The 224489-nt window shown below is 63.8% G+C and carries 211 protein-coding genes, 2 tRNA genes and 4 pseudogenes (1 of these 217 only partly in view); 122 read left to right on the top strand and 95 right to left on the bottom strand.

Going from position 1 to position 224489, the window contains the following annotated elements:
- Positions 1-16 precede the first annotated feature (16 nt).
- The 8 genes from ABID59_RS02965 (at position 17) to ABID59_RS02930 (ending at position 8712) form a co-directional block, all read left to right on the top strand.
- Positions 17-1219 carry a pyridoxal phosphate-dependent aminotransferase gene (locus ABID59_RS02965; RefSeq protein ID WP_354082388.1) on the top strand — a complete coding sequence of 401 codons (1203 nt, stop codon included), beginning with the start codon at positions 17-19 and terminating at the stop codon, positions 1217-1219.
- Between the two features lie 165 nt (positions 1220-1384).
- The gene (locus ABID59_RS02960; protein WP_354033017.1) at positions 1385-1864 is read left to right on the top strand and encodes a DUF992 domain-containing protein; all 480 of its coding nucleotides are present in this window, start codon (positions 1385-1387) and stop codon (positions 1862-1864) included.
- 161 nt (positions 1865-2025) lie between these two features.
- Positions 2026-4074, top strand: coding sequence for an elongation factor G (locus tag ABID59_RS02955; protein ID WP_148751158.1), 2049 nt, complete (start codon positions 2026-2028; stop codon positions 4072-4074).
- Between the two features lie 264 nt (positions 4075-4338).
- Positions 4339-4611: a helix-turn-helix domain-containing protein gene (locus ABID59_RS02950; RefSeq protein ID WP_148751159.1), complete on the top strand. Its 273-nt coding sequence runs from the start codon at positions 4339-4341 to the stop codon at positions 4609-4611.
- Positions 4612-4705: 94 nt separating this feature from the next.
- Positions 4706-6433: a SulP family inorganic anion transporter gene (locus ABID59_RS02945; protein ID WP_354082577.1), complete on the top strand. Its 1728-nt coding sequence runs from the start codon at positions 4706-4708 to the stop codon at positions 6431-6433.
- Between the two features lie 52 nt (positions 6434-6485).
- Positions 6486-7325 (top strand): shikimate dehydrogenase, encoded by an 840-nt coding sequence (locus ABID59_RS02940; RefSeq protein WP_148751161.1) that lies wholly within the window; start codon positions 6486-6488, stop codon positions 7323-7325.
- Between the two features lie 56 nt (positions 7326-7381).
- Positions 7382-8008: a hypothetical protein gene (locus ABID59_RS02935; RefSeq protein WP_354082387.1), complete on the top strand. Its 627-nt coding sequence runs from the start codon at positions 7382-7384 to the stop codon at positions 8006-8008.
- A gap of 74 nt (positions 8009-8082) precedes the next feature.
- Positions 8083-8712, top strand: a complete 630-nt coding sequence (locus ABID59_RS02930; RefSeq protein WP_502916770.1) for a single stranded DNA-binding domain-containing protein — start codon at positions 8083-8085, stop codon at positions 8710-8712.
- A gap of 120 nt (positions 8713-8832) precedes the next feature.
- Here ABID59_RS02930 and ABID59_RS02925 read toward each other — a convergent pair whose 3' ends face one another.
- Complete coding sequence (locus ABID59_RS02925) at positions 8833-9975, bottom strand: alpha-hydroxy acid oxidase (protein ID WP_354082386.1); 1143 nt, start codon at positions 9973-9975, stop codon at positions 8833-8835.
- Positions 9976-10108: 133 nt separating this feature from the next.
- Between ABID59_RS02925 and ABID59_RS02920 the strand changes: the two genes are divergently transcribed.
- From ABID59_RS02920 to ABID59_RS02865, 12 genes are all read left to right on the top strand, one after another.
- Positions 10109-10276 carry a hypothetical protein gene (locus ABID59_RS02920; protein ID WP_187434829.1) on the top strand — a complete coding sequence of 56 codons (168 nt, stop codon included), beginning with the start codon at positions 10109-10111 and terminating at the stop codon, positions 10274-10276.
- Between the two features lie 220 nt (positions 10277-10496).
- Entirely contained in the window at positions 10497-11843 is a 1347-nt protein-coding gene (gene glmM / locus ABID59_RS02915) for a phosphoglucosamine mutase (RefSeq protein WP_148751165.1), read from the top strand.
- Between the two features lie 286 nt (positions 11844-12129).
- A complete protein-coding gene (locus tag ABID59_RS02910; protein ID WP_354033021.1) occupies positions 12130-13371 on the top strand; it encodes an MFS transporter in 1242 nt (413 codons plus the stop codon).
- A gap of 227 nt (positions 13372-13598) precedes the next feature.
- Positions 13599-14441 carry an outer membrane protein gene (locus ABID59_RS02905; protein ID WP_354082385.1) on the top strand — a complete coding sequence of 281 codons (843 nt, stop codon included), beginning with the start codon at positions 13599-13601 and terminating at the stop codon, positions 14439-14441.
- Between the two features lie 170 nt (positions 14442-14611).
- The gene (locus ABID59_RS02900; protein ID WP_148751168.1) at positions 14612-15508 is read left to right on the top strand and encodes an outer membrane protein; all 897 of its coding nucleotides are present in this window, start codon (positions 14612-14614) and stop codon (positions 15506-15508) included.
- A gap of 75 nt (positions 15509-15583) precedes the next feature.
- On the top strand, positions 15584-16174 hold the full coding sequence (locus ABID59_RS02895) for a glutathione S-transferase family protein (RefSeq protein ID WP_354082384.1): 591 nt from the start codon (positions 15584-15586) through the stop codon (positions 16172-16174).
- A gap of 45 nt (positions 16175-16219) precedes the next feature.
- A complete protein-coding gene (locus ABID59_RS02890; protein ID WP_354082383.1) occupies positions 16220-16684 on the top strand; it encodes a GNAT family N-acetyltransferase in 465 nt (154 codons plus the stop codon).
- A gap of 158 nt (positions 16685-16842) precedes the next feature.
- Positions 16843-17049 (top strand): hypothetical protein, encoded by a 207-nt coding sequence (locus tag ABID59_RS02885; RefSeq protein WP_354110293.1) that lies wholly within the window; start codon positions 16843-16845, stop codon positions 17047-17049.
- 79 nt (positions 17050-17128) lie between these two features.
- A complete protein-coding gene (locus tag ABID59_RS02880) occupies positions 17129-18301 on the top strand; it encodes a phosphoserine transaminase (protein WP_148751172.1) in 1173 nt (390 codons plus the stop codon).
- Between the two features lie 240 nt (positions 18302-18541).
- Positions 18542-20131, top strand: a complete 1590-nt coding sequence (gene serA, locus ABID59_RS02875) for a phosphoglycerate dehydrogenase (RefSeq protein WP_148751173.1) — start codon at positions 18542-18544, stop codon at positions 20129-20131.
- A gap of 298 nt (positions 20132-20429) precedes the next feature.
- Positions 20430-21602, top strand: a complete 1173-nt coding sequence (locus ABID59_RS02870) for a thiolase family protein (protein WP_354082381.1) — start codon at positions 20430-20432, stop codon at positions 21600-21602.
- Between the two features lie 193 nt (positions 21603-21795).
- The gene (locus ABID59_RS02865; RefSeq protein WP_354082380.1) at positions 21796-22266 is read left to right on the top strand and encodes a DoxX family protein; all 471 of its coding nucleotides are present in this window, start codon (positions 21796-21798) and stop codon (positions 22264-22266) included.
- Here the strand turns inward: ABID59_RS02865 and ABID59_RS02860 are convergent.
- The gene (locus ABID59_RS02860; protein ID WP_187434832.1) at positions 22247-22396 is read right to left on the bottom strand and encodes a hypothetical protein; all 150 of its coding nucleotides are present in this window, start codon (positions 22394-22396) and stop codon (positions 22247-22249) included. The two genes, ABID59_RS02865 and ABID59_RS02860, sit on opposite strands and share 20 nt — an antisense overlap.
- A 371-nt stretch (positions 22397-22767) precedes the next feature.
- Between ABID59_RS02860 and ABID59_RS02855 the strand changes: the two genes are divergently transcribed.
- Entirely contained in the window at positions 22768-24741 is a 1974-nt protein-coding gene (locus ABID59_RS02855; RefSeq protein WP_354082379.1) for a methyl-accepting chemotaxis protein, read from the top strand.
- A 37-nt stretch (positions 24742-24778) separates the two neighbouring features.
- On the opposite strand, the gene ABID59_RS02850 is transcribed toward ABID59_RS02855, so the two are convergent.
- A complete protein-coding gene (locus ABID59_RS02850; RefSeq protein WP_354082378.1) occupies positions 24779-28084 on the bottom strand; it encodes a PAS domain-containing sensor histidine kinase in 3306 nt (1101 codons plus the stop codon).
- A 228-nt stretch (positions 28085-28312) separates the two neighbouring features.
- Between ABID59_RS02850 and ABID59_RS02845 the strand changes: the two genes are divergently transcribed.
- The 5 genes from ABID59_RS02845 (at position 28313) to ABID59_RS02825 (ending at position 32451) form a co-directional block, all read left to right on the top strand.
- Complete coding sequence (locus ABID59_RS02845) at positions 28313-28696, top strand: phasin family protein (RefSeq protein ID WP_354082377.1); 384 nt, start codon at positions 28313-28315, stop codon at positions 28694-28696.
- Positions 28697-29017: 321 nt separating this feature from the next.
- Positions 29018-29449, top strand: coding sequence for a phasin (locus ABID59_RS02840; protein WP_148751179.1), 432 nt, complete (start codon positions 29018-29020; stop codon positions 29447-29449).
- 196 nt (positions 29450-29645) lie between these two features.
- Positions 29646-29722, top strand: a tRNA-His gene (locus ABID59_RS02835).
- An 84-nt stretch (positions 29723-29806) separates the two neighbouring features.
- A complete protein-coding gene (locus tag ABID59_RS02830) occupies positions 29807-31189 on the top strand; it encodes a site-specific integrase (RefSeq protein WP_354082376.1) in 1383 nt (460 codons plus the stop codon).
- Positions 31189-32451: a hypothetical protein gene (locus ABID59_RS02825; RefSeq protein ID WP_354082375.1), complete on the top strand. Its 1263-nt coding sequence runs from the start codon at positions 31189-31191 to the stop codon at positions 32449-32451. Before ABID59_RS02830 ends, ABID59_RS02825 begins: the two co-directional genes overlap by 1 nt.
- A 47-nt stretch (positions 32452-32498) precedes the next feature.
- On the opposite strand, the gene ABID59_RS02820 is transcribed toward ABID59_RS02825, so the two are convergent.
- Both ABID59_RS02820 and ABID59_RS02815 read right to left on the bottom strand, forming a co-directional pair.
- Positions 32499-32747 carry a hypothetical protein gene (locus tag ABID59_RS02820; protein WP_354082374.1) on the bottom strand — a complete coding sequence of 83 codons (249 nt, stop codon included), beginning with the start codon at positions 32745-32747 and terminating at the stop codon, positions 32499-32501.
- A gap of 315 nt (positions 32748-33062) precedes the next feature.
- Positions 33063-33959 (bottom strand): LysR family transcriptional regulator, encoded by an 897-nt coding sequence (locus ABID59_RS02815; protein WP_354082373.1) that lies wholly within the window; start codon positions 33957-33959, stop codon positions 33063-33065.
- A 268-nt stretch (positions 33960-34227) separates the two neighbouring features.
- Here ABID59_RS02815 and ABID59_RS02810 point away from each other — a divergent pair, with 268 nt between their 5' ends.
- From ABID59_RS02810 to ABID59_RS02800, 3 genes are all read left to right on the top strand, one after another.
- Positions 34228-34962 (top strand): SDR family NAD(P)-dependent oxidoreductase, encoded by a 735-nt coding sequence (locus tag ABID59_RS02810; protein ID WP_354082372.1) that lies wholly within the window; start codon positions 34228-34230, stop codon positions 34960-34962.
- 45 nt (positions 34963-35007) lie between these two features.
- A complete protein-coding gene (locus ABID59_RS02805) occupies positions 35008-35607 on the top strand; it encodes an NADPH-dependent F420 reductase (RefSeq protein WP_354033036.1) in 600 nt (199 codons plus the stop codon).
- A 120-nt stretch (positions 35608-35727) separates the two neighbouring features.
- Positions 35728-36540, top strand: a complete 813-nt coding sequence (locus tag ABID59_RS02800; RefSeq protein WP_354082371.1) for an SDR family NAD(P)-dependent oxidoreductase — start codon at positions 35728-35730, stop codon at positions 36538-36540.
- A gap of 178 nt (positions 36541-36718) precedes the next feature.
- Here the strand turns inward: ABID59_RS02800 and ABID59_RS02795 are convergent, their stop codons facing one another.
- The gene (locus tag ABID59_RS02795) at positions 36719-37627 is read right to left on the bottom strand and encodes an EamA family transporter (RefSeq protein ID WP_354082370.1); all 909 of its coding nucleotides are present in this window, start codon (positions 37625-37627) and stop codon (positions 36719-36721) included.
- Positions 37628-37727: 100 nt separating this feature from the next.
- On the opposite strand from ABID59_RS02795, the gene ABID59_RS02790 reads away from it, so the two are divergent.
- Positions 37728-38207, top strand: a complete 480-nt coding sequence (locus ABID59_RS02790) for an Lrp/AsnC family transcriptional regulator (protein WP_148751607.1) — start codon at positions 37728-37730, stop codon at positions 38205-38207.
- Between the two features lie 345 nt (positions 38208-38552).
- On the opposite strand, the gene ABID59_RS02785 is transcribed toward ABID59_RS02790, so the two are convergent.
- The 4 genes from ABID59_RS02785 to ABID59_RS02770 form a co-directional block, all read right to left on the bottom strand.
- Positions 38553-38696, bottom strand: a complete 144-nt coding sequence (locus ABID59_RS02785; protein WP_354082369.1) for a hypothetical protein — start codon at positions 38694-38696, stop codon at positions 38553-38555.
- A 12-nt stretch (positions 38697-38708) separates the two neighbouring features.
- Positions 38709-39311, bottom strand: a complete 603-nt coding sequence (locus ABID59_RS02780; RefSeq protein WP_354082368.1) for a mobile mystery protein B — start codon at positions 39309-39311, stop codon at positions 38709-38711.
- The gene (locus ABID59_RS02775; RefSeq protein ID WP_354035509.1) at positions 39308-39775 is read right to left on the bottom strand and encodes a mobile mystery protein A; all 468 of its coding nucleotides are present in this window, start codon (positions 39773-39775) and stop codon (positions 39308-39310) included. Before ABID59_RS02775 ends, ABID59_RS02780 begins: the two co-directional genes overlap by 4 nt.
- Before the next feature lie 203 nt (positions 39776-39978).
- Positions 39979-40923, bottom strand: a complete 945-nt coding sequence (locus ABID59_RS02770) for an AEC family transporter (RefSeq protein WP_354082367.1) — start codon at positions 40921-40923, stop codon at positions 39979-39981.
- 452 nt (positions 40924-41375) lie between these two features.
- Here ABID59_RS02770 and ABID59_RS02765 point away from each other — a divergent pair, with 452 nt between their 5' ends.
- Together ABID59_RS02765 and ABID59_RS02760 are read left to right on the top strand one after the other, a co-directional pair.
- Positions 41376-41717 carry a hypothetical protein gene (locus ABID59_RS02765; RefSeq protein ID WP_354082366.1) on the top strand — a complete coding sequence of 114 codons (342 nt, stop codon included), beginning with the start codon at positions 41376-41378 and terminating at the stop codon, positions 41715-41717.
- Between the two features lie 344 nt (positions 41718-42061).
- Positions 42062-42739, top strand: a complete 678-nt coding sequence (locus tag ABID59_RS02760; RefSeq protein WP_148751612.1) for an AAA family ATPase — start codon at positions 42062-42064, stop codon at positions 42737-42739.
- A gap of 75 nt (positions 42740-42814) precedes the next feature.
- Here the strand turns inward: ABID59_RS02760 and ABID59_RS02755 are convergent, their stop codons facing one another.
- The 5 genes from ABID59_RS02755 to trxB all read right to left on the bottom strand — a co-directional run bounded on the left by ABID59_RS02755 (position 42815) and on the right by trxB (position 46617).
- Positions 42815-42961: a hypothetical protein gene (locus tag ABID59_RS02755; RefSeq protein WP_187434884.1), complete on the bottom strand. Its 147-nt coding sequence runs from the start codon at positions 42959-42961 to the stop codon at positions 42815-42817.
- 132 nt (positions 42962-43093) lie between these two features.
- Positions 43094-43240 (bottom strand): hypothetical protein, encoded by a 147-nt coding sequence (locus ABID59_RS02750; protein ID WP_187434883.1) that lies wholly within the window; start codon positions 43238-43240, stop codon positions 43094-43096.
- 105 nt (positions 43241-43345) lie between these two features.
- On the bottom strand, positions 43346-44275 hold the full coding sequence (locus tag ABID59_RS02745; protein WP_354082365.1) for a 4-hydroxy-tetrahydrodipicolinate synthase family protein: 930 nt from the start codon (positions 44273-44275) through the stop codon (positions 43346-43348).
- Positions 44276-44722: 447 nt separating this feature from the next.
- The gene (locus tag ABID59_RS02740; protein WP_007614700.1) at positions 44723-45646 is read right to left on the bottom strand and encodes a LysR family transcriptional regulator; all 924 of its coding nucleotides are present in this window, start codon (positions 45644-45646) and stop codon (positions 44723-44725) included.
- 5 nt (positions 45647-45651) lie between these two features.
- Entirely contained in the window at positions 45652-46617 is a 966-nt protein-coding gene (gene trxB, locus ABID59_RS02735) for a thioredoxin-disulfide reductase (RefSeq protein ID WP_354082364.1), read from the bottom strand.
- Positions 46618-46884: 267 nt separating this feature from the next.
- On the opposite strand from trxB, the gene ABID59_RS02730 reads away from it, so the two are divergent.
- The gene (locus ABID59_RS02730) at positions 46885-47364 is read left to right on the top strand and encodes an Lrp/AsnC family transcriptional regulator (protein WP_148751598.1); all 480 of its coding nucleotides are present in this window, start codon (positions 46885-46887) and stop codon (positions 47362-47364) included.
- 123 nt (positions 47365-47487) lie between these two features.
- On the opposite strand, the gene greA (ABID59_RS02725) is transcribed toward ABID59_RS02730, so the two are convergent.
- The 3 genes from greA (ABID59_RS02725) to ABID59_RS02715 all read right to left on the bottom strand — a co-directional run bounded on the left by greA (ABID59_RS02725) (position 47488) and on the right by ABID59_RS02715 (position 52950).
- Positions 47488-47961: a transcription elongation factor GreA gene (gene greA, locus ABID59_RS02725; RefSeq protein ID WP_027534300.1), complete on the bottom strand. Its 474-nt coding sequence runs from the start codon at positions 47959-47961 to the stop codon at positions 47488-47490.
- 211 nt (positions 47962-48172) lie between these two features.
- A complete protein-coding gene (gene carB, locus ABID59_RS02720) occupies positions 48173-51637 on the bottom strand; it encodes a carbamoyl-phosphate synthase large subunit (protein WP_354082363.1) in 3465 nt (1154 codons plus the stop codon).
- Between the two features lie 143 nt (positions 51638-51780).
- Positions 51781-52950, bottom strand: a complete 1170-nt coding sequence (locus tag ABID59_RS02715; RefSeq protein WP_354082362.1) for an MFS transporter — start codon at positions 52948-52950, stop codon at positions 51781-51783.
- A 114-nt stretch (positions 52951-53064) separates the two neighbouring features.
- Here ABID59_RS02715 and ABID59_RS02710 point away from each other — a divergent pair, with 114 nt between their 5' ends.
- Entirely contained in the window at positions 53065-53436 is a 372-nt protein-coding gene (locus tag ABID59_RS02710) for an ArsR/SmtB family transcription factor (protein WP_354082361.1), read from the top strand.
- Positions 53437-53709: 273 nt separating this feature from the next.
- Here ABID59_RS02710 and ABID59_RS02705 read toward each other — a convergent pair whose 3' ends face one another.
- Positions 53710-54411 carry a class I SAM-dependent methyltransferase gene (locus ABID59_RS02705; RefSeq protein ID WP_354035518.1) on the bottom strand — a complete coding sequence of 234 codons (702 nt, stop codon included), beginning with the start codon at positions 54409-54411 and terminating at the stop codon, positions 53710-53712.
- 103 nt (positions 54412-54514) lie between these two features.
- On the opposite strand from ABID59_RS02705, the gene ABID59_RS02700 reads away from it, so the two are divergent.
- Positions 54515-55039, top strand: coding sequence for a Dps family protein (locus ABID59_RS02700; protein WP_148751593.1), 525 nt, complete (start codon positions 54515-54517; stop codon positions 55037-55039).
- Positions 55040-55169: 130 nt separating this feature from the next.
- Here the strand turns inward: ABID59_RS02700 and ABID59_RS02695 are convergent, their stop codons facing one another.
- Both ABID59_RS02695 and carA read right to left on the bottom strand, forming a co-directional pair.
- Positions 55170-55691, bottom strand: a complete 522-nt coding sequence (locus tag ABID59_RS02695; protein WP_354035521.1) for a cupin domain-containing protein — start codon at positions 55689-55691, stop codon at positions 55170-55172.
- Positions 55692-55903: 212 nt separating this feature from the next.
- Positions 55904-57094, bottom strand: coding sequence for a glutamine-hydrolyzing carbamoyl-phosphate synthase small subunit (carA, locus tag ABID59_RS02690; RefSeq protein WP_148751591.1), 1191 nt, complete (start codon positions 57092-57094; stop codon positions 55904-55906).
- Positions 57095-57319: 225 nt separating this feature from the next.
- On the opposite strand from carA, the gene ABID59_RS02685 reads away from it, so the two are divergent.
- Both ABID59_RS02685 and ABID59_RS02680 read left to right on the top strand, forming a co-directional pair.
- On the top strand, positions 57320-57775 hold the full coding sequence (locus ABID59_RS02685; protein ID WP_354082360.1) for a GatB/YqeY domain-containing protein: 456 nt from the start codon (positions 57320-57322) through the stop codon (positions 57773-57775).
- 123 nt (positions 57776-57898) lie between these two features.
- Positions 57899-59038 carry an epoxide hydrolase family protein gene (locus ABID59_RS02680; RefSeq protein WP_354082359.1) on the top strand — a complete coding sequence of 380 codons (1140 nt, stop codon included), beginning with the start codon at positions 57899-57901 and terminating at the stop codon, positions 59036-59038.
- Positions 59039-59131: 93 nt separating this feature from the next.
- Here ABID59_RS02680 and ABID59_RS02675 read toward each other — a convergent pair whose 3' ends face one another.
- From ABID59_RS02675 to ABID59_RS02665, 3 genes are read right to left on the bottom strand one after another with little or no spacing between them, the layout of a single operon-like run.
- Positions 59132-59644, bottom strand: coding sequence for an SRPBCC family protein (locus ABID59_RS02675; RefSeq protein WP_354082358.1), 513 nt, complete (start codon positions 59642-59644; stop codon positions 59132-59134).
- Positions 59641-60111 (bottom strand): SRPBCC family protein, encoded by a 471-nt coding sequence (locus ABID59_RS02670; protein ID WP_354082357.1) that lies wholly within the window; start codon positions 60109-60111, stop codon positions 59641-59643. The genes ABID59_RS02675 and ABID59_RS02670 overlap by 4 nt, the downstream gene beginning before the upstream one ends.
- Entirely contained in the window at positions 60104-60418 is a 315-nt protein-coding gene (locus tag ABID59_RS02665) for an ArsR/SmtB family transcription factor (RefSeq protein ID WP_008544842.1), read from the bottom strand. The genes ABID59_RS02670 and ABID59_RS02665 overlap by 8 nt, the downstream gene beginning before the upstream one ends.
- A 147-nt stretch (positions 60419-60565) precedes the next feature.
- Between ABID59_RS02665 and ABID59_RS02660 the strand changes: the two genes are divergently transcribed.
- The 4 genes from ABID59_RS02660 to ABID59_RS02645 all read left to right on the top strand — a co-directional run bounded on the left by ABID59_RS02660 (position 60566) and on the right by ABID59_RS02645 (position 64286).
- Complete coding sequence (locus ABID59_RS02660; protein WP_354082356.1) at positions 60566-62011, top strand: LVIVD repeat-containing protein; 1446 nt, start codon at positions 60566-60568, stop codon at positions 62009-62011.
- Positions 62012-62013: 2 nt separating this feature from the next.
- Positions 62014-62562, top strand: a complete 549-nt coding sequence (locus ABID59_RS02655) for a hypothetical protein (RefSeq protein ID WP_354082355.1) — start codon at positions 62014-62016, stop codon at positions 62560-62562.
- 50 nt (positions 62563-62612) lie between these two features.
- Positions 62613-63230, top strand: a complete 618-nt coding sequence (locus ABID59_RS02650; protein ID WP_354035689.1) for a LysE family translocator — start codon at positions 62613-62615, stop codon at positions 63228-63230.
- Between the two features lie 75 nt (positions 63231-63305).
- A complete protein-coding gene (locus ABID59_RS02645) occupies positions 63306-64286 on the top strand; it encodes a DUF3592 domain-containing protein (RefSeq protein WP_354082354.1) in 981 nt (326 codons plus the stop codon).
- Here ABID59_RS02645 and ABID59_RS02640 read toward each other — a convergent pair.
- Entirely contained in the window at positions 64283-65089 is an 807-nt protein-coding gene (locus tag ABID59_RS02640) for an N-formylglutamate amidohydrolase (protein ID WP_354082353.1), read from the bottom strand. The genes ABID59_RS02645 and ABID59_RS02640 overlap by 4 nt on opposite strands.
- 92 nt (positions 65090-65181) lie before the next feature.
- On the opposite strand from ABID59_RS02640, the gene ABID59_RS02635 reads away from it, so the two are divergent.
- Both ABID59_RS02635 and ABID59_RS02630 read left to right on the top strand, forming a co-directional pair.
- Positions 65182-66093: a transglutaminase family protein gene (locus ABID59_RS02635; RefSeq protein ID WP_354082352.1), complete on the top strand. Its 912-nt coding sequence runs from the start codon at positions 65182-65184 to the stop codon at positions 66091-66093.
- A 127-nt stretch (positions 66094-66220) separates the two neighbouring features.
- Complete coding sequence (locus ABID59_RS02630; RefSeq protein WP_354082351.1) at positions 66221-66619, top strand: gamma-glutamylcyclotransferase family protein; 399 nt, start codon at positions 66221-66223, stop codon at positions 66617-66619.
- Here the strand turns inward: ABID59_RS02630 and ABID59_RS02625 are convergent.
- The 3 genes from ABID59_RS02625 to ABID59_RS02615 all read right to left on the bottom strand — a co-directional run bounded on the left by ABID59_RS02625 (position 66616) and on the right by ABID59_RS02615 (position 67833).
- Positions 66616-67179: a chlorite dismutase family protein gene (locus tag ABID59_RS02625; protein WP_354082350.1), complete on the bottom strand. Its 564-nt coding sequence runs from the start codon at positions 67177-67179 to the stop codon at positions 66616-66618. The genes ABID59_RS02630 and ABID59_RS02625 overlap by 4 nt on opposite strands.
- 71 nt (positions 67180-67250) lie before the next feature.
- The gene (locus ABID59_RS02620) at positions 67251-67439 is read right to left on the bottom strand and encodes a BrnA antitoxin family protein (RefSeq protein WP_246229902.1); all 189 of its coding nucleotides are present in this window, start codon (positions 67437-67439) and stop codon (positions 67251-67253) included.
- 67 nt (positions 67440-67506) lie between these two features.
- Positions 67507-67833 (bottom strand): BrnT family toxin, encoded by a 327-nt coding sequence (locus ABID59_RS02615; protein ID WP_354082348.1) that lies wholly within the window; start codon positions 67831-67833, stop codon positions 67507-67509.
- 331 nt (positions 67834-68164) lie between these two features.
- Between ABID59_RS02615 and dnaG the strand changes: the two genes are divergently transcribed.
- Both dnaG and rpoD read left to right on the top strand, forming a co-directional pair.
- Positions 68165-70219 (top strand): DNA primase, encoded by a 2055-nt coding sequence (gene dnaG, locus ABID59_RS02610; RefSeq protein ID WP_354082575.1) that lies wholly within the window; start codon positions 68165-68167, stop codon positions 70217-70219.
- Positions 70220-70592: 373 nt separating this feature from the next.
- Positions 70593-72728: an RNA polymerase sigma factor RpoD gene (gene rpoD, locus ABID59_RS02605; RefSeq protein WP_148751576.1), complete on the top strand. Its 2136-nt coding sequence runs from the start codon at positions 70593-70595 to the stop codon at positions 72726-72728.
- 88 nt (positions 72729-72816) lie between these two features.
- Here the strand turns inward: rpoD and ABID59_RS02600 are convergent, their stop codons facing one another.
- Both ABID59_RS02600 and ABID59_RS02595 read right to left on the bottom strand, forming a co-directional pair.
- A complete protein-coding gene (locus ABID59_RS02600) occupies positions 72817-73053 on the bottom strand; it encodes a hypothetical protein (RefSeq protein ID WP_027534326.1) in 237 nt (78 codons plus the stop codon).
- Positions 73054-73302: 249 nt separating this feature from the next.
- The gene (locus ABID59_RS02595) at positions 73303-73575 is read right to left on the bottom strand and encodes a hypothetical protein (RefSeq protein WP_354082347.1); all 273 of its coding nucleotides are present in this window, start codon (positions 73573-73575) and stop codon (positions 73303-73305) included.
- Positions 73576-73855: 280 nt separating this feature from the next.
- Between ABID59_RS02595 and ABID59_RS02590 the strand changes: the two genes are divergently transcribed.
- From ABID59_RS02590 to ABID59_RS02570, 5 genes are all read left to right on the top strand, one after another.
- Positions 73856-74662 (top strand): lytic murein transglycosylase, encoded by an 807-nt coding sequence (locus tag ABID59_RS02590; protein WP_148756748.1) that lies wholly within the window; start codon positions 73856-73858, stop codon positions 74660-74662.
- A 253-nt stretch (positions 74663-74915) separates the two neighbouring features.
- Positions 74916-75290: a response regulator gene (locus ABID59_RS02585; RefSeq protein WP_148755816.1), complete on the top strand. Its 375-nt coding sequence runs from the start codon at positions 74916-74918 to the stop codon at positions 75288-75290.
- Positions 75291-75379: 89 nt separating this feature from the next.
- Positions 75380-75991 carry a LysE family translocator gene (locus ABID59_RS02580; protein WP_148755815.1) on the top strand — a complete coding sequence of 204 codons (612 nt, stop codon included), beginning with the start codon at positions 75380-75382 and terminating at the stop codon, positions 75989-75991.
- A gap of 580 nt (positions 75992-76571) precedes the next feature.
- Entirely contained in the window at positions 76572-77774 is a 1203-nt protein-coding gene (locus ABID59_RS02575; protein WP_354082346.1) for a GGDEF domain-containing protein, read from the top strand.
- A gap of 36 nt (positions 77775-77810) precedes the next feature.
- Positions 77811-78431, top strand: coding sequence for a peptidoglycan recognition protein family protein (locus ABID59_RS02570; RefSeq protein ID WP_354035549.1), 621 nt, complete (start codon positions 77811-77813; stop codon positions 78429-78431).
- Between the two features lie 9 nt (positions 78432-78440).
- On the opposite strand, the gene ABID59_RS02565 is transcribed toward ABID59_RS02570, so the two are convergent.
- The 3 genes from ABID59_RS02565 to ABID59_RS02555 form a co-directional block, all read right to left on the bottom strand.
- Complete coding sequence (locus tag ABID59_RS02565; RefSeq protein ID WP_354035550.1) at positions 78441-78782, bottom strand: hypothetical protein; 342 nt, start codon at positions 78780-78782, stop codon at positions 78441-78443.
- 185 nt (positions 78783-78967) lie between these two features.
- Positions 78968-79867, bottom strand: a complete 900-nt coding sequence (gene rpoH, locus ABID59_RS02560; protein WP_148755811.1) for an RNA polymerase sigma factor RpoH — start codon at positions 79865-79867, stop codon at positions 78968-78970.
- Between the two features lie 219 nt (positions 79868-80086).
- Positions 80087-81094, bottom strand: coding sequence for an RluA family pseudouridine synthase (locus ABID59_RS02555; RefSeq protein ID WP_354082345.1), 1008 nt, complete (start codon positions 81092-81094; stop codon positions 80087-80089).
- Between ABID59_RS02555 and ABID59_RS02550 the strand changes: the two genes are divergently transcribed.
- Together ABID59_RS02550 and ABID59_RS02545 are read left to right on the top strand one after the other, a co-directional pair.
- A complete protein-coding gene (locus tag ABID59_RS02550) occupies positions 81093-81437 on the top strand; it encodes a hypothetical protein (protein WP_148755809.1) in 345 nt (114 codons plus the stop codon). The two genes, ABID59_RS02555 and ABID59_RS02550, sit on opposite strands and share 2 nt — an antisense overlap.
- Before the next feature lie 57 nt (positions 81438-81494).
- Positions 81495-81569, top strand: a tRNA-Glu gene (locus ABID59_RS02545).
- Between the two features lie 210 nt (positions 81570-81779).
- On the opposite strand, the gene ABID59_RS02540 is transcribed toward ABID59_RS02545, so the two are convergent.
- The 3 genes from ABID59_RS02540 to ABID59_RS02530 form a co-directional block, all read right to left on the bottom strand.
- Complete coding sequence (locus ABID59_RS02540; protein WP_354082344.1) at positions 81780-82199, bottom strand: CBS domain-containing protein; 420 nt, start codon at positions 82197-82199, stop codon at positions 81780-81782.
- Between the two features lie 104 nt (positions 82200-82303).
- Positions 82304-82885, bottom strand: coding sequence for an aminoacyl-tRNA deacylase (locus ABID59_RS02535; RefSeq protein WP_354082574.1), 582 nt, complete (start codon positions 82883-82885; stop codon positions 82304-82306).
- Between the two features lie 234 nt (positions 82886-83119).
- Positions 83120-84145: an alpha/beta hydrolase gene (locus ABID59_RS02530; protein ID WP_148755806.1), complete on the bottom strand. Its 1026-nt coding sequence runs from the start codon at positions 84143-84145 to the stop codon at positions 83120-83122.
- A 285-nt stretch (positions 84146-84430) separates the two neighbouring features.
- Here ABID59_RS02530 and ABID59_RS02525 point away from each other — a divergent pair, with 285 nt between their 5' ends.
- Both ABID59_RS02525 and ABID59_RS02520 read left to right on the top strand, forming a co-directional pair.
- Positions 84431-85150 carry a hypothetical protein gene (locus ABID59_RS02525; protein ID WP_354035556.1) on the top strand — a complete coding sequence of 240 codons (720 nt, stop codon included), beginning with the start codon at positions 84431-84433 and terminating at the stop codon, positions 85148-85150.
- 46 nt (positions 85151-85196) lie between these two features.
- Positions 85197-85730: a 2'-5' RNA ligase family protein gene (locus tag ABID59_RS02520; protein ID WP_354035557.1), complete on the top strand. Its 534-nt coding sequence runs from the start codon at positions 85197-85199 to the stop codon at positions 85728-85730.
- Positions 85731-85921: 191 nt separating this feature from the next.
- On the opposite strand, the gene ABID59_RS37385 is transcribed toward ABID59_RS02520, so the two are convergent.
- The 5 genes and pseudogenes from ABID59_RS37385 to ABID59_RS02500 all read right to left on the bottom strand — a co-directional run bounded on the left by ABID59_RS37385 (position 85922) and on the right by ABID59_RS02500 (position 88661).
- Positions 85922-86446 (bottom strand): hypothetical protein, encoded by a 525-nt coding sequence (locus tag ABID59_RS37385; RefSeq protein ID WP_502916776.1) that lies wholly within the window; start codon positions 86444-86446, stop codon positions 85922-85924.
- Positions 86419-86497: pseudogene (locus ABID59_RS02515) on the bottom strand (SEC-C metal-binding domain-containing protein); the annotation flags it as partial. The pseudogene ABID59_RS02515 and the gene ABID59_RS37385, both read right to left, overlap by 28 nt.
- A 123-nt stretch (positions 86498-86620) precedes the next feature.
- On the bottom strand, positions 86621-87331 hold the full coding sequence (locus tag ABID59_RS02510) for a DUF7986 domain-containing protein (protein ID WP_354082343.1): 711 nt from the start codon (positions 87329-87331) through the stop codon (positions 86621-86623).
- A gap of 244 nt (positions 87332-87575) precedes the next feature.
- Positions 87576-88082 carry a YkgB family protein gene (locus ABID59_RS02505; RefSeq protein WP_354082342.1) on the bottom strand — a complete coding sequence of 169 codons (507 nt, stop codon included), beginning with the start codon at positions 88080-88082 and terminating at the stop codon, positions 87576-87578.
- Between the two features lie 42 nt (positions 88083-88124).
- The gene (locus ABID59_RS02500; RefSeq protein ID WP_148755801.1) at positions 88125-88661 is read right to left on the bottom strand and encodes a carboxymuconolactone decarboxylase family protein; all 537 of its coding nucleotides are present in this window, start codon (positions 88659-88661) and stop codon (positions 88125-88127) included.
- A gap of 132 nt (positions 88662-88793) precedes the next feature.
- Here ABID59_RS02500 and ABID59_RS02495 point away from each other — a divergent pair, with 132 nt between their 5' ends.
- From ABID59_RS02495 to ABID59_RS02480, 4 genes are all read left to right on the top strand, one after another.
- Positions 88794-89753 carry a cupin domain-containing protein gene (locus ABID59_RS02495; RefSeq protein ID WP_354082341.1) on the top strand — a complete coding sequence of 320 codons (960 nt, stop codon included), beginning with the start codon at positions 88794-88796 and terminating at the stop codon, positions 89751-89753.
- Positions 89754-90575: 822 nt separating this feature from the next.
- Positions 90576-92066 carry an amidohydrolase family protein gene (locus tag ABID59_RS02490; RefSeq protein WP_354082340.1) on the top strand — a complete coding sequence of 497 codons (1491 nt, stop codon included), beginning with the start codon at positions 90576-90578 and terminating at the stop codon, positions 92064-92066.
- A gap of 3 nt (positions 92067-92069) precedes the next feature.
- The gene (locus ABID59_RS02485; protein WP_148755798.1) at positions 92070-92999 is read left to right on the top strand and encodes a CobW family GTP-binding protein; all 930 of its coding nucleotides are present in this window, start codon (positions 92070-92072) and stop codon (positions 92997-92999) included.
- Positions 93000-93043: 44 nt separating this feature from the next.
- Positions 93044-93916, top strand: a complete 873-nt coding sequence (locus ABID59_RS02480; RefSeq protein WP_354082339.1) for an urea carboxylase-associated family protein — start codon at positions 93044-93046, stop codon at positions 93914-93916.
- Positions 93917-94026: 110 nt separating this feature from the next.
- Here the strand turns inward: ABID59_RS02480 and ABID59_RS02475 are convergent, their stop codons facing one another.
- Positions 94027-94404: a tautomerase family protein gene (locus ABID59_RS02475; protein WP_354082338.1), complete on the bottom strand. Its 378-nt coding sequence runs from the start codon at positions 94402-94404 to the stop codon at positions 94027-94029.
- A gap of 165 nt (positions 94405-94569) precedes the next feature.
- On the opposite strand from ABID59_RS02475, the gene ABID59_RS02470 reads away from it, so the two are divergent.
- On the top strand, positions 94570-95169 hold the full coding sequence (locus ABID59_RS02470) for a TetR/AcrR family transcriptional regulator (RefSeq protein ID WP_354082337.1): 600 nt from the start codon (positions 94570-94572) through the stop codon (positions 95167-95169).
- 3 nt (positions 95170-95172) lie between these two features.
- On the opposite strand, the gene ABID59_RS02465 is transcribed toward ABID59_RS02470, so the two are convergent.
- Together ABID59_RS02465 and ABID59_RS02460 are read right to left on the bottom strand one after the other, a co-directional pair.
- Positions 95173-95577 carry a hypothetical protein gene (locus tag ABID59_RS02465; protein ID WP_246230412.1) on the bottom strand — a complete coding sequence of 135 codons (405 nt, stop codon included), beginning with the start codon at positions 95575-95577 and terminating at the stop codon, positions 95173-95175.
- A gap of 11 nt (positions 95578-95588) precedes the next feature.
- Positions 95589-96089, bottom strand: coding sequence for a hypothetical protein (locus tag ABID59_RS02460; protein ID WP_354082336.1), 501 nt, complete (start codon positions 96087-96089; stop codon positions 95589-95591).
- 301 nt (positions 96090-96390) lie between these two features.
- On the opposite strand from ABID59_RS02460, the gene ABID59_RS02455 reads away from it, so the two are divergent.
- The 4 genes from ABID59_RS02455 to ABID59_RS02440 all read left to right on the top strand — a co-directional run bounded on the left by ABID59_RS02455 (position 96391) and on the right by ABID59_RS02440 (position 104281).
- Positions 96391-98073 carry a methyl-accepting chemotaxis protein gene (locus ABID59_RS02455; RefSeq protein WP_354082335.1) on the top strand — a complete coding sequence of 561 codons (1683 nt, stop codon included), beginning with the start codon at positions 96391-96393 and terminating at the stop codon, positions 98071-98073.
- A gap of 12 nt (positions 98074-98085) precedes the next feature.
- Positions 98086-98769 (top strand): aspartate/glutamate racemase family protein, encoded by a 684-nt coding sequence (locus ABID59_RS02450; protein WP_354082334.1) that lies wholly within the window; start codon positions 98086-98088, stop codon positions 98767-98769.
- Between the two features lie 127 nt (positions 98770-98896).
- Entirely contained in the window at positions 98897-102202 is a 3306-nt protein-coding gene (locus tag ABID59_RS02445; protein WP_354082333.1) for an acetyl-CoA carboxylase family protein, read from the top strand.
- Between the two features lie 228 nt (positions 102203-102430).
- Positions 102431-104281: a sigma-54-dependent Fis family transcriptional regulator gene (locus ABID59_RS02440; protein ID WP_354082332.1), complete on the top strand. Its 1851-nt coding sequence runs from the start codon at positions 102431-102433 to the stop codon at positions 104279-104281.
- Between the two features lies 1 nt (position 104282).
- On the opposite strand, the gene ABID59_RS02435 is transcribed toward ABID59_RS02440, so the two are convergent.
- Positions 104283-104837 carry a flavin reductase family protein gene (locus tag ABID59_RS02435; protein WP_354082331.1) on the bottom strand — a complete coding sequence of 185 codons (555 nt, stop codon included), beginning with the start codon at positions 104835-104837 and terminating at the stop codon, positions 104283-104285.
- Positions 104838-104894: 57 nt separating this feature from the next.
- Positions 104895-105992, bottom strand: a complete 1098-nt coding sequence (locus tag ABID59_RS02430; RefSeq protein ID WP_148755789.1) for an LLM class flavin-dependent oxidoreductase — start codon at positions 105990-105992, stop codon at positions 104895-104897.
- A gap of 232 nt (positions 105993-106224) precedes the next feature.
- Here ABID59_RS02430 and ABID59_RS02425 point away from each other — a divergent pair, with 232 nt between their 5' ends.
- The 3 genes from ABID59_RS02425 (at position 106225) to poxB (ending at position 109603) form a co-directional block, all read left to right on the top strand.
- Positions 106225-107139: a 2-dehydro-3-deoxygalactonokinase gene (locus ABID59_RS02425; RefSeq protein WP_148755788.1), complete on the top strand. Its 915-nt coding sequence runs from the start codon at positions 106225-106227 to the stop codon at positions 107137-107139.
- A 13-nt stretch (positions 107140-107152) separates the two neighbouring features.
- Positions 107153-107785, top strand: coding sequence for a 2-dehydro-3-deoxy-6-phosphogalactonate aldolase (locus ABID59_RS02420; RefSeq protein WP_354082330.1), 633 nt, complete (start codon positions 107153-107155; stop codon positions 107783-107785).
- 81 nt (positions 107786-107866) lie between these two features.
- Entirely contained in the window at positions 107867-109603 is a 1737-nt protein-coding gene (gene poxB, locus ABID59_RS02415) for a ubiquinone-dependent pyruvate dehydrogenase (protein ID WP_148755786.1), read from the top strand.
- Here the strand turns inward: poxB and ABID59_RS02410 are convergent.
- From ABID59_RS02410 to ABID59_RS02395, 4 genes and pseudogenes are all read right to left on the bottom strand, one after another.
- The gene (locus tag ABID59_RS02410; RefSeq protein ID WP_187435400.1) at positions 109600-109965 is read right to left on the bottom strand and encodes a hypothetical protein; all 366 of its coding nucleotides are present in this window, start codon (positions 109963-109965) and stop codon (positions 109600-109602) included. The genes poxB and ABID59_RS02410 overlap by 4 nt on opposite strands.
- 128 nt (positions 109966-110093) lie before the next feature.
- Positions 110094-110453 (bottom strand): hypothetical protein, encoded by a 360-nt coding sequence (locus tag ABID59_RS02405; protein ID WP_354082329.1) that lies wholly within the window; start codon positions 110451-110453, stop codon positions 110094-110096.
- A gap of 4 nt (positions 110454-110457) precedes the next feature.
- Entirely contained in the window at positions 110458-110760 is a 303-nt protein-coding gene (locus tag ABID59_RS02400) for a PilZ domain-containing protein (protein ID WP_354082328.1), read from the bottom strand.
- 171 nt (positions 110761-110931) lie between these two features.
- Positions 110932-111828 (bottom strand): annotated as a pseudogene (locus tag ABID59_RS02395) (PaaI family thioesterase); the annotation flags it as partial.
- Between the two features lie 146 nt (positions 111829-111974).
- Between ABID59_RS02395 and ABID59_RS02390 the strand changes: the two are divergent.
- Positions 111975-112292 carry a hypothetical protein gene (locus ABID59_RS02390; RefSeq protein ID WP_148755783.1) on the top strand — a complete coding sequence of 106 codons (318 nt, stop codon included), beginning with the start codon at positions 111975-111977 and terminating at the stop codon, positions 112290-112292.
- Between the two features lie 70 nt (positions 112293-112362).
- Here ABID59_RS02390 and ABID59_RS02385 read toward each other — a convergent pair whose 3' ends face one another.
- The 3 genes from ABID59_RS02385 to atzD all read right to left on the bottom strand — a co-directional run bounded on the left by ABID59_RS02385 (position 112363) and on the right by atzD (position 115396).
- The gene (locus tag ABID59_RS02385; RefSeq protein WP_354082327.1) at positions 112363-112659 is read right to left on the bottom strand and encodes a hypothetical protein; all 297 of its coding nucleotides are present in this window, start codon (positions 112657-112659) and stop codon (positions 112363-112365) included.
- 34 nt (positions 112660-112693) lie between these two features.
- The gene (locus tag ABID59_RS02380; protein WP_354082326.1) at positions 112694-114169 is read right to left on the bottom strand and encodes an amidase; all 1476 of its coding nucleotides are present in this window, start codon (positions 114167-114169) and stop codon (positions 112694-112696) included.
- 108 nt (positions 114170-114277) lie between these two features.
- A complete protein-coding gene (gene atzD, locus ABID59_RS02375; protein WP_354035592.1) occupies positions 114278-115396 on the bottom strand; it encodes a cyanuric acid amidohydrolase in 1119 nt (372 codons plus the stop codon).
- Positions 115397-116054: 658 nt separating this feature from the next.
- On the opposite strand from atzD, the gene ABID59_RS02370 reads away from it, so the two are divergent.
- The 4 genes from ABID59_RS02370 (at position 116055) to ABID59_RS02355 (ending at position 120925) form a co-directional block, all read left to right on the top strand.
- Positions 116055-118391 (top strand): Tex family protein, encoded by a 2337-nt coding sequence (locus tag ABID59_RS02370; protein ID WP_354082325.1) that lies wholly within the window; start codon positions 116055-116057, stop codon positions 118389-118391.
- Positions 118392-118556: 165 nt separating this feature from the next.
- Positions 118557-119078, top strand: a complete 522-nt coding sequence (locus ABID59_RS02365) for a hypothetical protein (protein WP_354082323.1) — start codon at positions 118557-118559, stop codon at positions 119076-119078.
- A gap of 97 nt (positions 119079-119175) precedes the next feature.
- Positions 119176-119868, top strand: a complete 693-nt coding sequence (locus tag ABID59_RS02360) for a response regulator transcription factor (RefSeq protein WP_354035597.1) — start codon at positions 119176-119178, stop codon at positions 119866-119868.
- Complete coding sequence (locus ABID59_RS02355) at positions 119855-120925, top strand: sensor histidine kinase (protein ID WP_354082322.1); 1071 nt, start codon at positions 119855-119857, stop codon at positions 120923-120925. Before ABID59_RS02360 ends, ABID59_RS02355 begins: the two co-directional genes overlap by 14 nt.
- Here ABID59_RS02355 and ABID59_RS02350 read toward each other — a convergent pair.
- Complete coding sequence (locus ABID59_RS02350) at positions 120920-121291, bottom strand: response regulator transcription factor (protein WP_148755761.1); 372 nt, start codon at positions 121289-121291, stop codon at positions 120920-120922. The genes ABID59_RS02355 and ABID59_RS02350 overlap by 6 nt on opposite strands.
- Positions 121288-122154 (bottom strand): S1C family serine protease, encoded by an 867-nt coding sequence (locus tag ABID59_RS02345; protein ID WP_354082321.1) that lies wholly within the window; start codon positions 122152-122154, stop codon positions 121288-121290. Before ABID59_RS02345 ends, ABID59_RS02350 begins: the two co-directional genes overlap by 4 nt.
- 183 nt (positions 122155-122337) lie before the next feature.
- Between ABID59_RS02345 and ABID59_RS02340 the strand changes: the two genes are divergently transcribed.
- The 6 genes from ABID59_RS02340 to ABID59_RS02315 all read left to right on the top strand — a co-directional run bounded on the left by ABID59_RS02340 (position 122338) and on the right by ABID59_RS02315 (position 128923).
- Positions 122338-123303: a VOC family protein gene (locus ABID59_RS02340; RefSeq protein WP_354082320.1), complete on the top strand. Its 966-nt coding sequence runs from the start codon at positions 122338-122340 to the stop codon at positions 123301-123303.
- 64 nt (positions 123304-123367) lie between these two features.
- Positions 123368-124243 (top strand): dihydrodipicolinate synthase family protein, encoded by an 876-nt coding sequence (locus ABID59_RS02335; RefSeq protein WP_354082319.1) that lies wholly within the window; start codon positions 123368-123370, stop codon positions 124241-124243.
- A 116-nt stretch (positions 124244-124359) separates the two neighbouring features.
- The gene (locus ABID59_RS02330; protein ID WP_354082318.1) at positions 124360-126684 is read left to right on the top strand and encodes a xanthine dehydrogenase family protein molybdopterin-binding subunit; all 2325 of its coding nucleotides are present in this window, start codon (positions 124360-124362) and stop codon (positions 126682-126684) included.
- 107 nt (positions 126685-126791) lie between these two features.
- Positions 126792-127400: a LemA family protein gene (locus ABID59_RS02325; protein ID WP_354082317.1), complete on the top strand. Its 609-nt coding sequence runs from the start codon at positions 126792-126794 to the stop codon at positions 127398-127400.
- Positions 127401-127532: 132 nt separating this feature from the next.
- Positions 127533-128423 carry a TPM domain-containing protein gene (locus tag ABID59_RS02320; RefSeq protein WP_354082316.1) on the top strand — a complete coding sequence of 297 codons (891 nt, stop codon included), beginning with the start codon at positions 127533-127535 and terminating at the stop codon, positions 128421-128423.
- 2 nt (positions 128424-128425) lie between these two features.
- Positions 128426-128923, top strand: coding sequence for a TPM domain-containing protein (locus tag ABID59_RS02315; RefSeq protein WP_354082315.1), 498 nt, complete (start codon positions 128426-128428; stop codon positions 128921-128923).
- Positions 128924-129027: 104 nt separating this feature from the next.
- On the opposite strand, the gene ABID59_RS02310 is transcribed toward ABID59_RS02315, so the two are convergent.
- Together ABID59_RS02310 and ABID59_RS02305 are read right to left on the bottom strand one after the other, a co-directional pair.
- Complete coding sequence (locus ABID59_RS02310) at positions 129028-129840, bottom strand: MBL fold metallo-hydrolase (protein WP_354082314.1); 813 nt, start codon at positions 129838-129840, stop codon at positions 129028-129030.
- Entirely contained in the window at positions 129837-130208 is a 372-nt protein-coding gene (locus ABID59_RS02305; protein WP_354035611.1) for a Crp/Fnr family transcriptional regulator, read from the bottom strand. The genes ABID59_RS02310 and ABID59_RS02305 overlap by 4 nt, the downstream gene beginning before the upstream one ends.
- Before the next feature lie 282 nt (positions 130209-130490).
- On the opposite strand from ABID59_RS02305, the gene ABID59_RS02300 reads away from it, so the two are divergent.
- The 3 genes from ABID59_RS02300 (at position 130491) to ABID59_RS02290 (ending at position 133322) form a co-directional block, all read left to right on the top strand.
- Positions 130491-131495 (top strand): hypothetical protein, encoded by a 1005-nt coding sequence (locus tag ABID59_RS02300; RefSeq protein WP_354082573.1) that lies wholly within the window; start codon positions 130491-130493, stop codon positions 131493-131495.
- A gap of 94 nt (positions 131496-131589) precedes the next feature.
- The gene (locus tag ABID59_RS02295) at positions 131590-133140 is read left to right on the top strand and encodes a hypothetical protein (protein ID WP_354082313.1); all 1551 of its coding nucleotides are present in this window, start codon (positions 131590-131592) and stop codon (positions 133138-133140) included.
- Between the two features lie 17 nt (positions 133141-133157).
- Positions 133158-133322 (top strand): hypothetical protein, encoded by a 165-nt coding sequence (locus ABID59_RS02290; protein WP_187435391.1) that lies wholly within the window; start codon positions 133158-133160, stop codon positions 133320-133322.
- Positions 133323-133331: 9 nt separating this feature from the next.
- Here the strand turns inward: ABID59_RS02290 and ABID59_RS02285 are convergent, their stop codons facing one another.
- The 3 genes from ABID59_RS02285 to putA all read right to left on the bottom strand — a co-directional run bounded on the left by ABID59_RS02285 (position 133332) and on the right by putA (position 138432).
- Positions 133332-133979, bottom strand: a complete 648-nt coding sequence (locus ABID59_RS02285; RefSeq protein WP_354082312.1) for a glutathione S-transferase family protein — start codon at positions 133977-133979, stop codon at positions 133332-133334.
- A gap of 131 nt (positions 133980-134110) precedes the next feature.
- Entirely contained in the window at positions 134111-135316 is a 1206-nt protein-coding gene (locus tag ABID59_RS02280) for a CaiB/BaiF CoA transferase family protein (protein ID WP_354082311.1), read from the bottom strand.
- Positions 135317-135432: 116 nt separating this feature from the next.
- Positions 135433-138432: a bifunctional proline dehydrogenase/L-glutamate gamma-semialdehyde dehydrogenase PutA gene (putA, locus tag ABID59_RS02275; protein WP_354082310.1), complete on the bottom strand. Its 3000-nt coding sequence runs from the start codon at positions 138430-138432 to the stop codon at positions 135433-135435.
- A gap of 114 nt (positions 138433-138546) precedes the next feature.
- Here putA and ABID59_RS02270 point away from each other — a divergent pair, with 114 nt between their 5' ends.
- Entirely contained in the window at positions 138547-139008 is a 462-nt protein-coding gene (locus tag ABID59_RS02270) for an Lrp/AsnC ligand binding domain-containing protein (protein WP_018643717.1), read from the top strand.
- 168 nt (positions 139009-139176) lie between these two features.
- Here the strand turns inward: ABID59_RS02270 and ABID59_RS02265 are convergent, their stop codons facing one another.
- From ABID59_RS02265 to ABID59_RS02250, 4 genes are all read right to left on the bottom strand, one after another.
- On the bottom strand, positions 139177-139377 hold the full coding sequence (locus tag ABID59_RS02265) for a cold-shock protein (RefSeq protein WP_008134691.1): 201 nt from the start codon (positions 139375-139377) through the stop codon (positions 139177-139179).
- A gap of 207 nt (positions 139378-139584) precedes the next feature.
- Positions 139585-139893 (bottom strand): SorB family sulfite dehydrogenase c-type cytochrome subunit, encoded by a 309-nt coding sequence (sorB, locus tag ABID59_RS02260; RefSeq protein ID WP_354082309.1) that lies wholly within the window; start codon positions 139891-139893, stop codon positions 139585-139587.
- 11 nt (positions 139894-139904) lie between these two features.
- Positions 139905-141104, bottom strand: coding sequence for a SorA family sulfite dehydrogenase catalytic subunit (gene sorA / locus ABID59_RS02255; RefSeq protein ID WP_354082308.1), 1200 nt, complete (start codon positions 141102-141104; stop codon positions 139905-139907).
- A gap of 135 nt (positions 141105-141239) precedes the next feature.
- Entirely contained in the window at positions 141240-142976 is a 1737-nt protein-coding gene (locus tag ABID59_RS02250) for an adenylate/guanylate cyclase domain-containing protein (protein ID WP_354082307.1), read from the bottom strand.
- Between the two features lie 331 nt (positions 142977-143307).
- On the opposite strand from ABID59_RS02250, the gene ABID59_RS02245 reads away from it, so the two are divergent.
- Positions 143308-144906 (top strand): glycosyltransferase family 39 protein, encoded by a 1599-nt coding sequence (locus ABID59_RS02245; protein WP_354082572.1) that lies wholly within the window; start codon positions 143308-143310, stop codon positions 144904-144906.
- Here ABID59_RS02245 and ABID59_RS02240 read toward each other — a convergent pair.
- Together ABID59_RS02240 and ABID59_RS02235 are read right to left on the bottom strand one after the other, a co-directional pair.
- Complete coding sequence (locus ABID59_RS02240; RefSeq protein ID WP_354035621.1) at positions 144815-145843, bottom strand: YcjF family protein; 1029 nt, start codon at positions 145841-145843, stop codon at positions 144815-144817. The genes ABID59_RS02245 and ABID59_RS02240 overlap by 92 nt on opposite strands.
- On the bottom strand, positions 145840-147309 hold the full coding sequence (locus tag ABID59_RS02235; RefSeq protein ID WP_354082306.1) for a YcjX family GTP-binding protein: 1470 nt from the start codon (positions 147307-147309) through the stop codon (positions 145840-145842). Before ABID59_RS02235 ends, ABID59_RS02240 begins: the two co-directional genes overlap by 4 nt.
- 193 nt (positions 147310-147502) lie before the next feature.
- Here ABID59_RS02235 and trhA point away from each other — a divergent pair, with 193 nt between their 5' ends.
- Complete coding sequence (gene trhA / locus ABID59_RS02230) at positions 147503-148198, top strand: PAQR family membrane homeostasis protein TrhA (protein ID WP_354082305.1); 696 nt, start codon at positions 147503-147505, stop codon at positions 148196-148198.
- A gap of 52 nt (positions 148199-148250) precedes the next feature.
- Entirely contained in the window at positions 148251-149045 is a 795-nt protein-coding gene (locus tag ABID59_RS02225; protein WP_354082304.1) for an SDR family oxidoreductase, read from the top strand.
- Between the two features lie 216 nt (positions 149046-149261).
- Here the strand turns inward: ABID59_RS02225 and pimD are convergent, their stop codons facing one another.
- The 4 genes from pimD to ABID59_RS02205 all read right to left on the bottom strand — a co-directional run bounded on the left by pimD (position 149262) and on the right by ABID59_RS02205 (position 155663).
- Positions 149262-150404 carry a pimeloyl-CoA dehydrogenase small subunit gene (gene pimD, locus ABID59_RS02220; RefSeq protein WP_354082303.1) on the bottom strand — a complete coding sequence of 381 codons (1143 nt, stop codon included), beginning with the start codon at positions 150402-150404 and terminating at the stop codon, positions 149262-149264.
- 133 nt (positions 150405-150537) lie between these two features.
- Positions 150538-151728 carry a pimeloyl-CoA dehydrogenase large subunit gene (gene pimC / locus ABID59_RS02215; protein WP_148755737.1) on the bottom strand — a complete coding sequence of 397 codons (1191 nt, stop codon included), beginning with the start codon at positions 151726-151728 and terminating at the stop codon, positions 150538-150540.
- Between the two features lie 19 nt (positions 151729-151747).
- Positions 151748-153421, bottom strand: a complete 1674-nt coding sequence (gene pimA, locus ABID59_RS02210) for a dicarboxylate--CoA ligase PimA (protein ID WP_354082302.1) — start codon at positions 153419-153421, stop codon at positions 151748-151750.
- 145 nt (positions 153422-153566) lie between these two features.
- Positions 153567-155663 (bottom strand): 3-hydroxyacyl-CoA dehydrogenase NAD-binding domain-containing protein, encoded by a 2097-nt coding sequence (locus tag ABID59_RS02205; protein WP_354082301.1) that lies wholly within the window; start codon positions 155661-155663, stop codon positions 153567-153569.
- A gap of 129 nt (positions 155664-155792) precedes the next feature.
- Between ABID59_RS02205 and ABID59_RS02200 the strand changes: the two genes are divergently transcribed.
- The 9 genes from ABID59_RS02200 to ABID59_RS02160 all read left to right on the top strand — a co-directional run bounded on the left by ABID59_RS02200 (position 155793) and on the right by ABID59_RS02160 (position 165695).
- Positions 155793-156659, top strand: a complete 867-nt coding sequence (locus ABID59_RS02200; protein WP_148755734.1) for an IclR family transcriptional regulator — start codon at positions 155793-155795, stop codon at positions 156657-156659.
- A gap of 66 nt (positions 156660-156725) precedes the next feature.
- Positions 156726-157523: an ABC transporter ATP-binding protein gene (locus ABID59_RS02195; RefSeq protein ID WP_354082300.1), complete on the top strand. Its 798-nt coding sequence runs from the start codon at positions 156726-156728 to the stop codon at positions 157521-157523.
- Positions 157520-158233: an ABC transporter ATP-binding protein gene (locus ABID59_RS02190; RefSeq protein ID WP_148755732.1), complete on the top strand. Its 714-nt coding sequence runs from the start codon at positions 157520-157522 to the stop codon at positions 158231-158233. The genes ABID59_RS02195 and ABID59_RS02190 overlap by 4 nt, the downstream gene beginning before the upstream one ends.
- Before the next feature lie 12 nt (positions 158234-158245).
- The gene (locus ABID59_RS02185; protein WP_148755731.1) at positions 158246-159124 is read left to right on the top strand and encodes a branched-chain amino acid ABC transporter permease; all 879 of its coding nucleotides are present in this window, start codon (positions 158246-158248) and stop codon (positions 159122-159124) included.
- 2 nt (positions 159125-159126) lie between these two features.
- The gene (locus tag ABID59_RS02180; protein WP_148755730.1) at positions 159127-160143 is read left to right on the top strand and encodes a branched-chain amino acid ABC transporter permease; all 1017 of its coding nucleotides are present in this window, start codon (positions 159127-159129) and stop codon (positions 160141-160143) included.
- A gap of 29 nt (positions 160144-160172) precedes the next feature.
- Positions 160173-161402 (top strand): ABC transporter substrate-binding protein, encoded by a 1230-nt coding sequence (locus ABID59_RS02175; RefSeq protein WP_354035637.1) that lies wholly within the window; start codon positions 160173-160175, stop codon positions 161400-161402.
- Positions 161403-161521: 119 nt separating this feature from the next.
- Positions 161522-162748 carry an ABC transporter substrate-binding protein gene (locus ABID59_RS02170; RefSeq protein WP_354082299.1) on the top strand — a complete coding sequence of 409 codons (1227 nt, stop codon included), beginning with the start codon at positions 161522-161524 and terminating at the stop codon, positions 162746-162748.
- Positions 162749-162982: 234 nt separating this feature from the next.
- Entirely contained in the window at positions 162983-164212 is a 1230-nt protein-coding gene (locus ABID59_RS02165) for an ABC transporter substrate-binding protein (RefSeq protein WP_354035640.1), read from the top strand.
- A 199-nt stretch (positions 164213-164411) separates the two neighbouring features.
- Positions 164412-165695 carry a glycerate kinase type-2 family protein gene (locus tag ABID59_RS02160; protein WP_354082298.1) on the top strand — a complete coding sequence of 428 codons (1284 nt, stop codon included), beginning with the start codon at positions 164412-164414 and terminating at the stop codon, positions 165693-165695.
- 129 nt (positions 165696-165824) lie between these two features.
- Here ABID59_RS02160 and ABID59_RS02155 read toward each other — a convergent pair whose 3' ends face one another.
- A complete protein-coding gene (locus ABID59_RS02155) occupies positions 165825-166286 on the bottom strand; it encodes a MarR family winged helix-turn-helix transcriptional regulator (protein ID WP_187435388.1) in 462 nt (153 codons plus the stop codon).
- Positions 166287-166362: 76 nt separating this feature from the next.
- Between ABID59_RS02155 and ABID59_RS02150 the strand changes: the two genes are divergently transcribed.
- The gene (locus tag ABID59_RS02150; RefSeq protein WP_354082297.1) at positions 166363-167139 is read left to right on the top strand and encodes an SDR family NAD(P)-dependent oxidoreductase; all 777 of its coding nucleotides are present in this window, start codon (positions 166363-166365) and stop codon (positions 167137-167139) included.
- A 3-nt stretch (positions 167140-167142) separates the two neighbouring features.
- On the opposite strand, the gene mdlC is transcribed toward ABID59_RS02150, so the two are convergent.
- The 4 genes from mdlC to ABID59_RS02130 all read right to left on the bottom strand — a co-directional run bounded on the left by mdlC (position 167143) and on the right by ABID59_RS02130 (position 172056).
- Positions 167143-168765: a benzoylformate decarboxylase gene (gene mdlC, locus ABID59_RS02145; RefSeq protein ID WP_354082296.1), complete on the bottom strand. Its 1623-nt coding sequence runs from the start codon at positions 168763-168765 to the stop codon at positions 167143-167145.
- Positions 168766-168911: 146 nt separating this feature from the next.
- Complete coding sequence (locus tag ABID59_RS02140; protein ID WP_354082295.1) at positions 168912-169757, bottom strand: HTD2 family dehydratase; 846 nt, start codon at positions 169755-169757, stop codon at positions 168912-168914.
- A gap of 15 nt (positions 169758-169772) precedes the next feature.
- A complete protein-coding gene (locus tag ABID59_RS02135; RefSeq protein WP_354082294.1) occupies positions 169773-170876 on the bottom strand; it encodes a CaiB/BaiF CoA transferase family protein in 1104 nt (367 codons plus the stop codon).
- Positions 170877-170886: 10 nt separating this feature from the next.
- A complete protein-coding gene (locus ABID59_RS02130; RefSeq protein ID WP_354082293.1) occupies positions 170887-172056 on the bottom strand; it encodes an acyl-CoA dehydrogenase family protein in 1170 nt (389 codons plus the stop codon).
- A 124-nt stretch (positions 172057-172180) separates the two neighbouring features.
- Between ABID59_RS02130 and ABID59_RS02125 the strand changes: the two genes are divergently transcribed.
- The gene (locus tag ABID59_RS02125) at positions 172181-173101 is read left to right on the top strand and encodes a LysR substrate-binding domain-containing protein (RefSeq protein WP_354082292.1); all 921 of its coding nucleotides are present in this window, start codon (positions 172181-172183) and stop codon (positions 173099-173101) included.
- Between the two features lie 226 nt (positions 173102-173327).
- On the opposite strand, the gene ABID59_RS02120 is transcribed toward ABID59_RS02125, so the two are convergent.
- Together ABID59_RS02120 and ABID59_RS02115 are read right to left on the bottom strand one after the other, a co-directional pair.
- A complete protein-coding gene (locus tag ABID59_RS02120) occupies positions 173328-174602 on the bottom strand; it encodes a cytochrome P450 (RefSeq protein ID WP_354082291.1) in 1275 nt (424 codons plus the stop codon).
- A gap of 183 nt (positions 174603-174785) precedes the next feature.
- Positions 174786-176051, bottom strand: a complete 1266-nt coding sequence (locus ABID59_RS02115) for a cytochrome P450 (protein WP_354082290.1) — start codon at positions 176049-176051, stop codon at positions 174786-174788.
- Between the two features lie 310 nt (positions 176052-176361).
- Here ABID59_RS02115 and ABID59_RS02110 point away from each other — a divergent pair, with 310 nt between their 5' ends.
- Together ABID59_RS02110 and ABID59_RS02105 are read left to right on the top strand one after the other, a co-directional pair.
- Positions 176362-177498 (top strand): YjgN family protein, encoded by a 1137-nt coding sequence (locus ABID59_RS02110; RefSeq protein ID WP_354082571.1) that lies wholly within the window; start codon positions 176362-176364, stop codon positions 177496-177498.
- 3 nt (positions 177499-177501) lie between these two features.
- A complete protein-coding gene (locus ABID59_RS02105) occupies positions 177502-178611 on the top strand; it encodes a M48 family metallopeptidase (RefSeq protein ID WP_354082289.1) in 1110 nt (369 codons plus the stop codon).
- A gap of 9 nt (positions 178612-178620) precedes the next feature.
- On the opposite strand, the gene upp is transcribed toward ABID59_RS02105, so the two are convergent.
- The 3 genes from upp to ABID59_RS02090 all read right to left on the bottom strand — a co-directional run bounded on the left by upp (position 178621) and on the right by ABID59_RS02090 (position 181826).
- A complete protein-coding gene (upp, locus tag ABID59_RS02100; protein WP_354082288.1) occupies positions 178621-179250 on the bottom strand; it encodes a uracil phosphoribosyltransferase in 630 nt (209 codons plus the stop codon).
- Positions 179251-179325: 75 nt separating this feature from the next.
- Positions 179326-180564: a URC4/urg3 family protein gene (locus tag ABID59_RS02095; RefSeq protein ID WP_354082287.1), complete on the bottom strand. Its 1239-nt coding sequence runs from the start codon at positions 180562-180564 to the stop codon at positions 179326-179328.
- Between the two features lie 5 nt (positions 180565-180569).
- Positions 180570-181826, bottom strand: coding sequence for a GTP cyclohydrolase II (locus ABID59_RS02090; protein ID WP_354082286.1), 1257 nt, complete (start codon positions 181824-181826; stop codon positions 180570-180572).
- A gap of 371 nt (positions 181827-182197) precedes the next feature.
- Here ABID59_RS02090 and ABID59_RS02085 point away from each other — a divergent pair, with 371 nt between their 5' ends.
- Positions 182198-183325: a threonine synthase gene (locus ABID59_RS02085; RefSeq protein ID WP_354082285.1), complete on the top strand. Its 1128-nt coding sequence runs from the start codon at positions 182198-182200 to the stop codon at positions 183323-183325.
- Between the two features lie 108 nt (positions 183326-183433).
- Here the strand turns inward: ABID59_RS02085 and ABID59_RS02080 are convergent, their stop codons facing one another.
- A complete protein-coding gene (locus ABID59_RS02080) occupies positions 183434-184249 on the bottom strand; it encodes a DUF2927 domain-containing protein (protein ID WP_354082284.1) in 816 nt (271 codons plus the stop codon).
- 86 nt (positions 184250-184335) lie between these two features.
- Positions 184336-184911, bottom strand: a complete 576-nt coding sequence (locus tag ABID59_RS02075; protein ID WP_148755709.1) for a L,D-transpeptidase — start codon at positions 184909-184911, stop codon at positions 184336-184338.
- A gap of 252 nt (positions 184912-185163) precedes the next feature.
- On the opposite strand from ABID59_RS02075, the gene ABID59_RS02070 reads away from it, so the two are divergent.
- Both ABID59_RS02070 and ABID59_RS02065 read left to right on the top strand, forming a co-directional pair.
- The gene (locus ABID59_RS02070) at positions 185164-186711 is read left to right on the top strand and encodes an acetolactate synthase large subunit (protein ID WP_354082283.1); all 1548 of its coding nucleotides are present in this window, start codon (positions 185164-185166) and stop codon (positions 186709-186711) included.
- A 43-nt stretch (positions 186712-186754) separates the two neighbouring features.
- Positions 186755-187273, top strand: coding sequence for a hypothetical protein (locus ABID59_RS02065; protein ID WP_148755707.1), 519 nt, complete (start codon positions 186755-186757; stop codon positions 187271-187273).
- 88 nt (positions 187274-187361) lie between these two features.
- Here ABID59_RS02065 and ABID59_RS02060 read toward each other — a convergent pair whose 3' ends face one another.
- On the bottom strand, positions 187362-188678 hold the full coding sequence (locus ABID59_RS02060) for a YncE family protein (RefSeq protein WP_354082282.1): 1317 nt from the start codon (positions 188676-188678) through the stop codon (positions 187362-187364).
- Between the two features lie 367 nt (positions 188679-189045).
- Complete coding sequence (locus tag ABID59_RS02055; protein ID WP_354082281.1) at positions 189046-190590, bottom strand: peroxidase family protein; 1545 nt, start codon at positions 190588-190590, stop codon at positions 189046-189048.
- Between the two features lie 455 nt (positions 190591-191045).
- On the opposite strand from ABID59_RS02055, the gene ABID59_RS02050 reads away from it, so the two are divergent.
- The 4 genes from ABID59_RS02050 (at position 191046) to ABID59_RS02035 (ending at position 193538) form a co-directional block, all read left to right on the top strand.
- The gene (locus ABID59_RS02050; RefSeq protein WP_354082280.1) at positions 191046-191402 is read left to right on the top strand and encodes a hypothetical protein; all 357 of its coding nucleotides are present in this window, start codon (positions 191046-191048) and stop codon (positions 191400-191402) included.
- Positions 191403-191617: 215 nt separating this feature from the next.
- On the top strand, positions 191618-192097 hold the full coding sequence (locus tag ABID59_RS02045) for a hypothetical protein (protein WP_354082279.1): 480 nt from the start codon (positions 191618-191620) through the stop codon (positions 192095-192097).
- Positions 192098-192142: 45 nt separating this feature from the next.
- Positions 192143-192625, top strand: coding sequence for a transcription elongation factor GreA (gene greA, locus ABID59_RS02040; RefSeq protein ID WP_354082278.1), 483 nt, complete (start codon positions 192143-192145; stop codon positions 192623-192625).
- A gap of 130 nt (positions 192626-192755) precedes the next feature.
- On the top strand, positions 192756-193538 hold the full coding sequence (locus ABID59_RS02035; protein ID WP_354082277.1) for a class I SAM-dependent methyltransferase: 783 nt from the start codon (positions 192756-192758) through the stop codon (positions 193536-193538).
- A gap of 805 nt (positions 193539-194343) precedes the next feature.
- Here the strand turns inward: ABID59_RS02035 and ABID59_RS02030 are convergent.
- Together ABID59_RS02030 and ABID59_RS02025 are read right to left on the bottom strand one after the other, a co-directional pair.
- Positions 194344-194472, bottom strand: coding sequence for a DUF1127 domain-containing protein (locus ABID59_RS02030; RefSeq protein WP_354082276.1), 129 nt, complete (start codon positions 194470-194472; stop codon positions 194344-194346).
- Positions 194473-194571: 99 nt separating this feature from the next.
- Positions 194572-195981, bottom strand: a complete 1410-nt coding sequence (locus tag ABID59_RS02025) for an MFS transporter (RefSeq protein WP_354082275.1) — start codon at positions 195979-195981, stop codon at positions 194572-194574.
- Positions 195982-196176: 195 nt separating this feature from the next.
- Here ABID59_RS02025 and ABID59_RS02020 point away from each other — a divergent pair, with 195 nt between their 5' ends.
- Positions 196177-197010 carry an ArsR/SmtB family transcription factor gene (locus ABID59_RS02020; protein WP_354082274.1) on the top strand — a complete coding sequence of 278 codons (834 nt, stop codon included), beginning with the start codon at positions 196177-196179 and terminating at the stop codon, positions 197008-197010.
- Positions 197011-197108: 98 nt separating this feature from the next.
- Here ABID59_RS02020 and ABID59_RS02015 read toward each other — a convergent pair whose 3' ends face one another.
- Positions 197109-197993 carry a hypothetical protein gene (locus tag ABID59_RS02015; RefSeq protein WP_354082273.1) on the bottom strand — a complete coding sequence of 295 codons (885 nt, stop codon included), beginning with the start codon at positions 197991-197993 and terminating at the stop codon, positions 197109-197111.
- Between the two features lie 873 nt (positions 197994-198866).
- On the opposite strand from ABID59_RS02015, the gene ABID59_RS02010 reads away from it, so the two are divergent.
- Entirely contained in the window at positions 198867-200225 is a 1359-nt protein-coding gene (locus tag ABID59_RS02010) for a tyrosine-type recombinase/integrase (protein ID WP_279661207.1), read from the top strand.
- Here the strand turns inward: ABID59_RS02010 and ABID59_RS02005 are convergent.
- A complete protein-coding gene (locus tag ABID59_RS02005) occupies positions 200222-200536 on the bottom strand; it encodes a hypothetical protein (RefSeq protein WP_246230405.1) in 315 nt (104 codons plus the stop codon). The genes ABID59_RS02010 and ABID59_RS02005 overlap by 4 nt on opposite strands.
- A 553-nt stretch (positions 200537-201089) precedes the next feature.
- Between ABID59_RS02005 and ABID59_RS02000 the strand changes: the two genes are divergently transcribed.
- Positions 201090-201827, top strand: a complete 738-nt coding sequence (locus ABID59_RS02000; RefSeq protein WP_148755697.1) for a hypothetical protein — start codon at positions 201090-201092, stop codon at positions 201825-201827.
- A 711-nt stretch (positions 201828-202538) separates the two neighbouring features.
- The gene (locus ABID59_RS01995) at positions 202539-203447 is read left to right on the top strand and encodes a MurR/RpiR family transcriptional regulator (protein ID WP_148755696.1); all 909 of its coding nucleotides are present in this window, start codon (positions 202539-202541) and stop codon (positions 203445-203447) included.
- A 109-nt stretch (positions 203448-203556) separates the two neighbouring features.
- Here the strand turns inward: ABID59_RS01995 and tnpC are convergent.
- A pseudogene (gene tnpC, locus ABID59_RS01990) lies at positions 203557-204333 on the bottom strand (IS66 family transposase); the annotation flags it as partial.
- A gap of 347 nt (positions 204334-204680) precedes the next feature.
- Here tnpC and ABID59_RS01985 point away from each other — a divergent pair.
- Positions 204681-205986, top strand: a pseudogene (locus ABID59_RS01985) (tyrosine-type recombinase/integrase).
- Here the strand turns inward: ABID59_RS01985 and ABID59_RS01980 are convergent.
- The 3 genes from ABID59_RS01980 to ABID59_RS01970 all read right to left on the bottom strand — a co-directional run bounded on the left by ABID59_RS01980 (position 205931) and on the right by ABID59_RS01970 (position 209940).
- Positions 205931-206299, bottom strand: a complete 369-nt coding sequence (locus ABID59_RS01980; RefSeq protein ID WP_187435179.1) for a hypothetical protein — start codon at positions 206297-206299, stop codon at positions 205931-205933. The pseudogene ABID59_RS01985 and the gene ABID59_RS01980 overlap by 56 nt on opposite strands.
- Before the next feature lie 277 nt (positions 206300-206576).
- A complete protein-coding gene (locus ABID59_RS01975; protein ID WP_354082272.1) occupies positions 206577-208133 on the bottom strand; it encodes an ISL3 family transposase in 1557 nt (518 codons plus the stop codon).
- Positions 208081-209940: a recombinase family protein gene (locus ABID59_RS01970; RefSeq protein ID WP_354082271.1), complete on the bottom strand. Its 1860-nt coding sequence runs from the start codon at positions 209938-209940 to the stop codon at positions 208081-208083. Before ABID59_RS01970 ends, ABID59_RS01975 begins: the two co-directional genes overlap by 53 nt.
- A 561-nt stretch (positions 209941-210501) precedes the next feature.
- On the opposite strand from ABID59_RS01970, the gene ABID59_RS01965 reads away from it, so the two are divergent.
- Together ABID59_RS01965 and ABID59_RS01960 are read left to right on the top strand one after the other, a co-directional pair.
- On the top strand, positions 210502-210888 hold the full coding sequence (locus tag ABID59_RS01965; RefSeq protein WP_148754058.1) for a YbgC/FadM family acyl-CoA thioesterase: 387 nt from the start codon (positions 210502-210504) through the stop codon (positions 210886-210888).
- Positions 210889-210966: 78 nt separating this feature from the next.
- Positions 210967-211434: a nuclear transport factor 2 family protein gene (locus ABID59_RS01960; protein ID WP_354082270.1), complete on the top strand. Its 468-nt coding sequence runs from the start codon at positions 210967-210969 to the stop codon at positions 211432-211434.
- A gap of 29 nt (positions 211435-211463) precedes the next feature.
- Here the strand turns inward: ABID59_RS01960 and ABID59_RS01955 are convergent, their stop codons facing one another.
- Together ABID59_RS01955 and ABID59_RS01950 are read right to left on the bottom strand one after the other, a co-directional pair.
- A complete protein-coding gene (locus ABID59_RS01955; protein WP_354082269.1) occupies positions 211464-212168 on the bottom strand; it encodes a type 1 glutamine amidotransferase in 705 nt (234 codons plus the stop codon).
- Positions 212169-212196: 28 nt separating this feature from the next.
- Positions 212197-213123, bottom strand: coding sequence for a LysR family transcriptional regulator (locus ABID59_RS01950; protein WP_354082268.1), 927 nt, complete (start codon positions 213121-213123; stop codon positions 212197-212199).
- A 151-nt stretch (positions 213124-213274) separates the two neighbouring features.
- Here ABID59_RS01950 and ABID59_RS01945 point away from each other — a divergent pair, with 151 nt between their 5' ends.
- From ABID59_RS01945 to ABID59_RS01905, 9 genes are read left to right on the top strand one after another with little or no spacing between them, the layout of a single operon-like run.
- Positions 213275-214231, top strand: coding sequence for an N-carbamoyl-D-amino-acid hydrolase (locus ABID59_RS01945; protein ID WP_148754054.1), 957 nt, complete (start codon positions 213275-213277; stop codon positions 214229-214231).
- A gap of 42 nt (positions 214232-214273) precedes the next feature.
- Positions 214274-215101 (top strand): ABC transporter substrate-binding protein, encoded by an 828-nt coding sequence (locus tag ABID59_RS01940; RefSeq protein ID WP_354082267.1) that lies wholly within the window; start codon positions 214274-214276, stop codon positions 215099-215101.
- On the top strand, positions 215098-215955 hold the full coding sequence (locus ABID59_RS01935) for an amino acid ABC transporter permease (protein WP_354082266.1): 858 nt from the start codon (positions 215098-215100) through the stop codon (positions 215953-215955). The genes ABID59_RS01940 and ABID59_RS01935 overlap by 4 nt, the downstream gene beginning before the upstream one ends.
- Positions 215952-216716 (top strand): amino acid ABC transporter ATP-binding protein, encoded by a 765-nt coding sequence (locus tag ABID59_RS01930; protein WP_148754051.1) that lies wholly within the window; start codon positions 215952-215954, stop codon positions 216714-216716. The genes ABID59_RS01935 and ABID59_RS01930 overlap by 4 nt, the downstream gene beginning before the upstream one ends.
- Before the next feature lie 16 nt (positions 216717-216732).
- On the top strand, positions 216733-217563 hold the full coding sequence (locus ABID59_RS01925; protein WP_354082265.1) for an ABC transporter substrate-binding protein: 831 nt from the start codon (positions 216733-216735) through the stop codon (positions 217561-217563).
- Positions 217550-218434: a polysaccharide deacetylase family protein gene (locus tag ABID59_RS01920; protein ID WP_354032343.1), complete on the top strand. Its 885-nt coding sequence runs from the start codon at positions 217550-217552 to the stop codon at positions 218432-218434. Before ABID59_RS01925 ends, ABID59_RS01920 begins: the two co-directional genes overlap by 14 nt.
- An 8-nt stretch (positions 218435-218442) precedes the next feature.
- Positions 218443-219099: an aspartate/glutamate racemase family protein gene (locus tag ABID59_RS01915; RefSeq protein ID WP_354082264.1), complete on the top strand. Its 657-nt coding sequence runs from the start codon at positions 218443-218445 to the stop codon at positions 219097-219099.
- Between the two features lie 23 nt (positions 219100-219122).
- Entirely contained in the window at positions 219123-220706 is a 1584-nt protein-coding gene (locus ABID59_RS01910) for an ABC transporter substrate-binding protein (protein WP_148754047.1), read from the top strand.
- Entirely contained in the window at positions 220703-222076 is a 1374-nt protein-coding gene (locus ABID59_RS01905; protein WP_354082263.1) for an amidohydrolase family protein, read from the top strand. Before ABID59_RS01910 ends, ABID59_RS01905 begins: the two co-directional genes overlap by 4 nt.
- Here ABID59_RS01905 and ABID59_RS01900 read toward each other — a convergent pair.
- A complete protein-coding gene (locus ABID59_RS01900; protein WP_354082262.1) occupies positions 222073-222972 on the bottom strand; it encodes a LysR substrate-binding domain-containing protein in 900 nt (299 codons plus the stop codon). The genes ABID59_RS01905 and ABID59_RS01900 overlap by 4 nt on opposite strands.
- A 134-nt stretch (positions 222973-223106) precedes the next feature.
- Here ABID59_RS01900 and ABID59_RS01895 point away from each other — a divergent pair, with 134 nt between their 5' ends.
- Together ABID59_RS01895 and ABID59_RS01890 are read left to right on the top strand one after the other, a co-directional pair.
- Positions 223107-224144: an ABC transporter substrate-binding protein gene (locus ABID59_RS01895; protein ID WP_354032338.1), complete on the top strand. Its 1038-nt coding sequence runs from the start codon at positions 223107-223109 to the stop codon at positions 224142-224144.
- Positions 224145-224171: 27 nt separating this feature from the next.
- Positions 224172-224489, top strand: partial view of an ABC transporter ATP-binding protein gene (locus ABID59_RS01890; protein WP_354082261.1) — the beginning only. The gene runs 723 nt beyond the window's last position; only the first 318 of its 1041 coding nucleotides appear in the window; the start codon lies at positions 224172-224174; the stop codon falls past the right edge of the window.

Here is a 224489-nt window from a genome sequence, read left to right as displayed (position 1 = left end):
TTGTCAGGAGATGACGATGGCCTTCCTTGCTGCTGCGCTCGACCGTGTGAAGCCGTCCGCGACCATCGCGGTCACGGATAAAGCACGCGCGCTGAAAGCGGCGGGCCGCAATGTCATCGGCCTCGGCGCCGGCGAGCCCGACTTCGACACGCCCGCCAACATCAAGCTGGCGGCGATCCGCGCCATCGAATCCGGCAAGACCAAGTACACCGCGGTCGACGGCATCCCCGAGCTGAAGGACGCGATCATCGCGAAATTTCAGCGCGAGAACGGCGTCGTCTACAAGCCGAACCAGATCATCGTCGGCACCGGCGGCAAGCAGGTGCTCTACAACGCGCTGATGGCGACCATCAATCCGGGCGACGAGGTGATCATCCCGGCGCCCTATTGGGTCAGCTATCCCGAGATGGTGGCGCTCGCCGGCGGCGAGCCGGTGCCGGTGGTCTGCACAGCCGCGGCCGGTTTCAAGCTCCAGGCCGAGGCGCTCGAGCGCGCGATCACGCCGAAGACCAAATGGGTCATCCTGTGCTCGCCGTCGAACCCGACCGGCGCGGCTTACACAAAGGCCGAGCTCAAGGCGCTTACCGACGTGCTGGTCAAGCATCCGCATGTGTGGGTGATGACCGACGACATGTACGAGCACCTCGTCTATGACGACTTCCAGTTCACCACCGTCGCGCAGGTCGAGCCCAGCCTCTACGACCGCACGCTCACCGTGAACGGCGTCTCGAAAGCCTATTGCATGACCGGCTGGCGCATCGGCTACGCCGGTGGTCCCGCGCAGCTGATCAAGGCGATGTCGACCATCCAGTCGCAGTCGACATCGAACCCGTCCTCGATCTCGCAATGGGCGTCGGTGGAAGCGCTGAACGGTCCGCAGGACTTCATCGCCGCCAACAACAAGGTGTTCAGGGAGCGTCGCGATCTCGTCGTCTCCATGCTCAACCAGGCCAACGGCATCGAGTGCCCGCGTCCCGAGGGTGCGTTCTACGTCTATCCGTCCTGCGCCGGCACGATCGGCAAGAAGGCGCCGTCGGGCAATGTGATCTCCAACGACGAGCAGTTCGTCACCGAGCTCCTGGAGACCGAAGGCGTCGCCGTGGTGCAGGGTTCGGCCTTCGGCCTCGGCCCGGCGTTCCGCATCTCCTACGCGACCAAGACCTCGGACCTCGAGGACGCCTGCAAGCGCATCCAGCGCTTCTGCGGCAACCTGCGCTAAGCTTGCAGCAACGATGTAACATGAAGGGGCCCGCTCGCTGCGGGCCCTTTTTTTCTTTGTGGCACGCGTGATCTGGCACCACCCCAACTATTGTGGCATAGACCATCGCGCGCCGCTTGCAGGCTGCTTCTCTGCTCGCATCACATTCATAGCCGGAGACATTTCATGCGCCGCTCACTCCTCCTTGCCGGACTCACCATTGCGAGCCTCGTCGCCTCCATCGCGGGCGCCAGCGCGCAGTCGCGGATGGTGCAGGTCGGCGTGCTCGAATGCCGCGGCGGCGCCAGCGTCGGCTTCGTGGTGGGATCGGTGACCAATCTCGGCTGCGTGCTGCGCGCCGACGGTCTGCCCGAAGACCGCTATGTCGCGACGATCCGTAAAGTGGGCATCGACCTCGGCATCACCCAGGAGACGGCGCTCGCCTGGGGCGTGTTCGCGCCGGTCAACCGGCTCGGCCCCGGCGATCTCTCCGGCAATTATGCCGGTGCGCAGGGCAGCGCCTCGGTCGGCGTCGGCCTCGGCGGTAATGCGCTGGTCGGCGGCTCCAACAATTCGATCGCGCTTCAACCGTTGAGCGTGCAGGGCCAGGTCGGCCTCAACGTCGCCGCAGGGCTCGAGAGCCTGGAACTCCGTCCGGGCCGTTAACGCCCGACGACGCTGTCGCGCTTAGCTCTGCCTTCGAGAGAGGTTAAGACACTGACGACGCACCGCAGCGACGTTTGACGCTTGCCAAATCTCGGGGACGGGCAGAGCATCTGCGTTTGCCGACCCAATCATGGGCCGAGCTCCAAACAAGGAGGCGGCGAATGGGACAAGACGTCAGAAGTCCCCGAGGTCCACGGTGCATTGCGCTGGTGGGCCCATTCCAAAGCGGTAAAACCACACTTCTCGAAGCAATCCTGGCGCGAACGGGCGCAATCCCGCGCGCCGGCAGCGTCGACGCCGGAACCTCCGTCGGCGACGCCACGCCTGAGGCCCGTCATCACAAGATGACTGTCGGGCTGACTGCCGTCACCACGAGTTTCATGGGCGACAGCTACACTTTCCTGGATTGTCCCGGTTCCGTCGAGTTCGCCCACGACATGCGCGCCGCGCTTCCCGCGGTCGACGCCGCAATCGTGGTCTGCGAGGCCGACGAGAAGAAGCTGCCGCAGCTTCAGATCATCCTGCGCGAGCTGGAGGAGCTGAAGATCCCGCGCTTCCTGTTCCTCAACAAGATCGACCGCGCCAACAAGCGCATCCGCGAGACGCTCGCGACGCTCCAGCCCGCCTCGCGCGTGCCGCTGGTGCTGCGCCAGATCCCGATCTGGAAGGACGAGCTGATCGAGGGGTTTGTCGATCTCGCGCTGGAGCGCGCGTTCGTCTATCGCGAGCACAAGGCATCCGAAGTGGTTGCGCTCGAAGGCGGCGACCTCGATCGCGAGAAGGAGGCCCGCTTCTCGATGCTGGAGAAGCTCGCCGACCACGACGATGCGCTGATGGAGCAGCTGCTCGAAGACATCCAGCCGCCGCGCGATGCCGTGTTCGACGACCTCGCCCGCGAACTGCGCGAGGGACTGATCTGCCCCGTGCTGCTCGGCGCTGCCGCGCGCGAAAACGGCGTGCTGCGTCTGATGAAGGCGCTGCGCCACGAGGCGCCCGGCATTGCGGAGACCGCAAAGCGTCTCGGCGTGCCCTCCGCCAAGGACGCGCTCGGCTTCGTCTTCAAGACGCTGCACTCGCAGCACGGCGGAAAGCTGTCGCTGACGCGGCTGCTTGCCGGCCATCTCGACGACGGCGCCACGCTGCAATCGTCCTCCGGCGGGGTGAGCCGCATCTCGGGTATCCTCGCCGTCAACGGCGCCTACGACACCAAGCGTGCCGCTGCCGAAGCCGGCGACACCGTGGCGCTCGCCAAGCTCGATCCGGTCAAGACCGGCGACACGGTCTCGAGCGGCAAGACCGCGCCAGCCGCGCTTGCGGCCTCAGAGCCGACGCCGCCGGTGCTCGCGATTTCAGTTGCGGCCACCGACCGCAAGGACGACGTCAAGCTCGGACAGGCGCTGACGCGGCTGCACGAGGAGGATCCCTCCCTCGTCGTCGTGATGAACGCCCAGACCCACGACACCGTGCTGTGGGGGCAGGGCGAGATGCACTTACGTGTCGCGAGCGAGCGGCTGCGCGATCGGTTCGGCGTCAAGATCTCCTCGCATCCGCCTGCGATCGGCTACCAGGAGACCATCCGCAAGCCGATCGTCCAGCGTGGTCGCCACAAGAAGCAGTCCGGCGGTCACGGCCAGTTCGGCGATGTCGTGCTCGACATCAGACCGCTGCAGCGCGGCGAGGGCTTCAAGTTCGACGAGAAGGTCGTCGGCGGCGCGGTGCCGCGCAACTATATCGGTGCGGTGGAGGAGGGCGTCGTCGACGGGCTCGCGCGCGGGCCGCTCGGCTTCCCCGTCACCGATCTGCAGGTGACGCTGACGGACGGCTCCTATCACAGCGTCGATTCCTCCGACCTTGCCTTCCGCACGGCGGCGAGGGTCGGGCTCAACGAAGGCCTGCCGCAATGCCAGTCGGTGCTGCTTGAGCCGATCCACGTGGTCGAGATCGTGTGTCCGACCGATGCCACCGCCAAGATCAACGCGATCCTGTCGGCGCGGCGCGGCCAGATTCTCGGCTTCGACACCCGCGACGGCTGGAGCGGCTGGGACTGCGTCCGCGCCATGATGCCGGAAGCCGAGATTGGCGAGCTCATCGTCGAGCTGCGTTCGGCAACCGCAGGCGCCGGCAGCTTCACCCGTCAGTTCGACCACATGGCCGAAGTCACGGGCCGCGCCGCCGACCAGATCATCGCCGCGCATCAGCACGCGGCGTGATCCAACTCGCGCAGTAAGGGACGCACCGCTTTCTCCTCTCCTCGCCCTTGCGGGGAGAGAGGGGGCCGCGCCCTCTCGACTCGTCATTGCGAGCGCAGCGAAGCAATCCAGAGTCGTTCCGCAGAGGGATTCTGGGTTGCTTCGCTGTGCTCGCAATGACGGGGGGAGGCAGCGAGAGCACTTGTATTCGGCCTCATATGATGTATTTTACGTGATTGTACATGTACTAGACATCACTTATAAGCTCTGACACGTGAGGCCAAGGTGATCACGTCGTTCCAGATGCGGGCAGCCCGCGCGCTGCTTGGCATTGACCAGAAAACCCTGGCCGAGCTCGCCGGCGTTTCGCTGCCGACCATCCAGCGGATGGAGGCGAGCACCGGCAACGTTCGCGGCGTGGTCGAGACCCTGATGAAGGTGGTCGAAGCGTTCGAGCGGGCCGGCGTCGAGCTGATCGCCGAACACGCGCGCAGCGACGGCGGCGGACGTGGCGTTCGGCTGAAAGAGCCGGGGCCGCCGCGTCGGGTGGGAGCATGATCTTGCGATGATCATGCTCGGAAGCAGTCTGAACTAACGCACCGTCGCGCCGGAGCACGCGGCCGCACGATGCACGGGCGAACACGCAGGCAAGCTGCACCACCTTCGTCAGCCGACCTTTACCGAACTCTATCTGCCAAAGTTCATCACCGTCTGGCGCGAAGGCTATGGCCTCGCGGATTTCCGCGCCGATGTGTTTGCGGGCCTCACGGTCGCGATCGTCGCGCTTCCGCTGTCGATGGCGATTGCGATCGCCTCCGGCGTGACACCGGATCGCGGCCTCTACACTGCGGTCGTCGGCGGCTTCATCGTGTCGCTGCTCGGCGGCAGCCGCTTCCAGATCGGCGGGCCTGCGGGCGCCTTCATCGTACTGGTCGCGGTGACGGCGGAGCGGCATGGCGTCGACGGCGTCATCCTCGCCACCATGATGGCGGGTATAGTGCTGATCGCTGCGGGCCTGCTGCGCATCGGCACCTACATCAAGTTCATCCCCTATCCCGTCACGGTCGGCTTCACCGCCGGTATCGCCGTGATCATCTTTGCGAGCCAGCTGCGCGATCTCTCAGGCATCACGCTCGCGGGGAAAGAGCCGAGCGAGTTCGTGCCGAAGCTCGCCGCGCTGGCGGATGGCCTTCACACCATCAATCCGTCCGCGCTTGGCGTCGCTCTCGTCAGCGTCGCCATCATCGCGGGCTTGCGGCGCTGGCGGCCGTCCTGGCCCGGAATCCTGATCGCGGTCGTGCTGGCGGCGATCGCGACGGCTGCACTGTCGCTGCCAATCGAAACCATAGGCAGTCGTTTCGGCGGCGTCCCGCGTGAATTGCCCTCGCCTGCGTTGCCGGCGTTCTCGCTTGCGAAGGCGAAAGCGGTGCTGCCGGATGCGATCTCGTTTGCGCTGCTCGCGGCCATCGAATCGCTGCTGTCGGCGGTGGTCGCCGACGGCATGACCGGGCGCCGTCACCGCTCCAATTGCGAGCTGGTGGCGCAAGGTGCCGCCAATATCGGCGCGGCACTGTTCGGCGGCATCTGTGTCACCGGCCTGATTGCGCGCACCGCGACCAACATTCGCGCCGGCGCGCGCGGGCCGCTGGTAGGCATGCTGCACTCCGTCTTTCTGCTGCCGTTCATGCTGGTCGCTGCACCGCTCGCGAGCTACATCCCGCTTGCCGCACTTGCCGCCGTGCTGGTCGTGGTGGCCTGGACCATGGCGGAGAAGCAGGAATTCGCGACGCTGCTGCGCTCGTCCTGGGGCGATGCCGTCGTGCTGCTGGCAACCTTCCTGCTCACGATCTTCCGCGATCTGACCGAAGGCATCCTGGTCGGCTTCGCGCTCGGTGCGGTACTGTTCATCCATCGCATGGCGGAGATGACCGGCATCGAGGAGCGCTCGCCGCTGGTCGCGGCCGATCGTCCCGATGACGGCAATGGCGAGCGCGTACCTTACGATCCCGCGCTCGCGGTCGACCGCGACGTCCTGGTCTATCGCATCATCGGCGCGTTCTTCTTTGGTGCTGCGTCTGCGATCGGAGGCGTGCTCGACGGCATTGCCGACAAGCGCAAGGCGCTCGTGGTCGATTTCGCCGCAGTGCCGTTCCTGGACTCCACCGCGGCGAACGTGTTGGGGCGCGTCGCCGCCAAGGCCCAGCGCAAGGGCATCCGGCTATTCATCACCGGGGCTTCGCCCGCGGTCCGCCGCGCGCTGCTGACCCTCGGCGTGAGCCCGAAGCGGGCGCGCTATCGCCAGACCATCGAGCGCGCGGTCGCCGATATCAAGGCGGCTCCCGGCGTGACCGAATCCACGGTGCCGTCCCCGCCTGCTTGACAGGACCGGCCGGACGCGAAATGGATCGCCCTCGACACGACCCGAGGGAAAGATGACCGCGCTCAAATCGCCCGCAGCCTGCTTGATCGGATGGCCGGCCGCGCATTCGCGCTCGCCGCTGATCCATCATTACTGGCTGCGCACGCTCGGCATCGCAGGCGGCTATGTCATCGAGGCGGTTCCGCCCGAGAACCTGCGCGATTTCGTGCTGCGGCTGTCACTTCGTGGTTTTGTCGGCGCCAATGTCACCATTCCGCACAAGGTCGGCGTGCTGGAGCTGTCGACCCCCGATGCGCGCGCCAAGGCGATTGGCGCCGCCAACACGCTGTGGTTTGCCGACGGTGAGCTGCGCTCGACCAATACCGACGTCGAAGGCTTTCTCGGCAATCTCGACGCCAGCGCGCCCGGCTGGGACAAGGCGGATGAAGCGCTGGTGCTGGGCGCCGGCGGCTCCTCGCGCGCGGTGGTGTTCGGCCTGCTCGAACGCGGCTTTGGCCGCGTTCATCTCGCCAACCGTACTTTGGCGCGGGCCGAGGCGCTAGCGGCGCAATTCGGGCCGAACGTGCATCCGCTTGTCTGGGACCGGATCAACGACGTCCTGCCGCGCGCAAAACTTCTTGTGAACACGACCTCGCTCGGCATGCACGGCCAGCCTTCACTCGATGTTGATGTGGCGCGGCTGCCGCAAGGGGCCGTCGTCGCCGACCTCGTCTATGTCCCGCTGGTGACGCCGCTGCTCGCGGCAGCCAGGGCCCGCGGGCTCGACACCGCCGACGGGCTCGGCATGCTCCTGCACCAGGCGGTGCGCGGCTTCGAGCTGTGGTTCGGCCGGAGGCCCGAGGTGAGTGCGGAACTGCGCGCGCTGGTCGAGGCCGATCTCACAAAGACTTGAGAGAATAGTGCGCCGTCTCCGGCGTTCACTATCCGTGGGGATAATCGGAGACTGTCATGACGATCCAACGTGCAAATTTCACGCGCCCGCTCATCGCTGTTGCGATGGTGGCTGCTTCCACCCTCGCGGCCGTCGCGCAAAGGGCGCCGGTGCCGACCCGCGTGCGCGGCACGATCGAGCGCGTCGAGGGTAACACTCTGCTGGTCAAGTCGCGCAGCGGCGAGGACGTCAAGCTTCACATCGCTTCCGACCTGCGCGTGGCCGGCGTCACCAAGATTTCGCTGGCCGATATCAAGGTCGGCTCCTTCGTCGGCGCCACCACCGTGCCGGGACCGGACGGTGGCGAGAACGCCGTCGAGGTCCACGTGTTTCCGGAGAGCATGCGCGGCACCGGCGAAGGCTCGCGGCCCTATGACCTCAAGCCCAATTCCAGCATGACCAATGCCACGGTGTCGGAGAGCGTGGTCGGCAACGACGGCCATACGCTGCTGGTGAAGTACAAGGACGGCGAGAAGAAAGTGTTCGTGTCCGATATGACACCGGTGGTGACCTTCGTGCCCGCGGACAAGTCCGAGCTGAAGGCCGGCGCCAAGGTCATCGCCTTCATGAAGCAATTGCCCGACGGCTCGTTCGAGACCAATCGCGTCAATGTCGGCCGTGACGGTATGACCCCGCCGATGTGATCGGAATTCAGGGAATAGCGGCGGTCAGACGGGGTTGCCCTGTCTGATCGCCGCAAACCCTGAAGGGGACCATCATGCCAAGCCCGAACAACTGGATGCCGCGCGCCGTCGCGGCAGCATTCGTCGCCTGTATCGTTACATCATCCGTTTCAGCGCAGCAGCAGGCGCCGACCGTGCGCATTCGCGGCACCATCGAGAGCATCGACGGCAACACCCTCGGCATCAAGACGCGCGAGGGCACCGATGTGAAGGTGAAGATGACCGACAACGTCGCCGTCTTCGCGGTGGTGAAGACGCAGCTCTCCGAGATCAAGGAGGGCTCCTATATCGGCGTCACCGCCATGCCCGAGCCCGACGGCACGCAGAAGGCCATTGCCGTCCATATCTTTCCGGAAAACCAGCGCGGCGCCGCTGAAGGCTTCCGCCCCTGGGATGCGCGCGCCAACTCGACCATGACCAACGCCACCGTAGCGCAGACGGTCAAGGGCACCGACGGCCAGAACATCACGGTCAAATACAAGGACGGCGAGAAGAAGGTCGTGGTGCCGCCGGAGACCCCGATCGTCACCTTCGTCGCCAGCGACAAGTCCGAGATCAAGCCCGGCGCCAAGCTGATCATCTTTGGTGCGGCGAAGAAGGATGACGGCACGCTGGAAGCGAACCGGGTCAATGTCGGCCGCGATGGCCTGACGCCGCCGATGTGAGCGACTGAGCGCTGGACTCGCAGGGTGGGCAAAGGCGCACTGGCGCCGTGCCCACCACTTTCCTGCGTTTCGTAAGAGTTGGTGGGCACGCTTCGCTTTGCGCACCCTACGGCAACTGTTCTAGGGCGCGACCGCAATCACATGATCGTCGATCTCGTCGATCCTGTTGACGCCGCACAGGCCCATGGTCGTGAGCAGCTCCTTCTGGATGATGTCGATCGCCTTGGCGACGCCGGCTTGGCCGCCGGCGCCGAGGCCATACGCATAAGCGCGGCCGATCATGCAGGATTTTGCGCCGAGCGCGAGCGCGCGCATCACGTCCTGGCCGGAGCGGATGCCGCCGTCGAACAAGATCTCCATCTTGTCGCCGACGGCGTCGGCGATCTCGGGCAGCACCTCGATCGAGGACGGCGCGCCGTCGAGCTGACGGCCGCCATGGTTGGACACCACCAGCGCCTGCGCGCCGGTCTTGGCCGCTTCCTCCGCGTCCTCGACGTCCAGAATGCCCTTGATGACGAGCTTGCCCGGCCAGATGCTCCGGATCCACTCGACGTCCTTCCAGTTCAGCGAGGTGTCGAACTGCGAGGCGGTCCATTCGGCGAGGCGGTTGAGGTCCTCGGTGTTCTTCACGTGGCCGGCGATGTTGCCGAAGGTGCGGCGCTTGCCCTGCAGCACGCCGGTGACCCAGGCCGGCTTGGTGGCGAAATCGATGAACTTCGACAGCGACCATTCCGGCGGGATGGTCATGCCGTTCTTGATGTCGGCATGGCGCTGGCCGATCACCTGGAGATCGACGGTCAGCACGAGCGCGCTGCACTTCGCCGCGATCGCGCGCTGGACCAGCTCCTTGATGAAGCCGCGGTCCTTCATGACATAGAGCTGGAACCAGAACGGCTTCTCGACATTGGCCGCGATGTCCTCGATCGAGCAGATCGACATCGTCGATTGCGTGAACGGGATGCCGGCGGCCTGCGCCGCGCGGCAGGCGTGGATCTCGCCGTCGCCATGCTGCATGCCGAGCAGGCCCACGGGCGCCAGGATCAGCGGCATGGTCGAGGGCTCGCCGAGGATCGTGGTCGAGGTGTCGCGCCTGGAGACGTCGACCAGGATGCGCTGGCGGAACTTGATCGCCTGCATGTCCTCGCGATTGGCGCGCAGCGTTTCCTCGGCATAGGAGCCGCGGTCGCAATAGTCGAAGAAGGCCTTCGGCACGCGGCGCTTATGCAGAGCGCGAAGATCGTCGATACAGGTGATGTGCTTCATGAACGTTTCCCCGGCCCGTCTTGTATCAAGAGGCTCATATCAAGAGGCCTATGCTAGGAGCCTTGCATCGGAAGGTTTCGAGGTCATCTAGCATGGTTGGATGCACAGCCAAATCGTTTGCGGGAGGGACGCCATGACCAAGCCGCACAGAGGACCTTCGCCGGAAGAAATCAAGGAGAAGCGCGACCTCGAGGAAGCGCTGGAGGAGGGGCTGGAAGAGACCTTTCCGGGCTCCGATCCCGTCAACGTCACCCAGCCGGCGCCGAGCCGTGCGGACGGTCATGTCAAGCGCACGGACTAAGGTCAGGTTCCGCTTCGTTCCGGCCCTCAAACCGGAAATATAATGTTAACAAGGAGTTACCGGGACGCCGGCGGCCCCGGTCTCGTAATGATTAATCACATTTTTTGAAGCCAATTTAGCGGCGCAGGGATTATAAGATCCCAGCAAATCAGGGATGCGGGGCCCGTTCGGGCACCCGGAGGTTGTCGTGGGGATCCCTGGTTGTTGCGTGGGGGACGATATGAGCCGCAAATATTTCGGGACGGACGGGATCCGGGGCCGCGCCAACGGGCTGATCACGCCTGAGCTCGCGCTCAAGGTCGGCCAGGCCGCAGGCCTTGCGTTCCAGCGCGGTGACCACCGCCACCGCGTCGTGATCGGCAAGGACACCCGGCTGTCCGGCTACATGATCGAATATGCGATGGTCGCGGGCTTCACCTCTGTCGGCATGGACGTGCTGCTGGTCGGCCCGATGCCGACGCCGGCGGTCGCGATGCTGACCAAGTCGATGCGCGCCGATCTTGGCGTGATGATCTCGGCCTCGCACAATCTGTTCGAGGACAACGGCATCAAGCTGTTCGGCCCGCAGGGCTTCAAGCTCTCCGACGATGTCGAGAAGCAGATCGAGCAGCTGCTCGACGAATCCCTCGACAAGCGTCTCGCACAAAGCGCGAGCCTGGGCCGCGCCCGCCGTATCGACGGCGTGCATGACCGCTACATCGAATTCGCCAAGCGCACGCTGCCGCGCGACCTCTCGCTCGACGGCCTGCGCGTCGTCGTCGATTGCGCCAATGGCGCCGCCTACAGGGTGGTGCCGGAGGCGCTGTGGGAGCTGGGCGCCGACGTTGTGCCGATCGGCGTCGAGCCCGACGGCTTCAACATCAACAAGGAATGCGGCTCGACCTCGCCGGAGGCGCTGTCGAAGAAGGTGCGCGAGATGCGGGCCGACATCGGCATTGCGCTCGACGGCGACGCGGACCGCGTCATCCTGGTCGACGAGCGCGGCCATGTCGTTGACGGCGACCAGCTGCTCGCGGTGATCGCGCAGAGCTGGAAGGACGACGGACGGCTGTCACGTCCGGGCATCGTTGCAACCGTGATGTCCAATCTCGGCCTCGAGCGCTTCCTGCAAGGGCAGGGGCTCGATCTCGTGCGCACGCCGGTCGGCGATCGCTACGTGCTCGAGCAGATGCTGAACGGCGGCTATAATCTCGGCGGCGAGCAGTCCGGCCACATCATCCTGTCCGACTACGCCACCACCGGCGACGGCTTCGTGGCCGCGCTGCAGGTGCTGGCCGTGGTGCAGAAGCTGCGCCGGCCGGTGTCGGAAGTCTGCCACCGCTTCGATCCGCTGCCGCAGATCCTCAAGAACGTCCGCCACAAGGGCGGCAAGCCGCTCGACGATTCCGAGGTGCAGTCGGCGATCTCCGACGGCGAGAAACGGCTCAACGGTCACGGCCGCCTGCTGATCCGCTCCTCCGGCACCGAGCCCGTGATCCGTGTCATGGGCGAGGGCGAGGACCGCGTCCTGATCGAGGACATCGTCGACACCATCGTCTCCGCGCTGGGCCAGGCGGCGGCGGCTTGAGCCGAGAGCGCCTTCCTTCTCCCCTTGTGGCAGTATCGTAGGGTGGGCAAGGCGAAGCATGCCCACCGCTTCTGCTGCAATGTTGGATCGATATTGATGGTGGGCACGGCGCAAGTGCGCCTTTGCCCACCCTACGATTCCAGGCTCGCGGATAGAGACCCTCTCCAGCAAAGGAAGCAGGGCAAACACACGCATCCCAGCTATCGACGATTGGTGGTGGTTCGGCCACCACGGTCATCGTAGTTAGGCAGTGTGGCGGTTTGCCGCGCCTGCCGGGATCGATCCATTGAACAAGCCAGTTCTCGTCTCCGAGGAAACACTGACCGAGCCGGTCGTCGTCGCCGACATCGCGCCCGCCGCCGCAGGGCCGGCCTATGTCGTGCTCGCCGGCATCAGCTTCTCGCACTTCCTCAACGACACCATGCAGTCGCTGATCGCCTCGGTGTATCCGATCCTCAAGGACACTTACGCGCTCGACTTCGCGCAGATCGGCATGATCACGCTGGCGTTCCAGTTCACGGCGTCGCTGCTCCAGCCGGTGGTCGGTCACTACACCGACAAGAAGGCGCAGCCCTATTCTCTGTCGATCGGCATGGCCTCGACCTTCTTCGGCCTGCTGCTGCTCAGCGCCGCGCACCAATATCTCGTCATCCTGATTGCCGCTGCCCTGGTCGGTCTCGGCTCGGCGGTGTTTCACCCCGAATCCGCGCGCATCGCGCGGCTGGCCTCCGGCGGCCGCTACGGCTTCGCGCAATCGGTGTTTCAGCTCGGCGGCAGTTTCGGCACCTCGATGGGGCCGGTGCTTGCAGCCCTGATCGTCGTGCCGTTCGGGCAGGGCAGCATCGCCTGGTTCTCCTCGATCGCGTTCCTCGCGATCGTCATCCTCTGGCGCATCGGCCGCTGGTACGAGCCGCAGATCAAGGCGAAGAAGACAGTGGTCGCGCAGGCCCATCCTGACGCGCCGAGCTCGCGCCGGGTCGCGGTCGCGCTCGTTGTGCTGGTGGCATTGCTGTTCTCCAAGCAGCTCTACGTGTCGAGCCTGTCGAGCTACTACATCTTCTACCTGATCGACCGTTTCAACGTGTCGACGCAGGCCGCCCAAATGTACCTCTTCATCTTCCTTGCGGCGAACGCGGTCGGTGCGTTTCTCGGCGGACCGCTCGGGGATCGCTTCGGCCGCAAGATCGTGATCTGGATCTCGATCCTCGGCGCGCTGCCGTTCACGTTGGCGCTCCCCTATGCCGGGCTTTACGCGAGCGCGGTACTCACCGTCATCATCGGTCTCATCATCTCCTCGACGACGTCGTCAATCATCGTGTTCGCGCAGGAGCTGGTGCCGCATCGCTTCGGCATGATCTCCGGCGTGTTCTTCGGCGTCGCCTTCGGCATCGGCGGGCTCGGCGCGGCCGTGCTCGGCAAGCTCGCCGATCACACCTCGATCGAGTTCGTCTACCAGGTCTGCGCCTATCTGCCGGCGATCGGGCTGCTTGCGGTGTTCCTGCCCAAGCTGCCGCGGCACGTGCGTTAACAGATCCCGTTTCGCTGCATTGCAGCTTCACCAATCGTTAGTAATTGCGGAGCGCGGCTGCCGCATTTTTGCAACGCTTGCGCCGCATCCGCGTGTGTAGTGAGAAAAAATCAACCTTAAAAATTAGGGTTAAGTGGCGCTTAAGCATTTGCTGCCATCGTCCGCCCGTGAGTTTCCAGAACGTGAGGCAGCTGCATTTTGCCTCACCGGCCATAAGGACGAAGCCAATGCGTAGCGTTAAGTCTCTCCTTGCCGCGGGTGCGGCGTCACTGATCTCGTCGATGGCGTTCGCCGCCGATATGCCGATCGCGGCTCCGCCCCCCATGTACGCGCCGCCCGCCCCGCCCGCGGACTTCGGCGGCTGGTATCTGCGCGGTGACGTCGGCATGACCAACCAGAGCGCCAAGAGCATCGAGGGCGCCGTCGGGCCTGGGTTTACGAAGACGACGGAGGGACTTGGCTTCGACTCGTCGCCGCTGTTCGACCTCGGTGTCGGCTATCGCTTCAACAACTGGTTTCGCACCGACGTGATCGGCCAGTACCGTGGCAAGGCTAACCTGCATGGTGCGGATAACGTCATTGGGCCCGGCTTCGTCGGCTCCAACAACTACAGCGGCAGCAAATCCGAATGGGTTGTCATGGCCAACGCTTACGTTGACCTCGGCACCTGGTGGTGCATTACGCCGTTCATTGGTGCCGGTGTTGGCGGCTCCTACAACAAGATCAGCGGCTTCCGCGACGACGGCGTGTCATACACCGTGGGAAATACTCCGCCCCTGGCCAACAGCGTCGCCTACTTCGCCGACAACGGAAAGTGGAACTTTGCCTGGGCCGCCCACGCCGGTCTCGCCTACAAGGTCAATCCCGGGTTCACTGTTGAACTGGCCTACAGCTACATGAACCTCGGCGATGCGGCACCTGGCAACTACCGCTTGTTCGACAACAGCGGCTCGGGCCCGACCTCGATCAAGATCAAGGAGCTCACCTCGCACGACGTCAAGCTCGGCGTGCGCTGGGAGCTCAACAGCCCGCCGGCTTACATGCCGCCGCCGCTCGTCACCAAGGGCTGATCGTTCGCCCCATCGCTTAATGTCTCTTAACGGCGCGGGATGCTCCCGCGCCGTTTTTGCGTGGCATATTTTTCATTGCCCGGCGGCGACGAAAGCCTCCGGCGCAACCATTGGTTAAGGTTAACGAGCCATGATCACGAGCGAAAGTTCGAGTTCGATGGAGCGTTGCAATGCGTAGGCTTTGGTTGGTGGTGGCGGCTTTGGGATCTATGTCCGCCGCACACGCGGCCGACATGCCGGATCTGCCCGTGCTGCGCGGCGGCTTCACCGACGGTCTATCCAAGACGTCCCATAATTGGGATGGCACTTATTTCGGCGGCGGCGCCGGTTACTCCACTGACGCGAGCGACTTCAGCCAGAGCGTCGTCGGCCTGACCAATTTCATCTTCCGTGACAGCGTGCTGCAGCAGCCGACCGCCAATTGGTCGCTCATGAACAAGACTAACACGCAGAGCACCAATTTCAACGCCTTCGTCGGCCGCAACTGGCAATGGTACGATGCCATTCTTAGTCTCGAGGGCACCTACACCTACTTCAACAACCTCGCCACTTCGACGTCGGGTAGCAACTCGCTCACGATCGTCAATCCGGCCGGCGATACGCATGCCGCGAATGTCACCGACAATTACGACGTGACATTGACCGGCACCGCCGCGGCAAAGGTCAAGGACATGATCACGCTGCGCGGCCGCGTCGGTTGGGACGGCGGCGATTTCATGCCCTATGCCTTCGCTGGCGCTGCCGTCGGCCGAATGGACGTCTCTCGCTCGGTGACGAGCACGGTGGATTTGCGTCAGGATGTGACGAATTCGATTGTCGTCGGCGGCGTCACGGTGACGTCGACCACTTTCGGAGCGCCACAGGCCGTTCCAGCTCAGTCGCAGGCGCAGACGCAGCGCCGGACCAACGCCTTCGCGGTGGGCTGGACCGCCGGCCTCGGCGTCGAATACTGCATCTGGGACGGTCTGTTCGCGCGCGTGGAATACGAGTACGTGAAATTTTCGCCCGTCATGAACACCTCGGTGACGCTGAACAATGCGCGCGTCGGGCTCGGCTACAAGTTCTGACGCTGCTGCGCTGCGCCGCGGTTGACAGGCTGCTTCCGTCCTGATGCTCTGCCGGGCGAAAGCGGGGCGGCAGCGATGCAGATTTACGGCGATAGCAACTCGGGCAATTGTCTGAAGGTGAAGTGGGTCTGCGACAAGCTCGCATTGCCCTATCGCTGGATCGAGATCGATACGCGCAAGGGCGAGACGCGCACGCCGCAATTCCTGGAGATGAACGGTGCCGGCCAGGTGCCGACCATAGCCTTCGACGACGGCCGCACGTTGGCGCAGTCCAACGCCATCATCCGCTATCTCGCCCGCGACAGCGCGCTGGTTCCGCGCGACGCCTTTGCCGCGGCCAAGATGGACGAATGGCTGTTCTGGGAGCAGTACAGCCACGAGCCCTATATCGCGGTGTGCCGCTTTCAGCTGGTCTATCTCAGCAAGCATCCCTCCGAGCTCGATCCCGACAAGGTCAAGCGCGGCTATGCGGCGCTCGACCGCATGGAGGCGCATCTCACAACGAGCCGCTTCTTCGCCGACGATGAGATCTCGCTCGCCGACGTCTCGCTGCTTGCCTATACGCGCCTTGCGCATGAAGGCGGTTTTGATCTCGACCGCTATGCCGCCATCCGCCGCTGGATCGCCGAAGCTGAGGCCTGTCTCGGTCTACCGCCGGCGCGCTAAATCCCTCGCGCGGAATCCGTCGCACGGAATCCTGGAGTTTCCCGTATGAACGACAAGTCCGTCTCCATCCGTCCCGCGCGCCGCGAGGACGTTCCCGCGATTGTGGCGATGCTTGCCGACGATCATCTCGGCCGCGCCCGCGAGCGCGTCGAGGATCCGCTTCCTGCCGTCTACTATCAGGCGTTCGAGCGGGTCGAGCGTGACCAGAATCTCGCGCTCGTGGTCGCCGAGAGCGAGGGCAGGGTGGTCGGCTGCCTGCAACTCGCGGTGCTCGCGGGCATCAGCTCGCAAGGCGGCATTCGCGGCCTGCTCGAGGATGTCCGCGTTGCCTCCGATTGCCGCAGCCGCGGCATCGGCGAGCAATTGGTGCAATGGGCGATGACGGAAGCCAAGGCGCGCGGCTGCAATCTGGTCGAATTGCTGACGCATGCGAGCCGTGTCGACGCGCAGCGCTTCTACAAGCGTCTCGGATTTGCATTGAGTCACGCCGGCATGACTGTGCGTTTTTGATGCAGGCCGTGGGGACCGTTGCGCGGCTTGCGAAATCCGATCGCGCGTTCGTTCATCTTAAGAGCTGATAAACTACCCCTTGGTCGTTCACGTTGATCGGGGAACGAACGGTGCTACGCCAGCGTCTGAAACCGGGCTCGGTCGGTTCGGGGATTTCGATGGCAAGCTATTCCATGATCAAGGTTGGCAACGATTACGTTGTGCAGGCCAACGACAAGTGCATTTTGAAGGTCGGCAGCCGCCGTCGCGCCGCGCAATTGATCAGCGAGGCCACGGACTTGCTGAACGCACTCGCCCCGGTTGCATCGCCGGATATCGTGCCGGAGGAGCCATCACTCCAGCGTGAGACGCCGGAACTTCCTTGACTGCACTTCCCGATTCCCGTATCAGCCGCGGCGGGACACCTCCCCCCAACGGGAGGCTTACTATCTGGAAGGGTAGATTATGACTGTAGCGAAGCCCGCTTCGCGGCCGAACGTGCCGCATTTCTCCTCCGGCCCCTGCGCCAAGCGCCCCGGCTGGAACGCCCAAAATCTCAAGGACGCAGCGCTCGGCCGTTCGCATCGCGCGAAGGTGGGCAAGACCAAGCTCAAGCTCGCGATCGATCTGACGCGCGAAGTGCTTGAAGTGCCGGCCGATTATCGCATCGGCATCGTGCCGGCGTCGGATACCGGCGCGGTCGAGATGGCGCTGTGGTCGCTGCTCGGGGCACGGCCCGTCACCACGCTCGCCTGGGAATCCTTCGGCGAAGGCTGGGTCAGCGACATCGTCAAGGAATTGAAGCTCAAGGACGTCACCAAGCTCAATGCGGCTTACGGTGAAATTCCCGACCTCTCCAAGGTCGATCCCAACAGCGACGTCGTCTTCACCTGGAACGGCACCACCTCCGGCGTCCGCGTGCCGAACGCGGATTGGATCAGCGCGACCCGCGCAGGCCTGACCATTTGCGACGCGACGTCGGCTGCATTCGCGCAAGCCCTCGACTGGGCCAAGCTCGATGTCGTCACCTTCTCCTGGCAGAAGGCGCTCGGCGGCGAAGCCGCGCATGGCATGCTGATCCTGTCGCCGCGCGCGGTGGAGCGGCTCGAGACCTACAAGCCGGCCTGGCCGCTGCCGAAAATCTTCCGCATGACCAAGGGCGGCAAGATCAACGAAGGCATCTTCGTTGGCGAGACCATCAACACGCCGTCGATGCTCTGCGTCGAGGATTATCTCGACGCACTAAGCTGGGCCAAGTCGATCGGCGGCCTCAAGGCGCTGATCGCGCGCGCCGACGCCAACACCAAGGTGCTGGCCGACTGGAAGGCGAAGACGCCCTGGATCGACTTCCTGGCCAAGGACGCCGCGATCCGCTCCAACACCTCGGTGTGCCTGAAGTTCATCGATCCCGCGATCACCTCGCTCTCGGAGGACGCGCAGGCCGAGTTCTCCAAGAAGCTGGTCGCTCTCGTCGAGAAGGAAGGCGCCGGCTACGACTTCGCCTATTACCGCGATGCGCCGGCGGGTTTGCGCATCTGGTGCGGCGCCACCGTCGAGGCCCGGGATGTCGAGCTGCTGACGCAGTGGATCGACTGGGCTTTTGCCGAGACCAAGGCGCAGCTCGCCAAGGCAGCATAAGTTTTCTTTTCGCCTCTCCCCGTCTTACGGGGAGAGGCCGGGTCGCTCCCGGCGATGCGGAGCATCGTCCGGTGCGATCCGGGTGAGGGGCTCTCTCCACGAGCACCTCGCCCGTGGCTGCCCCTCACCCCAACCCTCTCCCCGTAAGAACGGGGAGAGGGAGAGCAAAGAGCTTCCGCGCAATTACCCATTTCGGCCCTCGGGCCGATCCCCCTTAGGGACGGCGAAGGACACATCCCCATGACCAAACCCAAAGTTCTCATTTCCGACGCGCTCTCGCCTGCTGCCGTGCAGATCTTCAAAGACCGCGGCGTCGAGGTCGACTTCCAGCCCAACCTCGGCAAGGACAAGGACAAGCTCGCCGAGATCATCGGCAATTACGATGGCCTCGCGATCCGCTCCGCGACCAAGGCGACCGCCAAGATCCTGGAGAAGGCCACCAACCTCAAGGTGATCGGCCGCGCCGGCATCGGCGTCGACAATGTCGAGATTCCGGCTGCGACCGCCAAGGGCATCATCGTGATGAACACGCCGTTCGGCAATTCGATCACGACCGCCGAGCACGCCATCACGCTGATGCTGGCGCTCGCCCGTGAGATCCCGCAGGCCGACGCCTCGACCCAGGCCGGCAAGTGGGAGAAGAACCGCTTCATGGGCGTCGAGATCACCGGCAAGGTGCTCGGCATCGTCGGCTGCGGCAACATCGGCTCGATCGTCGCCGACCGCGCGCTCGGGCTGCGCATGAAGGTGGTCGCGTTCGACCCCTTCCTGTCGCCGGAGCGCGCCAAGGACATCGGCGTCGAGAAGGTCGATCTGGATGACCTGCTCAAGCGCGCCGACTTCATCACGCTGCATACGCCGTTGACCGAGAAGACCCGGAACATCATCGATGCGGCCGCGGTCGCCAAGATGAAGAAGGGCGTGCGCCTGATCAACTGCGCCCGCGGCGGTCTCGTCGACGAGCAGGCGGTGGTCGATGCGCTCAACGCCAAGCACATTGCCGGCGCTGCCTTCGACGTCTTCGTCGAGGAGCCCGCGACGACGAACGTGCTGTTCGGCCATCCCAACGTGATCTGCACGCCGCATCTCGGCGCCTCCACCACGGAAGCGCAGGAAAACGTCGCGCTGCAGGTCGCCGAGCAGATGTCGGATTATCTGCTCACCGGCGCGATCTCGAACGCGGTGAACTTCCCCTCGATCACCGCGGAAGAAGCGCCGAAGCTGAAGCCGTTCATCGCGCTCGCCGAGAAGCTCGGCTCGTTCGCCGGCCAGCTCACCGAAAGCGGCATCCTCAAGGTCGAGATCACCTATGAGGGCCACGTCGCCGAGATGAAGATTAAGGCGATCACCTCGGCGGTGCTGTCGGGCCTGCTGCGGCCGATGCTGGGCGAGGTCAATGTGGTGTCCGCGCCGGTGGTCGCCAAGGAGCGCGGCATGGTGGTGGACGAGATCGTCCGCGCCGCCCAGAGCGACTATGAGAGCCTGATCACCGTCACGGTCACCACCGAGCGCCAGGAGCGGTCGGTCTCGGGCACCGTCTATCACGACGGCAAGCCGCGCCTCGTCGACATCAAGGGCATCCGCGTCGACGCCGAGTTCGGCAAGTCGATGATCTACGTCACCAACGAGGACAAGCCGGGCTTCATCGGCCACTTCGCCGGCCTGCTCGGCGACGCCAAGATCAACATCGCGACCTTCCATCTCGGCCGCGTCGCCCAGGGCAGCGATGCCATCGCGCTGGTCGAGGTCGACGGCGCGGTGCCGGCGGATGTGCTCGCCAAGGTGCAAGCGCTGCCGCAGGTCAAGCAGGTCAAGGCGCTGACGTTCTGATCGAGCTTTCGCCTCTTGCGTCATGGCCGGGCATAGCCGTCCGAAGGACGGCGTCGCTTCCGCTCGCCTATGTCCCGGCCATCCACGCCTTGCCGCGCGGTCCGAAGAACGTGGATCCCCGGGACAAGCCCGGGTATGACGAGCGGATAGAGCGACGCTCACATTGATATTCCGACCCGCGGAACAACGCCGCCTCAATCATCGGAGGCGGCGTTTTTATTTCTCCCGCACCCTCCAAACTTTGTGTACCAATGGCGCCAGCACGCTCCGTACCAATCGTTCGAAAAGGGAGAAAACAATGCGTGAAGCCGTCATCGTTTCCTACGCGCGCACGGGCCTGGCCAAGTCCGGCCGTGGCGGGTTCAACATCACGCCGCCGATGTCGCTCGCGGCCCACGCCATCCACCACGCGGTCGACCGTGCCGGCGTCGACAAGGACTATGTCGAGGATTGCTATCTCGGCAATTGCGCCCATGGCGCGCCGAACATCGGCCGGCAGGCCGCGCTGCTCGCAGGCTTGCCGAAGTCGACCGGCGGCGTGTCGGTGAACCGCTTCTGCTCCTCAGGGCTTCAGACCATCGCGATGGCCGCCAACTCGATCCGCTCCGACGGTGCCGATTGCATCGTCGCCGGCGGCGTCGAGAGCATCTCGATTCCGGGCGGCGGCTCGCCGAAGGAATGGGTCGATCCCGAGCTGCTCAACACCGCGCCTGACATCTTCATGGCGATGATCGACACCGCCGACATCGTCGCCGAGCGCTACAAGCTCAGCCGCGAATACCAGGACGAATATTCGCTGGAGTCGCAGCGCCGCATGGCCGCAGCCCAGCAGGCCAACAAGTTCAAGGACGAAATCGTCCCGATGAAAACGAAGATGAAGGTGGTGGACAAGGCGACCAAGGCCGAGAGCATTGTCGACTACGTGGTGGACCGCGACGAATGCAATCGTCCTGAGACCACGCTGGAAGGATTGGCAAAACTCGAGCCGGTGAAGGGCCCGGGCAAGTTCGTCACCGCCGGCAATGCCAGCCAGCTCTCCGACGGCGCCGCCGCGGTGGTGCTGATGGAAGCCAAGGACGCCGAGAAGCGCGGCCTCAAGCCGCTCGGCCGTTTCGTCGCCTGGGCTGCGGCAGGCTGCGAGCCCGACGAGATGGGCATCGGGCCGATCTTCGCCGTGCCGAAGCTGTTGAAGCGTCATGGCCTGAAGATCGACGACATCGATCTGTGGGAGCTCAACGAGGCCTTCGCCAGCCAGTGCCTCTATTCGCGCGACAAGCTCGGCATCGACCCCGAGAAGTACAACGTCAACGGCGGCTCGATCGCGATCGGCCATCCCTTCGGCATGACCGGCGCCCGTCTCACCGGCCACCTGCTGCAGGAAGGCGCCCGCCGCAAGGCCAAGTGGGGCGTCGTGACCATGTGCATCGGCGGCGGCCAGGGCGGCGCCGGCCTGTTCGAGATCTACAGCTGATCAAGGCCATCTGAATGTGAAAGGCACGGCGCCGCAAGCGCCGTGCCTTTTTCGTATGTAGCTCGACGTGCTTTGCCGCCGTGCCAAACAGCCGGCACGGGCGCTTCATGTGTCCGCCCGTTCATGCTATTGTGTGCTCTCGGTACTAAATGTTTCCAGCCGGCGTTGCACAAGACGCTCGGGGGATCTACCGATGAAAGCTGATTCGGATTTTCTGACAGCCGATGGGGTCGCGACAGCCGGAGCTGGCGCACTGCTCCTGATTGGCCGTATTCTGCTGGCATGGGTGTTCGTTGGAAGCGCGTACGGAGCAATAGCCGACTTCAGCGGCTCGGTGGGCTATTTTCGATCGCTGAATCTTCCAGCGCCTGAGCTGTTCACGATCGTGAATATCACGCTGGAAGTCGTCATATCCGCAGGCTTGATATTGGGCATCCGTACGCGCTATTGCGCAGTTCTGATGTTTGTCTTCGTGCTGATGGCAACCGCGATTGCACATCGCTACTGGGAATATCCCGCCGGTGGGCAGCAGATCAATCAGTACAATAATTTCTTGAAGAATATCTCGATCATGGGCGGGGCCATGTTGATCTTCGTCACTGGCGCGGGCCGGTTCAGCTTCGATCGAGTATTGTGGCCGGCAATCACTTCACGTAGAGCTTGAAAGCTTGCGCGACCAGTCGGCGGATGCTCTTTGAGAGCGGTTTGAGAATCTCGCCGACGATTGCGAAGAGAAGCATCAGCCATGTCGCCAATGCTGCGCACCACAACAGCACTTCCAATATGTCAGGCATGATGCCCTCATAAAATGGCTATTCTGAAATTGCGCGAATGTTGCTCAGCCGAGTCGACGCTGCAAGTCCTCTTCAGGGGTAGTCTTCAGGGTAGCAAGACGCCCAGATGCTCGGAAAATGAGCGGCGAAGAGTTCTCGGTGCTGCCGTCCGCGAACCCTTGATTCGCGATGAGCGCCGCGGTGGTCATAAACCGGCTTGTGCACGTCACAGTGCAGAAGCCGCCATCAGCGGTATCGTGGGGTACGGTCAACACATCCTGACGGCGAGCTTTATGACAAAAACACGTAGTTCCACGTGCCCGCAAATTAACGGAAGTTTCTACGCATCAGGGTTTCATCAACCGCATCGGTCACTCTAGCTTGGTACCAAGATGCGGCTTCTCGCTCTTCGCCTCACCCACAAGATCACTGCGATCGGCGTCATCGGCGTCGTCGGTGTCGTCCTCATCGGCGGCATTCATCTCTACGGCGAGCGGGCGATGGGCCTGTCGCGCGACGCCGCCGAGAACGCGCGCACGGTCTTCGAGCTCAACAACAATATTGCGGTCGAGCTGCTCGAAGGCCGCCGCGCCGAAAAGGATTTTCTGCTGCGCAGTGACCCGGCGAGGGCGCAGCGTCAGCTCGAGATCTCGCGCCAGGTCGCACGCGATATCGAAAAGCTCCGCGGCAGGATCGCGGCGCTCGGCAAGCCAGAGCTCGCGCAAAAGATCGATGCGATGAACGAAGCGCTGAAGATCTATCAGATCCGTTTCGCCACGGTGGTCGCGGAGCGGGAGCGTCTCGGGCTTGACGAGAATTCGGGCCTCGAAGGCCGCCTGCGGACCTCCGTCCACGAGATCGAGAGCAAGGTCGACCAACTGCAGAATTCCGCGCTCAAGGTGATCATGCTGATGATGCGCCGGCACGAGAAGGATTTCATGCTGCGTCGTAATGCCAAATACGGCGACGAGATGAAGAAGCGCGCGTCGGAATTTCTGGCCGGCGTCGACGCCGCCGCAGTTCCCGACGACGCGAAGGCCGAGCTGCGCGCGAGGCTCGCCGACTATCAGCGCGACTTCTCCGCCTGGATCGAGACCGCGCTGAAGCTCGCGACGGAATTGAAGGCGATGTCGGAGGCGTTCTCGACGGTCGAACCTGTCATCGAGCAGGTCTCGAAATCGGTCGACAGCATCCGCGCCGAAGCCGACCGGCGCAACGTTGCCGAGCGGGACGGCATCCAGTTCTGGATCGCCGTGGCGATCGCTCTGATCGCGTCCGGCGTGCTTGGGCTCGGCATCTTCATTGGCCGCTCGGTCGCAAAGCCGCTTGCCGCGATGCGGGCGGCCATGATCGAGCTGGCCAAGGGCAATTTCGCGATCGTGCTGCCCGGCCTCGGCCGCCCCGACGAGATCGGCGAGATCGCGCAAGCCGTCGAAACGTTCAAGATCAACGCCGAGCAGAAGGCGCGCGAGGAGGCGGAAGAAAAGATCAGGCAGGACAAGCTCGCGGCCGAGCGCCGACGCGCCGACATGATCAGGATGGCCGACGATTTCGAGGGTGCGATCGGCGAGATCGTCGAGACGGTGTCGTCCGCTGCCACCGAGCTCGAGGCGTCGGCGACGTCGTTGACGACGACCGCGAGCCGTTCGACCGAGCTTGCCACGCTGGTCGAAGCTGCGTCGGAGGAGGCCGCGACCAACGTGCAGTCGGTGGCGTCCGCCGCCGAGGAGCTGACCGCCTCCGTCACCGAGATCAGCCGCCAGGTGCAGGCCTCCGCGCGCATCGCCGGAGAGGCCGTCAGCCAGGCCGGGCACACCAATGATCGCGTCGGCGAATTGTCAAAGGCCGCCGCGCGCATCGGCGATGTGGTCGAGCTCATCAACGCGATCGCGGGCCAGACCAACCTTCTGGCGCTCAATGCCACCATCGAGGCGGCGCGTGCGGGCGAAGCCGGGCGCGGCTTCGCCGTCGTGGCCTCCGAGGTGAAGGCGCTGGCTGAGCAGACGGCGAAGGCTACCGGCGAGATCGGTCAGCAGATCGCGAGCATTCAGGGCGCGACCAACGAGTCCGTCGGCGCGATCAGGACCATCGGCGGCACGATCGAGCGCCTGTCCGAGATCTCGTCCACCATTGCGGCCGCCGTCGAGGAGCAGGGCGCCGCGACCAGCGAGATATCGCGCAACGTCCAGAGTGCGGCGGCCGGCACCACGCAGGTCAGCGCCAACATCAGCAATGTGCGGCAGGGCGCGGTCGAGACCGGCTCGGCATCGACCCAGGTGCTCTCCGCGGCCAGGTCGCTGTCGGGCGACAGCAACCGGCTGAAGTTAGAGGTCGGCAAGTTCCTGGATACCGTGCGCGCGGCTTGAAGCTTCCGCGCCGTCATGCCCGGGCATGACGTGAACCTCACGCCCGTGCCACCACCGGCGCGAACGCCACTTCGATCAGCGTGCCGGAATTCGACGCGCTCTTGATGTTGAACTGGGCGCGGTTGGCCTCGACCAGCGCCTTGGTCAGCGACAGGCTCAGCGCGGAATTGTCCGCGGCGTCGCCCGGTGGCGGGGTGCGGAACGGCTCCATCGCGGCTGCGACTTCCGTCTCGGTCAGCCCATGGCCGGTGTCGCGGATCCGCAGCGCGATCTCGCCGCGATCGTTCAATGCGGTCGAGACGATGACCTGGCCGCCGGCGCTGGCAAGCCGGATCGAGTTCGAGATCAAGTTCATCGTGACCTGACGCAGCGCGCGCGCGTCCGCCGTCACCTGGGGCAGCGCATGCGCGAGCGAGGTGCGGATGATGATGCGTTCGCGGTTGGCCTGCGGCTGCATCACGGTGACACAGGCTTCCACGAGGTCGTTGAGGTTGAGGTTCGTGAAACTGAGATCGAGCTTGCCGGTCTCGATCCGCGACAGCTCCAGCAAATCGTCGATGATGGTGATCACGCGCTCGCCGGAGGCGCGGATGTCCTTCATATATTCGCCATAGCGCTCGTTGCCGAGCGCACCGAAACGTTCGGAGATCATCACCTCGGCAAAGCCGATGATGGCGTTGAGCGGCGTGCGGATCTCGTGGCTGATCCGCGCCAGCATGTCGGCCTTGGCGTTGGCTGCGCCGTCGACCAGGCGTCGCGCCTGCGTCAGCTCGCTCTCGCCCTTCTTGCTTTGCGAGAGGTCGCGGAACACGGCAAAGAAATTCGGGCCGTCGGGCCGCGTGCGGCCCATGATCATGGCGAGCGGAAGCACGCCGCCCTTCTTCTCGCGGCCCAGGACCTCGCGGCCGTGGTCGAGCAGGCTCGCGATGTCCTCGCTCCTGATGCTTTCGAGATAGTCGACGACGATCTGCTGGCTCTCGGGCGCGAACAGCGTCAGCAAATTCTGCTGCATCAGCGCTTCGCCGTCATAGCCGAACAGCGCTTCGGCGCTGCGGTTGCAGGCGTGGATGTTGCCTTCGGCATCGAACATCACGATGCCCTCGGCCGTGGTGTCGAGGATCGCGGCGAGATCTTCGGCCTCGGCATCGCCGGCCTCTAGCTCGGATTCCAAGTCGGCCTCAGACTCCGGCAGGTCGGGGATCACCACCACCGGCTCGGCCATCGCGGGCGCTGCGAAAACAGGCGTGGCCACGACAGGTGCAGGATTGGGCAGCGCGCAGATCAGCGCATGCGCGCTGGCGCCGTCCCAGTCGATCGTGTGCAGATGCGCTTCCGTGGTCGCCAGTGGCTGCTCGCCATTGGCGATCGCAGCACTGATCGTCACCGGCGTGCCGGCCTGCGACGTGCTGCTGGCAGCGGAGACGCCGGGCTCGACATAGAGCGCATCCAGCCCGCCGGCATCCTCCAGCGCGGTCAGGCTGGCATAGCCCATCCGCGTGAGGAACGCAGGGTTGGCGTAGAGCAGGCGATCGAGCCGATAGATCAGCATGCCCGTCGGCACCAGATCGAGCAGCGCGCGGTCGCGCGTGCTGTCGCCGCGCGCGGGCGGTGCGGGCGCGGTCAGCCATTCGGCCGCGGCCGCCGGCGCCTCAGGCTCCGGCGTCGGTGCTTCCTGCGTGGTCTCTTCCGCCGGCGGCTCGGCCGCGACGGATGCAATCGTCTCGCGCTCGCGTTCGAGTCGCTCGGATAATTGTCGCGCGAGCTCGTTGAACGCGCTGTTCTCGACCGGCGTCAGCGTCGGCGATCTCTGATCACCCTGTGATCTGGCGTCGCCGGGCGGACGGAACGGTACGACATTGGGAGGCGTTTCCACGGATGTTTCCAGATCGGTTTGCTGTGAATTCGCTTCGGTGATGAGTACGGGCGGTTCAGGTTCAGGTTCAGGTGGTGGCGGAGGCGGCTCGATCGGCGGAGGCGGCGCCCCCTCCTCGGGATCAGGCTCGACCATATCGGCGCAGAGGCTCTGCGGCACAGTCTGCTCTGACAACAGCTCGTAACGCCGGAGCGCATCGAGCCGGTTGAGACCGTCGAGATCGCGGCAGACGCCAAAACCCTTGAAGCCGGCAAAATTGCGCTCGCGGTCGTAGACCGGCAGGCCTGCGAGCTCGACCGGCAGATGCTCGCCGCCATCGGCCGGCCAGTTCACGGTGATGCCGGCCCAGGTGTCGTGGCTCGCAAGCGCCTGCGCCACGCGCCCGTCCGGATCGAGCGCAAACGCTTCGGCGATCTCGCGCCAGGGCCGGCCGAAGCCGGCCGCAGTGTGCGGGCCGATCAGGTGGATGAACTCGCTCGACGCCAGCACAAAGCGCCCCTCCGCATCCATCTGCCACAGGAAACGCAGCGGATGCTGGCGCGGTGTCTCCGCATGTCCAGGCGGCTCGACCATGGTGCCCGTGATCGGCGCGGCTTGCGGCGGCACGATGGCTGCGGGCGGGTTTTCAACCGGTGTTTCCGGCGCCGCTTCGCGCGCGGGCGGCTCGGGCGTGAGCGTCTCGGCCGTCTCAGGCGTTTCGTCCAGATCGGCAAAGGCGTCGAACAGGTCGATTCCCGCGGCGGGCTCGTTCGCTGGTGGCGTCTCGATGGCCTGCGGCGCAGGATCAGGCGCGCTCTCGGCCACCGGCGCAGCCTGCACGATCGCCGGCTCGATCAGCGCGACGAGTCCGACATCGGCGCCAGTGCCGACCCGTTGCAGCACCATCTTGCCGATCCCGATCGGCAGCTCGACGCGGCCTTGCGCCAGCGCATCGCTGCGCGCCTGCTCGAGGCCGGCTTCGCCGAGATCGCGAAAGCCGAGCAGGGGGCGGGCGGCTTCGCTGGCGCCGGCGAACATGCCATCGGGCGCGAACGCTGCCATCGGCACGGCCGCACCGTCGACGAGCCGATGCAGCCGCTCGACCAGCGACATGGTGCGCGCGCCCGCATCCATCGCGGTGACAAGCACGCCTTCGCCGCCATCGGCAAAGACAAGCCGCGCGCAGGCGCAGGTCATCAGCGTGCCGAGCCGGGCGCCGAAGCCGCGCAGCCGTTCGAGCCTGATGGCGCCGCTCGCCGGCAGCTGGCGGGCGAGGCGGGTGATCTGGCGGCGATGGACGTCGGCCGGCCCGAACGTCTTTGCCGCGAGGATAGCCGCGTTCGCCGCGCCGAAGAATTTTGCCCCGACGGCATTGGCCCACAGCACGCGGCTGCCGTCGGGCGACCACAGCCAGGCCGGCAGCGGAGAGGTCGCATGCACGGACAGCCTGGGATCGCCGACGCCGCGCAACTGGAAATCCGAACTCGTCATCCGACCGGCTTTAAGTCTCGCTTGTTGGCGTCACGTCAGGGACTGCCGGGAATGACAGCCTTAAGAAAGGGTTAGTATCGCCCGCGGCGGCGGGCAGGTCCACGGCCCGAGCTTAACGGGCGCGTCCTAAAGCCGCGATAACCTTAATGTGGCTGAACCCGCAAGCCGCCGCGTCGTTGCATCCGCAGGATTCGGCAAAACCGGCACAACATGACAGGAGCCGCAGCCATGACCGATCAGTCCCATGAGCCTATCGACCTTCCGCCGGAGATGCGCAACGTGGCGGAATCCAGTCTTAAGCAGGCCCGCGACGCCTTCGAGAAACTGCTCGCCAACGCCGAGGCCGCCGCCGGCTCGATCGAGGAGCGCGGCGCCTCCATGCGCGCCGGCGCCAAGGACATCGGCGCCAGGGCGATCGCCTTCGCCGAGACCAATGTGCACGCCTCGCTCAATTACGCCCAGTCGCTGGTCCACGCCAAGGATGTCGCCGAGGTGATGCGGCTGCACAGCGAATACGTCCAGGCCCAGATGAAGGCCCTGGCCGAGCAGGCCAGCGAAATAGGCCAGATCGTCAGCCGCGCGGCGATGGATGCGACCAAGCCGAAGCATTAGCCCGCTCTGTCATTCCGGGGCGCGACGAAGTCGCGAGCCCGGAAATCCATCGGGCGGCAAAATGCCTCAACCCCCGGTTCCCCACCCCGGGAACCTCACTCTCCCCGGGATTAAATTTCCGCACGCGCCCCCGGATCGCGTTGCGCTGCACAATGTTGACATGTTAGGCAGCGATACTGCTGGGCGCTGGACGAGCCATCTCGTTTGTTCTGCGTTTTCCAGTCTTTCGTACCCGCCAGTTCGCAAGAAGAAATGGCCCCGGTTGGGTCGGCGGGCGCGCCAGAAGGCTCACTCCATTTTTCTTTATCGTGAGGGACAACCATGACAGGTGCGACTGATCCGTTTTCTGCCTCGATCATTCCGTTCGAGGTCCCCGAGCAGGTGCGCGCGTTCGCCGAAAAGGGCGTTTCGCAGGCCCGCGAGAACTACGCCAAGTTCAAGGACGCCGCCGAAACCCACAACGGCACCATCGAGGCCGTGTTCGCCAACGCCTCGAAGGGCGCGAACGAGTACACCGCCAAGCTGATGGAATTCGCCAAGGCCAACACCACGGCCCATCTGGACTTCACCCAGGAGCTGCTCGGCGTGAAGTCGCCGACCGACGCCTTCCAGCTCTGGACCGGCCACGCCAAAAAGCAGCTCGAGACGTTCCAGGCCCAGGCCAAGGAGCTGGCCGAGATCACCCAGCGCGTCGCCAGCGCCACTGCCGAGCCGATCAAGGCCTCTGCCTCCAAGCTCTACCCCGCCGCCTGAGCGGATTGGGCCTGAATTGATTAGGAAACCCGGGCCGCGAAGCCCGGGTTTTGCTTTGGAAATAACGTTGTTCGAGGCCCGATTATCGGGTTTTGCGGCCTTGCCAAAAACGGCCGTTGCACCTAGTTTCCGCCCCGTCCAGCCCCCCCTCGGTGACCGGCCCTCTCAGGGCGCCCAAGGTGCGGCTCGCAAGGATGCAGTTGTAGCTCAGTTGGTTAGAGCGCCTGTCTGTGGAACAGGAGGTCGGTGGTTCGAGCCCACCCAACTGTACCACCGTTGCGGATAACTCCGCATTCCCAGCATCTTATTGATAGACCTGACCTATTTGCGCCGCCTAAAATACAAAAGGCGCTACAAATGGCATTGCGGATGGTCGGGTTAGTTGCAGTCAAGGGAGGCGGTTTTGTCGCTCGCAAAGGTATCCCTGCCGACGTTCGCGACGACTATGCGCGCTTGTACGTAGTGCGCTGGGAGGCGCAGCTTCGCATACCTGCTGGCGTGCCCTCTGCCTTCGCTAAGACCCAGTACAGCGAATGGCTGGCAGAAATAGAAACCCGCATCGCCACGCTGCGAGCCCAACGGAACGGCGAGGGCCAGCCGCTCACGAAGGTCAACGCAATTGGTCTCGCGGGCCGCTGGTACAACTGGTTCGTAAAGCAACACGAGGCGGTCCCCGGTAAGCCAAAGTATTGGCGCGAGTTCAGCGACCACATCCTTTGGAACGTGATCCGCCCTGAGGCACCCGACGATTACGAAGAGGACACCAAAGCCGATTCTCGGTGGGAGTGGGCAAGAGAACCGGACGTGCGCGAGGCGGTGAGACCGCAGATTGCCGAGTTGGCGCGCGTAGCGACCTTCTTGGCGAGCGAGGGGAAGGCGCTGGACCTGACCGCCTATGCGTTGTTCGTGGATGCCGTCAGTGACAATCTCTTGGCCGCTGTATCAACGCTAGAGAAGCGCGCGACCGGCGATTACTCCCGCGACGAGACGCCAGACACGTTCCCGTCTTTCACGGACGGACCTTCGCGTGCGGCAGGCATGAGTTGCTGGGACCTTTTCGAAGCCTTCGTTCTTGCGACGAAGCCAGCGGACAAGACTGTAAGCCGATGGCGTGCCGTTTTCCTTGAAATGCAGCGCGAGTTTGCTGACGTGGGAGCGGACGGGATCACGGAGGACGCTGCCCGTAAGTGGGTGCACGGCCTTATCACCGAGGAGCGTCAGGCGATCACTGTCCGCGAGGTGTGGCTATCGTCTTCTCGGCGCGTATTCGGTTGGGCTCGCGAGCATAAACGCATCGGGCAAAACCCTTTCAAGGAAGTGCGGGTAGACGTTCCTCGAAAGGTGCAGACCCGCGAGGAGGGCCGCAGCTTCACTGATGTGGAAGCCAGCACCATTCTTCTAGCGAGTTTAGCCATACAGAAGCCCAGCACGCCCACTGAGCGGACACGTCGTTGGGTGCCGTGGTTGTGTGCCTACTCGGGAGCACGTCCGGGCGAAATCACGCAGTTGCGTGGCATCGACGTGGAGGAGCGCAAAGGCTTCTACGTGATGAAGCTCACGCCCGAGGCAGGCACGATAAAGACAGCGAAGCCCCGCACCGTGCCTATCCATGAGCACCTGTTGGCTCAAGGTTTCATTGAGATGGTGAGGCAGGTCGGCCAAGGCGCGCTGTTCTACAACGACAAGACACCGCAACGACTGAGCGCTGATCCCTTGAGGCAATTCTTAAGCGCGAGGTGATGCCTGAGTACGTCCAGGCTGTAGCGAATGACCCTCAACGGGCGCTGGAGCGTGCCGGTATCACCGTTCTGCCAATTGACCTAAAGCAACGACCGAATACGCACAAATACTTCACGGACGCGCAATACGAAGACTTCTTTGCTTCGATCAATTGGCTTCATGATGTTGTGCCGAGAGAGCACGATGCGGAGAGCCTTGCGCTCACGATGCGTCTTAGGTCGGGCAGACACAGCGGAGATATTTTTCAATGTGGCTACATTTTTGTCACGCGTAATCCGCGGTTCGTGCAGCACTCGCGCCAATATTGTCTTGCAAGTCGACTTCTGTACGAAACTCAGGAAAACGCAGTCATTCATCAGCGTGAACTGGCAACGGTTGCTTGGCTAAGAACAGGACTCGGTGTTGCCGAACGCATACCTCGGGGGCAATTGCTGGCCGCCTGCGAACGCGTGCTGCGCGTACGGAGCGAGGTGCGGGACGCGGTTGCCGAGCGACTAAAGGAATTCACACCTGATAAAATGGAGGAATTCGAGCTTCTTATCAGCGATCACCGTAGCCTTCGGCGCTTGGCGGACCAAACGCTCAACAACGAAAAGGTGGTCACGGCTGACAATGCGGCGGAGCTTTTAGAGGCGATGCGCCAAGCGACCATAGCTGAGGAGAAGAAAGCTTTTGACGAGCAACTGGCGGCTCAGACGGCCGAGCATCTCAGACTTGACGCCGCTCAGAAGGCCGAGCATCTCAGACTTGAGGCTGCTCAAAAGGCAGAGCATCTCAGACTTGAAGAAGAAAGTGCCGCTGAAGCAGAGCGTCTACGTGCCAATGCCGCCACAATTGCTTCGGAGCGAGATTCGGCGCGCGATGCAGCCAAATCGCTTAGAACGTCACGGGAAACTAGTGTGCACGCCATCGCAGCGTGGACTACCGGAACGGTGCGGATATTTGATCTAGTCGGAACGGGCATCATCCTGCTGTTCGCTGGTGCAGGGATACTCAACTATTTTACCGGCTGGCTGACTAAATCCTCTCCGCTGTCGATTGTGTTTGGCGTCCTACTTGGATTGTTCGGCGTCTATCACGGCATCATGAATGCTCTGGAGCGGCCTAAGATTGGCCTAGCCTCGCTTCTCAACCGGTTGGCTAAAATGCTCCTTAGGCAGAGGTTGGAAAGGGCGGGCCTTGCCGAAGCTATCGATATTGATGCTGTGAAGTTCGCGAATGGGCGGATCAGTGTACCCCCTTCTGCGATCAGGGCGGACTAAACGATTGTTGGTGTAGCAGTGCGTGGTAGTGTCCCCGCCCGTCTCCCCTAGGGAGCGGTCAGCGTAGTGATCGCCTGAAACAGAGTGGCGAGCCCAGCCGTACCCGCTGCGCAAGCGTTCCAAAACGTTTGCCGTTTGAAACCGTAAGCTACGTCTTCCATGCCAACCAAAGCACCGAAGCCACTTCCTAGCTTATCAGTGGGGACGCGCACCAGCGCAGCAACGAACCAAAGCACCGCCGACAACAATCCGGCTGCGATTGAGAGCCAAGTAGTGGTTTGATGGATGTGGATCATTGTGACTATCCTTTTCCGCTAGGCGCTGCGTGGGCTAGCACAAATACAAAAGACTGCTACAAACTCAAACCACCGGCGAGAAAATTCGCTAGGTTTATCAATGCTAACGGTCGCGGTTTGCGGTTCCCACCCAACTGTACCATGCCACTTAAATTGGCCCGTAGTTCAGCATCTTACTGATAGGCCTGACGTTTTTGATTACGGTGACAGTGCACAAAACTGTCCATCCTGCAGGGCGCGCCCTATCCGCAATGCCGGTCAAAGACAATTTTGTGCACTGTCCGCGTAACTCCGCCGCCGCCGACCTCCCCCGCCTCACTCGCGCGATATGGACAGTCCCGCGAGAAGCGGCGCGTACGCGGCGAGCCTGCGGGATACGAACTCCGTGAACAGCCGCACGCGCTTCGTCTTGCGTGTGTCTCCCTGTGTGAGGAGCCAAACCGTTCCGTACATGTGCAGCTCGGTACCCGGCACCCTCGCCAGCAGGGGGTCGGCATCGCCGACGAAGCACGGCAGTGTCGTCATCCCGAGCCCTTGCCGTACGGCAGCGATCTGCGCCTCGGCGTCGGTGATCCTGAATGGAACGCCTGTGGTGCGAACCTCACCCTCGCTGGCCCAGTCCGGGGTGCCATGCATGCTGATGACGATCCACCGGATGGGATCAGGCGCGCCCGCACGCCATGCGGCCAGTCGATCGCGGGACATGTAGACGCCGCCGTACAGCTCCGGTCCCTTCATGCCGTGAAGATTGAGCGGCAGGGTCTTGCGGTCGTAGACGACGCGGATCGCGACGTCGGCCTCGCGGTTGGTCAGATTTGCCAGCTCGCCGGACGACAAGATCTCCATCTCGATATCAGGATGCAGACGCGCGAAATCGGCGAAGTCCGGCATCAGCAGGTGTGTCGCCAGCGGCGGCGCCAGCGTCACCCGCAGCAGCCCGCGCACGCTCTGGTCGCGGCCGAAGACGCGCGTCTCCAGCTGGTGCGACGACGCTTCCATCTGGTCCGCGAACTCGAGCACCTCCTCGCCCGCAGCCGTCACGCGGTAGCCCGACGGCAGCTTTTCGAACATGTGGACCCCGAGGCGTTCCTCGAGCTGGGCGATGCGTCGCAGCACGGTCGCGTGGTTCACGCCGAGGCGCTCGGCGGCCGCCCGCACCGAGCCTCCGCGCGCGACGGCAAGAAAGTAGCGAACGTCATCCCAGTCGATCATGGTGCAATCCCGCACCGCGCGGTGCGCCTTCCCGAATCCCATCTCTAACACATCGACCAGCAGTAGGGGCGGTCGTCCTAGCCCTATGGCGGCAAGCGCGGTCCAATTTCCGAACGGCGGACACCGATTGCGGCCGACTGCAGTCGTTCAGCCGGATCGATTTCGCACCACCGATGTGCGCGCTTCCGCACTCGCCGCGTGAGGCCGGCAGACCCATCTCGAGCTTCTCGGGGGCAGATGCTGTCCCGACATCACGACAGGAGAAGTTATGGGAAAGCTTGAGGGTAAGGTTGCCGTCGTCACGGGTGGATCGAGCGGCATGGCGCTGGCGAGCGCCAGGCGCTTCGTTGACGAAGGCGCCTATGTTTTCATTACCGGCCGGAGGCAGGAGGCGCTCGACCAGGCCGTCAAGCTGATCGGCCGGAACGTGACCGGCGTGCGCGGCGACGCGGCCAATCTCGGCGATCTCGACCGCCTGTTCGACACGGTCAAGCGGCAGAAGGGCGGGATCGACATCCTCTACGCGAGCGCCGGCACGGGCGAAGCCGTCCCACTGGGCGAGATTACCGAGCAGCATTTCGATGCGACCTTCAACCTGAATGCGCGCGGCACGCTGTTTACGGTCCAGAAGGCGTTACCGCTGTTTCGCGATGGCGGATCAATCTTCATGACCGGGTCAGTTGCTTCGATCAAAGGTTTTCCTGGCTACAGCGTCTATGCGGCGAGCAAGGCGACGTTGCACGCATTCGCACGCGGTTGGCTCAACGAGCTGAAGGGCAGGAATATCCGGGTGAACGTGCTGCACCCGGGGCCGATCGCCACACCGATGCAGGACCAGGTTCTCACCGAGGAGGCGAAGCGGATGTTCGAATCCCTGATCCCGCGGGGAAAGATGGGTCGTCCTGAAGAAATTGCAGCGGTCGCGCTGTTCCTTGCTTCAGACGATTCGAGCTTCGTGAATGGGGTGGAGTTGTCCGTCGACGGCGGCTTCTCGGCGATCTGAAGCGCCAGCAAATCAATATCAACAACACGGATCGGAGAAGTTCAAATGAGCTATGCGATTGTAGGATTCGGCAAGATAGGCCAGGCGCTCGCCCACGCCTTCGCCCGCAAAAACATCGACGTGACGGTTGCGAGCCGCCGGCCGCCCGAGGCGTTGGCGCCGCAAGCCCGGGCGATTGGACCCAGTGTCGTCGCCAAATCGCTGCGGGATGCACTCGAGGCCGACACCATCATCCTGGCGGTCCCGTTCGGGGAGCATCGCGAGGTTGCGAAGGCCCTGCCGAGCTGGAAAGGCAAGACGATCATCGACGCCATGAACGCGTTTCCAGTCCCTGAAGAGCTGCACGGTCTCCCGTCCTCCGCGTTCGTCGCGAAGGCGTTCACCGGGGCGAGGCTCGTCAAAGGGTTCAATCACCTGCCTGCGGCCGCCCTGGCTGCCGATCCGGTCGTCGAGGGCGGTCACCGGGTGGTCTTTCTGTCTGGTGACGACGAGGACGCGATCGCTCCGGTGGCGGCCCTGGCCAAACAACTCGGGTTCGCACCGGTCGACTTGGGAAAGCTCAACGAGGGTGGCGCGCTGGTGCACGCACGCGGCCGCACCTGGGGCCGGCTCATCTTCAAGGATCTGTTCAAGAAGGAGCAGTAATCGACGCATTGCGGATTACGGGGTTACGCGGGGTTACGGTGACAGTGCACTTAACTCGCCGTAACGCCCGTAACCCCAGGATCGGCGGATGATCACCACCTACCATTGGAGATGAATGACATGAATATTGAACTCAGGGGCCGCAAGGCGATTGTCACCGGATCCACCGCCGGTATCGGCCGCGCGACGGCGGAGGGGCTGGTCCGTGCCGGCGCATCGGTCGTCGTCAACGGCCGTGGGAATACCCGGGTCGACGAGGCGGTGCGGCAGATGCGGCAGGCCTTTCCCGGAAGCGACATCTCGGGTATCGCCGCCGATCTTGCGACAGCGGAGGGTGCCGAGGCCTTGATCGCGCAGGCGCCGGACGCCGATATCCTTGTGAACAACGTTGGTACGGCTCACATCCGGGGCTACAATGGCGTCGAGGACATCGCGAAGATTCCCGACGAAGACTGGCTCGGCCTCTTCCAGTTGAACGTCATGAGTGGCGTGCGCGTGACCCGTCATTACCTGCCGCGGATGGTGGCGAAAGGCTGGGGCCGCGTCGTGTTTGTAAGTAGCGAGTCCGCGGTCAACATCCCCAAGGAAATGCTCGACTACGGCATGACCAAGACCGCTCAACTCGCGGTCTCGCGCGGGCTTGCCGAGGCGGTCGCGGGCACGGGCGTCACCGTCAACGCCGTCCTGCCGGGACCCACCCGCTCCGAGATCCTGGGCGACTTCATGGCGAAGCAGGCCGAAGCAAACGGAATCACGCAGCAGGAAGCCGAGCAGGGCTTCCTGAAGGCAATGCGTCCGACCACCCTCATCCAACGCTTCGCGACCACCGATGAGGTAGCCAACATGATCATCTACGCATGCTCGGAGCAGGCTTCGGCGACAACCGGCGCGGCTTTACGGGTGGATGGCGGCGTGGTCCGTTTCGTCGCGTAGCGCAACACAATCGATGGCTGGGCACTCGAGCAACTGAGATTACGGATTACGGTGACAGTGCATAAAACTCCCGATCCCACAGCGTGCTCGCTGTCCGCAATGCGCAATCTCGTGCACCGTAACTCCGTAACTCCCCGATCCCGCGCCATCGTTCGCTAGGCGATCGGCAACAAGAAGCTCACGGCGCCGTGGATGCCAACTTCGGAATAGGCGCTTCCGGCGCCGCGGGCTTGTGGATTGCGACCCCTGACATGACGAGCAATACGCCGATCATGTCCTGCCCGCTGGGGATTTGCGCCAGGACCATGAGGCCGAGCAGGGTGGCCGTCGCTGGCAGCAGCGCGAGCATCAGGGCGAAACTCGCCCGCGGCAGGCGGGACATCGCCAACTGATCGCAGACATAGGGTATGACGGATGAGCAGGCACCCACGGCGACACCCGCGAGGACCAGCACGGGCGTCGCGAAGGCCTTTGCGGCTTGGACGAACCCAATCGGCATGATGAAGAAGAACGCTATTGCCATCGCCGCTCCGAGCCGCTCAACGCCGCCGCTCGCGCCGCCCTCGGATATCTTGTGTCCCAGTATGATATAGCCGACGAACAGTGCGCTGTTCAGAAACGCCCAGAACAGCCCGAGCGGGTCGGTTGACCATTTCACGTCGATCAGCAGAAACACGCCGAGCGCCGCGAGCGCTAGCGCCGCAAAATTGCGAGCCGTCCGGAGTCCGTACAACGCAACGCTTATCGTCCCAACAAACTCCATCGCCGCAACCAGGCTCATGGGCAGTCGATCAAGCGCCAGATAGAACGACGTGTTCATTATCGCGAGACAGCCGCCAAGGCTGATGAGCATAAATCGCGTTCGCGGGTCGGCGCGCTTGATCGTCCTCCATGGCTTGGTCCACGGCGCAAAGATGACCGCAGCGGACGCGATCCGCATCCAGGCGACGCCAAGGACGCCGACTGGCGGGAAAAGCAGGACGGCAAAGGACGGGCCCAGGTAATGGAATATGGCGCTCACGCCGAACCAGGCATGTGGTGGGGCGGAATGAGCGACCTTGGTGAACGTCAGGCCGAGATTCGGCATGCGGTTCCTCTCACCTAAGTATGAGAGCCACGGCAGCCTTCTTAAATGCCATCCGAGAGACTAGACTGCGGTAATCTTCCATTGATCAAAGGTGAATCACGTGAAACGCCTTCGATATGAAAATGGCGATCTGGACGCAACCGATGTCCGCATTCTGGATGCCTTGGTCGACGACGCCCGGATGAGCATCGCCGATCTGGCCCGTTCAGTCGGTCTATCGTCGCCGAGCGTGTCCGAAAGGATCAAGCGCCTGGAGGAAGTCGGTGTGATCGAGGGCTACACGCTGACGATCAATCCAAAGGCCTTGGGCCTGCCAATCGCGGCTTGGTTGCGCATCAAGCCTATTCCCGGACAACTGCAGAAAGTCGCGGACGTCCTGCGCGGACTACGGGAGATCGTGGAGTGTGATCGAATTACCGGCGAGGACTGTTTTATCGCGCGAGCCCATGTCCAATCTGTCGACGACCTGGAGAAACTGATCGACCAAGTCATCCCCTATGCGATGACCAACACGTCGATCATCCAGTCTTCCCCGGTCAAGAGGCGCTTGCCGCGACTCCTCCGCGGCGACAAGTTGTGATGCCGTGCTGCTGACAGTTGTTGCAAACGCCCGGACATGAGGCCTGCTGGCTGCGTTCGGCTGGATCATGTTCAGCATTTGGAGTAAGCTTTTGGATACAGCAACATGTCAGCGGAGGTCCTCGGTGGAACATCGCGGCGTAAGCTTCTCGATCGCTAGAATGAGCTATTTATCCGGTTGGCAGTGGACCGTCGGAAAGGGCCGAACGGTGTCGGTCGGGGTCTGCGCCACGAGGCTGGATGCGATCCGCCAGGCTCGGACTTTCATTGACGCGATTGTGGACTGGGCTGCTTAAGCTGCGCGGCGCTACTCACCCCCGCCACCACCATCACCGCGCTGGCAACGTCAACGCCGCCAGCAACGTCCCCAGCGCCACCCGCCCGACACTGTGTTCACCAGCCGCTGATGCTGCGCCGCGAAGATGTAGGCGTTCACGCCGGTCGGCATCGCTGCGAACAGCACGACGACGGCGGCGGACGGCAGATCCAATAGCTTCGCGCTTCAGAGATCATCTCGCGGACCAACGAACCTGATCAAAGGACCAATATCATCCTGGTCCGCAGCCTTGAGGGCCGCAATGTAAGCGGCACGTCGTTCGTTCATCTTTTGAAGATCATGTCCGCCTGCCCAATCGATTGGCTTTGCCTTGCAGACGCGGTCCAGGACAGCATCCGCCATGATGCGGGCGTGCCTGCCGTTGCCATTGGGAAACGGATGAATTTTGACGAGGCGATGGTGCAAGCGAATGGCAGCTTCGGAAGGCGGGTAGATTTTGTTGTCAGCCCAATACTGGGCGTCACCCATGAGGGTTCGAAGCTCCACAGGGATGTGGACGGGATCGATGCCGATGTTCTTTCCAGTCTTTCGGAACGTTCCCGCCCAGTTCCAGACGTCGCCGAACAAGCGCTTGTGCAAGGTGATGACGAAGTCGTCGGTCAGAACGTGGGCTCTCTGCCGACCGAGCCAGCGCAAGCCGGACCCGATGTTGGCCTGTTCCAGTTGATCGAGCTCGCCTTGCGTCGTGATGTGTTTATGCTTCAGCCCGTCAAGCTCGTTTGGGTCGAGCGGCGTCGCTCCGTCGGGATACTGGAGATCCCCGATCATTGATCGCTCCAGAAATTCGGAGGCATTTCCTGCGCGATCTCACGGGTGAGACGTTCGACTTCCTGATCAATTTTGTCATCCGGCAGTTTCTGGTTTTCGAGGGCCATGTGCGTGCTGGCTGTGCCAACGATGGCCATGGCCTTTTTTCGAGCTTGGGCGGTGATGATATCCTCGACATGTCCCGATGCCGGAACGATCGCATAGACGAAGCGACACCCCATCGCCTCGGCTGCCGCCTGCATTGATTTCAGGGTGACGCCGCCTGCGAGTTCGGCGCGCTCTGCCGCGGGAACGCGTGCGCGGGTGACGCCCATTTTCTTTGCGACGTCGGCACCCGACATGCCGAGCGCGCTGCGGACCGTGCGCAGCCAGCCTTCGGGCGGCGCTTTCAGGCCGGCCGCGCTTGCGGCCGCGCTGTCGACGATGTTGCGATACTGCTGCTGAACGATAGTTTTGACGCCCATTTGTCGACTCATTGAGCTACGTGGAGACTTGTGTTGGATATTTATATATATCCGTTTAATAAGATTTTGTATATCTATATATATCAGAGGATCTGAACTTTGGATATATATGGGTATACGGTTTAGAACCGTGCTCTCGAACCCGCTAAAATGGATCATTTTCGTGATTCCGGCACGAGGTCGCCGGGCGGGCACAGCGAGCCCTACCTCACCCCCGCCACCACCATCACCACCACCGGCAACGTCACCGCCGCCAGCAGCGTCCCCAGCGCCACCGCGCCCGACACCGGGTTCACCAGCCGCTGATACTGGACCGCAAAAATATACGCGTTCGCGCCGGTCGGCATCGCCGCGAACAGCACGACGACACCTGTCACGACCGGCGGCAGGTTCAGCAGTTTTGCCAGCACGAACGCGATCGCCGGCATCGCCAGCAGCTTGAGCGTGCTCATCGCGACGACGCTCGGCATTTCGCCCTTTACCTCGAACCGGAACAGGTTGATGCCGAGCGCGATCAGCGCGGCCGGCGATCCCGCCTGGGCGAGCAGCTCGATCGTCTTGTCGACGACGGGGTTGAGCCCGAGGCCGGTGAAGCGCCAGGCGACGCCGAAGCCGATGCCCAGCATCAGCGGATTGCGCGCGAGATCCGCCAGCACGGGACGGATCACCGCCAGCGCCGAGCCGGTGCGCTTGCGGCTGACAAGCTCCATCTGCAAAATGCCGCAGAGCCAGAGCAGCGGCGTGTTCACCGACAGGATCAGCGACATCGGGCCGGCGGCTTCGTTGCCCAGCGCCGAGAGCACGAGCGGAATGCCGAGCATCACGATGTTGCCGTAGACCGAGCCGATCGCGAACACGACGCCGTCCTCGCGGTCCTCGCGCCGCTCGCGCAGCAGAACCGAGATCATCAGCGCCGCGATCCAGGTAAGGGAAAGCGCGCCGTAATAGGCGCCCCACATCCGCCAGGGGCTGACGTCGGGGAATTCCGAGACGACGATGGTGCGAAACAGCAGCGCGGGGATCGCGATGCTGAAGGCGAATTCGGAGATGCCCTTGTGTGCGCCCTCGGAGACGAAGCGAAACAGCACCGACGCATAGCCGGCCCCGATCAGCGCAAACACCGGCGCGACGATCAACACGGTGGCCATGCGGTCCTCCCCCTCACGGGGAGATTAGGCCGACCACCCCACGCAGCTCTCGATCCTGCCATCATGCCGGTGTTTTGCCCGACGTGTCAAAGGAAATTCGTAAAATCCGCAAGGCGCGAGAATTCGCGAGATGGCTGAGGGCCCTGGCTACTGTGCATGGGGTTGTTTTGCGGTTTGGCCGGACGTCGCCTCGCACACAACTGTCGTCCCCCGCGAAGGCGGGGGATCCAGTACGCCGCGCCCTCTCAGGGAACGTCGGGCGTCTCTGGAATACTGGATCGCCCGGTCCTGATGCGCAATTGCGCATAAGGCCGGGCGATGACAGCGGAGAAGATGGCCGGAGGCCTCCCTGTTGCCGAGAGCGCACAGCGCCCGGGTTTCGCCTCGCCCCTCGTTGCCAACCAACGCCCGTTCACCCACTATCTCCCTGACTCGACATTTTGGGGGGATCGATGCCGGTATCTCGCTTCAGGACATCCTTGGCTGCTGCAACCTTCGCCCTCGCGCTCGGCGTTCTGGCCCTGCCGGGCACAGGCTTCGCCTACACGCCGGAGCAGCAGCAGGCCTGCACGCCCGATGCAATGAACCTGTGCGGCGAGTTCATCCCGAACGTCGATGCCATCACCGCCTGCATGATCCGGAAGAAGTCCCAGCTGTCGCCGCAATGCGCGGTGTTCTTCCGCCGCGGGCCGGAGCCGGGCGAGGTTCGCGCCGGTCAGCCTACCAACATCAAGCCCGTCGTGGCGAGGAAGACCAAGCCGAAGGCCAAGAGGAAAAAGACCGCCGACGGCTAGGCGTGCGCCAGCTTTGCGACAGCCACCGGACTCGTTTTGTTCGCGCGGCGTGCCGCGAGCCTGCAGCGGTTGCGGCCCGCTCGGTGAACAAAAGCCGCGCGAGGATTTGCGCGGCAAAGTTGTAGTCTTGTCTTTCCCGCGCAATTGCCTGGAAAACATGCGGTTGCCGGCGTGAACAGCCATTCGTGACGGTTCGTGTCTGTCGTCGCACACAGCAGTGTGACTCAAAAGCCAACACGTCTTGTTATTTCGTGGCGGCGACGCCACTCCCGATAAATTTTTCTTTCACGAATCAGCGCGGTGATTCATTTTCGTGGCCTGGGGTCAATCTGGAGGCCAGAGGTATGAACGTTATTGTTTTTGCATCGCGTAAAGGCGGCTCGGGCAAGAGTACCCTGGCCGCACATCTCGCTGCGCAGATCAAGCAGAGCAAGCAGGTGATGCTTGTGGACGCGGATCCGCAAGGCTCGCTCACGCTGTGGCACAAGCTGCGTGGCACCAACGAGCCGCCGATCAAGGCGGCCGTGAACTCGGTCAGCGGCATCGTCTCCGCTGCCAAGCGCGACGGCTATGAGTGGGTGTTGATCGACACGCCGCCGAATCTCTCGGCCGTGGTCGACGACGCGATCAAGAACGCGACGATGGTGGTCATCCCGGCACGTCCCGGTGTGTTCGACGTCAACGCGGTGCAGGAAACCATCCAGATGTGCCGCGCGGCGCGCAAGCCCTACGCGGTCGTGCTCAACGGCGCTCCGGCGCGTCGCGACGAGTCCGAAAGCCCGATCGTCACCATCGCCCGCGAGGCGCTGGCCAAGTTCCGCGCTCCGGTGTGGGGCGGCCAGATCACCAATCGTTCGGATTTGTTGATGGCACTCAGCCACGGCGAAGGCGCGCGTGAGTATCAGGCCGAGAGCCGTGCAGCTCAGGAAATTGCAAGGCTGTGGGCGGCGATCGAGCGTTCAGTGAAAGCCATTCGCGGCACGGCGTCGGCGTCCGGCGCAATGCACAAGCAGGCGGCATAATTTCATCAATCATTTCCCCGGACGACAAACGCGCGGCGCTCCGCGCGTTTTGCGTTCGTGGGGTGAGGATGAAGGCTAAGCCACCATCAGCATGTAGAACACGATGACCGGCGACAGCGTCAGGATCACCGACCAGATGCCGACGGCCCAGATGATGTCCTCGGTGGAAAAGCCCTGCTGTCCGGCGCCGTAATGCGACGCCGCATCATTCTGATTGTTCAAGATCGCCCCCGCGATTTCTTCGCTTATGGGCCGAACGATACGCAGGATGTTTTAAGATTCCGGCTCGCAGCCGCGCTCGCATTTTGAGCGCATTTGTGACCTCGGCTTAACCATGCAAGCGGTCTCTCGTGATCAGGCGAGCCAGACCCGAAACAGCAGCACCGGCATCAGGCCGAGCATCACCGCCCAGAAGCCGAACGACGACACCACCAAAATTCCCTGCAAAAGATCGGCAGGCGCGAAGATTTCCGCCGCGGTCGGGCGAACGCGTTGCCCCATGGTCATTCCCCCTATTTGAAGACTTTGCGGGGGAACGATAGGCGGCATTGCGTAAACGAGGCGTGGATGCGCCATGCCGCAGCTGCGAAGGGAGTTGGTGCGCGGTTAACCACAGGCGGTGCTCTCTCGCGCCGCGACTTTCATCCGCCGCTCGATCTCGCGATCGAGTTGGGCGGCGAGCTCGCTGCTCACCTCCACCATCGGCAGGCGGACCTCGGGGCTGTCGATCAGGCCGCTTCGCCACAGCCAGTACTTCGACGGCGCCGGGCTCGGTTCGGTGAAGAGCAGCCGCGTCAGCTCGGCTACCTCCTGCCAGCGCGCCTCTGCCGCATCCGCGTTGCCAAGCTTCAGCTCGGCATGCACGGCTGCGAAGGTTGCGGTCTCGATATGGGCTGACAGCAAAATGCCGCCATCGGCGCCGTCGCTGAGCGCCTCAAAATAGTTCGCGTCCTCGCCGGTCAGCACGCGAAAGCCCTTCGGCCTGTCGCGCAGCAGCGCGATCGACTGCTCGCGGCTTGCGCCGCAATCCTTCAGCCCGATGATGTTGGGATGCTCGGCGAGCCGCAGCAGCGTCTGGTTGGTGATGCCGACGGCGCAGCGATACGGAATGTTGTAGAGCGCGAGCGGCCAGGCGGCGTGATCGGCCAGCGCCTCGAAATGCGCGAGGATGCCGCGCTGCGACGGCCGGACGTAATAGGGGCTCGCGATCAGATAGAAATCGATCGGCCAGTCCGCGGTCTCATCCAGCCGCTCCTTCATCCGCGAGGTGTCCGCGCCCGAAAGGCCAAGGCCAATCGGCAACGTCCGGCGGCCGGCCGCCATCTCGTCGCGCACGACGGCGACGAGGCGCTCGAGCTCGGCGTCGCGCAGCGTCATGCCTTCGCCCGAGGTCGCGCCCAGGATGATGCCATCGATCGCCTGCGTGCAGTAGTGCCGCGTCAGCCGCCGCAGCGATGTCTCGTCGAGGCGACTGTTCCGAAACGGCGTCACCAGCGGCAGCCAGAGTCCATGCATATGGGTTCGCAAATCGGTCATGTTCTTCTCTCCTTCTCGGGAAAAACCTGAGACGGAGGGCACATGAAAAAACCCCGTCCAGGCGGCGGGGTTTTCGGGATTTGGCTCGCGATGACGAAGTCAGCCTAGCGCGCGCAAAAATCCGAGGTCCCCGAATGGGGGCCTTTTTTCGAGACGATTGCGCACGACTTCGTGATCATTTGGAAATGATGCGGGGTATGCCTAAGACTGTCAATACACGCGGAAGGCGAAAGCCGAATTGGGCAGAAAAAAAGCCGGACCCGAAGGCCCGGCTTAGGTATTGGCCACGTGAGGCCGACACAATCACCTTCCAAGAGGGATTACTGAACTCCCGCGCCACTGGAGGAGGGGGACAAATGCGCAACGCGAAGGCTCAGCGTCCAACTAGTATGGGCTCGACGAGCGGCATGCAGCAACAGCCGGAGCCGCATGTCAGACATGCGGAAATCAGGACGGCCAGCGCTGCGCCTTGCTCACCACGAAGTCGCGGAACACCTGCACACGCGCGACCGTCTTCAGCTCTTCCGGATAGACGAAATACGTATCGAGCTGGATCGAATCCGATTCGCCGAACAGCTGTACGAGGCGGCTCTGTTCTTCGATCAGGTAATCCGGCAGCGCCGCGATACCGAGGCCCTGCTGACAGGCGCGCACCAGGCCGAGGATGTTGTTGACCCTGAAATAGGCCTCGCGCGGACCCGAGCCGTTGCGCCCGGCTTCGACCAGCCAGTTGCGGTTCTGCAGATGCGGCGCGAAGTTGCCGTCTGACAGCGTGATGATGCGATGGGAGTCGAGCTCCTCCAGCGTCCGCGGCGTGCCGAAGCGCTTGATGTAATCCGGCGAGCAATAGGCGTGGAAGCCCATCGCGAAAAGCTTGCGCTGGATGAGATCCGGCTGCGTCGGCTTGCGGGTGCGGATCGCGACGTCGGCCTCGCGCATCGACAGATCCAGCTCCTCGTCGGTGACGATCAGCGAGATCCGGATCTCCGGATAGAGCGCGGTGAATTCGCCGAGCCGCGGGATCAGCCAGTTGATGCCGACGCCGGGCGTGGTGGTGATCTTGAGATCGCCGCTCGGCCGCTCGCGGCTGTCGGTCAGTTTCGCGCGCGCCGCCTGCAGCTGCATGAACACGTCATGCGCGGTGCGGAACAGGAGGTCGCCCTGCTCGGTCAGGATCAGGCCGCGGGCGTGGCGGTGGAACAGCGAGACCGAGAGCTCCTGCTCCAGCGCCGAGACCTGGCGTGACACCGCCGATTGCGACAGGCCGAGCTGCTCGCCCGCATGCGTGAAGCTGCCCGCTTCTGCCGCCGCGTGAAACACCTTCAGCTTGTCCCAGTCCATGTCCGTAAATCCGTCGCGTGTTCGTGCCATGATCGTTATTCCGCTGCCGCGCGCTCGCTGGCGCGCAGGGCCAAGAAACGTTCGGCCTCGAGAGCTGCCATGCAGCCGAGGCCGGCGGCCGTCACGGCCTGGCGATAGGTTTCGTCAGCGACGTCGCCGGCGGCGAACAGGCCGGGCACGGAGGTCGCGGTCGAGTTCGGGGCCACCTCGACATAGCCTGACGGTTTCAGCTTGATCTGGCCTTTCACGAGCTCCGTCGCCGGCGCGTGACCGATGGCGATGAAGACGCCGTCGGTCTTCACGTCCGAAAGCGCGCCGGTCTTGACGTTCTTCAGGCGCACATGGGTGACCTTGTGCGGGTTCTCGGTGCCGCAGATCTCGTCGACGGCGGAGTCCCAGATCACCTTGATCTTCGGGTGCTTGAACAGGCGCTCCTGCAGGATGCGCTCGGCGCGGAAGTGATCGCGGCGGTGCACGATGGTGACCTGCGAGGCATGGTTGGTCAGGTACAGGGCCTCCTCGACCGCGGTATTGCCGCCGCCGACCACCACAACGTCCTTGTTGCGGTAGAAGAAGCCGTCGCAGGTGGCGCAGGCCGACACACCGCCGCCCTGGAATTTCGCCTCGGAGGGCAGCCCGAGCCAGCGCGCTTGCGCGCCGGTGGCGAGGATCACGGATTCGGCGAAATAGACGTCGCCCGAGTCGCAGGTCAGGCGAAACGGCCGCTGCCCGGTCTCCAGTTTGGTGACGAGGTCGGTGACGATCCTGGTGCCGACATGGACTGCCTGCTTCTCCATCTGTTCCATCAGCCAGGGGCCCTGGATCACGTCGGCGAAGCCGGGATAGTTCTCGACATCGGTGGTGATGGTGAGCTGGCCGCCCGGCTGGATGCCCTGGATCAGGATCGGCTCGAGCATCGCGCGCGCGGCGTAGATCGCCGCGGTGTAGCCGGCGGGGCCGGAGCCAATGATGACGACCTTTGCATGGACAGGGGCGGACATATTCACGGACGCCTTTCACCGGGGGATTGCAGCGCGGGCGCGGAACGTGCCGGGAGGCCTCGCGGAGGCGCTGAAATATCAGAGCTAATCTAAGCCTTCTGATGAGCTATGCAAGAATTGCATTCCCAATCGGCGGATTTTTCCAACAAGGAACAAAAGTCGGTTGGGTGAACGCGCAATAAAATTGCGCAAACGGGCGGGGCTGGGCTATGAGGATGGGCATCAGACCCACCCGATACCGCCATAAAGGCCAGGAGTTCCAATCACGTGTCGCGGAACCTAGACGAGATCGACCTCAAAATTCTCGCCGAGATCCAGGCCGACGGTCGAATCACCAATGTCGAGCTCGCCAAACGGGTCGGCATTTCGCCCCCGCCCTGCCTGCGCCGGGTCCGGGCGCTGGAGGAGGAGGGCTATATCCACGGCTACCGCGGGCTGCTGGATGCACAAAAGCTCGGCTTCGACGTCACGGTGTTTGCCGCCGTGCACCTCTCCAGCCAGGCGGAAGCCGATTTGCGCGCTTTCGAGGAATTCGTGCGCGCCGAGCCGCTGGTGCGGGAGTGCTGGATGCTGTCGGGCGAGGTCGATTTCATCCTGAAATGCGTGGCTCCGGACATGGCGACCTTCCAGGATTTCGTGACGCACCTGACAGCCGCGCCCCATGTTCGCAATGTGCGGACGTCGCTGGTGCTGCATAATTCGAAATACGAGGCGGCCGTGCCGCTGGACGTGAAGGGAAGACGGTAGCACCTCCTCCGCAACGACGCGTGTGGAGCGGGCAAGCCTGCCTCACAGCAGCAACACGACGAAACAAAAGGCCGCGCAAATCGCGCGACCTTTTCGAAACGTAGTGCGCGCAACGGCAGATCCTTACCGCCACTCCACCTTGGTGATCTCATACGCCTTGGCGCCGCCGGGGGCGTTGACCTCGACGGTCGAGCCCTTCTTCTTGCCGATCAGCGCGCGCGCCAGCGGCGAGGTGATAGAGATGCGGCCCTTCTTGGCGTCGGCCTCGACCTCGCCGACGATCTGCCACACCGCCTTCTTCTCGGTGTCCTCGTCGACCAGCGTCACCGTGGCGCCGAATTTGATGGTGTCGCCGGAGAGCTTGGAAATATCGATGATGTCGGCGCGCGCGAGCTTGTCCTCAAGCTCGGCGATGCGGCCTTCATTGTGAGACTGCTCTTCCTTCGCAGCATGATATTCCGCGTTCTCGGAGAGGTCGCCGTGCGAACGCGCCTCGGCGATATGCTCGATGATGCGCGGACGGTCCTCGGACTGGCGCTTCTTCAATTCTTCCCCGAGCGCGGCAAAGCCGCCCGCAGTCATCGGAACCTTTTCCATCTCTTCTCTCGTTCTTCGGACCCGCGCCCCACAAGAACGGTGGGCGCGGCAACCTTGATTCGTCGGTATTTCCGGGGCTGAAAACGCCGCCGCCGGAACGTTATGTGGGTCTGGCGCCGGAACAGAACAACCACATGGCCGGACAGTTCCCCCGGCCATTGTGGCTTCATCGCCAATCACTTAGCGAGAGGCTTGGCCCTCTCGCTCGCGATCAGGTTTCCGAAAAGTAGCTCTGCAGGGTACGAACCTCAAGGTCTCCGCCAAGGTAGGCGCGGATGCCCTGCGCAGCCGCCACGGCCCCGGAAAGAGTGGTGTAATACGGCACTTTATGCAAGAGGGCCGCGCGCCGCAGCGATCGGCTGTCGGCGAGCGCCTGCGGGCCCTCGGTGGTGTTGAAGACGAGCTGGACATCGCCATTGGTGATGGCGTCGACGATGTGCGGCCGCCCCTCCAGCACCTTGTTCACCTTTTCGGTCGGGATGCCCTCATCGGTCAGGAAGCGTGCCGTGCCCGAGGTCGCCAGCACCTTGAAGCCGAGCGAATGCAATTCGCGAACGGCATCGGCGATGCGCGTCTTGTCGCTCTCGCGCACCGAGACGAACACCGTGCCCTTGCGCGGCACCCGTGTGCCGCCGCCGAGCTGGCTCTTGGCGAATGCCACCGCGAAGGAGCGGTCGATGCCCATGACCTCGCCGGTCGAGCGCATCTCCGGACCGAGCACGGTGTCGACGCCGGGGAAGCGGGCGAACGGAAATACCGATTCCTTCACGCCGACATGCTTGAAGTCGGCCTTCTTCAGCTTGAAGTCGGCAAGCTTCTCGCCGGCCATGATGCGCGCGGCGATCTTCGCGACCGGCGTGCCGACCACCTTGGCGACGAACGGCACCGTGCGCGAAGCGCGCGGATTGACTTCGAGCACGTAGATCTCGCTGTCCTTGATCGCGTATTGCACGTTCATCAGGCCGATGACGTCGAGGCCGAGCGCGAGCTCGCGGGTCTGCCGCTCCAGCTCCTCGATCATCCTGGCGTCGAGCGAGTGCGGCGGTAGCGAGCAGGCACTATCGCCGGAATGGATGCCGGCTTCCTCGATATGCTCCATGATGCCGACGATGAAGGTGTCCTTGCCGTCGCAGAGGCAGTCGACGTCGATCTCGGTGGCATCGGACAGATAGCGGTCGAACAGCAGCGGGTTCTTGCCGAGCACGGTGTTGATCTGCCCGGTCTTGTCGTTCGGGTAGCGCGCCTTGACGTCGGCTGGCACCAGCTCTGGCAGGGTGCCGAGCAGATAGTCGCTGAGCTGGTTGTCCTCGCGGATGATCTGCATCGCGCGGCCGCCGAGCACGTAGGACGGGCGCACCACCAGCGGCAGGCCGAGATCGGTCGCGACGAGGCGGGCCTGCTCTACCGAATAGGCGATACCGTTCTTCGGCTGCTTCAGCCGCAGCTTGTCGAGCACGCGCTTGAAGCGGTCGCGGTCTTCGGCAAGATCGATGGCGTCGGGCGAGGTGCCGAGGATCGGCACTTCGGCGGCTTCCAGCGCCCGCGCGAGCTTGAGCGGGGTCTGGCCGCCGAACTGCACGATCACGCCGTGCAGCGTGCCGTTGCTGCGCTCCTTCGCGATGATCTCCAGCACGTCCTCGGCGGTGAGCGGCTCGAAGTAGAGCCGGTCGGCGGTGTCGTAGTCGGTCGACACCGTCTCCGGGTTGCAATTGACCATGATGGATTCGTAGCCGGCGTCATGCAGCGCGAAGCAGGCGTGACAGCAGCAATAGTCGAACTCGATGCCCTGGCCGATGCGGTTCGGGCCGCCGCCGAGAATGATGACCTTCTTCTTGTCCGATGGCATGCTCTCGTCGGCAACGCTGCCTGCAAACGGCGACTCGTAGGTCGAGTACATGTAGGCGGTGGGCGAGGCGAATTCGGCCGCGCACGTGTCGATGCGCTTGTAGACCGGACGGACTCCGAGTGCGTGACGCTTCGCCGTGAGCTCGGCCTCCGTCGTCTCGGCGAGCACCGCAAGACGCGCGTCTGAAAAGCCCATCGCCTTGAGCGTACGCATGCCGAAGGCATTGCCGGGCAGGCCGTGCTTCCTGACCTTCTGCTCCATGTCGACGATGCCGCGCATCTCGCCGAGGAACCACGGATCGATCTTGCAGGAGTTGAAGATGTCCTCGTTCGACCAGCCGAGCCGCATAGCCTGCGCGACCTGGAGAATGCGGTTCGGCGTCGGCGTGCCGAGCGCGGCGCGGATCGCATTCTTGTCGTCGTCACGACCGAGACCTTCGATCTCGATCTCGTCGAGGCCGGTCAACCCGGTCTCGAGCCCGCGCAGCGCCTTCTGCAGGCTCTCCTGAAAGGTGCGGCCGATCGCCATGACCTCGCCGACCGACTTCATCGAAGTCGTCAGCGTGGAGGAGGCGCCGGGGAATTTCTCGAAGGCGAAACGCGGGATCTTGGTCACCACGTAATCGATCGTCGGCTCGAACGAAGCCGGCGTCGCGCCGCCGGTGATGTCGTTGGCGATTTCGTCGAGCGTGTAGCCGATAGCGAGCTTGGCCGCGACTTTGGCGATCGGGAAGCCGGTGGCCTTGGAGGCCAGCGCCGACGACCGCGATACGCGCGGATTCATCTCGATCACGACCATGCGGCCGTCTTCGGGATTGACGCCGAACTGCACGTTGGAGCCGCCGGTCTCGACGCCGATCTCGCGCAGCACCGCCAGCGAGGCGTCGCGCATGATCTGGTATTCCTTGTCCGTCAGCGTCAGCGCCGGAGCGACCGTGATGGAGTCGCCGGTGTGCACGCCCATCGGATCGAAATTCTCGATCGAGCAGACGATGATGCAATTGTCCTTCTTGTCGCGCACCACCTCCATCTCGAACTCTTTCCAGCCGAGGACGGATTCCTCGATCAGGACTTCGTTGGTGGGGGACGCGTCAAGGCCGCGCTCGATGATGTCGAGGAACTCCTCCTTGTTGTAGGCGATGCCGCCGCCGGTGCCGCCCATGGTGAAGGAGGGACGGATGATCGCGGGCAGGCCGATCTCGGACAGCGCCATCATGGCCTGGCCGAAGGCATATTCCTGGTAACGCTTGCGGCGATCGCCTTCGCCGAGCGTCCATTGGCGGTCGAGCTCTTCGAGCGCCGCGCCCGACAGCTTCTCGCGTTCGGCGTGGTATTTGTCGCGGAACGACTTCTTCAGCTCGGACGCATTGGCGAGGCGCGATTTCGGCGTCTCCAGCCCGATCTTGGTCATGGCTTCGCGGAACAGCTGGCGGTCCTCCGCCTTGTCGATGGCATCAGCGGTCGCGCCGATCATCTCGATGTCGAACTTGTCCAGCGTGCCCTGCCGGCGCAGCGACAGCGCGCAGTTCAGCGCGGTCTGCCCGCCCATGGTCGGCAGCAACGCGAAGCCACCGGGGATGACGTGACGTTCCTTCTCGATGATTTTTGCGACGATCTCGGGCGTGATCGGCTCGATGTAGGTCGCATCCGCCAATTCCGGATCGGTCATGATCGTGGCCGGATTGGAATTGACGAGAACGATGCGATAGCCCTCTTCCTTCAGCGTCTTCACCGCCTGCGTGCCCGAATAATCGAACTCACAGGCCTGGCCGATCACGATGGGACCGGCGCCGATGATCAGGATGGTCGAGATGTCGGTTCGTTTAGGCATCACCGCTCGCGGGCTGGAATTCGGGCACAAAAAAAGGGCGCGCTTGCCGCGCGTCCCCTTGTGCGAGAGCGCGGGGTCGTCCCTCGCGCGCGGACGGGTCTTAGACCAGTTTTCGGGGCGGCGAAACCCCGAAAAACGCCCCATCAACCGGCAATTTTGACGGGTTTCGGCCGCGCCTGCCAGCCACGGGCGAGATGCACCAGAAGCGCGGCCGCAACGCTCGTGCCGCCGATCCAGCCGAGGTCGTTTGGCGAGAGGGTGGCCAGCACGGCGCCGCCCAGGGCCCCGCCGATGGCGAAGCCCAGATACATGGCGGAAGCGTTGAGCGAGAGTGCGATCATCGAGGCCTGCGGCTCGACCCGGATGATGCTGGCGATCTGGGCCGGATAGAACGCCCAGCCCGAGAGACCCCAGAGGAAGATCGCGCCCAGCACCGCGTAATGCGCCTGTCCGGGCATCAGTTTCAGGACCAGCGAATGCAGGATCAGCGCGCTCGCCATGCCGGCGAGACCGAGGGCTGCGGTCGCGAGCGTGCCGAGCCGGTCGGCCAGGATGCCGCCGAGCATGTTGCCGATCGCAGCCGCGCCGCCGAACACCAGCAGTGCCAGGCTGATCTGTGAAGCGTCGAAGCCGAGGCCGCGCAGCGGGACCGCGAAATAGGTGAACACGGTGAAGCCGCCCAGCGCCCATAAAATCGTGATCACCAGCGCGATCAATACATTGCTGTGACGTGCCACCGCGAGCCTTTCGCTAAGCGAGGCCGTGTTGCGCGGCAGGCCGCGAGGCAGGCCGAGCAGAAGGCCGGCGAGCGCAACAGCGCCGATCATTGCGACCATGGCGAAGGTCGCGCGCCAGCCGAGCAGGCTGCCGACGAGATTGCCGAGGGGCACGCCGATGACGGTCGCGACCGTGAGGCCGGAGGTGACCAGCGCAACAGCGCGACCGCGCCGTTCCGGCGAGGCGACGGCGACCGAGACGGCGAGCGCCGTCGGCATGCAAAGTCCTGAGCCCAACGCCATCAGCATGCGCGAGGCCAGCAGTAAGCCGTAGTTGGATGCCACCATCGCCGCGAGGTTTCCAGCGATGAAGGTCAGGAGCGCGAGCGCCAGCACGGTGCGGCGGTCGATATTGTTCAGCGTCACCGCCAGGATCGGCGACCCCACGGCATAGGTGAGCGCATAGGCGGTGACCAGTTGGCCGGCGGCCGAGACCGAAATCGAGAGGTCGCTGGCGATCGACGGCAAAAGCCCAGCAATGACAAAGCCTTCGGTGCCGATCGCAAAGGCCCCCAGGGCCAGCCAGAACACGCTCATTGCAAACAAACCCTTATGTTCAACGTTTATTGAACTATCGAAGACGCCGACCTGAAAGTCAATTGGTTCAAGAACTATTGAACATTTCGCCCGCATCGCTATGATTCCCGGACCATGAGCCGCACGCCTCCCCACCCCACCCGCGAGCAGATCGAGCTGCCCCTGGTTCTGGATTGTCTGAGCGATCCGATCCGGTTGGCGATCGTGTATCAGCTTGCCCAGCAGGAACCTGTCAGCAGCGAGCTTCGCTGCGGCGACTTCAACGGCCTCTCCGGCAAGTCGAATCTCACCTATCACTTCGCAAGGCTGCGCGATTGCGGGCTGATGCAGACGCGCGTGGCGGGCACGAACCGCTTCGTACGGCTGCGTCGCGAGGATCTCGAGGCACGCTTTCCCGGCCTGCTCGACGCCGTACTCAACTCGGCGGCCAAGGACGCGGACAGGCTTCAGCTTGTCGCAGAGTGCGACGTGGTCAAGGCGGATTGAGGTTTTGGGCGGAAGCGCGCGATTTGTCCGTCGCGCCATGTCCGGCTTCGCCCTTCGGGCTTCTCCGCGGCAGCCTTCGCCGCGATAGGGCTTGCCGAGCCCAAGCTGGCGGAGCCAGCGAGGGCTGGAGGCCCGGCCTGGATTTGAACCAGGATGAAGAGCGATGCACTGCTCTCGCGTAGACGCTTCCGCCACCGGGCCACGGCGATCATTGCCGATCGAGTTACGACAAGCCACCTCAGGTGATCGTTATGCTTAACGCACCCGGGAAGCTTAACGCACCAAAGGCGGCCGCGCGATAAACGTCATGCGCCAGCGGTTGTGGCCGATATTGGCGCTGGCACGCTGGCTGGCGAAGCCCGCCGCCTTCAGCCTGGCCGCGATCTCGTCCTCGCTGTAGCGCTTGAGCCCGACGCGCGCGCGCAGATGACGGTAATCTGACAGCGCGGTGCTGACCAACCCGACCAGCGCGTCCTTGAGGAAGCCGTGACGCAGGCCGAAGGACAGCAGCGCCGCCACGTCTCGCCCCATGCCGACATGCGGCTGGAGGATATCGCCGAGCACCAGCTTGCCGGACGGTTTCAGGATGCGCCTGACATTGAGGAGCGCGGCATCGAGCTCCTCGGCCGTCATGTATTGCGCGACCGAGTTCATCACGACGAGGTCGATGGACTGATCCGGCATCTTGCGGACGTCGTCGAGCGAGCGGACGCGGATCTTGGTGTTCGGCGCAAACCGCGCGATCAATCGGCCGCGCACGCCGGGCGCGGGCTCGGCCAGGATCAGCTGGCCGCAGGCAGCCGCCACCTGGCCCGCCGACAGCGCCTCGCCGCAGGCATAGTCCAGCACGGTCGCCTCGGGCGAGGTGATGTAGCCGATGATGTCCCGCGCGATGATCTGGAAGTGCAAATCGCGATGCAGCTTGCTGACATAGATCGTATGCGTCGAGTCGTAATAATCGATCCAATCGTCCATGTGTCCCGCCCAGCGGTTCCTGTCCAGGAACCGCGCTACTCGCCTTGCGTTAGGGGTGCGACGGCGTGCCGTCAATGTCCGCGTCCTAACAGGAAGGTTTCCCGTGAGCAAAGTCCCCAGCAAGGTTTCTCCCGACCTCGACACCCCCACCGATCTGTCGCCCCAGGCGGTCAACAAGGTCTCGGAGGCGCTCAACGTGCTTCTGGCCGATGCGTTCGCGCTGTACCTCAAGACCAAGAATTTTCACTGGCACATCAGTGGCCGGCACTTCCGCGACTATCATCTGCTGCTCGACGAGCAGTCGGACCAGATTTTTGCCACCACGGACCAGCTCGCCGAGCGCGTTCGTAAGATCGGCGGCACCACGGTGAAGTCGATCGGCCAGATCGCAAAGCTACAGACCATCAAGGACAACAACGAGGACTACGTCCCGCCACGCGAAATGCTGCGCGAGCTGATGCAGGACAACAAGCATGTCGCGGCTTCGATGCGCAAAGCGCACGAGGTCTGCGACGACGCTGGCGACGTCGCCAGCGCCAGCATCCTCGAAGTCTTCATCGACGAGACCGAGCGCCGCACCTGGTTCCTGTTCGAAGCCACCCGCCAGGAAGGCGGCAACGAGGCGTAGGCGAAGGGCACGCTGCGTAGGCTGGGCAAAGGCGCGCTCTTCGCGCGCCGTGCCCACCGTCTATCCGTGCGGCATACATTGATTGGTGGGCACGCTTCGCTTTGCCCACCCTACCGCACCATTGTTGTGGCTACCGCCACAGCCGCATCAATGCGCCGTGCTTGCCCGTCACGGGATCGGCCGGCGGCTGCGCGACGTTTGGAATCGTCTTCAGCGCCTTAGCGTGATTCTCCGGCGTGGCCCGCGTGACCTCCATCTGTGAGCCCGGCGGATAGGCGCCGATCACGCAGAAATCACCGCTCGCGTTGATGCACTGATGTCCGGTGCCGGCCGGCAGGATCGCGACATCGCCGGCCTTGATATCGAGCTCCTGGCCGTGATCGCCACCGAAGCGAACGCGGGCATGGCCGCGCGCGACACCGAGCACCTCATGCACCGTCGCGTGGTAGTGCAGGTAATCGTAGACGCCGTTGCGCCACGTGCCGCCCCAATCGTTGGTTTCGAACAGGTTTTCGATGGTCTCCTCGGGGCGCTTCGGATCGAGCGTCACCGCGCCCTGGTAGACCAGGAACGGGAGGATGTTGTTCGGCACCAGCCCGTCATCCTCGAACACGATGGCGAGCGGTTCGGCAGAGTCGCGGACGACGGACATGGCAGGGCTCCTGCTACACGAAGGTGCCGTGACAACATTGAAGCGGGAGGAGGCGTTCCTCCAAAGGTCTCGTGTCCCGGACGCGATGCAGCGCGTAGCGCTGCTTCGCAGAGCCGGGACCCAAAACGCCGGCATGGGCCCCGATTCAGCAGTGCATCACGCCGCCGAGAGCGGCGCACTGCACTGCGCCCGGGGCACGAGAGTGATAACGCCTATGCGCTCTTCTTCTGCCGCATCAGATCGGCAAAGCGCTGGAAGAGGTAGTGCGAGTCGCGCGGACCCGGCGAAGCCTCGGGATGGTACTGCACCGAGAACACCGGCCTGCCGTCGAGCTGGATGCCGCAATTGGATCCGTCGAACAGCGAGATGTGGGTCTGCGTTGCACCCTTCGGCAGCGTGTTCTCGTCCACCGCAAAACCGTGGTTCATCGAGGTGATCTCGACCTTGCCGGTGGTCTCGTCCTTCACGGGATGATTGGCGCCGTGATGGCCCTGATGCATCTTCCTGGTCTTCGCGCCGACGGCGAGGCCGAGCATCTGGTGGCCGAGGCAGATTCCGAAGGTCGGCGTGCCCGACTTGATCACGTCCTGGATCACAGGCACGGCGTATTTGCCGGTCGCGGCCGGATCACCCGGACCATTCGACAGGAACACGCCGTCCGGCTTCATCGCCAGAATGTCTTCAGATGAAGTCGTTGCCGGTACCACCGTCACCTTGCAGCCGACGCCGGCGAGCAGGCGCAAAATGTTGCGTTTGATGCCGTAGTCGATGGCGACGACGTTGAACTCGGGCTTGTCCTGGCGGCCAAAACCCTTGTCCCACAGCCAGGGCGTCTCGTCCCAGGTGAAGCGCTGGCCGGAGGTGACCATCGGCACGAGGTCCATGCCCTCGAGGCCGGGCCATTCGCGCGCTTCTTCCTTCAGCCCATGCAAATCGAACTCGCCGTTCCTGGCATGTGCGATCACGGCGTTAGGCATGCCCTTGCTGCGGATCAGCGCAGTCAACGCGCGGGTGTCGATGCCGGAAAGGCCGATGATGCCGCGCGCCTTCAGCCACTGGTCGAGATGCTTGGTGGCGCGGTAATTCGAGGGGTCGGTGATCGCGGTGCGCAGGATCACGCCGCGCGCGCCGGGCGTCGCGGCCATGTTCACCGTCTCGATGTCTTCCTCGTTGGTACCGACGTTGCCGATATGCGGGAAGGTGAAGGTGATGAGCTGGCCGGCATAGGAGGGATCGGTGAGGATCTCTTCATAGCCGGTCATCGCGGTGTTGAAGCAGACCTCACCGACGGCGTGGCCTTCGGCGCCGAGACCAAAGCCTTCGAGCACCGTGCCATCGGCGAGCACAAGGAGCGCGGTCGGTTTATGGTCCGGCCAGGCGGTATCGTTTTCATGTTGTGTCATGAGCCCGCTTCATAAGCCCCCCGCGCGCGCCCGTCAAAGCGGGAAACGGCGGATTCACATGCGTTTTTGCATATTTGACAGGTCCCCTCAGGTACTCAAAGCTGGAACGGGTAATTTTTGCGCAGTTTCGGCAGCCAGTTCGGGAACAATGAACCGTGGGCCCGGTATGGCCTCTTTCCCGCAAACGGCCTAGATCAGGCGCAACGGATTGAAGGGATCACGGTCATGCTGCGCGACGACATCAACAATGCGGTCAAGGAGGCCATGAAGGCCAAGGACGAGCGCAAGCTCTCCACGCTGCGCATGGTCAACTCGACCATCAAGAACGCCGACATCGAGGCGCGCGGGCACGGCAAGCCGCCGCTATCGGATGCCGATCTGCTCGGCGTCTTCCAGAAGATGATCAAGCAGCGCCAGGAATCGGTCGAGCTCTACGACAAGGGCGGCCGCGCCGAGCTCGCCGCACAGGAGCGCGAGGAGATCGCGGTGATCTCGGCCTACTTGCCGAAGCAGATGTCGGACGACGAGGTGAAGAAGGCGATCGCGAACGCCATCACCGAGACCGGTGCCGCCGGCATGAAGGACATGGGCAAGGTGATCGCGGCGTTGCGGGCGAAGTACGCCGGGCAAATGGATTTCGGCAAGGCCAGCGGCCTGGTGAAGGCGGCGCTGTCGGGCTGAGACCGTCATTCCGGGGCGCGCGTAAGCGCGAGCCCGGAATCCATCGGGCCGCCGATTCCGTTGATCAGTGGATTCCGGGCTCGCACCAAGAGGCGCGCCCCGGAATGACAAGGGAGGCAACCGATGACCGCCGCGATCAAGCCGTTCCGCATCGCCATCAGTGACGACATCCTCGCCGACCTCAAATCACGCCTCGCACGCACGCGCTGGCCGGAGGCGGAGCTGGTTGATGACTGGAGCCAGGGCGCGCCGCTGAAATGGATCCGGGAGATCTGCGCCTATTGGGCTGACGGCTACGACTGGCGCGCGCGTGAAGCAAAACTCAACCGCTTCGATCAGTTCACCACCGAGATCGACGGGCTCGACATCCACTTCCTGCATGTGCGCTCCAAGGAGCCGTCCGCGCTGCCGCTGATCATCACCCATGGCTGGCCCGGCTCGATCGTCGAATTCCATAAGGTGATCGCGCCGTTGGTCGATCCGGTGGCGCATGGCGGCAATCCTGCCGATGCATTTCACGTGATCTGCCCGTCGCTGCCGGGCTTTGGCTTCTCGGGCAAGCCGACCGCCACCGGCTGGGGTGTCGACCGCATCGCCGCGACCTGGGCCAAGTTGATGGACCGGTTGGGTTACACGCGTTACGGCGCGCAAGGCGGCGACTGGGGCTCGGCGGTCACGACCTCGCTCGGCGGGCAGGACGCGGAGCATTGCGCCGGCATCCACATCACGCTCGCCTTCAACGCGGCGCCGAAGGTCGAGGGCGAGCCGACGGCGGAAGAGAAGCGTGCGCTTGCGGGGCTCAAGCACTATGTCGATCTCGATTCCGGCTATTCCAAGCAGCAATCGACGCGACCGCAGACGCTCGGCTACGGCCTGACGGACTCGCCGAGCGGGCAGGCGGCCTGGATCCTGGAAAAATTCTGGGCCTGGACTGATTGCGACGGCCACCCCGAAAACATTTTTGACAAGGACGAGCTGCTCGACAACGTCATGCTCTATTGGACGACCGAGACGGCGACGTCGTCCGCACGGCTCTATTGGGAGAGCTTTGGCAAGCGCCGGACGACGCCCAAAGTGACCGTGCCGACCGGTGTGGCGGTGTTTCCCAAGGAGATCATCACGCCGGTGCGGCGTTGGATGGAGCCGAACTTTCCAGACATCACGCATTGGAGCGAGATGGAGAAGGGCGGGCATTTCGCTGCGTTCGAGCAGCCGGAGCTGTTCGTGCGCGATGTCAGAAAATTCTTTGCGACGGTGCGCTGAGCCATGCTGACCCCCGCGAAGGCGGGGGCCCATATCCCCAGGGAGAAGTTGTCACGCTCGACTGGCAAACCGCGAGTCGTCGCCAAACATCTCCTACGGCGTCTTGATCCCCATCGCCTTCAACGCATCCAGCATCCGTTGCGGCGGCCCCATCTTGACCACGAGCGGCGTGCCGGTCTCGAGCATGCTCTTGAGGCTGGACAGGATCGCGGGCCAGCCCGAGCGGCCACCAGCAAGAATGTCGTCGCTGAGCGGCCGATCATGGCCCTCGCTCATGGTGAGCCGCACCGCGTCACCGACCTCTTCGATGTCGTAGGTGACGAGGGTTGGCCCGAGCTTCTCGATCAGATCGGGCCAGTTCACGTTGAACGTGACCGAGAGTTTTCTCGGCGGGTCATATGCGAGCACCTCGCCGCTGATGTGCAGGGCGCCGTCGGGCGTGCGCACGATGAACGCCCCGCCGAGCCGTGGCTCGACCTCCACGGCATTGCCGAAGAAATACCGCCGGCTGAACTCGGCCGAGGTCAGCGCCTCCCACACCTTCTCCGGCGTGGAGGCGATGTAGATGGTATAGACCGTCAGAGGCTTGAACTGATCGAGATTCATTTTGGGTCGAATCCCTTGTTGAGCGCCGCGCGCGTGACGTTGAGCAGCTTGCCGGTCTCCAGCAGGGTCTTGAGCTGGGACAGGATCGCGGGCCAGCCGCTGGAGACAGCACCGAGATATTTGCCGCCCTCGATGAAGCCGTCATGCAGCACCGTCAGCCGCGTGACTGAATCGAAGGGCTCGAGCGTAAAGAGCACCCGCGTGATCGGTTCGCCGCGCAGCTCTTCGAACTTCTGGTGCTTGAAGCTGTAGGACAGGCGCCGCGGCGCATCGGCCTCCAAAATCTCGCCGGAATCGGTGATTTCGCCGTCCAGCAGAAGCGCGAAAGGCGAGCCGACCTTCCAGTCCGACCGTACCTCGGCGCCGAACCAGTATTGCCTGGTGAACTCGCTCGACGTCAGCGCCTTCCACAACTTCTCCGGCGTGGTTTCGATATAGGTCACGTAGACGAATTGCGGCTTACTCATCGCGTTTCTCCAACTGACGTTTCAACTCGCTGAGCGCGGCGAGCTTGCCGCGCTCGAATTTCCTGATCCAGCGTTCGCCGATCTGGTGGATCGGCACCGGGTTGAGATAGTGCAGCTTCTCGCGGCCATGCCTGATGGTCGTGACCAGGTTGGCTTCTTCCAGAATGACAAGGTGCTTTGTCACGGCCTGACGCGTCATCGCGAGGCCCTCGCAAAGCTCGTTCAAGGTCTGGCCGTTCCTGGCGTGAAGCCTGTCCAGCAGCGACCGTCGTGACGCATCGGCGAGCGCTTTGAAGACCTCATCCATGGCGGCAATAATAGGCAACCAAATGGTTGCATGTCAAGAGCTCCGTCATTCCGGGGCGACGCGTCAGCGATGGTGTCTTTGGCGCCCGCAATTGGCTGTGCTAGCCTTGAATCCCAGCCAGCGCAGATTGGTTCCGGGAGGACTTTGATGTTCCGTTGCGTCTTGACTGCTGCCGCCCTTGTCCTTTTCGCCGGCAGCACGTTTGTTCACGCCCAGAAGCAGACCATCGGTGCGCCGCCCGAGGCGTCCAACATGAAGCTGGTGGGCGCCAATGATTTGCAGGCACGCAGCGCCTATCAGCCGACCATCCATCACCAGGGCGACCGCTGGATCGCCTATATCGGACACCACGGCGGCACTGACGACGTGCCGGCGCCCGTCAATCCGATGACGGGCCAGGCGGAGCCGAACGGCACCTCGATCGTCGATGTCACCGATCCCGCGCATCCCAAATATCTCAGGCATTTGCCTGGGCAGGAGGGCAAGTATGAATCCGGCGGCGCGCAGATGGTGCGGGTCTGCGACGGCAAGAGCTTGCCGAAGGGAGATCCGAACGCTGTCTACATGCTGCGCACCTTCGGCAGCGAGGCGCATGAGATCTGGAACGTTGCCGATCCCGCCAATCCCGCGCTGATCACGCGCATCGGCGGCTTGAAGGACACGCACAAGAGCTGGTGGGAATGCGACACCGGCATTGCCTATCTCGTCTCGGGCGCGCCGGACTGGCGCACACGGCGCATGACGCAGATCTATGATCTCTCTGATCCCGCCCATCCGCAAAAAATCCGCGACTTCGGCCTGCCCGGCCAGGAGCCCGGATCGACCGGCGCGGTGCCGACCGAGCTGCATGGGCCGATCTCGACCGGGCCGAATGGCAACCGCGTCTATTTCGGTTACGGCACCAACAAGGGCGGCATTTTGCAGATCGTCGATCGCGAGAAGCTTCTGAACGGGCCGAAGGAGCCGACGCCGGACAATCTGCGCCTTCCCGAGATCTCGCGGCTGCCGATGTCGGCGTTCAACGGCGCGCACACCACGTTTCCGATGCTCGACATGCCCATCGCCGAATTCGCCGAGGACAAGGACGGCAAGACCCGCGACATCGTCATGATCGTCGACGAGGCGATTTTGAACGAATGCGGCGAGGCGCGTCAGATGGTGTGGTTCGCCGACGTCACCACCGAAACGCGGCCGATGATGATCTCGAGCTACACCGTGCCGGAGGCGAGCGGGCAGTTCTGCCAGCGCGGCGGCCGCTTCGGCTCGCATTCCTCGAACGAGAGCATGGCGCCGGTCTACTACAAGAAGATGGCCTTCATCGCCTTCTTCAATGCCGGCGTGCGCGCGCTCGACATCCGCGATCCCTATCATCCCAGGGAAGTCGGCTATTTCATTCCTGCGATCACGCAGGCGACCGACAAGCGCTGCATTCCGGTCGAAGGCGGCGAGCGCTGCAAGGTCGCGATCCAGACCAACAATGTCGAGACTGACGACCGCGGCTACATCTACATCGTCGACCGCGCCAACACTGGCCTGCACATTCTCGAGCTGACCGGGCCGGCACGTGCCGCTGCCGGCCTGCCGAAGAACTGACGATGCGGCGCGCGGCGACGATCGCGCTTGCCCTTGCCGCACTCGGGATCGTGTCCGGCGTCGGGGTGTATCGGCTTGCGCGGCAGCCTGCACCGACATCGGCGCATTGGCGCGAGCTCGCCTGGCCGTTCCCGCGCGACGGTTGGCCTGCGGGCCGTGCGTTTCGCTGCGAGGGCGCTGGCTGCGACGGCGCCGAGCTCTATATCCGCGCCAAGCGCGGCTTCTGCAATTGCGATAGCGGCGTCGCCGATGACGACGAGGTCGATCGTGTTGCCGATATCGATCTGATCTCTCCGCGCTTTACCGCGACCGGGCCGGGCGAGGTGGTGCACGTCGGCGAGATGCGCGGTCGTGCGCGGCGCTATGATCTCGCGAGATATGACGGTACGAGCCACGCCGCGGTCGGCGTCGCCGTCTCGCGGCGCTGCGATCTCTTCGTTGCGGCGGCGCAGGGGCGGGGCGACGCCAACGCGATGCAGCATGCGGCGCTCGCATTGCTGGAGACGCAGGAGATGAAAGCGTGGCTGGTTGCGGCGCTGGACGGGAAGTAAGTGCCATGCATTAATACAAGCAAGCGCCCCCAGCTTGAGTCTTCATCATGATGTCCATGCAAGCCTATCTCGCCTTCATCGCTGCCTGCATCGCGCTCGCGTTGCTGCCGGGCCCGATCGTCACCCTCGTCATTGCCAACGGACTGCGCCACGGCACGCGCGCGGCGCTGACCAACATTCTCGGCGTGCAGGTCGGACTGCTGATCGTGATCGGCATACTTGCGGTGGGCCTCACCACGCTCATGGCGACGATGGGCTATTGGTTCAACTGGGTGCGCTTTGCGGGCGCGGCCTATCTGGTCTGGCTCGGCATCAAGCTGATCCGCTCTCCGGTTGAGGGCGTCGACACCGACGCGCCGCCGCCACCCCCTCGCGGTGGCTTCCTTTTACAGGGCTTTGTCGTGGCGTTGTCGAACCCGAAGCTGCTGGTGTTCTTCGGGGCGTTCATTCCGCAATTCATGGACATGAGCAAGGATCACCTGTCGCAGGTCCTTGTGCTCGGAATCACCTTCATGGTGCTTGCCGGCTTGACGGACGGAATCTACGCGCTGCTTGCCGGACAGGTCCGCGGCTTTTTCTCGGCGCGCCGCACCCGCATGGTGTCCCGCGTGTCCGGCGGCTTCATGATCGGCGGCGGCATCTGGCTGGCGTTGATCAGGGCCAAATGAGCTGACAACCCGGTTGAACCTTCGTCGGCGGCGATGCGTCCAAGGAAGCATTGCCGCTGACGAAGGATTTTTGCCGTGCCGAATTTGCCTCCGCTGGTTTACGCGATGCTGCTCGCGCCGCTCGCGCTGATCCTGATTGCCGCCATCGTGAAGACTTGGCAGGCGCGCGAGGCGAGGAGCTGGCCGCAGGTATCAGGCAAGGTCGTCACGTCAGTTGCCGAGGTGCGCGAGGTCAGGGTGTCCGACGACGAGCGTGAGGACGGCTACCGCATGGAGAGCCGCAACTTCGCCAATGTGACCTACGAATATTCGGTGAGCGGCCGGAAACTGAGCGGTAACCGCGTCTCGATCGGAGAGGACCTCGGCAATTTCCAGGTCGCCGAGAAGCTCGCGAAATATCCGGCCGGCAGCATCGTCACGGTCTACTACAATCCGCGCCACCCCGATCAGGCGGTGCTGGAGCGCGACCTGCCCAAGGGCCTGTGGGGCTGTCTCGGCATCGGCTCGGCCATCGTCGTCGCCATCATCTTAGGCTCGGCGTTTGGCCTCAACCAGAGCTATGCCTGGCTCGCGCGTCACATCGGCCGGCCCGACCTTGCGGGGATGGTCGTGGGCTTCGGCGCGTTCGGCCTCGTCATCGCTCTGATGGGCTGGGCGGTGCGGCGGCAGGCCGCGGTGGCGACGCGTTGGCCAGTGGTGCCGGGCACCGTCAAGCTGTCGGAGATGGAGGAATATCACGAGGCGAGCGAGCCGGGCGAAAGCCGTGGCGTCGAGATGTTCGGCAAACGCGTCACCTATACCTACAGCTACCAGAATGTCCGCTACACCAATGAATGCGCGCGGGTTGCGGCCGGCACGCCACAGGCCTCCACCAAGTTGCTGGAGAAGCTGATGTCGCTCTATCAGGATGGCGCGACTGTGGAGGTCCACGTCAACCCCGACAACCCCGCCGAGGCCACGCTGGATGTTCGCGGCGGCGGTCGCTTCGCCTATGTGCTATGGGGCATCGCCGCGATCTTTGCTGCGCTCGCGCTGTTCGTCGCGACGCGCGGCTAGTCGACCAACAGCTCCGGCTTCAACTCCATCTCGATCTGCGCAAAGATTCTTGCCAGCCGCTCCGCCCATTGCTGCTGGCCGGGTTGATCCGCGATCAGATCCTGGCGGATCTCGATGCCGGTGTTGACGAGGCCGCGGGCCTCGCCGTGGACGGGGATGGTGTAGTCGCTGAGATCGCTCACCGCATAGGGCTCATTATCGCCGACGACGAGATCGCCCTCTGCGCGCAGATGTTTCAACAGCAGCTTCGGCAGCACGGTGTCACGATTGTAGAGCGCCCCAATGTGCCAGGGCCGCGCGACACCGGCATAAACAGGCGTGAAGCTGTGCAGCGACACCAGCACGGTTGGCCGCTTTGCGTGTATCCGGCTGTCGATCACCGTGTTGATGCGATGATGATAGGGCTCGAAGAGCTCGCGCCGCCGTGCCGCGCGCTCGCTGTCCGGAATGCCCTCGTTGCGCGGGATCGCCGTCGCCTCCGATATCACTGGGATCGAGCTCGCCAGGCCCGGCGGCCGGTTGCAGTCAATCACGAGACGCGAATATCGCTGTGCGATCAGATGGGCATCCAGCATCTCCGCCATCCGCTCGGCAACGCCGGCAATGCCGATGTCCCAGGCGATGTGCCTGACGAGCTCGCTTTCCGAGACCCCGAGATCGCCGAGCGAGCGCGGCAGGATGCGGCCGTAATGGTCCGATGTGAGCAGGAAGGGTGATGTGCCAGCTGCATTCACCTCATGCACTGGCGGAATATCGCCTTCGCCGAGGAGTTGATCAGTTGCCTCGGCTGTGTCTAAAGCCATCCTGATTGCCTATGGAAAAAGCAGTCGCCCCGGAAATTGGGCAACGAATCGCTATAGATGGGTCTGCCCAAAATCACCATGATCTCCCGACGATGCCGCTGCTGACGATTCATCACAAGACCGAATATCGCTACAATCGTCCGGTGGCCTTCGGTGAGCACAGGTTCATGCTGCGTCCAAGCGACGGCCATGATCTGCGCGTGCTCGCCTCCAGGCTCGAAATCTCGCCGGAGCCGCTGTCGCTGCGCTGGATCCACGACGTGTTCGGCAATTCGGTCGCGATCGCTGATTTCGACGAGCGCGCGGACCGTCTGATCTTCGACTGGCACGTCACCGTCGAGCACACCCCGGCCGAGGAATTCGCGCTGACGCCGGACGATCCCGCTTACTTCTATCCCTTCGTATACGATAACGCGGAATTGCCCGATCTCGTCCAGTACATGACGCCGCAATATCCCGATCCCGACGGCAAGATCGCGGCATGGGCGCGCGGCTTTCTCGACGATGACGCGCCGTCGCCGACCTTCAAGATCTTGAGCCGCATCACGCACGCCATCCGCAAGCAGTTCAAATACCGCAGGCGTCACGAGCCCGGCACGCAAGCCCCGTTCGATACGTTGCAGTGGGGCACCGGCACCTGCCGCGACTATGCGCTGTTCATGATCGAGGCGCTGCGCCGGCTCGGCATCGCCGCGCGGTTCGTCTCCGGCTACATCTTCGTGCCCGAAGACATCGCGCATCACCATGTTGGCGGCGGCTCGACCCATGCCTGGGTGCAGGTCTATCTGCCGAGCGCAGGCTGGATCGAGTTCGATCCGACCAACGGCATCGTCGGTACCCGCGACCTTATCCGCGTCGCCGTCGCGCGCGACCCGCGCCAGGCCATTCCGCTGCACGGCATCTATATCGGCACCCAGGACGCCTTCGACGTCATGGACGTCAGCATCAAGGTGATCTCGGACGAGCAACGCAGCGGCGCGGAGCTGGCAGCGGAGGTCTTGTAAATACAGCTGTCTCCTTCGTCATTGCGAGCGAAGCGAAGCAATCCAGGGTCTTTCCAACGGCGATAGTCTGGATTGCTTCGTCGCAAGAGCTTCTCGCAATGACAGCGTGGAGAGTTTATAGAGCCCCATGACCTCCGATCGTCTCTTCGTCTACGGCACCCTGATGCGCGGCTTCGACCACCCGATGGCGCGGCTGCTGGCGCAGCATGCGGATTTTCTGAGCGAAGCGAGCTGCCGCGGCCGGCTCGTGCTGGTGAAGCATTACCCGGGATTGCTGCTGTCCGACGCGCCGTCCGACCTTGCGCACGGTGAGCTTTTTCAACTGCGCGCAGGCGACGAGCTCCTGCGCGAGCTCGACATGTACGAGGCCTGTGGCGAGGGCTTTCCGGAGCCGACGGAATATTTGCGCCAGCTGATCGACGTGACCGGCGCGGACGGCACGACTGCGCCGGCCTGGACCTACATCTACAATTGGCCGGTGACGGACCTGCCCCGCATCGAGTCCGGTCGTTTTCTCGACCACTAGGCCGACAGCACTTCCTTTACCAAGCGGATGTCGACCTCGCGCTCGACATAGGTCCATTCTTCGGTCCGCCTGAGCATGCCGACCAGCTCCTCGAACAGCGAAGCGTGGGTGGGCGCGAACTCGAACCAGGTCAGGAAATCGAAGGGCTCGCCGAGGTCGCGGCAGTGATAGAGCTGGCGCGCGATCGCGGGCAGAAAACGAAGACTGCTCGCGATGTGGTGCGATATGTCTTCAAAGATCTTGCGCCGCTCTTCCTGCGTCAGCTCCCACCAGGCCTGCGATTTGCGGATCGGGATCAGCGCCGCGCTGGTTGCCTCCGGTCGGCCGAGGCCGGCCTGCATGCTCACGAGTTGCTGCTTCTCGGCGCGCTCGGTGTAGCGCAAGCTGCTCGGCACACCGACCAGGCGCCACGCGTTGCGCGAGGGCACCAGCGGCAACGAGACGGCGTCGCTGTCGTTGACCGACAGCGCCGGCATGAAGGGCAGGGGCTCGCCTGTCACTGGCGATATCGAGGTCACGCGCCAGCCCCCGCTCTGGCCACCCCGAAAGGTCCTGAACATGGCCTATGGAAGCGTGGAACCGGGCGGGGTTCAAGGGCTCCGTCACCAGCATTCGGAGGTTTTGCCCCGGATCAAGCCCGCTTCTTCGGCTTCGACTTCTGCTGCATGTAGGAGCGCAGCACCGCATTCATGCGCCGCTGATAGCCCTCGCCCTCGCGTTTGAAGAAATCGAGCACGTCCTCGTCGAGCCGGATGGAGATCGCCTTCTTCCTCGGCGGCATCACCAACACGGCATCCGACCAGTCGATATCGATCGGCACCGCATCGGGGTCGTTGGCGACAGCCTCGGCGATGTCTTCGTCGGTCAGCGCGTCGACGCGAGCCCAGTCAGTCTTCCCCTTCCTCGGGGAGTCCCTTGAAACGATTGTAGTATTTCTGCCGTTCGTCTTCACGCGCACGCCGGACCGAGATGAACCGGCAGACCGTCCCGCGGATCGCACAGGCGACCGCGACTTCCCGCCCGTCGATGTAACCGAAGATTTGGTACCTGATTTTGTCATTGCGATCCGACCGGCGGATGAAGGTATGGCCGTCGAGAATTCCGCGCGCGTCTTCGAAGTCGATGCCGTGAATGCGCAGGTTTGTCGCGCGCTTCTTTGGATCCCATTCGAAGTCGCGAACGCTCGCGAACAGCAACTGCAAATCTTCCGTCATGGCAAATTGTCCAAATGACACCGCATTTTGCCGCGCATGAGGTTTGCTATGACGTCTGAAGCCGTAGCCGCGACTTCATCGTGTGCGTGTATATACAAACGTAATCGTTGTATGTCAACAATCCCGGTCCCGCCGGGAAAGGTCGAAACTGATTGCTCCATGGGCGGGTAGTCTAGGAACCCCGGGTAGGGATCTCGTTTCGCGAGAGATTTCCCGCCCTGTGCATAGGTCGAATAACCCGCATAACCCTGACAAACCTGACTTCTGGGCTGGCCGCACCTATATCCCTGATCCTTCGCCCGACTCACTCTGGATTGCGCTACACATGGCCGTGCGCTTCACGCCCCAATTCCTCGACGAGCTTCGTGCCCGGCTTTCGGTCTCCGAGGTCGTGGGCAAGCGCGTCAAGCTGAAGAAGGCGGGGCGGGAGTGGAAGGGGCTGTCGCCGTTCCAGCAGGAGAAGACGCCGTCCTTCTACGTCAACGACCAGAAGGGCTTTTACCACGACTTCTCCTCCGGCAAGCACGGCGACATCATCACCTTCGTGATGGAGACCGACGGCCTGCCGTTCGCAGAAGCCGTCGAGCGGCTCGCCAGCATGGCTGGTTTGCCGCTGCCGGCGGTGACGCCCGATGCGGCGCGGCACGAGCAACGGCGGCGCACGCTGCATGACGTGATGGAGCTCGCGGCCAAGTTTTTCGCCGAGACGCTGGCCTCGCGCGTCGGTGCGAAAGCGCGCGGCTATCTCGCCGACCGCGCCATCTCGCCGGCGACGCAAGTGCAGTTTCGGCTGGGCTATGCGCCGCCACCACCCGAGCGCTTCGCGCTGAAGGAGCATCTCGGCAAGCTCGGCGTGTCCGTCGAGGACATGATCGAGACCGGTCTGCTCGTGGCCGGCAACGACATTCCCGTGCCCTACGATCGCTTCCGTGATCGCGTGATGTTTCCGATCACTGATTTGCGCGGTCGCGTCATCGCCTTCGGCGGACGCGCGCTGGAGAAGGACGTTCCGGCCAAGTACCTGAACTCGCCGGAGACGCCGCTCTTCCACAAGGGCGACAATCTCTACAATCACCAGACCGCGCGCAAAGCCACGCATGACGGCGCATCGCTGATCGTGGTTGAAGGCTATGTCGACGTCATCGCCATGGTCACGGCGGGTTTCCCAGGCGCCGTCGCGCCGCTCGGAACTGCGCTGACCGAAAACCAGCTCGCGCTGCTCTGGAAGATGGCGGACGAGCCGATCCTCTGCTTCGACGGCGATCGCGCCGGACAGAAGGCCGCTTATCGTGCCGCTGACCTTGCCTTGCCGTTTCTTGCGCCGGGCAAGAGCCTGCGCTTTGCGCTTTTGCCGGAAGGGCAGGACCCCGACGATCTCGCGCGCTCCGGCGGGCGCGGTGCGATCGAGGAGGTGATCGCCGCGGCGCGTCCGCTCGCCGACATGATCTGGTCGCGCGAGCTCGAAGGCGGCAATTTTGCCACGCCCGAGCGCCGTGCGGCGCTGGAAGCGCGCATCAAGGAATTGTCTAACGGCATCCGTGATGAGGTGGTCCGGCGTTACTACCGCAACGAGTTCGTCGAGCGGCTCCAGCGGACGTTTGCACCCGACGGCGGGCGCGGCGGCTTTGCTGGCAGGGGCAATTTCCGCCAGGGCGGCGGCGGCCGCTCGTTCCAGCCCCGCGGCGGGGGGCAGGCGAATCGATTCGGTGGCCAGGGATTCGGCCAAGGGTTTGGGCAAGGATCTGGCCAAGGATTTGGCGGAGGCCGCCGCGGCCCGCCCGGCCCGGTCCCGCTCCCCTCCGGCCCCTACCAGGCGGCGAGCCCCCAGCTGGCGGCCAGCCCGATCATGCGGGGCCAGCGCAGCGCCATCTCCCGCCGGGAGGCCCTGATCCTGCAGAGCCTGATCAACCACCCCTGGCTGCTGCATGAGCACCTCGAGGAGGTGGCGGCCCTGGAGTTCGCTCACCCCGAGGCCCACAAGCTCAGGGCCGGCATCATTGCTGCTTTCGCCAACGATCATCATCACTCGCCGGACCCCGGCGAGCAGGCCGAGAAGATGCGGGCCGACATCGAGAAGGGTGGATTTGCGCAGCTTCTTCAACGAGTTGAGGGTGGCATCACCACCGCGGCGGTGTGGGGCGCCCGCGAGGGCGCGGCCCGCGACGACGTTCTTGCCACCTGGCACCAGCTCGTTGCCTTGCATCGGCAGTACCATTCACTACTTAGAGAGCTGAAAGACGCCGAGCTGGCCTTGGGGGACGATCCCAGCGAGGCCAATATGGCGTGGCTGCGTGACGTCAAGGCCCGGCTGGCCGCGGTCGACGGCACCGAGGCCCTGATTGAGGGTTTTGGCGAGCTGTCGGGCCGGTTCCAGAAGAGCGTGTGATGAAAGAATCATGCGGACGGCCGCGCTAGGCACCGCTAAAAGACTCGCCAAATCCAAGGTTTGGCGGCAAAAACAGGGTTAATCGAGGCTTAACGGTCTTGTAGCACTTTGGCCCCCAGGCGGCCGCAGGCAGAACAGACGCGTCAGGAATGAATCCGCGCAATAGCTGTTGGCACTTCACCTGCATCCGCTGCGACAAAGAGGCTCACGAAGCGTTAGGCAAATCCGGCGAGAGAAAGGTCGGGGTGGCGAGAAATGTGCGCGCCGCCCTTTCCGTGTCGAGATCTGGCGAAGCGAGAGCGTCGAGCAACAGGTTCAAGTGATTTCACGCGGGCGCGCGCACGCCTGCATGAAACGCGTTTAGGAGCAATGGATGGCCACCAAGGCAAAGACGCTGCAGGCGAAGGACAAGGAAAAGGACGATAAGGCAGCGGACGCGCCGGAGAAGGACTCCCAGGACGCGCCGTCTCCGTTGCTCGATCTGTCCGACGCGGCAGTGAAGAAGATGATCAAGCAGGCCAAGAAGCGCGGCTTCGTGACCTTCGATCAGCTCAATGAAGTTTTGCCGTCCGACCAGACCTCGCCCGAGCAGATCGAGGACATCATGTCCATGCTCTCGGACATGGGCATCAACGTCACCGAAGCCGACGACAGCGAAGGCGAGGAAGAAAAGGACGAGGGCGGCGAGGACGAGACCGACAACGAACTCGTCGAGGTCACGCAGAAGGCCGTCACCGAGGTCAAGAAGAGCGAGCCGGGCGAACGCACCGACGACCCCGTGCGCATGTATCTGCGCGAGATGGGCACCGTCGAGCTGCTCTCCCGCGAAGGCGAAATCGCGATCGCCAAGCGCATCGAGGCCGGCCGCGAGGCGATGATCGCGGGCCTCTGCGAAAGCCCGCTGACCTTCCAGGCCATCATCATCTGGCGCGACGAGCTCAACGAAGGAAAGATCTTCCTTCGCGACATCATCGATCTTGAAGCGACCTATGCCGGGCCCGATGCCAAGGCCGGCATGAACACTGCGATGATCGCCGGTCCCAACGGCGAAGCGCCGGCCGAAGGTGACCAGCCCGTCGCTGCCGTGGGTGCGCCCGCGCATGTCGCGCCGCCCGCCGCTCCCCCGGCGCCGACCCCGTTCCGCGCCGCGCCAGCCGGCGGCAATGCCGGCGAGGCCGAGAAGGATCCTGCGGAGTCCGCCGCCGAAGCCGACATGGACGAGGACGACGAGTTCGAGAACCAGATGTCGCTTGCGGCGATCGAGGCCGAGCTCAAGCCGAAGGTGGTCGAGATCTTCGACAAGATCGCCGACAGCTACAAGAAGCTGCGCAAGCTTCAGGAGCAGGACATCCAGAACCAGCTCCAGAACGAGTCGCTCTCGCCGCACCAGGAGCGCAAGTACAAGAAGCTGAAGGACGAGATCATCGTCGAGGTGAAGTCGCTGCGCCTGAACCAGGCCCGTATCGATTCACTGGTCGAGCAGCTCTACGACATCAACAAGCGCCTCGTCTCGCATGAGGGCCGCCTGATGCGCCTCGCCGACAGCCACGGCGTCGCGCGCGAGGACTTCCTGCGCAACTACACCGGCTCGGAGCTCGATCCGCGCTGGCTCAACCGCGTCTCGAAGCTTTCGGCCAAGGGCTGGAAGAATTTCGTCCATCACGAGAAGGACCGCATCAAGGACCTCCGCCATGAGGTGCATCAGCTTGCTGCGCTGACCGGCCTCGAGATCGTCGAGTTCCGCAAGATCGTGCACTCCGTGCAGAAGGGCGAGCGCGAAGCCCGCCAGGCCAAGAAGGAGATGGTGGAAGCCAACCTCCGTCTCGTGATCTCGATCGCCAAGAAGTACACCAACCGCGGCCTGCAATTCCTCGACCTGATCCAGGAAGGCAACATCGGCCTGATGAAGGCCGTCGACAAGTTCGAATACCGCCGCGGCTACAAGTTCTCGACCTACGCCACATGGTGGATCCGGCAGGCGATCACCCGCTCGATCGCCGACCAGGCGCGCACCATCCGCATCCCCGTGCACATGATCGAGACCATCAACAAGATCGTGCGCACGAGCCGCCAGATGCTCAACGAGATCGGCCGCGAGCCGACCCCGGAAGAGCTCGCCGAAAAGCTCGGCATGCCGCTCGAGAAGGTCCGCAAGGTCCTCAAGATCGCCAAGGAGCCGCTCTCGCTCGAAACGCCGGTCGGTGACGAAGAGGATTCACATCTCGGCGATTTCATCGAGGACAAGAACGCGATCCTCCCCATCGACGCCGCGATCCAGTCGAACCTGCGCGAGACCACCACGCGCGTGCTCGCCTCGCTCACCCCGCGCGAAGAGCGCGTGCTGCGCATGCGCTTCGGCATCGGCATGAACACCGACCACACGCTGGAAGAAGTCGGCCAGCAGTTCTCGGTGACCCGCGAACGTATCCGCCAGATCGAAGCGAAAGCGCTGCGGAAGCTGAAGCATCCGTCAAGGTCGCGGAAGCTGCGGAGCTTTTTGGATAACTGATCGAGGCATCCATCCAAACGAAAACGGCGGGCCGAAAGCCCGCCGTTTTTTGTCTGCGCTGTCGCTTCGTGCGTTTCGCGCGCGGAGCCTACTTCTTCTTCGCGCCGACCCGGTCGAGGCTTTTGATCTCGAGCGGCGGGCGGCCGGATTTTTCGGCGATCTCGCGGTCCTGCTCCATGATGAAGGCGCGGGCGGGTTCATCGCCATCGAGGCCTCCGAGCAGCTCCGAAGGCACGCGCCGGTTGGAGCGTTGGGAGCCGTCTTCGTAGAAGACGTTGAAAAAGGCGAATTCGCCTTTGGGATTGGTTCCGGGTTTTTTGGCCATGGCGGGCTTTTCGTCGATCAGGGCGCCGCAGTCAAATGACTTTGACGGCCGCCAGCGTCAATCCGGCAGCTTTCTGCGCAACGACAATCTTCGCAGAGGCAATCTGTTTGCCTGACCGGGGCGCCAAGCGTCCCGCAAGGTCCGATGCGACCCCGACCCTCAAATAAACGGCGGGCCGGTAAGCCCGCCGTTTATTTTTGGTCTTCGGCGTCGCCCGGGGCTGGCAGGGCAACAACCTGAGATAGAAGGTTAGAACTTGCGCCCTGCGATGGCAAGATAAATCGTCATGATAAATCGTTGTGGTGTCGATGTCGCAGCAAGCGCACCGGATACGCGGCTGATGGCATCACGGGTTCCTGCAGTTTCGAAAAGCGGATGCTTGGATCCCCAAAGCAGTTTGTTCATCTCACCGCGCTGTCGCAACGCAGCGAGCTCGCGCGCGGTGGCCGGGATTGAGCTGCAGGGGCCTGCGACCATGCGCAGTGGGATGTCCGTGCTGTCGGGCATGATGGTGGATCGCACTGCGTTCTCCGGACGCGGCGCGGGAAAGGGCCGAGGTCTGGAGTCTGCGATGCTGGCACCATACCCCTGTTTTGCCCGACGGGTCAACTCAGATTCGGAAAAATCGTAGACAATCGGCGCTCTGCTCCTACTGTGCATGGGGTTGTTTTTCGTTTTTTGTTTCGGCGCAGTTGATCGCGGGCACCGATATGATCGGGTCCGTGTCCGCTTTGACGCGAATCCAGTTCCCGGGCATGATCGCCCGCCGCTTTCCGCGCATGGCTTCTAAGGATTTTCCCGCATGTTGAGATACGCTCTTGCCGTCGCATCCATCGTTTGTCTGGCGGGCGGGTCGGCCGAGGCCGCGCGTTGTGGTGGCGACTTCAACAGCTTTGTCGCCGGCATGACGGCGGAAGCGCAAGGAGCCGGCGTCTCGGCGGGCGTGACCAGCGCGGCGTTTGGCGGCATCACCCAGGATGGTGCCGTGCTCGCCTTCGACCGGCGCCAGCGCTACACCTTCAACAAGAGCTTCGAGCAGTATGTCTCGACCCGCGTCGGCCCTGGCCGCATCAATGGCGGCCGCGCGTTGCTGCAGCGTCATGCCGCGCTGCTCTCGCGTATCGAGCAGCAGTTCGGCGTGCCCCGGCAGATCCTGGTCGCGATCTGGGGGCTGGAGAGCGATTTCGGCAAGGGCGACATGGGCAAGCTGCCGGTGATCCGCACGCTTGCAACGCTCGCGCATGATTGCCGACGCACCGAGCTGTTCCAGGGGGAGCTGCTCGCAGCCCTCAAGATCGTGCAGCGCGGCGACCTGCCGCTGCGCGACCTCATCGGCGCCTATGCCGGCGAGATCGGCCAGACCCAGTTCCTGCCGTCGTCCTACATCAAGTACGGCGTCGATTTCGACGGCGACGGCCATGTCGACCTCCGCCACAGCGTCGCCGACGTGCTCGCCTCGACCGCGAACTTGCTGCACACGAGCGGCTTCAAGATGGGTCAGCCCTATGACGAAGGCTCGGCCAATTTCGACGCGATGCGCGAGTGGAACAGGGCGGTGATCTACCGCAAGACGATCGGCTATTTTGCGGACCGGTTGGTGGGGCAGTAGGCGGGCACGCTGCTAACCATCGTCATTGCGAGCGCAGCGAAGCAATCCAGAATCCCTCCGCGGAGACAGTCTGGATTGCTTCGCTCCGCTCGCAATGACGAGCTTGTGGCGCGGTCGGCGCGTCCCCGGGCGGAAGCGCTGCAATCCCAGATGCAACTTCAATGTACATATTTTCAGTATGGAACCGAACCATATCGCCTCTCGCGTTCTTAACCCAGGTTAGTTAGAGCGGATGCGAGCATGGAGCAGCCAAATGGCACAGGCCCAGCCATATCAAGCGACCGCATTGATCGTTGAGGACGACGCCATGCAGCGGGAGATGCTCTGTCTCCTGCTCGAAGAGAGCGGGTACCAGGTCATCCAATGCGAAAGCGCGGAAGCGGCCGAGCTTGTGCTTGACAAGAGTGCCGGTGCGCTCTGCCTGATGCTGACCGACGTGCAGCTCGCCGGCCGCATGAACGGCGTTGAGCTCGCGCACGTCGCCAAGGACCGCAATCCGAAGCTCGACGTCGTCGTCACTTCGGGCCGCCCCCTGATGCAGCCCCTGCCTGACGGCGCAAAGTTCTGGGCCAAGCCATGGGCGCCGCTCGACGTCCTGCGCGAAGCCGAGATCGCCCAGCTGAACTGAGACGCATTCGCGCTTTGGCTTCCTGCCTGGTGGCGCTGCTGACCGGGTCGTGACTTCTCGGCAAGCGTCAGGGGTGGTAGGGACGAGGTATGTCCTGGTCCTTCCTGCTCACCTCGCTCATCGTTGTCGCCTCGCCAGGCACCGGCGTGCTCTACACGCTGGCAGCCGCACTCACGCACGGCTCGCGCGCCAGCGTCGCGGCGGCCTTCGGTTGCACGCTGGGGATCGTGCCGCACATGATTGCGGCGATGCTTGGCCTCGCCGCCTTGCTGCACACCAGCGCGCTCGCCTTTGCCGCCCTGAAATGGTGCGGCGTGGCCTATCTGCTCTATATGTCCTGGCAGGCGCTGCGCGAAACCGGTGCGCTGGCAGTCGACGGCGAGATCAAGGCGCGCTCCAGCGGCCAGGTTATCGTCACCGGCTTCCTGATCAACATCCTCAACCCAAAGCTCTCGATCTTCTTCCTCGCCTTCCTGCCGCAATTCATTGCGGCGGATGAGGCTTCCGTGCTGGCGCGGATGCTGGAATTGAGCGGCGCCTTCATGGCGATGACCTTTGCGGTGTTCGTCGTCTACGGCTTCTGCGCGGCGTCGGTGCGCGAGCGCGTCATCTCCCGTCCAGGTGTGATGGCCTGGCTGCGCCGCTCCTTTGCGGCTGGCTTTGCCCTGTTGGGCGCCAAGCTCGCATTCGCCGAGCGGTAGCCAATAAAAAAGCGGGCCTCGCGCCCGCTACCTTCAGCCTCACCCGGAGCCCGGGCGGAGCGAGGCTCCACCCGGGCGAAATCAAAAGAAGCTGCGTTACTTCTTCTTCGCCTTCTTGGCCTTTTTCTTCGTCGCCTTCTTCGCCTTCTTCGCTTTCTTAGCCATAGGATCCTCTTAAGGGTTAATGGTGAAACGCGACACGAGGAACGCTCGGCGGAGGGCCAGCCTCGCAACATCCTCGACGACAAGCTCAGCAGATTCGCGGGGCGCTGCCTCGCGCTGTCATATCCGTGTCATCCCGTTATCCACAGCTCAGATGCATTTTTGGGTGATTTTGGTCCGCGAATCCGCTTCGCGAAGCGCGATCGACTGATCGCGCGATGCGCCGGTGACGTACCTAACGATCTGATAATCGAGACGCGGCGTTCATGAATCCAAAACCAAGGGCGCGCTTTCGACGATCGCAGTGAGGTTCCGTTAAGTGCACCCGCGCATGATCCTCCGCAAGAACACGGGGACGGGTCATGGACGAACTTCTGCCAGAGACAGGGGGCGGGACGCTGCGCGTGCTGCGGGCGTCATGCTGAACGTGCCGACACTCTGGACGGTGTTCGTCGTCAACTTCCTGGCGCTGGGCCTGATCTGGGCCTACGTGATCCGCTCCTATCCCAAATTCGAGGCCGCGCGGTTCTGGATGGCATCGGCCTTCGTCGGCGCGGCGGGGGCGTCGACGGCGCTGGTCCGCCTGTTCGTGATGTCTCCTCTGCCGCTTCTGATCGGGGGCGTCGGCATCATCGCGGCGACCTGCTTCGCCGCGATGGGCATCCAGCGCTTCTACGATCGGCCGGTGTCCTGGCGCGTCATGGCCGCGACCGGTGTCTTGAGCATCTGCGGCGTCGTGTTCTTCAGGTTCGTCTTCGACCACATGCCGCTGCGCATGCTCTGCTACACGATCGGTCAGGCACTGCCGCTGTTGCTGACGCTCAATCTGCTGCTGTCGCCGCCGGAAGGCCGCGCCAGCCCGGGGGCCCGGCTGTCCGGCATCGTGATCATCACCATGATCGCGATCTTCGTGGCGCGCACGGCCGGCAATCTGCTTGGCGGCGACTTCTCGTCGATCGCCGGCAGCCAGTCTCATGCCGTCATGGTGCTGGGGCTCATGTTCCTGTCGATGACGCTCAATTTCGGCTTCCTGCTGATGGCGATGGACCGCTTGCGCAACGAGGTTGCCGACCTCGCGCTGCTCGACGATCTCACGGGGGTAGCCAACCGCCGCCATCTGTTGCAGCGGCTGTCGGAAGAATGCGCCCGCTCGGAGCGCAGCGGCGAGCCGTTCTCGCTGCTGGTGATCGATCTCGACGGCTTCAAGACCATCAACGATACCCATGGCCATGCCGCGGGCGATGCCTGCCTCCAGCACTTCACCCTGATGGCGCAGACGCGCTTGAGGCCTGGCGACATGCTGGCCCGCACCGGCGGCGACGAGTTCTGCGTCGTTCTGCCGTCCTCCTCCTTGCGCGAAGGCGCGCTGATCGCCCGCCGCGTGCTCGAGATCTGCCGCCAGGATGCCGCCGCCTGCTCCGGCAACGACATCCCGATCGCGATCTCGATCGGCGTTGCGGAATGGGATCGCGGCATCGGCCAATTCCCGGACCGGCTGATCGCCCATGCCGATCACGCCCTCTATGCCGCCAAGAAGAACGGCAAGAACGACTTTGCGGTCTTTGATCCGGCGCCGCCGCTCTCGCCCGAGCCGGTCGAAGCCGCGCGCAAATTCGCTTGAACCCTGCTAGGCTCGGGTCCGTTGTTGGATCCCGATATGCTGTCCCGCCTTGTCGCGGCTATTCTCGCCGCTCTTCTGATCGCTCCCGCCGCCGCAATGGACGCCGAGCTCACAAAGCTCGCGCGCAGCTCCGGCACGCCCGACATTCCTGGTCTGAAGATCGTCTGGCTCGCGCCATGGGGCGATGTCCGTGATGCTCATGCCTGGCGCAACATCATCGTGCACCAGACCGAAGGGCCAACCGGGTCAGCGCACGGCGGCGCCGAGGCGCAGTCGAAGAATCCCACCCGGCGCGGCGTGATGGTCTGGGTCGAGACCGACGGCACGGTATACTGGTCGGTCGCGGACAATCTGGTGCCGACCCACACCGACGGCGCCAATCGCAACGACAACAAGTACGTCGATAACACGGCCACCTATCATCAGGTCGTTCGCGACAATTCGATCGGCGTCGAGTTCGCCGGCAATTATCCCGATGTCACGATCGGTCCGACGGCGGCGCAGGTCGCTGCCTGGAAGATCCTGGTCCAGGTCCTGCGCGCGCGTTACGGCATCCCGCTCGACCACGTCTATGCCCACAACTGGATCGACTTCAAGGACGCGCGCTATTGCGAAGGTTGCTGGCTCGCGACGCTGGCGCGGACGTGGGGGGAGTGACGGTCGAGACTACACCGGCTGCGTCATCCAGCCGAACAAGCGCCGGATCAGTCCCGGCTGCTCCGGCAATTCCGGCGGCCCGTCTGCGGCCAGCACGCGCTTGAGGAAGTAGTCGAGGAACACCATGTCATTCGGCTCAGTGACGGTGAATGTCTCCTCGCCGAAATACACGCTGTAGTTAAAGAAGAACGGCCCGATGATCGGGATCGTCGCGGTCGAGGCATAGTCCTTGGAGATCACGAATTCCGATGGATCGAGCCCGTGGTCGCGCATGGCCTGTTCGACCAGCGGCAGCTTGCGCATGAACTGGGCGGAGAAGCCGCCGACGGTGGATTGCAGGATGATCGACACGATGTGTGCCCGTTCTCTGGATGTGGCCCGGTCATATTGGTCGTCTGACCCGTCGCGTGCGTTCAATATGCCCCGCCGGCGCCTCCCGCGAACATGCTGCAGCTCACACACAATAGAAAAGCCGGCGTTGCCGCCGGCTTTTCGTCTTCTCGATCCGCCAATTCGTGGGCCGCGGAAGCCTGCGCTTAGTGCGCGGCTTCCAGCGCGGCCTGTTCGGCCCTTGCGATCGTGCCCTTGACCGCGGACTGCACCTTCTCGAAGGCGCGGACCTCGATCTGGCGGACGCGCTCGCGCGACACGCCGAACTCGGCGGCAAGGTCTTCCAGCGTCATCGGCTCATCGGCGAGGCGACGGGCCTCGAAGATGCGGCGTTCGCGCGGGTTGAGCACGCCCATGGCGCCGTTCAGCGCGTCACGGCGGTGATCATACTCCTCGTGCTCGGCCAGCATGGCTTCCTGGTTGGGCGTATTGTCGACCAGCCAGTCCTGCCATTCGCCGGCTTCGCCGTCGTCGCGGATCGGAGCGTTGAGCGACGCGTCGCCACCGAGGCGGCGGTTCATGTCGATCACGTCCTGATCGGTGACGCCGAGGCGCTTGGCAATGATCTTCACTTGGTCGGGGCGGAGATCGCCTTCGTCCAGCGCGTTGATCTTGCTCTTCGCCTTGCGCAGGTTGAAGAACAGCTTCTTCTGGTTCGCGGTGGTGCCCATCTTCACGAGCGACCAGGAACGCAGGATGTACTCTTGAATCGACGCCTTGATCCACCACATCGCATAGGTGGCGAGACGGAAGCCCTTCTCGGGCTCGAAGCGCTTGACCGCCTGCATCAGGCCGACGTTGCCTTCCGAGACGACCTCGGAGATCGGCAAGCCGTAGCCGCGATAGCCCATGGCGATCTTGGCGACGAGCCGGAGATGGCTGGTCACGAGTTGGTGCGCCGCGTCGCGATCGTCATGCTCGCGCCAACGTTTGGCGAGCATGTATTCCTGCTGGGGTTCCAGCATCGGGAACTTGCGGATCTCGGCGAGGTAGCGAGAGAGGCCGGATTCTCCATTGAGGACCGGCAAAGCAGCGGTACGGGCCATTGTGAAGCCCTCCAGAGGTTCAGGCCCCCGATAGCGGCGGGCCAGGCAGACGACCGCTTGGTTAAAGCCGGTCGTAGCTGCGATGTTCCACGTTGGTCATTTCCAACGCAGGCGCAATATACCCTATCGGGGGTCAAAAAGGGAAGGATTGCTGACGTCACGTCCCCGTGTGGCAGCTATAACTTTTTGTAAGGTAACGGTTTTCTCAAAACCCCTGCGTCATAGCGCCGCTTTTAAAGCGCGCTCCAGGAGAAGCAAATCCTCCGGCAGGCCGGCCTCCCAGTGAAGAAGTTCTCCGGTTCGGGGGTGCTCAAGTACCAGCAAATAAGCATGCAGGGCCTGACGGCCAAGCGCCGTCAAAGCGCCTTGCGACTCCGGTCCGAGCTGGTTCGCCTTGGTCTTGAAATGCGGGCCATAGACCGCGTCGCCCATCAGGGGGTGGCCGATATGAGCGAGGTGGACGCGGATCTGGTGAGTACGTCCGGTCTCGAGCTCGCAGGCCAGCAGCCCCGCGATCGGCTTGCCGTCGCGCCCTGTAAAACTCTCGAGCAGCTCCCAATGCGTCACCGCCTCGCGGCCGCCCTGGCGCACCGCCATCTTCTCCCGCGCATACGGGTGGCGGTCAATTGGCGCGTCGACGGTACCGCGATGGCGGCCGGGCAGCCCCCAGGCGAACGCCATGTAGCCGCGCCGCATCGGCCCGGTGCGGCCATGGTCGGCGAATTGGGCGGTGAGCGAGGCGTGCGCCAGGTCGTTCTTGGCGATCACCATCAGTCCGGTCGTGTCCTTGTCGAGCCGGTGCACGATGCCGGGCCGGCGCACTCCGCCGATCCCCGACAGCGAGGTGCCGCAATGGGCGATCAGCGCGTTCACCAGAGTGCCGGTCTCGTGCCCGGCCGCGGGGTGCACCACCAACCCCCTAGGCTTGTTGATGACGATGATGTCGTCGTCCTCGAACACGATATCGAGGGCGATATCCTCGCCCTTGGGCTCCGGTGGGGCCGCCTCCGGCACGTCGATTATGATCGTATCGCCGGATGCGACGTGATAAGCGGGGTCGCGGACCGCGGTGGCCTTCAAGCTCACGGCACCCGCCAGAATCAGGGTTTTGAGCCTTGATCGCGACAGGTCGGGAAGGCGCGCCGCCAGCACGCGGTCGAGCCGGGCCGAGCCCTCGTCGCCTTCGACCGTGACCTCCAACCTTTGCGCAGAGCCTGAGCTATCCATGACGACGTCTGATACCGCTGTTCCCGAACCGACCCCTGAGCAGGCCGCGCTGTTTGCACGGGTGCGGCGGATGATGCTGATCGCGGGGCTGACCTCGGCGCTGGCCATCTGCGCCGTCCTGATCGCGGTGGGCTACCGCCTTTTCAAGTCGGAGGGAAGGGCGACTGATCCCGTGAGCGACATCGCCGCCACCCTGCCGAAGGGCGCCAAGATCGTTTCCACCGGGGTCGCCGGCGACCGTCTCGTGGTCACGCTGGATATCGGTGGGGTCATCGAGATCCGCACCTTCGATGCCCACACGCTCAAGCCGGCCGGAAAGCTGAAATTTGCCAATGAGCCGTAAAAGGCCCGTTCGGGTCCTTGCGGCGGACAAATTTCGAGGTTATTGGCTAGCCCTCACGCTCCCTTCGTCTAGCGGTTAGGACGCGGCCCTCTCAAGGCTGAAACAGGGGTTCAATTCCCCTAGGGAGCGCCAAATCCGCGATATTCCAGATCGACGTCCACCCACATCGCCTTGCGTTCAAGCCGGCGTAATGGAAAGCGCTTCGCGCCGGCGCCTTTGTGCCGCGCGATGGTTGCATGTTGAAGGCATAGCTCCTTGAAGGCCTAGCTCCTTGAAGGCATGGCTCCAGCCCAGCTCGACGCCTGACCGAGCGGCGATCGCGAGCGGAGCCCTGGCCGTATTTCAGTGGTGCGCCGAAACGCTCCTGACGGTCTCGCTCAGCAAATCACCTGCCGCGGAATGGCCGACGTCACCCAGACTGATGATGCCGACCATCCGCTTGCTCTTGTTGATCACCGGCAGCCTGCGGACCTGTAGCTTCTCCATATGATGCATCGCCTTTGCGAGGTCATCGTCCTCCCGGCAGCAATGGATGCCCTCGGTCATCACGTCGCGCGCCGTCGCGCGGCCGGCGTCGAAGCTGTGGCTCGCGAGCCCTTTGCAGACGATATCGCGGTCGGTCACCATCCCGACCAGCTTGTCGTCCTCGCCAATCGGAATGCAGCCGATGTCATGCGTCCGCATCAACTTGGCGAGCTCGGTGATTGGGGTGTTGGGGCTGACCCAGTCGACACCCTTGTGCATCACGTCCTTGACTTTCATGGCGAACCTCCGTTCGTGGGTTTCAGGTGCATTGAAGCAATGCAGCGGCGCCCCCAACCCCATCTTCCGAATTGTACGACCGTAACAGGCAGTGTGCGAAATGCTCAATCGTGCGCGCTGAACCGCCCGTGCGGCGCATTGGCCGTCAGGCGCGCGAACTGCGCATGACCCATATGAAGCAGCGTCTCGTGATCGCCGGCTTCGATATAGATGTCCGGCTGTGCCTCGATGCTGTCGTCGACGATGATATCCAATCCGTAGCATTTGCCGACGGCAGGAACCGCACCGTGTGCACAGTCGCTGAACAGCCGATTGATCTCGGTCTCATCGGCCATGTGGAGATTGTCGCCGAGACTTGTCCTCAAGTCCGACAGGCGGAGATGATGCGATGCGGGCAAGATGGCCAGCATGTATCCGCCGTCGCGCCGCAATACGATGCCCTTGGCGAGGCGGTCGCCCGAGATATGGCATGCTTCGGCCGTCCGAGCGGACGTCATGCTGAGCTCGTGCGGTATCACCTCGTATTGGATGTTTTCAGCGGCTAGGTATTTCTGGAGCGTGGGAGCAATGGCCATGACATCACCTCCGATGCGGAATGCAAACCATCCACCGTGAGGGTCATCCCAGCAGACTCTCACCACGCGATGGGCGGCTGCCTGACTATGAATCCAACATAGGTCTTTCATCGGCAAGCCGCAATTCGTTGACGGGCTCTGGCTGCTGTCCTTTGAGCACATGCGAGCATCGCATGCGGGGTTTTCGTCGAGGTTATGTAGCGATTTCAATTACATAAGAGTTCGTAGTTTTATTCTGAATGGCGCGCCATTTGCGTACGAGACCGGGCATTCCGAAACCCGGCCGTTTTTCCGCTTGTAGCCGCAACCAGCGTGCCCACGAGCTTTCGCCGTCCAGGCGCTCTCTTACGCGGTCGTGCCGTCGATCGAGCGGCGGATCACCCGCTGCACTTCCGCATTGGACAGAAACAGATCGTGGTTGATGATGCCCCAGCCTTCCTGCGAGGCATCGACCACGCGCACACCGAGCCGCGCGATGGCGGCCTTCTCGGCGGCGCCGACCCTGGTCATACCACCTGCGATCTGTCCCGACAGTGCCAGCGCGCGATCGTTCGTCGCGGCGATCACGGTAATCTTTCCGGCAAGCGGACCGATGCGCTGGATCGCCGACGAGAACACATCCATGTCGATATCAGGCGCGGCAAACACGACCGCGCCGATCTTGCCCGTGACTGTGTCGCCGTATCGCGCATAGAGCTGACGCAGGCTTTCGAGCGTCAGCATGGTTCCCATGCTGTGCGCAACGATGTGCACGCGGCCGCCGCCTGGCGCCGACACCAGCGCAGAGAGCACGCGTTCGAAATCGTCGCGGGACCACATCGCGCTGTCGCGGTCGTAGGCGTAGTCGAATAGTCCTGCTTTGGAGGGCCAGGAGAACACCATGGTCCGGCCGCGAAACTTGATCCCATCGGAGAGATGGGCGCCATCGAGCACCGCCGTCTCGAATGTCTGCTTGAAGCCGTGCACATAGATCAGCACGTCTCCTCCGCCGGCCTGCGCAACGAGATCGCCAACGTCGGCCGACACCGGTTCGACCCGGTCAAGGCGCCAATCGCCAATTCCAACCGACGCGAGAGAAAGACGGCCCTCGTCCGGCGCCACCAGCTTCGCCCGCGCGACTGTCATGGTCGTGGCGCGCTCCGGCCCGAACCAGGGTTTCGTGCGACCGCCGTTCACGGGCTTGCGCGTGGTGGTGACAAGCAATGTGGGGTCAGCCGAGAGGGACGACGCGTCGAAGCGCGCGCCGGCCGCACTCAGGCCGGCGCATCCGCCGAGCGCGAGGGCACTTCCCGCCGACAAAATTCCGCCGAGGAGCGCGCGGCGCGAAATGGAATGACAGGAATCGCGTTGCAGAATACGTCGGACGATCACACGGAACCTTTGGAACTTTGCCCACCGTAGCGCCACCCCGCCTAGCTCACTGAATGACAATGGGGGCGAGAAGACGGCGGAGCAGCTTCACGGCAGGTTGCATGGGTTCGAAACCGATCCTTCGTAGTGGCTGACCGAATACGAGCGGCTCGGAAAATTTCCACTTGAAACTCCCGATCATCAGCCTTTGAATCCCGGCAAGATGGCGTGTGGCAGGCTTTCGTAGCTCGTTTTTCCCGGAATGGCGGGCTGGTCGTGGTTTGCAGCGGATTTGGTTGAGTCACCATGAGCCGGAAGAATAAGGTTCCCCTTGCTGATCGCGTCGTCAGGTCGGCTGAGGCCTCGCTTGCCGCCCGGCACTTTGCAAGTGCCATCGATATTCTCGTCGGGATCGGATGGCTTGACCCTGGAGCGGCGGAGCGTTGGCGCCGTGGCCAGGTCGACTGCCTTGAGGAGGCTATCCCGACCGATCCGGCGCGCGTCTCGGAAGCCATGCGGCTGTTCCGGTCTTGGGCGACCGCGCAGGGACTGCTCGCAAACCCGACGGAATATGTCGCGCGTACGCCGCGTCGCCAACCGCTCCGATTCAGCCGCAGCGGTGATCCGGCTCTCGAGGAGTCGTACCGCACACATTGGGTGTCGCCGGAGCTTTCCGAGAAGAAGCGCGAGCGCCTGGCGGAAAAGGTGAGCCGTGCCCCGGAGCTGGTCGTTGTTCAACCGTTGAAAGCGGACTGGACATGCCATCGGTGCGGCGGCACCGGCGATCTCCTGATGATGGAGACTCCCGGCCCGGCATGCTTGCGCTGCGCTGGCCTCGACGATCTCGAATTTCTTCCCGCGGGCGAGGCTCTGCTGACGCGGCGCGCCAAGGCGAGGAGCACCCGATATGCCGTCGTCGTACGCTTCAGCAAGACCCGCCGCCGCTACGAACGACAGGGGCTGCTGGTCGAGCCCCAGGCCGCAGCGGATGCGGCCCGACCAACTCCCGCGGCCGGAGGCGGCTGATGGCCGGCAGCACTCTGCGTCCCCGCTTCGCCCGTCGGGTAAGCCGGTGGCGTTAGCGATCAACATCCGAGCCGACAACGGTTCAGCCGGGGAGATCGAGCGGCTGTGGGATCACGTCGCTGCGTTCGAAGCCGAGCCGTCGATGCGTGCGCTCGGCTACCGGCCGCATCTTACATTTGCGATCTACGATGCGCCTGAGATCGACGAGAAAACCGCATGGGGCGCGATGCGGGCCGCTGTCGCCGACGAGGCGCAGTTGCGCATCGAGTTCAAACGACTTCGTTGGTTCGAAGGCTCGCCGTTCGTTCTCTGGGCGGAGCCGATCTCCAATGCGGCGCTAACCCGCATCCACAGCTCCATCAGCGCCGCAATCGACCCGGCGCATTGCCGTCCGCATTACCGGCCGGGAACATGGACCCCGCACTGCACGCTCGGCATGCATATCGCCGACGAACGGCGCAACGATGCGATTGCCTTTGCTCAGGCGTTCGATCGCAGCATCGAAGTGATGTTCGACGTGGTGGATTGCGTTGCGTTTCCGCCTGTACGGATCGTCGCCGAGCGGAGATTGGCGCAGTAGTTGGTTGTCGCCTCACAACCGGGCGACAATTTTTCCCTCGTCGCGACGACCCGCGACCTCCGGGCCTTGGCCCGGAGCTCTTGACTGCGCGGAGAACCTGGGGAGCTGCACGTTGTTCACCTCGTCCCCTGAAGGTTGGGACCGAAGTCGATTCCTCGAGGGCGCGCCATTTCGAGGCGTTGACGCGCCGATCAGGCCGACCGGCGCCACCCTTCTGCGGTCAAAGCTTCGAGCTCAGCGAAATAGCCCTCATTCGGATCGTGGCCGGACGTGGTGTCCAGGTCGTCGCCGTCCGATTTGATGCCGCGCATCAGATCGTTGATGTGTCCGGCAAGCACAGAGCCGATCGCATGTATGGCTTCGTGACGATCGAGCCCTTCGGACATCAATCGCTGCGCGGTTCCTCGCACCGGCAGCTCGGCATCCGCAATCTGGCTCTCGACAACGGCGTGAATGACAGCGTGCAATTTCTCCCGCGGGAGGCGGATGCCAGCATGTCGATGATACGCCAATACGAGATCGACCCGCTCTTCTTCTTCCAGCGCAAGCCACCGATCCGGGCGTGGCTCCACGAATGGATCATATCGCCAGGTCGCGCCTTTCTCTTGCTCGATCGCTGTTCGGGAAACGTCGCGCGCTTGCGGATCAGCTCGCTGCAATCCGGACGACGGCTCGTCCAGGCGTTGTGAATTGAGGCAGCACTTCTTGAATTTCATGCCGCTGCCGCAGGGGCAGGGGTCGTTTCGTCCGACACTTCTCTGAGGATTGACCATGGAGCACGCCTTCACACATCCTGCCCGAGCGACCCCGCAATGTCGCTCCGCCGGGTGAACCGAGAGCCTCAGATTAGCGAGTTCTTCGACTAGAGGGCATTGAATGAATCAACCAGCTCAGCTGGGCTCGACGTAGGCCAGGCGATCCATGACGCCGTCGGCCAGCCCCACCTTGTATACGGCTTCCGCAAAACGTCTGTCGTCGGCGACCTGGCTCAGCTTGCTGTCGGCCACGCGCCGCGGCAGCATCATGCAGATCGGTTCGAGCATATCGATCTCGAACGGCACGTTGACGCCGGCGGTCATCGAGAACGTCTCGACGGTGAGCAACCGGGTCGCGAATAATTGTCCGCTGTCCATCGAATGCTCGAGCCCGACGTCGATCAGCCATACCTTGGAATTCCGAAGGATATCGGTTGCGATCAGGCCTACCGTGTCGTGACGTCGCTCGACCATGAGTATCGCGAATTGCGAGGCGCGCATCGCCTCCAGCATTCGCCGCTCGTCAGACTGCGCTTCGAACCTGGCCGATTTCGCATAGCGATCGATCGCGCGAGAACGATCGGCCGGTGCGGTGTAGATCGCCAAGTCATAGATATAATACACCTCGTCCGGGTCTTCGAGAGCCAATGTCCTCCCTTGCGCCAATTCCAGGCGACGTGCACGATCCAGCAGCGTGTCATCAGATATCGACTTGAGCACCTCGTCATGAAGGCGTTTCGAGATTTCCCGCAGGTGAAGATACCGGGCGAGAAGATCATCGCGTGTCGAGCGACATTCGCCGCCCCAGGGCAGCGTCAATTGCCGTTGAGTGTGGAGCAAGGCCATGGAACTCCTCCAGGGTCGGAATGTTGCTCCGCATGGTAAGCGCTCTTCACCGATTCGCGGAGTGAGAATGTTCCGATTAATCGGGACCGTTGGTGTACACGGGGAGTGTCCATAGGGAGATCGAATGGGGTTTCCCTCGCCGCTCTCAAACGGTCTCGTTTGCCGAGCTGCGGCGCAGTGTCTACCGTGACGGCAGGCCCGCCGAGCGAACGGACCGCCGCCACCGAATGATAGATCCCAAATCCTATTGCCGGATCAGCCGAACCACATCCCGCCTCAGCAGATAGAACGATACCGCCAGCAGGACGACGTCCTTCATCAGGAAGGGGACGTTGCCGGTCATCGCGGGGAATCCTCCCGCAGCGACGTCCCAGCCATCCGGCATGAACGGAATGATCGTGACCGTCGCGATGAAGGTACCGGTCGAGCCGAGGGCGCCGAGGACACCGAGCCGCGTGTTCCAGAAGCCGGCGAGCAACAGCGTCCCAAACGTCCACTCCGAAGCGCCAAGGAAATAGCTGGCGCCCGCGTGACCGAAGACGGGATAGAGCCACCAGATTAGCGGTCCGTTGCTGATGAACGGGACCAGTCGCTCGAATTCATACGGGAACCACTTCTGGTAACCGAAGAAGAGAAACATGATCACCATCGACGCTCGAACGACGTGGTAGTCGAGATCCTTCGCAAGCAGGCCGGACTTTTGCAGTGCGCGGACAAACGGATTTTGCATGTTGCTGGTTATCGCGGTCATTGTCGTGATCCTTTCATTCAAGATCTGACTGGCGCAGTCGCTTCAGGCGAGCGCGGGAAAGTCGATCTCGGTGTCGTTGATGCGGTTGAACACGTTGGTGAAGACGGTGGTCGCGAAGGCAAGGCTGATCTCGACGAGTTGCGCGTCGGTGTAGCCGGCAGCCTTGATCGCGGCGAAATCCGCGTCGCTGACAGTGCCACTGGATTGCGCGAGCTTGCGGACGAAGCGGATCAGCGCATCGCGCTTGTCATCGCCGGTCGCCCGGCGCTCGCGGATCTTCTTCAACTCGTCGGGCTTCAGGCCCGCGAGTTTTCCAAGCAGGCTGTGCGCGGCGACGCAGTAGTCGCAGCCGGCGACCTCGGAGATGGCAAGCTTGATGGTTTCCTGGTCGCGCTTCGCGAGCGTGCCCGACGCGAGCACGCTGTCGGCAAGCAGGATGGCCTTGAGCGCGTCCGGCCCATGGGCGCCGATCGCGGCAAAGGTGTTGGGCACGCTACCGATCGCCTTCTTGATCTGAGCATAGATTTCAGCGGTCGCGCCGGTTGCGGAGTCGATACGGGGAACGGAAAGACGGGACATGGTGCCACTCCTTGGTTCGGGTTGGTGAACGATTGCGGAGTGACAATAGGGTCGCGAACTGATACTTTGAATGTCAATAAATCTCGATTATATGCTCAAACGTCTCGAGATGAGATGGTCTTAGGAGACCGCATGGATTGGCTGAGCCGGCTGTTCGAGATGATGCCCGTGCGCGGACGGCTCGACCTGCGCTGCGCCTACGGCGCGCCGTGGCGCATCGACCAGGGGCCGGGCGAGCCGAACGAAATTCCGTATCACGCCGTGCTTGCCGGTTCGGCGATGCTGGACGATCCGGCGGGGGGCCGGCCGCTCAAGCTTAAGCCCGGCGACATCCTGCTGCTTCCGGGCAATCCCCGACACGTCATGCACGATGGCAGCGGGGCCGTGCCGCTGCCGGCGCGCAATCGCGCATCTCTCAATTTCACGATCAGCGAAAATCCCGGCTCGGAGGAACGGCTCGATCTGTTGTGCGGACACTTTGCCATCGCGCCGCCGCATGACCGCCTGCTACGTAGCTATCTGCCACCGCGCCTCGTCGTGCATGCCGGCTCTGATGCTGGCGACAGAGACACGGCGGGGCAACTCGCCGGTCTCGTCGCCTTGATGCGCAGCGAGTCCGCAGGCGATCGCCTCGGTGGACGTGCGATGTTGAACGCACTGTCGAGCGCGATGTTCGCGCTGGTGCTGCGGCTCGCCAGCCTGACGGACGACGCGCCACGCGGTCTGCTCGCATTAGCCGGTCATCCGCGTCTCGCGCCGGCGGTAGCCGCCCTGTTCAAGGAGCCGGCGCGCGCATGGTCGCTGCCCGAGTTGGCGCGTCTGTGCGGCATGTCGCGCGCCACGCTCGCGCGGCAATTCCAGGAGAAGCTCGGGCGCTCAGCCGCTGATCTCCTGACCGATATCCGGATGGCGCTCGCCGCGAACGAACTGCGGAAGTCGTCGCTGTCGACGGGCGGCGTGGCGGAAACTGTCGGGTATCAATCCGAAGCGGCGTTCCAGCGCGCCTTCAAGAGCCACATGGGCGTCACGCCGGCTCAGTGGCGCAAGAGCCGGGAACTCAGCGGGGAGGCTCCCGAAAGGCCTGCAGCTTGATCCGGTTCGGCCGCACCAGCGTGCAGTCGGACGAAACAGCAAATCCGCTGTCAAGCCGCAACACCAAAAATATTCCACTTTACCGAAATTCGGAAATGTCGTATGTGTCGGCCATCCCAGCCCACAAAAGGGGCGGTCGTACGTCGTCACGAAACGCGGGCTGGGTTGCGGTGGACGCGGGCGGCGTCAAGGCGGAATCGAGCGTGCAGGGCGAGATGAACCTCGTGAGCATGGCGCGAACCGCGTCGACGAACGGCGCCCATACTTGCGGAGTTGTTGGCAGAGCAGGACCGTATCCTGCGAAGCCTCCTGGCGAAGCAGGATGCCTGCGTACGGCGAAACCGTGTGGTCCTGGCCGTCGTCGCTACGGTCAAGCGTTTGCGAAGGCGTCATCGCGTCAACCGGCGCGATGGTCGTGAATTTCGCGATCGCGACGGAGGCAAAAGGAATTCGTCTCCGGGGAGAGCGCGCATAAGCCGTCAACCATCGCGCAGGGAAGGCCGAGTTTCGGTTGCCCTGTGTCTCCCCTGTGCATTGCGTGTGCATCATTTTCGCATGGGGGTTTTATGGGTGCCAGCCGGCGCCCGGTCTTCCCTGCGCCCTTTTCCGTCAGGACGAGGGTGTGAAGAGGAGCGCATAGCTCGGGCAAAACATGCCGCGAGGACGAGAACGCGCGTCCGGACCTCCCATGCAAGCATGATGCATCGGCATCCTCGGAGGTGGTCGTTGTTGCCAGAATCTGCCTCTATGTGACCGAACCTGCCTCCGAAGCTGCTGCCGGGCCTTCGGAGGTTCTGGCATTCTGCTTTCGGGAGTGACGATATGAGCGGTTTGGTGATCTCTGGCGGCCGGGTGGTGGATCCGGCGAGCGGAATGGACGCCATCGGCGACGTGGCGGTGGTGGACGGCAGGATCGCCGCCGTCGGCTCCTCGCTCGGCGGCGCCGAGCGGGTGATCGATGCGACCGGGCTCGTGGTTGCGCCCGGCTTCATCGATTTGCACGCCCATGGCCAGTCGATCCCGGCCGACCGCATGCAGGCCTTCGACGGCGTGACGACGACGCTCGATCTCGAGGCCGGCGTGCTGCCGGTCGCCTCCTGGTATGAGCGCCAGGCCCGGAAGGGCCGGGTGCTGAACTATGGCGCCGCCACCAACTGGGCGTTTGCGCGCATCGGCGCGATGACGGGCTCCAACGCGGAGAGCTCGCTCGAAGCGTTCGGCAACGCCATGCGCGATCGCCGCTGGATGGACAACGTCGCAACCGATGCGGAGGTCGCCGGCATCCTCGAACGCCTCGCGCGCGGACTGAACGAGGGCGGTATCGGCATTGGCATCCTGAACGCCTATGCGCCGGGCGCCGGCGTGCAGGAGCTGACCGCGGTGTGCCAGCTCGCCGCGAAGCAGAACGTGCCGACCTTCACCCATGTGGCCTACATGTCGCGCATCGACCCTGAAAGCGCGGCGGAGGCCTATATCCGCCTGATCGGCTATGCCGGTGCCACCGGCGCGCACATGCACATCTGCCATTTCAACTCGTCCAGCAAGACCGACATCGAACGCTGCCGCGTGCTGATCGAGAAGGCGCAGGCCCAGGGCCTGCCGATCACGGTCGAGGCTTACCCCTACGGCACCGGCTCGACCGTGCTGGCGGCCGCCTTCTTCAGCGATCCCGAGTTCGTCGAGCGCAACGGCACCGGCTACGACTCCGTGCAGCGCGTGACCGACGGCCATCGCTTCCACGACCGCGAGGAGCTGCTCAAGGCGCAAGCCGAGGAGCCGTCCTCGCTGGTGCTCTGGCACATCCTCGATACCGAGAACAATGCGCATCATCGCGACCTGCTCGACATGTCGGTGCTCTATCCCGGCGGTGCGATCGCATCCGATGCGATGCCGTGGACTACGTCCGACGGCAAGACCTACACCGGTGATGCCTGGCCGCTGCCCGATGACGCCACCTCGCATCCGCGCTCGGCCGGCTGCTTCACAAAATTCATTCGCGAATGGGTGCGCGAGCGCAAGGCCGTGTCGCTGCTCGAAGGCGTGCGCAAATGCGCGCTGATCCCTGCACAGATCCTGTCGCAGAGCACGCCGGCGCTGCGGGCCAAGGGCCGGCTGGCGAAGGACGCCGATGCCGACATCGTGGTGTTCGACTATGAGAAGCTCTCGGACCGCGCGACCTTCACGGCGATGAACCGTCCGTCCGAAGGCGTCCGCCATCTCGTCGTCAGCGGCCAGCCGCTGATCAGCGACGGCATTCTGGATGTGACCGCGCGGCCCGGTAAGCCCGTCCGCCGGCCCGTCGTCGAGAGCTGAGCCATGCCGGTCCCCATTCTCCTGGTCACGGGCTTTCTGGGGGCAGGCAAGACGACGGTCGTCAACCATCTGCTGGCAAACGCGGACGGACGGCGCATCGCCGCAATCGTCAATGATTTCGGCGCGATCAACATCGATGCGGAGCTGATCGCGGGCGCGAGCGACGGCGTGGTCAGCCTTGCCAATGGCTGCATCTGCTGTTCGCTCGAAGGCGATTTGTTGCGCACGCTCTCGACGCTGCTGCGGCGTGATCCGAAGCCGGAGTACATCGTGATCGAAACCAGCGGCGTCGCCGATCCCGCCGACATCGTGCGCAATCTGCTGGACCCCGTGATCCTGCGCGAGGCGCCGCTGGAAACCGTGCTCTGCGTGATGGACGCGGCGACGCCGCCGGCCGCCCTGGACGACGCGCTGATGCGATCGCAGTTGCGCGTCGCCGATATCGTGGCGTTGAGCAAGCTCGATCTGGCGGACGAGGAGGCGGGGGAGCGGATACGCAATGCTATCCGCGCGCTACGCTCACCTGCCGTGGTGGTCGACGCGCGGCATGGTGAAATTCCCGCAGCATTGTTGTTTCCCGCGAGCACCGAGCGCGCGCCGGCACGGCGCGAGCCGGGGCCGAAACGGCCGGCAGAAGAACGCTTCGAGACGCTGAGCTGGACCTCCGACCGGCCGCTCTCGCTGCCGCGCTTGCAGCAGGCGATCGGCAAGCTGGCGCCGAAGCTCGCGCGCGCGAAAGGCCTGTTCGAGACGATCGAGCAGCCCGGACGCCCGATGGTGTTTCAGTTCGCCGGCGGCCGGGCGACGCTGGCGCCGGGCGATGCGCCGACACCAGGCGTGCCGCGCGCACGAATCGTCTTCATCGCCGAGCTCGGGGTGCTATCGAAAGCCGAGCTCGACGGAATCATGGAGGGGTGCGTTGCGAGCGGCTGAGGTGAGGCGATAGGATGGATTGCAGTCACAGGGATGAGCCTTGCATGTCGCCCAAAATCGCACCCGCAGACGCCGCTTCGCGCCGCGCCGCCAAACCGACGATCGTCTATCCGGCGGGCACAATGCCCGGGCCCGACATGGCGGCGCTCGAGCAAGCGCGCAGCACGATGGTCAAGACGCACGAGCTCACCGTGCCGCCTCGCGACGCCAGGACATTTCGCGTGGCGCGCGGCCAGTTCTTCCGCATCGTCAGCATCGAAGGCCCTCAGGTCGGCGACCTCAATCTCTGGAACGCGGACGTTCTCTCCGAGCGTTTCTTCAGCGGCAAGACGCGGGCGCTTCATGGCACGCATGTCGGTGCCGGCGACCGGCTCTGGAGCAACATGCCCTATCTTAGGCCGATGGCGACCATCAGCCACGACACGCTCGGCTGGTATGGTTTCGATGAGGACGGCGCCGGTATTCACGATGTCATCGGCACGCGCTGCGATCCCTATACCAATCTGATGCTCAACGGCGGCAGCTATGATTTCTGCTGCCATTCCAACCTGTCCCGCGCGCTTGCCGCCGAGCTGAGGATGGAGCCGCGCGCGGTCGAGCACCACGTCCACGATGTGCTCAACGTCTTCATGTGCACCGGCTTCACCGGGGACACACACCAATATTTCATGAAGGCAAGCCCCGTCCGTCCCGGCGACTTCATCGAGCTCTTCGCGGAGATCGATCTGCTCGGCGCGTTGTCGGCCTGTCCCGGTGGAGACTGTAGCGCAACCCATTCCAGCGACGCTGCGGCATGCCATCCGCTCAAGATCGAGATCTTTGAGCCGGATCGAGCGATGTTGAAGGCCTGGAGCTGGCCGTCGCCAAGTGGATATCACCGCGGCCACGGAGCGTCTTCCGCGCACAAGAGCCTCTGATCCGTCTGATCACGGAGAAAAGTAAGCTGCGACTACGTCGACTTCACGCAAAGACAGGGATTTGGGGACATGTGCCCCGGAGCTCGGGGGCGTCACAGGCCGCGGCGGCCTCACGCGAATTGCGCGACGCCGTTCCCAACAGACCAGTTCTCCGCGGGGGCATCGAGCACGTTGACGAATATGTCCTCGGGGCGGATGCCCGGGTTGTCGCCGAGCAGTTCCGCGATCCGGCGGTACAGCGCCTTCTTCTGCTCGGGGGTACGCGAGGCGAACACGGTGATCTGGATCAGCACGGCGTCGTCGCTGCGCTTGACGCCATAGGCGTTGCCGCAACGGAAGTTTGCAGGCGACAGCTCGCTGATGGTCATGAACTCGTCACCTTCAGGCACGTTCAGCGCCTCGCGCATCGCGCAATAGAGGCCGTCCAGGATTGCCTGCCGGTAGGCTTCGGGCTTACCAGCGCGCATGAAGATGTGAAGCAGAGGCATCAGCTGGTCCCTTTGCATGCGAGCCCAATCGACCGGGCGCATGCAAGCGCCGGCCGTTCGGCCCATTGACGAGACGGGCTATCAATCCCAATTTATTTTTGACACGATGTCCAGAAAGCATATTTTTGACATCGTGTCAAATATGCCGTCGACAGGGAGCATGATGTGAGGCCGCGCGAGTTCGATCACGACGACGTCCTGCGCATCGCGTTCGACCAGTTCTGGCGCAAGGGCGTGCGCGGCACCTCGCTGTCCGACATCGCGCGCGATGCCGGCGTTCAGCGCGGCAGCCTCTACAATGCGTTCGGCAGCAAGGAGGCCTTGTTCCTCCAGGCCTATGAGCGCTACGCCGGCGACTATCTCGTCGCCTTGCAGAAGGCGCTCGGCGCGGGCTCGTTGCGTAAGCGCCTCATCGCATTTTTCGACCTGACCATCACCAATTTCCGATCCGGCTCGCCGCCGCGCGGATGTCCGACGACGCGGGGGCTGATGGAGCTCGGCGCCGCTGAAGGCGAGGGGCTCGACGAAGACGCGCGGAGAGCTTTTGCGAACCTGGTGTCGCGCATCACCGCGCTGGTTGAGGACACATTGTCGGCGGGCGCCGAGCGCGGCGAGTTCAGCGGCAACCCGGCGGCCGCAGCGCTGCACATCATCACGGTCACGCGCGGTCTCGCGGTGCTCGAACGCGCCTTCGGTGACGAGCCCCAGCTGCGCAAGATTGCTGCCCACACCATCGACCTCGTGCTCGGCAGGGGTGCTCGCTAGGCCTCAGCAGAATGCAAGCGCGTTGACGGCCTGCGTGGCCGCGCTCTCCTGCTCGATCCCGACGAGCTGGCCGACGGCGGTCTTGAGTTCACCTGGGTCCCTGCGACGCGCAACAGCCAGGAGTCGCATCAATTCCGCCTCGTCCTTTGACAGCCGCCGGCACGACGGCGGCATGAAGCACAGATCGCAGGCACGTCCGCAGCGCAGGATTCGGACCAGCGCGGCAACGCGTGCGACCAGCAGCGGGCTGTCGGAAATGCCGGGCGCCTCGTCCGCGAAGCGATAGGCCGCCTCCCAGCAATCGGACGCGCCGGTCGCATAGGCCGCGCCGATGAACCGGAACAGCGAGAGCGCAGTGCGGCAGAAATCATCGCAGCCTTCCATGCCTCGCGGATTGTCCTGCATCATCAACGATCTCGTCAGTGCAATGTGGGGCTTCCGACGAACCAGCTCTTCATCGCCATCGTCTGCATAACGCCGGGAGCCCGGACGTGTCGATCCGGCAAGATGAGACCGGCCATGCGGAAGATCGTCGCAAGTCCTCTGACAGGGGCGAGCGCCCAATCCGCGCCAACTGGAGGCAGCCAGCTTTCGAACTGCTCGCGCGCGACATCGATGCGCTCCTCTTGCGTCGCGGCGATCGCGTGCAAAATTCCGTGCTCGCTCTCCGACATCTTCGGGCAAGTGGGGCAATGAACCTCAATGGCCGTATGTGCCGTGCACGCAAAGATCTCGATGATCGCTTCCAGCGAGGGCACGGCGTCGCCGACGCGAAAATGGTCGTAGACCTCTCGGACATCCGCCGCGTTCGGAACGGCGGCTCCGCGGCGTGCCTTCGCGCGGAATCCCCAGATGAAGAGCCGCTCGGCTGCGCACAACGCTGGAAGGTCAAGCGTCCTGGTGTCTGTCGATTGATGCATGGAGCCTCTGGCAAATGGCTACGCCTTGCGCCGATCGTTCTGCCAGGGGAACGCGCAAGTCAACGCCGGCAAGACCGATATCGAGGTCTTCTAGAAACGCGCAAGCATTGGACGCTCGGTCTTTGGAGCCATTCCAATGCGATCGCAAAATGTCGACGAATTCCAAAGTGCGCATCAGACGGACCAGCCCTGGCGGCTTCCGGGCACCTTTTGCGGGAGTTCGGGAACCTGAATGCTTAAGGCTTTGCTAAGACGATCAGGATAAAATGGCATATCAGCCCCGCCAATTTTGTGAGCACCGATGATTTTCTCCCGCATCAGTTTCAAGCTGGTCCTCATTGTCGGCATCAGCCTCCTCGGCATGATCGCGCTGGTGCCGATCGCGCTGTCGACCCTGCGTAGCCAGATGGTCGCCGACCGCCAGGCCAAGACGCAGCACATGGTCGATGTCGGCTACGGCATCCTGGCGCATTACCAGAAGCTCGAGAGCGACGGAAAGCTCACGCGCGAGCAGGCGCAGGCCGCCGCGATGGCCGAAATCAAGAGCCTGCGCTACGACAAGGTCGAGTATTTCTGGATCAACGACATGGCCCCCAAGATGGTCATGCACCCGATCAAGCCCGAGCTTGACGGCAAGGATCTCTCCGGGATGAAAGATCCGGCCGGCAACGCGCTGTTCATGGGGTTCGTTGACGTCGTCAAGACGCAGGGTGCGGGCTTCTACAGCTACCTCTGGCCGAAGCCCGGCTTCGACCAGCCCGTAGCCAAGATTTCCTACGTGAAGGGCTTTGCGCCCTGGGGCTGGATCATCGGCACAGGTATCTATCTCGACGACGTCGATGCCGTCTTCCGCCAGGACGCGATGACGTTCGGCCTGGTGTGCCTCGCGGTGTTCCTGCTCGTGCTCGGTGCGTCCTTCGTGATCGGCCGCAGCGTGACCCGGCCGCTGGCGAAAATCACCGACTTGACCGAGCGCCTCGCCGCTGGCGACGGCGCCTTCGAGGTGCCCTACACCAACCTCAGCAACGAGGTCGGCGGGCTCGCCAGGGCGCTCGCCGTGTTCAAGGACAATGCGTCGGCGGTAGGCCGGATGCATGCCGAGCAGCAGGAGACCAAGCAGCGGGCCGACGACGAGAAGCGCAAGACGATGACCGATCTCGCCGGCAGGTTCGAGGCAAGCGTCCAGGCCGTCGTCCGCGACGTCTTCAACGAGGCGCGGACGATGCGGCAGGCTGCGCAAGGCATGTCTGAGACCGCGAACAAGGCGACCGATCGCGCGAGCTTCGTCGCCACCGCCTGCCAGCAGGCTTCGAGCAATGTGCAGACGGTGGCTTCGGCCGCCGGCCAGCTGTCGTCCTCGATCACCGAGATCAGCCAGCGCGTCGCGCAGGCGGCGTCCGTGGCCGACAAGGCGGCCGCCGACGGTCAGCGCACCAACGACACCGTGCAGGGGCTGGCCGCGGCCGCCCACAAGATCGGCGAGGTCATCGACCTCATCAACCAGATCGCTTCGCAGACCAATCTGCTTGCGCTCAATGCCACGATCGAAGCTGCCCGCGCGGGTGAGGCCGGCAAGGGATTTGCCGTGGTCGCGAGCGAAGTGAAGTCGCTGGCGAGCCAGACCGCGAAGGCGACCGACGAGATCGGCGCGCAGATCAGTGCGATCCAGGCCGAGACCAACCACGTCGTCGGCAACATCGACAACATTCGCAAGACCATCATGGAGGTTAACGAGATCTCCTCGTCGATCGCAGCCGCAGTCGAGGAGCAGGGCGCCGCGACGCAGGCCATTGCGCACAGCGTGCAGGAAGCGGCCTCCGGCACCGACCAGGTCTCGCAAAACATCTCCGGCGTCACCGATGCGACGGCGGAGACCGGCCAGGCCGCTGGCCTCGTGCTGAAGTCGAGTGGACGCCTGACCGAGAAGCTGCAATCGCTGGAGGACGAGGTCAGTGCGTTCGTTGCGGGCGTGCGAGCGGCCTAGTATAGCCGGGGGATGGGTCAAAACTCCGATCTCCGCGCGCGTATCCTGCTGATCAATCCGAACAGTCTTGAGGCGACCACCGCAATGATGGTCGCGATTGCGGCGTCTGTCGCCAGCGATGGCTTCGACATCGTCGGCGTCACGGCGACGCGTGCGCCCGCGATGATCGTGACACCCGACGCGCTCGACACTGCCGCGCCCGAGGTCGAAGAGATCGCACTCGCACATCAGAGCTCCTGCGACGGCATTATCGTCTCGGCGTTCGGCGATCCTGGCCTTGCGAGGATCAAGTCGGCGACGAATCTGCCTGCGGTCGGCATCGGCGAATCGTCGATGCTGGAAGCCGCAGAGAACGGCCGCCGCTTCGGCGTGGCGACCACGACGCCGTTGCTGAAGGCGAAGATCGACGCGCTACCGGTCGCGTTGGGATTGCGATCCCACTACACCGGTACCCGCTTCGCCCAGGGCGATCCGCAAGAGTTGATGCGCGATCCGGCGCGGCTGCGCGTAGCGCTCGCCGGCGCGGTCGAAGCCTGCGTCGCGCAGGATGGTGCCGAGGCGGTCATCATCGGTGGCGGGCCACTCGGTGAGGCCGCGCGCGACCTGCGGCTGATGTTCACCGTGCCGGTCATCGCGCCGATCCGGTCTGCTGTGATGCGGATTATTCGCCTCATCGAAGCGCCACCGGCCAACTGATATTCCGGCCCGCGGGAGTTGTTACAGCGACCGCTTCCTCTCCCTTGACGACTGCGGCTAAAGTGAAGAAGCAGGATCATCGAACCTGCCGCCCGGCGTCTGGCTGCGGGGCCATGGAGACCGCTGCATGTCGTTCAAAAAACTCCTGATCGCCAATCGCGGCGAGATTGCCATCCGTATCGCGCGCGCAGCGGCCGATGCAGGCATAGCCACGGTCGCGATCCACCCGGCCGACGATGCGCTGTCGCTGCATGTGCGCGTGGCCGACCAGGCGGTGGAAATTTCCGGCCGCGGTGCGCGGGCCTATCTCGACATCGAAGCGGTGGTGAAGGCGGCGAAGGCTGCCTCCTGCGATGCCGTGCATCCCGGCTATGGTTTTCTGAGCGAGAATGCCGCGTTCGCCAAGGCCTGCGCGGACGCGGGCATCGTCTTTGTCGGGCCTAAGCCGGCAGCGCTCGAACTGTTCGGCGACAAGGTCGCGGCACGGCAACTCGCAAAACGCTGCGGCGTGCCGATCATTGCGGGCACCAGCGGTCCGTCGTCGCTCGACGAGATCACGGCGTTCTTCACCTCGCTCGGCAGCAACGCGGCGATCGTGATCAAGGCGATGGCCGGCGGCGGCGGCCGCGGCATGCGTGTTGTCGAGAACGCAGCCGATCTCGCGGAAGCCTATGCGCGCTGCCAGTCCGAGGCCAAGGCGGCGTTCGGCTATGACGGCGTCTATGCCGAGCGGCTGATCCGGCAGGCGCGCCATATCGAGGTACAGATCATCGGCGACCGCCACGGCGCGATCTCTCATCTCTGGGAGCGCGAATGCACCATTCAGCGCCGGCACCAGAAGTTGATCGAGGTCGCGCCGAGCCCGTCGCTCAGCGAGGGCTTGCGCGGTCGCATCATCGAGGCAGCCAGGCAGCTCGCGACGGCGGCGGCTTATGACAATCTCGGGACTTTCGAATTCCTGGTCGACGGCACGGCCGAGGACAGCTTTGCCTTCATCGAGGCCAATCCGCGGCTCCAGGTCGAGCACACCGTGACGGAAGAGGTGCTCGGCCTCGATCTCGTCCGCGCCCAGCTTGCGATTGCTGCAGGCAGCACATTGGCCTCGCTCGGTCTGGCGCAGGGCTCAATTCCGAAGCCCCGCGGCTATGCCATGCAGCTCCGCGTCAACATGGAGACGCTGGACGAGACCGGCGCGACGCATCCGACCGGCGGCGTGCTCGCCGTGTTCGAGCCGCCGTCAGGGCCGGGCGTCCGCGTCGATAGTTTTGGCTATGCCGGCTACAAGACCAGCGCGGCGTTCGACTCCCTGCTGGCCAAGGTCATCGTGCATACGCCGGGTGAAGCTTGGCACGATGTCGTCGCTAAGGCGTCGCGTGCCCTACGGGAGTTCCGGATCGACGGCGTCGTCACCAACATCGCCTTCCTCCAGGCAGTGCTGGCGCACCCGGATTTCCAGACCAATCACATTGCGACCGACTTCATCGATCGCAATGTCGCAAAGCTGGTCGAGGCGGCCGATGGCGTGGCCAAGCCGCTCTATTTTGCTGCGGCCGAGCGAGGCGGCGCTCACGCCGCCGAGACCCACGTCGCGCAGATCGTGCCAGAGGGTACGGTGATGGTCGCCGCGCCCTTGCAAGGCACCATCGTCACCATCCAGGTGAAGGAAGGCGAGATCGTGCGCCCGGGGCAGCAGCTCGCCGTGATCGAGTCCATGAAGATGGAGCATCTGGTGATGGCCGAACAGGGCGGCCGCGTCATGAAGCTCGCGGCCGGCGACGGCGACACGCTGATGCATGGCGAGCCGATCCTCTATCTCGAGCCGCTCGACGTCGCCGCGGATGCGTCGGCGGTCGAAGCCGATGTCGATCTCGACCACACCCGACCCGATCTCGCCGAGCTGATCGCGCGCCAGGCCAACACGCTCGATGCGAACCGCCCGGCCTCGGTCGAGCGCCGCCGTAACACCAATCAGCGCACCGCGCGCGAGAACGTGGCGCAGCTCGTCGACGACGGCTCGTTCATGGAATATGGCAGCCTCGCCATTGCCGCCCAGCGGCGTCGTCGCAAGCTCGACGATCTCATCAAGAACACCCCGGCCGACGGCCTCGTCATGGGCGTTGCCACCGTCAACGCCGGGAAGTTCGGCGGCGATACCGCGCGCTGCATTGTCGTGGCCTATGACTACACCGTGCTCGCGGGCACGCAGGGTCACATGAACCACAAGAAGATCGACCGCATGCTGACGCTGGCGGAAGACTGGCGCCTGCCGCTGGTGTTTTATGCCGAAGGCGGCGGCGGCCGGCCCGGCGACACCGACCGGCTCGGCATGACCGGCCTCGACGGTCCATCCTTCGTGCAGTTCGCAAGGCTCTCCGGTCTCGTGCCTGTCATCGGCGTGGTCTCCGGCTATTGCTTCGCCGGCAACGCCGCAATGCTCGGCTGTTGCGATGTCATCATCGCCACCAAGAATGCCTCGATCGGCATGGGTGGCCCTGCGATGATCGAGGGTGGAGGGCTCGGCGTCTATCACCCGGCCGAGGTCGGTCCGGTCTCGTTCCAGTCGCCGAACGGCGTCATCGACATCGTGGTTGAGGACGAAGAAGAGGCGACATCCGTCGCGCAAAAATACCTGTCCTATTTCCAGGGCGCGGTGACGGAGTGGCAGGCGGCCGACCAGCGCCTGCTCCGCCGCGCGATCCCCGAGAATCGCCTACGTGTCTACGACATCCGCAGCGTGATCGATCTCGTCGCCGACAAGGACAGCGTGCTGGAGCTGCGCCGCGACTACGGCGTCGGCATGATCACCGCGCTGATCCGCATCGAAGGCAAACCGTTCGGCCTGATCGCCAACAATCCGCGCCATCTCGGCGGAGCGATCGATGCCGATGCCGGCGACAAGGCCGCGCGCTTCCTCCAGCTCTGCGACGCCTTCGATCTGCCGATCGTCTCGCTGTGCGACACGCCCGGCTTCATGGTTGGCCCGGAAGCCGAGAAGACTGCGATCGTGCGCCACGTCTCGCGCATGTTCGTGACGGGTGCGAGCCTCACCGTGCCGCTGTTCGGCATCGTGCTGCGCAAGGGCTACGGCCTCGGCGCGCAGTCGATGATCGGCGGCGGCTTCCACGCCTCGTTCTTCACGGCGGCCTGGCCGACCGGCGAGTTCGGCGGCATGGGGCTGGAGGGCTATGTTCGCCTCGGCTTCCGCAAGGAGATGGAGGCGATCGCCGATCCCGAGGAGCGCGAGACCTATTACCGCAACAAGGTCGCCGAGCTCTACGCCAACGGCAAGGCGGTCTCGATTGCCTCGGTGTTCGAGATCGACAACGTCATCGACCCCGCCGAGACGCGGCGCTGGATCATGGCGGGGCTCCGTTCGGTGCCGAAGCCGCCGGTGCGGACGGAGAAGAAGCGGCCGTGTATCGACACGTGGTGACGGCGGTGCAGCAAATCAGAGTCGCTTGAGACAATCTGCTTCCACATCGTCATGCCCGGGCTTGTCCCGGGCATCCACGTTCTTTCGCATGCGCGGCAGAGGCGTGGATGGCCGGGACAAGCCCGGCCATGACGGCGATGTGCGCCGTTGGGTCGTCCCGGTTCCCGATTGACATCCCCGCCTGTGGTGCCAGACTTTGCACAATAATACAGGGTGGAGACGTCCGCGATGGCCAGCCTTTCGGCCTCGAATCATGTCGCCCGTGTCTTGTCCGTGGCCAATCATGCGGCTGACGTCGACGCGGAGTCGCGGATCGCGACCTCCTGGCGGCGCTGCCTGATCAGCCACAAGCTCGATCCCGCCCGCCAGGGCCCGCCGCAGACGCTCACTGAAGCCGAAGTCCGTCACGTCGCCGAGCCCTTGGAACAGACCATCAGGCTGCTCACGCCGGAGCTCGACGATCTCGCCCGGGTGCTGCGCGATGCCGGCTATTGCGTCAATCTCGCTGACGCGAATGCGACCATGCTGTTCAGTCGTCTGCCAGGCGAGGCCGACGCGCGGATGTTCATGGACTGGAAGATCTACACCGGCTCGAACTTTGCCGAGACGTTTGAGGGCACCAACGGGCTCGGTACCGCGCTCGCAGAGCGGAAGCCGATCCTGGTGCATCGCGATGAGCATTTTCGTGCACAGTGGCACATGTTCTCCTGCGCGGTGGCTCCGCTGTTCGATCAGGCCGGGCGCCTCGCCGGCGCCGTTAACATCACCTCCTGCCGCGAGGATCTCGAACGCGCCGCGCATCAGCTTGCACTTGCGGTGACGATGGAGGCGACGCGGCGCATGGAGGGCGCGATCTTCCGCGATCATTTCCGCAATGCGTGGATCGCGACTGTGCCGGGCGATGGCGGCAGCGGCCTGCTCGCCTATGATGACGATCGCCGCATCGTCGGCGCCTGCCGATCGGCGCGTGCCTTGCTGGGCCTGACCGATGGCCTGATTGCATCCGGCATCGATCTGTCGCGCTACGTCAAGATCGACCATTCGCGCCATGCGGACGAGATCGTCGAGCTCCGCCGCGCTGATGGCCGCCCTTTGGGCCAGGGCCATGTCGCGCCGCCGCTGCGTGCAAAATCCTCGACGCTGCGCCGTGATGCGTCCGTCGATCGGTTCGACGCGTTGCATCGGCTAGCAGGCAATGATCCCGGCCTGGTCAAAAGCATGAAGCGGCTGAGGAGCATCGGCGATCACAATCTGCCGGTGCTGCTGCATGGCGAGACCGGCGTCGGCAAGGATGTGTTCGCGCGCGCGATTCATGCCGCGAGCAACCGTGCCCGCAACAACTACGTTGCACTGAACTGCGCGGCGATGCCGGAGAGCCTGATCGACGCCGAGCTGTTCGGCTACGAGGCCGGCGCCTTCACCGGCGCACGCCGCGACGGCTCGAAGGGCCTGATCGTGCAGGCCGACGGCGGTACGCTGTTCCTGGATGAGATCGGCGACATGCCGATCGCGCTGCAGACGCGGCTTTTGCGCGTGCTGGAGAATCGCGAGGTCTGGCCGCTCGGCGCGCTCAAGCCGGTGCCGGTGGATATCCGATTGATCAGCGCGACCCATCGCGATCTCGGCCGCATGGCCGAGCAGGGCGCCTTCCGCGCCGACCTCTATTTCCGCTTGCGCGGCATGGAGGTGCGACTGCCGGCGCTACGCGAGCGCGCCGACCGGGATGACATCATCCGCCAGATCGCGCGCGAGGAGGCGCCGGACTGCAGGCTGTCGCCGGAAGCCTGGTCGCTGCTGTCGGCCTATCCCTACCCCGGCAACATGCGCCAGCTCCGCCACGTGCTGCGGCTCGCCGGCTGCACGGCGGAGGAGGGCGTCATCACCGACGCCGATCTCGACCTGCCGGCGTTTGGCGGACGCGCAGCAGAGCCAGATCTCGCGGCGGCCGAACGCGCGACGATCGTCGAAGCGCTGCACAGGCACGGCGGCCGGGTCACGGAGGCGGCGCGAGTGCTGGGACTCAGCCGCGCGACGTTGTATCGGAAGATCAAGCAGCTGAAGATCGAGACGGCGCAGTAACTTACGAAAAATCGCTCCAGCTCAGATGCCGCGAATCGAGATCGCCGACCGAAACGATCTCGCGGATTTCGTGAGGCGTGTGGAAACTGCTGCGCAGATAGACCAGAGGCGAGGCCCCGTCGGAATGCGTCGCGCCGCGCACCTCGCCGACGAAGATCGAATGCGTCCTGGTCTCGAATTCCTGCGTCAGCACGCAGTCGAACGCGGCCACCGCATCCGTCAGCACCGGTGCCCCGGTTGCTCCGCGTGTCCACTGGCCGAACGCAAAGCGGTCGTCGCCATTGATGCCCTTCTGGCCGCTGAAGGTCAGCGCCAGCAGCGCGTGGTCTTCGTGCAGGAAGTTGATCGCGAACGCACCTTCCTCGCGGATGCGCCCATGCGCGCTGGCGTTGCGGTTGACGCAGACAACCAGCGAGGGCGGATTATCCGACAGCGAGCAGGCCGAAGTCACCGTCAATCCCGAGCGCTTGCCGTGCTCGGAGCCGACCGTGACAAGCGCGACGGCGCCGGCGCATTGGCGCATCGCCTGCTTGAAATCCTTGGCGTCGACGCTCACGCGAAAATCTCCGAATTGAATACGGGTGCGGCAGGTTCGCGCCGCACCCGCATTCGGTCAAGCCGCCTTCTTCGCGGAGCCGAGATGCTTCAGGCGCGGCATCACCTCGTTCTTGAGCAGCGAGAGCGAGTGGTGCCAGGCTTCCGGCTTGTGCTTGTAGTCGAAGCCAAACACCAGCAGCACGCCGAAGCCGCCGACCTCGTCGTAGATCTTCTCGATCTTCTCGGCGACCGTCGCGGGCGAGCCGACGACCCAGTTCCGCTTGGCGCAATATTCGACGGTGACGTCGCTATCGGGCACGTCGGGCGCGTGCTTCAGATAATCCTTGAAGCCGAAATGGCCGAGCAGCGGCAGGAAGTACTCGTGCATCATCCGGCCCATCATGTCGCCGGTCGAGAGCTTCCAGGCCTCCTCGTCGGTGTCGGCGACGAACACCTCACGCACCAGACGCCAGTCCGCGCGGTTCGGCTTGCGTCCGGTCTTGGCAGCGCCAATCTCGACCGAATCCCAATGGCTGCCGACATAGGCCGGGTTGAGGTTGAGGCTCATCGGGATGAAGCCGCGCTCGCCCGCGAGCTTGAGCGTATCCGAGTTCTTCGACAGCCCGGCAACGCCGATCGGCGGATGCGGCGCCTGCAACGGCTTGATGTGGGGCTTGAGGAAATCGAACATCGTGTCCGGCTTGGTCACCGTCCAGAATTTGCCCTTGTAGGTGAAGGGCGCGGGATCGGACCACAGCTTCAGGATGATCTCCAGCGCCTCGCGGGTCATGTCGCGGTTCTGCCCGCTCATGCCGTCGACGTTGAACATCGCCCAGTCGCTCGGCAGGCCGCTCGCCGCGACGCCGAAATTAAGCCGGCCCTCGGAGAGGTGGTCCAGCATCGCGACGCGGTTGGCGAGCTCGGCCGGGTGGTGATAGGGCAGCAGGAAGCCGCCCGGGCCGATGCGGATATTCTTGGTCTGCATCAGCGCCTGCGCGATCAGAAGGTCCGGGGTGGGATTGGGTTCCCACGGCGCAGTGTGATGCTCGCCGACCCAGGCCTCCTGATAGCCGAGCTCGTCGAGCCAGCGCAGGGTCTGCAGGTCCCAGTCGTTTCCTTCCTTCAGGCCACACTCCGGCGGGTGCGAAGGCATCGTGAAATAGCCGATCTCCATGGGTTTCCTCATCTGATGTTGACGCGTCTTGCTGCGCGTTCCGGGACGTAAACAAGAACAGCTTCAGCAAGCGGTGTGCCAGCGTGGGCCGTGCCCCAGACCTGCGAGAAAAGGCTGGTTTGGGGCACCAATTGCCGATATCCCGGGGCAGATTTGCGAAGCGCCCGTCTCATTGTCGCGAGACGACGTCTTGGCCGTGAGACCAAGGGAAGACCAAGGGATACGATTCGAAATGACCGAACCCGCTTTTGTCGCGGTGGACTGGGGCACCAGCAGCTTTCGGCTCTGGCTGGTCGATCGCGCAGGTCACGTGCTGGCCGAGCGCCGCAGCGACGAGGGCATGATGGCGGCCGCCAGGACCGGCTTTCCCGGCGTGCTGCAATCGCACCTGGCGGCGGTTGCCGCGCCGGATCATCTGCCGGTGCTGGTCTGCGGCATGGCCGGCGCCAAAACCGGCTGGGTCGAGGCCGGCTACGTCGACACGCCAGCGCCCTTGCCGGCGATCCTCAAGCAGGCCGCGCGTGTGCCGGGCGAAGGGCGCGACATCCGCATCCTGCCGGGCATCGCGCAGCGCGACACAGCCGCGCCGGACGTGATGCGGGGCGAAGAGACGCAATTGCTCGGCGCACTCGGCCTGGAACCCGCCGGCGAGGCGCTGGTCTGCATGCCCGGCACGCATTCCAAATGGGTGCGGGTGAAGGACGGCACGGTCGCGCATTTTTCGACCTTCATGACTGGTGAGCTCTTCAGCGTCGTATCGCGCGAGACGATCTTGTCGCTCGCGGTGGCCGGCGCCGATGAGGCCGAGGATGTCGCGAGCTTCAATGCGGCGGTGAAAGCCGCCTACGGGGCGCCGGCCTTCGCCGCAAACCTCCTGTTCGGTGCGCGGTCGCGTCAGCTGCTGTTCGGCGGCACGCCGGCGGCGGCGCGTGAGACGCTGTCGGGCACGTTGATCGGTGTCGAGCTCGCGGCGGGTCTCTCAGGCACTATGCCGAAAGCCGGCATCACGCTGATCGCGTCCGGGCGGCTGGCGGCTCTGTACCGGCAGGCCTTCGACGCGCTGAAGGTCGACGTGAACCCGATCGATGCCGATGACGCGGTGCGCCGCGGCCTGTCGATGGCCGCTGCGGCAATCTGGACGACATAGAAGGACCTTCGAGATGAGCGTTCCCTTTCCGCCGATGAAACGGCCCCTGGTCGCGATCCTGCGCGGCGTCAAGCCCGAGGAGACCGAGGCCATCGTCGGCGTGCTGATCGAGGCCGGCATGACCGCGATCGAGATCCCCCTGAACTCGCCGGACCCATTCCGCTCGATCGGCACCGCCGTGAAGCTCGCACCCGCCGGCGTGCTGATCGGCGCCGGCACCGTGCTGGCCACGGCGGATGTCGATCGTCTCAACGACGTCGGCGGCACGCTGATGGTCTCGCCGAATGTGGATACACAGGTGCTCGCGCGTGCGCATCAGTACGCCATGATCACGCTGCCGGGCGTGTTCTCGCCGACCGAGGCGCTGCTTGCGGCGCGTTCCGGCGCGTCCGGCCTGAAATTCTTTCCGGCGAGTGTGCTCGGCGCATCCGGCATCGCCGCGATCCGCGCCGTGCTGCCGGCCGGTGTGATGATCGCCGCCGTCGGCGGCGTCTCCGACCAGAACTTTGCGGAATACATCAAGGGCGGCGTCACCGCGTTCGGGCTCGGCTCCAGCCTCTACAAGCCCGGCATGACGGCTACGGATGTCGCGGCGCGCGCGAAGGCGACGATCGACGCCTATGATCGGGCGATTGTGAAAGACTGAAACCGCAATAAACAAGCCGTGATGTCGTCACGGTCGTGCGTTGTCCTATCTTGCTGCTATCCGCGAGATCAGGAGACCGACATGGCGATCAACAACATAGCCGATCTGTTCGTGGCAACGCTCGAACAGGCCGGCGTCAAGCGCATCTATGGCATTGTCGGCGACAGCCTGAACGGTCTTACCGAGGCGCTGCGCCGCCGCGGTACCATCGAATGGGTGCACGTCCGCCACGAGGAGGTCGCGGCCTTCGCGGCCGCCGGCGAAGCCGAGATGACGGGCAGCCTTGCGGTGTGCGCGGGTTCCTGCGGGCCGGGCAATCTGCACCTGATCAACGGCCTGTTCGACGCCCATCGCAGCCGCGTTCCGGTGCTGGCGATCGCGGCGCAGATCCCCTCGGCTGAGATCGGCGGCGGCTATTTTCAGGAAACTCATCCGCAAAACCTGTTTCGCGAATGCAGCCATTATTGCGAGCTGATCTCGGATCCGAGCCAGCTACCTTTCGTGCTGGAGAACGCGATCCGCGCGGCGGTGGGCCTGCGTGGCGTCGCCGTCGTTGCCATGCCCGGTGATGTCGCCTTCCGCACGCCGCCGAAGCGCGCGCTGTCGACGACCCGCGGGCTTGCGCTCGCAGCGCCAAAGGTCGTACCGCAGGCCGACGAGCTGAGGACGCTCGCGGATCTCCTTAACGGCGCCGAGCGCATCACGCTGTTCTGCGGCCGCGGCTGTGCCGGCGCGCATGCGCCGCTGATGCAGCTTGCCGAAGCCCTGAAGAGCCCGATCGTTCACGCGCTCGGCGGCAAGGAGCATGTCGAATACGATAATCCCTACGATGTCGGCATGACCGGTTTCATCGGATTCTCCTCGGGCTACGCCGCCATGCGCGCCTGCGATGCGCTGGTGATGCTCGGCACGGATTTTCCCTACAGGCAGTTCTTCCCTGATGATGCGAAGATCGCGCAGATCGACATTCGCCCGGAAAATCTGGGACGGCGCTGCAAGATCGATCTCGGCCTCGTCGGCGACGTCAAGCTGACCATCGAGGCGCTGCTGCCGCTGCTCAAGACCAGGACGCAGCGCAAGCATCTCGACGATGCCGTCGCGCACTACAAGAAGGCGCGTGAGGGCCTCGACTCGCTTGCCAAGGGCACGCCGGGCAGCAAACCGATCCATCCGCAATATCTCGCAAAAGTCATCAGCGACCACGCGAGTGACGATGCCGTCTTCACCGCCGATGTCGGCACGCCCACTGTGTGGGCTGCGCGCTATCTCAATATGAACGGTCGCCGCCGGCTGATCGGCTCCTTCGTGCACGGCTCGATGGCCAACGCCATGCCGCAGGCGATCGGCGTGCAGGCCTCGCAGCCCGCCCGTCAGGTGATCTCGCTCTCGGGCGACGGCGGCTTCACCATGCTCATGGGCGATCTGATCACGCTGACGCAGATGAAGCTGCCGGTGAAGATTGTCGTCTTCAACAACGGCGTGCTCGGCTTCGTCGCGCTGGAGATGAAGGCGGCGGGCTTTGTCGACACCAATGTCGATCTGGAGAATCCCGATTTCGCCGCGATGGCACGTGCGATGGGTATCTTCGCCAAGCGCGTCGAGGACCCCGGCGAGCTCCCGGGCGCGATGAAGGAGATGCTGGCCCACAACGGTCCGGCGCTGCTCGACGTCGTCACCGCCAAGCAGGAGCTGTCGATGCCGCCGACCATCACCGCGGAGCAGGTCAAGGGGTTTAGCTTGTGGGTGCTGCGTGCGGTGATGAACGGCCGCGGCGACGAGGTCGTGGATCTCGCGAAGACGAATCTGCTGCCGCGCTAGCCGCGCTTCGCCGACGGCACAGGCAACCGCTCATGGCGGCGCTGGAAGCGCTGCCAGTGCAGCACGATGCCGATCAGCGCCGCCGGCACGAAGCCGAGCACGATCAGGAAATGCGGCAGTTCCTTCGGCGAGATGAAGGCAATGCCGATGTCCGAGATCAGCCAGAGCGCTGCGAAGATCACCGCGAAATCCATGCGCGGGCAGCGCAGGTAATAGAACACGGCGGTGATGACTACGGCGGGCCCGATCGCGATGGCGATCATGACCGCCGTCAGCTCCTTCGGCGTCAGCGCGTCGAGCACCATCGACGCCAACAGCCAGATGGCGGCGAACATGGCGACGATGTCGATCGGATGCCGCACGGACGGTACCTCTCGTGGAAACCGCGGTATCGTTGTAGGCGCGGGTGTCGCCCGTCAAGTCCCAATGTGGCGAGGACCGGGCGTATCGATCCGCGCGGCGTTACCCGGCCCGCAAGCCTGTTGGCGTCTCATACGCCTGCGGCTCGCCCCGTGCCACCTGTCAGGCCGCGCAAATTCGCGATTGCGCCCTCGATGTGCCGGCATTCCGAGAGCTGAAGGTCGAGCGATCGGAGACGGTTCTCGACACGTTTTAACTCCGACTTGGACGGCTGCACGTTGCTGGCGGAACTCCATTTCGCGAGAGTTTCGGGTTCATCCAGAAGTCGCTTCACCCGCCGAATCAAACCGGTCCGCTCGGCGATGAGTCCGGCAATGACCGCATCAATGGATTCCGCGAGCGATGCAATCCTTGCGCCGTCGATCGCGGCGTTGCGTTTCGACGAGCGAGCAGTGAAGCCGGCGATTGCGCGCTCCAGAACGGTCGGCATGATTTTACGACTTCTCGCGCGACGGCGATCGTGGCGCGGTAACAAAATGAATCCCGATATCGCTTCCATCTTTCCAGACCATCTTGGCTCGCCTGGAAACTCTTCCGTCCGGCGTGATCATGAGGAAGAACTCCTCGTTGCACGCGCGCTCTGCGACTTCACTACTGATGCGAAGCTTGGCACCGCTGTCTGAAATATCATGCAATTTCGCATTGTGCGACCAGGTGCCATCGATGGCGACGAGGGTAGTGTCGTACCAATTGTCGAACGCGACGCGCATCTTGCGGCGCTTTTCCCGCATGCTCATGTACTGCACCGCCCGCTGATCAATGATGGGCGATCATAAGACGTGCAACTTAAGCGCTCGTGAAGGAGACGATCGGTTTTCGGTACCTCCGGGAGTCTACGGAGCATTGTCGCGGTGGCCGCATGGCAGCCTCGTGTTCGTCACCGCGAGATCTCGGCCTGATCCTGCTCCATCCCCGGGGCTCTGGCGCAGCATGAAATGACCGAAGGCCGAGGCGATCGGCTTGTCCGGATCGTCCTGCCAGGCCCGCGCCTCGAAAGCGACAATACGCCGGCCCTGCTTCACAATGGAGACATTGGCAATTGTGTCCAGTGCCCGGCCGGAGCGCAGATAGTTGACGGTCAGCCCGATCGGCTTCGGCAGCGTCGCGATCCCGAGCTCGCGCCGCACGCCGAGGATCGCGGTGGTCTCGAGGAAGGCACCGGTCATGCCGCCATGGATCGCCGGCAGGATCGGGTTGCCGATGATTTTTGGCGAGAACGGCATCGTCAACGTGCCGTCATCATTCAGGCGAATACCGAGGCAGCGCGCGAACGGGCTGTTGGCGAACGGCCCATCCGGATCCTCCGGCGCCTCCAGCGTCGGAATGCTGCGCGACTCCATCCTGCGGTCTGCAAGCATGTTGGTGCGGTTGGCGCCGATCATGAAGCAGGCGGTGGCGGTCGCCACCGGATCGTCCTCCGACTCCTGGTAAGCCGTGGAGCGCACGAAGGCGATCGAGCGGGTGGTGCGGTAGCAGACCGAATGCGCCTTGATGTCGAGGCCGGGCGTAGCCGGCTTCTGGTAGTCGATGCGCAAATCGAGCGTCGCGATCGCGCTGGTGCCGTCGAGCGCGAGCTGCACCGCCATGCCGCAGCTCTCATCCAGCATCGCGGTGACGACGCCGCCATGCAGCACGCCGGTCTCGGTGTCGCCGACGAAGACGAGGCGATAGGGCAGGCTCGACCAGGCTTCGCCCGGTGCGAACCGGTCGAGCTGGAGTCCGCTGAATTGGCCGTAATCGGAGCGGCGGCCCTTGATGGCTTCGGCGAGTTCCTCGAAGGGAAGTGTGGTCGGTGTGGTGGACATGCTGACGTTTTAGACCAGTGTCGGGAACGGCGCAAAACTCTGAATGTGCCCCGCGGCGGCCCTGCGGCCGGTTTGGCCTCGACAGAGCCGGCCGAAGCAACGATGGTGGGCGCGCTTCGTCCGTCGACTAGCCCTAAGGAGTGCCCATGGCCGATCCCGAAACGCCCGCCACCAGCCAGGGCCCTGTCACCATTTCCAGCTCGAGCTCCGAGCGCGCGCCGATCATCTATTTCGACGGCGCCTCCTGCTTCGGCCATCACAACGGTGCGATCCAGATCGAGCTCGCTGCGAACCTCCTGATGCCGATCGGCGCCGCCGTCAGGGTCGACGTGGTTCAGACCGCGCATCTGCGCTGCAGCCCGGCAGCGGCGCTGGCCTTGCGCGAAGCGCTCGACAAGGCGCTTGCAATGCTCAAGCTCGGACAGCAGCAGCCCGACGAAGCGATTCCGACCGTGAAGAACTGAGGCTCATCAGCATTTTCATCATGGATGATCTCGCACAATGGCTGCGGGTTGCCATCGAACACGGAGGCCATCACGCGGTGAGTCGTCTCGGTGATTGCACCGCCCAAGACGACTCGACGATGTCGGGGGGCTTGCGCAAGAATGTTGCAAGCACGGGGTAGGCAGGGTTCACGCGCCATTCGCCAAGGAGGTGAAACGCGAAGAACAAGGCTGCTTTGTAATCCGTTTGACCAGGAGATTCGACTTCTTCGAAGGCACGTAAAAAGACAGGAATGACCGAGTCTTTATCGGCCCGCGCCGCTTGAATCGCTTCGGTCCGAAGACCCTCTTTCTTGTTGAGGCTGTCCAGGATCTGTAACGGGTCCACGTCGTGTCCTCCGATGGATCAGCGTAATATTACTTCATCCCTTCGCCACGTGAACCTTTGCCGTGTTGCCGCCGTTCCACTTGCCGTCGAGCGCGCGCTCGATCTGGGCGGCGAGCTGCAGCAGCAGGCCGTCATTGGCCTGCTTCGCGATGGCCTGGATGCCGAGCGGGAGACCATGCTCTTGCGCGGCCATCGGCATCGAGATCGCCGGCATGCCGCAGAGGTTCGCAAGCGGCGTGAAGGCGAAGAAGCGCCAGAGATTGCCGAACCAGTCGAGCACATCGGGATTGTCGGAGAGGGTGAGATATTCCTTGGTGCCGACCTTCGGCGTCGGCAGCGCCGTGATCGGCGTCAGGATCACGTCCCACTGCTCGAAGAAGCTGCCGAAGCCGCGCGAGGTCGTATTGAACACGGCCTGCATCTTCGCCCGATCGGCGAAGCTGGTGTGAAGCCCGGCTTCCCAGATCCGGATGTTCATCGGCTCGATCAGGTCCTCCGGCGGGCGCTCCAGCCCGCGTGCGGCGAGCATGTTGGAGATCACCACGGAAAAATTCGAGATGTAGCAGGTGGTCTGCGCCGCGAAGGCGGCGCGGAAATCGAGCTCGGGCAGCGCGTACTCGACATGATGGCCGAGACCTTCGAGGAAGCGGCCGGTTTTCTCCAGCTCGGCGGCGATCTCGGGCGTCGCGGTGTAATCGCCCCAGGTGTGCGACAGCGCGATGCGCAGCTTTGACGGGTCGCGCTTGATCATCTCGCTGTAGGGCTGTGCCGTGGTCCAGAACGGCATGAACTCGCCGGGGGCGGGCCCGCGGGCATGGTCGACGAAAGCGGCTGTGTCGCGCACCGTGCGCGACTGGCAACCCTGGATCGAGACGAGGCCCGTGAGATCCGACATGTGCGGCGCCAGCGAGAACACGCCGCGCGACACCTTCAGCCCGAGATTCCCGTTGACCCCGGCGGGAATCCGGATCGAGCCGCCGCCGTCGGTCGCGTGCGCGATCGGCACCACGCCGGCCGCGACCATCGCGGCGCTGCCCGCGGACGAGCCGCAGGTGGTGTAGTCGGTGTTCCAGGGATTGCGGGTGACATACACGGCGGGATTGTCGGCTGAGCTGCACACGCCGAATTCGGGCGTCGTCGTGCGTCCGATCAGGTTGAGGCCGGCGTGGCGGAATTTGCCGGTCAGGAACGTGTCGGCCGCGGCGCGATTGCCGCGCATCAGCAGCGATCCCATCTCCTGCAGGCGGCCCTTCATGGTCGGCCCCAGATCCTTCATCAGGAACGGCAGGCCGGCGAACGGACCGGCGAGATTGGCCCCGTCCTTGGCGGGATCGGCGATCACGTCATCGAACAGCTCGACCACGCCCGACAGCGTCGGATTGACCTTGGCAACGGCCGCTGCGGCCTGACGTGCCAGTTCCTTCGCAGTCAGCTCGCCCTTGCGGACGCGCGCCGCCAGGCCCACGCCATCCTGCTGCGCCCATTCGTTCCAGCTCATCGGCAAAGTCATGAAATCAAATCCCTCAAGGTGCGGGGGCCACCTTTTTCGCAAGCGCTCGCGTGAATCAACTGAGCCGGCGCGAAGGGCAGGGTTGCGCCGGGCGGAGAGGTCGCCACCTCAGTCCGTAAGCCTCGCAATCACCGCGACTGGTCCGCCGCCGGCAGGTCCCTGGTGCTCGGCGCCGCCGGAGACGTAGACCGCGCTGGTGCCGGCAAGGCCCGCAATCAAGCCGCCGACGGCCGCGCGGGCGTGGCGTGTCGAGCTGATATCGGTGTCCTCCAGCATGGTGTGACGGAAGCCGCGGACGCTGCCGTTCGGCGAGGCCTCGGCCTTGGCGAAGATATTGACGAGCTCGCGGCCCGGTTGCGGCGTGGTGCCAAGATCGACGTCAAGCCCAACGCTCTTCAATGCGGACATCACCGCCGCGGAATCGATGGCATCGCTCATCACGGCATGCCCGATCTCGAACTCGCTTACTGATGAGGCCGAATTACCGAGCACGATGACGACATTGTGCATCAGCTCGATCCCTGACGAGGTCGAGGCGACCTTCGAGAACAGATCATAGCGCCGCAGCACGACATCATCGCTGATGTCGGATGCGACCTCGCCGAGCGCAACCGCAACCCCGAGTGCGGAGGCGCCGCGCGAATAGGCCATCGAGCTGTAGGCGCTGATCGTCGCCGTCTTGTTGCCGCGCGCGGCCGCCGCCTCGACGCGCTCGCTGGTGAGCAGCGGGCACTTGATCTGGACGAAATGGACGTCGGCGGCGTCAGCGATGCCGGCATCCGCCATCGCGGCCTTCACCGCCGTGGCGGTCTCGGCGATCTGTGCCGAGCGGCCGAGCTCTTCAGGCAGAAAATCGCGCGTCTGCGCCATGCCGATGCTCAGGCGCTTGCCGGAGATGCCTGCCGGGCGCGCCGGCACTTCCTGGCGCGTGAACACCGTGATGTGCGGGCTGAGCACGCCCTCGGTGCCACCGGACATCACAAACGCAATGCGCTGCTCGACCTCGTGCGGCGTCAAGCCGAGCTTCGGCGCCAGCGCCGCGCACAGCGCAGCGACGGCATATTCGCGGGTGAAGTCGTTGACGCCGCCATTGCCTTCGGTCTTGCCGAGGATCGCCAGGATGGATGTCGGATCGATCGCGCCCGAGCCGATCAGGCTCATGAGGCCGGAAACGTCGCCGGGGCCCCTGGTGGCGATCTTGAAGACGCCGACCGATATTGTCCGCATGGATAGTCCTCGTGGGAAGTTCGGTGGTCCGGCAGGGGGCAACCAGCCGTGGAAGTGGGGTATCTGTCAAGCGGCAACAAGATCTGGCGTCGTCCATCAGGCAAAACACGATCGCTGGGTCAATCGCCGCTTGCCAAAATATTCCACTTTACCGAAATTCGGAAAGGATGCGAAGATGTTTCTGCGGACGAAATGCGAGCTGGAAGAGTGACGCTGTTGCTCCCGTCATTGCGAGCGCAGCGAAGCAATCCAGAGTCTTTCCGCGCAGGGATTCTGGATTGCTTCGCTGCGCTCGCAATGACGATTGTGGAGACAGCGTGCGCCATAGTCCGTTCTCGTGCCCCGGACGCAGCGCAACGCCTCTTCGGCGGTGCGCTGCAGAGCCGGGGCCCATCTCGCCGCATGCCGTGCCGCCTTCTGGGTCCCGGCTCTGCGCAGCAACGCAAGAGCCTTGCAGCGCGTCCGGGACACAAACAATGGTAACCAAGGCCGCGACATCCCCACGATTGTGGCGAGATCGCATCGGCTCAACAAAAAATCCTCTGTCGACGGTTGCGCACCGCACCTTGATGAATCAGCCTCGGTTGGTCCATAAGCGGCGTCCCGCAGCCGGTGGTTCGCCCCCGCGTCGCGTGCTTGGATATAGAGGGATTCTCGCGTGGCAAATATCAACCAGAAAATTGCGCAGGAGCTTGGGGTACGGGCGGAGCAGGTCGAGGCGACGGTGGCGTTGCTCGACGGCGGCGCCACGGTTCCCTTCATCGCGCGCTACCGCAAGGAAGCGACCGGTGCGCTCGACGACGCGCAATTGCGCACCCTGGAGGAGCGCCTGGGCTACCTGCGCGAGCTCGAAGACCGCCGCAAGGCGATCCTCGAATCAGTCCGCGAGCAGGGCAAGCTCGATGCCGCGCTAGAAGCCTCCATTCTCGCCGCCGACAGCAAGGCGCGCCTCGAAGACATCTATCTGCCGTTCAAGCCGAAGCGCCGCACCAAGGCCGAGATCGCCAGGGAGGCCGGCCTCGAGCCGCTTGCCAACCAGCTGATGTCTGAGCCCGGCAACGATCCCAAGGTCGCCGCCGAAGGCTTCATCAACGCCGAGAAGGGCGTCGCGGATGCCGTGGCCGCGCTCGACGGCGCCCGCGCCATCCTGGTCGAACGTTTTGACGAAGACGCCGACCTGATCGGCGTGTTGCGTGAGGAGATGTGGACCAACGCGCGCATGGCCTCCAAGGTGCGCGACGGCAAGAAGACCGAGGGCGAAAAATTCGCCGACTATTTTGATTTCTCCGAGCCGCTGACCAAGCTGCCCTCGCACCGTATCCTCGCGATGTTCCGCGGCGAGAAGGAAGAGATCCTCGATCTCCAGATCCAGGCCGAAGCGGAAGTACCGCCAGCCGGCGTGCCAGGTGCCTATGAACTGAAGATCATGAAGCGGTTCGGCATCGCCGACCTCAAGCGCACCGGCGACCGCTGGCTGATCGACACCGTGCGCTGGGCCTGGCGCACCAAGATCCAGGTGCATCTCAATATCGACCTGCGCATGCGGTTATGGAATGCGGCCGAGACCGAAGCCGTGCGCGTGTTCGCCTCGAACCTGCGCGACCTTCTGCTCGCCGCGCCCGCCGGCACCCGCGCCACCATGGGGCTCGATCCCGGCTACCGCACCGGCGTCAAGGTCGCCGTGACCGATGCGACCGGCAAGGTGGTCGATACCGCCGTGATTTATCCGCATGAACCGCAGCGGCAGTGGAACGAATCGCTCGCGACCCTCGGCAAGCTTGCGATCAAGCACCGCGTCGAACTGATCGCGATCGGCAACGGCACCGCCTCGCGCGAGACCGACAAGCTCGCGGGCGATCTCGTCAAGGGCCTCGCCGAGCTGAAGATGTCCAAGATCGTGGTGTCGGAAGCCGGCGCGTCGGTCTATTCGGCCTCGGCTTTCGCTTCGGAAGAGTTGCCGGATCTCGACGTCACCCTGCGCGGTGCGGTCTCGATCGCGCGCCGTCTGCAGGATCCGCTCGCCGAGCTCGTCAAGATCGAGCCCAAGGCGATCGGCGTCGGCCAGTATCAGCACGATCTCGGCCAGGCCAAGCTTGCAAAATCGCTCGATGCGGTGGTCGAAGACTGCGTGAACGCGGTCGGCGTCGACGTCAACACCGCTTCGGCACCGTTGCTCGCCCGTGTGTCGGGCGTGGGCTCCGGCCTGGCGCAGAGCATCGTCGCGCACCGTGACGCCAACGGCCCGTTCAAGTCGCGCAAGGCGCTGAAGGACGTGCCGCGGCTCGGCCCCAAGGCGTTCGAGCAGTGCGCCGGCTTCCTGCGCATCCTCGGCGGCGAGGATCCGCTCGATGCCTCCGGCGTGCATCCGGAAGCCTATCCGGTGGTGCGCCGGATTCTCGCAGCGGCCAAGAGCAACATCAAGGCGCTGATCGGCAGCAGCGAGGTAGTTCGTACGCTCAAGCCGAAGGATTTCGTCGATGAGACCTTTGGTCTACCGACCGTCACCGACATTTTGCGCGAGCTGGAAAAGCCCGGCCGCGACCCTCGTCCGGCGTTCAAGGCCGCGGTGTTCAAGGAGGGCGTCGAGGAGATCAAGCATCTCCAGAAGGGCATGATCCTCGAGGGCACCGTGACCAACGTCGCCGCCTTCGGCGCCTTCGTCGATATCGGCGTGCACCAGGATGGCCTCGTGCACATCTCGGCGATGTCGAAAACCTTCATCAAGGATCCGCGCGAGGTGGTGAAGCCCGGCGACATCGTCAAGGTGAAGGTGCTGGACTTCGAGGTCGCCCGCAAGCGTATTTCGCTGACCCTGCGCCTCGACGACGAGGTCGGCGCCAAGAAGGACGCCCCCGGCATGCAGCGCGACAACACACGCAACAGCGCTCGCATGACCTCGTCGGCGCCGCGCAACCAGGACTCTTCCGGTGGCGGCGGCGCCCTCGCCGAGGCGATGCGTCGTGCGGCGGAGAAGAACGGCGGCAAGCGGGCGTGAGTCCTTACCTCTGCCCGTAAGGACGGGGAGAGGGAGTGAGAGAGCTTCGCTTCCCTAACTTCCGCGTCAGAATCTGGCGCATTTGTAAGTTGAAGGTGAGGGCGCATTTTCCTCATCTGATCCCTGGAGCGGCGAGACTGTCGCCGCGACAAGGAGGATAGTCAGATGAACAACAGGCTTCTCACTGGCATCGTCGCGGCGGCTATGGCTGCGACGATGGCGGTCGCTTCGCCCGTTCTCGCTCGCGGTGGCGGAGGCGGGGGCGGCGGCCATGGGGGTGGTGGCTTCGGCGGCGGCGGACGTGCTGGCGGCGGCTTCGGCGGCGGGATGCACGGCGGTGGCTTCGGTGGCGGCATGCACGCAGGCGGCTTCGGCGGCATGCATGTCGGCGGCATGGGCGGCGGTGCGCACTTCACCCATGTCGGTGGACCGGGCTTTGGCGGACCGGCCTTCGGCGGCGCGCGCTTCGCGCATGCGGCGATCGGGCCGCGTTTCGCCGGCACAGGCCTGCATGGTCGGCCTTTCATCGGCCGTCACGCCTTCTTCTTCCGCCATCACCATTTCCGCCGTTTCGCCGTCTTCGGCGCGCCCTACTACGCCAACTATTACGACGATGGCTGCTGGCGCAGGAGCTTGACGCCGTATGGGTGGCAATGGGTCAATGTGTGCGGGGATAGTTGGTACTAGCATCGCCGTACCGCACCATTGTCGCGATCGCCACCGGGCGGTTCCGCTCTGCCCCGGAACGGGATAGTCTGGTGGCGATCGTCGCGCGGAGTTTGTCATGACCGGAGGCCACCGCCGCATCCTCGTCGTCGAGGACGATCCGGAAACCGCAGGCCAGCTCGTCGAGGAGCTGACAACCTCCGGCTACGATGTCGATCTCGCCGCTACGGGCCGTGAAGCGCTCAGCCACGGTGTCGCGCGCGACTACGCCGTGATCACGATCGACCGCATGTTGCCCGACATCGATGGCATCACCGTGATGCGGCAAATGCGCGACGATGGCGTTGCCGCGCCCTTCCTGATCATCTCCGCGCTAGGCGAGGTCGACGACCGCGTGCGCGGCCTGCGCGCCGGCGGCGACGATTATCTCGTCAAGCCGTTCTCCTTCGTCGAGCTGCTCGCGCGGCTCGAGGCGCTTGGTCGCCGCAGCGAGACCATCGCCAAGGAAACCATCTTGCGCGTCGGCGATCTCACGGTCGATCTGATCGCGCGCAACGCCAGCCGCCGCGGCCGCAAGATTCCGCTGCTGCCGCGTGAGTTCCAGCTGCTCGAATATCTCGTTCGTAACGAGGGCCGCGTCGTCTCCCGCGCGATGCTGCTCCAGCATGTCTGGGATCTGCATTTCGATCCCTCCACCAACATCATCGACGTCTATGTCGGACGCGTCCGCCGCAAGGTCGACGATGCCCAGGCCTATCCATTGATCCACACCATTCGCGGCATCGGATATTGCCTCCGTGCTCCTGGCTAACACGCTTCGTTCCTCGACCTTCCGCCTCGCGCTGATCGCGATCGCGATCTTCGGCCTGATCGTGGCGGCCATCATGGCGTATGTCTATTTCGGCACGCTCGCCTATGTGCGGAGCCGGGTCGGCGATGTCGGCGACGACAGCGGCTTCATCGCGATGCTCGAGCTCGCGATGATCGCGGTCGCCGTGCTGCTCGTGGTGCTGGCAGGCCTCGCCGCCGTGCTGGTGACGCGGCGCACGGTCGGGCGGATCGAGGAGATCAATGCCACCAGCCGCGCCATCATGCTGTCCGGCCTCGATCGCCGCATTCCCCTGCGCGGCAGCCACGACGAGTGGGACCGTGTCGCCGAAAACCTCAACCAGATGCTCGATCGTATCGAGACGCTGATGGGGGAGGTCAAGCAGGTCAGCGACAACGTCGCCCACGATCTGCGCACGCCGCTGACGCGCATGCGGGGCCGGCTGGAAAAGGCCTATCACCACGAGCGCAGCAGTGAGGCCGATGCCGCGCTGATCGGCGACACCATCGCCGACCTCGATTCCGTGCTTGGCATGTTCGCCTCGATCACGCGGATCTCGGAGATCGAGACCCGCGCCCGCAGGCGCGCATTTCGCGCGCTCGACCTCGCCGAGATTGCCGGCGAGGTCGTCGAGCTCTACGACGCCGCCGCCGAGCAGGTCGCGACGCGCCTTAGTCTCGGCGGTGACCGCGAGGTCGCCGTAACAGGCGATCGCGACCTGTTGTTCGATGCCATCGCCAATCTCGTCGACAACGCGATTAAGCATGGCCGCCCGGGCGGAAAGGTCACGGTGACCTGCCGCAATGCCGGCAACAGTGCGACGATCGCCATCGCCGATGATGGTCCGGGCATTGCCGCCGACCAGCACGATCACGTATTCAAGCGCTTCTACCGGCTCGAGCAGAGCCGCTATACGCCGGGCAACGGCCTGGGCCTGAGCCTGGTCGCGGCGGTGTCGCGGCTCCACGGCGCCGAGATCACGCTGCATGACAACGCGCCGGGCCTGACCGTCCAGCTCAGCTTTCCGATCGCGCTATAGCTCGATCACGCCGCGGCGCGCCGCATGCGCGACAGCATCGGTGCGGCCGGTGGCATCCAGCTTGTCGAGCAGCGAACCGACGTGGAATTTCACGGTATGCACGGAGATGTTGAGCTGCCGCGCGATCATCTTGTTGGAGGCACCTTCCGCCATCAATGCCAGCACGTCGAGCTCGCGCTGCGTCAGCGCAATATCTTCCGGCATGACGCGCGGATCGCGCGCGACGACGCTCGCCGTGGCGGTCTCGCCGGGGGCGGCAAGGCGAAGCCCCGCGACACTGCCGAGCAGCGTCGCGAGGCGGTCGGCCAGCGCAGGATCGTCGATCTCGAGGGACAGCACGATCTCGGGTGCGTTGTCCTCGCTCACGCCTCCGGCCTCTCGCCAATCGTGACCTTGAAGCTCACAGGCTCGCCGCCGCGGCGGACTGCGACATCGACCACCTGGCCGACGCTCGCGGGTCCCAATGTTCGCAACAGCGCGCGCACGCCGGAGAGCTTCTGGTCGTTGACCGCCACGATCACGTCGCCCTGGCGGATGCCGGCCGCGGCCGCCGGACCGGCCTTGTCGACATTCATCACCATCGCGCCGATGCCGTCGTCGAGCCGCAGCGGCTGCAGCCCGAGCCCGAGATATCCGCGCGCGATGCGGCCGCGCGCCTCGAGCTGCGCCGCGACGCGCTCGATCGTGGCCGTCGGGATCACCAGCACCCGCCGTGGTCCGAGCACAGTCATGCCGAAGGCCTCGCCGGATGCGTCAAGGGCAAGGCCGCCTTCCTGGCTGGGACGCAGGCGGACATCGAGCTCGATCCGCGCATCGATCTCGCCGCCGCGCAAGGATCGCCAGCTCTTGCCTGAAACCGACACCATTCCGAGCGCTGCGCTCGGCGCATCCCGATTGGCGGCGACCACGACCGACAGCCCGCCGAGGGCAGGGACCGTCGTGGCCAGCTTGACCGGGGCGATGCCGGTATCAGCGCGCAGCAGCGCGATATCGGTGGTGTGGTCGCGGCCGACGATCGTGGCGGCCGTCGTGCTGCCATCGGGAAGAACGATCTGGACGTCGCCCTCATCGGCCAGTGCCTCGTCGGCGGTCACGATCAGGCCGGGCTTCCAGACGAAGCCGGTTGAGCGGGAGCGATGCGAATGCACGGAGATGACGGACGGCGCGATGTGCGCCACGACATCCGCGAGCGCGGATGACAGGGAGGTGAGGGGGGTGAAGTCGGTCATGGAAGGCTCCTGTAAGCTGTCCACAATCTGGGATGTCGCGGCCCCTGGCGAAACTGGCCGGGTGGCCAGTCCTCCGGTGGACGAAGGGCCGACGAACATGTGATTGGGAGCCGCTCACGGCAACGTGTAGCACTCAGAGAGTTGCGCCGTACGGCCTTAAACGTTTCCAGCGAGCCCTGACCGATGACCATCGACCTCACCCGCCGCACCCTGCTTCAACTCGCCGGAGCAGCCTCGCTCGTTATGGCTGCAGCGGCAGCCGCGCGCGCCGAAGGCAATCCGCAAGGCGTCGGGCCGACCTATGCCAGCCGCACGCCGATGCGGGTCGGCATGGTGACGCTGCGGGTGAAGAATCTCGACAAGGTTGCCGACTACTACCGCGACGTCATCGGCCTCACCGTGATGGCGCGTTCGGCCAACGTCGCAACACTCGGCACGGCCGGCATCACGCTGCTGGTGCTGGAAGCCCATCCCGACGCCGCGATCGAGCCGCGCAACGCCGCCGGCCTCTATCACACTGCGTTCCTGATGCCGACGCGCAAGGACCTAGCGCGCTGGCTGGTGCACGCCGCCTCGCACCGCGTGAAGCTGTCGGGCTTTGCCGATCACCTCGTCAGTGAGTCCGTCTATCTCGACGACCCCGAAGGCAATGGCATCGAGGTCTATGCCGATCGCGATCCCTCGCAATGGCAGTGGAGCGAAGGCAGCGTCAAGATGGCGGCCGACGAGCTCAACATCCCCGACCTGCTGTCGCTGACGAATACACGCGTTGCCGATTATGCCAAGGCGCCGGACGGCCTCCGCGTCGGCCACATGCATCTGCGCGTCGGCGATCTCGCACAGGCCGAGCGCTTCTATCATGGCACGATTGGCCTCGATCCGACCCGCCGCCGTGGCGGTGCCGCGTTCCTCTCATCGGGCCGCTATCACCATCATCTCGGCATGAATGTCTGGCAGAGCCAAGGCGCCGGCCAACGCGACGACGCCACGACGGGGCTCGTCTGGTTTTCGCTGGTGACGGAGAAGCAGGAGCTGCTTGCCGCGCAGGAAGAGCGCCTGCGCGAGGCTGGCGCGCGGGTCACGGCGCTGGCGGATGGCGTCGAGGCGATCGACCCCTGGGGTACGCGGGTGCGGCTGCTCAAGGTTTGATCGCCGGCGCGGGCATTGCTAATACCCGTCTGGCGCTACCCAGCTTTCCGGGGGTCACCCTGACATGACCGACTTTCACGGCGTCTTTCCCTATCTCGTCTCGCCCGTCGATGCCAACGGCGAGGTGCGCACCAACGTGCTCGCAAAGCTCTGCGACGATTTGATCGGCGCCGGCGTGCACGGGCTGACGCCGCTCGGCTCGACCGGTGAGTTCGCCTATCTCAACGCCGCGCAGCGCATGGCGGTGGTGCAGACCACGATCGAGGCTGCGAAGGGTCGCGTGCCTGTGGTTGCTGGCGTCGCGTCGACCTCGACGGCCGATGCGGTGGCGCAGGCGCAGGCCTATGAGAGGCTCGGTGCCAGCGGCATTCTGGCGATCCTCGAGGCCTACTTCCCGCTCGCCGATGCCCAGGTCGAGTCCTATTTCCGCAGCATCGCGGACGCCGTGAATATTCCGGTCGTCATCTACACCAATCCGCAATTCCAGCGCTCGGACCTGACCCTCGACATCATCGCGCGCCTCGCCGAGCATCCGCGCATCGGCTACATCAAGGATGCTTCGACCAACACCGGGCGGCTGCTCTCGATCATGAACCGCTGCGGCGATCGCTTGCGCGTGTTCTCGGCCTCCGCCCACATCCCGGCTGCGGTGATGCTGATCGGCGGCCTCGGCTGGATGGCGGGACCGGCCTGCATCATCCCGCGCCACAGCGTCGCGCTCTACGACCTCTGCCAGGCCGGCCGCTGGGACGAGGCCATGGCGCTCCAGCGCAGGCTGTGGCGCATCAACGAGGCCTTCGCCCGCTTCAACCTCGCCGCCTGCATCAAGGCCGGGCTCGCGATCCAGGGCTATGACGTGGGCGATCCGGTCCCGCCGCAGGCCCCGCTGACCGCCGACGCGCGCAAGGTCGTGGAAGCGGCTCTCAGAGAGCTGGCGTAGGCCCCTCCGGGCATGACGAATCCATGGTCCCGCCGCCCAAAAGCGCGGCTGGTCTCGCATGGCTCGTTCCGCTAAAAGGCAGCCCGAATTTCAAGAGACCCCGAGGATCCAGCGGAATGAACATTCTTCCCGGCAATTTGCGTTTCGGAGCGGGCCAGCCCGTCAAGCGTTTGGAAGATCAGCGGCTGCTCACCGGGAAGGGGCAATTCATCGACGACAAGCCGGAGGACGGCGCGCTGTGGTTGCACCTGCTGCGCTCACCGCATGCGCACGCCAAGATCGCCTCGATCGACACCAGCGCTGCGGCATCGATGCCTGGCATCACCGCGATCTACACCGGCGCTGATCTGGTCAAGGACGACGTCGGCACCATCCCGACCCTGAGCATCTTCAAGCGCCCCGACGGCAAGCCGATGACGGTGCCGCCGCGGCGGCTGCTCGCCCATGAGATCGTGCGCTACACCGGCGAGGCGGTGGCGGCCGTGGTGGCTTCGTCGCGTGCAGAGGCACAGAGCGCGGCCGAAGCGATCGTGATCGAATACGACGTGCAGCCCGCCGTAGTCGATCCCGTCGAGGCCGTGAAACCCGGCGCGCCCGTGGTGTGGCCGGACGCCCCTGATAACATCGTCGGTGCGATGAGCTATGGCGATGCCGCCAAGGTGGATGAGGCCTTCGCCAAGGCCGCGCACACAGTCGAGCTCGATCTCGTCAGCCAGCGCCTCGCGCCGTCGGCGATGGAGCCGCGCTCGACCATTGCCGAGATCGACAGGAAGACCGGCCGCCTCCTCCTGCACGTGCAGTCGCAGACCCCGGCCTCGACCCGCGATGTGCTGGCCGAAGCCGTGCTGAAGCGCCCCAAGGACAGCGTGCGCGTGCTGGTCGGCGACATCGGCGGCGGCTTTGGCCAGAAGACCAACCTCTATCCGGAAGACGGTATCGTCGCCTATGTCGCGACCAAGCTGAACCGGAAGATCCGCTGGCGCGGTGACCGCACCGACGAATTCGTCGGCGGCACCCACGGCCGCGATCTCACCTCGACGGCGTCCTTCGCGCTCGACGAGAAGGGCAAGGTGCTGGCCTATCGCGTCACCTCGATCGGCTGCACCGGCGCGTATTCCTCGGGCGCGGCCAACATCATCCCGCTTGTGCTCGGGCCATTCGTGCAGACCGGCGTCTACGACCTGCCGCTAGTGCATTTCGAGGTCAAATCGGTGATGACCCACACCGCGCCGGTCGGTGCCTATCGTGGTGCTGGTCGTCCGGAAGCCGTCTTCATCGTCGAGCGCCTGTTCGACGCTGCCGCGCGAAAAATCGGCATGGATCCGCGCGCGATCCGCAAAGCGAACTACATCAAGCCGGCGCAGCTGCCCTACACCAACGCCGCCGGTCAGGTGTACGATTCCGGCGCCTTCGCCCACATGCTCGATCGCGCGGTAAAACTCGCCGACTGGGACGGCTTTGCCGCGCGCAAGAAGGCCGCGAAGAAGAAGGGCTTGCTCTACGGCCGCGGTCTCACCTCCTACATCGAATGGACCGGCGGCCGCGCTCATACCGAGAAGGTCAGCCTGCATGCGACGTCGCAAGGCCGGGTCGTGCTGCATTCCGGCACCATGGCGATGGGGCAGGGGCTGCAGACCACCTACACCCAGATGATCTCCGACACGCTCGGCATCCCCATGGACAAGATCGACGTCATCCAGGGAGACACGGATCTCGCGATGGGCTTTGGCAGCGTCGGCTCGCGCTCGCTGTTCGTCGGCGGCACGGCCGTCGCGGTCTCCTCCAACGATCTGATCCAGAAGGCGCGCGAGAAGGCGGCGAACATGCTGGAGACCTCGGTCGAGGATATCGAGTACCAGGGCGGCATGCTCACCGTGGTCGGCACAGACCGTCGCATCAGCCTGTTTGACATCGCCGAGAAGGAGAGTAGCGCAAAGCTCAGCGTCGATTCCGAGGGCGAGGTCGACGGTCCCAGCTGGCCCAACGGTACCCACATCTGTGAGGTCGAGATCGATCCGGACACCGGCGTGTCCAAGGTCGTGCGCTACACCACCGTCGACGACGTCGGTGTGGCCGTGAACCCGATGCTGGTGACGGGGCAGATCCATGGCGGCGTCGCGCAGGGCATCGGCCAGGCGCTGTATGAGGGCGTGTCCTATGATGCCGACGGCCAGCTCCTGACCGCGAGCTATCAGGACTATTGCATCCCGCGCGCCGATGACGTCCCGCCGATCGTGGTGACGCTCGACGATTCCGCGCCCTGCCGCACCAATCCGCTCGGCGCCAAGGGCTGCGGCGAATCCGGCGCCATCGGCGGCCCGCCTTGCGTCACCAACGGCGTGATGGATGCATTGGCCGAGCTCGGCATCACCCAGCTCAACACCCCGCTGACGCCGCAGAAGATCTGGAAGGCGATCAAGGACGCGAAGGTGGGCGGCTAACTCTCCTCGTCGTCCCGGATCTGCGCTTGCGCTTGTCCGGGACGACAGTTGAGTGTGTAGCGCCAAAATCTGGTAATTTGCACCCGATTCCACCGGGAGAAATTTTGATGCGCAAGATCCTGACCGTGCTGGCAGCGCTGGCCTCGCTCAGCCTCACCAATTGCGGCTACAACGCGATCCAGAGCGAGGACGAGCAGATCAAGGCCAACTGGTCCGAGGTGGTGAACCAGTATCAGCGCCGCACCGATCTCGTGCCCAATCTCGTCAACTCGGTGAAGGGCTTTGCGCAGCAGGAGAAGGACGTGCTGCTCGGGGTCACCAATGCCCGCGCCAAGGTCGGCAGCATCCAGGCGACGCCGGAGGTGCTCAACGATCCCTCCGCTTTCCAGAAGTTCCAGGCCGCCCAAGGCGAGCTCTCCAGCGCGTTGTCGCGGCTCCTTGTGGTCACGGAAAATTATCCGCAGCTCAAATCGGACGCCCTGTTCAAGGACCTGATGTCCCAGCTCGAAGGCACCGAGAACCGCATCACGGTCGCGCGCAACCGCTACATCAAGGCGGTGCAGGAGTATAACGTCACCGTCCGATCGTTCCCGAACAACCTGACCGCGATGATGTTCGGCTACAAGGAGAAGCCGAATTTCTCGGTCGAGAACGAGAAGGAAATCTCGACCGCGCCGAAAGTCGATTTCAATCCGGCGCCCGCGCCGTCGAAGTAAGCGCGTCCGCTCCCGATGCGCGCTCCACCCACCACTGTCATTCCCCGCGAAGGCGGGGGATCCAGTACGCCGCGGCCTCTCCGTATCCCGCTGGCGTCCCTGGAATACTGGATCGCCCGGTCGAGCCGGGCGATGACAGCTACGTTGTGGCGAGCGATGGTCGTGTTCGCGCTCGTCCTTGGCTGGGCGTTCTCCGCCTCAGCCGACGTCGCCGTGCCGCAGCTCACCGGTCGCGTGGTCGACCGGACCGGCACGTTGTCGAGCAGTGACATTGCCGTTCTGTCGCAGAAGCTCAGCGACTTCGAAACGCGGAAGGGCAGCCAGCTCGCAGTGCTGATCGTGCCGACCACGGACCCGGAGACGATCGAGCAATTCTCCATCCGCGTTGCGGAGGCCTGGAAGATCGGCCGCAAGAAGGTCGACGACGGCGCGATCCTCGTGGTCGCGAAGAACGACCGGCATCTGCGCATCGAGGTTGGCTACGGCCTCGAAGGCGCGCTCACCGACGTGACGTCGCGGCGGATCATTGACGAGGTCATCATGCCAAAATTCAGGGACGGTGATTTCGCCGGCGGCATCTCGGCCGGCGTCGAGCGGATGATGCGCGTCGTCGACGGCGAGCCACTGCCGGTTCCCTCACGCAGCGTGAATTTTGCCAATCTGGACGAGATCGGGCCGCTCGCACCGGTCGTCCTGTTTGCCTCGCTCGTCGTCGGCGGTTTCCTGCGCGCGCTGCTGGGGCGATTGCTGGGTTCGGTCGCAACCGGCAGCGTGATCGCCATCCTGGCGTTGCTCATCATCGGGTCCGCGTGGATTGCCTTGCTCGCCGGGATCGTCGGGTTCGTGCTGTCCTTCATCGCCGATCTGTTTCCGGCATCGACGGGGTCGTCGCGCGGCGGCTCGTGGTCGAGCGGTTCCTCGTCGGGAGGCAGCTGGAGCAGCGGGTCATCGTCCAGTGACAGCGGCAGCTTCAGCGGGGGCGGCGGCAGCTTTGGTGGCGGCGGCGCCTCGGGGAGCTGGTAGCCATGAGCATTGGGCGCATCGTCAGGCATCTCCTCCAGCATCATTGGCGTGCGAGGCAGGTGTTTCCGCCAAGCGTGCTCGACCGCATCGAGCTGGCCATCAAGCAAAGCGAAGCGACGCATTCCGGCCAGGTCCGCTTCGTCGTCGAAGGCGCGCTCGACGGCCGTCCGCTGTTTCGCAATCAGCATGTCCGCGAGCGCGCGCTCGACGTGTTCTCGCATTTGCGGATCTGGGACACCGCGCATAATAACGGCGTGCTGATCTACCTACTGCTCGCCGACCGCGATGTCGAGATCATCGCCGATCGCGGCATCGACGCGAAGGTCGGCAGCGAGGGCTGGGAGACGATCTGCCGCGCGATGGAGGCCGAGTTCGGCGCGGGCCAGTTCGAGCGCGGCGTGATTGACGGCATCGGGGCGGTGTCGAAGGAGCTGGCGAAGTACTTTCCGCCAGCTGGCCCGCATCCGAACGAGCTGCCGGACAAGCCGGTGGTGATGTGAGCCGGGCTGATAACCCACACTGCGTCATTGCGAGCGCAGCGAAGCAATCCAGACTGTCACTGCGGCGGGATTCTGGATTGCTTCGTTGCGCTCGCAATGACGAATCAATCATCCAGCTTGTTCAAATCCCGCACCGACTGCATGATCGGCTCGAAGTTCGAGCGCGCATCCAGCGCGTCGAACAATTGCGCTGTGTCCTCCAGCAGGCCGTGCGAGCGCGCAATGGCAATACGCACGTCGTCCTGCGGCGTGTCCGACAGCCGTCCGTGCCCTGACAGCAGGATCTTCGTGTTCAGCCCCTTGATGCGCTCCAGCGACTGGATGTAGTCGGAGATGCTGCCGGAGCCGAACACGCCGCCCATTACGCCGCCGGGCATCAGGGTGTCTGCGGCGAACAGCAAGCCCTTGTCCTGGTCGAACAGCGTGATGCAGGCCGAGGTATGGCCCGGCGTGTACATCACGTTGAGGCGGAAATTGCCGAGGTCGATCAGATTGCCTTCCTCGAGCCAGATGTCGATGTTGATTGGGACGTTCGGCTCGTTGAACATCTTGCGCAGCATGGAAAAGTCGTCGCGCAGCATGATCTTGTTGGCGGCAAGCCGATGGGCGGCGACATAGGTGCGGCGCTCGTTGAAGTGCCAGGCGGCGCCGATATGGTCGAGATGTTCGTGGCTCAGCACCACCATGTCGATCTTCTCTGGCGGGCAGCCGGCGAAGTTCAGGCACTCGACCATCGCCGGATAGTTCGAGGACAACCCGACATCGACCAGGATGGTGCGCGCCGAGCCGCGCACGAGATAGGCATTGGCGGCGCGGTTGGAGAAGCGGATCTGGTAGACGTCGTCCGTCGCCTGGATCAGCGAGCAGATGTCGTTCTTCATCAGGATCGGGAATGCGGTCGGCTTTCGCTCGCTCATGATTGCGCTGCCCGGTAGGTGACCGCGTTGGAGGCGCGCAGTCGTTTCGACAGCGCGTCCATCACCATCAGCGCGAACGCCGGCTGCTGGCTGACGAGATAGACGAAGCGGGCGTGGTTGATCCGCATCACCTTCGTGTTCGGAGCGGAAGCAATCGCGGTTGCCGAGCGCGCTGAGCCGTCGATCACGGCCATCTCGCCGAAGAACTCGCCCTTGCCGAGCTTGATGATGCTGGTCTTGCGCGCGCCGTCGACCTTGGCGATCTCGACCTCGCCGTCGAGCACGACGAACAGCTCGCGACCGGTCGAGCCCTCCTCGAAGATGACGTCATCGACACCAAACACGTTGATGCATTTCTCGATCGTCATGGCACCCCCAAACGCCTTCTGGCTGACGGGACGGCCTATGTTAGCCGGGGAACAGTGACGGGCAAACAACCCCTTCGGCTAAGCCCCGCGGGTCTGCCGCAGGGCAACATGGGCTGACAATTTGTTGTACGCCGCCACGCCGGTTCCACTTTCCCGACCCAATTCGGCCTCCGACGAGTTCCTAAAATTTCGGTAAGCGGGTCGCGAGGTAAGGAATTCGCAAGCAATGAAAGTTACCAAAAAGTCAACCTGGACTGGAGTATTTGAGCCGTGAGCGAATCAATGCCCGAACTGGCCGGCCAAGAGACGGGTGACCGGACTGGCGACGCCGCTGCGCCGCAGGCCGTCGAGGCTGCCGCCGGCATCGAGGCCCCCTCGATCGCCCCAGACCATGAGACGCCGCCCAAGCCGGACATTCCGAAGGTCGAGCCGCCAAAGATCGAGGCTTCAAGGATCGAGGTCCCGGAATTCGAAACCAAGGCTGACGTTAAGGCTGACGTTAAGGCTGAAACCAAGCCCGAACCTAAACCCGGCAAGCTGATCGTCATGGCGCCCTCGGAACGGTCCTGGGACCGCGAAGAGTTTGCCCCGCATGTGAAGGCCGACGAGGTGCGGGACACCGGCAACAAGCGTCGCCTGTCGGCGATGGCCGCGGTGGTGGCGATCGCGGCCTGCGTCGGCGCCGTAAGCGGCGCGCTCGCGACCGCCGGCATGATGCATTTCGCCAGCCCGGTGCCGGCGCAGGTCGCCGACACCAGCGCGTTGGATGCGTCGGTCTCGCGGATCGATGCCGACATCGTCGCGCTGAAGGCCAATGTCGAGCACAATTCGAAGACCGGCGTCAGCCAATTCAACCGGGCCAACGATCGCCTCGATAAGCTCGAGAAGGCGCAGGCCGAGCCGATGGCCAAGCTCGCAAAGCTGTCCGAGACCGTCGACAAGCTCCGCACCACGCCGCCGGCCGCCCCCGCGCAGGCCGCAGCCGCGGCGCCGGCGAAGGAGACCACCGGCTCCATCGCGCCGGCTCCGACCCAGGTCGCGACGGCCGCTGCTGGCCCGGCGCCCGCGCCCGCTGCGCCGAAGACCGAGGTCGGTCGCCTGCCGACAATTGACGGCTGGAGGCTCCGCGACGTCGCCAATGGCGGCGCGCTGATCGAGGGCCGGGGTGGCCTGTACGAGGTCTATGCCGGCGATCCCATTCCCGGCATCGGCCGCGTCGATGCGATCCGCCGCCAGGATGGCCGATGGGTGGTCGTCACCGCGAAGGGCCTGATCGTCGGGCGCTAAGCGTTCGATATTCGACTTTTCGAGGAGGCGCTTCACCACCGCGTGAAGCGCCTTTTTACTTGAATAGGCTGTCACGCGCGGTGTTACTGGAGGCATGAGCCGCGCGCTGCGAATTCTCCTGGCTGCCATTCTGTTGTTTGGCGGCGTCATGTCGCTCTCGGCAGCTGAGAACGCGCCGCTCGCGCGCGGCACCGCGATCACCGATCCCGATCTCCTCCGCAAGCTTGACCAGAGCGATGTTGTGTCGATTTCCCGCCTGCTGCAGCCTGAGCGGAACGCGAATGTTCCGCTGACCAGCGATCTGCTGTTCGCCTCGCTGCCGCAGCTGAACGCAATTCCGCCGGCGATCGATGCGGAGTTCGATCGCTACATCGCGCAGCACAAGGCGGCCTCGCCAGGCGAGACCATCGGCGTCGGCGAAGCTTTCGACGTCCAGCTGTTCGATCGCGCCGCGCTGAAATCCCCCGACACGCGCTTCGTGCTGGCCGGCATCGTCAACCGCATGGACCGCGCCTATGTCTCGGAAGAGTCCTGCGGCGAGATCCGGCTGATCTATCGGCTGGCCCGGTTCGAGACCAGGCCGGACGGCAGCAACACCGCGACGCGCCTGCCGATGACGTTCAATCTGGTGATGAAGGCGCACGACGCACACCAGACCGATGGCGACGGCAATCCTGTCACCTGCGCCGAGGTCGCGCGGCGCTGGCTGGACAATGGCGATTGGCAAGGGCTGCTCGGCAGCCGCACCGTTCCCTATGATGCGATGATCGATCGCATCGAGACCAACATCCAGATCTCGATCGCACCGAAATCGGCGCTGCACGATTTCCGCTCCGACTATCTGCTCAAGGTGTTCAAATACGACGCGGCCACCAGGACGTTCGAGGAATCGACGCTGGAGAACCAGATCGACCGCGACCGCATCCTTGCCGACGATGCGCTCCGGCGCGACTTCAACGCCTGGCTGCTTGCGCCTGCGAATCTTCGCGAGTTCGATCGCGGCACCGTGCTGATCCCGGAGAAATTTCTCGCCAAGGCCGCCGTGGCGCCGACACCTGCGGGCCTCGACGCCTCGACGATGCAGCCGGAGTTCGGCTTGATGCAAGGGGAAGAAAAAGGCGAGGGCAAGAGCGATCCCGTCTTCACCGACAACGACGTCGTCGGCGCGCTGAAGCAGGCCGCGGCACGCGGCATCGCCATGGAGAACATCCGCTCGGTCGCAGGCTTCCAGCGCCGCCTCAACGATGTCACCTGCTCGGGCTGCCACCAGACCCGCGGTATCGGCGGCTTCCATTTCCCGGGCGTGGACTGGCTTGCGGACAGGCCGTCGAATGCCACCATCGTGCCGGCCTCGCCGCATTTCGTAGGCGACCAGCTCCGTCGCCGCGACATCCTGACCGCTTTTGCAGCGGGCAAACGCCCTGATTTCTCACGCGGATTTGCCAGCCGGCCGCAGACCCGCGGCAGCCGGGAGCTCGCCGGCACCGAATATCAGGACGGCTGGGGCGCCCATTGTTCTCTACAAAACGCGGGATCGGGAACGCCCGATAAGAGTTTTACGTCATGGACCTGTGCTAAAGGTCTCACCTGTCAGGCCGCCGCGGCCTCGAGCCGCATTGGCATGTGCTTCATCAAGACACGCTAAACCGATCGGGACGACCCATGACGGACACGAGCGAAGCCAACAAGGAGCGCAATCGCGAGATCGCGCGCAATGAGGAAGCCAAACAGGTCACCGGCAGCATCCGCGTCAGCACCTGGGCTGTCGCGGTGGTCGTCATCATCGGCGGCATCCTGTTCACGCTCGGCTGGCTGGCACTGCGATAGCCGCCGCCCTCACTTCGCGTAGTTCGTCATCCGCTTGCCGGGCAGCAGCTCATAGGCCGGCTTCCAGCCCGGCAGCGCGGCCAAACGGCCGAGCCAGGCGTGGATGGCGGGATGGGTTTCCGCGAAATCGAAACCGTGCTCGTCGCTCGGATAATGCAGATAGGCCATCATCGAGATATCGGCGACGGTCGGCTTGGTGCCGATCGCAAAAGCATTGTGCTGGAGATGTCCGTCGAGAATGTCGAGGAAGTCCTCCAGCCGCCGGCGAAAATGCTTCAGCACCTGCGGATCGTTGTTCTCGGTGAAGGCCCGCATGAAGCGATAGGTCGCCATGTAGCCGGTGAGCTTGTGATTGTCCCAGAACAGCCAGCGCAGCAGCTCGAACTTTCCGTCCTCTGTCTCGGCGCCGAAACGGCCATATTGCTCGGCAAGCTTGAGCAGGAGGGGCGCGGTCTGCGTCATCTTCACGCCGTCGACCTCGAGCACGGGAATCTCGCCCATCTCGTTGACGGCCTTGCGCCACTCCGCCGTGCGCGTGACGCCGCCGCCGAAGTCGGTCCAGACCGGCTCGAACGTCTCGCCGCAAAGCGTGAGCATCAGCGCCAGCTTGTAGCTGTTGCCGGATTCGGGGAAGTAGTGCAGGCGATAGAGGGGCATGTGACCGCACGCGAGAATTGTGTTCTGCCAATCGTTATATCGCACTGGTCCAGCGTCGTCATTGCGAGCGGAGCGAAGCAATCCAGCAATGCATCCGCGGTGAGATTCTGGATTGCGGCGGCGTGCCGACCCTAACCGACTGCCCCTGATCCCCGCAGTTGCTTGATCGCGGCTTCGTCGTATCCCGCGCCACGCAAAATCTCGTCACTGTGCTCGCCGACGCCGGGCGGCTTGCGCGGCTGCACCTTCCTGGTGCCGTCGATCCAGATCGGGCTGGAGATGGTGAGCATGGTGTCGTTCTCGAACGGCACCAGCACCTCGTTGTCGAGCATCTGCTTGTCGTTCGGGATGTCGTCCAGAATGCCGACGATGCCGAACACCAGCCCGTTGCCGTCGAGGATCTTGCGCCATTCGGCGAGGTCCCTGGTGGCAAACGTCTCGTCAAAAATCCTGATCAGCTCGATCGAGCGGGCGTGACGGTCGGGCTTGGTGGCGAAGCGGGGATCGGCGATCAGGTCCTCGCGCCCGAGGCACTTGGCGAGCGTCGGCCACTGCTTCTCCTCGCTGAGCAGCGACAGGATCAGCCAGCGGCCGTCCTTGCACTGGTAGTGGTTGCCCACCGCATTCGGCGCGCGTTCACGCGGCCGCCGTTCGCCGAACTTGGCGCCGCAAAGTTTTGCCTGCGCCAGCACGCCCGCCGCCCACACCCCGTTCGCCATCAGGTTCGATGCGACATGCGAGCCCTTGCCGGTCTTCTCGCGCTGATAGAGCGCGGTGACGATCGCGCTGTACAACGCCATGGCGCAGGGATGGTCGCCCATGCCGGCGACCGAGCGCGCCGGCGTGGTGTTGGTGTCGGCGCGGACGAGGTCCATCAGGCCGGAGCGCGCCCAATAGGCGTTGCTGTCGAAGCCGGGCTTGTTGGCTTCCTCGCCCTTCTCGCCATAGCCGGTGAAGGAGGCATAGATCAGCCGGGCGTTGAGATGGGCGAGGTGGTCATAGGTGATGCCGAGCCTGCCGCGCACCGGTGGCGGCATGTTGGTGATGAAGACGTCGGCCTCCTCGACCAGCTTGTAGAGCACGGCCTGGGCTTCGGGCTTGGAGAGGTCGAGCGCGAGGCTCTTCTTGTTGCGCGCCTCCAGCAGCCAGGCGAAATTGTGCTCGCCGGTGGGATAGCCGGGCAGGTTCGGCAGATTGCGGTAGGGGTCGCCGGCGCCGGGCGGCTCGATCTTGATGACGTCGGCGCCGAAATCGGACAGCACGGTCGCAGCCGCGGGCGCTGCGATGAAGCTCGCGCAGTCCAGAACCTTGAGACCTGCAAAAATGCCTTTCTCCATCGCGGCGTTGCTCCCTCGCTCTTGTTGTTTCCCGCTGGCTGGAATTGGCGCGGGCACGTCATGGGAGCCATTAGACCGATGTTTTGCCGGGATGCAACGGCGCCGGGCGCAAGGCCTCACTCCTCGCCCGCAAGCAGCGCGGCATTGCCACCGGCCGCCGCGGTGTTGATGGTCACGGTCTGCTCGGTGGCGAAGCGCGCGAGATAATGCGGGCCGCCGGCCTTGGGGCCGGTTCCGGACAGGCCGTTGCCGCCGAACGGCTGCACGCCGACCACGGCGCCGATCATGTTGCGGTTGACGTAGATGTTGCCGACCTGGACACGGTCGATGATGGCCTCGACCGTATCGTCGATGCGGGAATGAACGCCGAGCGTCAGGCCATAGCCGGTGCGCGCGATCGCTTGCAGCACACGTTCGAGGGTCTCGGCGCGGTAGCGCGCGACATGCAGGACCGGGCCGAACACCTCCTCGGTGAGCTGGCCGGCGTCCTTGAGCTCGAAGATATGCGGCGCGACGAAGCAGCCCTCTGGAGCTGCGCCTGCATAGTGCATCCGCGCCTCCGTCTTCATCCGCGCGATGTGCGCCTCGAGGCGCTGCTTGGCCTCGCCGTCGATGACCGGGCCGACATGGGTCGCGATGTCGGCGGGATCGCCGATCTTCAATTCGCGCGCCGCGCCCGCGATCATCTCGATCATGCGGTCGGCGACGTCCTCCTGCACGAACAAGAGCCGCAGCGCCGAGCAGCGCTGGCCCGCGGAGCGGAACGCCGAAGTGACGACGTCGTCGGCGACCTGCTCAGGCAGCGCGGTCGCGTCCGCGATCATCGCGTTGATGCCGCCCGTCTCCGCGATGAGCGGCACGATCGGGCCGTCCTTGGCGGCAAGCGTCCGGTTGATGTGACGCGCGACCTCGGTCGAGCCGGTGAAGACGACACCTGCAATGTCAGGATGCGCGGTCAGCGCGGCGCCGATGCGGCCGTCGCCGGTGACGAGATGCAGCGCGCTTTTCGGGATGCCGGCCTCGTGCAGCAGGGCGACGGCCTCAACCGCGATGCGCGGCGTCTGCTCGGCGGGTTTTGCAACGACGCTGTTGCCGGCCATCAGCGCCGCGGCGACCTGGCCCAGGAATATCGCCAGCGGAAAATTCCACGGCGAGATCGCGACAAACACGCCGCGGCCGCGCATGGTGAGCGAATTGCTCTCGCCGGTCGGGCCCGGCATCGCGACCTCGCTGCCGAACAGCTTTCGGCCCTGTGCGGCATAGTAGCGGCAGAAATCGGCGGCCTCGCGCAGCTCGGAGAGCGCGTCGTCGAGCGTCTTGCCGCCTTCGCGTTGAAGAGCCGCGATGAAGTGCGCGCTGCGGCTCTCCAGCAGATGCGCGGCCTGCTCCAGCGCCGCGGCGCGCGTGGCCGCCGGCGTCCGGCTCCAGGCCACAAAGCCCGCGCGGGCCGCGGCGATCGCCGCGCCCGCCTGCTCGGGTGTTGCGTCCGTGACCGGCTCGAGCTCGGTCGTTGCGGCCTTGACGTCGGTGAGCAGCCGGTCGAGCGCCGCGCGCTCGCCGAATTCGATGCCGCCCGAATTATGCCGTTCCGGCGCGAACAGATCGCCCGGCAGCGGGATTTTGGCATGATGCGCGTGATCAGGCCGGACGATGAGATCGACCGGACGCTTCAGCAGCGCCGGGACGGGGACGCGGTAGTCGGCCGCCTGCGCCACGAAGGAGGAGTTGGCGCCGTTCTCGAGCAGCCGCCGCACCAGATAGGCGAGCAGGTCGCGATGGCTGCCGACCGGCGCATAGGTGCGGTAGGCGATATCGGGGTGATCCTTGGCGAGCTGCTCGTAGAGCGCTTCGCCCATGCCGTGCAGGCGCTGGAATTCGAAGCCGCCAGCGTCGCCGGCGAGCTCCAGCACGGTTGCGACACTGAGCGCGTTGTGGGTCGCAAATTGCGGGAAGATGCGTGGCCGCAGGTTTAGAAGCTTCGAGGCGCAGGCGACGTAATTCAGATCCGTCATCGCCTTGCGGGTGAACACCGGATAGCCGTCGAGCCCGCGCTCCTGCGCGCGCTTGATCTCGGTGTCCCAATAGGCGCCCTTGACCAGGCGCACCATCAGCTTGCGGTCGTGCGCCCGCGCAAGCTCGTGGATGTAGTCGATCACCGCGCTGGCGCGCTTCTGATAAGCCTGGATCGCAAGCCCGAACCCGTCCCAGCCCTTGAGCGAGGGATCGGCGAGCGTTGCCGCGATCACGTCGAGCGATAGCTCAAGCCGGTCCGCTTCCTCGGCATCGACTGTGAAGTTGAGATCGTACGCCTTGGCGCGCCGAGCCAGATCCAGCAGTTGCGGCACCAGCTCGGCCATCACGCGCGCGCGGCTGATCGCCTCGAAGCGCGGATGCAGCGCCGAGAGCTTCACGGAGATGCCGGGCCGGTCGGGCAGGGGATGGTCGCCTGCCGCCTTGCCGATGGTTTCGATCGCACTCGAATAGGCGTCGAAATAGCGCTTGGCGTCGGCAGCCGTCCGCGCGCCTTCGCCGAGCATGTCGAAGGAGTAGCGCGGCTTTTGGCCTGAGCGCGGCCGGCCCCGCTCCAGCGCCTGCTCGATCGTCTCCCCTAGCACAAAATGATTGCCCATCAGCCGCATCGCCTGACGCGTGGCGGTGCGCACGGCCGGCGCGCCCAGCCGCTTCACCAGACGGCCGATGGTGCCGTCCGGTGTCTCGCCGGGCTGGATCACGCGCGCGGAGAGGCCGAGCGCCCAGGCGGAGGCGTTGACCAGGAACGCCGTGGACTTGGTCTCGTGATGGATGAAATCACCCTCGCCGAGTTTGTCCTCGATGAACTGGTCGGCGGTGCGTGCGTCGGGCACGCGCAGCAGCGCCTCCGCCAGCACCATCAGCGCCAAGCCTTCCTTGGTCGAGAGTGCGAACTCGCGCAGCATGTCCTCGACCCCGCCGAGCCGGTCGTCGCGCTTGCGGATCGCCTCGATCAGCCGGGTCGCGGTGCGGTCGATCCGCGCCTCTTGCGGTGGGCCCAGATGCGCCGATGGAAAGAGCCGTGCGGCGATGTCGGCGTCGTCGGGCGCATAGGGGGCGGAGAAAGGAGGCGGGATGTTCGGCATGGCGTGTCCTGTGGCTGAAATTCAGGATAAAGCCCGCATGACCGTGGTTCGATAGACAAGATAGCCATTTTGCCTTAGGAAATGAAGGTCACTGGCATATTGGCCGTACAAAATATGGAACTGGACCGAATCGACCGGAAGATTCTCTCTATTCTGCAGGAGGATGGACGAATCGCCAATGTCGAGCTGGCCGAGCGCATCGGGCTGTCGCCGACCTCGATCGGCGAGCGGCTGAAGCGCCTGCAGCGCGAGGGCTTTGTCGAGGGCTATGGGGCGCGGCTCAATCCACACCGGCTTGGCCTCGGCCTTTTGGTGTTCGTCGAGGTGCTGCTCGACAAGACTACGCCAGACAATTTCGAGCGCTTTGCGCGCGCGGTGAAACTCGCGCCTGAAGTGCTGGAGTGTCACATGGTTGCCGGAGGCTTCGACTATCTAGTGAAGGCGCGGCTGGCCGACATGACCGCGTATCGGCGCTTCCTCGGCGAGACCTTGCTGTCGATGCCGGGGGTGCGCGAGACGCGCACCTATGCGGTGATGGAGGAGATCAAGCGCGACGCACCGTTGCCGGTCGGCTGACGAAATGCGGTCGCGATTGTCACTGCTGCGGCGTTGATTGGCGATCTCTATGGGCAAATAGTGTCCGCGCGCAGTCGCAACGCCTGTCGTCGAATGCACTGATCGTTTTCTAAAATTTTCTTGGCCCGACTCCCGGACAGATCCGGAAGGCAGCAAAGGCTGGCGGGCTTATACTTTGAGGTTCTCTGCGGATGTCTTGCCCCGGTTTGCGATCTCTTCATACTCAACCGTCTGGCCCTCGTTGAGGGAGGACAGACCGGCTTTCTGCACTGCCGAGATATGCACGAACACATCCTTGCCGCCCGACGCAGGCTGGATAAATCCATAACCCTTCGTCGGATTGAACCACTTGACCGTACCTTTAGCCATCACGTCTTCTCCGCGGGTCTTCCTCCGAGATCGCGAACCGCCAGTCCCCGCCAACCGGCCGGTTCGGTCCTAACAGGATACGCGGAATGTGGCGGGCTTGGTAGATCAAACCACATCTGCATCTCGCGGAAATTCGCTCAACTTCGCGGCGTTTTTGCCGGTTTTGCCCGTTTCGCGGTCAATTCTCCGGGCGCATCCCGACCTCCGTCAATAAGTCGCGGCCAGATAGTCCACGATCTTGCCGACGTCGGCGTCGTCGATCGGCGCGCCATAGACCTTGATCATCTTGGTCACCTCGGCCTGCCAGAACCCTTTCTTGTCCTTCATCGGCGGCTGCGTGGCGATGTAGTCGGACGAGTGGCAGGCGGCGCAATTGCCCTGAACCACCTCGAGATTGGGGCCGGGCTTGAAGGCCGCGACCTCATCCGGCGTCTTGTAGTTGACCGGCGCTGCGAGGGCCGAACCCACAGCAGTGGCGACGGCAAATGTGATGGCGAGGAGAACGGTGCGTTGCATGATCATTCTCCTCAGGCCACGCTGACGCGGACGGTTTCGACGACGTTGCGCAAATAACCCGCCGGGTTCCAGCGCGGCGTCTCCGGCTGCGTCTCGCCGGAATTGCTGGTCGCGCGCACCCTCAGCTCGACCTGGCCCGAGGCAAGCTTCACCGGCAGTTTCCATTCGCGGAATGAGTAGTTGCCGAGATCCTTGCCGAGCTTGGCGGCGGTCCAGGTCTTGCCGCCATCGGTGGAGACCGAGACGTCCTTGATGCCCTTGCCGCCGTCGAAGGCGATGCCGCGTAACATTGTGCGTCCGGCCTTCAGCCTGGCGCCGTCGGTCACGTTGGTGATGAACGAGCGGATGGTGAAGCGGTTGATCGGGATCGTCGCCTTCGGCGCGGTGCCGGGCTCGACCGAATTGTTCGGCGTGTCCGGGATGCGATAGGCCGACTTCATCCAGAAGCCGTCATAGACGGTGTCGACGACGGTGATCTCGTTGAGGTGCTTGACCCAGTAGGTGCCGTAATAACCGGGCACGACCAGGCGCAGCGGGAAGCCGTTGAGGAACGGCAAATCGTCGCCGTTCATGCCATAGGCCAGCATCACCTCGCCGTCGGCCGCGTGAGCGAGGTCGAGCGCCTTGGCGAAGTCGGGCGTCTTGTCGCTGACCGGGCCATCCATGCCGCCGAACACCACCTGCTTGGCGCCGGCCTGCACGCCCGCCATCTCCAGCACCGTCTTCAGCGGCACGCCGCGCCAGCGCGCATTGCCCATCGCGCCATTGGCGAGCTGGCCGCCGGCGACACGCGGCTCCAAGAAGCCGCGGCTGTTGCCGGAGCACTGGTTGACGGCGACGATCTCGGTCGCCTTCATCTTCCTGATGTCCTTCAGCGACAGCTTGAGCGGCTTGTCCACCTTGCCCTTGACCTCGAGCGTGAACGTGTCGGGATCGAGATTGTAGGGGAGGTCGGCGAGGTGATAGCGCACGAAGAACGCGTTGTTTGGCGTGATCGGGCCGTCGTTGAATACCGCGAACGGCGTCTCGAGTTGCGGTGGCCGGCTGGTCAGCCCGATCATCGGCCGCTTCTGCGGATATTTCACCAGCGGCCGTTCGCCATTGGCGAAGGGGAGCGTAACGGTGTCGAGTGCCAGCGCTCTGGTTGAATTCAGTGTGGCCGTCATAGCAGCAAGGCCCGCTCCTTTGAGCAGGTCGCGTCGGTCGAACATGTCGTCTCCTCCCGGAGCTTTTCGTTGGATGGCGGTCATCACCGCGATCCCGTACTCATCTGTCGCAACGACTCGGGCGAAGTCAATTCGTGCTTTCGCAGCAAGCCCATGCCGTTGCGCTGCAGCAAGCCGGTGTTACGCCGCGACGCGCTCGCCGCCGGCGATCAGGGCGGACAATGTCCTGGTGTCGGTGATGACGCGCACCAGCATCGGCTCGTCGCGGCCGCGGATCGCGACCTCCTGTTGCGGCAGCGCATCGTCGTGAAGACCGGCGGTGCGGCGGACCTCTTCGGAGACGATCGCCTCACAGGTCAGCGTCTTGGTCATGTCCTGGAGACGGGCAGCGACGTTCACGGCGTCGCCGAGCGCGGTGAAGACGATGTGGTCGCGGTAGCCGATGTCGCCGATGATGACCTCGCCGCCGTGGACGCCGATGCCGAAGCGGATCGGCTGGCGCAGATCGTGGCTCAGGAGCTCGTTGAGCTCGTCCACATGGGTCGCGATGGCGCCCACCGCCTTCAGCGCCTGCCGGCAGGCGGTCTGCGGATCGCTGGTGAGGCCGAACAGCGCCAGCATGCCGTCGCCGACGAACTGGTTGGGCTGGCCGCCATTCTCGATCACGGCCTGCGACACGGCGCCGAGGAAGCGATTGACGATGAAGACGGTGTCGAACGGCAGCCGCTTCTCGGCGAGCTGCGTCGAGCCGCGCATGTCCACGAACAGGCTGACGAGATAGCGCTCCTGCCCAATTCTCGAAGGCGAGGACGCATGCGCGCTGGCCGCCAGCATATGCGGCATGAACAGTTGGAAGAAGGAGAGGTCTGAGTTCGGTCGCAGCTGGCAGGCAAGCCGGATCGAGGGATCGGCGGTGCCTACGCGGGCCAGCACGAAGGCCTCGCGCTGCGACGGCTCGGGCAAGGTGCCGTGGTCACCGATGATGCGGATGCGGCAGGTCGAGCAGCGGGCGCGGCCGCCGCAGACGCTGGCATGCGGCACGTTGTGGCGCAGGCTGGCTTCCAGCACGGAGAGGCCCTTGGGCACGCGCACGGTCTTGCCGTTGCCGTAGGACAAGGCGATCATGCCGCCGCGCCGCTCACGCCAGCCGCGCACACCGCGCCCGAGCAGCACCAGTCCGAGCAGGCCGATGTAGCCCATCGTCAGTCCGCCGGTGATGCGATCGAGCGTATCGGCCTCGGCGACCGTTCCGACCTGGCGCTGCGTGAAATTATGCGTGCGCCACTCGCCGTCCTCGCTCTCGGCGGCGACGCTGCGGCCACCCTGGTAGATGCCGAGCAGCGCCAGCGTCGGGGTCAGCACGGCTGCCGCCAGCAGGTACGGCGCCGCGCGGATGAAGAAGGGCTTGAGCCGGAGCCAGAAATAGATGCCGATGCAGCCGTGCACCCAGGCGACGATGAGCAGGATCGTCATCGTCCAGAGCCGGCCAGGCGCCGCGACGAAGAACAGATAGAGCTCCTGCGGATACAGCTTCTCGTGCCCGTACAGCGTCTGGCCGAGCCGCACGCCGATCACATGCGCCATCACCAGCGCCGGGATGCTCAGCCCCAGCACGAGCTGCAGCGGCTCGATCGTCCGCCAGCGGAACTGGCGGCGCTGGTACATCGCATAGACGCCGAGCCCCATATGGGTCAGGGCTGCGCCATAGAACACGATTGCGACGGGCAGGAACTGCCAGAACGACGTGTGGTAATAGACCCCGATCTGCATGGCATCGACGGAGATGTTGCCGAGTGCATGGTTGAGGAAATGGCTGACCACGTAAGCGAACAGGATCACGCCGCAGACCAGCCGCACCTGCCGCGCGCTGGTCGAGCGGACGAGTTCGGTCAAGCGTGAAAGAGCGGTCGTGGCCATGATTCGGTTGTACCAGTTCACTGAGGAGAACAGCCAGCGGAGAGTTAAATTCCGCAGGCGAACGGCCCCTTCGATCACATGCGCGGCAAGGTTACGTAACGGTAAGTATTGTAGTGTGGGCAAAGCGTAGCGTGCCCACCATCGGGGAGTGACGGTGGTATGGTGGGCACGGCGCCAGAGCGCCTTTTGCCCACCCCACGATTCTCGCCAGGACATCGGCGGCAACACCCCCACGTTGACTCCCCCTCCCAACTCAGGGAAAAGCGCGGCCGTGACGATCGCTCCCGACATCACCGTGAAGCCCGACGGCGCGTCGCGCCGGCCGCTCGTCATGGCCGCGCTGGTGATCGCCGCGATGACGGTGCTGCGCATCGTCTATGCCTCCGCGATCGAGCTGCGCACCGACGAGGCCTATTACTGGACCTGGTCGAAGGAGGCGGCGCTGAGCTTCCTCGATCATCCGCCCGGCGTCGCCTGGCTGATCCGCTTTGGCACCGCGATCTTCGGCGACACCGTGCTCGGGGTCCGCTTCGGCGGGATCGTTGCGATGCTGGTGACGCAGTGCCTGCTCGCCGACATCGTGCGCCGCCTCACCCATGATGTGCGCGCGATTGTGGTTGCGGTGCTGATGCCGGAGGCCGCGCTTTATTACGGACTGCTGATGGCCAAGGTCGCCCCCGACGTCGTCATGATCCCGTTTGCGGTGGCGATGACGTGGTCGCTGGTGCGGCTGGCGCAGAGCGGGGATGGACGCTGGTGGCTCGCCGCCGGCCTGTTCGCTGGCCTGTCGCTGCTGTCGAAATTCACCGCGATCATGTTCGCGCCTGCGGTCGCCGCGTTTCTGCTGGTGCCGGATTGGCGCTGGCGCTGGCTGCGCAGCCCCTATCCCTGGCTCGCGGTGCTGATCGCCATCGCAATGTTCTCGCCGGTGCTGATCTGGAACGCGCAGCACGACTGGGCCTCGTTCCGTTTCCAGGGCGTGCGCGCCACCGCCAATTACGGCATCTCGCTGCGCACCATCGGCGATTATATCGGCCTGCAATTTGGTCTCGTCGGTTTCGTCTTGTTGCCCGTGGTGCTGTTGGGCCTCGCGATGACGGCCTGGCGCGGCTATCGCAGGCGCGAGCCGGTTGCGATCCTGCTGTCGACCGCGGTGCTGGTGCCGTTCGTCTATTTCTTCTTCAAATCGCTGACGCTCAGGGTCGGCGACACCTGGCCGATGTTCATGTGGCCGATCGGCTTCGCTGCCGCCGCGGTGAATCTTGCGATGATGCCCAGAGAAGGCTGTTCGGCGTGGATGATCCGGTCGAGCATCTTCTGGGCGAAGGCGGCGCTGGTGTCGGGGATCGCCTTCGTCGTGATCGTATTCCTCTATTACGTCGCAGCGCCCTGGAATTTCATCGGCAAGATGGATCCGATCGGCGCCGAGGCCGGCTACGAGCAGGTCGCCGCGCGCGCACAGGCCGCACTGGATGAAACCGGCGCGACTTGGATCGCGACCACGGATTACCGCACCTATGCCATGATGCGCTGGCTGTTCCGCGGCCGCGTCCCCGTGGTCGAAATCAACGAGCGCGGCCGCTTTCAGGGTTTTCGCGATCCCGGCATGGACCGGATCCGGGGGCAGACGGGGATCTATATCGGCCGCCAGCCCGACGATCATTCGCCTCTCTGGCAATCGATCCCCGCGAGGCGCGAGCCGTTGGGGCAGATCGAACGCCGCTGGCGCGGTGTCCTGATCGACACCTACACAATCGACAAGCTCACCGGATGGACGCCGGAGCTCTCTCCGCCAAAGGACTCGCCGCTGTTTCAGTGGCGCGTGCTGGCCTTGCGAGCTACGCCTCGTCCTCTTTCCTTCGTAGCAGATCCGTCGCGAGATCCGACAGCTTCGGCGGCGGCAGGGCGGCGAACGGCAGCGGTCTTGTAACGTCGATAGCAGCCAATCCCAGCCGCGCCGTCAGCAGCCCGTTGAGCATGCCTTCACCGAGCCGCTGCGACAGTTTTGCTGCAATCCCGTGCCCGAGCATCTGCTGCACCAGGCTGTCGCTCGCGGCGAGGCCGCCGGTGATGGCGAGATGGGCGATGACGTGGCGGAGCAGGCGGATCATGCCGAGCGCGCCGGGCCGGCCACCATAGAGCCGGGCGAGCTGGCGGATCAGGCGCAGCGAGGCCACGAGCACGAAGAGCACGTCGAACAGCGCGCGCGGCGAAACGGCGGTAACGATCGATACCCGCTGCGCCGCCGACGACACCAGCCGCCGTGCCTCCGCATCCAGCGGCGACATCAGCTCGCGCTCGGCGAGCCGGATCATGTCGGCGCCGTCGATGATCTCGCCGGAATGACTTTCGAGTGCGGCACGGGCGCGGGCAAGGCGCGGGTTCTGGTGCGCAATCGCGATCAGATCCTGCACGATAACGCGGCTCTCCTTGCGATCGTCGCTGGCGAGCACCTCGGCGGCGCGCCGATGCAGCTTTTCGATCGTCGCAAGCCGTGCGAGGCCAAACGCCTCGCGCCCGATCACCACCGCGAGCGCAAGCGTGGTGACGAAGGCGAGCGCCAGGCCAACGAAGCCGAGGCTCTCGCTGCGCGCAAACAGATCCTCGATCAGGCGGACGATGCCGAGCCCGGTGCCGAGCAGCGTCAACCCGGCGACGCCGGACCAGAACAGCGCGCCCCAGGGAAAGCCGCGTCGCGCCGGAAGCGCCGTTTCGATCGGCACCGGCAATGTCGCTGGATCGGGCTCCGGCGTGATCTGGATGGTGGCGCGACCGATACGGCTCGTCTCGTCGGCTTCGGTCACGACGACGCCGGGATCGTCGAGCCGGAACGTCGCCGGCCGCCGCGGCTGGGATCGGTCGTTCATGCGAGCTTGTCTCCGATCAGGAACTGCAAGGCACGGTCGAGACGGATGTGAGGCAGTGCGGGCTCTTCCGTCCCTTCGCGTTCGAGCTTTGGCGGACGGAAGCGCAGGAAGCGGAAATCGCTTTTCTCGGCGGCTTCCGTTGACAGTCCACGGAACGCATCGGTGCCGTTGAAGAGCGGCTCGGGATCGAGCGGCAGATCGCCCGGAAAAGTCGCGACTTCCGTGGTGCCGTCAAAGAACTCGCCATTGGCGCTTTCGCCTGCGGCCGGCGTTCCCAGGATCGAGGGCAATTTGTCGCGGCCACGGGTGACCTGGGCTTCCCGGGTGGCGCGGACGGCGGCGAGCGCCACCACATCGATTTGCGCGCCGGTATTTTCCGCACGCGACAGCGCCGGTGTCACCGCGCGGCGCAGCACGGCCTCGAGCCGATCGTGGCTGGAATGATGCAGATGGTCTGCTTTCGTCGCCGCGAACAGGATGCGGTCGATGCGTGGCCGGAACAGGCTGGACAGGATCGTGCTGCGGCCGATGTTGAAGCAGTCGAGAATGCCGGCGAGCGCCGCTTCGAGATCGTGCAGCGCCTCGGGACCCGAGTTGAATGCAGAAAGCGCATCGGCCAGCACGATCTGGCGATCGAGCCGGGCAAAATGATCCCTGAAGAACGGCCGCACCACGACGTCCTTGTAGGCCTCGTAGCGGCGCACCATCATCGCCCACAGCGATCCCTCCGGAGCCTGGCCACCGACGGGCACCTCGAGCGGCGCAAAAGTCAGCGCCGGCGTGTCGGCGAGACTGCCTGGCATCAGGAAGCGGCCGGGCGGCAACAGGCTCATCGCAAACCGTTCGTCGCGGCAGGCGCGCAGATAATTGGTGAAGAGCTTTGCGGCGGTGAGTGTCGCCTGCTCGTCTTCGCGCGCGTCGGGCTTGAGCGTTGCAAGATGGGCGTGCCAGTCCGCGGCCAGATGCGCGCGCGGTGCTTCGCGCGACAGCGCCAGGCTTTCCGCCGACCATTGCTCAAAACTCTTCTGCAGCAGCGGTAGGTCGAGCAGCCATTCGCCGGGATAATCGACGATGTCGAGCGTCAAGGTGCGGTCGGCGCCGTTCGGGCGCTGATAGTCGATGACGAGACGCAGCTCGCTGATATCGACGGTCGAGCTCGGCCAACGCCGTTCCTCGATCAGTGCGCGCAGATGGCTTTCATAGGAAAAACGCGGCACGGCGTCGTCCGGCTGCGGCGCCAGATGCGCCCGCGCAATCCGTCCCGAGGCATAGGCCTCGAACACCGGAAACCGGCCGCCGCGCGTCAGTCCGTGGATCAGCGCGGTGATGAATACGGTCTTACCGGCCCGTGACAGGCCGGTGACGCCAAGCCGCACCGTCGGGTTGAAGAAGTGCTCGCCATAGTCGATTATCGCCCGCGCCGACAGGCGCGCCTCTTCGACCATATCCTGGAAACTGAATGCCATATGAACGTGATTAATCCCAGGCGGGCGGAACGGTGAAGCCGTTCACCAAAGTGGCAATTGCGTGAGGAAAATCAAGCTTCATACTTCCACCGCCTTTGTCGGCAAATCAGCCGATTGAACGACGCGCAGATCCCGAAACACGTCCCGAAACACCCATAGAAGAAGACATTGTCTTAAGCCTTTGCGGATTGCCATGACCGTCTTCCAGCTGAAGCAGCTCGCCTCCCATTCCGTCCATGCCGCGGCCGATGCGGTCGGCTGGCACTACGATCGCGCCGAACTGATCGCCGACGGTGTCATCCATGCCATCGGCGTGCTCTCCGGCATTATCGCCGCGACGGTGCTGGTGGTGCTGGCAGTGGTCTACGCCGATGCGACCGACATCGTCGGCGTCTCGATCTATGTCGCCGGCCTGCTCGCGATGCTGGTGCTGTCGGCGAGCTATAATCTCTGGCCGGTCTCGCCGGTGAAATGGCTGCTGCGGCGGTTTGACCATTCCGCGATCTATCTCCTGATCGCCGCGACCTACACGCCGTTCATCCTTGAAGTGAAGGACAGCGTGTTCGCGCTGGCGCTGCTGGTCTGCGTCTGGTGTGTCGCGATCGTCGGCATCGTGCTGAAGCTGCGCTATCCCGGCCGGTTCGACCGTGCCGCCATCGGCATCTATCTTGCCATGGGCTGGAGCGGCGTGATGCTCTACGGCCCCGTGGTCCGGGCGCTGCCCGCGCTGGCGCTGGGTTTCGTGCTGGCGGGCGGCATTCTCTATAGCCTCGGCGTGATCTTCCATGCCTGGCGGCGGCTGCGCTTCCAGAACGCGATCTGGCACGGCTTTGTCTTGGCCGGCGCGGCATGCCATTATACCGCGGTGCTCGACCTCGTGTTGAGCTGAGCAAGTTCCGCGAAGCGGGATAAAGACCAATCAAGAAAAGAGGGGACGTCGCATGCAGGTGACCGGCAAGGTCGTGGTCGTCACGGGCGGCGCGAACGGCATCGGCAAGGCGCTGTGCGAGGCCTTTCACAAGGCGGGTGCGGCCAAGGTCGTGGTCGCGGACATGGATGCTGCGAACGCGCGCGCCGTCGCCGCCAAGGTGGACGGCGCAGCCTTCAGATGCGACGTCGCGCAGGAAAGGGACATTTCTCACGTCATCGAGGAAACTGAGCGGCAGTTCGGCCCGATCGAATTATTCTGCTCCAATGCCGGCATCGGCGGCGGCTTCGATCCGATGTCGGTCAATGCCGGCGGCGCCTCCGACGAGCCGTGGCAGCGCAGCTGGGCGATCCACGTGATGGCGCATGTCTATGCGGCGCGGCATCTCATCCCCCGCATGAAGACGCGCGGCGGCGGCTATTTCCTCAACACCGTCTCGGCTGCGGGCCTGCTGTCGCAGGTCGGCAGCCCGGCCTATTCCACCACCAAGCATGCCGCGGTGGGCTTTGCCGAGAATCTCGCGATCTCGCATAAAGCCCACAACATCAAGGTCTCGATCCTCTGTCCGCAGGGCGTCGACACCAACATGCTGCGCTCGATCCCGAAGGGCCCGCAATCCGGCGACGGCGACCTCACGCCCGAGCAGGTCGCCAAGGACGTGCTGGCCGGCCTCGAGCAGGAGAGCTTCCTGATCCTGCCGCACCCCCAGGTGCTCGGCTACATGCGCAAGAAGTCCGAGAATTACGATCGCTGGATCGGCGGCATGGCCAAAATCCAGGCCAAGATGCGGGAGGAGTTCGGGAAGTAGGCGACGCTTGACGCTGTCATGCCCCGCGAAGGCGGGGCATCCAGTACGCCGCGGCCTGTCGGTTCAATCACAACCGTCTCGGAGTACTGGATCGCCCGGCCACTTGACCGGGCGATCCAGTACTCCGCGGCGGATGTTGCGTGAACGAACTGCTGCCGCAGCGTACTGGGCCCCGGTCAAGCCGGGGCATGACAGTCTTCGTGTGGTTTAGATCACTCAGACCAACCCGCCCGCATCCGCGACCCGGCGCTGGTGGTAGTCGGTGTCGCCAAAAGTGTTCTCGATCATGGTCAGGCGCTTGAAGTAGTGGCCGATCTTCGCCTCCATGGTCATGCCGATGCCACCGTGGAGCTGGATCGACTGCTGGCCGACGAATTTCAGCGACTTGCCGATCTGAACCTTGGCCGCGGCAATCGCGTTGGAGCGCTCTTTGGCGTTCTCGAAATCGGCCGCCATGGTCGCGAACATCGACATCGAACGGGCCTGCTCGGCCGCGACGAACATGTCGGAGGCGCGGTGCTGCAGCGACTGGAACGAGCCGATCGCGACGCCGAATTGTTTTCGCGTCTTGATGTACTCGACGGTGGTCTTCAGCGACTCGTCCATCAGGCCGACTGCTTCCGCACAGAGCGCGACGCGGGCCTCGTCCACCACGCGCTCGATCAGGGCGAGCGAGTCATCGGGGTTGCCGAGCACGGCGTCTGCGCCGACCTCCACACCGGTGAAGGTGATGTCGGCGGCGTGCAGGCCGTCCTGCGTGGGGTAAGACTTCTTGGTCACGCCCTTGGCATTCGCAGGCACCAGGAACACGCCAATGCCGGTCGTATCGCGGCGGTTGCCCTTGGTCCGCGCGGTGACGATGAGGGTGTCGGCGTTCTCGCCGTTGAGCACGACGAACTTTTCGCCGTCGATGACGTAAGCCTCGCCTTTCTTCTTCGCCGTCGTGGCGACGTCGAACAGATCGTAGCGCGAGTTCTTCTCGAGCTGGGCGAACGCCAGCGTCTTGCTTCCGTCGACGATCCCGGGCACATGCGCGGCCTTCTGCGCATCGGTGCCGGCATGGCGCAGGAAGCCGCCGCCGATCACGACGGTCGCCAGATACGGCTCGAGCACCAGCGCCTTGCCGAGCGCTTCCATCACGATCATGGTCTCGACGCCGCCGCCGCCGAAGCCGCCATCGGCCTCCGCGAAGGGCAACCCAAGCAGACCTTGCTCGGCGAGCTTGCCCCAGACGGCTTTGCTCCAGCCGCCCTTCTCCTTCATGTACTTCTTGCGGCTCTCGAAATCGTAGGAATCGGTCAGCAGGCCGTCGATGCTGTCCTTCAGGAGCCGCTGCTCCTCGGTCAAATCAAAATCCATGTTCTTTGCTCTCCCGGTATCGATTTCGTCATGCCCGGCCTTGTGCCGGGCATCCACGTTCTTTCGTGCCGCTAGGCGTGGATGGCCGGGTCAAGCCCGGCCATGACGGTGAGTGCGTGGTGATAGTGCGCGATCACAGCCCCAGCACCGCCTTGGCGATGATGTTGCGCTGAATCTCGTTGGAGCCGCCGTAGATCGAGACCTTGCGGTTGTTGAAGTAGCTCGGCGCGATCTGGGCGGTCCAGTCCATGGCTTCGTTGGAGCCGTCGTCGCCGTGCACATCGTAGGGCGCGGCGAACGGGCCGATCACTTCCATCAAGAGCTCGGTCGTGGTCTGCTGGATCTCGGAGCCCTTGATCTTCAGCACCGACGATGCCGGATTGGGCTTGCCCTTGCCGTGCTTGCCCTCGTCGGCGACGACGCGGAGCTGGGTCAGCTCGAGCGCCTTCAGCTCGATCTCGCAGGCCGCCAGCTTCTCGCGGAACGCGGCGTCCTGGATGATCGGCTTGCCGCCGGATTCGACCTTGCCGGCGAGATCGCGGATGCGGCGCAGCCGCTCCTTGGAGACGCCGACCCGGGCGATTCCGGTGCGCTCATTGCCGAGCAGGAATTTTGCGTAATCCCAGCCCTTGTTCTCCTCGCCGATCAGGTTCTCGTAGGGAACCTCGACGTCATCGAAGAAGACTTCGTTGACCTCGACGCCGCCATCGATGGTCTGGATCGGGCGCACGGTGACGCCTTTCGACTTCATCGGGAACACGATGAAGGAGATGCCCATCTGCTTCTTCGCATTGTTGTCGGTGCGGCAGAGGCAGAATATCATGTCGGCGTGCTGGGCGAGCGTCGTCCAGGTCTTCTGGCCGTTGATGATCCACTTGTCGCCCTTGCGCTCGGCCTTGGTCTTCAGCGAGGCGAGGTCGGATCCTGAGCCTGGCTCGGAGAAGCCCTGGCACCACCAATCGTCGACATTGGCAATGCGCGGCAAATACTTCTTCTTCTGCTCTTCGTTGCCGAAGGTGTAGATCACCGGGCCGACCATGCTGACGCCGAAGGCGAGCGGCTGCGGCGCCGGATAGGACTGCAGCTCCTCGTTGAAGATGTAGTGCTGCACGCTTGTCCAGCCGGTGCCGCCATACTGCGTTGGCCAGTGGCTGGTGCCCCAGCCTTTCTTGTTGAGGATGCGCCACCACGTCACCATCTCGTCCTTCGAGAGGTGGCGGCCCTCGACCAGCTTGCGCCGCGTGTCCGGCGGCACGTTGTCGCGGAAGAATGACCGCACTTCCTCGCGAAACGCCTGCTCTTCCTTCGTGAATGCGAGATCCATCGGATCCTCCTGTGAAGCGTTATTCCTGGTTTATATCGTGCTTTTGACTTGATTTCTGCCGCTGGCGCAATTCGTGGCGCGACAGCTTTCCGACCGGCGTGCGCGGCAGATCGTCGACGAACTCGACCTCCGCCGGCAATTCGTGCTTGCCGACCTTGCCGGCGAGCTGCGCGCGCAGCTCGTCGAGCGAGAACGGTTTTGCGTCCGGCTTGAGCTTGATGAAGGCCTTTGCGGCCTCACCGCGATACGGATCGGGAATGCCGAGCACGATCACCTCGTGCACGCCCGATACGGTGTAGATCGCCTGCTCGATCATCTGCGGATAGACGTTGAAGCCGCCGGAGATGATCATGTCCTTCTTGCGGTCGACCAGGAAGAAATAGCCGTCGGTGTCGACATAGCCGATGTCGCCGGTGAGGAAACGGCCGTCGGAGAAATACTCCGCGGAGTCCTGCTGCTTGTTCCAATAGCCCTCGGTGACGTTCGGGCCCTTGATGCGGATCTCGCCGACTTCGCCCGGTGGCAGCACTTTCGTGGGCTCTTCCAGCGAGACGACGTCGAGCTCGATGCCGGGCAGCATCAATCCGATCGATCCGGGCTTGTCGGGACCGACAGGCGGGTGGCCGGTGCCGGGCGAGCAGGTCTCGGTCATGCCCCAGCCGCTCTTGAGCTTCTTGCCGACCTTGCGCTCGAAGAAGCTCGCGACCTCGACCGGCAGCGGCGCGCCGCCGGAGCCGATCGCGGCGAGCGAGGAGAAGTCACGCTTGTCGAGATCGGGAAGTGCCGCGATCGCGATCCACATCGTCGGCACGCCCGGGAAATAGGTCGCGCGCTTGACCTCGATGTCGCGCATCACGGCTTCGACGTCGAAACGCTGGTGCAGCGAGATCAAATTGCCGCGGCTGAGCGAGGACAGCAGCACGACGGTGAGCGCATAGATGTGGAACAGCGGCAGCACACAGATCACGCGCTCGACGACGTCGCCGCGCGCCGCGCGTGCCGGCTTGCCCCAGACGTCGTAGATCGACACCGCGGAGGAGAGATTGCCGTGCGTGAGCATGGCGCCCTTCGGCAGGCCGGTGGTGCCGCCGGTATATTGCAGCAGCGCGACGTCATCGACCGCCACAGTCGGCCATTGAGCCGGCAGCGGCGCGGCTTCGACGAACGCCTTGAAGGTGACGATGCGGGGATCATCCGGGATCGGCGCCTGCGGCGTGCCGACCTTGCCCCAGCTGTCGTCCTCACAGACGACGAGGCGATCGATCAGCCCTTTCTCCAGAAATTTCAGCGCAGTCGGCAACAGAGCCTGCAGGTTCGAGGTGACCAGCAGGCGCGAACCGGAATCGGAGATCTTGTGCGTCAGCGCGATCTCGCCGTCGAGCGGCGACAGATGCGCGACCCGGGCGCCTGCCTTCAGTGCGCCGAAGAAATTGACGGGATGATCCGGCGTATTGCCGAGGAACAGCGCAACAGAGCTGTTCCTGCCGCAGCCTGCGCGCAGGAACGCAGCCGCCGCGCGCTCGGCCATGGCGGCAAGCTCGGTATAGCTGATCGGACGATCGCGAAATTCCAGCGCGGTCCGCGGGCCGTAACTTGCCGCGGCCGTCGAGAGCAGGTCAGGCAGCGTGCCCTGGACGATGGAGTCGTCCCAATGCACGCCCTCGGGGTAAAACTGTTCGCCGGGATGGGTCATTTTCTACATCACAATCAGTCGTCATTCCGGGGCGCGACAAAGTCGCGAGCCCGGAATCCATCAGGCCACGAAATCAGGGGTGAAATGGATTCCGGGTCTGGCCCTTTGGGCCATCCCGGAATGACGAGCGGGGAGGTAGCCTCCATCACGCCGCCTTTGACGCCGCAGCGAGCGAGGCGAACGTTTTGCCCTCCGCCGCGAGCTTCTTCAGCAGCGGCGCGGGCTCGAGGCTCGGGTCGTTGGTCTCCTTGGCGTAGAAGGCGAGACGGTCGGCGATGTGCTTGAGGCCGACGCTGTCGGCCCAGAACATCGGGCCGCCGCGATAGATCGGCCAGCCATAGCCGTAGAGCCAGACCACGTCGATGTCGGAGGGACGCGCCGCAATGCCCTCTTCGAGGATCTTCGCGCCCTCGTTGATCATCGGGTACATCATGCGCTCGAGTATCTCGTCGTCGCTGACGATGCGCTTCTTGCGCCCCAGACGCAGCAGCGTCTCGTCGATCAGCTTCTCGACCTCCGGATCGGGCAGCGGCGCGCGGGAGCCGGCTTCATACTTGTAATAGCCCTTGCCGGTCTTCTGGCCGAAGCGGCCGGCCTCACACAGCGCGTCCGCGATCTCCGACTTGATGCCGCGGTCCTTGCGCGAGCGCCAGCCGATGTCGAGGCCGGCGAGATCGCCCATCGCGAACGGGCCCATCGGCATGCCGAATTTCGTCACCACGGCGTCCACTTGCTGCGGCAGCGCGCCTTCGAACAACAGCTTCTCGGATTGCTTGCCGCGCTGCGCCAGCATGCGGTTGCCGACAAAGCCGTCGCAGACGCCGACCACGGCCGGCACTTTTGCAATTTTGCGGGCGATCGTGACCGCAGTCACGAGGGCATCCGGCGCGGTCTTGTCGGCGCGCACGATCTCGCACAGCTTCATGACATTGGCCGGCGAGAAGAAGTGCATGCCGAGCACGTCCTGCGGACGCTTGGTCGCCTTCGCGATCTCGTCGATGTTCAGGTACGAGGTGTTGGAGGCAAGCACAGCGCCTTGCTTGACGTATTGGTCGAGCTTGCCGAACACTTCCTGCTTCACCGCCATGGTCTCGAACACGGCTTCGATGACGAGGTCGGCATCGCCGACATTCTCGATGCCGACGACGCCGTTGATCAGCGCCATGCGCTTGGCCGGCGCATCCGCCGGGATGCCGCCGCGTGCGGCGGTCGCTTCCCAGTTCTTCTGCATGATGCCCATGCCGCGCTTGAGCTGCTCCTCGCCGGTCTCGATCAGGGTGACGGGGATGCCGGCATTGGCAAAAGACATCGCGATGCCGCCGCCCATGGTGCCGGCACCGAGAATGGCGACACGGTTAACGGGGCGCGACTTGGTGCCTTCAGGGACGCCCGCGATCTTGCTGGCTTCACGCTCGGCGAAGAAGGCGTAGCGCTGCGCCTTGGACTGGTCGCTGGCGACGAGCTTGAGGAAGCCCTCGCGCTCCTTCTTCAAACCTTCGTCGAACGGCAGGTCGATGGCGTAGCCGACGGCGTCGGCCGCCGCGAACGGCGCTTCCAGGCCGCGCGACTTCTTGGTCATGGCGGCAACCGCATTGGTGAAGATCGAGCGGTCGGCCTTGGCCGCCGCAATCTTGGAATCGTCGTCGCGCAGGCGGCGTAGCGGACGCTTCTCGGCCAGCAGCTTGCGGACGAAGGCCTCGCCGCCGGACGCCGGACCTTCGACGATCTCCTCGATCAGGCCATTCTTGAGCGCTTCCGCCGCACCGATCGGATCGCCGCCGACGATCATCTTGACGGCGAGCTCCGGCCCGACCGCGCGCGGCAGGCGCTGGGTGCCGCCGGCACCGGGCAGCAGGCCGAGCTTCACCTCGGGCAGGCCGAGCTTTGCCTCTTTGACAGCCACGCGGAAATGACAGGCCAACGCGACCTCGAGGCCGCCGCCGAGCGCGGTGCCGTGGATCGCGGCGACGATCGGCTTCGGCGAATTCTCCATCTCGGCCAGCACTTCGTTGAGGCCTGGCGGCTTCGGCGGCTTGCCGAATTCGGTGATGTCGGCGCCGGCAATGAAGGTGCGGCCGGCGCAGGTCAGCACGATGCCCTTGATCGCGGGATCGGCGATGGCGGCCTTGATGCACTCCAGGATACCACCGCGGACTGCGGCACTCAGCGCATTGACCGGAGGGCTGTTGACCGTGACGATCCCGACTTCGTCATGACGCTCTAACTTGACCACTTCGCTCACGGTTTCCCTCCTTGGTGGGGATTTACTTTTATTCGATTTCGCAGTGCGGAATTTAATTCCGCATCTTGACGGCAGGGTTATTTTGAAGCACGTGGCTTGTCAACGACTCCGCGCAAGAGCAGATCCGGGATGAAGCGTACAGCAAAGAAGACCGCGACCGATCGGAATTTCGTCGTCGCGCTTTCCCGCGGACTGGATGTATTGCGCGCATTCCAACCCAATGACGGCCTGCTCGGCAACCAGGAGATCGCGGCGCGGACCAATCTGCCCAAGCCGACCGTATCACGCCTGACCTATACGTTGACGAAGCTCGGTTATCTTGCGCCGGTTCCCCGCTTCGAGAAGTACCAGCTCACACCGGCGGCGATGTCGCTTGGTTATGCGGCGCTCGCCAATCTCGGCGTTCGGCATTTGTCCGAACCGTTTCGCGAAGAAATGATGCGCGCGACCGGCGGCGCCGTCGCCGTCGGCGGCCGCGACCGTCACAGCATGATCTATTTCGGGCAGAGCCGCGGCAGCGAGACGGTCGGCGTTCAACTCGACGTCGGCTCCCGCGTGCCGATTGCAACCAGTGCGATGGGCCGCGCCTACTTCTGGGCACTCGACGAAGAAGGCCGCGCTGAAGTCTCCCGCATTCTGCGCGAACATTACGGCAGCCGCTGGCCCAAGATGCGCGACGGACTGGAGCGTTCAGGCGAGACGGTTGCGAAATACGGCTTCGCGATGTCCGTCGGCGACTGGCACGACGATATCGGCGCCGCCGGCGTCGCGCTCAAGCTCAACGACGGAACCGGTCCCTACGCATTCAATTGCGGTGCGCCCGCATTCCGCTTCACGGAAGAGCGTTTGATCAACGACATTGGACCGCGACTGCTGGCGATGGTAAGGAACATCGAAGCGGCACTTGGGGGTCTGATGCCGCAATCCAAAAAAGAAGTCAGCAAAAAGCTGAAATCAGGAGGAAAAGTTGCGCGTGTGGCCGAGGGATTCAGATAGCCTTTGTCATCATCGGGAGCGGTTCGCATCGCCCCTTCGCCCGCGGAATAGTGTGGGCGAGACGACATGACGCAGGCACAGCTCGCGCAGGGGATATCGCCCCTGCTCGCTGTTCGCGACGTCAGCGTCGTGTTCGGCGGCATCGTCGCGCTCAACGGCGTGTCGTTCGACATGCACAAGGGCCAGATCCTCGGATTGATCGGCCCCAACGGAGCCGGCAAGACCACGCTCTTCAACTGCCTCTCCCGCCTCTACCAGCCGTCGTCCGGCGACATCCTGATGGACGGCGCGAGCATCTTGACGCGGCCGCCGCACCGGATCGCCGAGATCGGCATCGGCCGCACCTTCCAGAACGTGGCGCTGTTTCCCAATCTCTCGGTGATGGACAACGTCCGCGTCGGCACGCACGCCCGCACCTCCTCCGACATCATTAGCGACTCGCTGCGGCTGGCCTGGATTCGCCGCAGCGAGAGCAGCATCAACAAGAAGGTGCACGAGATCCTCGCCTATCTCGACCTCGATGACGTCGCCCACACCACCGTCTCCGGCCTGCCCTTCGGCACGCAGAAGCGCGTTGAGCTGGCGCGGGCGCTCGCGGCCGATCCGAAGATCCTGCTGCTCGACGAGCCCGCCGGCGGCCTCAACCACGAGGAGGTCCACGTGCTCGGCGACCTCATCCGCCGCATCCGCGACGAGCGCGGCATGACGGTGCTGCTGGTCGAGCACCACATGGGTCTCGTGATGTCGATCGCCGACCACGTCGTCGCGCTGAATTTCGGCAAGAAGCTTGCGGAAGGCACCCCCGCCCAGGTGCAGGTGAACCCCGACGTCATCACGGCCTATCTCGGGAGCAAGGACCAATGACGACGCTGCTCAACGTCAAGGACCTGCGCGCCTATTACGGCCAGGTCCAGGCGCTCCACGGCCTCTCCTTCTCGCTCAACGAAGGTTCGCTGACGACGCTGCTCGGCGCCAACGGCGCCGGCAAGACCACGACCTTGCGCGCGATCTGCAACATGGTGCGCTCGACCGGCGGCATCGAGTTCGACGGCAAGCCGCTGAACCACCGCTCCACCGAGAGCATCGTGCGGTTCGGCATCGCCCATGTGCCGCAGGGCCGCGGCACCTTCACCACCATGACGGTGGAGGAGAACCTCCAGCTCGGTGCCATCACCCGCAAGGACAATGCCGGCATCGTCTCCGACATCGAGCGTATGTATGCGCATTTCCCGGTGCTGAAGCAGCGCCACACCCAGCAAGCCGGCACGCTCTCCGGCGGCGAGCAGCAGATGCTCGCGGTCGCGCGCGCGCTGATGCTGCGGCCGCGGCTGATGCTGCTGGACGAGCCGTCCTTTGGCCTTGCGCCGCTGGTGGTGCGCGACCTGTTCGGCATCCTCGGCAAGATCAACCGCGAGGACAAGGTGTCGATCCTGGTGGTCGAGCAGAACGCCCAGCTCGCGCTCGAGCTCGCCGACCAGGCCTATGTGATCGAGACCGGCCGTATCGTGATGTCCGGCAACGCCAAGGACATCGCGAACAACGAAGAAATCCGCAAATCCTATCTGGGTTACTGAGGAGCCGGGACAATGGAACTGTTTACCAACCAGGTCCTGGCCGGGATTGCCACGGGCGCCATCTACGCCTGCATGGCGCTCGCGGTGGTCATGATCTACCAGGCGATCGACCATCTCAACTTCGCGCAGGGCGAGATGGCGATGTTCTCGACCTTCATCTCCTGGCAGCTGATGCAGTGGGGCGTGCCCTATTGGGGCGCGTTCATCATCGCACTGGTGCTCTCCTTCGTCGGCGGCATCGCCATCGAGCGCATCCTGTTCAAGCCGCTCGCCAAGGCGCCGATCCTGACCAATGTCGCCGGCTTCATCGCACTCTATGCGATCATCAACTCCTCGGCCGGGCTGATCTGGGACTTCACCATCAAGCAATATCCGACCCCGTTCGGCTCCTCGCCGTTCCTCGGCAGCCAGCTGATCTCGACCCACCAGGCCGGCATGATCGGCGTCACCGTGCTGCTGCTGATCGCGCTCTATTTCTTCTTCCAGTACACGCGGATCGGGCTTGCGATGCGGGCGGCCGCCTCGGTGCCTGAATCGGCCCGCCTGGTCGGCATCAACACCTCCTGGATGATCGCGCTCGGCTGGGGCATGGCGTCTGCCATCGGCGCCATCGCCGGAATGCTGATCGCGCCGGTCGTGTTCCTCGAGCCCAACATGATGGGCGGCGTGCTGATCTACGGCTTCGCCGCCGCCGTGCTCGGCGGACTGACCAGTCCATTCGGCGCCGTGGTCGGCGGCTTCCTCGTCGGCATCTTCGAGAACCTCGCCGGCACCTACATCCCCGGCGTCGGCAACGAGCTCAAACTCCCGATCGCGCTCGCGCTGATCATCTCCGTCCTGGTCGTCAAACCCGCTGGTCTGTTCGGCCGGCACATCGTCAAGCGAGTTTGATCATGAGCGCTGCAGAAGACGTCGTCACGGAAGCCCCGGCCGTCGAAGCGGTTCCGAAGCGGGCCATGACGCTGGGCACGGGCACCTCGCTGCTGGTGCTGCTGCTTCTCATCGCCGTGCCGCTGTTTGCGAAGAACTTCGTGATCTTCCAGCTGACCCAGCTGTTGTATCTGGGCCTCGCCGTGCTGGCGCTGAACATCCTGACTGGCGGGTCCGGCCAGTTCTCGCTCGGCCAGAGCGCGTTCTACGGCATCGGTGCCTACGTCACCGCTGTGATGATGGAGCAGTTCAACGTCCCCTATTTCCTCTGCCTGCCGGCCGCGGCCGTGGTCTGCTTCGGCGCGGGCTTCCTGTTCGGCCAGCCGGCGCTGCGGCTCTCCGGCGTCTACCTCGCGCTTGCGACCTTCGCGCTCGCCACCGCGATGCCACAGCTGCTCAAGCTGAACTTCCTCGAGCACTGGACCGGCGGCGTGCAGGGCCTCGTCGTCACCAAGCCCGATGCGCCGTTCGGCCTGCCGATGTCACAGGACATGTGGCTGTATTATTTCACGCTCGTCGTCGTGCTCGCGATCTACATCTTCTCGGTCAACCTGCTGCGCTCCCGCTCGGGCCGCGCCTTCATGGCGATCCGCGACAACGAGATCGCAGCGTCCGCCATGGGAATCAACGTCGCGCTGTACAAGACGCTCGCCTTCGGCGTCTCCGCGGCCGTCACCGGCGTCGCCGGGGGCCTGAGCGCCATCGCGGTGCAGTTCGTCGCGCCCGACAGCTTCACCATCACGCTCGCGATCCAGCTGTTCCTCGGCATGGTCGTCGGCGGCGTCGGCTGGCTGCCCGGCTCGATCGTCGGCGCGGCCTTCATCATCTTTGTGCCGAACATCGCGGAGGGCATCTCCAAGGGCCTCTCCGGCGCCGTGTTCGGCGTGCTCCTGTTCGCCGTCATCTACCTCGTGCCGCATGGCGCAAGGCAAGTCGCAATCCTGGGCCAGCAACTCGCCGGACGGCTCAGAAAGAACTGAAATCAATCAATTAAGGAAGGAGACCAGATTTGTTTTTCGGAAGAACACTGCGGACCACCGCGCTCGTAACGGCGGTCGCGACCCTCACCTCCGGCGCAGCACTCGCTCAGAAGAAATACGACACCGGCGCGTCCGATACCGAGATCAAGATCGGCAACATCATGCCGTACAGCGGCCCCGCCTCGGCCTATGGCATCATCGGCAAGACCGAAGAAGCCTATCTCAAGATGATCAACGACAAGGGCGGCATCAACGGCCGCAAGATCGTCTACGTCACCTATGACGACGGCTATTCGCCGCCGAAGGCCGTCGAGCAGGTCCGCAAGCTGGTCGAAAGCGACGAGGTGCTCGCCGTGTTCAACCCGCTGGGCACGCCCTCGAACTCCGCGATCCAGAAATATCTGAACGCCAAGAAGATCCCGCAGCTGTTCGTCGCCACCGGCGCGACCAAGTGGAACGACCCGAAGAGCTTCCCCTGGACCATCGGCTGGCAGCCCTCCTACCAGAGCGAAGCGCAGATCTATGCGAAATGGCTGATGAAGGAGAAGCCCGACGCCAAGGTCGCGATCCTCTATCAGAACGACGATTTCGGCAAAGACTACCTCAAGGGCACCAAGGACGGTTTTGGCGCCAAGGCTTCGTCCGCAATTATCCTGGAAGAGAGCTATGAGGTCTCCGAGCCGTCGATCGACGGCCACATCGTCAAGATCAAGGCTGCCAATCCCGACGTGCTGCTGATCTATGCGACACCGAAGTTTGCGGCCCAGACCATCAAGAAGACAGCCGAGCTGAACTGGAAGCCGCTGCAGATCCTCACCAACGTGTCGATCTCCGTCGGCAGCGTGATGAAGCCGGCCGGCTTCGAAGCCTCGCAGAACGTGCTGTCGGCGGCCTATGCCAAGGACTCGACGGACCCGCAGTGGAACACCGACCCCGGCATGAAAAAGTGGAACGAGTTCATCGACAAGTACATGCCGGGCGCCGACAAGACCGATACCGGCACGGTCTACGGCTATGGCGCAGCCTCGACCCTCGTCAAGGCGCTGGAAATGTGCGGTGACGACCTCACCCGCGCCAACCTCATGAAGCAGGCCGCTTCCTTAAAGGATTTTGCACCGGACACCCTGCTGCCCGGCGTCAAGATCAACACCAGCGCCACCGACTTCGCCCCGATTTCGCAGCTGCAGATGCAGCGCTTCAAGGGCGAAAAGTGGGAACTGTTCGGCGAGATCATCAGCGGCGACGTCGCCACGGAGTGACACGCTGACGCTGTAGTCCAAGGTTGAAAGGCCCCCGCGCTCTCCCGCGGGGGCTTTTTGTTGACGTCGTGCATCAATCTTGTTCAATGCGACGCCGATCCAGTTGGGGTAGGAGAGCAATGGCTGTCGTTCGATTTCAGGTTGCGGCGCTTTCGGCCGCATTCGCGTTGTGCACTGCGATGAGCAATCCCGCGCTGGCACAGAAGTCCTACGACAGCGGCGCCTCCGATACCGAGATCAAGATCGGCAACATCATGCCCTATAGCGGCCCGGCCTCGGCCTACGCCGTGATCGGCAAGGCCGAGGAAGCCTATTTCAACAAGGTCAATGCCGAAGGCGGCGTCAACGGCCGCATGATCAAGTTCATCTCGTATGACGATGCTTATTCGCCGCCGAAGACGGTGGAACAGGCGCGCAAGCTGGTCGAGAGCGACAACGTCCTGCTGATCTTCGGCTCGCTCGGCACCTCCACCAACGGCGCCATCCGTAAATACATGAACGAGAAGAAGGTGCCGCAATTGTTCGTCGCGAGCGGCGCCTCGAAGTGGAACGATCCCGAGCAATATCCGTGGACGATGGGCTGGCAGCCGAGCTACGCCAGCGAAGCCAGGATCTACGCCAAGTACATCCTGAAGGAGAAGCCGGACGGCAAGATCGGCGTGCTCTACCAGAACGACGATTTCGGCAAGGACTATCTGAAGGGGCTGAAGAACGGGCTTGGCACCAAGGCCTCGATGATCGTGATGGAGGAGCCCTACGACACCTCGGAGCCTGCGATCGACGAGCACGTCGTGAAGCTGAAGGCTGCCGGCGCCGACATCTTCATCAGCATCGCTACGCCGAAATTCGCGGCGCAAGCGATCAAGAAGGCGGCCGAGATCAACTGGCACCCGATGCACATCATCTCCAACGTCTCGGCCTCGGTCGGCGGCGTGATCGAGCCGGCGGGCTTCGAGATCTCGCAAGGCATCCTGTCGGCGACCTACACCAAGGACGGCTCCGACCCGCAATGGAACGCCGACGACGGCATGAAGAGGTTCTACAACTTCCTCGCGCAGTTCGATCCGAAGGCGAACAAGCTCGATGCCGGCGTGGTGTTCGGCTATGCCGCCGCCCAGACCATGGTGAAGGTGCTGCAGATGTGCGGCGACAACCTCACCCGCGACAACATCATGAGGCAGGCGGCGTCCTTGAAGGATTTCGAGCCGGACACGCTGCTGCCCGGCATCAAGATCAACACCGCGCCCGACAATTTCGCGCCGATCGAGCAGCTCCAGATGATGCGATTCAAGGGCAAGACCTGGGAACTGTTCGGCGATATCATCTCGAGTGACCCCGGTCACTGAGCAACTCAGAATAGCGCGATGCCATTCAGGCAACTCAAGGCGGTCTCGCCTTCTCGCAGTTGCACAGGACGGCGCCGTCCTTCCTGACTACTAAAGACGCAGCCCCTGCGACGTTGTCGCGGGGGCTTTCTGTTGAAGGCATCAGGCAAATCGTATTGAATTGCGGCCGCGTCGCCAAAAACAATCAAGGCAAGAAAAGGAGCGCACACACACCAAGAAAATAGGGAGATTTGAATGCCCGCTGTCACCGGCAAGCTTGCGGCCGCGTCACTGGCGCTCGCGCTCATTGCGGCCACGACCTCCATCGCGTCGGCCCAGAAGAAATACGATACCGGCGCGACCGATACCGAGATCAAGATCGGCAACATCATGCCCTACAGCGGACCGGCCTCCGCCTACGGCATCATCGGGCGGACCGAAGCCGCCTATTTCAAGAAGATCAACGACGAAGGCGGCATCAACGGCCGCAAGATCAATTACATCAGCTATGACGACGCCTATTCGCCGCCAAAGACGGTGGAGCAGGCGCGCAAGCTGGTCGAGAGCGACGAGGTGCTGTTCATCTTCAATTCGCTCGGCACGCCGCCGAACTCGGCGATCCACAAATACATGAACTCGAAGAAGGTGCCGCAGCTGTTCGTCGCCACCGGCGCCACCAAGTGGAACGACCCGCAGAACTTCCCCTGGACGATGGGCTGGCAGCCCAACTACCAGAGCGAGACACAGATCTATGCGAAGTGGCTTTTGAAGAACAAGCCGGACGCCAAGATCGCCGTGCTTTACCAGAACGACGACTACGGCAAGGATTATCTCAAGGGCCTGAAGGACGGCCTTGGCGCCAAGGCCGCCTCGATGATCGTCATGGAGGAGAGCTATGAGACCTCCGAGCCGACCATCGACAACCACATCGTCAAGATGAAGTCGACCGGCGCCGATGTCTTCATGAATATCACGACGCCGAAATTTGCCGCGCAAGCGATCAAGAAGGTGGCCGAGATCGGCTGGAAGCCGCTGCACTTCCTCAACAACGTCTCGGCCTCCGTCGGCAGCGTGATGAAGCCGGCCGGCTTCGAGAACGGTCAGGATGTCATCTCGGCGGATTATCTGAAGGACGTGTCGGATCCCGCATGGGCCAATGATGCCGGCATGAAAGAATTCCTGGCGTTCATGGGAAAATACTTCCCCGACGGCGACAAGCTCGATAAGGGCACCATCGTCGGCTATGCCGTGGCGCAGACACTGGTTCAGGTGCTGAAGCAGTGCGGTGACGATCTCACGCGCGAGAACATCATGAAGCAGGCGGCGAACTTGAAGGACTTCCGCACCGAGGCGCTGCTGCCCGGCGTGAAGATCAACACCTCGCCGACCGATTTCGCGCCGATCAGCCAGCTTCAGCTTGAGAAGTTCAAGGGCGAGAAGTTTGAGTTGTTCGGCGACGTGATCAGCGCCGACGTCGGCGGCTAGCCCGAAACGGCGGACAGAAAACCTCCCGCGAAGCTATCGCAGGAGGTTTTCGTTTGCGCGCCAATTATGATCACGCGATTGCACAATCGAATGATGGCAAAGCCGGCTTACGCTTTGGCGCCTGATGCGGTAGGCAGGTCATGGGCGGCCCTCTCGCCCTCGCTTTAGTCTGCTCACGAGTTTGCCAAAGGCCATCGTCATGACCGACCGCCGCCCCCTGCTCCGCGCGCTCTACGCCGCCGCCGTTGCCGCCGCCCATCCCAACACGATCCTGGCGCCGCATCTGCGCCCTGTGCCGAAGGGGCGCGTGATCTGCCTCGCCGCCGGCAAGGGCGCCGCCGCGATGGCCGCGGCTGCGGAGCGGCATTATCTCGATACGCTCGCGCTCGCGCCGGAGCGGCTCGTCGGCATCGCCACCACGCGCCATGGCTATGGCGTGCCGACGCGCCGCATCCGCGTCGTGGAGGCCGGCCATCCCGTGCCCGATGAGGCTGGCCTCAAGGGCGCCGCCGACACGCTCGCGCTCGCGGGCCAAGCCGGGCCTGACGATCTGCTGCTGGTGCTGCTCACCGGCGGCGGCTCGGCCAATTGGATCGCGCCGGTGGACGGCATCAGTTTTGCGCAGAAGCAGGCGGTCAACAAGGCGCTGCTGCGCTCGGGCGCGCCGATCGGCGAGATGAATACCGTGCGCAAGCATTTGTCGCGGATCAAGGGCGGGCGTCTCGCGCGCGCAGGCCAAAACGCCGCCGAGATCGTGACGCTCGCGATCTCCGACGTGCCGCATGACGATCCGTCCGCGATCGCCTCGGGCCCGACCGTGCCCGATCCGACTACGCTTGCGGATGCGCGCGCGATCGTCGCAAAGTACAAGCTCGCCATCGACGATGCCGTGCGCCGTGCGCTCGACGATCCCGCCAACGAAAGCGCCAAGCCGGATGATGCCGCCTTTGCACGCGCGCGTTTCGAATTGATCGCGCGCCCGAAGCAATCGCTCGATGCCGCGGTGAAGCTCGCGAAGGACGCCGGCTACGAGACCATCGATCTCGGCGCCGATCTCGAAGGCGAGGCCCGCGACGTCGCGGCCGATCATGCCAGGCTCGCGCTGCAGGCCCGCGCTCAAGGCAAGCGCGTCGCGATCCTCTCCGGCGGCGAACTCACGGTCACCGTGCGCGGCCATGGTCGCGGCGGCCCGAACCAGGAATATGCTCTGGCGCTCGCTGGGCTGCTCAAGGACACGCCCAACATCTCCGCACTCGCCGGCGACACCGATGGCGCCGATGGCGGCGCCGGCCATCCCACCGACCCCGCCGGCGCACTGATCGACGCGGCGACATTCGCGAAGATCAAGGCGCTAGCGCTTCAGCCGCAGGCGTATCTCGACAACAACGACGCGACGACGTTCTTCGAGGCGACGGGCGATCTGCTGATGCCCGGCCCGACATTGACGAATGTGAACGATATCCGGGTGATCCTGGTGGATTGAGACGGCAGCCCCAGCGACACTGTCATTCCCCGCGCAGGCGGGGAATCCAGTACGCCGCAGCTTCTCCATCATCCACGACCGCCTCGGAGTACTGGATCGCCCACCTGGGCGATGACACCGAGAGTGCCGCTACGCCACCGACTGCGCCTCATCCTCTACCCGACTCTCCCGCAACGCCCGCGCATAGAGCATCATCCCCTCGCGCACCGTACGCTGCTCGGCGGCCGTCAACGCCGCCAGCGCGCCGCGCACCTGCTGCCGGCCGAATGCATGCAGCGCCTCCAGCGTGCGCCGGCCCTTCGCGGTCAGCGACAACAGCTTGCTGCGTGCGTCAAGCTCATCCGGCGTCTCCCTGAGCTCGCCACAATCGATCAGTTTGCGCACCAGGCGGCTGACGCTGGATTTCTCCAGCCGCAGGAAATCGCCGAGCTCGCCCGAGGTCAGCGGGCCGCGGATGCCGATCTCCAAAATCGTGTGCACCGCCGACGGCGGATAGTCCGAGGCCGCCACCGTCACATCCATGAAGCCGAGCTCGCGCACCATCAACCGCGAGGCAGCGCGGATGTCGTCGATCAGAGCGAGTTCAGCCATCTTGACTCTCGGCATATAGTTGTATCATACAACTATACGCACGCAACGGCGCGGGCAAGCGTTTTTGGAGTGAGCCATGAGCGGAACTTTGCCAACCGGTGAGCGGATGAGGGGCAAGGTCTGCCTCGTCACGGGCGGCGGCAGCGGCATCGGTCGCGCCACCGCACTGCGGATGGCGGCCGAGGGTGCAAAGGCGGTTGTTGTCGCAGGCCGGCGCGAGGTCGAGATCGAGGCCGCCGCAGCCGCCTGCCGCGAGCTCGGTGCGGAGGCCATCCCGATCAAGACCGATATCACGCGGGACGACGAGGTCGAACGCCTGGTCCGCACGGCCGATGAACGCTGCGGCCGTCTCGATGTCGCCTTCAACAATGCGGGCTTCCAGGAGCGCCGTGCGCCGCTGGAACAGCAGGGCATGGACGTCTACGACGGCGTGTTCGACACCAATGTCCGCGCGCTGTTTTTGTGCCTGCGCCACCAGCTGCCGGCGATGCTGGCGAACGGCGGCGGCAGCATCGTGGTCAACGCCTCGGTCAGCGGCGTGCGCAATCCCAATCCCGGCTTCTCGCTCTACTCGGCCTCGAAGGCGGCCGCGATCTCGCTGACGCGCTCGGCGGCGATGGAGAATGCCCCGCGTGGCATCCGCATCAACGCCGTCGCGCCAGGACGTGTCATCACCGACATGATGCTCAGCGCCGGCGTCGGCGATGTCGCAACCGTGGGCGCCGGCCTGCCGCTGCGGCGCATGGGCACGCCGGAAGAGGTGGCCGAGGCCGTGGTGTGGCTATCGTCGGATGCGTCGTCCTACGTGGTTGGCCATGTGCTGGCGGCGGACGGGGGATTTCTGGCGGCGTAGCGCCTAATGCTTCTGCCCATACAGCACCGGCACCGCCGAATCCACGACCACCTCCACGAGGCTGGTGCCATCGTGCGCCATTCCGCGCTTGAGCGCCTCGCCGAGCTCCGCCGCCTTGCTCACCCGCACCGCATGGCACCCCATGCCTTCGGCGAGCCGGACGAAATCGATTCCCGGCAGCTCCAGGCCCGGCACGTTACGCACCTGCATCACCTGGCTGAACGATCGCATCGCGCCGTAGCCGGAATTGTTGATGACGACGATGGTGAGCGGCAGTTTTCGCTGCGCGGCGGTCCACAGCGCCTGGATCGAATACATCGCCGAGCCGTCGCCGATCAGGCACACCGTGCGGGTCTTCGGCTTGCCGAGCGCCATGCCGACGGCGGCGGGCAGCGAATAGCCGAGACCGCCGCTTGCCATGGTGTAAAAACTGTCCTGGCCGCGCATCGGCAGGAATTTCTGCATCGCCGGCCGGTGCGAGGGCACTTCCTCGACAAGTGACGCGCCATCCGGCATCGCCTGCGACAGCGAGTGCAGCAGAAAATCGACCGGCAGCGGATCGGCGGCCTGCGGCGACGGCGGCAGCGTGCGGCCTTTCGGCGTGGCGCGTTTGCTCTCGGGCAAGAGATCGAGCAACGCGCTCAGCGCCGGCTTCATGGTCGCGATGATGCTGGTGCCGACCGGTGTCACCGCGGCCGCATCGGGATCATCGGTGATCTGGAAGATCGTCGCGCCGCCATCGAAAATCGCGGCATGACCTTCGACGTGGAAAGTGAAGACGGGCGCGCCAATGACGACGACGACGTCGTGCTCGCGCAGCGCGTCGGAGAGTTGCGCCGGCGAGGCATGCAAAAAGCCCGCGAATTGCGCATGCCGCTCGGGGAACGAGCAGCGCGCCGAGAACGGGCTGACCCAGACGCTCGCCTTCGCCTTCTCGGCGACGCGCACCATCAGATCGACAGCGCCAGCGCGGTCGACACCGGGGCCGACGACGAGGGCAGGGTGTTTGGCGGAACCGAGCGCGGCAACCAGCGTCTTCATCGCCTCTGCCTCGGGCCCGATCTCGCGGCTGACCTTGCGCGCCTCGACCGGTGCCGTCGCGTGTGTCCAATCGTCGATCGGGATCGACACGAAGGTCGGGCCGCAGGGCGGCTGCATCGCCGTGTAATAGGCCCGCGCGATTGCGGCCGGCACGTCCTCGGGCCGCGCCGGCTCGACGCTGTACTTCACATAGGGCCGCGGAAATTCGGAGGCGCGCTCGGCGTAAAGAAACGCCTGCAACGGCAGGATCGAGCGGGCCTGCTGGCCGGCGGTGATCACGAGCGGCGTCTGGTTGCGGTGCGCGGTGTAGATATTGCCGAGCGCGTTGCCGACGCCGGCCGCGGAGTGCAGATTGACGAAGCCGGCATTGCGCGTCGCCTGCGCATAGCCGTCGGCCATGCCGACCGCGCTGGCCTCCTGCAGTGCCAGCACGTAGTCGATGTCGTCGGGCCAGTCGCTCAGGAACGGCAGCTCGGTCGAGCCGGGATTGCCGAAGACGCGTCTGATGCCGAACGAGCGCAGCAGGTCGAGCGTCGCCTGCTTGACGGTGACGGACTTGCTGCCGGTCTTGCCGTTCTTTGCCATGGTTTCCGTCCCCTGTTGTTTATCGACGCTCCCGGCCCCGCCCGTCATTGCGAGGAAGCCCTTGCGACGAAGCAATCCAGACTATCTCCGCGGAAAGATTCTGGATTGCTTCGTTGCGCTCGCAATGACGAGGAAGCAGCGGTGGTTTACCACACCGCCGTCGCCTTCATCGTCGGCTGCCCTTCCGCATTCGCTATCCACAGCTCCATGCCATCAGCGGTCTCGTTGGCGTTGATGGAGAACTCGCTGCCCTCGAACAGCGGCTGCAGACCGCGATAGGTGAACGTCTTCGGCGGCTTGCCGCTGCGCAACTTCGCCGCCATCTCGATGATGAGCGCGGCCTGCAAGGGACCGTGGAAGATCAGGCCCGGATAGCCCTCGACCCTGGTGACGTAATCGCGGTCGTAATGGATGCGGTGGCCGTTGAAGGTCAGCGCCGAATAGCGAAACAGCAGCACGGGATCGGAGACATGGATTTCGCGGTGCTGTGCCTTCGGCGGCGGGGCCTTTGCGGTCGCGGGCGCGCTGCCCGTCATCTCGCGATAGACGATGTCCTGCCGCTCGCGGATGGCAACGCCGCGTGGCGAGGAGATGCTGTGCTCCACCGCGACGAAGCACAATGTGCCGGTCGAGCCTGATTTCACCTGCACGTCGGCAATGCGCGAGGTCCGGGTCGATTCATCGCCGACGCGCAAGGGCTGCAAGAACGCGATCTCGCCGCCGGCCCACATCCGGCGCGGCAGCGGTACCGGCGGCAGGAAGCCGCCGCGGGTGGGGTGGCCGTCGGGCCCTAACATCGACATCGGAAACACCGGCTGCGCCAGGCACCAATGCACCGTGAAGGGTGCCGCGTCGCCCGTTTTGGGTTCGCCGACCTCCTGGAACAGCGTCGCGCGCAGGCCTCTGATGAGTTGCGCAGTGACGATGTCGGTCGCCTCTTCGCTGCGGCCGATCCATTGCCGCAAGTGATCGATGTCGAGCTTCCCGGTCATGGTGCCTCGCTCTTGTTATTTTCTGGATTGCGGATTTTCGCCGATCGCCGGCACGGCTCCGTAAGCACGGGTCTCGCCGACGATGATCGGCGCCGGCGCGGGATAGCTGACGCGGCCGTTCGGCGTATCCACCTCGATGCGGCGCAGATGCGGATGGTTGGTGAGGTCGCTCATGGTGTTGACCTCGGCAAACGCGATGTCGGCATCGGACAGCCGCTTCAACAGCTCGTCGCGCGTCATCTTGCCGAAGATATCCGCGACCGTCCTGTCGGTGAAATCGCGGTTGCGCACGCGCTCGACCATGTTGGCGACGCGCGGATCGTTTGGCAGGTTGGGCTGGTCCAGCACCTCGGCACAGAGCGTCTTCCACTCGCGCTCGCTCTGGATCGAGATCAGGATGTCCTTGCCGTCCTTCGAGGTGAACACGCCATAGGGCGCGATCGAGGGATGACGCAGGCCCATGCGCTTGGGCGGATTGCCGGCCTCGGCGTTGAGCAGCGGCACGGTGCACCAGTCCGCCATCACGTCGAACATGGAGATGCGGATGTCACAGCCCTTGCCGGTCCGCCCGCGCGCGATCAGCGCCTCCAAAATTGCCGCATGCGCGGTGGCGCCGGTCGCGACGTCGACGATCGACATGCCGACGCGCGAGGCGCCGTCGGGATTGCCGGTGATCGAGGCAAGGCCGCTCTCGGCCTGGATCAAGAGATCATAGGCCTTGCGGTGTGCGTAGGGGCCCTCGTCGCCGTAACCGGTGATGGTGCAGGAGATCAGCTTTGGATAGTCCTGCAGCAGCCGCTCGCGGGAGAAGCCGAGCTTGTCCATCGAGCCCGGCTTGAGGTTCTGCACCAGCACGTCGGCGCTCGCGATCAGCTTTTCCAGATCGGCGCGTCCCTCCGTGGTGGCGAGGTCGACCACCGCCGATTGCTTGCCGCGGTTGAGCCAGACGAAATAGCTGCTCTGGCCCTTGGCCGCCGCGTCATAGCCGCGGGCGAAATCGCCTTCGGGCCGCTCGATCTTGATAACCTCGGCGCCGGCATCCGCCAGGCGCGAGGAGCAGAACGGTGCGGCCACAGCCTGCTCGACCGCAATCACCCTGATCCCGTCCAATGCTCCCATGATTGCTGCCTCAGTACGAGCGGGGCATGCCGAGCACGTGCTCGGCGACAAAGGACAGCACGAGATTGGTCGAGATCGGCGCGACTTGATACAGCCGCGTTTCGCGGAACTTGCGCTCGACGTCGTATTCCTCGGCGAAGCCGAAGCCGCCATGGGTCTGGATGCAGGCATTCGCCGCTTCCCAGGACGCATCCGCGGCGAGCATCTTGGCCATGTTGGCCTCCGCGCCGCAGTCGAGCCCGGCTTCGTATTTGCGTGTCGCTTCCTTCACCATCAGCTCGGCCGCGCGCATCGCGGCATAGGCCTTGGCGATCGGGAACTGGATGCCCTGGTTCTGGCCGATCGGCCGGCCGAACACCGCGCGCTCCTTGGCGTAGTTGGTGGCCTTGGCGATGAACCACTTGGCGTCGCCGATGCATTCGGCCGCGATCAAAATGCGCTCGGCGTTCATGCCGGACAGGATGTAGCGAAAGCCCTTGCCTTCCTCGCCGATCAGATTCTCCGCCGGCACCTTCATGTCGGTAAAGAACACCTCGGTGGTGGCGTGGTTCATCATGGTGCGGATCGGGCGGATCTCGAGGCCGTTGTTCTTGGCCTCGCGCATGTCGACGATGAACACGGAGAGGCCATCGGTGCGTTTCTTGGCCTGCTCCTTCGGCGTGGTGCGCGCCAGCAGCACCATCAGGTCGGAATGCTCGGCGCGGCTGGTCCAGATCTTCTGGCCGTTGACGATGTAGCTGTCGTTGCCTTCCTTGCGCGCAAAGGTCTTGAGCGAGGAGGTGTCGGTGCCGCTGGTCGGCTCGGTGACGCCGAAGGCTTGCAGGCGCAATTCGCCGCTCGCGATCTTCGGCAGATACTTCGCCTTCTGCTCGTCGTTGCCGTGCCGCAGCACGGTGCCCATCGTGTACATCTGGGCATGGCAGCCGCCGCCATTGCAGCCCGCGCGCTGGATCTCTTCGAGGATGGCAGCCGCCGCAGAAAGCTTCAGGCCGGCGCCGCCATATTCCTCGGGGATCAGCACCGAGAGGTAACCGGCCTGCGTCAGCGCGTCGACGAATGCCTTGGGGTAGGCCATCTCGCGATCGAGCTTGCGCCAGTATTCACCGGGAAACTGTGCGCAGAGCTTTGTGACGGCTTCGCGGATGTCGGCGTGATCTTCGCTGTGGTGTTCTTCACTCATGGCGTTTCCCGAATGTGCGGCAGTTAAGATAACGCCGGCCGATCCTCTGGCGTTGTGAAAACAACGCCATCCCCCTATGCTCATTTGCTATAGCGTATGGAGTAGCCTTCCAGGATTGGCAAGCATGGATTTCCGGCAGCTCAGGACCTTCAGTTGTGTGGCGGAGCTCGGCAGCCTGAGCAAAGCGTCCGATACGTTGCGCGTGGCGCAGCCGGCGCTGAGCCGGCAGATCAAGCTGCTGGAGCACGAGCTGCGCACGGAACTGTTCACTCGCAACGGCCGCGGCATGGTGTTGACCGAGGCCGGGCGCCTGCTGCTGGCGCGCACCTCCGGGATCGTGCGGCAGATCGACCAGATTCGCGACGACATCCAGTCGGCCAAGGGGCCGCCGTCGGGCCAGGTCGTGCTCGGCCTGGTTCCGACCGTGAGCTGCGTGCTGTCGGCGCGGTTTGCGCGGCGCTGTGTCGAAAAATATCCCGGCATTTCGCTGCGCATCGTCGAAAGCTACAGCGGCCACATCGTCGAATGGCTGCATCGCGGCGAGATGGATCTCGCCATCCTCTACGGCCGCTCCGCCGATCTGCATCTCAATGTGCAGAGCCTCGGGCGCGACAACATCGTCGCGGTCGGTCCGCGCGGCTGCGGTCTTGGGCGCAAGAAGAACGTCGACGTCGGCTGGCTGCTGCGGCAGCGGCTGGTGCTGCCCAGTCATTCGCACGGCCTCCGTGCGCTGATCGAGCAAGCGGCCGCGCAGCGCAAGATCAAGCTCAACGTCCAGCTCGAAGCAGATTCGTTCCGCGTGCTGACGAGCCTGGTCGAGGAGGGGCTCGGCTTCGCGCTGCTGCCGCCATCGTCGGTCCACGCCGAGGTCGCGGACGGACGTCTGGAAACCGCTGCCGTTTCCAAGCCGATGTCACGCGAGCTCATTTTCGCCTCTCCGATCGACCGCCCGCCCTCCACGGCCTCGCTGGCCGTCACCGCACTGCTGCGCGATGAGGTCGCCGCCTGCCGCAAGGAAGGCGTGTGGGACATCAAATTGAGTTAGATGCGCTGGTGTCGTAGACCAGTCGGGCGCCGTGTTGCCTTCGCATCTGGCGCGACCTGTCATGCCGGAATTTTATAGCTGGGCTCGGGCGCTGCGCGTTTGACGCGCAGGTGTACTCAAGATCTCGTCATTGCGAGCGTAGCGAAGCAATCCAGGAATCCCTCCGAGGTGGCAGTCTGGATTGCTTCGTCGCAAGAGCTCCTCGCAATGACGGAGGATGCAGCCGTTACCCCGGAATCCTCACCGGCAGCGACTCATATCCCTTGATGAAGCTCGAATAGATCCGCTTCGGCTCGCCGACCACCTCGATATGGTCGAACCGCTTCAGCATCTCCTCCCAGACGATCCGCAGCTGCAGCTCGGCGAGCCGCATGCCGACGCAGCGGTGGATGCCGAAGCCGAAGGAGAGATGGGTGCGCGGCCGGGCGCGGTCGATGATGAACTCGTTCGGCTGCTCGATCATCTCTTCGTCGCGGTTGCCGGAGACGTACCACATCACGACGCGGTCGCCCTTCCTGATGTGCTTGCCGCCGATCTCGGTGTCGGCAAGCGCGGTGCGCCGCATATGCGCCAGCGGCGTCTGCCAGCGGATCACCTCGGGCACCATGGTGTCGATCAGCGCCGGGTCGGCGCGCAGCTTGTCGTATTGCTCGGGATTCTCGTTCAGCGCCAGCACCGAGCCGGTCATGGTGTTGCGCGTGGTGTCGTTGCCGCCGACGATGAGCAGGATGATGTTGCCCATGAGGTTGTCGGGGTCCATGAAGCGCGTGGCGTCGTTGTGGGCCATCAGCGACAGCAAGTCGTTGCGCGGCGCCGAGTTGACGCGCTCGTTCCACAGCTTCGACATGTAGGCGTAGCACTCGTCCATCTCGCGGCGGCGCTCTTCGGCGGATGAAACGATGCCGCTCTTGGGCAGCGCGGTCGCGACATCCGACCAGCGCGTCAGCTTGCGCCGCTCCTCCCAGGGGAAGTCGAACAGGGTCGCCAGCATCTGCGTCGTCAGCTCGATCGAGACCCGCTCGACGAAGTTGAAGGTCTCGTTGCGCGGCAGATTGTCGAGCACGGTCTGCGAACGCTGGCGGATCAGTTTTGCGAGGTCGTCCAGATGCGTCGGCGTGAACATCGGCGACACGGTCTTGCGCTGCGACGAATGCCTGGGCTGGTCCATCGCGATGAAGCTCGGCCAGTCGTAGCCGTCCGGCACGTCGCGGATCCCGATGCCGCCGAGCGTCGAGTCGGACGAGAACAGGCCGTGATTGGTGTCGACATGCATGATGTCGTTGTATTTCACCACCGACCAGTACGGCTCGATCGGCGCGTTGGTGCAGTAATGCACCGGCTCTTCCTTGCGCAGCCGCTCGAACCACGGCCACAACGTGTCGTCCTGAAACAGCCGCGGCGCGCCCGGATGAAAATTCTTCAGCGGCGTCGTATAGGCTTCCTCGCGCGCGCGCCGCATGCGTTCGGTCGTGTCGGCCTTGACCGGGGCCTGAATGTTCATGGGCGGTCGCTCCAGTTGACTCTTCCTTTGCCTCTCCCCGCGTGCGGGGAGAGGCCGGAATTCGAGCGAAGCTCGAATTCCGGGTGAGGGGGACTGTCCGCGATTCGGCTCTCACCGTATTCGCGGATAAAGCCCCTCACCCCAACCCTCTCCAAGAACGGGGAGAGGGAGTTTTCTCACGCGTCACGTCGCAATCTTGACCGGCAATGTTTCCAGACCCTTCACAAAGCTCGAATACACCCGCTTCGGCTCGCCGACCACGTCGATATGGTCGAATCGCTTCAGGATCTCCTCCCAGATAATCTTGAGCTGGAGTTCGGCAAGCCGCAATCCGACGCAGCGGTGGATGCCGAAGCCGAACGAGAGATGCGTGCGCGGGCGGGCCCGGTCGATGATGAAGTCGTAGGGCTTCTCGATTGCCTCCTCGTCGCGATTGCCCGAGACGTACCACATCACGACCTTGTCACCTTTCTTGATCTGCTTGCCGCGGAACTCGAAATCGGCAAGCGCCGTGCGGCGCATATGCGCAAGCGGGGTCTGCCAGCGGATCACCTCGGGCACGAAGCTGTCGAGCAGCGCGGGGTTTTCGCGCAGCTTGCGATATTGTTCGGGATGCTGGCTCAGCGCGAGAAGCGAGCCCGACATGGTGTTGCGGGTGGTGTCGTTGCCGCCGACGATCAACAAAATGAGATTGCCGAGGAAGTTCCGCGCGTCCATGTCGCGGGTCGCGGCGCCATGCGCCATCATCGAGAGCAGGTCGCTCTTCGGCGGCTGCTCGATGCGCTCCTTCCAGAGCCGCGCGAAATAGCCGGCGCATTCCGTGAGCTCAGCCTGACGTTGGTCCTCGGTCGCGACCAGGCCGTCGGGGCCGGGAATGGTGGTGGCAATATCCGACCAGCGCGTCAGCTTGCGGCGGTCCTCCCAGGGGAAGTCGAACAGCACCGCGAGCATCTGGGTGGTGAGCTCGATCGAGACCTGGTCGACCCAGTCGAACACCTCACCGCGCGGCAGATTGTCCAGGCACTCGGCCGAGCGCTTGCGGATGTTGAGCGCGAGATTGTCCAGATGTGTCGGCGTGAACATCGGCGCCACGGTCTTGCGCTGCGCTGCATGGCGCGGCGGGTCCATCGAGATGAAGCTCTCGCGGCGCAGGTCGGGGTCGATGTCGCGAATGGTGATGCCGCCGAGTGCGGAGGCCGAGGAGAACACCGAATGGTTCGTCTCGATCTCCATGATGTCGTTGTAGCGCGTCACCGACCAGTACGGGCCGAACATCGAGTCCTTGCAATAGTGCACCGGATCTTCGCGGCGCAGCCGGTCGAAATAGGGCCAGAACGTATCGGTCCTGAACAATTCGGGATCGCCCGGATCGAATTGGTCCAGCGGAAGTGACGACGCGCGCTCGCGCAGTGCGTCGAGTTTTGTCGCGCTCTCGATGGTCCCGTGCATGACCGCTCTCCCTGACATGAACCGCGCGATTTTCTTGAATTCTGCGCTGCGGTATTTGGCTGCAATTACAGCGCGTTGTCTGCGCCGGAGCAAGGGCGAGTTTTGCCACATCCAACCTTCGCGAGAGCGTCGGGCGGCCGTCGCGTTCTTGTGTGAACGTGACCTCCCGCACGCCTCAGCCAGCGGAATCGTGCGAGAAATCGCTCGAAACCGAGGTAAATCGAACCCGCTCGTCTTGGGGATCGACCAATCTCCGATCTATAGTTTGAGCAGATCAGATCCGCATCCCGAGGTTGCTGCCGTGAACGACATGCAATGGACGCCCATCGGCCCCTCCGAACCGGTCCCGCCGCCGCTGCCGCCCTCGCGGGTCGACTGCAGCGGTAATCGCACCGGGTTCCGCAAGATGGTCACCAAGGGTGCCATGCTGGAGCTCGTCACCTTCGGCTTCTACCGGTTCTGGCTCGTCACCGACATCCGCCGCCATTTATGGTTGAACACCGCGATCGACGGCGACGCCGCCGAATATACCGGCCGCGGCAAAGAGCTCTTGATCGGCTTCCTGGTCGCGCTCGCGATCCTGGTGCCGATCTATCTCGCCTATTTCCTCGTCGGTATCGAGTTCGAGCGCTGGCAGGGTTTTGCCTCGACGCCGCTGTTCATCTCATTCTATGCCTTCGGCCAGTTCGCGATTTTTCGCGCACGACGTTATCGTTTGACCCGCACGGTCTGGCGCGGTGTGCGGTTCTGGATGGACGGTTCAGGCTGGGCCTATTCGTTCCGCGCGATGCTGTGGGGCTTGCTGGTGTTCCTGACGCTGGGCTTGGCGCTGCCGTGGCGCGAGGCCTCGCTCGAGCGCTACAAGATGCGGCACACCCATTTCGGCGATCTGCAAGGCGATTTCGAAGGCGACGGCTGGGCGTTCTTCAAGCGCGGCTGGTGGCTGTGGCTCTTGACCCCGCTTGCAATTGTCATCTTCCCGGCAGCACCGTTCCTCTATGCCGAGTTCAAGGCGCGCGAATGGCGCTGGTGGCTCGACGGCATCCGCATCGGCGGCGTCAGCCTGTCCTCGTCGCTGCCGCACAACGCGTTCTACGGCCTTTACTGGAAGGTGATCGGCTGGTGGCTGCTGCTGAGCGTCCTGTTCGGGTTTTACCTTGCCGGTGCTGCCGGACTGGTCGCTGCGGCCGGCGTGTCGATCGCCGGACCTGACGCAATCGGGCGGAGCATTCCGCTTCTATCCATGATGGTCATCGGCTATTTTGCCCTGGCGCTTGCCTTGAACGTCGTCATGCGCATGTATCTCCAGCGCGATATCTGGGTGAAAGTGCTGGAGACAGTCGAGGTGCATAACATCGGAGCCGCGGCGGATGTCCGCGCCAGCGGCGAGCTCGCCAGCGCGCTCGGCGAAGGCTTTGCCGATGGTCTCGATGTCGCGGGATTCTGAGCTGTGAGTGATGCGTCCGCCGAGGCCCCGCCGCAGTCGGCAAAACCGACGGTTTTCTTCGATGGCGTATCGAGCCGCAGGCGGCAGGTGACACTGACGCTTGGTGATGCGCTCGATATCCTCGAACCCGGCGTAACGCCGGTTCGCTGGGTCTACGCCGACATCCGCCGCGCCGACAGTCCGCCCGCCATCTTGCGTCTGACCTCGACGTCCGCGCCGCCGCTGGCGCGGCTCGAAATCCGCGACATTGCTCTCGCGGCGGAGATCGTCGCGCGCTGTTTGCGGCTCGACGAGCACCAGACCACGCGCCGTGGTGTTGCAAAAATCGTCGGCTGGTCGGTTGCGGCTGCCGTGTCCATCGTCTGCGTCGTGCTGTTCGGCGTGCCGCTCGCCGCGGATCGTCTGGCGCCGTTGGTGCCGAAACCGATCGAGCGGCGGATCGGCGATGCGTCCGAGGTCCAGGTGAAAACCATCTTCGGTCGCGAGTCCTGCAGTGATCCGGCCGGGCAGGCGGCGTTTTCCAAGCTGGTCAATCGCCTGCGCGACGCCGCAGGCCTTGACGACGACAGCATGACGGCCGGCGTGCTGCCGAGCTCGGTGCCGAATGCGTTCGCGCTGCCGGGCGGCAAGGTCTTCGTGCTCAACGCCCTGCTCGACAAGGCCGAGAGCCCCGACGAGATCGCCGGCATCCTCGCCCACGAGCTCGGCCATCTCAAGCATCACGACAATATGCGCGGCCTGATCTACAACGGCGGCACCTCGTTCCTGATCGGCTTGTTGTTCGGCGACGTCACCGGCTCGTCCGCCGTGATCTTCGCCTCGCGCAGCCTGGTCGAAGCCTCCTATTCGCGCGAGGCCGAGACCAATGCCGATACCTTCGCGATCGACATCATGCACAAGCTCGGCCGCTCGCCGAAGCCCGCGGCCGAGTTGATGTTCCGCATCACCGGCAAGGAGGGCGGATCAGGCTTCACCATTTTGGCGAGCCATCCGCTCACCGAGGATCGCCTTGCGCGCATGACAAAGGAAGACCATCCCGCCAGCGGCCCGCCGCTGCTGACCGACAAGGAATGGCAGGCGCTGAAAGGCATTTGCGGCAGCGGGAAGATCTGAGCTTGCCGCTTATCGCGTCCCGTAAGCGCGGTCGCCGGCATCGCCGAGGCCCGGCACGATGAAGCCGTTCTCGTCGAGGCCTTCATCCACCGCGGCAGTCCAGATATGCACGTCCGGATGCAAGCCGCGCAAGCGCTCTAATCCTTCCGGCGCCGCGATCAGGCAGGCGAGGCGAATGTCCTTGGCGCCGCGCTCCTTGAGCCGGTCGACCGCAGCGACGGCCGTGTTGGCGGTCGCGACCACAGGCGTCACCACGATCGCGAGGCGCTCGCTGAGATCGGACGGCGATTTGAAGAAGTACTCGACCGCCGCGAAGCTATGCGGCTCCCGGTAGAGGCCGATATGGGCGACGCGCGCGGTCGGCACCAGATCCATCATGCCGTCGACAAAGGTCGTGCCGGCGCGCAGCATCGGCACGAACACCAGCTTCTTGCCGGCGATCTTGGCCGAGTGCATCGTCGCCAGCGGTGTGTCGATCACGGTGTCGGCGAGCGGCAGGTCGCGCGTCACCTCGTAGCAGAGCAGCATGCCGATCTCTTTGATCAGCTCGCGGAACGACTTTGTCGAGATCGATTTGTCCCGCACCAGGGTCAGCTTGTGCTGCACCAGCGGATGATCGACGATCGTGACGCCTTCCATGATCGGTTGCTCTTGCTTTTCCCTTCTCCCCCTGTGGGAGAAGGTGGCGCGAAGCGCCGGATGAGGGGAGAAGGTTTAGAACACGGTGCCGTCGCTGATCACCTTGAGCGGCGGCGAGCCGTCGGGTCGGCGCGCAAAGGCGATGGCCCGGCCGGCGGCCCAGGTGCCGCCTTCCAGGATGCTGGCGAGCGGCAACGACTGCGGCGTGCGGCCGAGCTTGGTGCGAACCAATTCGGCCACACGATCCAGCAGTGCGACCGTGAGAGCGCGCCACTCCACGACCAGCAGGGAGTCGACTGCATGCGCACGATCGGCATCCGCGGCATCGCGCAGGCGCAGCACTTCGTGATCGACGAACAGGCCGCCATTGCGGTATTCGGCGAGCCCGGTCAGGCCGTCGATGTCGGTGACCTCAAATCCGGCGCGCTGGAGCGGCTCGATCAGCGAATAGCTCAGCCATTGCGACAGCTTGTGCAGCGGCACGAGGCCTGCGGTCGCATCATCCGCCTTGATCGCCGGATGACGCCAGCAATCGCCGAGCGGGACGCCTGCGAGCTCGAGCCTCGATGGCCAGATCGGCCCGAGCTGGTTCAGCACCGCGGAGAGGATCGCGGGCGCGGGGATGGCGCCGTTCGTTGCCTGCGCGGCGATATGATCGAACAGGCCGCCCGGTCGTGGCGTGTCGTGCATGCCGAAGACATCGGCGCGCGCCGCAACCTGCTTGCCGAGGCGCCGCAGCAGATCGGTGCGTCCCTCGAGGCCGAGCAGCGGATTGGCGTCGCTCGCCTGGAAGGCCGAATTGAGCGCGGCGAGCGGCAGCGTTTCGATCACGCCGGCATCGACCCTGAACGGCGCGCGCGTATCGGCTGAGAAGAGTCCGCCGGCAAACATGTCGAGGCTGGCAATCGCAAGCCCCTCGGATCGGCCGATGCCTTGCCCCGTCACGGCGTCGCGATAGCGCCATGCCGCACCTGCGCCGGCATCGAGCAGCACGCTGACGATGGCGAGGTCGAACTCCGCGCGCGCCCGTGCGGCGCGATCAAGCCACGATGTTGCGTCCGCCAGCTGCGCCCAGCGGTCGACGCCGCCGAGCACAAAGTGCCGCCACCGCGCGTGGAAGGGAATCTCCAGCGTCGGGTAGGCTTTTCGCGTGACAGCCAGCACGGCGTCCGCAACGCCATCCATGCGATCGAGATCAATGGTGAAATGCGTGAGCCCGCCGTGCAGGCCGATGTCGAGCATCTGCCCCGCACGCGCGCGCACCGCCGCTGCGCTGAGCAGCGAGCGGGCCTGTTGTTCTGTGGCGTCCGCCATGGCGTTCAGTATTTCTCCAGCGAACGTCCAACGATGTCGTTCACGTCCTTTTCAGTCACGTCGTCGGCGGAGTAATACCCGGCGGCCTTCTTCGCGGCGATCTCGACATAGGCGTCGGCCGGGATCAGCTCCGGCGGAATCGGCACGCGTTCGACGATGTCGATGCCTTGCGAGGTCAGCGCGTCGTATTTCATGTCGCTCATCGACAGGAAGCGGTCGATGCGCTTCAGGCCCAGCCAGTGAATGGTGTCCGGCATCAATTGCTGGAAGCGCGCGTCCTGGACGCCGGCGACGCATTCGGTGCGCTCGAAATAGGCGGCGGCGGCGTCGCCGTCCTCCTGACGCTTGCGCGCATTGTAGACCAGGAATTTGGTGACCTCGCCGAGCGCGCGGCCTTCCTTGCGGTTGTAGACGACGAGCCCGAGCCCGCCGTCCTGCGCGCCGCGTGCGGATTCCTCGATGCCGTGGATCAGGTAGGGCCGGCAGGTGCAGATGTCAGAGCCGAACACGTCGGAGCCGTTGCACTCGTCATGCACGCGGCAGGTGATCTTGGTGCGGTGGTCCGGCAGTTTTGTCACATCGCCGAACATATAGACCGTGGTGCCGCCGATCGGCGGCAGGAACACCTTCAGGTCGGGCCGGGTCACGAGCTCAGGGAACATGCCGGCGGTCTGCTCGAACAGCGTGCGGCGCAGCTCGGTCTCGCCGGTCGCAAAGCGCTCCGCAAGGCCGGGCAGGTACCAGACCGGATCGATCGCGATCTTCACTACCGAGACGCTGCCATTGGCATGCACGACCTCGCCGTCGGCACGCAATCGCTTGGCCGCAAGCGCCTCGCGGATTTCAGGCAGGTCGAGCCGCGCCCGCGTCACCGCGATGCTCGGGCGGATGTCGACGCCCTCGGCGATGTCCTTGCCGAAATTCTCGGCGACGAGATGACCCCAGGGATCGAGCGCGACGATTTTTGCGGGATCGCGCCACTGCTCGAACGGTCCGATGGTTGCCGCCGGAAACGTGTTGGTGAGATCTGGGCGCCGGATCGGATCGAGCGCACCGGCGGAGACGGCGAGCGCACGGTACATCGCGTAGGACCCGCCGTGGCTGCCGATCACATTGCGATCCCCGGCGCGCGACACCGTGCCGATGATCGGCCCGCGGGCGCGCGCATCGGCAGCACCCCAGTGAATCGGGAAGGCGGCCTTTTTGCCCGGCTCCGGGTGCGAGGTGAGGCGGATGTGGTCGGTACGGTTCGCGCGGCTCATGGCCAAACTCCCAAAAAGCCAACGGCCCGCCGCTCGGACGGGCCTGGCTCTGCGGCGTTGCCGGAACAGAGCCCCGGCGACGCAATCCAACATATTGTAGCGGCCAGCTGCGACAGACAAGTTAATCGTGCCGCGCCGGGCAGGTGATCATCGCCAAATTCCCGTCATCGACGGGCAGGCCGGCTCGCCTGCATGCCGCGCCTTCGCTAGGGCCGAACCTTCCTGTTCGATCTGCACGATAGGCCTAAGGGTTTGAAATAGTTTTATTTTTCATGTTTTCAAGAGGGCGGCCCCACCGCGGTGCCGTGGGCTGGACCAGACCCACATAATCGGACAAATCGTAGAGATCGCCTATCGCCTGGAGACTTGCCATGCCCACCGCCAGCTACATCGATCCCCGCAATGGAAAGCGCTATCCGCTTCACGAGCCGCGCTGGTGCTCGGACGAGCGCACGCCGCTGCTGGTGACGCCGGGGGCGGGTATTTCGCGCGCGGACATCGACAGCCGCACGCGTTCGCTCTGGCGCTATCGCGCGGCGCTGCCGGTGGAGATCAAGCATCCGATCTCGCTCGGTGCGGGCTGCACGCCGCTGGTGCAACAAGGGTGGGGCGATCTGCGGCCGTTCTTCAAACTCGAATGGTTCAATCCGACCGGCAGCTTCAAGGACCGGGGTTCGGCGGTCATGCTGTCGTTCCTGCGGCAGATCGGCGTCGATGCCATTTTGGAGGATAGTTCGGGCAATGGCGGCTCGTCGATGGCAGGTCTCGGCGCGGCCGGCGGCATGCGCGTGAAGATCCTGGCGCCGGCCTCGACCTCGCCGGCCAAGATCGCACAGGTGCGCGCCTACGGCGCCGAGGTGCAGCTCGTCGAGGGCCCCCGCGAGGAGTCGGAGGCCGAAGCTATCCGGCAGTCGAGCCAGACCTTCTATGCCAGCCACAACTGGCAGCCGTTTTTCCTTGAGGGCACAAAATCGCTCGCCTATGAAATCTGGGAAGACCTTGGTTTTGTCGCGCCCGACAACGTCATCGTTCCCGTCGGTGCCGGCAGCAGCCTGCTCGGTTGCGCCTTCGGCTTCCGCGAGTTGTTGAAGGCGGGCCAGATTGCAAGACTGCCGCGCCTGTTCGCGGCTCAGCCGCTGAATTGTTCGCCGATCGATGCCAGCTTCAAGGCCGGCGTCGATACGCCCGTCGCGCGCGAGGTCAACAAGACCATCGCCGAAGGCACAGCGATCAAGCATCCGCTGCGGCTGCGCGAGATCATCGGCGCGCTGCGCGAGAGCGGCGGCGGCACGGTTGCGCTCACCGAGGACGAGATCGTCGCCGCCCTGCGCCGTCTGGCGCGGCAGGGCCTGTTCGCCGAACCCACCAGCGCCAGCGCGGCCGCCGCGCTGGAGAAACTCTCCGCCGCCGGCGCCATCAAGGCGAGCGAGACCACGGTGGCCGTCCTCACCGGCACCGGCCTGAAGGCCGCCACCACGGTGGCCGATCTGGTGCAGTAGGACGCTGCGCGTTGCTCCGTCATTGCGAGCGCAGCGAAGCAATCCAGTCGTCACCGCGGAAAGACTCTGGATTGCTTCGCTGCGCTCGCAATGACGAAAGCGCCGTCCTCACTCCTTCAAATCATTCACCCGCTTCACCCACGCCCGCACATCCGCGAGCACTTCGGGTAGCACCGACCTCACCTCCAGCACGGTCATGCCGGGCTTGATGCGGGGATCGTAGAGCAGGTTGAGGATGTACTGGTCGTAGACGTCGAAATAGCCCATCGACACATTGTCGTTGAACATCGTCCACGGCACGCTGGCGGTGTCGTTGATGGGGCCGAGTGACTGCAGCAGCTCCTCATAGGCGCAATCGAGAAAGGTGAAGTCGCCATTGTCGACGGTGAGGATGACGTCGGAATGCTCGATCTCGAAATTGTCGTTCTTGCGGAAGCCGGACAGGCATTGCGGATCGAGCGAGGTGCGGATCTCGCGCGCCTTCTCCGCGCCGTAGAAGCTCGCGATGGTGCGATTGAGGTCGCGGTCGCGCACGAGCTTCACCCGTACATTCGCCGCCTCTGCGGTCGCGGTCATCGCGATGTCGAGATGCTGCACGCGGGTGCCGATGTCGGCCACGACCTTCGCGAGCTGCACCTTGCGGTCGGCGCGGTCGCTCTCGACGAACACGCGCACCGGCCCGTCGAACTTGCGGATGCGATCGACACGGCCGGCGAGGTGGTATTCGGCGCCGAAGGCGGTCTTCAGAAAGCCGTCGACGATCTCGGCGTCGGTAAAGCTCTTCTTCTCGGCGCGCTGGCGCGAGGCGATCGCGGGCAGCTCGCCGGCGGTCGCCTTGGCTGCGGTGTCAGGCGCACAGATGAGCGCTGCAAACGCCAGCAGGGCGAAGCGAAGGGCAGCCGAGGGCGGGACCAATGCGCTCATCGTCGCGCAACGCTGCCGTATTCGGTGGCTGCGCACAAGTCCGCATATTCAAGCGCCCGCGGGTTCCGGCTGCAGTCGCTGCCGGCCTAGTTGTTGATCACGACCACGGTGGTGCCGACCCCGACGCGGCCGTAGAGGTCGGTGACGTCGTCATTGGTCATGCGGAAGCAACCGGAGGATACCGCCTGGCCGATCGTCTCCGGCTCGTTGGAGCCGTGGATGCGGTAGAGCGTCGATCCCAGATACATCGCGCGCGCGCCGAGCGGGTTCTCGATGCCGCCCTTCATGTGGCGCGGCAGGTCGGGCCGGCGGGCGATCATCTGCGACGGCGGCGTCCAATCCGGCCATTCCTTCTTGGCGGTGATTCTGTGCACACCGCCCCAGCGGAAGCCGTCGCGGCCGACGCCGATGCCGTAGCGCAGCGCCTGGCCGTCCTGGAGCACCAGATAGAGCCGGCGCTCGGCGGTGTTTATCACGACCGTGCCGGGGGCATAATTGCCGTTATACATGACGGTGGTGCGGGGGATCGGGCTCGAGCCGCCGCCGAGAAAGCCGGTGGAGCTGGTGCCTGTGAAGTCGATCATCCCCGCCGCGGATGCGTCGGCCGCGCCAGCCAGCAACAGCGCCATTGCGGTGATCTGCGCGGCAAAAAACCGGATCATTGTTTCCCCCAGAAAAAAATCGATTCAACCAAAGCCAGAGGCCATATTCGCGCGCATTCTGCAAGCCACGGGGCCGTGAGGGACGTCGTCTGCTGCGATTGGCGTTAGCAAATCGGCAACCACGCCAACTTGCCGGTGCGGGGCAGGGCCGCAACGCCGGCTATTGCTTTGACGGGGCCCGCGAACAATGATTGATCCCATGGATCCCTGGGATATGGATCGCTGGAATAGCCGGTTGCGGGAGCAGACAGAATGAACGGTGCGGAAAGCCTGGTGCGGACGATGGTCAAGGGCGGGGTAGACGTCTGCTTCACCAACCCCGGCACCTCCGAGATGCATTTTGTCGCGGCGCTCGACCGCGTGCCGGGCATGCGTTGCGTGCTCGGCCTGTTCGAAGGCGTGGTGACGGGCGCGGCCGACGGCTATTTCCGCATGAAGGGCACGCCGGCCTCGACCCTGCTGCATCTCGGCCCCGGCCTCGCCAATGGCCTTGCCAACCTGCACAACGCCAAGAAGGCCAATTCCGGCATCGTCAACATCGTCGGCCAGCACGCCGTCTACCACATCGGCTACAACGCGCCGCTGACCTCCGACATCGAGGGTCTGGCCCGGCCGATGTCGTCCTGGGTCCGCACCTCGCCGGATTCCAAATCGGTCGCCGCCGACGGTGCCGCGGCGATTGCCGCCGCCAAGAGCGCCCCGCCGCAGATCGCGACCCTGATCCTGCCGGCCGACACCGCCTGGAACGAGGCCGACGGCATCGCCGAGGTGCCGGCCGAGCAGCAGCGCGCCGGCTATTCGCCGCAGGCGGTCGAGCAGGCCGCTAGGATCCTGCACGGCGACGGCGAGGGCACGCTGCTGCTGATGACCGGCAGCGCGCTGAGCGCAAAGGGCCTGGCGCTGGCCGAGCGGATCGCGGCCAAGACCGGGTGCACCGTGATGGGCCCGACCTTCCGCCCGAAAATGGCGCGTGGCCGCGGCCGCTACTCGATCGACCGCATTCACTACGTGATCGAGAACGCGCTGCCGATGCTGGCGAAATTCCGTCACATCGTGCTGGTCGAGTCCGACGATCCCGTGGCGTTCTTCGCCTATCCGAACAAGCCGAGCATGCTCAAGCCGGAGGGCTGCGACGTCCATCGCATGACCTCCTGGGGCGAGAACTCGGTCGCAGCGCTCGAAGCGCTCGCTGGCGCGGTGAAGGCCAGCGCCAAGGACGTCAAGCCGCAGGCGTTGCAGGAACTGGTCAAGCCGACCGGCGCGCTCACCTTCGCCTCGATCGCGCAGGCGATCGCATGCGCGATCCCCGAGAACGCGATCATGGTCGACGAATCCCTCACCACCGGCCGCGGCTTCTTCCCCCCGACGGCGGCCGCCGCGCCGCACGACTGGCTCCAGAACATGGGCGGCTCGATCGGCTTCTCCACGCCGCTCTCGATCGGCGCCGCGATCGCCTGTCCGGACCGCAAGGTCATCACCATGGTCGGTGACGGCAGCGCGATGTACACGATCCAGTCGCTGTGGACGCAGGCTAGAGAGAACCTCAACATCGTCACCATCGTGTTCGCCAATCGCATCTACCAGATCCTGCGCGGCGAGTTCGACAATGTCGGAGCCGGCGAACCCGGCCAGCGCGCCAACGACATGCTTCGCCTCGACCGCCCGACGCTCGATTTCGTCGCGCTGGCCAAGGGCATGGGCGTGCCCGGCCGCGTCGTCGCCAATGCCGACGAGTTCAACAAGGCGCTGACTGAAGCCGTCGCCGAGCCGGGGCCGCGCCTGATCGAAGTCCAGATGTAGGGGAGGCGCACGTACAACGGAGCGCCGAGAGCCCGGAGGCACGATGCAGACCGAGCTGAACAAGGTGATCGCGGCGCTCCGGGATTTCTACGCCCACGAGGCATTCCTGTTCGAGAAGGATATCGGCGAGCGTGCCATCACGCACCGCTTCGCGGTCTATCTCGAGCGGCAGTTTTCAGGCTGGGCGGTCGACTGTAACTATGACCGGCTCGGCGAGCGCACGCTGCATCTGCCGCACGGCACGATCATCTCGACCGACGATCATCTCGGCAAGTCGATCTACCCCGACGTCGTCGTGCACCAGCGCGAGATTCCGAACAATCTGCTCACCGTCGAGATCCGCAAGGCGAGCAATCACACGCCGCTGGAGCACGATCAGCACAAGCTGAGAGCGCTGACCGACCCGCATGTCTGGTTCGCCTATTGGATCGGCGTGCTGCTGGTGCTGGACCGGCACAACGTGACGATGTCGGAGGTCTATGTCAGCGGCGTCGTCGATCAGGCGCTGTCGCTCTGGTTCGCGACGCGACTCGCGGAGAGCGGTCTCGCGGGCGCGCATTAGCGCGTGTACTCCTAAACGTCAGATATTCCGTACCAGCAAGAGGTCGCGGGGCGCGCTAACCCGCGACCTCATCGTTGGCTTTCTAAGGCTATCTTTCGGCTCTTTCGTCCGCGCGTGCCCCTGTTCCGTATACCGCAATGCATCCTGTCAAGCAGTTGGGAAACACATTATTGGCGCCAAGCGGAACGAACACATGATTGTTTTCCGCATTGGCAGCAACCGAATGGGCGGTGCTCGCTGCGTGAACGAGCGGGCCCGTGGTCACCGCAGGCTCGTTGAAGGTAGGCACCAGCTGCTTCAGGGTCTTATCGCGCGCATCGATGACGCCGAGTATCGCAGCTCCCTGAGCGGTCAGGGGGGTTGCGCCGATGACCTCGGTCGGACGCAACGGGCTGGTCGAGGAGGCCGTGTAGTAGTTTCCGTCACCCTTGTTGAACCATACCTCGTCGCCAACACCGACGCCGGGTACGATCTTGTCAATTGCACCCGTCCTGGCGTCGAGAATTACCTGAATCGGCGCCGCCGTCACGTTCTTGGTCGAATTCCAGAGATTGCCCGCGGTGTCAAAAACCGTATTGCAGCCAGCGAGCAGATCGACGTTGGGGCCTACGGTAAGGCCTGCCGGTTGGCAGAACTCGATCGGGTATTGCACTTCCACGGTGCCGGCAGGTGATATCCGAATGACGGCCCCATCCTTGGCATTCGGGCCTACCTGCGGAATCGACAGATAGAACTTGCCCGTCACCGGCTCCCACACCGGCTGTTCGGCACCATTGGTCGCGTCGACCCCGGTATGCGACGTGTCAAACGTTATTCGCTTTCCGACCGTGAGGGCACCGGTCGTCTTGCTGACGTGGATCAACGTCGCAAAGGGTGGCGTGTCGGCGTTGTTGATGACAAGCAGCAGTCCGTCGTTGGCGTCATATGCCAGTTCGTCCGCACGGAGGCCAGGTGCGCCGCCGGTAGATACGTCGCCCACTGTATTGCCGGTCCTGAGATTGATCGAGACCACGCGGCTGTTGGCGTCCGTCACAAAGAGCCACGGAAACGCCGCAACCACTCCGTTGGGGCCGGAGGTGCCGTTGTCGCCGGTAAAGCCCTTGAACGCCGGCTTGGCACTTATCTGCGAAATCAGCGCGTTTGTTCTTGCATCGACGACATCGACGACGGCGTTGGAGCGATCGGCAAGATAATACGTCTGCGTCGTCTGATCGACGAAGCTGATGTCGAACACGTACATGTTGCCGCCGGTCATGTTCGCCTTCGTTCCAGGGATGGGAACGGTCGTCAGCAAACGGACCGCCCCGTCCCTTCCCTGACCCTCCATCGAGAATGCGTCGGTTGCAAACATCACTGCCACGATGATGCTGACAGCGGTGCACAACAATGTTCGGTGTCCAAGCATTGCTTCGCTCCCTTGTTTGTTTCGAGCCGGTTCTCTCGGCTCCCGGATACCCTTCTCCTTTCTGGATGAAAGTTCAACCAAAGGTTTATGTCGGGCGCGGTGTTTTGGAGCTGTGATGCCGGCAGGGCGCCTGCGTGAATCCGTTGTTGTGACAAGGCCGATATGGCGGCATGTCGGTTTCAATGTCGCCCTCTGAGCGCACACCGGACGCGACGCGCTTGTGAGTCCACGCGCTGGAGACGGATGAGTTTTGGTTGAAGCGATGCGCGCTCGGGACTCGATTCACCTCTCCCCGTCGGGGAGCGATGAACCACACAAAGCCGCCCGCGCGATGCGAGCGGCCTTCGCGTCATCAACCCTCACCAGCTCAATGCAGCGCAGCGCCCTGGCCCAGCGCGTAGGTCACGAGATCCTTCAGCCGGAAATCGGGACCGGTCACCGGCGCCCAGTTCGGATCGAGTGACAGCATCGAGGAGGCGTCGCCGAACATCATGCCGAGGAAGACTTCGGCGACGATGCGTCCGCCGACGGGCCCAAGTTGCGGTGTGTTGACGCCGCTCGCCGGCGCGCCGGTGGCAGGGATCGTGACCGGGGTCGAGAACTGGCGCGCTTCTGCGAGGATGTAGGTCCAGAGCGGGCAGTTGCCCTTGAATACGCCGTTCGCGATCGAGGAGATCGGAACCTGCGGATCGCCGGTCGGGTCGGGATGGTCGACGGCCCGGCCGATGACGATCTGCTCGTCGGTCAGCGGCGTCAGGTGCATCGCCCTGGCGACCGCCTGGCCCGAAGGCAGCCCGAGCCGCCAGCTGCGTTCGAGATTGCGAAGCGCCAGCGACGACGGATTGGAGGCGACCTCCGGCGGCAGCTTGCGCAGCGGATCGACCAGCGAGGTGTCGATGCGATAGGCGAGTTGGAGCCGCCGCTTGTTGTCCGGATTGGTGCTGTCGTCCTCGACGCCATAGGCGCGCGTGTCGATGTCGATGAACCGCCCCCAGTCGATGGCGCGTCCCGGACCCATGGCGCGGAAGCCGGTCAGCGCATTGTTGTCGGGGTTGTTGGGATCGGGGAAGATCTGCAGCAGCATGTTGTCGGCGTCGTTCAGCCGATAGCCGGGCCGGATCATCGAGTGGCCAAGCCGGTAGGCCGCGACCGAAAACTCGACCGGCATGAACGGAAAATTCTTCCAGTGATAGTAGGCGAGCCTGCTGCGGTCGTAATGGCCGCCGGTCCTGAGATCGTTCAGCACGCCGGCATTGACGATGCGCGGCAGGAAGTCGTTCAGCACGACGTATTGATAGTGGAAGCGCACGCGCTGCTGCACGGCCTCGAAGGACAGCCCCTCATTGTCGTCGACCATGCGGTTGTGGAAGCGCAGCATCAGCCCCTGCAACTGCGAGACGATGCTGTTCTCGTCGTTGCGGGGATCGCCGATCAATGCGCGGCCCTTGAAGCGCGGCAGGTCGCTGGAGTTGGACACGCCGGTGCCGGTCAAGGTTTCGCCGAGCAGAAACTTGCCGCTGCTGTCGTACATGTAGGGCTGGTCGTTCGGACCGCGGCCGTAGAGATTGTCGAGATCGAGCGCCGGCGTGCGGAAATCGACGAGCCCGTCCGGATCCTGCTGCTTGGTCAGCGAGCTCACGGGATCGAAGGTGATGTCGTGATCGATGAACTGGCCGAAATAAGTGTAGAGCGCGGGAATTCCGCTCTCCTCGGCATCGGGGCCGTCTTTGGGAGGGTCGAAATCGCCGACCATGTTGTCGGCGAGCGCCGCGAGATTTGCGATGTTGTCGGCCTCGCTCGGGCCGAATTTCGCCGGCGTCAGATTGCGGAACATGCGGCCGAAGCGGCCTTGTGACAGCGGCGAACGGGTGGCGTTGAGACCGCGCGGCGTAATGGCGTGACGACTGCTCATAAAGTACCTCCATGAAAAGTTACGACGGCAAGCAACTAAAGTTAAAGTTGTACGTTGTACACTATGCATGTGAGGCTAGATCGCGGAATTCGGCGTCGCAATGCGCTGCTTCACACATCGCGCGACGTCGATGGCGTTCGACGAGCGCGCGTTGCGGTCAAGCCGCGGATGCGCTTTGCAAATTTTTCCCGCAGCAATGCCGAATAACATTCTCGTCATCGAAAATCTCGACGCGAAGCAATGTCAGCTTCACCGACCTAATCGGCAGGTGTTTTGTCATCGCGAACATCGTGTTCGCGTAAAAATTGCATTGGCGCGCGCACGCCGCCTCGTGGACACTGTGATCTCGGCCACAGTTTGCAGCCCGGCTCCCGCCTATGTTCGGCGGGCTTGCACGCGCCGATCCCGCGGGACTACGCTTCCGCCATTGGGGATCAGGCAATTTGGAGGTTCTGATGCAAAAATCATATTTGCTGGCTGCGACTGCGGCACTCGCGCTCATCATGCAGACACCGCTCGCGCTCGCGCAGAGCGCGCCCGCCGCAGGCGGCACGCCGCCGGCCGCCGCGGCCACCACGACGTCGCCTGCAGCGACCACTGCACCGGCCGCAACCACCACGTCGGCTGCGACCACCGACACTTCGACGGCGCCAGCCGGCCCGAAGAAGAGCGCCGACAAGAAGCCGGCGAAGAAGAAGATGACGCGGCAGCAGGAGATCGACCATTCGGTCGACAGCGGCACCGTTCCGGCGCGCTATCGCAGCTCCGTGCCGAAGCAGTACCAGCAATATATTCCGTTCGAGAAGCAGTGACCGATCCCACCGCGGCACGAGGGGCTCCCCGACGTGGTGGAACCGGACAACAGCCAAGCAGGAGCCAAGCGGAGCCAAGCAGGAGCAGCCAAGTAGCAGCAGCCAAGTAGCAGCAGCCAAGTAGCAGCCAAGTAGCAGCGACGGCTCGATCAGCCGACCCCTGTGGCGGTCTACGGTGCCGGTGTTAAAGTAGGCCAAGCCGGGGGGAAGCCGTGATGAGTGACGATGCGAGGGATGCTGGCCTTGTGGCCATGATCAGCAGCATCCTGGGAGGCAACAAGCGCGCAGAGGCCGCCAGCCCGCCGCCGCTTGCTGACTTCATGCCGGTCGCTCCGGCGGCCGCACCGTTAGCGGAGGTAGCGCAAATCCCGGAAGCGGAGTCTCCGAAGCTCCAGGATGCATCCGATCAAGCGGTGGCGGCTCCGAAGCCGGTTGCGCCCGGTCCACCCCTGACACCGGACGGCAAGCGGCGTCTGCCCGCGGACGCGATTGCCGGTCTCGTGCTCGGCGAATTGCGCAAGATCGAGGGTTTTCCGGCGTCCGGCGTCTCGGTGACGGTCTACGGTTATCGGCACTGGAACGCGATGATCACTTTCGCGCCGTTCTCGACCACGTTCCAGAACGCGACCCGGTTCCGTCAGGCATTGCCAGATCTCGTGTTCAAGCTCCGTCGTTTCGTCGAACTTGAGATATAGGTCTGGTACAGCCGTGACCCGAAACTGTTCGACAGGATATTCGAATTGAGCGTCGCCTTTACCAAGGAAGAAAGTGCCGAGACCGCCTCCGAGACACTGCTGCCGGATCGCCCGATCTCGCCGCATCCGAACCTCGTGACCGAGACAGGTCTGCAGGCGCTGCAGAAGCAGTTCCAGGACGCGCGCGAGGCCTATGAAGCCGCGCAAGCCATCGATGACGTCAACGAAAAGCGACGGCAATCGGCCGCGCCCCTGCGCGATGTCCGCTATTTCGCCGAGCGGCTGCGCACCGCGCAACTGGTTCCCAATCCGGCGTCGAACGAGACGGTCGCCTTTGGCAGTATAGTGACGTTCAGCCGCACCGACGGCCGCGTGCAGACCTACCGTATCGTCGGGGAAGATGAAGCCGATCCGAAGGCCGGCTCGATCTCGTTCGTGTCGCCGGTCGCGAAGTCGCTGATGGGGAAGGCCGTCGGTGACGTCGTCGGCTCGGGAACACAGGAGATCGAGCTTATCGAGATCGCGTAACGAGATTACGGAGCGATTCCGGCTCCCCGTTTCATCTCGCCGTCAAGCAAAAACCTTAAGTCGATCATAATTTGAAGCAATCCTGGGCTTTGGAACTGTCGGGCAACTCTGCATGAAGTGAGGTTCGATCATGTCGATGAGCAAGGCCTTCAATGAGCGTCTAACGGAACTGAAATTTCATCCCGCCGTTCTCGCGGTCAGACAGATCAAGAAGCGGCTGGCCGATAGCGGACCGGCACTGCGCCTCAAGTTCAATACCCAGAAGCGCGACGAGATCATCGGGGAATTCAAGCGCGGATCGAGCGTGCAGGACGTCATCGATTTTACCAAGCAGCATATGGGCACCGGCTCCTGCCAGATCGAGACGGAGATCTCGTCGGCCCTCGACTACATCGCGGCGTCCGCTCCGAAGCTCGTCGTTGAGATCGGCACGCTGAACGGCGGGACGTCGCTGCTGTTCGGACGATTTCTTCCGACGATGGAGACGATGATCTGCATCGATCTGCACGTGAAGAACAAGGAAATGCTGAAGCTGCTCGCGACGCCGAAGCAGCAATGGACCTTCTTCGACATGCCGTCCTACGCGGATGAAAGCGTCAAGCGGGTCGAGAAGTTTCTCAATGGCAGGTTGATCGACACATTGTTCATCGATGGAGATCACCGCTACGAAGGCGTCAAGCAGGACTTTCTCTGCTACCGGCATTTCGTTCGCGAAGGCGGCATCATCCTGTTCCACGACATCTGCGAATCCAGCGGCAACACCAGCGCCTGGGCAGGCGGCGTCCCGCAGCTATGGCGCGAATTGTCGCCGTTCTACGAGCACAAGGAATTCATCCAAAACCGCAGCCAGGAAGGCTTCGGCATCGGCGCGCTGAAATACACCAAGGCCGCGAATCCGTTTCCGTCGGCGTGATGGTGGTGGTGGCGCCGTTCGCATCGCGCGGACGGCGTGGCGGATGTGCGTTGTCATTGAAGAGGACGAAGCGGCTCCTAAAGACGGGGCCGCTCTCGTTTGTCGCTCAGCTTGCGAAGTCGCTGATCGGCGAGCCTCCGCCACGGTCCAGGGAAATACCTGAACAGCTATGCAGTTGCGCGCTTGATCTCGTCGCGCGTTTGAAGCTGGGTCCCGCAAAATGGACAGAAAAAGAACTGCTTGATCGAACTAGCCCATGCCTCGGCCTGTCTTGACGCCTCCAAGCGTCAGGTACAGCACGCCAGTGTCTTCTTGCACGTATAGAAAACGCTGCTCCGGCAAGGTGAGCGTTTCGCTCATGTCCTTTCAGCATGTCCCGAACACTTTGTGCTGAGCCACCACTCCCCTCAATTCGTCCTGGAAGGCTTGAGTCGATGTTCGATCTTGAGCCGATGACGTGGACCTCAGAGCGCGCTCTGACCGCCGGGTAATCCTCTTCCAGGTGCGGCCGTCCGGTCGGTGTTTCGCCCGATGGGGCAATCTGATTTCGCTAAAGGGCCGCGCCCTACCCGTTCAGGATGATTAGGCCGTGTACTCATAAATCCGCGGCGAAGTCCGCTTCGCTCCCATACCGACCTCCTTTCCTCCCTTGGAGGTTTGCGGACGCCGGCCCCGTGCCCGCGGCGCCACCTTCATGGGGCCGTCATCCGAAAACTTTCACAAAAGCAGAAGAATTTAGTTGGACAAAGGTCCGCCTTCTTTGGCGGGCCTCGTCGCGCAAGAGGCAGCCCTATTCGAGTGCTATTCAAGCCCGCCAGTAGGACTTTTTGATTTCCAGAGCGATGTCAGACCAGGACAATCCGACATCATGCAAGTCGCGGTCAGTCCATTGCGCCAATTCGCGGCGCTGCCGAACCCGTTCGCGCCAAACCAAACGCGCGCTTCACTGCGCAAGAAAGCTGCGAACCGTCGGACCCCACGGTCCGTCGACATCCGGGCACCATACGAGGTCGATCTGCCCTCCCTTTCATCGTCAGTCCTTTGCTCGGCCAAGCAAGATCGCGACCGCACCGGCGAGCAACACAGCGGCCGAAATGAGCAGCGAGGCATGTGCGCCCGCAATGAACACGTTGTTGCCTCCGACCAGCGAGCCGAATAGGGCAACGCCAAGCACGCTGCCGGTCTGCCGCGTTGCGTTCAAAACGCCCGCGGCGATGCCGGATCGCGACTTCACGACACTGCCGAGCAGCGTCGAGGTCAAGGACGGCACGAGCAAGCCGAGCCCGCCGCCGAGGATCATAAGCTGAGTCCCGATCGCCCCGTAGCTGGTGCCTGAGGCCATAGGCAGCAGTGCAACGCAGCCCGCGGCAGTGATCACACAAGCCAGTGCAATGGTTTGCGGCGCGCCGAGGCGCTCGCTGACCGATGCGGCGACGAGGTTGGCGGGCAGCACCATGCCCATCATGGGCACGAAAGCGAGGCCTGTTGCGAATGGCGACCAGCCGTTGATTTTCTGGAAGTAGAGACTGAGCACGAAGATTAGGCCGTAGAAGGCGATGTTGAAGAGGAGCCCAACCAGAGCGGTCAGCGCAAACATGCGGTGGCGGAACAGCGAGAGTGGCAGCATCGGTTGTGGCGCGCGCGCCTCGCGCCATACGAACAGGAGTCCGATCACGGCCGCTGCCACGAAGCCCATGATGACGAGCGGATGGCTCCAGCCGAGCACGCCGCTCTCGATCAGGGCGCCGGCGAGCGTGCCGAGGGTTGCAATCGCCGCCATCTGTCCCGGCAGATCGATCTCGCGCTGCGCGAGCCGCGGCGTCTCCTCGGCATAACGCCAGGCAAGCCAGAGGCCGGCGGCGCCAATCGGCAGGTTGACGAGAAAGATCGCGCGCCAGCCGACCAGCGCGATCAGCGCGCCGCCGACAAACGGCCCCGAAGTCAGTGCGACGCTCGCACCTGCGGCCCAGAAGCCGACCGCGCGGCCGCGCGCCTTCGGATCGGCATAGGCATGATTGAGCAGCGTCAGCGAGTTCGGCACCAGGATCGCTGCTGCCAGGCCCTGCACGGAGCGTGCGGCGATCAGGAATATCGCCGACGGCGCCAGCGCGCAGGCGAGCGAAGCCAACGTGAAGATCGCAAAGCCCGCGATGAATATCCGTTTGGCGCCAACGCGGTCACCAAGCGCGCCGGAGGTCAAAATGAAGGCCGCGAATGCGATGGTATAGGCGGTCACCACCCATTGCAGCTCGGCCACGCTACCGCCGAGCGAATTGCCGATGCTGCTCAGCGCAGTATTGACGATGGTGATATCGAGCTGCACCACGCCAAGGCCGAGGCTCGTGGCAGCAAGTGCCAGCGCCGTCGCGAGAGGCGAACGGGATGACGTGTTGTCGGAGTGGGCTAGTTCCGGCTCCCTTGTATTGAACGAAGTTGTTTGCATTGATCACACTCAATTGCCTGTGAGAATTTGACGGCCCAGATCAGCCCGCATTGCGATGGTCATTCGATACCAACCGAATATTCGGAGCCGCGGGATGACCTTTCTCCTCGTCGCGGCAGTTCCTTCGCCGGGCCTACTGGCGTCCAGGCAACCTATGTTTCGTGATCGATCCAGTCTCGCGGAAACACTACGGTCTTGACCGAAGTATTCGTGCTTGGCACTGCGTCCTTATCGGCGTACGAGAAGGGCATGGACACGGGACCCAAAATCGCCCAAGTCGCAGCGCTCATCGGCGACCCGGCGCGTGCCAACATGCTGAGCGCGCTGATGGATGGCCGAACGTTGACCGCCTCGGAGCTCGCCTATGTGTCTGGCGTGGCGCCGCAGACAGCCAGTGGCCATCTTGCGAAACTCAGCGACGCGGGATTGCTCGCGCTCGCAAAGCGGGGCCGACGGCGATATTTCCGCCTGGCCTCTCCGCACGTCGCGCGCGTGCTAGAAGGTCTCATGGTCGTGGCGCAGGACGGCCCCGCCCGGCAGCGCAATCTCTGGCGCGGTGGAGAAACGCTCCGGCACGCTCGCACGTGCTATGACCACATGGCCGGCCGCATCGCGGTCGCAATCGCCGACCGGCTGGTCCAACAGTCGTTTATTCTGCTCGACGAGGATGGCGGGCAACTCACCGACGCCGGCCGCTCATTCTTCAATGAGTTGGGCGTCGATCTTCGCCTCGCCTCCAAGCGCCGGGTGTTCTGTCGTCCCTGTCTCGACTGGAGCGAGCGCCGGTCGCATCTGGCCGGGGCAGTTGGCGCCGCCATTCTTGATCACGCTCTCGAGCACGATTGGGTCGAGCACGTCAGGGATAGCCGAGCGCTCGTCGTAACCCCAGTTGGCGTTAGAGAACTCGCCACAACGTTCGGCATCGAGGGCGCACCCCCGATGGACGGTCACGATGGGCGTGTTGGATCACTATCCGGGGGCCGGGTATCAGCTATAGCGGTCGAGTCAGCGCCTCCCGGACGGAGGTAGTAGCGCGATTAGCCACTTTAGGCTGTGGTGACCGGAGCTGAGCCTGAAGTGTTGCGATTGGCCAGACCCCTGTGATCAGTCAGGCCCAGGAACAGCCTTCACGTATTCCATTCGGAGCGTTCGTTCGGTGCCTCTGCTGCTTTTTCAAGTGAAACCTGCACTTTCATCTCACCCAGCCTGGTCTGTTCGCGGAAGGACCTATCGATCTCTATCAGCTCATCACAGGTGTATCGGTCTATCGTAATAGTGTTTTCCGTTTGTGCGGGAACGATTGATGTAGCGGTCTTGTTGAACTCGAAAACAACGCCGCTCTTCAACCTGCCAACAAAGTCGCTGTCGAAGTAATCTTTATGTCTGCCGATAATATCAAGCATGGCGCCGCTAAAATAATTGCGGGTTGCTAGGAGCTTACCAATACCTTCGCCAGTGAAGTAGATGTCGGTGTGAGAGGTCAACGTCACGCGATAGATAGCTCTGTAGCGATCCGGCGATTTTGGAAACTTGGCAAAGCTTGGAACCCACGTCGCAATGTCGGGGTCACCCGTTGCATTTTTTATCGCTAAGAGGTTGATTTTCTGGCTTTTCAGATACTCGGACGTGGCTGTGTGTATCTCGTTTTTTCCAGCATTGATGGCGTCCCGAACCTCCGTCTTAAGGGCCTCGGACTGAGTTTTCCCCGCGTCTGTAGCTGCTACGTAATCTTTCTTGCTGCTTTCGGATTGATTCCTGCTGCTCTGGATGGCGTCAGCTATTTTTTCATTATTCCAGTACTGGATGAGGCCGACGAGTCCGAATCCCACTGTCATGATGGTGCCAATAAACACGACCATTCCTGCAAAAACCGCCAACATGGACTTATTGGCCTTGGTTTCACCCTGAGCAACTGCCTCGATTCTGGCGCTCAGTTCGGCAATCCTTTTTTCCGCAAACTCTGACGCGCCAATTAGCCGTGCGATTTGCTGTTCAGGATCCTTCGTAGACAAAGCGGCCCCTCAATTGATTTACAACTTCGAATATTGAGACGTCAAAAACACTCGTTAAGGCGAAAATGAACCCTTGTCACCTTGCTTGTCGTGACAACCCAGAGGAAACAGGTCGCTCAACCGGGCGGACGAAAATGTCCATTAGGGTTTGGTTGGGGTTGCTCGTGCAGCAAAGGGACGACAGTCTTAAGCAAGGCTGGGACGGCTATCGGCTGCTCTGAAACGAAATGATCCTTGGCGGGGGCGGCTCGGCTTCGTGTTCTTGTCTGGCGGAAGCAGTTGCGTCGCTCAGCTCATGTGAGCGCTTTTTTTGTGGAAAGGGCGCCTCATCGATGAGGCCGAAATTGTTCTACAGCCTCGGCTACTTGATCGGGGCTTCGTCTCCAATGATGCCATCATGCCCCTGTTTTGCCCGACGGAGCAAGTGGTGTTTCGGAAAATTCGCAGCCCCTTGATCCGACTGACATCGGCTACTGTGCATGGGGTTGTTTTCGACATTTCAACGGGACGGTGACGAAAGCCGCCCCGCGTCGGGGATCGTGCGCAACCAACAGGGTTCAGAATGATGAATGGTGGGCGCACAAGGGATCGAACCTTGGACCTCTCCCGTGTGAACCACAATCCGTAGGCCTTAGCTAACCTAATCAAGCCATAGTTTTATTGCAAAAGTCCTTGCAGCGCAGGGATTTAAGGCCATGTTGGCCCATAGGAGGCCATAGCTGGCCTTCCTACATTTTGTATGCCCCTGCCGTGCCCTGCGTGAATTTTCCCGTGGGGCACAACAGAGCTGGGAACGTGGAGGGAGCGGTTTAGGATCCGTTTCTTGGATCTCCTTCGACGTGTCCCGGGGCACAAGGAGTAAGGGCACAAACAATGGAAAACAGCGAGAAGGGTCTCAGAGCCGAAGTGACGACGAACTACCTGAGGCTCACTGACGCTGCGATACGTGCAGCCACGCTGCCGCCGGGCAAGTCGCAGTACTATCTGCACGACACAGAGCAGCCGGGGCTTGCCATCAGGATGCGCGCGACTGGCGGGCGGACCTGGGTCTTCCTGTTCACCAAGCCTGGGACGAGAGGCACCCAACGCAAGACGCTGGGCGCATGGCCCAAGTTCAATGAGAAGGCCGCGCGCAAGGCCGCTACCGTCGCCGCCGGCGAGGTGGTCATTGGAGTCGATCCGAACGAGGCCAAACGCGAGGCAAAGCGACAACAACTGGCAGAGAGGCAGTGCACTACGCTGGCGACCCTGATCATTGAAGATGGCCCCTACGAAACGTCCCTGACCGGACGCCAAGTCGTCAACTGGAAACCGGCAATGTCGGCGTTGCGACGCGGTCTCAAAGATCACTTCGACCTCGCCATCGGCGAGCTGACGCGGCGGCAAATCATGGCGGCGGTGGACAGGATCGCCAAGACCGGTAAGCGCGGCGCCGCCAAGGACGTGCGCAAGCACACGCACACCTTCCTCGAATGGTGTGTAGGCGAAGGTTATGTGGAGCACAACGTGCTCGCCGGCTATCGCGCGCCCAAGGAAACCCGTGCACAAAGGGTCGGGCGCCGAACGAAGGGCCGCGCGCTGATCGATGAGGAGATCATCAAGGTTTGGCATGCATCCGGCAAACTCGGGGCTTTTGGGCTGTTGACACGCATGTGCCTACTCGGTGGCCCGCGTCGCAGCGAACCAACCATGATCGAGTGGCAAAAGCACATCATGGATGATCGCATCACCTTCGATGCGGCATGGACCAAAATGGGCCTACACCACGACGTGCCGCGCACCCATCTTGTTGACGAGGTGCTTACCGCCGCGAAACACTTCCAGCGCGCAACGTCCGACTATGTCTTCCCGTCACCGAAGACCGGCGGCCAGATGTCGGGCTTCACCAAGATGGTCAACCGTCTGATCAAGGAAGCGGCTGTCGCCAAGTTCACCATGCATGACTTAAGGCGGAGCTTGCGAACCATCATGTCTCGTTGCGGCTACGACAACGAAATCCAACGGCTATGCGTGGGGCAAAAGCCGCGTGGAATCGATCAGGTCTATAATCACGACGAGCAGTGGATCATCCGCAAGATGGCGTTCGAAGCGGCTCATGACTACATCGCGCAGTTAGTCGGCGCGGAACGGGTCGGCAAGGTGGTGCGGCTGCAGCGGACGAATCCGCTCGACCCGATCAAGGCCGAACTGCTCGGCCGTCTCCGCGAGCATTATGCGGCTGGGGCGGCTTAGTGGTCTTGGCTTCTGGCCAAATAATCGCGCACCGCATCGACACGATAAAGCGGGCGGCCATCGACGTAGCGCCATTTCAGCGGGTGGTTCGGATCGCGCCGCCACTGCTCCAGCGCTCCCGGCGTGCGCCGGATAACCGCGGCCGCCTCTAATGCTGTCAAATTAGAACTGCCGGGCAGCGTATCGACATCGAATGTCGCGGGCGGCGGCATACCACGGTTCTTGCGGCGGCGCTTCGTGGTACTCGGCATTTTCAGACTATCTGGCGCCCGGAATCCCTTGATCCGAGGCGCTTCGTCCTTGCCGCTCATGCCTTTGCCCTGAACCGTGATCGGTCTGGGGCATTAGGATCGAGGCTTCTCGAGCAGGAAAGGGATCGAGAGCGCAGATATTGCGGCTGGGTAGCCGTGGCGTACAAATAGGACGAATCGTTGCCTTTGCCACGAGGTTGACAAGCAATCGCAGGGCCCGGTGGTTGCGACAACATCGTTTCTGATGCTAACTGATACGGTCGTTTGGAAATCGGAATCAGACACTCAGATTACCGCCCTGGACCCGCTGACTCATCAGCGGGTCCCAGGTTCGAGCCCTGGTGCGCCCACCACCCTCAAGCGATTAGCCCGCAAGGGCTTTTTTAATTTCCCCAGCGCGCTTTTTCTCATCCAACCGAAACCGCGTGGCACCGATTTCGCACCGCCAAGACGGGCGTGGTCGCGTGCCAAAAATATTTTTGGGCCTTGCGTTATTGTTCTCATTTTGTACTTCTCGAACAAGAGGGTGAGCCATGGATATTGAGTTCATTCGGACGGACACCCGCGCAAGCGCGGGTGTCCGATCCTGGATGAACTTTGGCAGAGAAGCGCTATGAAACCTCAACTGCCCGGACTGCCGACGATGGCAGCGCTCATGCTCGCAGCAACTATCACCGTTTGGTTAGGCCTTTGGGGTCCGCTCGATCTGTCGCGCATTGAGAAGTGGCAGACGCTAACGGTCGGCGTGTTCGCGATATGCGGCGTCTTATTCACAGCAAGTGTTGCAGTCCGAAATGTCACACGTCAGATCAGGATAAACATCTTAAGCCGGGAAGAAGATCGGATTGAACGATTGCTTCCCGGGCTTCGAGCTGCCGCTTATTTCGCAAGCGGGTTTCTTCAATATCGTGTTGCCCATGGTTTCTTGGAGATTGTTGAAGCGTTCCGCGGTGACGGTTTTGGCGTCGAGGGATCAACCTATCAAAAAGACATTCAGACAGCGTTGCCAGCGGCGGACGCTGCCACGCAACTGCGCGTTGAGCAGCGATTATACAGCTGCTTTAATTGGGGTCGACATGCGGAAAACGCAGCGCACGTGGTGAGAGCGTGGACCGCAGAGACATCCAATCATGCCGAGTGGGACCCGTCTGCGCTGGAGAGCAGGCTGGCCGAGATCGAGGAACAACGAAATCGCTTTGCTACGGCTCGCACGCAGTTTGGCTTGGCTATGGATGAACTTGAGGCCGAGATCATCGCGATACGGGCGCAGATCGACCTCTATCAGGCACGGTCCGTACGCATCCGACGGGAGATTGAAGCCTACTTCGGCGGCGCCGCTCAGCGTTCTTAAAATGAACATGCAAGAAGGCCGCACAGGGGATTTCAAGTTGAACAGTTTAGACCGGTAGTTTTCACGGCGGCGGTCCAAGGCCAGCATGCGTGCGGGAGAATGTCGAACGGTTGGTGACTTTGGCATGGTCCGGATTCTTCTGGCAAATGTACATCGCCAATAAAGTTCACCATAAGACGGACCATACCGTGTGGGTGGATGCTTCTCCGCAAGAAAACACTCAGGGAGTATTGAGCAACGCCCGCCGGCAGATCACGCTGCAGCGATAGTAGACCTCGATCTTCAATGAGCGGGCATTTGGTAAGAGGCGGCCGAATGATGGGTGAGCGGTCGCGGGCAAGTGCGACACATCAATTGGTCGCTCTAGCAGCCATGAGCTCCTAGGCGCGTCTCTCTTAGGTTGTTAATATCCCGGGGATGGCCAGCCAAAGTAAGGCAGGTGGCATCGGGGGTAACCCTGGCAGAGGCTCCACTTATCGACGCGGAGATTCTGTTCAGACAAACGGGACCAGCTCATTCCTTGGTTTCGAATTTTGTTGTCGGCGCACTCCATGCACTCTCAACAATTATCGTTGCTTAATTCTACTTTTGCAACAATAATTTCACGATCGGCAGATGAACTTTTTTGACACGATGAATCACGCGGTTTCTGAGATACGCCAAAGAAATTGATTTTCAGGCGGGCGATGGAATCGCAGGCGAGGAATGAGAATGCCAACCAAGCGCAGCGGACCAGCAGCAACAATCCCGAAAAATTATGAGGGGATCGTCAATCTGATCACTCGCGAATACCCAAACTTGTCGACCGGATTTCAGCAGATCGCGAGATTCTTGACGCAGAATCCGAATGTGGTGGCACTCGAATCGATCAATGCCGTCGCCGCCAAATGCCGGACGCATCCGTCGAGCCTCGTCCGTTTCGCGCAGAGCCTCGGCTACTCCGGCTTCAAACAGCTGCAATCCGTTTTTCAGACAAGACTTGCCACTGCCGCCCCCGGATTTCGGGAGCGCATCAGCGCTCTTGAGAGTGAACTTTCACGAAATAAGGATCACGGCAGTCTCGGCTATTTGCGGGATCTGGTCGTGCGCGACATGGCGGCACTTCAAGATCTTCTCGAAGTCGTATCGGAAAAAACCCTCGCCGACACCGCCAAACTGCTCGTGCAGGCGGAAACGATTTACATTGCCGGACAACTTCGATCCGAACCTATTGCATCATTGCTCAGGTATCTTCTGACGATGCTGCGCCGCCGCGTCGTCCTTCTCGACCCTGCCGGTGGCCTGGCGCAAGAAATGGCGACGACCATGACCGACCGCGACGTCCTGATCGCGATCGCATTTCGACATTATGCAAAAGAAGTCGTCGTCATATCCGAGGTGGCCGTAGCCAACGGAACTTACATCATAGCCATTACCGACAGCCAATTGTCGCCCCTCGCGAAAGACGCCCGGACACTCTTCACGATTCCGGAGGACGAATATCTGTTCTCAAGGTCGCTCGCGGCACCGATGTGCTTGGTCCAGTGCATTGCGATGGCAACGGCCGCCCTGCTTCAGCCGGGCCGTGACTCGACGCCACGAATTCCGACGGTGACCGAGATGGCGCGCAATCGAACGTAAGCGCGCACTTTACTGGACAGGCTGCGCGCGCGGCTGGCTGCGGCGTCGCGTGACGCCGGGCCCCAGCGGGATCATCGGAACGGCTTGATTGATCCTGAGCGTTCGACCGTCAGCCGCTGTCGTTGTCAGCTGGCAGGTTTTTTTGAGCGGTGCAGTTGAACGGCAACAGATCTTCGATATCGGCGTCTGGCGCGCGCTGGGGCAATTCGGTGAGCGCGTGACGTAGCCATGCATAGGGATCGACGCCGCATGCCCGGCATGTCAGCACCAAACTGTAGATCACGGCGCTTGCCTTGGCGCCGGCAACGGTGTCGCTGAACAGCCAACTTTTTCGTCCAGTGCAGAACGGCCTGATGTCGCGCTCCAGAACATTGTTATCGATCGGGGCGAGACCGTCACTGGTGTAACGGGTCAGATAATCCCATTGGTTGCGCGCATAGGCGATCGCCTTGCCGGTCAAGCTTTCGGGTAGGACCTTCGGCGCCCGGTCGTCGAGCCAGGTCCGGAAGGCGGCCAATACCGGCAGGCTATGCTGCTGGCGCAGCCGCAAGGTGTATGAGGCGCGCGTTTCGCCGTCGGGCGGCGTCTGGCGCGCCACCCTCTCGACCTCATACAACGCCTCGAAGAACTTGAGCGCCTGCAATGGCGGACCGCCGGGCTTTGTCCTGGCCTTGAGCGCATCGGTAAATTTCCTGCGCGCATGCGCCATACAGCCGAGATGGGTCGCGCCTGTCAGCGTGCGCCAGGCGTCATAGCCGTCGCTCATCAACAAGCCGCGATAGCCGGCCAGGAAGGCCTGAGGATGTTGCTGGCCGCGACCGGGCTGGTAATCGAACAGCACGACCGGCTGCGCGCAGTCCTGGCCGCTGCGATAGGCCCACATGAACCACAATCCGTAGTCCCTAGCCAACCCGCGTCAGCCATAGTAAAAAGTAGATAAGTCTATGCATTGTAGGGGATTTCGCCATATGCGGCCATAACAGGCCACAGCTGACCAAACTACATTTTGTATGACCCCGCCATGCCCCCGTGCCATCTTCCCTTGGGGCACACAAATCGGGGAGGGTCTGTGCCCCCTCTGTTCTTCAGGGCCGACCTTCCACGCTAGTGTGCCCCGAGGCGGAAAAAGCGAAGGAAAGTCAATGATCACTTTCCCTTCGCTTCGATGGTCCCGGCGGCTGCGGGGCACACCGCGACAGGGAGCACAGGGACCATGCCGGAGCCGACCAACAGCTGACACTCACCGATGCCGTGATCCGCAACGCGACGTTGCCGCCGGGTAGTGCGCAGCATTATCTCCACGACGACAAGTTGCCCGGCCTCGCGATGCGCATGCGCGCGACCGGTGGCCGAACCTGGGTCTACCTTTTCACCAAGCCGGGGGTGAGGGGGACCCAGCGCAAGACCCTCGGCGCCTGGCCGAAATATAATGAGAAGGCAGCGCGCAAGGCCGCCACCATCGCCGCGGGCGAGGTCTTCAAGGGCGTGGATCCGAACGACGCCAAGCGCGAGGCGGCAACAGGCAGCCGGGAAGCAGCGCACCACGCTAACCACCCTCATTGTTGAAGATGGTCACTACCAGGTGTCTTTGACCGGACGCCAAGTCGTCAACTGGAAACCAGCTATGTCGGCGCTGCGGCGCGGGCTCAAGGAACACGCCGAGAGCGCCGTCGGAGACCTGACGCGGCGGCAGATCATGGCAGCCGTCGACAAGATTGCCAAAACCGGCAAGCGTGGGGCGGCCAAGGACCTGCGCAAGCACACCCACACCTTCCTCGAATGGTGCGTCGGCGAGGGTTATGTCGACCACAATGTGCTCGCTGGTTATCGCGAGCCGAAGGAAACCCGGGCGCAGCGGATCTTGCGTCGCACCAAGGGACGCGCGCTGAGCGATGACGAGATCATCAAGGTCTGGCAGGCATCCGGCAAGCTCGGCACTTTCGGGCTTCTGGCACGGATGTGCCTACTGGGCGGCCCGCGCCGCAGCGAGCCAACCATGATCGAGTGGTCGAAGCACGTCATGGACGACCGCATCACCTTCGATGCCACATGGACCAAGATGGGCCTGCACCACGACCTGCCGCGCACCCATCTCGTTGACGAGGTGCTCGCGGCCGCGAAACATTTCCAGCGGGCAACCTCGGACTATGTCTTCCCGTCACCAAAGACCGGCGGCCAGATGTCCGGGTTCACCAAGATGGTCAACCGCCTGGTCAAGGAAGCGAGCGTCGCCAAGTTCACCATGCATGACCTAAGGCGCAGCTTGCGCACCATCATGTCACGCTGTGGCTACGACAACGAAATCCAGCGGCTGTGTGTTGGGCAAAGGCCAAGCGGAATCGATCAGGTCTACAATCACGACGAACAGTGGATCATCCGCAAGATGGCGTTCGAAGCGGCTCACGACTACATTGCAGAGTTGGTCGGCGCGAAAAGGGTCGGCAAAATCGTGCGCCTGCAGCGGACGAATCCGCTTGACCCGATCAAGGCCGAGCTCCTCGGGCGTCTCCGTGAGCATTATGCGGCTGAGGGGTCTTAGTGGTTTTGTCGCATTTGGCCAGATAGTCACGCACTGCATCGACACGATAGAGTGGCCGGCCATCGACGTAGCGCCATTTCAGCGGGTGGTTCGGATTGCGCCGCCACTGCTCCAGCGCTCCGGGCGTGCGGCGGATAACCGCCGCCGCCTCTATTGCCGTCAAATTAGAGCTGCCCGGCAGCGTTTCAATATCGAACGTCGCCGGCGGCGGCATGCCACGGTTCTTACGACTGCGCTTCGTGGCAGGCGGCATTTTCCGACTATTTGGCGACCCTGATGCCTCGATCCGAGTCATTTCGTCCTTGCCGTGCATGCTTCCGCCCCGAACCATAATGGGCCTGAGGCGATAAGATCGTAGGCTGCTCCAGCAAGAAAGAAATCTAGAGCGCAGGTATGGCCACTGGGTAGCCGTGGCGTACAAATAGGACGAATCGCCCCTTTTGCCTAAAGCTTGATAAGCAACTGTGAATCGGCAAGGCACTCTCCGGTGCGCTTGGGACGCGGTCGGGACGGTCTATCGCTTTCGACGCTCGGCTGTCATTCGGCCTGCAATATTGGCTCTGACGCATATTCGATGATCGTGTTTGTTTTTATGGCGCGCCAATCAGCCTAGCCTGAAGGAGATCGAGATTAGCGCGCCCGTACATCTGCCGCTTGACCAGCTTGAGCTTGGTGATCTGAGCTTCCACTTGGCCATTGGACCATGGTTGCGTGATTGCCGCGTGCACCGCGTCCTTATCGTTGGCGATGCCATTCGCGAATGAGCCAATGAGGCTCCGCTTGGATTCATCTATCCAAGATTCGAGCTCGATCTCGGCCCTCTTTCGGACCATTGTGTGGAAGCGGCCAACGAGAGCGTGGGCGTCGGCCAGCATAGGAACGCTTTGTTCAATAGCGGCAACCGTGACGGTCTCGGCCTTGGTTAGGTGGTCGCGCTTCGTCGTCATCAACTGCGCTATCGTCCTGGCGGCGGGGACCTTCTGCAATTGTTGACGGCTGATAGTCTCGGCGCGTCGCCGTCGCGTGGCCCATTCCGCCACTACGCGCAGTGATCCCTTAAAGCCTTGCCCTCTCAAACGGCGCCAGAGTTCGGCACCGTTGCGACAGCCGCCTGACCACTGCGCGTCCAGGAACGGCAGGTGCCCATCCAGGGTGCTTTGACGGGTGCGGAAGATATCCGTACCGCCGCCGCGACTAATTTGGCGAACCAGATTGCGACTATGTCCTGTGCGGCGGACGATCTCCTTGAGCGGCACACCGTCGCTGACAAGAGCCGCGATTGCGGCATGGCTGTCCTGGCGCCGCAGATAGCCCTGATAGCGAAGCTTTTCCGCGCAGGTCAGCAGTTTAAGATCGATCGTCGTCGCCCCGATTGCGGTTCGGATTTTGCTCATGGAGCGGCGCACCGCATCAAGGAAGGCCGCGCTCGCGTTTTCCATCAGATGCCAGCGGTCGGCGACCTGGATGGCGTTCGGCAGCGCCTTGGCTGCTGCCTCGCCATATCCACCACCGCGATCTCGCGACACAATGTTGATGCCTGGGTGCTTCGACAGCCACGCCTGAACGGTCGCCGTTTCCCGGTCGGGCAGCAAGGCAACGATCCGCCGACGCTCCAAATCGCACACGATGGTCCCGTACCGACGATTTCTCCGGAACGCCCAGTCATCGATACCCACAACAAGCAATGGGTCCATCGGCATCGCCGTCCGCCGGCGGACCACCCGCAGCAAGGTATCGTTGCTGACAGGCAGCATGAGCCGCTTGGCGAAGCTTGCTGCCGGCCGGCCGCCGAGCGCCAACCCCAGGTGATGGACGATGTGTTCGAGCCGCGCCGTCCGACGCCGTCGAAGCGGAACGACGTCTTCTCCGAACCGCTCTGTGAAGATCCGACGGCGGCAATGCGGCACCTCACATGTGAAGCGCCGCGTGAGCAATCGGAGGCGCACCTTTCTGCCCGCTGATGGCAAATCGGCCACGTGCCGGATGTAACGGCTATGGACTCGGCGCGATGCTGTCGCGCACAAAGGGCATTGGGCCTCCGCAGCCTCTGACCGAACAGCCAGAATAATTGAATCCTCTGAATCACTTACGCCATCAAAGACCAAACCACTCGGTACTAGCGATGAAATTCGAAAGCCTGTCCGCATGGCGCCGATTCTCCGTTGAAGAACCACAGTCGCCGGCGAACTTCATCAGAAATGAGTCAGACCCCTTATTCCATGCCGAAACACACACAGGACGGGTGCGCTTGAGATCTGGAGGCTTCTGAAAGGAGCATGAGAGACTACGTCGTGGACTTCGGTATCTTCGTTCTATCAGCGCTGCTCGCGAGCGTTTTTGGTTTGGGATGCTTGGCTCTCGATCGCTTGGCTTGGGCGCCGGAGAAGAACAGTCTCTGCCAATTATTCGCTTGGTGATCGCCCGTGCCAAAGCGTCAGGGGTTTCGAAGCTAGCTATTCCACGGCGAATGCGGGCCCTCTCAGAAAACGACATGGTTCGTCTTACTTTCCCGTCGGTGGACAGTAGCACGTAATCGAGCACCGACCCGTTATGCTCAGACAACCTAGTAGCGGCAATCCAGCCATGAGGCAGGCGTGCATCACGCTTGATGGACCAGTACGGCGCGCGGTTTTGTCTTCCGCACCAGAGCGCCACTCGAATTGAGATGTTGATGGACCCATTCACGCGCAAGTAAGCCGTGCCGTCGCGAGAGGTAGTGCGGCCACCGGCCTTCCTGATAACCATGGCTATTTGCAAGCCGAGCTTGGCATTTTCCTCGGCCCACAGCGGGCGCGACTCAAGAAACTCATAACTTCGCTTCGGAGTGTAGCCGATCAGCCGATACACGTTCCTCAGGCTGCCAAAGTGTTTTTGGTAGGTCGACGTGCAGGGGAGGCCAATAGTGCCGTCTACGATGGCGCAGCTAATACGACCTTCCTTGAGGAGCGTTCCGCGCAGGCGCGAAAGCATCTCCTCGTCAGTGAGGTCGACACGTCGCTCCTCAATGATTTTGTTAACGTTCAGGAAGGCGTCACGTTCGATGATCGGCTCGATACATGCCTCGCTGGTAATCCAAACCTCAGGCGGATTATCAGTGTAGCTTTGCCGCAACTTACGGGATCGCCGGTTAAAGGTGAGGTTCCCAACATAATTCTCGTTTCTCAGGATCCTGTTAACTGTGGCGCGCGTCCATCGTGTCCCAGTGCTCGTCGGTACGTCCTTCCGGTTCAGCTCCGCAGCGATTACGACTTCGGACCTTACCTCCAAGAATCGCTGAAATACCCACCTCACTACGGCGACTTCCTCGGGAATGCCGGGCCGTACTCGGATGTGATCGCTGGTGAGATACTTCCGATCTCCCTTCTTCAGCGCACCTCGCGACTGCTGCCTCGCGTCGATAAGCTCGCGCAACAGGGCGTAACCAGGGCGTCCTCCGAGCTTGAATCCAAGCCGCGCGAGCCGGCACTGCCCAGCATGAACCTTAGCCGAAAGCTCACGACTGAATTCCGCCGCCATTACTCGCTTGATGTTTTTGATCATGCTGGAAAGCATGCTGCCATCATTGTCAAATTGCTCGGCACAATACGCAACTTTGATGCCTGCCCTCTTACAGACAAACTCGTAATGCGCGCTCTCATCGATATCCTGAAAGCGGCCCCACCGGCTTACGTCATAAACTAGGACGTGAGAAAAGTCGGCTTCTCCGGTTTGGACATTGTCAATAAGCTGCATGAGACCGGCCCTATTCTTGATCAGCAGACCGCTCTCACCTTCATCGCAATAGGTGCGAACGATTGTTAAATCATGGTCGTGGGCGTAAGCCGCAATCACCGCAGCTTGGTTTTGCATTGAGTATTGCTGCCGAACTGTCGACATACGGAGGTATTGTGCCGCTCGGATCCCAAGCTGCGATTTCAGTTGATGAGGGCGGTAGGCGGCGGGTATGTTGGCCATCGATTGAACTCCAATGCTATACGGGAGTGACAAATCAAGCCGTGTAGGAGCGACACCTCATGTCGGCTGACGAGACGTTCCGATAGCGACGTAAGGACAGGAGAGCAACTATTGGTACTAATTTGGACGGCTCGATCAGCGGCGGCGACCACCATGTGCAGGTCCGGTTATCGCATTTGGCCAGATCGTCGCGTACCGCAGTCGACAGGATACCGCGGACGATCGTCGACGCAACGCCATTCAGCGGGTGTTTCGGATCCCCCGCCACTGCTGCAGTGGGCCGGGCGCGCCGGATAACCGCGGCGGCCTCTAATGCCGTCAATTAGAGCTGCCCGGCAGCGTGGAGCGACGATTTCTTTGACTTTGAGGATGCCGTCGTGACCTGATCACGCCCCTCCGGCTAAACCCGGAGCGTGTGCGCGTGGAGTTTATCGCAGCCGAAAGAGCACAACGCATCCTGAAGGCGCTGCGGCTTGCTACGGAAGTGATGAATCTCTCCTAATTCACGCCTTAGCCGTCCAGCGACCCAATGAAAGTAACCCGCGAGGCTGCTGTTGCGACATCGTCAAATCAGTGTTTTCAGGCATCGTCTATCACGCCAATTATCTGCGCTACATGGAACGTGGGCGCACCAATCATCTGCGGCTGATGGGCGCTCAGCAGCAGGCGCTGTTCGAGCAGGCCGAGACGGAAGGCGCAGGCTTTGCCTTCGTCGTGCGCTCGATGCATCTGGATTTCCTCAAGCCGGCGCGGATGGACGACGTGCTCGATATCGTGACCTGGCCGGTTGCGGTGAAGGGCGCCTCCATCATGCTGGCGCAGGAGGTGCGGCGCGGTGAGGACGTGCTGGTCAAGGCCGAGGTGCGCGTCGCTTTCATCAGCGGCGGCAGGGCTCAACCGATCCCCAAGTCGATCCGCACGCTGATGAAGGCCGATCTGATTTCGTGATCGGTCGATAGGCGATGGCCTCTCGACTCCATCGCGTGCGCGGATAGATTGCGCCCCAAACCAACCGATGAGGCCATCATGTCGCGCCCGCCGCTTCCGCCTTTCACCCGAGAGACCGCTGCGCAGAAGGCGCGCATGGCCGAGGACGCCTGGAACTCGCGCGATCCGGTGCGCGTCTCGCTCGCCTATACCGAGGACAGCCGCTGGCGCAATCGCGCGGAAGTGTTTCAGGGCCGCGAAGCGATCGTCGCATTCCTCACCCGTAAATGGGAGAAGGAGCAGGAGTACCGCCTGATCAAGGATCTCTGGGCCTTCGACGAAAATCGCATCGCGGTGCGATTCCAGTACGAATGGCACGACGCGAGCGGCCAATGGTATCGCTCCTACGGCAACGAGCAGTGGGAGTTCGACGAGCACGGCCTGATGCGGCGGCGCGAGGCCTCGATCAACGACATCGCGATTGCGGAGAAGGATCGCCGCTTTCACTGGGCGGCGCCGGGACCGCGCCCGGCGGATGTGCCGGGGCTTGGAATGGATCCATTCTGAATTACTTCCGCAAGCGGGGTGAGGTGAAATCAGCGTCGCGCCAAAAACCGCGTAATCGCGCCGCCGAGCTTCGCGTTGTCCAGCGGTTGCGCCAGGGAATCCCTTGCCGTTGCCACGACATCCTCCGGCGCCTTGCCGTCGCGCAACTCGCAGCACACTTGCGCAAACTCCACGTCGAACTCCGGATGTGGCTGCACTGTCAGCGTTGCGCCGTTGGCGTAGAGCAGGCCGGCATGCGGCGTGAATTCTGAGGAGAGGATTGTCAGCGCATCGTTCGGTGGCTCGATCACCTGGTCTTGATGTGAGGCGGCGATGGCGACCGCTTCGCCGTCGACGACGCCGTTCTCCGGCAGCACCTGATAGACGTGCCGGCCGATGCCCCAGCCGTTCTCAGACTTGCGCACGGTGCCGCCGAGCGCCTGCGCGATCAGCTGGTGGCCGAAGCAGACGCCGACCATCGGCGTCTTGTTGGCGTAAGCCGTGCGCACGAAATCTTCCAGCGGCGCGATCCAGTCGAGCCCGTCATAGACGCCGGCGGCAGCACCGGTGATCAGCACGGCCTCGAGCTTGCTCGGATCGGGCAGCACATCGCCATTCGGGATGCTGACGACGTCGACCGTGGCTGTCGGATCCTCGGCGCGGACCATGCGCTCGAACATGTCCGGAAACGAGCCGTGCTGTTCGCGGTATTTTGGGGGAACCTGTCCGGTCTCGATGATGGTGATGCGTGCCATGTGCCCCTCAGGTCAAAGGTTGCGAAGCTCAGTCGCTTCCTGCCCCATGTTGCTGGTGTGGCGCCGTGCGGTCCAACAGCGCACTCTCCTTGCGGATCTCGCCGAGAAAGGCCTTGGCCAGACGCGACAGCGGCTCCGCCTCCGACCATAGCATGTAGGCGACGGCGCGGGTCGTCGGCGTGAACGGCCGGACGACCAGACCGTGGCCGGCGTTCTGGTGCGGCGAGAAGGGATCGACCACGGCGGCACCGACGCCGGCGGCTGCGAGCACGCAGGCCGTGTTGCAATAGCGCACCTCGACGGTCGGCTGGAACGGCGCGCCGGCGCGGGCGAAACTGTCGCGCACGGCTTCGCCAAGCCGGGTGCCGCGTTCGAGCCCGATGAAGGGCAGGCCGGACAGATCCGCGGCCGAGATCACCGGTCTGTCGGCGAGCGGATGCTGCGGCGGCAGTACGCAGACCATTTCGCCGGTGTGCACCACCTCATGCGCGATGCCGGGATGGTGCGTCAGCCCGAGCGCGAAGCCGAGCTCTGCGACGCGGCTGAGCACGCCCTCGATGATGCCCTCGTAGCGCCTGACGTCGAAGAACACGCGTGTCTCCGGGCGGCGGCGCAGGAAGGCTGATAGAGCGGAGGGAATGATGCTGTAGGCGAGCGGCGGCGTCGCCACGATCGCGAGATGTCCTGAGCGGTTCTCACGCAGGTCGCGCACGCGGTTCTCGAGCTTGGCGTGAAGCGCGAAGATCGCTTCGCTCTCCTTGTAGAGCGCCATCGCCTCCGCGGTCGGAAACAGCCGGTTGTTGACGCGCTCGAACAGCGCAAAGCCCGCCTGCGCTTCCATCGTCTTCAGCGCGTTGCTGACGGCGGGCTGCGACAGCGCCAGCTCATCGGCCGCCGCCACCGTGGTGCGATGGCGGATGACGGCACGCAGGATCTCGAGCTGGCGCAGGTTCATATCACTGCCGATTATACTCAGGGCCAAAACATCATAGCACGATGAATTGCTTTTGCAGCCCTCCTTGCGCCTAATGGTCGCGGATTTGCATGCTGGATCAAAGGGTTCATTCGCCCATTGAGGCAGCATTGCGCACAGATTGGAGGCAGTCTTGGTTCGTGTCCTTCGCGCCGCCGCCGCCCAGATGGGGCCGACGCAAAAAGCCGATACGCGTGAGCATACGCTATCGCGGATGCTTGCTATGCTGGAGGAAGCGGCGAACCGCGGCGCCAGCCTCGTGGTGTTTCCCGAGCTCGCCTTCACCACCTTTTTTCCGCGCTGGCTGCTCGAAGGTGAAGCGCTCGACAAGTTTTTCGAGCACGGCATGCCGAACCCGGCCGTGGCAAAGCTGTTCGATCGCGCGCGGGCGCTGCGTGTCGGCTTTTATGTCGGCTATGCCGAGCAGACCGCCGAAGGCCGCCGCTACAATTGCGCCATCCTGGTCGATCGCGACGGCGAGATCCTCGGCCGCTATCGCAAGGTGCATCTGCCGGGCTCGGTCGAGCCGCGGCCGGGCGCGCGCTATCAGCAGCTTGAGAAGCGCTATTTCGAATATGGCGATCTCGGCTTTCCCGCGTTCCGCGCCGGTTCGGCCTGGGCGCATGCCATCATGGGCATGATGATCTGCAACGATCGCCGCTGGCCCGAGTCCTGGCGCGTGCTCGGCCTGCAGGGCGTCGAGCTCGTTTGCATCGGCTACAATTCGGCGGCCTACGATCCCAACGGCGGCAGCACAGAAGATGCATCCTTGCGCACCTTCCATTCGACGCTGGTGACGCAGGCCAATGCCTACATGAACGCGACCTGGGCGATTTCGGTAGCCAAGGCCGGCGAAGAGGACGGCTCGGGGCTGATCGGCGGTTCCTGCATCGTCGATCCCAACGGCCGCATCGTCGCGCAGGCTGCGACCTTGACCGACGAGGTGATCGTCGCCGATATCGATCTCGACCTCTGCCGCCAGGGCAAGGACAAGATGTTCAATTTCGACGCCCACCGGCGGCCCGAGCAATACAGGGTGATCACCGAGCGCGCCGGCGTCATCGAGCCGGCCGTTCTCGACGCGGACTGACGATTGGCACGGCGTTGGCAAGACACTGGCAAAGGAGCTGACATGATACGCCTCTCGCTTTCTCTCGGTCTTGCCGCGCTGGCGGCCATTGCCACAGCGCAAGCCGCCGAGCTTCCTGCCGAGATCAAGCAAGCGGGCGCTCTGAAACTCACGGTCAATTCGACCTACGCGCCAATGGAATATCGCGATCCCGCCAGCAATGAGCTGGTGGGACTCGACATCGATCTCGCCAACGAGCTCGCCAAGCGGCTCGGCGGCCTCAAGATCGTCTGGAGCGAGACGCCATTCGCCGAGCTGATTCTCTCGCTCCAGACCAAGCGCGCCGATTTCATCATTAGCGGCATTCAGGATCGCAGCTCACGGCGCGAGACGGCGGACTTCGTCGACTATCTCACCACCGGCCCGCAATTCTTCGTGCTCACGGAGAGCGACGCCAAGGGCGCCACCGATCTTTGCGGCAAGAAGGTCGGCACGACGCGCAGCACGGCGTTTCCACTCGAGATCGATAAGTGGAGCAAGCAGAATTGCGAGCCGGCTGGCAAGCCTGCCATCCAGTATGTTCCCGGTGAGAACTCGATCGACGTCCGCAACCAGCTCAAGCAAGGCCGCATCGATGCCGCAGTCCAGGGCAGTGAGACCTTGCCCTATGCGCAAGCTCAGGAAGCCGGCAAATACCGCATCGTTGGCGGGCAGTTGTCCACGGGATATCAAGGCATCATGTTCCGCAAGGACGATTCCGTACTCCGTGACGTCGTGACGGAAAAGCTCACGGCCATGATCGCCGACGGCTCCTACAAGGCGGTTCTCGACAAATGGGGCCTGGGCGCGAATGCAGTGACCCAGCCCATGCTGAACGCGGCGCCGCAATGAGGCCGGCGCCGGCACTCGCGGAAGGTTTTCCCGATCTGTCGGGGATGCGGATCGCGCGCGAGCCGCACTGGTTTCGCTGGCTCAGCGCAGCACTGATCGTCCTGATGCTGGCGGCAATCGCGCGCGCCTTCGCCAATGGGCAGATCGAATGGTCCTATGTCAGTCGCTTCATCACCGCAAAGGTGATCCTCGAAGGCATCGTCAACACCATGGTGATGGCGGTGCTGGCGATGGCGCTCGGCATCTTTCTCGGCGTTGTCGTCGCGATCATGCGGCTGTCGCCCAATCCAGTGCTGAAGACGGTGGCGGCTGGCTACACCTGGCTGTTCCGCGGCACGCCGCTGATCCTGCAATTGCTGCTCTGGTTCAACCTCGCGCTGGTGTTTCCGACCATCGGTATTCCCGGCCTCTGGAGTGCGCGCGCCGTCGATGTCATGACGCCGTTCCTCGCCGCACTGCTCGGGCTCGGCATCAACCAGGGCGCCTACACGTCCGAAGTGGTGCGCGCGGGCATGTTGTCGGTCGACATCGGGCAATATGAAGCGGCGCAGGCGATCGGCATGGGACGGCTGCGTGCGCTGCGCCGGATCATCCTGCCGCAGGCGATGCGCGTGGTGATCCCGCCGCTCGGCAACGAGTTCATCGGCATGGTGAAGGCGACCTCGCTTGCGAGCGTCATCCAATATCCGGAAGTGCTGCACAACGCCGAAAACATCTACTACGCGAACTCTCGCGTGATCGAGCTCCTGATCGTCGCCGGGCTCTGGTATCTGGTCGTTGTCTCGATCCTGACGCCGCTCCAGATGCTGCTCGAACGCCGTTTTGCACGCGGCACATTGCGATTTGCGCGATGACAAAGCCCCTCGTCGCGATCCGCTCTGTAGCCAAGAGTTTTGGAGAGTTCCAGGCTCTCAAAAACGTCTCGCTCGACGTCTGGCCCGGCGAGGTGATGTGTCTGATCGGCGCCTCCGGCTCGGGCAAGACCACGCTGCTCCGCTGCATCAACCAGCTCGCCGCCATCGATAGCGGCGGCATCTGGCTCGACGGCGAGCTCTTGGGCGTGCGCGAGCAAAACGGGCGGCTCCATCGCCTCAGCGAGCGCGAGATCGGGCGGCAGCGTCTGAAGACTGGTATGGTGTTCCAGCGCTTCAACCTGTTTCCGCACAAGACCGCGCTGGAAAACATCATCGAAGGTCCGCTCCAGGTGCAGGGCCGCAAAGCCGACGAGGTGCGTGCCGAGGCGCTCGAGCTGCTCCGGCGCGTCGGGCTGTTGGCGAAGGCCAATTCGTATCCCGCGCAGCTCTCCGGTGGCCAGCAGCAGCGTGTGGCGATTGCGCGGTCACTTGCGATGAAACCGATGCTGATGCTGTTCGACGAGCCGACCAGCGCACTCGACCCGGAGCTCGTCGGCGAGGTGCTCGCGGTGATGAAGGAGCTGGCGAAGAGCGGCATGACCATGCTGGTGGTGACGCACGAGCTCGGCTTCGCCCGCGAGGTCGCCGACCGCGTCGTCTACATGGACCAGGGCGCGATTGTCGAGCAGGGCCGCGCCTCGGACGTGCTGGGCGCGCCGCGCGAGGAGCGGACCAAGGCATTTCTTTCGGCAGTGATCTGAAATGGGGGGCGTGTTGATGAAGAGAGTTTTGGTTGCGGCGGCGCTTTTCGGTGCCATGACCGTTTCGGCTCTAAGTGTTCAGGCTTGGGCGATCGAGTTGCCGCCGGAGATCGCCAAGCGCGGCAGCATCAAGATCGCGCTGGTGCCGAATTATCCGCCGATGGAGTTCCGCGATCCCGCCACCAACACGCTGTCGGGCTTCGACATCGATCTCGGCGAGGCGATCGGCCGCAAGCTCGGCGTCAAGATCGAATGGACTGAAACCAGCTTTGCCGAGTTCATGCCCTCGATTTCGACGGGCCGGGTGGATGCCATCCTGTCCGGCTTCACCGACTATGCGAGCCGACACGACATTGCCTCCTTCGTCGATTATTTGCGCAGCGGTCCAAAATTCTTCGTGCAGCAATCCCGTGTGTCCGAGTTCAAGGACATGGCTGCGCTGTGCGGCAAGAAGGTCGGCGCCAGCCGCCGGACCATGTTTCCGGCCGAGATCGATAAGTGGAGCCAGAAGAATTGCGGCAGCAATCCGATCCAGTTCGTCGGCACCGACGGCTCGGCAGATGCGCGCACGCAGCTCAGGCAGGGCCGCATCGACGCTGCCGTTCAAGGCAACGAGACGCTGCCCTATCTGATGGATATCGAGCCGGGCACCTATGCGCCGGTCGGCGATCCGTTCGCAACGCAGTTCACGGGCATTGCGCTGCCGGTCAAGGAAAAGGCGTTACAGCAGGCAATGATCGAGGCTGTCGATGCGCTGATCGTCGACGGCACCTACAAAACCCTGCTTGCGAAGTGGAAACTGACAGACAACGCACTCGAAAAGGCAACCATCAATGCTGGACAGTAAGGCCCTCCAGAGCATCCCGCTCACCCCAGCCAACACCGCAGATCCCGCGCCGGAATACCCTTGGCCCAAGCGGTACAAGTCGGCGATGTTCCTGTCCTTCGACGTCGACGCGGAGAGCGCGTGGACCAGCAAGGACGCGGTGCACGCGCAGCGGCTCATTACCATGAGCTATGGCGGTTACGAGGCGCGCGTCGGCACACCGAAGCTGCTGGAGCTGCTCGACCAGCTCGATCTCAAGGCGACGTTCTTCGTCACGGGATGGTCGGTCGATGCGCATCCGGCGATGGCGGAGTCGATTCTCAAGGCCGGCCACGAGATCGGCCATCACGGCTATCACCATTTGCTGCCCGATCCCGGCGATCCCTGGATCGAGGAGGAGCTTGAGCGCGGTTTCGAAGCGCTGAAGCGCAGGCTCGGCGTCAGGCCGACCGGCTATCGGGCTCCTTACGGTGAGTTCACCGAGGAGCTGCGCGTCGCGCTGGTTCGTCACGGCATCGTCTACACGTCCTCGTTCCGCGACGACGTGCGGCCCTATCGCCATCGTCTCGCTGACGGTAAGCCCGGCACGATCGAGCTGCCGGTGACGGCGAGCTATGACGACTGGATGCACGGTCTCTCGGCGCGCTTCAGCCCGCGCTCGATCTTCCCGAGGGAGCACGTGCTCTCGATCTGGAAGGACGAGCTCGACGAAACCCGCGACTGGGGCGCGATGGTCACGACCGTGCTGCATCCGCAGTGCAGCGGCCGTCCGATGCGGCTGCGCCTGCTGCGCGAGTTCCTGACCTACGCAAAGTCGTGCCCGGATGTCTGGATCACCACCGGCGAGAAGATCGCTGAAAACTTCCTGCGCCACGAGGCCGCCAACCGTTGAGCCATGCCATGACCCGTCGCCGCATCCTCGTCATCAACCCCAACTCCTCGGCGTCGGTGACCGCGGCGATCGACGACGCGGTGGCACCGCTGCGGATCATCGGCGGGCCTGACATCGAGGTGGTCGGCCTCGCTGAGGGGCCGCCCGGGATCAGCTCGCAGCGCGATGCCGACAGTGTGGTGATGCCGCTGGTCAATCGCGTGGCGCGTGACGATGCGGATGCCTTCGTGCTCGCGTGCTTCAGCGATCCCGGGCTGCATGCGGTGCGCGAGGCGGCCGACGGTCGGCCGGTGCTGGGCATCGCCGAATGCGGCATCTTTCGCGCGCTGATGCTGGGCGAACGTTTCGGAATCATCGCGCTGTCGCCGTCGAGCATCCGCCGCCAGCAACGCATGGCGCGGGTGATGGGCGTCGATAGCCGCTATGCCGGAAGCTGGTCGGTCGGCGCAAGCGCGGCGGAGACGGCAGGCGCCGACATCCGCGGGCGGTTGATCGAAGCCGGCCGCGCGCTAGTTACGCAATGTCGCGCCGACGTCGTGGTGATGGGCTGTGCCGGTATGGCGTCTCACCGCGCAGCGATCGCGGAGGCGATCGGCGTGCCCGTGATCGAACCTGCGCAGCAGGCGGTCGCGGCTGCGATCGGCGCGGTCTTGTTGAATACGTAAGATACCCTCAGGAACTTCTTGTAATGCCCATCTCCCGCCGCTCGCTCCTCAAGGCTGCCGCAACAGTGCCGACACTCTCTATGCCGGGCATCGTGCGAGCCGAATCCCAGCGCACGCTGCGCTTCATCCCCGTCATCGATCTCGCCTTCGTCGATCCCATTTATTCGACCGCGCAGGTGTCGCGGAACCACGGCTTCATGGTCTACGACACGCTCTATGGCATGAGCTCCTCGCTCCAGCTCTCGCCGCAGATGCTGTCGGGGCAGGCCATCTCCGGCGACGGACTGCAATGGGACCTCAGCTTGCGCGACGGCTTGTTCTGGCACGACGGTGAGCATGTGCTGGCGCGCGATTGCGTCGCCAGCATCCGCCGCTGGGCCGCGCGCGACGGCTTTGGCGGCGAGCTGATGGAGGCGACCGACGAGTTGTCAGCCGCCGACGACCGTACCATCCGCTTCCGTCTCAAGCGCCCGTTCCCGCTGTTGCCGCAGGCGCTCGGCAAGGCCGCGATCAATCCCTGCTTCATGATGCCGGAGCGGCTGGCGAGCCAGGACCCGTTCAAGCCACTGACCGAAGTCATCGGCAGCGGTCCGTTCCGCTATCTCGCCGATGAGCGCGTGCAGGGCGCCCGCAACGCCTATGCCAAATTCGACCGCTACCAGCCCCGCACCGACGGCAAGCCGGACTGGACCGCGGGGCCGAAGATCGTGCACTACGACCGCGTCGTCTGGACCACCACGCCCGATGCCGGCACCGGCGTTGCCGCGCTCCAGACCGGCGAGCAGGACTGGCAGGAGACCACGCCGCACGATCTGTTGCCGATCATCAAGGCCGCCGGCGACATCGAGACGCGTATCCTCGATCCACGCGGTTATGCCTGCATGCTTCGGCTCAACCACCTGCAGCCGCCGTTCGACAATCCCGCCATCCGCCGCGCGCTTTTGGGCGCAATCGACCAGTCCGCTTTCATGACCGCGGTCGCTGGCACCGATCCGGCCTTCCAGGTCTCGCCGATCGGCTTCTTCGCGCCCGGCACGCCGATGGCGAGCGATGTCGGCCTCGGCGTGTTCCGCGGTCCGCGCGACTACGACAAGGTCAAGGCCGATCTGAAAGCCGCCGGCTACAATGGCGAGAAGATCGTGGTGCTCGTCCCCACCAATTCGCTGGCGCAGAAGCCGCTCGGCGAGATCGCAGTCGATAGCCTGCGCAAGGCCGGCATGAACGTCGAATATGCCGGGCTCGATTTCGCTGTGGTGTTGCAGCGCCAGCTCAAGAAAGACCCGATTCCGCAGGGCGGTTGGAGCGCCGCGGTCGGCAATTGGCAGGGCATCGACTGGCTCAACCCGGCCGGCAACACCAACATTCGCGGCGAAGGCAAGGTCGCCGGCTGGTATGCGAGCGAGAAGATGGGGCCCTTGCGCAGCCAATGGCTGGCGGCGTCCGAGCTCGCGGAGCAACAGCGCATCTGCCGCGAGATCCAGGCAGTCGCCTTCGAGGAAATCCCCTATATTCCGATCGGCCTGTACAAGCAGCCGACCGCCTATCGCAAGGACATCACCGGCATTCTCGACGGCACCGCCGTCTTCTGGAACGTACGCCCCGCATGAGCAGCACAGCAATCTTCGGCAGCTATGTGCTGTCACGCAAAGACGGCGCGCAGGATGTGCTGCGCGATCATTGGGTCCTGGTCGAGGGCAAGAAGATCGCCGCGGTCACGCGCGACAGGCCGAGCGCCGACGAGGTCTACGATCGTCCCGGCCGCTTCGTCCTGCCGGGCCTGCTCAATCTGCACAATCACTGCTTCTCCGAGGCTGTGGCGCGCAGCCACAGCGAGGATGGTAACGGCCGCCGCAACAACCAGAGCATCGTCTACACGGTGCTGCTGCCGCTGACCAAGCGCGGCGCCGATATCTTGTCGGCGGAAGAGCGGCTTGCGGTGGCGCGGCTCGGCATTCTCCAGCTCCTCAAGGGCGGCGCCACCACGGTGATGGAGCCGTTCCGCAACTCGATCCCCGAGATGTTCGACGCCGCGGAGGAAATGGGCATCCGCTTCTACGGCGCGCCGTATCTGTTCTCGACGTCGGACGCCAAGGCCGGCCCCGATGGTGTGGTCCAATATTCCGGCGACGACGGCACCGCCGACATGGCGACGTGGGATGCGCTCTATCAGCGCTGGAACAATCGCGGCGACGGCCGCATCAATCTTGCGATGAGCCCGCATGCCACCGACACCTGCGGCCCCGATCTCTTGAAGGCCTGCGCCACGCGGGCGCGCGAGCTCGGCGTGCCCATCACGACTCACATGGCGCAGAGCCGCGCCGAGGTCGAGACCATCGGCAAGCGCTATGGCGGCCGTACGCCGGCGCAATATCTGGACTGGCTCGGCCTGCTGGCGCCCGATCTGATGGCGGCGCATTGCATGTTCAGCAGTGACGACGACCTCAAGCTGATGGCCGCGCGCGGCATGACCGTGCTCAACTGCCCGCGCGTTTTCGCGCGCGCCGGCGTGACTGCCGCCTTCAGCCGGTTTGCCGAGCATGGCGTCCGCACCGTGGTCGGCACCGACGGCTACAACATGGACCTGCTCGGCGAACTCAATGCGGCATCGCTGATCTCCAAGATCACGTCGCAGCGTGCCGATGTCGCCAATTCGCCCGAGTTGATCGAGGCCAACACGGCGGTCGCGGCCGACGTCATCAAGCGGCCGGACCTCGGCCGCATCGAGCCGGGCGCCACCGCCGACCTCACCGTGGTCGATCTCACCCATCCGCATCTTCAGCCGCTGTTCGACCCGCGCCGCGCGCTGATCGCACTCGCCAACCGCGCCAATATCGATCAAGTCATGGTCGATGGCCGCGTGCTGGTCGATGCGGGATGCTATCTCGGCGCCGACGAGGCGGCGATCACGGCGGCAGGAACAGCTGCGATCGGCAAGATCTGGGACCTGCCGGAGGCGCAGGCCGCGTTCAACGGCTAGCTATCAAACGCAGCAAGCGACTTGCGCATGGTCTCGACGAGATCGAGCGCCACCGGCGAAGGGCTGCGCTGCGCGGGAAACACCGCGGAGAACTCGAAGTCGATGCGCGGCAGGAAGCGGCGCACGACGATGCCGCGGGTGGAAAATTCCTGCGCGGTAAAGGGATCGCAGATCGCAACGCCGAGCCCCGACGACACCATGCCGCACATGATCTCCGACAGCGCGGTCTCGACCCGAAGCACGCGGCGGACATCGTGGCGATGGAAGACCTGGTCGACGAGATGCCGGCTCGACGATCCCGCCGACAGCGAGATGAACGTCTCGCCTTCGAAATCGCGCGGCTCCAGGACGTCCTTTTCCGTGAGGCGATGCCCCGTCGGCAGCACCGCGACGCGCGCGGGCGCCGGCAACCTCAAGGTCGGCAGGCCGGAATGTGCGATCGGTACCTCGGCAAAGCCGACGTCGCACTGATTGTTCAGAACCCAGTCGACCACGATCGGCGAGATCACGCCGAAGAAGGCGAGGTTGAGATTCGGCCGCTCCCTCAGGAAGTGACCGGTGAGCCGCGGCAGATAGCCGTTCGACAGCGCCGGCAGTGCTGCGATCCGCAGCGAGCCGGTGCGGCGGCCGCGAATTTCTTCCGCCGCGGCGGTGATGCGCTCGAGGCCGACGAAGGAGCGCTCCACTTCGGTATAGAGCGCCATCGCTGCCGCTGTCGGCACGAGGCCAGTGCCGCGCCGCTCGAACAGCTCCATTTTCAGCAGCGCCTGGAGGTCGCGCAGCAACCGGCTCACCGCCGGCTGCGTCACTGTCATCAGTGCCGCGGCCTCGGTGACGCTGCCGGTCAGCATCGTCGCGCGGAAGGCCTCCACCTGCCGCGAATTGATCCGCGCCATCCCAGTTCCCATTCATAATATTTAGGCATGCAGAGGGTGCCATTATTCATTGGACGATGGAAGCTCGGCTTTGCGATCTTTTTCATCAAAGCTGGAGACAGCCCGTTTTTTCGGCAGATTGGAGATCGGACCACATGAAGACTTTTCGCCTTCTGACAGCGGTCAGCATCGCGGCGCTCGCCGTCCTTCCGTCGGCCGCCTTGGCCCAGCAGAAAACGCTCTATGTCGCCGGCTATGGCGGCTCGTTCGAGAAGACCATTCGTGATGAGGTGATCCCGACCTTCGAGAAGGAGAACGGCGTCAAGGTCGAATACGTCGCCGGCAATTCCACCGACACGCTGGCCAAGCTGCAGGCGCAGAAGGGCAATCAGCAGATCGACGTCGCCATCGTCGACGACGGCCCGATGTACCAGGCGATCCAGCTCGGCTTCTGTGGTAAGCTCGATGGCTTGCCGGCTGCCGATCTCTACGACACTGCGCGCTTCAAGGACGATCGTGCCGTTGCGATCGGCATCGTCGCGACCGGTCTGATGTACAACACCAAGGTGTTTGCGGAGAAAGGCTGGGCGCCGCCGACCTCGTGGAATGATCTGAAGGACACGAAATACGCTAAGCAGCTGGTCATTCCGCCGATCAACAACACCTATGGCCTCGAAGCGCTGGTGATGCTGTCGAAGATGAACGGCGGCGGCGAGTCCAATGTCGACTCCGGCTTCAAGATCTTCAAGGAACAGATCAATCCGAACGTGCTCGCCTATGAACCGTCGCCGGGCAAGATGACCGAGCTGTTCCAGTCCGGTCAGGCCGTGATCGCGGTGTGGGGCACCGGCCGCGTGCAGAGCTTTGCCAACACCGGCTTCCCCGTCGATTTTGTCTATCCCAAGGAAGGTGCGGCAACGCTGCTGACGACGGCGTGTCCGATCGCCAAGCCGAACGCCTCGCCGCTGGCCTCAAACTTCGTCAAGATGCTGCTTGATCCCAAGATTCAGCTCGTGATGCTCAAGGACTACGGCTACGGCCCCGTGCTGAAATCGCTGGTGGTGCCGCCAGAGCTCGGCAAGATGGCCCCGATCGGCGAACGCGCGGCAAAGCTCTACAATCCAGACTGGACCACTATCAACGACAAGCGCGAGGAGTGGACCAAGCGCTGGAACCGTGAGGTCGAGCGCTGATCTGATCGTCCGCAGCGGAGACAGCTCATGGCCTATCTCGAGCTCAGTCGGGTGGCAAAACAGTTCGGCGCGCAGACTGTGGTCGACGACTTCAGTCTCGCGGTCGGCAAGGGGGAGTTCATCTCTTTCCTTGGCCCCTCCGGCTGCGGCAAGACCACGACGTTGCAGATGATCGCGGGCTTCCTCGATCCCACACGCGGCGCGATCCGCCTGGAGGACAAGGACCTGACCGCGATCCATCCGGCCAAGCGCGGGCTCGGCATCGTGTTCCAGAGCTACGCGCTGTTTCCGCACATGACGGCGGCGGAGAACGTTGCCTTTGGCCTCGAGATGCGCAACGTCCCG

Source organism: Bradyrhizobium sp. S3.3.6 (assembly GCF_040546905.1).
In the GTDB taxonomy this organism is placed as follows: Bacteria; Pseudomonadota; Alphaproteobacteria; order Rhizobiales; family Xanthobacteraceae; genus Bradyrhizobium; species Bradyrhizobium cytisi.
Note: the sequence above shows the minus strand (reverse complement) of the source record. Positions and strands in the feature narration are given on the sequence as shown.

What these genes read in the sequence shown, in the direction of transcription:
- ABID59_RS02965 (WP_354082388.1), top strand. Translation starts at nt 17, where the DNA reads ATGGCCTTCCTTGCTGCTGCGCTCGACCGTGTGAAGCCGTCCGCGACC.
- ABID59_RS02960 (WP_354033017.1), top strand. Translation starts at nt 1,385, where the DNA reads ATGCGCCGCTCACTCCTCCTTGCCGGACTCACCATTGCGAGCCTCGTC.
- ABID59_RS02955 (WP_148751158.1), top strand. Translation starts at nt 2,026, where the DNA reads ATGGGACAAGACGTCAGAAGTCCCCGAGGTCCACGGTGCATTGCGCTG.
- ABID59_RS02940 (WP_148751161.1), top strand. Translation starts at nt 6,486, where the DNA reads ATGACCGCGCTCAAATCGCCCGCAGCCTGCTTGATCGGATGGCCGGCC.
- ABID59_RS02935 (WP_354082387.1), top strand. Translation starts at nt 7,382, where the DNA reads ATGACGATCCAACGTGCAAATTTCACGCGCCCGCTCATCGCTGTTGCG.
- ABID59_RS02930 (WP_502916770.1), top strand. Translation starts at nt 8,083, where the DNA reads ATGCCAAGCCCGAACAACTGGATGCCGCGCGCCGTCGCGGCAGCATTC.
- ABID59_RS02925 (WP_354082386.1), bottom strand. Translation starts at nt 9,975, where the DNA reads ATGAAGCACATCACCTGTATCGACGATCTTCGCGCTCTGCATAAGCGC.
- ABID59_RS02920 (WP_187434829.1), top strand. Translation starts at nt 10,109, where the DNA reads ATGACCAAGCCGCACAGAGGACCTTCGCCGGAAGAAATCAAGGAGAAG.
- glmM (WP_148751165.1), top strand. Translation starts at nt 10,497, where the DNA reads ATGAGCCGCAAATATTTCGGGACGGACGGGATCCGGGGCCGCGCCAAC.
- ABID59_RS02905 (WP_354082385.1), top strand. Translation starts at nt 13,599, where the DNA reads ATGCGTAGCGTTAAGTCTCTCCTTGCCGCGGGTGCGGCGTCACTGATC.
- ABID59_RS02900 (WP_148751168.1), top strand. Translation starts at nt 14,612, where the DNA reads ATGCGTAGGCTTTGGTTGGTGGTGGCGGCTTTGGGATCTATGTCCGCC.
- ABID59_RS02895 (WP_354082384.1), top strand. Translation starts at nt 15,584, where the DNA reads ATGCAGATTTACGGCGATAGCAACTCGGGCAATTGTCTGAAGGTGAAG.
- ABID59_RS02890 (WP_354082383.1), top strand. Translation starts at nt 16,220, where the DNA reads ATGAACGACAAGTCCGTCTCCATCCGTCCCGCGCGCCGCGAGGACGTT.
- ABID59_RS02885 (WP_354110293.1), top strand. Translation starts at nt 16,843, where the DNA reads ATGGCAAGCTATTCCATGATCAAGGTTGGCAACGATTACGTTGTGCAG.
- ABID59_RS02880 (WP_148751172.1), top strand. Translation starts at nt 17,129, where the DNA reads ATGACTGTAGCGAAGCCCGCTTCGCGGCCGAACGTGCCGCATTTCTCC.
- serA (WP_148751173.1), top strand. Translation starts at nt 18,542, where the DNA reads ATGACCAAACCCAAAGTTCTCATTTCCGACGCGCTCTCGCCTGCTGCC.
- ABID59_RS02870 (WP_354082381.1), top strand. Translation starts at nt 20,430, where the DNA reads ATGCGTGAAGCCGTCATCGTTTCCTACGCGCGCACGGGCCTGGCCAAG.
- ABID59_RS02865 (WP_354082380.1), top strand. Translation starts at nt 21,796, where the DNA reads ATGAAAGCTGATTCGGATTTTCTGACAGCCGATGGGGTCGCGACAGCC.
- ABID59_RS02860 (WP_187434832.1), bottom strand. Translation starts at nt 22,396, where the DNA reads ATGCCTGACATATTGGAAGTGCTGTTGTGGTGCGCAGCATTGGCGACA.
- ABID59_RS02855 (WP_354082379.1), top strand. Translation starts at nt 22,768, where the DNA reads ATGCGGCTTCTCGCTCTTCGCCTCACCCACAAGATCACTGCGATCGGC.
- ABID59_RS02850 (WP_354082378.1), bottom strand. Translation starts at nt 28,084, where the DNA reads ATGACGAGTTCGGATTTCCAGTTGCGCGGCGTCGGCGATCCCAGGCTG.
- ABID59_RS02845 (WP_354082377.1), top strand. Translation starts at nt 28,313, where the DNA reads ATGACCGATCAGTCCCATGAGCCTATCGACCTTCCGCCGGAGATGCGC.
- ABID59_RS02840 (WP_148751179.1), top strand. Translation starts at nt 29,018, where the DNA reads ATGACAGGTGCGACTGATCCGTTTTCTGCCTCGATCATTCCGTTCGAG.
- ABID59_RS02830 (WP_354082376.1), top strand. Translation starts at nt 29,807, where the DNA reads ATGGCATTGCGGATGGTCGGGTTAGTTGCAGTCAAGGGAGGCGGTTTT.
- ABID59_RS02825 (WP_354082375.1), top strand. Translation starts at nt 31,189, where the DNA reads ATGCCTGAGTACGTCCAGGCTGTAGCGAATGACCCTCAACGGGCGCTG.
- ABID59_RS02820 (WP_354082374.1), bottom strand. Translation starts at nt 32,747, where the DNA reads ATGATCCACATCCATCAAACCACTACTTGGCTCTCAATCGCAGCCGGA.
- ABID59_RS02815 (WP_354082373.1), bottom strand. Translation starts at nt 33,959, where the DNA reads ATGATCGACTGGGATGACGTTCGCTACTTTCTTGCCGTCGCGCGCGGA.
- ABID59_RS02810 (WP_354082372.1), top strand. Translation starts at nt 34,228, where the DNA reads ATGGGAAAGCTTGAGGGTAAGGTTGCCGTCGTCACGGGTGGATCGAGC.
- ABID59_RS02805 (WP_354033036.1), top strand. Translation starts at nt 35,008, where the DNA reads ATGAGCTATGCGATTGTAGGATTCGGCAAGATAGGCCAGGCGCTCGCC.
- ABID59_RS02800 (WP_354082371.1), top strand. Translation starts at nt 35,728, where the DNA reads ATGAATATTGAACTCAGGGGCCGCAAGGCGATTGTCACCGGATCCACC.
- ABID59_RS02795 (WP_354082370.1), bottom strand. Translation starts at nt 37,627, where the DNA reads ATGCCGAATCTCGGCCTGACGTTCACCAAGGTCGCTCATTCCGCCCCA.
- ABID59_RS02780 (WP_354082368.1), bottom strand. Translation starts at nt 39,311, where the DNA reads ATGATCGGGGATCTCCAGTATCCCGACGGAGCGACGCCGCTCGACCCA.
- ABID59_RS02775 (WP_354035509.1), bottom strand. Translation starts at nt 39,775, where the DNA reads ATGGGCGTCAAAACTATCGTTCAGCAGCAGTATCGCAACATCGTCGAC.
- ABID59_RS02770 (WP_354082367.1), bottom strand. Translation starts at nt 40,923, where the DNA reads ATGGCCACCGTGTTGATCGTCGCGCCGGTGTTTGCGCTGATCGGGGCC.
- ABID59_RS02765 (WP_354082366.1), top strand. Translation starts at nt 41,376, where the DNA reads ATGCCGGTATCTCGCTTCAGGACATCCTTGGCTGCTGCAACCTTCGCC.
- ABID59_RS02760 (WP_148751612.1), top strand. Translation starts at nt 42,062, where the DNA reads ATGAACGTTATTGTTTTTGCATCGCGTAAAGGCGGCTCGGGCAAGAGT.
- ABID59_RS02750 (WP_187434883.1), bottom strand. Translation starts at nt 43,240, where the DNA reads ATGGGGCAACGCGTTCGCCCGACCGCGGCGGAAATCTTCGCGCCTGCC.
- ABID59_RS02745 (WP_354082365.1), bottom strand. Translation starts at nt 44,275, where the DNA reads ATGACCGATTTGCGAACCCATATGCATGGACTCTGGCTGCCGCTGGTG.
- ABID59_RS02740 (WP_007614700.1), bottom strand. Translation starts at nt 45,646, where the DNA reads ATGGCACGAACACGCGACGGATTTACGGACATGGACTGGGACAAGCTG.
- trxB (WP_354082364.1), bottom strand. Translation starts at nt 46,617, where the DNA reads ATGTCCGCCCCTGTCCATGCAAAGGTCGTCATCATTGGCTCCGGCCCC.
- greA (WP_027534300.1), bottom strand. Translation starts at nt 47,961, where the DNA reads ATGGAAAAGGTTCCGATGACTGCGGGCGGCTTTGCCGCGCTCGGGGAA.
- carB (WP_354082363.1), bottom strand. Translation starts at nt 51,637, where the DNA reads ATGCCTAAACGAACCGACATCTCGACCATCCTGATCATCGGCGCCGGT.
- ABID59_RS02715 (WP_354082362.1), bottom strand. Translation starts at nt 52,950, where the DNA reads ATGAGCGTGTTCTGGCTGGCCCTGGGGGCCTTTGCGATCGGCACCGAA.
- ABID59_RS02710 (WP_354082361.1), top strand. Translation starts at nt 53,065, where the DNA reads ATGAGCCGCACGCCTCCCCACCCCACCCGCGAGCAGATCGAGCTGCCC.
- ABID59_RS02705 (WP_354035518.1), bottom strand. Translation starts at nt 54,411, where the DNA reads ATGGACGATTGGATCGATTATTACGACTCGACGCATACGATCTATGTC.
- ABID59_RS02695 (WP_354035521.1), bottom strand. Translation starts at nt 55,691, where the DNA reads ATGTCCGTCGTCCGCGACTCTGCCGAACCGCTCGCCATCGTGTTCGAG.
- carA (WP_148751591.1), bottom strand. Translation starts at nt 57,094, where the DNA reads ATGACACAACATGAAAACGATACCGCCTGGCCGGACCATAAACCGACC.
- ABID59_RS02685 (WP_354082360.1), top strand. Translation starts at nt 57,320, where the DNA reads ATGCTGCGCGACGACATCAACAATGCGGTCAAGGAGGCCATGAAGGCC.
- ABID59_RS02680 (WP_354082359.1), top strand. Translation starts at nt 57,899, where the DNA reads ATGACCGCCGCGATCAAGCCGTTCCGCATCGCCATCAGTGACGACATC.
- ABID59_RS02675 (WP_354082358.1), bottom strand. Translation starts at nt 59,644, where the DNA reads ATGAATCTCGATCAGTTCAAGCCTCTGACGGTCTATACCATCTACATC.
- ABID59_RS02670 (WP_354082357.1), bottom strand. Translation starts at nt 60,111, where the DNA reads ATGAGTAAGCCGCAATTCGTCTACGTGACCTATATCGAAACCACGCCG.
- ABID59_RS02665 (WP_008544842.1), bottom strand. Translation starts at nt 60,418, where the DNA reads ATGGATGAGGTCTTCAAAGCGCTCGCCGATGCGTCACGACGGTCGCTG.
- ABID59_RS02660 (WP_354082356.1), top strand. Translation starts at nt 60,566, where the DNA reads ATGTTCCGTTGCGTCTTGACTGCTGCCGCCCTTGTCCTTTTCGCCGGC.
- ABID59_RS02655 (WP_354082355.1), top strand. Translation starts at nt 62,014, where the DNA reads ATGCGGCGCGCGGCGACGATCGCGCTTGCCCTTGCCGCACTCGGGATC.
- ABID59_RS02650 (WP_354035689.1), top strand. Translation starts at nt 62,613, where the DNA reads ATGTCCATGCAAGCCTATCTCGCCTTCATCGCTGCCTGCATCGCGCTC.
- ABID59_RS02640 (WP_354082353.1), bottom strand. Translation starts at nt 65,089, where the DNA reads ATGGCTTTAGACACAGCCGAGGCAACTGATCAACTCCTCGGCGAAGGC.
- ABID59_RS02635 (WP_354082352.1), top strand. Translation starts at nt 65,182, where the DNA reads ATGCCGCTGCTGACGATTCATCACAAGACCGAATATCGCTACAATCGT.
- ABID59_RS02630 (WP_354082351.1), top strand. Translation starts at nt 66,221, where the DNA reads ATGACCTCCGATCGTCTCTTCGTCTACGGCACCCTGATGCGCGGCTTC.
- ABID59_RS02625 (WP_354082350.1), bottom strand. Translation starts at nt 67,179, where the DNA reads ATGTTCAGGACCTTTCGGGGTGGCCAGAGCGGGGGCTGGCGCGTGACC.
- ABID59_RS02615 (WP_354082348.1), bottom strand. Translation starts at nt 67,833, where the DNA reads ATGACGGAAGATTTGCAGTTGCTGTTCGCGAGCGTTCGCGACTTCGAA.
- rpoD (WP_148751576.1), top strand. Translation starts at nt 70,593, where the DNA reads ATGGCCACCAAGGCAAAGACGCTGCAGGCGAAGGACAAGGAAAAGGAC.
- ABID59_RS02600 (WP_027534326.1), bottom strand. Translation starts at nt 73,053, where the DNA reads ATGGCCAAAAAACCCGGAACCAATCCCAAAGGCGAATTCGCCTTTTTC.
- ABID59_RS02590 (WP_148756748.1), top strand. Translation starts at nt 73,856, where the DNA reads ATGTTGAGATACGCTCTTGCCGTCGCATCCATCGTTTGTCTGGCGGGC.
- ABID59_RS02585 (WP_148755816.1), top strand. Translation starts at nt 74,916, where the DNA reads ATGGCACAGGCCCAGCCATATCAAGCGACCGCATTGATCGTTGAGGAC.
- ABID59_RS02580 (WP_148755815.1), top strand. Translation starts at nt 75,380, where the DNA reads ATGTCCTGGTCCTTCCTGCTCACCTCGCTCATCGTTGTCGCCTCGCCA.
- ABID59_RS02575 (WP_354082346.1), top strand. Translation starts at nt 76,572, where the DNA reads ATGCTGAACGTGCCGACACTCTGGACGGTGTTCGTCGTCAACTTCCTG.
- ABID59_RS02570 (WP_354035549.1), top strand. Translation starts at nt 77,811, where the DNA reads ATGCTGTCCCGCCTTGTCGCGGCTATTCTCGCCGCTCTTCTGATCGCT.
- rpoH (WP_148755811.1), bottom strand. Translation starts at nt 79,867, where the DNA reads ATGGCCCGTACCGCTGCTTTGCCGGTCCTCAATGGAGAATCCGGCCTC.
- ABID59_RS02550 (WP_148755809.1), top strand. Translation starts at nt 81,093, where the DNA reads ATGACGACGTCTGATACCGCTGTTCCCGAACCGACCCCTGAGCAGGCC.
- ABID59_RS02555 (WP_354082345.1), bottom strand. Translation starts at nt 81,094, where the DNA reads ATGGATAGCTCAGGCTCTGCGCAAAGGTTGGAGGTCACGGTCGAAGGC.
- ABID59_RS02540 (WP_354082344.1), bottom strand. Translation starts at nt 82,199, where the DNA reads ATGAAAGTCAAGGACGTGATGCACAAGGGTGTCGACTGGGTCAGCCCC.
- ABID59_RS02535 (WP_354082574.1), bottom strand. Translation starts at nt 82,885, where the DNA reads ATGAAAGACCTATGTTGGATTCATAGTCAGGCAGCCGCCCATCGCGTG.
- ABID59_RS02525 (WP_354035556.1), top strand. Translation starts at nt 84,431, where the DNA reads ATGAGCCGGAAGAATAAGGTTCCCCTTGCTGATCGCGTCGTCAGGTCG.
- ABID59_RS37385 (WP_502916776.1), bottom strand. Translation starts at nt 86,446, where the DNA reads ATGAAATTCAAGAAGTGCTGCCTCAATTCACAACGCCTGGACGAGCCG.
- ABID59_RS02510 (WP_354082343.1), bottom strand. Translation starts at nt 87,331, where the DNA reads ATGGCCTTGCTCCACACTCAACGGCAATTGACGCTGCCCTGGGGCGGC.
- ABID59_RS02505 (WP_354082342.1), bottom strand. Translation starts at nt 88,082, where the DNA reads ATGACCGCGATAACCAGCAACATGCAAAATCCGTTTGTCCGCGCACTG.
- ABID59_RS02500 (WP_148755801.1), bottom strand. Translation starts at nt 88,661, where the DNA reads ATGTCCCGTCTTTCCGTTCCCCGTATCGACTCCGCAACCGGCGCGACC.
- ABID59_RS02495 (WP_354082341.1), top strand. Translation starts at nt 88,794, where the DNA reads ATGGATTGGCTGAGCCGGCTGTTCGAGATGATGCCCGTGCGCGGACGG.
- ABID59_RS02490 (WP_354082340.1), top strand. Translation starts at nt 90,576, where the DNA reads ATGAGCGGTTTGGTGATCTCTGGCGGCCGGGTGGTGGATCCGGCGAGC.
- ABID59_RS02485 (WP_148755798.1), top strand. Translation starts at nt 92,070, where the DNA reads ATGCCGGTCCCCATTCTCCTGGTCACGGGCTTTCTGGGGGCAGGCAAG.
- ABID59_RS02480 (WP_354082339.1), top strand. Translation starts at nt 93,044, where the DNA reads ATGTCGCCCAAAATCGCACCCGCAGACGCCGCTTCGCGCCGCGCCGCC.
- ABID59_RS02475 (WP_354082338.1), bottom strand. Translation starts at nt 94,404, where the DNA reads ATGCCTCTGCTTCACATCTTCATGCGCGCTGGTAAGCCCGAAGCCTAC.
- ABID59_RS02465 (WP_246230412.1), bottom strand. Translation starts at nt 95,577, where the DNA reads ATGATGCAGGACAATCCGCGAGGCATGGAAGGCTGCGATGATTTCTGC.
- ABID59_RS02460 (WP_354082336.1), bottom strand. Translation starts at nt 96,089, where the DNA reads ATGCATCAATCGACAGACACCAGGACGCTTGACCTTCCAGCGTTGTGC.
- ABID59_RS02455 (WP_354082335.1), top strand. Translation starts at nt 96,391, where the DNA reads ATGATTTTCTCCCGCATCAGTTTCAAGCTGGTCCTCATTGTCGGCATC.
- ABID59_RS02450 (WP_354082334.1), top strand. Translation starts at nt 98,086, where the DNA reads ATGGGTCAAAACTCCGATCTCCGCGCGCGTATCCTGCTGATCAATCCG.
- ABID59_RS02445 (WP_354082333.1), top strand. Translation starts at nt 98,897, where the DNA reads ATGTCGTTCAAAAAACTCCTGATCGCCAATCGCGGCGAGATTGCCATC.
- ABID59_RS02440 (WP_354082332.1), top strand. Translation starts at nt 102,431, where the DNA reads ATGGCCAGCCTTTCGGCCTCGAATCATGTCGCCCGTGTCTTGTCCGTG.
- ABID59_RS02430 (WP_148755789.1), bottom strand. Translation starts at nt 105,992, where the DNA reads ATGGAGATCGGCTATTTCACGATGCCTTCGCACCCGCCGGAGTGTGGC.
- ABID59_RS02425 (WP_148755788.1), top strand. Translation starts at nt 106,225, where the DNA reads ATGACCGAACCCGCTTTTGTCGCGGTGGACTGGGGCACCAGCAGCTTT.
- ABID59_RS02420 (WP_354082330.1), top strand. Translation starts at nt 107,153, where the DNA reads ATGAGCGTTCCCTTTCCGCCGATGAAACGGCCCCTGGTCGCGATCCTG.
- poxB (WP_148755786.1), top strand. Translation starts at nt 107,867, where the DNA reads ATGGCGATCAACAACATAGCCGATCTGTTCGTGGCAACGCTCGAACAG.
- ABID59_RS02405 (WP_354082329.1), bottom strand. Translation starts at nt 110,453, where the DNA reads ATGCCGACCGTTCTGGAGCGCGCAATCGCCGGCTTCACTGCTCGCTCG.
- ABID59_RS02400 (WP_354082328.1), bottom strand. Translation starts at nt 110,760, where the DNA reads ATGAGCATGCGGGAAAAGCGCCGCAAGATGCGCGTCGCGTTCGACAAT.
- ABID59_RS02390 (WP_148755783.1), top strand. Translation starts at nt 111,975, where the DNA reads ATGGCCGATCCCGAAACGCCCGCCACCAGCCAGGGCCCTGTCACCATT.
- ABID59_RS02380 (WP_354082326.1), bottom strand. Translation starts at nt 114,169, where the DNA reads ATGACTTTGCCGATGAGCTGGAACGAATGGGCGCAGCAGGATGGCGTG.
- atzD (WP_354035592.1), bottom strand. Translation starts at nt 115,396, where the DNA reads ATGCGGACAATATCGGTCGGCGTCTTCAAGATCGCCACCAGGGGCCCC.
- ABID59_RS02365 (WP_354082323.1), top strand. Translation starts at nt 118,557, where the DNA reads ATGAACAACAGGCTTCTCACTGGCATCGTCGCGGCGGCTATGGCTGCG.
- ABID59_RS02360 (WP_354035597.1), top strand. Translation starts at nt 119,176, where the DNA reads ATGACCGGAGGCCACCGCCGCATCCTCGTCGTCGAGGACGATCCGGAA.
- ABID59_RS02345 (WP_354082321.1), bottom strand. Translation starts at nt 122,154, where the DNA reads ATGACCGACTTCACCCCCCTCACCTCCCTGTCATCCGCGCTCGCGGAT.
- ABID59_RS02340 (WP_354082320.1), top strand. Translation starts at nt 122,338, where the DNA reads ATGACCATCGACCTCACCCGCCGCACCCTGCTTCAACTCGCCGGAGCA.
- ABID59_RS02335 (WP_354082319.1), top strand. Translation starts at nt 123,368, where the DNA reads ATGACCGACTTTCACGGCGTCTTTCCCTATCTCGTCTCGCCCGTCGAT.
- ABID59_RS02330 (WP_354082318.1), top strand. Translation starts at nt 124,360, where the DNA reads ATGAACATTCTTCCCGGCAATTTGCGTTTCGGAGCGGGCCAGCCCGTC.
- ABID59_RS02325 (WP_354082317.1), top strand. Translation starts at nt 126,792, where the DNA reads ATGCGCAAGATCCTGACCGTGCTGGCAGCGCTGGCCTCGCTCAGCCTC.
- ABID59_RS02320 (WP_354082316.1), top strand. Translation starts at nt 127,533, where the DNA reads ATGACAGCTACGTTGTGGCGAGCGATGGTCGTGTTCGCGCTCGTCCTT.
- ABID59_RS02315 (WP_354082315.1), top strand. Translation starts at nt 128,426, where the DNA reads ATGAGCATTGGGCGCATCGTCAGGCATCTCCTCCAGCATCATTGGCGT.
- ABID59_RS02310 (WP_354082314.1), bottom strand. Translation starts at nt 129,840, where the DNA reads ATGAGCGAGCGAAAGCCGACCGCATTCCCGATCCTGATGAAGAACGAC.
- ABID59_RS02305 (WP_354035611.1), bottom strand. Translation starts at nt 130,208, where the DNA reads ATGACGATCGAGAAATGCATCAACGTGTTTGGTGTCGATGACGTCATC.
- ABID59_RS02300 (WP_354082573.1), top strand. Translation starts at nt 130,491, where the DNA reads ATGCCCGAACTGGCCGGCCAAGAGACGGGTGACCGGACTGGCGACGCC.
- ABID59_RS02295 (WP_354082313.1), top strand. Translation starts at nt 131,590, where the DNA reads ATGAGCCGCGCGCTGCGAATTCTCCTGGCTGCCATTCTGTTGTTTGGC.
- ABID59_RS02290 (WP_187435391.1), top strand. Translation starts at nt 133,158, where the DNA reads ATGACGGACACGAGCGAAGCCAACAAGGAGCGCAATCGCGAGATCGCG.
- ABID59_RS02285 (WP_354082312.1), bottom strand. Translation starts at nt 133,979, where the DNA reads ATGCCCCTCTATCGCCTGCACTACTTCCCCGAATCCGGCAACAGCTAC.
- ABID59_RS02280 (WP_354082311.1), bottom strand. Translation starts at nt 135,316, where the DNA reads ATGGAGAAAGGCATTTTTGCAGGTCTCAAGGTTCTGGACTGCGCGAGC.
- putA (WP_354082310.1), bottom strand. Translation starts at nt 138,432, where the DNA reads ATGCCGAACATCCCGCCTCCTTTCTCCGCCCCCTATGCGCCCGACGAC.
- ABID59_RS02270 (WP_018643717.1), top strand. Translation starts at nt 138,547, where the DNA reads ATGGAACTGGACCGAATCGACCGGAAGATTCTCTCTATTCTGCAGGAG.
- ABID59_RS02265 (WP_008134691.1), bottom strand. Translation starts at nt 139,377, where the DNA reads ATGGCTAAAGGTACGGTCAAGTGGTTCAATCCGACGAAGGGTTATGGA.
- sorB (WP_354082309.1), bottom strand. Translation starts at nt 139,893, where the DNA reads ATGCAACGCACCGTTCTCCTCGCCATCACATTTGCCGTCGCCACTGCT.
- sorA (WP_354082308.1), bottom strand. Translation starts at nt 141,104, where the DNA reads ATGTTCGACCGACGCGACCTGCTCAAAGGAGCGGGCCTTGCTGCTATG.
- ABID59_RS02250 (WP_354082307.1), bottom strand. Translation starts at nt 142,976, where the DNA reads ATGGCCACGACCGCTCTTTCACGCTTGACCGAACTCGTCCGCTCGACC.
- ABID59_RS02245 (WP_354082572.1), top strand. Translation starts at nt 143,308, where the DNA reads ATGGCCGCGCTGGTGATCGCCGCGATGACGGTGCTGCGCATCGTCTAT.
- ABID59_RS02240 (WP_354035621.1), bottom strand. Translation starts at nt 145,843, where the DNA reads ATGAACGACCGATCCCAGCCGCGGCGGCCGGCGACGTTCCGGCTCGAC.
- ABID59_RS02235 (WP_354082306.1), bottom strand. Translation starts at nt 147,309, where the DNA reads ATGGCATTCAGTTTCCAGGATATGGTCGAAGAGGCGCGCCTGTCGGCG.
- trhA (WP_354082305.1), top strand. Translation starts at nt 147,503, where the DNA reads ATGACCGTCTTCCAGCTGAAGCAGCTCGCCTCCCATTCCGTCCATGCC.
- ABID59_RS02225 (WP_354082304.1), top strand. Translation starts at nt 148,251, where the DNA reads ATGCAGGTGACCGGCAAGGTCGTGGTCGTCACGGGCGGCGCGAACGGC.
- pimD (WP_354082303.1), bottom strand. Translation starts at nt 150,404, where the DNA reads ATGGATTTTGATTTGACCGAGGAGCAGCGGCTCCTGAAGGACAGCATC.
- pimC (WP_148755737.1), bottom strand. Translation starts at nt 151,728, where the DNA reads ATGGATCTCGCATTCACGAAGGAAGAGCAGGCGTTTCGCGAGGAAGTG.
- pimA (WP_354082302.1), bottom strand. Translation starts at nt 153,421, where the DNA reads ATGACCCATCCCGGCGAACAGTTTTACCCCGAGGGCGTGCATTGGGAC.
- ABID59_RS02200 (WP_148755734.1), top strand. Translation starts at nt 155,793, where the DNA reads ATGAAGCGTACAGCAAAGAAGACCGCGACCGATCGGAATTTCGTCGTC.
- ABID59_RS02195 (WP_354082300.1), top strand. Translation starts at nt 156,726, where the DNA reads ATGACGCAGGCACAGCTCGCGCAGGGGATATCGCCCCTGCTCGCTGTT.
- ABID59_RS02190 (WP_148755732.1), top strand. Translation starts at nt 157,520, where the DNA reads ATGACGACGCTGCTCAACGTCAAGGACCTGCGCGCCTATTACGGCCAG.
- ABID59_RS02185 (WP_148755731.1), top strand. Translation starts at nt 158,246, where the DNA reads ATGGAACTGTTTACCAACCAGGTCCTGGCCGGGATTGCCACGGGCGCC.
- ABID59_RS02180 (WP_148755730.1), top strand. Translation starts at nt 159,127, where the DNA reads ATGAGCGCTGCAGAAGACGTCGTCACGGAAGCCCCGGCCGTCGAAGCG.
- ABID59_RS02170 (WP_354082299.1), top strand. Translation starts at nt 161,522, where the DNA reads ATGGCTGTCGTTCGATTTCAGGTTGCGGCGCTTTCGGCCGCATTCGCG.
- ABID59_RS02165 (WP_354035640.1), top strand. Translation starts at nt 162,983, where the DNA reads ATGCCCGCTGTCACCGGCAAGCTTGCGGCCGCGTCACTGGCGCTCGCG.
- ABID59_RS02160 (WP_354082298.1), top strand. Translation starts at nt 164,412, where the DNA reads ATGACCGACCGCCGCCCCCTGCTCCGCGCGCTCTACGCCGCCGCCGTT.
- ABID59_RS02155 (WP_187435388.1), bottom strand. Translation starts at nt 166,286, where the DNA reads ATGGCTGAACTCGCTCTGATCGACGACATCCGCGCTGCCTCGCGGTTG.
- ABID59_RS02150 (WP_354082297.1), top strand. Translation starts at nt 166,363, where the DNA reads ATGAGCGGAACTTTGCCAACCGGTGAGCGGATGAGGGGCAAGGTCTGC.
- mdlC (WP_354082296.1), bottom strand. Translation starts at nt 168,765, where the DNA reads ATGGCAAAGAACGGCAAGACCGGCAGCAAGTCCGTCACCGTCAAGCAG.
- ABID59_RS02140 (WP_354082295.1), bottom strand. Translation starts at nt 169,757, where the DNA reads ATGACCGGGAAGCTCGACATCGATCACTTGCGGCAATGGATCGGCCGC.
- ABID59_RS02135 (WP_354082294.1), bottom strand. Translation starts at nt 170,876, where the DNA reads ATGGGAGCATTGGACGGGATCAGGGTGATTGCGGTCGAGCAGGCTGTG.
- ABID59_RS02130 (WP_354082293.1), bottom strand. Translation starts at nt 172,056, where the DNA reads ATGAGTGAAGAACACCACAGCGAAGATCACGCCGACATCCGCGAAGCC.
- ABID59_RS02125 (WP_354082292.1), top strand. Translation starts at nt 172,181, where the DNA reads ATGGATTTCCGGCAGCTCAGGACCTTCAGTTGTGTGGCGGAGCTCGGC.
- ABID59_RS02120 (WP_354082291.1), bottom strand. Translation starts at nt 174,602, where the DNA reads ATGAACATTCAGGCCCCGGTCAAGGCCGACACGACCGAACGCATGCGG.
- ABID59_RS02115 (WP_354082290.1), bottom strand. Translation starts at nt 176,051, where the DNA reads ATGCACGGGACCATCGAGAGCGCGACAAAACTCGACGCACTGCGCGAG.
- ABID59_RS02110 (WP_354082571.1), top strand. Translation starts at nt 176,362, where the DNA reads ATGCAATGGACGCCCATCGGCCCCTCCGAACCGGTCCCGCCGCCGCTG.
- upp (WP_354082288.1), bottom strand. Translation starts at nt 179,250, where the DNA reads ATGGAAGGCGTCACGATCGTCGATCATCCGCTGGTGCAGCACAAGCTG.
- ABID59_RS02095 (WP_354082287.1), bottom strand. Translation starts at nt 180,564, where the DNA reads ATGGCGGACGCCACAGAACAACAGGCCCGCTCGCTGCTCAGCGCAGCG.
- ABID59_RS02090 (WP_354082286.1), bottom strand. Translation starts at nt 181,826, where the DNA reads ATGAGCCGCGCGAACCGTACCGACCACATCCGCCTCACCTCGCACCCG.
- ABID59_RS02085 (WP_354082285.1), top strand. Translation starts at nt 182,198, where the DNA reads ATGCCCACCGCCAGCTACATCGATCCCCGCAATGGAAAGCGCTATCCG.
- ABID59_RS02080 (WP_354082284.1), bottom strand. Translation starts at nt 184,249, where the DNA reads ATGAGCGCATTGGTCCCGCCCTCGGCTGCCCTTCGCTTCGCCCTGCTG.
- ABID59_RS02075 (WP_148755709.1), bottom strand. Translation starts at nt 184,911, where the DNA reads ATGATCCGGTTTTTTGCCGCGCAGATCACCGCAATGGCGCTGTTGCTG.
- ABID59_RS02070 (WP_354082283.1), top strand. Translation starts at nt 185,164, where the DNA reads ATGAACGGTGCGGAAAGCCTGGTGCGGACGATGGTCAAGGGCGGGGTA.
- ABID59_RS02065 (WP_148755707.1), top strand. Translation starts at nt 186,755, where the DNA reads ATGCAGACCGAGCTGAACAAGGTGATCGCGGCGCTCCGGGATTTCTAC.
- ABID59_RS02060 (WP_354082282.1), bottom strand. Translation starts at nt 188,678, where the DNA reads ATGCTTGGACACCGAACATTGTTGTGCACCGCTGTCAGCATCATCGTG.
- ABID59_RS02055 (WP_354082281.1), bottom strand. Translation starts at nt 190,590, where the DNA reads ATGAGCAGTCGTCACGCCATTACGCCGCGCGGTCTCAACGCCACCCGT.
- ABID59_RS02050 (WP_354082280.1), top strand. Translation starts at nt 191,046, where the DNA reads ATGCAAAAATCATATTTGCTGGCTGCGACTGCGGCACTCGCGCTCATC.
- ABID59_RS02045 (WP_354082279.1), top strand. Translation starts at nt 191,618, where the DNA reads ATGAGTGACGATGCGAGGGATGCTGGCCTTGTGGCCATGATCAGCAGC.
- ABID59_RS02035 (WP_354082277.1), top strand. Translation starts at nt 192,756, where the DNA reads ATGTCGATGAGCAAGGCCTTCAATGAGCGTCTAACGGAACTGAAATTT.
- ABID59_RS02025 (WP_354082275.1), bottom strand. Translation starts at nt 195,981, where the DNA reads ATGCAAACAACTTCGTTCAATACAAGGGAGCCGGAACTAGCCCACTCC.
- ABID59_RS02010 (WP_279661207.1), top strand. Translation starts at nt 198,867, where the DNA reads ATGGAAAACAGCGAGAAGGGTCTCAGAGCCGAAGTGACGACGAACTAC.
- ABID59_RS02005 (WP_246230405.1), bottom strand. Translation starts at nt 200,536, where the DNA reads ATGAGCGGCAAGGACGAAGCGCCTCGGATCAAGGGATTCCGGGCGCCA.
- ABID59_RS02000 (WP_148755697.1), top strand. Translation starts at nt 201,090, where the DNA reads ATGAAACCTCAACTGCCCGGACTGCCGACGATGGCAGCGCTCATGCTC.
- ABID59_RS01995 (WP_148755696.1), top strand. Translation starts at nt 202,539, where the DNA reads ATGCCAACCAAGCGCAGCGGACCAGCAGCAACAATCCCGAAAAATTAT.
- ABID59_RS01980 (WP_187435179.1), bottom strand. Translation starts at nt 206,299, where the DNA reads ATGCACGGCAAGGACGAAATGACTCGGATCGAGGCATCAGGGTCGCCA.
- ABID59_RS01975 (WP_354082272.1), bottom strand. Translation starts at nt 208,133, where the DNA reads ATGCGGACAGGCTTTCGAATTTCATCGCTAGTACCGAGTGGTTTGGTC.
- ABID59_RS01970 (WP_354082271.1), bottom strand. Translation starts at nt 209,940, where the DNA reads ATGGCCAACATACCCGCCGCCTACCGCCCTCATCAACTGAAATCGCAG.
- ABID59_RS01960 (WP_354082270.1), top strand. Translation starts at nt 210,967, where the DNA reads ATGTCGCGCCCGCCGCTTCCGCCTTTCACCCGAGAGACCGCTGCGCAG.
- ABID59_RS01955 (WP_354082269.1), bottom strand. Translation starts at nt 212,168, where the DNA reads ATGGCACGCATCACCATCATCGAGACCGGACAGGTTCCCCCAAAATAC.
- ABID59_RS01950 (WP_354082268.1), bottom strand. Translation starts at nt 213,123, where the DNA reads ATGAACCTGCGCCAGCTCGAGATCCTGCGTGCCGTCATCCGCCATCGC.
- ABID59_RS01940 (WP_354082267.1), top strand. Translation starts at nt 214,274, where the DNA reads ATGATACGCCTCTCGCTTTCTCTCGGTCTTGCCGCGCTGGCGGCCATT.
- ABID59_RS01935 (WP_354082266.1), top strand. Translation starts at nt 215,098, where the DNA reads ATGAGGCCGGCGCCGGCACTCGCGGAAGGTTTTCCCGATCTGTCGGGG.
- ABID59_RS01930 (WP_148754051.1), top strand. Translation starts at nt 215,952, where the DNA reads ATGACAAAGCCCCTCGTCGCGATCCGCTCTGTAGCCAAGAGTTTTGGA.
- ABID59_RS01925 (WP_354082265.1), top strand. Translation starts at nt 216,733, where the DNA reads ATGAAGAGAGTTTTGGTTGCGGCGGCGCTTTTCGGTGCCATGACCGTT.
- ABID59_RS01920 (WP_354032343.1), top strand. Translation starts at nt 217,550, where the DNA reads ATGCTGGACAGTAAGGCCCTCCAGAGCATCCCGCTCACCCCAGCCAAC.
- ABID59_RS01915 (WP_354082264.1), top strand. Translation starts at nt 218,443, where the DNA reads ATGACCCGTCGCCGCATCCTCGTCATCAACCCCAACTCCTCGGCGTCG.
- ABID59_RS01910 (WP_148754047.1), top strand. Translation starts at nt 219,123, where the DNA reads ATGCCCATCTCCCGCCGCTCGCTCCTCAAGGCTGCCGCAACAGTGCCG.
- ABID59_RS01905 (WP_354082263.1), top strand. Translation starts at nt 220,703, where the DNA reads ATGAGCAGCACAGCAATCTTCGGCAGCTATGTGCTGTCACGCAAAGAC.
- ABID59_RS01900 (WP_354082262.1), bottom strand. Translation starts at nt 222,972, where the DNA reads ATGGCGCGGATCAATTCGCGGCAGGTGGAGGCCTTCCGCGCGACGATG.
- ABID59_RS01895 (WP_354032338.1), top strand. Translation starts at nt 223,107, where the DNA reads ATGAAGACTTTTCGCCTTCTGACAGCGGTCAGCATCGCGGCGCTCGCC.